This window comes from Klebsiella sp. C360, assembly GCF_048822415.1.
Taxonomy (GTDB): domain Bacteria; phylum Pseudomonadota; class Gammaproteobacteria; order Enterobacterales; family Enterobacteriaceae; genus Klebsiella; species Klebsiella quasipneumoniae.
Map to the genome: position 1 here is coordinate 55,883 of NZ_JBMEZZ010000007.1, position 164,071 is coordinate 219,953.

At 59.7% G+C, this 164,071-nt stretch carries 167 protein-coding genes and 1 pseudogene (1 of these 168 only partly in view); 91 read left to right on the forward strand and 77 right to left on the reverse strand.

All coding sequences use genetic code 11. The annotated features are described in order from the left end of the window. The 3 genes and pseudogenes from ACOI7D_RS18710 to ACOI7D_RS18720 all read left to right on the forward strand — a co-directional run. Positions 1 to 199 carry the end of a MetQ/NlpA family ABC transporter substrate-binding protein gene (locus ACOI7D_RS18710; RefSeq protein WP_032452814.1) on the forward strand. The gene continues 608 nt to the left of window position 1, outside the view, so the window shows 199 of its 807 coding nt (coding positions 609-807); the start codon falls outside the window, past its left edge; it ends in the stop codon at positions 197 to 199. Continuing rightward, positions 196 to 986: pseudogene (locus ACOI7D_RS18715) on the forward strand (methionine ABC transporter ATP-binding protein). Before ACOI7D_RS18710 ends, ACOI7D_RS18715 begins: the two are co-directional and overlap by 4 nt. Then, positions 983 to 1,642, forward strand: coding sequence for a methionine ABC transporter permease (locus ACOI7D_RS18720; RefSeq protein ID WP_072096700.1), 660 nt, complete (start codon positions 983 to 985; stop codon positions 1,640 to 1,642). The pseudogene ACOI7D_RS18715 and the gene ACOI7D_RS18720 overlap by 4 nt, the downstream one beginning before the upstream one ends. Before the next feature lie 10 nt (positions 1,643 to 1,652). Here ACOI7D_RS18720 and ACOI7D_RS18725 read toward each other — a convergent pair whose 3' ends face one another. Further along, positions 1,653 to 2,711 carry an NAD(P)H-dependent flavin oxidoreductase gene (locus ACOI7D_RS18725; RefSeq protein ID WP_374704070.1) on the reverse strand — a complete coding sequence of 353 codons (1,059 nt, stop codon included), beginning with the start codon at positions 2,709 to 2,711 and terminating at the stop codon, positions 1,653 to 1,655. Between the two features lie 89 nt (positions 2,712 to 2,800). Between ACOI7D_RS18725 and ACOI7D_RS18730 the strand changes: the two genes are divergently transcribed. After that, positions 2,801 to 3,646, forward strand: coding sequence for a LysR substrate-binding domain-containing protein (locus ACOI7D_RS18730; RefSeq protein WP_109547361.1), 846 nt, complete (start codon positions 2,801 to 2,803; stop codon positions 3,644 to 3,646). Between the two features lie 448 nt (positions 3,647 to 4,094). Further along, positions 4,095 to 4,520, forward strand: a complete 426-nt coding sequence (locus ACOI7D_RS18735; protein WP_109547362.1) for a VOC family protein — start codon at positions 4,095 to 4,097, stop codon at positions 4,518 to 4,520. 38 nt (positions 4,521 to 4,558) lie between these two features. Here ACOI7D_RS18735 and ACOI7D_RS18740 read toward each other — a convergent pair whose 3' ends face one another. Next, positions 4,559 to 5,005: a VOC family protein gene (locus ACOI7D_RS18740; RefSeq protein ID WP_032452804.1), complete on the reverse strand. Its 447-nt coding sequence runs from the start codon at positions 5,003 to 5,005 to the stop codon at positions 4,559 to 4,561. Positions 5,006 to 5,182: 177 nt separating this feature from the next. On the opposite strand from ACOI7D_RS18740, the gene ACOI7D_RS18745 reads away from it, so the two are divergent. The 5 genes from ACOI7D_RS18745 to ACOI7D_RS18765 all read left to right on the forward strand — a co-directional run bounded on the left by ACOI7D_RS18745 (position 5,183) and on the right by ACOI7D_RS18765 (position 8,712). Further along, on the forward strand, positions 5,183 to 6,370 hold the full coding sequence (locus ACOI7D_RS18745; protein WP_109547363.1) for an MFS transporter: 1,188 nt from the start codon (positions 5,183 to 5,185) through the stop codon (positions 6,368 to 6,370). Between the two features lie 229 nt (positions 6,371 to 6,599). Next, positions 6,600 to 6,890, forward strand: coding sequence for a hypothetical protein (locus tag ACOI7D_RS18750; protein WP_008804940.1), 291 nt, complete (start codon positions 6,600 to 6,602; stop codon positions 6,888 to 6,890). A gap of 206 nt (positions 6,891 to 7,096) precedes the next feature. After that, positions 7,097 to 7,858 (forward strand): trans-aconitate 2-methyltransferase, encoded by a 762-nt coding sequence (gene tam, locus ACOI7D_RS18755; RefSeq protein ID WP_087824859.1) that lies wholly within the window; start codon positions 7,097 to 7,099, stop codon positions 7,856 to 7,858. A 162-nt stretch (positions 7,859 to 8,020) separates the two neighbouring features. Then, on the forward strand, positions 8,021 to 8,341 hold the full coding sequence (locus tag ACOI7D_RS18760; protein WP_044522959.1) for a carboxymuconolactone decarboxylase family protein: 321 nt from the start codon (positions 8,021 to 8,023) through the stop codon (positions 8,339 to 8,341). Further along, the gene (locus ACOI7D_RS18765) at positions 8,332 to 8,712 is read left to right on the forward strand and encodes a tautomerase family protein (protein ID WP_023289643.1); all 381 of its coding nucleotides are present in this window, start codon (positions 8,332 to 8,334) and stop codon (positions 8,710 to 8,712) included. The genes ACOI7D_RS18760 and ACOI7D_RS18765 overlap by 10 nt, the downstream gene beginning before the upstream one ends. A gap of 208 nt (positions 8,713 to 8,920) precedes the next feature. On the opposite strand, the gene ACOI7D_RS18770 is transcribed toward ACOI7D_RS18765, so the two are convergent. The 7 genes from ACOI7D_RS18770 to sad all read right to left on the reverse strand — a co-directional run bounded on the left by ACOI7D_RS18770 (position 8,921) and on the right by sad (position 16,093). Continuing rightward, a complete protein-coding gene (locus ACOI7D_RS18770; RefSeq protein ID WP_023289642.1) occupies positions 8,921 to 9,367 on the reverse strand; it encodes a GNAT family N-acetyltransferase in 447 nt (148 codons plus the stop codon). 254 nt (positions 9,368 to 9,621) lie between these two features. Beyond that, positions 9,622 to 11,073, reverse strand: coding sequence for a tagaturonate reductase (locus ACOI7D_RS18775; protein ID WP_060590741.1), 1,452 nt, complete (start codon positions 11,071 to 11,073; stop codon positions 9,622 to 9,624). Positions 11,074 to 11,186: 113 nt separating this feature from the next. Next, positions 11,187 to 11,717, reverse strand: a complete 531-nt coding sequence (locus ACOI7D_RS18780; RefSeq protein WP_049014010.1) for a GNAT family N-acetyltransferase — start codon at positions 11,715 to 11,717, stop codon at positions 11,187 to 11,189. Between the two features lie 76 nt (positions 11,718 to 11,793). Beyond that, on the reverse strand, positions 11,794 to 13,218 hold the full coding sequence (locus ACOI7D_RS18785) for a GGDEF domain-containing protein (protein WP_049014011.1): 1,425 nt from the start codon (positions 13,216 to 13,218) through the stop codon (positions 11,794 to 11,796). A gap of 114 nt (positions 13,219 to 13,332) precedes the next feature. Continuing rightward, positions 13,333 to 13,701, reverse strand: coding sequence for a DUF4186 domain-containing protein (locus tag ACOI7D_RS18790; protein WP_109547364.1), 369 nt, complete (start codon positions 13,699 to 13,701; stop codon positions 13,333 to 13,335). Further along, positions 13,701 to 14,627, reverse strand: a complete 927-nt coding sequence (gene glsB, locus ACOI7D_RS18795; protein ID WP_023289637.1) for a glutaminase B — start codon at positions 14,625 to 14,627, stop codon at positions 13,701 to 13,703. Before glsB ends, ACOI7D_RS18790 begins: the two co-directional genes overlap by 1 nt. An 80-nt stretch (positions 14,628 to 14,707) precedes the next feature. Further along, entirely contained in the window at positions 14,708 to 16,093 is a 1,386-nt protein-coding gene (sad, locus tag ACOI7D_RS18800; RefSeq protein ID WP_064154644.1) for a succinate-semialdehyde dehydrogenase, read from the reverse strand. A 106-nt stretch (positions 16,094 to 16,199) separates the two neighbouring features. On the opposite strand from sad, the gene ptrR reads away from it, so the two are divergent. Further along, a complete protein-coding gene (gene ptrR, locus ACOI7D_RS18805; RefSeq protein ID WP_109547365.1) occupies positions 16,200 to 17,078 on the forward strand; it encodes a putrescine utilization regulator PtrR in 879 nt (292 codons plus the stop codon). On the opposite strand, the gene ACOI7D_RS18810 is transcribed toward ptrR, so the two are convergent. Further along, a complete protein-coding gene (locus tag ACOI7D_RS18810) occupies positions 17,032 to 17,514 on the reverse strand; it encodes a GNAT family N-acetyltransferase (RefSeq protein ID WP_023289634.1) in 483 nt (160 codons plus the stop codon). The genes ptrR and ACOI7D_RS18810 overlap by 47 nt on opposite strands. 145 nt (positions 17,515 to 17,659) lie before the next feature. On the opposite strand from ACOI7D_RS18810, the gene ACOI7D_RS18815 reads away from it, so the two are divergent. Then, the gene (locus ACOI7D_RS18815) at positions 17,660 to 18,604 is read left to right on the forward strand and encodes an L-lactate dehydrogenase (protein ID WP_044522927.1); all 945 of its coding nucleotides are present in this window, start codon (positions 17,660 to 17,662) and stop codon (positions 18,602 to 18,604) included. 21 nt (positions 18,605 to 18,625) lie between these two features. Here the strand turns inward: ACOI7D_RS18815 and ACOI7D_RS18820 are convergent, their stop codons facing one another. Genes ACOI7D_RS18820 through dtnK form a run of 3 tightly spaced genes read right to left on the reverse strand, consistent with a single transcriptional unit; the run spans position 18,626 to position 21,603 of the window. Further along, positions 18,626 to 19,387, reverse strand: coding sequence for a DeoR/GlpR family DNA-binding transcription regulator (locus tag ACOI7D_RS18820; RefSeq protein ID WP_109547366.1), 762 nt, complete (start codon positions 19,385 to 19,387; stop codon positions 18,626 to 18,628). 1 nt (position 19,388) lies between these two features. Then, positions 19,389 to 20,375, reverse strand: coding sequence for a D-threonate 4-phosphate dehydrogenase (locus tag ACOI7D_RS18825; RefSeq protein WP_109547367.1), 987 nt, complete (start codon positions 20,373 to 20,375; stop codon positions 19,389 to 19,391). Then, positions 20,368 to 21,603, reverse strand: a complete 1,236-nt coding sequence (gene dtnK / locus ACOI7D_RS18830) for a D-threonate kinase (RefSeq protein ID WP_109547368.1) — start codon at positions 21,601 to 21,603, stop codon at positions 20,368 to 20,370. The genes ACOI7D_RS18825 and dtnK overlap by 8 nt, the downstream gene beginning before the upstream one ends. 184 nt (positions 21,604 to 21,787) lie before the next feature. On the opposite strand from dtnK, the gene ACOI7D_RS18835 reads away from it, so the two are divergent. The 4 genes from ACOI7D_RS18835 to ACOI7D_RS18850 all read left to right on the forward strand — a co-directional run bounded on the left by ACOI7D_RS18835 (position 21,788) and on the right by ACOI7D_RS18850 (position 26,254). Continuing rightward, a complete protein-coding gene (locus ACOI7D_RS18835; protein ID WP_109547369.1) occupies positions 21,788 to 22,936 on the forward strand; it encodes an iron-containing alcohol dehydrogenase in 1,149 nt (382 codons plus the stop codon). A gap of 14 nt (positions 22,937 to 22,950) precedes the next feature. Beyond that, positions 22,951 to 23,835: a dihydrodipicolinate synthase family protein gene (locus tag ACOI7D_RS18840; RefSeq protein WP_109547370.1), complete on the forward strand. Its 885-nt coding sequence runs from the start codon at positions 22,951 to 22,953 to the stop codon at positions 23,833 to 23,835. 85 nt (positions 23,836 to 23,920) lie between these two features. Continuing rightward, positions 23,921 to 24,871 (forward strand): phosphoglycerate dehydrogenase, encoded by a 951-nt coding sequence (locus tag ACOI7D_RS18845; RefSeq protein ID WP_085550842.1) that lies wholly within the window; start codon positions 23,921 to 23,923, stop codon positions 24,869 to 24,871. 63 nt (positions 24,872 to 24,934) lie between these two features. Next, complete coding sequence (locus ACOI7D_RS18850) at positions 24,935 to 26,254, forward strand: MFS transporter (protein WP_085550841.1); 1,320 nt, start codon at positions 24,935 to 24,937, stop codon at positions 26,252 to 26,254. Between the two features lie 45 nt (positions 26,255 to 26,299). Here ACOI7D_RS18850 and ACOI7D_RS18855 read toward each other — a convergent pair whose 3' ends face one another. Next, a complete protein-coding gene (locus tag ACOI7D_RS18855; RefSeq protein ID WP_085550840.1) occupies positions 26,300 to 27,094 on the reverse strand; it encodes a PhzF family phenazine biosynthesis protein in 795 nt (264 codons plus the stop codon). A gap of 201 nt (positions 27,095 to 27,295) precedes the next feature. Between ACOI7D_RS18855 and ACOI7D_RS18860 the strand changes: the two genes are divergently transcribed. After that, positions 27,296 to 28,495 (forward strand): sugar transporter, encoded by a 1,200-nt coding sequence (locus tag ACOI7D_RS18860; RefSeq protein ID WP_032452773.1) that lies wholly within the window; start codon positions 27,296 to 27,298, stop codon positions 28,493 to 28,495. A 68-nt stretch (positions 28,496 to 28,563) separates the two neighbouring features. Here the strand turns inward: ACOI7D_RS18860 and ACOI7D_RS18865 are convergent, their stop codons facing one another. Then, positions 28,564 to 29,232, reverse strand: coding sequence for a MarC family NAAT transporter (locus ACOI7D_RS18865; RefSeq protein ID WP_004205969.1), 669 nt, complete (start codon positions 29,230 to 29,232; stop codon positions 28,564 to 28,566). Between the two features lie 261 nt (positions 29,233 to 29,493). On the opposite strand from ACOI7D_RS18865, the gene marR reads away from it, so the two are divergent. Genes marR through marB form a run of 3 tightly spaced genes read left to right on the forward strand, consistent with a single transcriptional unit; the run spans position 29,494 to position 30,582 of the window. Next, entirely contained in the window at positions 29,494 to 29,928 is a 435-nt protein-coding gene (gene marR / locus ACOI7D_RS18870) for a multiple antibiotic resistance transcriptional regulator MarR (protein ID WP_004143563.1), read from the forward strand. Between the two features lie 20 nt (positions 29,929 to 29,948). Further along, on the forward strand, positions 29,949 to 30,329 hold the full coding sequence (marA, locus tag ACOI7D_RS18875) for an MDR efflux pump AcrAB transcriptional activator MarA (RefSeq protein ID WP_004205971.1): 381 nt from the start codon (positions 29,949 to 29,951) through the stop codon (positions 30,327 to 30,329). 34 nt (positions 30,330 to 30,363) lie between these two features. Continuing rightward, a complete protein-coding gene (marB, locus tag ACOI7D_RS18880) occupies positions 30,364 to 30,582 on the forward strand; it encodes a multiple antibiotic resistance protein MarB (RefSeq protein ID WP_044522908.1) in 219 nt (72 codons plus the stop codon). Positions 30,583 to 30,630: 48 nt separating this feature from the next. On the opposite strand, the gene eamA is transcribed toward marB, so the two are convergent. Continuing rightward, entirely contained in the window at positions 30,631 to 31,530 is a 900-nt protein-coding gene (gene eamA, locus ACOI7D_RS18885; RefSeq protein ID WP_023289620.1) for an O-acetylserine/cysteine exporter, read from the reverse strand. Between the two features lie 195 nt (positions 31,531 to 31,725). Between eamA and ydeE the strand changes: the two genes are divergently transcribed. Together ydeE and ACOI7D_RS18895 are read left to right on the forward strand one after the other, a co-directional pair. Next, positions 31,726 to 32,922: an efflux MFS transporter YdeE gene (gene ydeE / locus ACOI7D_RS18890; protein ID WP_109547371.1), complete on the forward strand. Its 1,197-nt coding sequence runs from the start codon at positions 31,726 to 31,728 to the stop codon at positions 32,920 to 32,922. Positions 32,923 to 33,051: 129 nt separating this feature from the next. Continuing rightward, positions 33,052 to 33,534: a helix-turn-helix domain-containing protein gene (locus ACOI7D_RS18895; RefSeq protein ID WP_023289618.1), complete on the forward strand. Its 483-nt coding sequence runs from the start codon at positions 33,052 to 33,054 to the stop codon at positions 33,532 to 33,534. A 33-nt stretch (positions 33,535 to 33,567) separates the two neighbouring features. Here the strand turns inward: ACOI7D_RS18895 and urtE are convergent, their stop codons facing one another. From urtE to ACOI7D_RS18930, 7 genes are all read right to left on the reverse strand, one after another. After that, positions 33,568 to 34,266, reverse strand: a complete 699-nt coding sequence (gene urtE / locus ACOI7D_RS18900; protein WP_023289617.1) for an urea ABC transporter ATP-binding subunit UrtE — start codon at positions 34,264 to 34,266, stop codon at positions 33,568 to 33,570. Between the two features lie 9 nt (positions 34,267 to 34,275). Next, positions 34,276 to 35,073, reverse strand: a complete 798-nt coding sequence (gene urtD, locus ACOI7D_RS18905) for an urea ABC transporter ATP-binding protein UrtD (RefSeq protein ID WP_023289616.1) — start codon at positions 35,071 to 35,073, stop codon at positions 34,276 to 34,278. After that, on the reverse strand, positions 35,073 to 36,146 hold the full coding sequence (gene urtC / locus ACOI7D_RS18910; RefSeq protein ID WP_109547372.1) for an urea ABC transporter permease subunit UrtC: 1,074 nt from the start codon (positions 36,144 to 36,146) through the stop codon (positions 35,073 to 35,075). Before urtC ends, urtD begins: the two co-directional genes overlap by 1 nt. Then, complete coding sequence (gene urtB, locus ACOI7D_RS18915) at positions 36,146 to 37,720, reverse strand: urea ABC transporter permease subunit UrtB (RefSeq protein ID WP_109547373.1); 1,575 nt, start codon at positions 37,718 to 37,720, stop codon at positions 36,146 to 36,148. The genes urtC and urtB overlap by 1 nt, the downstream gene beginning before the upstream one ends. A gap of 61 nt (positions 37,721 to 37,781) precedes the next feature. Then, positions 37,782 to 39,053, reverse strand: a complete 1,272-nt coding sequence (gene urtA, locus ACOI7D_RS18920; protein WP_004205981.1) for an urea ABC transporter substrate-binding protein — start codon at positions 39,051 to 39,053, stop codon at positions 37,782 to 37,784. Positions 39,054 to 39,223: 170 nt separating this feature from the next. Then, positions 39,224 to 40,327: a cobalamin-independent methionine synthase II family protein gene (locus tag ACOI7D_RS18925; RefSeq protein ID WP_109547374.1), complete on the reverse strand. Its 1,104-nt coding sequence runs from the start codon at positions 40,325 to 40,327 to the stop codon at positions 39,224 to 39,226. 148 nt (positions 40,328 to 40,475) lie between these two features. Further along, positions 40,476 to 40,874, reverse strand: coding sequence for a rhodanese-like domain-containing protein (locus ACOI7D_RS18930; RefSeq protein ID WP_023289613.1), 399 nt, complete (start codon positions 40,872 to 40,874; stop codon positions 40,476 to 40,478). Between the two features lie 67 nt (positions 40,875 to 40,941). On the opposite strand from ACOI7D_RS18930, the gene ftrA reads away from it, so the two are divergent. Then, on the forward strand, positions 40,942 to 42,039 hold the full coding sequence (ftrA, locus tag ACOI7D_RS18935) for a transcriptional regulator FtrA (protein ID WP_109547375.1): 1,098 nt from the start codon (positions 40,942 to 40,944) through the stop codon (positions 42,037 to 42,039). Then, positions 42,008 to 42,223 (forward strand): DUF4177 domain-containing protein, encoded by a 216-nt coding sequence (locus tag ACOI7D_RS18940; protein WP_004205985.1) that lies wholly within the window; start codon positions 42,008 to 42,010, stop codon positions 42,221 to 42,223. Before ftrA ends, ACOI7D_RS18940 begins: the two co-directional genes overlap by 32 nt. Before the next feature lie 54 nt (positions 42,224 to 42,277). Here the strand turns inward: ACOI7D_RS18940 and ACOI7D_RS18945 are convergent, their stop codons facing one another. Continuing rightward, a complete protein-coding gene (locus tag ACOI7D_RS18945; RefSeq protein WP_072413162.1) occupies positions 42,278 to 42,718 on the reverse strand; it encodes a GNAT family N-acetyltransferase in 441 nt (146 codons plus the stop codon). A 264-nt stretch (positions 42,719 to 42,982) separates the two neighbouring features. Further along, positions 42,983 to 44,047 (reverse strand): LacI family DNA-binding transcriptional regulator, encoded by a 1,065-nt coding sequence (locus ACOI7D_RS18950; RefSeq protein ID WP_044522878.1) that lies wholly within the window; start codon positions 44,045 to 44,047, stop codon positions 42,983 to 42,985. 195 nt (positions 44,048 to 44,242) lie between these two features. Between ACOI7D_RS18950 and ACOI7D_RS18955 the strand changes: the two genes are divergently transcribed. Together ACOI7D_RS18955 and ACOI7D_RS18960 are read left to right on the forward strand one after the other, a co-directional pair. Beyond that, positions 44,243 to 47,350, forward strand: a complete 3,108-nt coding sequence (locus ACOI7D_RS18955) for a beta-galactosidase (protein WP_109547376.1) — start codon at positions 44,243 to 44,245, stop codon at positions 47,348 to 47,350. Between the two features lie 54 nt (positions 47,351 to 47,404). Further along, complete coding sequence (locus ACOI7D_RS18960; protein ID WP_048334863.1) at positions 47,405 to 48,670, forward strand: MFS transporter; 1,266 nt, start codon at positions 47,405 to 47,407, stop codon at positions 48,668 to 48,670. Between the two features lie 29 nt (positions 48,671 to 48,699). Here ACOI7D_RS18960 and ACOI7D_RS18965 read toward each other — a convergent pair whose 3' ends face one another. The 3 genes from ACOI7D_RS18965 to ACOI7D_RS18975 all read right to left on the reverse strand — a co-directional run bounded on the left by ACOI7D_RS18965 (position 48,700) and on the right by ACOI7D_RS18975 (position 50,248). Next, a complete protein-coding gene (locus tag ACOI7D_RS18965; protein ID WP_023289607.1) occupies positions 48,700 to 49,788 on the reverse strand; it encodes an AAA family ATPase in 1,089 nt (362 codons plus the stop codon). A gap of 84 nt (positions 49,789 to 49,872) precedes the next feature. Continuing rightward, positions 49,873 to 50,133, reverse strand: a complete 261-nt coding sequence (locus ACOI7D_RS18970) for a hypothetical protein (protein ID WP_004205993.1) — start codon at positions 50,131 to 50,133, stop codon at positions 49,873 to 49,875. After that, positions 50,117 to 50,248, reverse strand: a complete 132-nt coding sequence (locus ACOI7D_RS18975; RefSeq protein WP_023289606.1) for a hypothetical protein — start codon at positions 50,246 to 50,248, stop codon at positions 50,117 to 50,119. Before ACOI7D_RS18975 ends, ACOI7D_RS18970 begins: the two co-directional genes overlap by 17 nt. A 181-nt stretch (positions 50,249 to 50,429) precedes the next feature. Between ACOI7D_RS18975 and blaOKP the strand changes: the two genes are divergently transcribed. Beyond that, positions 50,430 to 51,290 carry an OKP family broad-spectrum class A beta-lactamase gene (gene blaOKP / locus ACOI7D_RS18980; RefSeq protein ID WP_050534370.1) on the forward strand — a complete coding sequence of 287 codons (861 nt, stop codon included), beginning with the start codon at positions 50,430 to 50,432 and terminating at the stop codon, positions 51,288 to 51,290. A 20-nt stretch (positions 51,291 to 51,310) separates the two neighbouring features. Here blaOKP and ACOI7D_RS18985 read toward each other — a convergent pair whose 3' ends face one another. Further along, on the reverse strand, positions 51,311 to 52,072 hold the full coding sequence (locus tag ACOI7D_RS18985; protein ID WP_023289604.1) for a DeoR/GlpR family DNA-binding transcription regulator: 762 nt from the start codon (positions 52,070 to 52,072) through the stop codon (positions 51,311 to 51,313). Between the two features lie 261 nt (positions 52,073 to 52,333). Between ACOI7D_RS18985 and ltnD the strand changes: the two genes are divergently transcribed. From ltnD to ACOI7D_RS19010, 5 genes are read left to right on the forward strand one after another with little or no spacing between them, the layout of a single operon-like run. Next, on the forward strand, positions 52,334 to 53,236 hold the full coding sequence (gene ltnD / locus ACOI7D_RS18990) for an L-threonate dehydrogenase (RefSeq protein WP_032452756.1): 903 nt from the start codon (positions 52,334 to 52,336) through the stop codon (positions 53,234 to 53,236). Positions 53,237 to 53,247: 11 nt separating this feature from the next. Then, the gene (gene otnK, locus ACOI7D_RS18995; RefSeq protein WP_109547377.1) at positions 53,248 to 54,513 is read left to right on the forward strand and encodes a 3-oxo-tetronate kinase; all 1,266 of its coding nucleotides are present in this window, start codon (positions 53,248 to 53,250) and stop codon (positions 54,511 to 54,513) included. Beyond that, positions 54,506 to 55,126 carry an aldolase gene (locus tag ACOI7D_RS19000; RefSeq protein WP_109547378.1) on the forward strand — a complete coding sequence of 207 codons (621 nt, stop codon included), beginning with the start codon at positions 54,506 to 54,508 and terminating at the stop codon, positions 55,124 to 55,126. The genes otnK and ACOI7D_RS19000 overlap by 8 nt, the downstream gene beginning before the upstream one ends. A 4-nt stretch (positions 55,127 to 55,130) precedes the next feature. Next, positions 55,131 to 55,913 (forward strand): HPr family phosphocarrier protein, encoded by a 783-nt coding sequence (locus ACOI7D_RS19005; RefSeq protein ID WP_109547379.1) that lies wholly within the window; start codon positions 55,131 to 55,133, stop codon positions 55,911 to 55,913. 56 nt (positions 55,914 to 55,969) lie between these two features. Beyond that, complete coding sequence (locus tag ACOI7D_RS19010) at positions 55,970 to 57,334, forward strand: GntP family transporter (RefSeq protein WP_023289599.1); 1,365 nt, start codon at positions 55,970 to 55,972, stop codon at positions 57,332 to 57,334. Between the two features lie 26 nt (positions 57,335 to 57,360). On the opposite strand, the gene ACOI7D_RS19015 is transcribed toward ACOI7D_RS19010, so the two are convergent. After that, complete coding sequence (locus ACOI7D_RS19015) at positions 57,361 to 58,269, reverse strand: helix-turn-helix domain-containing protein (RefSeq protein WP_109547380.1); 909 nt, start codon at positions 58,267 to 58,269, stop codon at positions 57,361 to 57,363. 309 nt (positions 58,270 to 58,578) lie between these two features. Between ACOI7D_RS19015 and kbvR the strand changes: the two genes are divergently transcribed. Further along, positions 58,579 to 59,190: a LuxR family transcriptional regulator KbvR gene (gene kbvR, locus ACOI7D_RS19020; RefSeq protein ID WP_048297462.1), complete on the forward strand. Its 612-nt coding sequence runs from the start codon at positions 58,579 to 58,581 to the stop codon at positions 59,188 to 59,190. Between the two features lie 29 nt (positions 59,191 to 59,219). Here kbvR and ACOI7D_RS19025 read toward each other — a convergent pair whose 3' ends face one another. After that, a complete protein-coding gene (locus ACOI7D_RS19025; protein WP_137910593.1) occupies positions 59,220 to 59,339 on the reverse strand; it encodes a small membrane protein in 120 nt (39 codons plus the stop codon). 398 nt (positions 59,340 to 59,737) lie between these two features. Here ACOI7D_RS19025 and ACOI7D_RS19030 point away from each other — a divergent pair, with 398 nt between their 5' ends. Next, entirely contained in the window at positions 59,738 to 60,955 is a 1,218-nt protein-coding gene (locus ACOI7D_RS19030; RefSeq protein ID WP_044522842.1) for a diguanylate phosphodiesterase, read from the forward strand. 20 nt (positions 60,956 to 60,975) lie between these two features. Here the strand turns inward: ACOI7D_RS19030 and ACOI7D_RS19035 are convergent, their stop codons facing one another. The 3 genes from ACOI7D_RS19035 to ACOI7D_RS19045 all read right to left on the reverse strand — a co-directional run bounded on the left by ACOI7D_RS19035 (position 60,976) and on the right by ACOI7D_RS19045 (position 62,667). Beyond that, complete coding sequence (locus ACOI7D_RS19035) at positions 60,976 to 61,488, reverse strand: 2-oxo-tetronate isomerase (protein ID WP_109547382.1); 513 nt, start codon at positions 61,486 to 61,488, stop codon at positions 60,976 to 60,978. Positions 61,489 to 61,656: 168 nt separating this feature from the next. Beyond that, on the reverse strand, positions 61,657 to 62,130 hold the full coding sequence (locus ACOI7D_RS19040; RefSeq protein WP_109547383.1) for an Hsp20 family protein: 474 nt from the start codon (positions 62,128 to 62,130) through the stop codon (positions 61,657 to 61,659). A gap of 435 nt (positions 62,131 to 62,565) precedes the next feature. Further along, positions 62,566 to 62,667: a hypothetical protein gene (locus tag ACOI7D_RS19045; protein ID WP_224222711.1), complete on the reverse strand. Its 102-nt coding sequence runs from the start codon at positions 62,665 to 62,667 to the stop codon at positions 62,566 to 62,568. Here ACOI7D_RS19045 and ACOI7D_RS19050 point away from each other — a divergent pair. Next, positions 62,627 to 62,722 carry a YnaM/YnfT family protein gene (locus ACOI7D_RS19050; protein ID WP_272482055.1) on the forward strand — a complete coding sequence of 32 codons (96 nt, stop codon included), beginning with the start codon at positions 62,627 to 62,629 and terminating at the stop codon, positions 62,720 to 62,722. The genes ACOI7D_RS19045 and ACOI7D_RS19050 overlap by 41 nt on opposite strands. Before the next feature lie 411 nt (positions 62,723 to 63,133). Continuing rightward, positions 63,134 to 63,769: a helix-turn-helix transcriptional regulator gene (locus ACOI7D_RS19055; protein ID WP_074186650.1), complete on the forward strand. Its 636-nt coding sequence runs from the start codon at positions 63,134 to 63,136 to the stop codon at positions 63,767 to 63,769. Here the strand turns inward: ACOI7D_RS19055 and ACOI7D_RS19060 are convergent. Then, positions 63,766 to 63,888, reverse strand: a complete 123-nt coding sequence (locus ACOI7D_RS19060; RefSeq protein WP_044522836.1) for a small membrane protein — start codon at positions 63,886 to 63,888, stop codon at positions 63,766 to 63,768. The two genes, ACOI7D_RS19055 and ACOI7D_RS19060, sit on opposite strands and share 4 nt — an antisense overlap. Positions 63,889 to 64,236: 348 nt before the next feature. Here ACOI7D_RS19060 and ACOI7D_RS19065 point away from each other — a divergent pair, with 348 nt between their 5' ends. Further along, on the forward strand, positions 64,237 to 64,908 hold the full coding sequence (locus ACOI7D_RS19065) for an SOS response-associated peptidase (protein WP_109547384.1): 672 nt from the start codon (positions 64,237 to 64,239) through the stop codon (positions 64,906 to 64,908). 78 nt (positions 64,909 to 64,986) lie between these two features. Here ACOI7D_RS19065 and ACOI7D_RS19070 read toward each other — a convergent pair whose 3' ends face one another. After that, positions 64,987 to 65,523, reverse strand: a complete 537-nt coding sequence (locus ACOI7D_RS19070) for a GNAT family N-acetyltransferase (RefSeq protein ID WP_044522830.1) — start codon at positions 65,521 to 65,523, stop codon at positions 64,987 to 64,989. A 206-nt stretch (positions 65,524 to 65,729) separates the two neighbouring features. Between ACOI7D_RS19070 and ACOI7D_RS19075 the strand changes: the two genes are divergently transcribed. Next, entirely contained in the window at positions 65,730 to 66,623 is an 894-nt protein-coding gene (locus ACOI7D_RS19075) for a LysR family transcriptional regulator (RefSeq protein WP_109547385.1), read from the forward strand. On the opposite strand, the gene ACOI7D_RS19080 is transcribed toward ACOI7D_RS19075, so the two are convergent. Continuing rightward, a complete protein-coding gene (locus ACOI7D_RS19080; protein ID WP_109547386.1) occupies positions 66,618 to 67,220 on the reverse strand; it encodes a LysE family translocator in 603 nt (200 codons plus the stop codon). The two genes, ACOI7D_RS19075 and ACOI7D_RS19080, sit on opposite strands and share 6 nt — an antisense overlap. A 30-nt stretch (positions 67,221 to 67,250) precedes the next feature. Between ACOI7D_RS19080 and ACOI7D_RS19085 the strand changes: the two genes are divergently transcribed. Beyond that, entirely contained in the window at positions 67,251 to 67,415 is a 165-nt protein-coding gene (locus tag ACOI7D_RS19085) for a hypothetical protein (protein WP_158238024.1), read from the forward strand. Between the two features lie 53 nt (positions 67,416 to 67,468). Here the strand turns inward: ACOI7D_RS19085 and dcp are convergent, their stop codons facing one another. Continuing rightward, entirely contained in the window at positions 67,469 to 69,514 is a 2,046-nt protein-coding gene (dcp, locus tag ACOI7D_RS19090; protein ID WP_065812488.1) for a peptidyl-dipeptidase Dcp, read from the reverse strand. 130 nt (positions 69,515 to 69,644) lie between these two features. On the opposite strand from dcp, the gene ydfG reads away from it, so the two are divergent. Then, the gene (gene ydfG / locus ACOI7D_RS19095) at positions 69,645 to 70,394 is read left to right on the forward strand and encodes a bifunctional NADP-dependent 3-hydroxy acid dehydrogenase/3-hydroxypropionate dehydrogenase YdfG (RefSeq protein WP_023289559.1); all 750 of its coding nucleotides are present in this window, start codon (positions 69,645 to 69,647) and stop codon (positions 70,392 to 70,394) included. Positions 70,395 to 70,485: 91 nt separating this feature from the next. Further along, positions 70,486 to 71,172, forward strand: coding sequence for a GntR family transcriptional regulator (locus tag ACOI7D_RS19100; protein WP_004206025.1), 687 nt, complete (start codon positions 70,486 to 70,488; stop codon positions 71,170 to 71,172). 51 nt (positions 71,173 to 71,223) lie between these two features. On the opposite strand, the gene ACOI7D_RS19105 is transcribed toward ACOI7D_RS19100, so the two are convergent. From ACOI7D_RS19105 to ACOI7D_RS19120, 4 genes are all read right to left on the reverse strand, one after another. Continuing rightward, a complete protein-coding gene (locus tag ACOI7D_RS19105) occupies positions 71,224 to 71,655 on the reverse strand; it encodes a universal stress protein (RefSeq protein WP_048334875.1) in 432 nt (143 codons plus the stop codon). A 268-nt stretch (positions 71,656 to 71,923) separates the two neighbouring features. Continuing rightward, entirely contained in the window at positions 71,924 to 73,387 is a 1,464-nt protein-coding gene (locus ACOI7D_RS19110; protein WP_064154662.1) for a mannitol dehydrogenase family protein, read from the reverse strand. A gap of 269 nt (positions 73,388 to 73,656) precedes the next feature. Then, positions 73,657 to 74,940 carry an MFS transporter gene (locus tag ACOI7D_RS19115; protein WP_023289556.1) on the reverse strand — a complete coding sequence of 428 codons (1,284 nt, stop codon included), beginning with the start codon at positions 74,938 to 74,940 and terminating at the stop codon, positions 73,657 to 73,659. Between the two features lie 114 nt (positions 74,941 to 75,054). Then, positions 75,055 to 75,417, reverse strand: coding sequence for a YnfA family protein (locus ACOI7D_RS19120; protein ID WP_072140454.1), 363 nt, complete (start codon positions 75,415 to 75,417; stop codon positions 75,055 to 75,057). A 108-nt stretch (positions 75,418 to 75,525) separates the two neighbouring features. Between ACOI7D_RS19120 and ACOI7D_RS19125 the strand changes: the two genes are divergently transcribed. Both ACOI7D_RS19125 and speG read left to right on the forward strand, forming a co-directional pair. Next, positions 75,526 to 75,867: a DUF1283 family protein gene (locus ACOI7D_RS19125; protein WP_004206035.1), complete on the forward strand. Its 342-nt coding sequence runs from the start codon at positions 75,526 to 75,528 to the stop codon at positions 75,865 to 75,867. Positions 75,868 to 75,933: 66 nt separating this feature from the next. After that, entirely contained in the window at positions 75,934 to 76,494 is a 561-nt protein-coding gene (gene speG / locus ACOI7D_RS19130; protein ID WP_004206037.1) for a spermidine N1-acetyltransferase, read from the forward strand. Here speG and ACOI7D_RS19135 read toward each other — a convergent pair. Then, positions 76,488 to 77,198 (reverse strand): YnfC family lipoprotein, encoded by a 711-nt coding sequence (locus tag ACOI7D_RS19135; protein WP_109547387.1) that lies wholly within the window; start codon positions 77,196 to 77,198, stop codon positions 76,488 to 76,490. The two genes, speG and ACOI7D_RS19135, sit on opposite strands and share 7 nt — an antisense overlap. A 101-nt stretch (positions 77,199 to 77,299) precedes the next feature. On the opposite strand from ACOI7D_RS19135, the gene ACOI7D_RS19140 reads away from it, so the two are divergent. The 5 genes from ACOI7D_RS19140 to clcB all read left to right on the forward strand — a co-directional run bounded on the left by ACOI7D_RS19140 (position 77,300) and on the right by clcB (position 82,961). After that, complete coding sequence (locus ACOI7D_RS19140; protein ID WP_004206039.1) at positions 77,300 to 77,569, forward strand: DUF1161 domain-containing protein; 270 nt, start codon at positions 77,300 to 77,302, stop codon at positions 77,567 to 77,569. Positions 77,570 to 77,719: 150 nt separating this feature from the next. Next, positions 77,720 to 80,155 carry a selenate/tellurate reductase subunit YnfE gene (gene ynfE, locus ACOI7D_RS19145; RefSeq protein ID WP_109547388.1) on the forward strand — a complete coding sequence of 812 codons (2,436 nt, stop codon included), beginning with the start codon at positions 77,720 to 77,722 and terminating at the stop codon, positions 80,153 to 80,155. A 10-nt stretch (positions 80,156 to 80,165) separates the two neighbouring features. Then, positions 80,166 to 80,882, forward strand: coding sequence for a DMSO/selenate family reductase complex B subunit (locus ACOI7D_RS19150; RefSeq protein ID WP_109547389.1), 717 nt, complete (start codon positions 80,166 to 80,168; stop codon positions 80,880 to 80,882). 41 nt (positions 80,883 to 80,923) lie between these two features. Then, positions 80,924 to 81,532, forward strand: coding sequence for a Tat proofreading chaperone DmsD (gene dmsD, locus ACOI7D_RS19155; protein ID WP_109547390.1), 609 nt, complete (start codon positions 80,924 to 80,926; stop codon positions 81,530 to 81,532). Positions 81,533 to 81,665: 133 nt separating this feature from the next. Further along, on the forward strand, positions 81,666 to 82,961 hold the full coding sequence (gene clcB, locus ACOI7D_RS19160) for a voltage-gated ClC-type chloride channel ClcB (protein WP_023289549.1): 1,296 nt from the start codon (positions 81,666 to 81,668) through the stop codon (positions 82,959 to 82,961). Here clcB and bioD read toward each other — a convergent pair. The 3 genes from bioD to ACOI7D_RS19175 all read right to left on the reverse strand — a co-directional run bounded on the left by bioD (position 82,914) and on the right by ACOI7D_RS19175 (position 85,984). Continuing rightward, positions 82,914 to 83,609, reverse strand: a complete 696-nt coding sequence (bioD, locus tag ACOI7D_RS19165; protein ID WP_023289548.1) for a dethiobiotin synthase — start codon at positions 83,607 to 83,609, stop codon at positions 82,914 to 82,916. The genes clcB and bioD overlap by 48 nt on opposite strands. Positions 83,610 to 83,736: 127 nt before the next feature. Beyond that, positions 83,737 to 84,957, reverse strand: coding sequence for a sugar metabolism global transcriptional regulator Mlc (gene mlc, locus ACOI7D_RS19170; RefSeq protein WP_032429145.1), 1,221 nt, complete (start codon positions 84,955 to 84,957; stop codon positions 83,737 to 83,739). Between the two features lie 124 nt (positions 84,958 to 85,081). Then, positions 85,082 to 85,984 (reverse strand): LysR family transcriptional regulator, encoded by a 903-nt coding sequence (locus ACOI7D_RS19175; RefSeq protein WP_023289546.1) that lies wholly within the window; start codon positions 85,982 to 85,984, stop codon positions 85,082 to 85,084. 130 nt (positions 85,985 to 86,114) lie between these two features. Here ACOI7D_RS19175 and ACOI7D_RS19180 point away from each other — a divergent pair, with 130 nt between their 5' ends. Then, positions 86,115 to 87,365, forward strand: a complete 1,251-nt coding sequence (locus tag ACOI7D_RS19180; RefSeq protein ID WP_023289545.1) for an MFS transporter — start codon at positions 86,115 to 86,117, stop codon at positions 87,363 to 87,365. A 30-nt stretch (positions 87,366 to 87,395) separates the two neighbouring features. Here ACOI7D_RS19180 and ACOI7D_RS19185 read toward each other — a convergent pair whose 3' ends face one another. Continuing rightward, a complete protein-coding gene (locus tag ACOI7D_RS19185) occupies positions 87,396 to 87,488 on the reverse strand; it encodes a KPN_01571 family protein (protein ID WP_004206050.1) in 93 nt (30 codons plus the stop codon). Positions 87,489 to 87,715: 227 nt separating this feature from the next. On the opposite strand from ACOI7D_RS19185, the gene ACOI7D_RS19190 reads away from it, so the two are divergent. The 3 genes from ACOI7D_RS19190 to ACOI7D_RS19200 all read left to right on the forward strand — a co-directional run bounded on the left by ACOI7D_RS19190 (position 87,716) and on the right by ACOI7D_RS19200 (position 91,543). Beyond that, entirely contained in the window at positions 87,716 to 89,203 is a 1,488-nt protein-coding gene (locus ACOI7D_RS19190) for a carboxypeptidase M32 (protein ID WP_281166430.1), read from the forward strand. 165 nt (positions 89,204 to 89,368) lie between these two features. Continuing rightward, complete coding sequence (asr, locus tag ACOI7D_RS19195) at positions 89,369 to 89,788, forward strand: acid resistance repetitive basic protein Asr (RefSeq protein ID WP_004206052.1); 420 nt, start codon at positions 89,369 to 89,371, stop codon at positions 89,786 to 89,788. A 942-nt stretch (positions 89,789 to 90,730) separates the two neighbouring features. Next, complete coding sequence (locus tag ACOI7D_RS19200) at positions 90,731 to 91,543, forward strand: trypsin-like serine peptidase (RefSeq protein ID WP_048297448.1); 813 nt, start codon at positions 90,731 to 90,733, stop codon at positions 91,541 to 91,543. Here the strand turns inward: ACOI7D_RS19200 and ACOI7D_RS19205 are convergent, their stop codons facing one another. The 3 genes from ACOI7D_RS19205 to kpnE all read right to left on the reverse strand — a co-directional run bounded on the left by ACOI7D_RS19205 (position 91,544) and on the right by kpnE (position 93,559). Beyond that, positions 91,544 to 92,776, reverse strand: coding sequence for a diguanylate cyclase domain-containing protein (locus ACOI7D_RS19205; RefSeq protein ID WP_109547391.1), 1,233 nt, complete (start codon positions 92,774 to 92,776; stop codon positions 91,544 to 91,546). A 104-nt stretch (positions 92,777 to 92,880) separates the two neighbouring features. After that, on the reverse strand, positions 92,881 to 93,210 hold the full coding sequence (gene kpnF / locus ACOI7D_RS19210) for a multidrug efflux SMR transporter subunit KpnF (RefSeq protein WP_023289540.1): 330 nt from the start codon (positions 93,208 to 93,210) through the stop codon (positions 92,881 to 92,883). After that, positions 93,197 to 93,559, reverse strand: coding sequence for a multidrug efflux SMR transporter subunit KpnE (gene kpnE / locus ACOI7D_RS19215; RefSeq protein WP_032452729.1), 363 nt, complete (start codon positions 93,557 to 93,559; stop codon positions 93,197 to 93,199). The genes kpnF and kpnE overlap by 14 nt, the downstream gene beginning before the upstream one ends. A 442-nt stretch (positions 93,560 to 94,001) precedes the next feature. Between kpnE and ACOI7D_RS19220 the strand changes: the two genes are divergently transcribed. From ACOI7D_RS19220 to mdcH, 9 genes are all read left to right on the forward strand, one after another. Continuing rightward, the gene (locus ACOI7D_RS19220) at positions 94,002 to 95,036 is read left to right on the forward strand and encodes an AI-2E family transporter (protein ID WP_023289538.1); all 1,035 of its coding nucleotides are present in this window, start codon (positions 94,002 to 94,004) and stop codon (positions 95,034 to 95,036) included. A 220-nt stretch (positions 95,037 to 95,256) separates the two neighbouring features. Next, positions 95,257 to 96,912, forward strand: a complete 1,656-nt coding sequence (gene mdcA, locus ACOI7D_RS19225; RefSeq protein WP_023289537.1) for a malonate decarboxylase subunit alpha — start codon at positions 95,257 to 95,259, stop codon at positions 96,910 to 96,912. Then, positions 96,912 to 97,754, forward strand: coding sequence for a triphosphoribosyl-dephospho-CoA synthase (locus ACOI7D_RS19230; protein ID WP_044522779.1), 843 nt, complete (start codon positions 96,912 to 96,914; stop codon positions 97,752 to 97,754). The genes mdcA and ACOI7D_RS19230 overlap by 1 nt, the downstream gene beginning before the upstream one ends. A 17-nt stretch (positions 97,755 to 97,771) precedes the next feature. After that, positions 97,772 to 98,071 (forward strand): malonate decarboxylase acyl carrier protein, encoded by a 300-nt coding sequence (mdcC, locus tag ACOI7D_RS19235; protein WP_023289535.1) that lies wholly within the window; start codon positions 97,772 to 97,774, stop codon positions 98,069 to 98,071. Beyond that, positions 98,064 to 98,897, forward strand: coding sequence for a biotin-independent malonate decarboxylase subunit beta (locus tag ACOI7D_RS19240; RefSeq protein WP_023289534.1), 834 nt, complete (start codon positions 98,064 to 98,066; stop codon positions 98,895 to 98,897). The genes mdcC and ACOI7D_RS19240 overlap by 8 nt, the downstream gene beginning before the upstream one ends. Beyond that, positions 98,897 to 99,697, forward strand: coding sequence for a biotin-independent malonate decarboxylase subunit gamma (mdcE, locus tag ACOI7D_RS19245; RefSeq protein WP_109547392.1), 801 nt, complete (start codon positions 98,897 to 98,899; stop codon positions 99,695 to 99,697). Before ACOI7D_RS19240 ends, mdcE begins: the two co-directional genes overlap by 1 nt. A 136-nt stretch (positions 99,698 to 99,833) precedes the next feature. Next, positions 99,834 to 100,793 (forward strand): AEC family transporter, encoded by a 960-nt coding sequence (locus ACOI7D_RS19250; RefSeq protein WP_109547393.1) that lies wholly within the window; start codon positions 99,834 to 99,836, stop codon positions 100,791 to 100,793. A gap of 3 nt (positions 100,794 to 100,796) precedes the next feature. Further along, positions 100,797 to 101,414 (forward strand): malonate decarboxylase holo-ACP synthase, encoded by a 618-nt coding sequence (locus ACOI7D_RS19255; RefSeq protein WP_032452725.1) that lies wholly within the window; start codon positions 100,797 to 100,799, stop codon positions 101,412 to 101,414. Then, positions 101,414 to 102,316 (forward strand): malonate decarboxylase subunit epsilon, encoded by a 903-nt coding sequence (gene mdcH / locus ACOI7D_RS19260; protein ID WP_109547394.1) that lies wholly within the window; start codon positions 101,414 to 101,416, stop codon positions 102,314 to 102,316. The genes ACOI7D_RS19255 and mdcH overlap by 1 nt, the downstream gene beginning before the upstream one ends. On the opposite strand, the gene ACOI7D_RS19265 is transcribed toward mdcH, so the two are convergent. From ACOI7D_RS19265 to ACOI7D_RS19280, 4 genes are all read right to left on the reverse strand, one after another. Then, a complete protein-coding gene (locus ACOI7D_RS19265; RefSeq protein WP_023289529.1) occupies positions 102,306 to 103,232 on the reverse strand; it encodes a LysR substrate-binding domain-containing protein in 927 nt (308 codons plus the stop codon). The two genes, mdcH and ACOI7D_RS19265, sit on opposite strands and share 11 nt — an antisense overlap. 157 nt (positions 103,233 to 103,389) lie before the next feature. Continuing rightward, positions 103,390 to 105,000, reverse strand: a complete 1,611-nt coding sequence (gene mqo / locus ACOI7D_RS19270) for a malate dehydrogenase (quinone) (RefSeq protein WP_244341724.1) — start codon at positions 104,998 to 105,000, stop codon at positions 103,390 to 103,392. Positions 105,001 to 105,308: 308 nt separating this feature from the next. Beyond that, positions 105,309 to 106,229, reverse strand: coding sequence for an N-acetylmuramic acid 6-phosphate etherase (locus tag ACOI7D_RS19275; RefSeq protein ID WP_072421724.1), 921 nt, complete (start codon positions 106,227 to 106,229; stop codon positions 105,309 to 105,311). Positions 106,230 to 106,428: 199 nt separating this feature from the next. Continuing rightward, complete coding sequence (locus tag ACOI7D_RS19280) at positions 106,429 to 106,749, reverse strand: hypothetical protein (protein WP_032428815.1); 321 nt, start codon at positions 106,747 to 106,749, stop codon at positions 106,429 to 106,431. Positions 106,750 to 106,904: 155 nt separating this feature from the next. Between ACOI7D_RS19280 and ACOI7D_RS19285 the strand changes: the two genes are divergently transcribed. Both ACOI7D_RS19285 and dcuR read left to right on the forward strand, forming a co-directional pair. Beyond that, the gene (locus tag ACOI7D_RS19285; protein WP_023289525.1) at positions 106,905 to 108,521 is read left to right on the forward strand and encodes a sensor histidine kinase; all 1,617 of its coding nucleotides are present in this window, start codon (positions 106,905 to 106,907) and stop codon (positions 108,519 to 108,521) included. Then, positions 108,518 to 109,237 carry a two-component system response regulator DcuR gene (dcuR, locus tag ACOI7D_RS19290; RefSeq protein ID WP_023289524.1) on the forward strand — a complete coding sequence of 240 codons (720 nt, stop codon included), beginning with the start codon at positions 108,518 to 108,520 and terminating at the stop codon, positions 109,235 to 109,237. Before ACOI7D_RS19285 ends, dcuR begins: the two co-directional genes overlap by 4 nt. Here the strand turns inward: dcuR and ACOI7D_RS19295 are convergent. Then, on the reverse strand, positions 109,218 to 110,168 hold the full coding sequence (locus ACOI7D_RS19295; RefSeq protein WP_023289523.1) for an FAD:protein FMN transferase: 951 nt from the start codon (positions 110,166 to 110,168) through the stop codon (positions 109,218 to 109,220). The two genes, dcuR and ACOI7D_RS19295, sit on opposite strands and share 20 nt — an antisense overlap. Before the next feature lie 65 nt (positions 110,169 to 110,233). Further along, complete coding sequence (locus tag ACOI7D_RS19300) at positions 110,234 to 113,011, reverse strand: flavocytochrome c (protein ID WP_087824886.1); 2,778 nt, start codon at positions 113,009 to 113,011, stop codon at positions 110,234 to 110,236. A gap of 640 nt (positions 113,012 to 113,651) precedes the next feature. Here ACOI7D_RS19300 and ACOI7D_RS19305 point away from each other — a divergent pair. Beyond that, on the forward strand, positions 113,652 to 115,163 hold the full coding sequence (locus ACOI7D_RS19305; RefSeq protein ID WP_049092623.1) for an anion permease: 1,512 nt from the start codon (positions 113,652 to 113,654) through the stop codon (positions 115,161 to 115,163). Between the two features lie 53 nt (positions 115,164 to 115,216). Next, positions 115,217 to 116,869 carry a class I fumarate hydratase FumA gene (fumA, locus tag ACOI7D_RS19310; protein WP_023289520.1) on the forward strand — a complete coding sequence of 551 codons (1,653 nt, stop codon included), beginning with the start codon at positions 115,217 to 115,219 and terminating at the stop codon, positions 116,867 to 116,869. A 36-nt stretch (positions 116,870 to 116,905) separates the two neighbouring features. Here fumA (ACOI7D_RS19310) and ACOI7D_RS19315 read toward each other — a convergent pair whose 3' ends face one another. The 7 genes from ACOI7D_RS19315 to ACOI7D_RS19345 all read right to left on the reverse strand — a co-directional run bounded on the left by ACOI7D_RS19315 (position 116,906) and on the right by ACOI7D_RS19345 (position 122,379). Beyond that, positions 116,906 to 117,112, reverse strand: a complete 207-nt coding sequence (locus ACOI7D_RS19315) for a hypothetical protein (protein ID WP_044522742.1) — start codon at positions 117,110 to 117,112, stop codon at positions 116,906 to 116,908. 202 nt (positions 117,113 to 117,314) lie between these two features. After that, positions 117,315 to 117,704 carry a 4-carboxymuconolactone decarboxylase gene (gene pcaC, locus ACOI7D_RS19320; protein WP_023289519.1) on the reverse strand — a complete coding sequence of 130 codons (390 nt, stop codon included), beginning with the start codon at positions 117,702 to 117,704 and terminating at the stop codon, positions 117,315 to 117,317. Next, a complete protein-coding gene (gene pcaD / locus ACOI7D_RS19325; RefSeq protein WP_101976775.1) occupies positions 117,694 to 118,461 on the reverse strand; it encodes a 3-oxoadipate enol-lactonase in 768 nt (255 codons plus the stop codon). The genes pcaC and pcaD overlap by 11 nt, the downstream gene beginning before the upstream one ends. Continuing rightward, positions 118,451 to 119,803 (reverse strand): 3-carboxy-cis,cis-muconate cycloisomerase, encoded by a 1,353-nt coding sequence (locus ACOI7D_RS19330; RefSeq protein ID WP_101976774.1) that lies wholly within the window; start codon positions 119,801 to 119,803, stop codon positions 118,451 to 118,453. The genes pcaD and ACOI7D_RS19330 overlap by 11 nt, the downstream gene beginning before the upstream one ends. 9 nt (positions 119,804 to 119,812) lie before the next feature. Continuing rightward, complete coding sequence (gene pcaF, locus ACOI7D_RS19335) at positions 119,813 to 121,015, reverse strand: 3-oxoadipyl-CoA thiolase (protein WP_023289516.1); 1,203 nt, start codon at positions 121,013 to 121,015, stop codon at positions 119,813 to 119,815. A gap of 10 nt (positions 121,016 to 121,025) precedes the next feature. Then, positions 121,026 to 121,682 carry a 3-oxoacid CoA-transferase subunit B gene (locus tag ACOI7D_RS19340; RefSeq protein ID WP_023289515.1) on the reverse strand — a complete coding sequence of 219 codons (657 nt, stop codon included), beginning with the start codon at positions 121,680 to 121,682 and terminating at the stop codon, positions 121,026 to 121,028. A 10-nt stretch (positions 121,683 to 121,692) separates the two neighbouring features. After that, on the reverse strand, positions 121,693 to 122,379 hold the full coding sequence (locus tag ACOI7D_RS19345; protein ID WP_023289514.1) for a 3-oxoacid CoA-transferase subunit A: 687 nt from the start codon (positions 122,377 to 122,379) through the stop codon (positions 121,693 to 121,695). A 169-nt stretch (positions 122,380 to 122,548) separates the two neighbouring features. On the opposite strand from ACOI7D_RS19345, the gene ACOI7D_RS19350 reads away from it, so the two are divergent. Next, positions 122,549 to 123,355 (forward strand): IclR family transcriptional regulator domain-containing protein, encoded by an 807-nt coding sequence (locus ACOI7D_RS19350; RefSeq protein WP_023289513.1) that lies wholly within the window; start codon positions 122,549 to 122,551, stop codon positions 123,353 to 123,355. On the opposite strand, the gene smrA is transcribed toward ACOI7D_RS19350, so the two are convergent. After that, the gene (gene smrA / locus ACOI7D_RS19355) at positions 123,352 to 123,915 is read right to left on the reverse strand and encodes a DNA endonuclease SmrA (RefSeq protein WP_048297433.1); all 564 of its coding nucleotides are present in this window, start codon (positions 123,913 to 123,915) and stop codon (positions 123,352 to 123,354) included. The genes ACOI7D_RS19350 and smrA overlap by 4 nt on opposite strands. 101 nt (positions 123,916 to 124,016) lie before the next feature. Beyond that, on the reverse strand, positions 124,017 to 124,925 hold the full coding sequence (locus tag ACOI7D_RS19360; RefSeq protein ID WP_044522727.1) for a LysR family transcriptional regulator: 909 nt from the start codon (positions 124,923 to 124,925) through the stop codon (positions 124,017 to 124,019). A gap of 166 nt (positions 124,926 to 125,091) precedes the next feature. Here ACOI7D_RS19360 and ACOI7D_RS19365 point away from each other — a divergent pair, with 166 nt between their 5' ends. The 3 genes from ACOI7D_RS19365 (at position 125,092) to abgT (ending at position 129,497) form a co-directional block, all read left to right on the forward strand. Next, on the forward strand, positions 125,092 to 126,402 hold the full coding sequence (locus ACOI7D_RS19365) for a M20 family metallo-hydrolase (RefSeq protein ID WP_109547396.1): 1,311 nt from the start codon (positions 125,092 to 125,094) through the stop codon (positions 126,400 to 126,402). Continuing rightward, a complete protein-coding gene (locus tag ACOI7D_RS19370) occupies positions 126,402 to 127,847 on the forward strand; it encodes a M20 family metallopeptidase (RefSeq protein ID WP_109547397.1) in 1,446 nt (481 codons plus the stop codon). The genes ACOI7D_RS19365 and ACOI7D_RS19370 overlap by 1 nt, the downstream gene beginning before the upstream one ends. 123 nt (positions 127,848 to 127,970) lie before the next feature. Next, entirely contained in the window at positions 127,971 to 129,497 is a 1,527-nt protein-coding gene (gene abgT / locus ACOI7D_RS19375; RefSeq protein ID WP_049013443.1) for a p-aminobenzoyl-glutamate transporter, read from the forward strand. Between the two features lie 32 nt (positions 129,498 to 129,529). On the opposite strand, the gene ACOI7D_RS19380 is transcribed toward abgT, so the two are convergent. Next, complete coding sequence (locus tag ACOI7D_RS19380) at positions 129,530 to 129,688, reverse strand: hypothetical protein (protein ID WP_060590821.1); 159 nt, start codon at positions 129,686 to 129,688, stop codon at positions 129,530 to 129,532. A 262-nt stretch (positions 129,689 to 129,950) separates the two neighbouring features. Here ACOI7D_RS19380 and ogt point away from each other — a divergent pair, with 262 nt between their 5' ends. From ogt to uspE, 3 genes are all read left to right on the forward strand, one after another. Then, the gene (gene ogt, locus ACOI7D_RS19385) at positions 129,951 to 130,466 is read left to right on the forward strand and encodes a methylated-DNA--[protein]-cysteine S-methyltransferase (RefSeq protein ID WP_023289506.1); all 516 of its coding nucleotides are present in this window, start codon (positions 129,951 to 129,953) and stop codon (positions 130,464 to 130,466) included. A gap of 193 nt (positions 130,467 to 130,659) precedes the next feature. Continuing rightward, on the forward strand, positions 130,660 to 131,412 hold the full coding sequence (gene fnr, locus ACOI7D_RS19390; RefSeq protein WP_004887031.1) for a fumarate/nitrate reduction transcriptional regulator Fnr: 753 nt from the start codon (positions 130,660 to 130,662) through the stop codon (positions 131,410 to 131,412). Between the two features lie 138 nt (positions 131,413 to 131,550). Continuing rightward, entirely contained in the window at positions 131,551 to 132,501 is a 951-nt protein-coding gene (uspE, locus tag ACOI7D_RS19395; RefSeq protein ID WP_004887033.1) for a universal stress protein UspE, read from the forward strand. Positions 132,502 to 132,620: 119 nt separating this feature from the next. Here uspE and ACOI7D_RS19400 read toward each other — a convergent pair whose 3' ends face one another. The 3 genes from ACOI7D_RS19400 to pntA all read right to left on the reverse strand — a co-directional run bounded on the left by ACOI7D_RS19400 (position 132,621) and on the right by pntA (position 135,886). After that, complete coding sequence (locus ACOI7D_RS19400) at positions 132,621 to 132,809, reverse strand: YdiH family protein (RefSeq protein WP_004887037.1); 189 nt, start codon at positions 132,807 to 132,809, stop codon at positions 132,621 to 132,623. Between the two features lie 148 nt (positions 132,810 to 132,957). Beyond that, positions 132,958 to 134,346, reverse strand: coding sequence for a Re/Si-specific NAD(P)(+) transhydrogenase subunit beta (gene pntB / locus ACOI7D_RS19405; protein WP_023289505.1), 1,389 nt, complete (start codon positions 134,344 to 134,346; stop codon positions 132,958 to 132,960). 10 nt (positions 134,347 to 134,356) lie between these two features. Beyond that, positions 134,357 to 135,886, reverse strand: coding sequence for a Re/Si-specific NAD(P)(+) transhydrogenase subunit alpha (gene pntA / locus ACOI7D_RS19410; RefSeq protein ID WP_048297428.1), 1,530 nt, complete (start codon positions 135,884 to 135,886; stop codon positions 134,357 to 134,359). Positions 135,887 to 136,407: 521 nt separating this feature from the next. On the opposite strand from pntA, the gene ydgH reads away from it, so the two are divergent. The 3 genes from ydgH (at position 136,408) to folM (ending at position 139,677) form a co-directional block, all read left to right on the forward strand. After that, the gene (gene ydgH, locus ACOI7D_RS19415; RefSeq protein ID WP_004887044.1) at positions 136,408 to 137,358 is read left to right on the forward strand and encodes a DUF1471 family protein YdgH; all 951 of its coding nucleotides are present in this window, start codon (positions 136,408 to 136,410) and stop codon (positions 137,356 to 137,358) included. Between the two features lie 177 nt (positions 137,359 to 137,535). Beyond that, positions 137,536 to 138,918: an amino acid permease gene (locus tag ACOI7D_RS19420; RefSeq protein ID WP_044522700.1), complete on the forward strand. Its 1,383-nt coding sequence runs from the start codon at positions 137,536 to 137,538 to the stop codon at positions 138,916 to 138,918. A gap of 36 nt (positions 138,919 to 138,954) precedes the next feature. Then, a complete protein-coding gene (gene folM / locus ACOI7D_RS19425) occupies positions 138,955 to 139,677 on the forward strand; it encodes a dihydromonapterin reductase (protein WP_032452696.1) in 723 nt (240 codons plus the stop codon). Here the strand turns inward: folM and ACOI7D_RS19430 are convergent. Beyond that, positions 139,674 to 140,009: a GlpM family protein gene (locus ACOI7D_RS19430; protein WP_109547399.1), complete on the reverse strand. Its 336-nt coding sequence runs from the start codon at positions 140,007 to 140,009 to the stop codon at positions 139,674 to 139,676. The two genes, folM and ACOI7D_RS19430, sit on opposite strands and share 4 nt — an antisense overlap. 128 nt (positions 140,010 to 140,137) lie before the next feature. On the opposite strand from ACOI7D_RS19430, the gene rstA reads away from it, so the two are divergent. The 4 genes from rstA to tus all read left to right on the forward strand — a co-directional run bounded on the left by rstA (position 140,138) and on the right by tus (position 144,022). After that, positions 140,138 to 140,854 carry a two-component system response regulator RstA gene (gene rstA, locus ACOI7D_RS19435; RefSeq protein ID WP_072413140.1) on the forward strand — a complete coding sequence of 239 codons (717 nt, stop codon included), beginning with the start codon at positions 140,138 to 140,140 and terminating at the stop codon, positions 140,852 to 140,854. A gap of 230 nt (positions 140,855 to 141,084) precedes the next feature. Further along, on the forward strand, positions 141,085 to 141,447 hold the full coding sequence (locus tag ACOI7D_RS19440) for a hypothetical protein (protein WP_023289499.1): 363 nt from the start codon (positions 141,085 to 141,087) through the stop codon (positions 141,445 to 141,447). Positions 141,448 to 141,712: 265 nt separating this feature from the next. After that, positions 141,713 to 143,014, forward strand: a complete 1,302-nt coding sequence (gene rstB / locus ACOI7D_RS19445) for a two-component system sensor histidine kinase RstB (protein WP_109547400.1) — start codon at positions 141,713 to 141,715, stop codon at positions 143,012 to 143,014. A gap of 75 nt (positions 143,015 to 143,089) precedes the next feature. Beyond that, entirely contained in the window at positions 143,090 to 144,022 is a 933-nt protein-coding gene (gene tus / locus ACOI7D_RS19450) for a DNA replication terminus site-binding protein (RefSeq protein ID WP_032452693.1), read from the forward strand. Here the strand turns inward: tus and fumC are convergent. Beyond that, positions 144,012 to 145,412, reverse strand: coding sequence for a class II fumarate hydratase (gene fumC / locus ACOI7D_RS19455; protein WP_109547401.1), 1,401 nt, complete (start codon positions 145,410 to 145,412; stop codon positions 144,012 to 144,014). The genes tus and fumC overlap by 11 nt on opposite strands. 337 nt (positions 145,413 to 145,749) lie before the next feature. Continuing rightward, a complete protein-coding gene (gene fumA / locus ACOI7D_RS19460; protein ID WP_023289495.1) occupies positions 145,750 to 147,396 on the reverse strand; it encodes a class I fumarate hydratase FumA in 1,647 nt (548 codons plus the stop codon). A 201-nt stretch (positions 147,397 to 147,597) separates the two neighbouring features. On the opposite strand from fumA (ACOI7D_RS19460), the gene manA reads away from it, so the two are divergent. Both manA and ACOI7D_RS19470 read left to right on the forward strand, forming a co-directional pair. Beyond that, complete coding sequence (manA, locus tag ACOI7D_RS19465; protein WP_023289494.1) at positions 147,598 to 148,776, forward strand: mannose-6-phosphate isomerase; 1,179 nt, start codon at positions 147,598 to 147,600, stop codon at positions 148,774 to 148,776. Positions 148,777 to 148,862: 86 nt separating this feature from the next. Beyond that, entirely contained in the window at positions 148,863 to 150,422 is a 1,560-nt protein-coding gene (locus ACOI7D_RS19470; protein ID WP_044522689.1) for a YdgA family protein, read from the forward strand. A 39-nt stretch (positions 150,423 to 150,461) separates the two neighbouring features. On the opposite strand, the gene ACOI7D_RS19475 is transcribed toward ACOI7D_RS19470, so the two are convergent. Continuing rightward, positions 150,462 to 151,490 carry a Mal regulon transcriptional regulator MalI gene (locus ACOI7D_RS19475; protein WP_048334909.1) on the reverse strand — a complete coding sequence of 343 codons (1,029 nt, stop codon included), beginning with the start codon at positions 151,488 to 151,490 and terminating at the stop codon, positions 150,462 to 150,464. Between the two features lie 173 nt (positions 151,491 to 151,663). On the opposite strand from ACOI7D_RS19475, the gene malX reads away from it, so the two are divergent. The 3 genes from malX to ydfZ all read left to right on the forward strand — a co-directional run bounded on the left by malX (position 151,664) and on the right by ydfZ (position 154,929). Then, a complete protein-coding gene (malX, locus tag ACOI7D_RS19480) occupies positions 151,664 to 153,256 on the forward strand; it encodes a maltose/glucose-specific PTS transporter subunit IIBC (protein WP_244341716.1) in 1,593 nt (530 codons plus the stop codon). Positions 153,257 to 153,308: 52 nt separating this feature from the next. Beyond that, positions 153,309 to 154,481: a MalY/PatB family protein gene (locus ACOI7D_RS19485; RefSeq protein WP_109547403.1), complete on the forward strand. Its 1,173-nt coding sequence runs from the start codon at positions 153,309 to 153,311 to the stop codon at positions 154,479 to 154,481. Positions 154,482 to 154,725: 244 nt separating this feature from the next. Continuing rightward, entirely contained in the window at positions 154,726 to 154,929 is a 204-nt protein-coding gene (gene ydfZ / locus ACOI7D_RS19490) for a putative selenium delivery protein YdfZ (protein ID WP_004151566.1), read from the forward strand. A gap of 70 nt (positions 154,930 to 154,999) precedes the next feature. Here ydfZ and ACOI7D_RS19495 read toward each other — a convergent pair whose 3' ends face one another. Then, positions 155,000 to 155,479 carry a hypothetical protein gene (locus tag ACOI7D_RS19495; RefSeq protein ID WP_162489987.1) on the reverse strand — a complete coding sequence of 160 codons (480 nt, stop codon included), beginning with the start codon at positions 155,477 to 155,479 and terminating at the stop codon, positions 155,000 to 155,002. 239 nt (positions 155,480 to 155,718) lie between these two features. On the opposite strand from ACOI7D_RS19495, the gene ACOI7D_RS19500 reads away from it, so the two are divergent. The 4 genes from ACOI7D_RS19500 (at position 155,719) to ACOI7D_RS19515 (ending at position 158,262) form a co-directional block, all read left to right on the forward strand. Then, positions 155,719 to 156,072, forward strand: a complete 354-nt coding sequence (locus ACOI7D_RS19500) for a DUF1304 domain-containing protein (protein WP_048297423.1) — start codon at positions 155,719 to 155,721, stop codon at positions 156,070 to 156,072. A gap of 103 nt (positions 156,073 to 156,175) precedes the next feature. Then, complete coding sequence (gene yedE, locus ACOI7D_RS19505; RefSeq protein WP_023289489.1) at positions 156,176 to 157,387, forward strand: selenium metabolism membrane protein YedE/FdhT; 1,212 nt, start codon at positions 156,176 to 156,178, stop codon at positions 157,385 to 157,387. Continuing rightward, a complete protein-coding gene (gene yedF / locus ACOI7D_RS19510; protein WP_004204092.1) occupies positions 157,384 to 157,617 on the forward strand; it encodes a sulfurtransferase-like selenium metabolism protein YedF in 234 nt (77 codons plus the stop codon). The genes yedE and yedF overlap by 4 nt, the downstream gene beginning before the upstream one ends. 252 nt (positions 157,618 to 157,869) lie before the next feature. After that, positions 157,870 to 158,262: a DUF1398 domain-containing protein gene (locus ACOI7D_RS19515; RefSeq protein WP_050534165.1), complete on the forward strand. Its 393-nt coding sequence runs from the start codon at positions 157,870 to 157,872 to the stop codon at positions 158,260 to 158,262. A 39-nt stretch (positions 158,263 to 158,301) separates the two neighbouring features. Here the strand turns inward: ACOI7D_RS19515 and ACOI7D_RS19520 are convergent, their stop codons facing one another. Beyond that, the gene (locus ACOI7D_RS19520; protein ID WP_002903230.1) at positions 158,302 to 158,460 is read right to left on the reverse strand and encodes a YqaE/Pmp3 family membrane protein; all 159 of its coding nucleotides are present in this window, start codon (positions 158,458 to 158,460) and stop codon (positions 158,302 to 158,304) included. A gap of 282 nt (positions 158,461 to 158,742) precedes the next feature. On the opposite strand from ACOI7D_RS19520, the gene gap reads away from it, so the two are divergent. Next, a complete protein-coding gene (gene gap / locus ACOI7D_RS19525) occupies positions 158,743 to 159,741 on the forward strand; it encodes a type I glyceraldehyde-3-phosphate dehydrogenase (RefSeq protein ID WP_016160929.1) in 999 nt (332 codons plus the stop codon). Between the two features lie 48 nt (positions 159,742 to 159,789). Here the strand turns inward: gap and aldA are convergent, their stop codons facing one another. Then, entirely contained in the window at positions 159,790 to 161,229 is a 1,440-nt protein-coding gene (gene aldA / locus ACOI7D_RS19530) for an aldehyde dehydrogenase (protein WP_109547404.1), read from the reverse strand. Between aldA and ACOI7D_RS19535 the strand changes: the two genes are divergently transcribed. After that, positions 161,228 to 161,365 (forward strand): hypothetical protein, encoded by a 138-nt coding sequence (locus ACOI7D_RS19535; protein WP_044522685.1) that lies wholly within the window; start codon positions 161,228 to 161,230, stop codon positions 161,363 to 161,365. The genes aldA and ACOI7D_RS19535 overlap by 2 nt on opposite strands. A gap of 61 nt (positions 161,366 to 161,426) precedes the next feature. Here the strand turns inward: ACOI7D_RS19535 and ACOI7D_RS19540 are convergent, their stop codons facing one another. Then, complete coding sequence (locus tag ACOI7D_RS19540; RefSeq protein ID WP_109547405.1) at positions 161,427 to 162,227, reverse strand: YdcF family protein; 801 nt, start codon at positions 162,225 to 162,227, stop codon at positions 161,427 to 161,429. A gap of 381 nt (positions 162,228 to 162,608) precedes the next feature. On the opposite strand from ACOI7D_RS19540, the gene ACOI7D_RS19545 reads away from it, so the two are divergent. After that, complete coding sequence (locus tag ACOI7D_RS19545; protein ID WP_109547406.1) at positions 162,609 to 163,934, forward strand: MFS transporter; 1,326 nt, start codon at positions 162,609 to 162,611, stop codon at positions 163,932 to 163,934. Positions 163,935 to 164,071 lie beyond the last annotated feature (137 nt).

The following is a 164,071-nucleotide window of genomic DNA, read 5'->3' on the forward strand; positions in this document are numbered from 1 at the left end:
GCTGGTGCCGGCGAAAGACGCTCTGGGGCTGGAAAGCGCCGAGCATAATCCCTACGCCAATATCCTGGTGACCACCCCAGCCCTGGCCAATGACCCGCGCATTAAGGCGCTGGCGAAAGACCTGACGTCGCCGCAGGTGGCGGAGTTTATCCGTAAAAACTACAACGGCTCGGTGATCCCGGTGGCCCCTCAGTCATGATAACCATCGAAGGGCTGAGCAAAACCTACGCCGGAACCGGCCGACCGGCGCTGAACGATATCGCGTTACAGATCCCGAAAGGGGCGATATACGGCATTCTCGGGCGCAGCGGCGCCGGCAAAAGTACGCTCATCCGCTGTCTCAATTTGCTGGAGCGGCCCACCTCGGGCCGCATTCTGGTGAACGGACAGGATATTACACAGCTGAACAAGGCGGCGCTGCGGGATTTCGCCTGCGTACCGGGATGATTTTCCAGCACTTCAATCTGCTGCATGCCCGCACCGTCGCCGACAACATCGCGGTGCCGCTGGAGATAGCCGGGGTGCCGCGGGCCGCTCGCGAAGCGCGGGTGCGCGAACTGCTGGAGCTGGTGGATCTCAGCGACAAGGCCGCCGCCTTCCCGTCTCAGCTTTCCGGCGGGCAAAAACAGCGCGTCGGCATCGCCCGGGCGCTGGCCGCCCGACCGGAGGTGCTGCTGTGCGATGAGGCGACCAGCGCGCTGGATCCCGAGACCACCGCCTCGGTGCTGGCTCTGCTGGCGGATATTAACCAGCGGCTCAATCTGACCATTGTGCTGATAACGCACCAGCTGGAGGTGGTGAAAACCATTTGTGACCACGCGGCGCTGCTGGAACAGGGCGAAATTGTCGAAAGCGGCAAACTCGCCGACCTGCTGGTGACCCCGTGGTCGCGGCTGCGTCAGTCGCTGCTGCACGACCCGCAGGCTGAACAGGATTTTCTTACCCGTCACGGCGTTCAGGGGAGGCCATTATGCGGAGTAGCATGAGCTGGGAAGATTTGTGGCCGTTATTACTCGACGGCACGCTGGATACGCTCTATATGGTGGGCCTGGCGGCCCTGTTTACCGTGCTGATCGGGCTGCCCACCGGTGTGTTGTTATTTATTTCCCGCGCCAATGGCCTCGCGCCGATGCCGAAACTGAACGCGCTGCTGGGGGCGGCGATCAACATCGGCAGATCGTTACCGTTTATCGTGCTGCTGATCGCGCTGATCCCTTTTACCCGCCTGATCGTCGGCACCACGCTGGGCAGCACCGCCGCTATCGTGCCGGTGACCATCGGCGCCTTTCCGTTCTTTGCCCGTCTGACGGAAAACGCGCTCGACGAGGTGGATTACGGGAGAATCGAAGCCATTCTGTCGATGGGCGGCAACGTCTGGCACGTGATTTTTAAATCTCTGCTGCCGGAAGCCCTGCCGACGCTACTGGCCGGGATTACGCTGACCATCGTGATGCTGATTGGCTTTTCGTCGATGGCCGGGGTGATCGGCGGCGGCGGACTCGGCGACCTCGCCATCCGCTATGGCTATCAGCGGTTTAATAATGAGGTGATGTTTGGCACGGTGCTGATCCTAGTGGCGATGGTTCAGGGCGTACAAATGGCCGGCGATCGGCTGGTGCGCCGCCTGGCACACCGCCGCTAACCGTCAGACATTAATTCCAGCCGCACTCTGCCGCCAGCTGGCGGACCAGACTGGCGGCGTCACACTCGCGGATCAACCCCACACCCTGCCCGGCCCAGTGCGCGCCATACTCATGGACGCCCTGGGTTTTCGCGGCGGCGGCCAGCGCTTTGCCGATATCATATGCCAGCGGATAATCCGGCACAGCGCTCGCCGGACAGGCTTCCCCCACTGCGCAGAAGGTATTCGCCAGACAACGTGCCGGACGCCCGGATATCGCTGAGGTCAGTACCGTACGCCCGTCAATGCTGTTAGCGATCGCCGCGCGGTAGCCGGCGTCGGCGGCCGATTCCGGACAGAGTAAAAACGCCGTGCCGAGCTGAGCGCCCTGCGCCCCCAGCTGCATCACGCTGGCGACCCCCGCGCCGTCCATGATGCCCCCGGCGGCGACCACCGGGATGGTCAGCCGGCGCCGCAGATGTTGCACCAGAGTAAAGGTGCTCATCTGCGCGTCTGGCTCCTGCGGGTCGAAGATCCCCCGGTGCCCGCCCGCCTCAAAGCCCTGAGCGACCACCACGTCAATCCCCTGCTCCTCAATGACCTGCGCCTCCTTAAGCGACGTCGCCGTGGCCAGAGTGACGATCCCCTGCTGTCGCAGGCGCTGGATCGCCTCGCGCTCAGGAAGGCCGAAATGAAAGCTCACCACCGCGGGTGAGAGATCGAGAAGCAGCTCCAGCATGGCGGTGTGCCCGATAAACGTCTGGTATATCTCCCTAAGCGACGCCGGAGGGATACTGCCAAAGCGGGTAAAATGGGGGCGCAGCGTCTCAGCCCAGTCCGCCTCCCGTCGGGCGTCGCGCCGGGGCGGCGCATGGCAAAACAGATTGACATTGAACGGCCGGTCCGTCAGCTGGCGGGTGGCGACGATCATCGCTTCCGCCTGGGCAACGGTTGAAGCGCCCAGCCCCAGCGAACCCAGCGCCCCGGCATGACTCACCGCGGCAGCCAGCGCGGGGGTGGAGACGCCCGCCATCGGGGCCTGGATCAGGGGGTAGTCAATATCAAGAAGCGAAAGCAGTGAATTTTGCATGGGTTCCTCGTTCATGAGCGATGCCGGAGGCTTACCATCTCTTTTAAAGATGATAAGATCAACATCATTATCATATTGAGAATAAAAATATGAACCACAGCACACTGCAGATTTTTATCCAGGTGGCCGACACGCAAAGCGTCACTCTGGCAGCAAAACGGCTTGGCCGCGCCCAGTCCAATATCACCACCCGTATTCAGCAACTGGAGGAGGAGCTTGCCGTGGAACTCTTCGTCCGCGGCAACAAAAAAATGGTGCTGTCGCCGGCAGGCGTTCAGTTTCTCAGCTATGCCCGGCGGATCCTGAGCCTGGCGGAAGAGGCAAAGCAGAGTCTGCATCCAACCACGCCCGGCGGCAGCCTGCGGCTGGGCGCGATGGAGGCGACCGCCGCCAGCCGTCTGCCGCCGCTGCTCACCCGCTTCCAACAGCGGTGCCCGCAGGTGGATGTCACGCTCAGCACCCGGCCGACCCGCCAGTTAACCGAGGGGGTATTAACCGCCGCCCTTGATGCCGCGCTGGTCTGCCTGCCGCCAGGGACAGATGGCCAACCGGCATGCCCGCCCGGCCTGGGATCTGTCCCGGTGTTTCAGGAAACCCTGATGCTGGTCCGTCCGCAGAGCGCTGGCCCGCTGCGGTTCGCGGCATTTGCCAGCGGCTGCAGCTATCGGACGCTGGGAGAGCGCTGGCTGGCGGAACAACAGGCGGCCGTCGAGGTGCATGAGGTGAGCTCCTATCACAGCATGCTGGCCTGCGTGGCCTCCGGGCGCTACGCCTGCCTGTTGCCGCAGAGCGTGCTGGCGCTGATGACGCTTCCCGAAAACAGCCTAAGCGAACCGCTGTGCGAGGCGACCACCCAGCTTATCTGGCGCCAGGGGTTCAGCACCTCCGCCCTCAGCGAGTGGCGCATCCTGTTGCAAAGCGCCGCGTACGGCTAAGCTAAAAGAGGAAACCGCGACGCACTCGCCGGAGGCAAACCTGAGCTCTTACCGACAAACGCAGAGGCGTTTTGCCGCTACAGTATCCACCCGAGCGACAAAATCGTATTCGCCAGGTCGCGGCCATGATGTCGCTTTTTGCCGGGTGGCGGCTGCGCCTGACCCGGCCTACATGGCGGCGCTTAGCCGGCTAAGGGCGCCTCCGCTCCGTAGGCCCGCGCAAGCGCAGCGCCGCCGGGCGACGGGTCGCGGCCATGATGCCGCTTTTTGCCGGGTGGCGGCTGCGCCTGACCCGGTCTACATGGCGGCGCTTAGCTGGCTATAGGGTTCCTCCGCTCCGTAGGCCCGCGCAAGCGCAGCGCCGCCGGGCGCCAGATCGCGGCCATGATGCCGCTTTTTGCCGGGTGGCGGCTGCGCCTGACCCGGCCTACGCCTTTTGGGAGTCATTATGTCGTTCTGCCACATACGCATCGCCAGACCGGTCAGCGAACTGGAGAGCACCGCCAGCATGTATTGCGCCGGGCTGGGGCTGCAGCAACTTGGAAGCTTTATCGATCATGAAGGATTCAGCGGGATGATGATCGGTTCGCCGGATGCCAGCTGGCATCTGGAATTCACCCACTGCCGCCACCATCCCGTTACCCCCTCGCCAGGAGATGAAGATCTGCTGGTGCTGTACTATCCGCAGCCTGAGGCCTGGAAGGCACAATGCAGCGCCATGGACGCCGCCGGGTTTCTGCGCGTCACGGCATTCAACCCCTACTGGGAGGTCAACGGCGTCACTTTCGTCGACCGCGACGGCTATCGCACCGTGCTGCAAAACCGCGCCTGGAGGGAAGTGCGAAACGTTTCACATCACGAGGAGCCTCAATAACCTCCCCGAGTTGACCCGCACCGCGCCCGGCGGGGGCGTTAAGCCTGTTCCGCCCGCAGCCACGGTGTCACGGTAAGCCCGGCCAGCAGACCTTCCGGACTGAGCAGGCGGGTGACGGTCTGCCCCCACGGCTCGTCGCGCGCGGCAACAAGGAGGTGGTACCCCTGCTGCTGCAGCCGCGCCGTCGCCGCGGCAAGGTCGCGGACCTCAAATTCAATCCACGCCTGCGGCACCGGCTCCGTCTCCGGCCACTGCTCCTGACCAAAACAGGACTGCGCCGCCTGCGCCAGCGGCCACAGCGCAAAATGCTTCACCCCGCCGATGGCATCCTGCTCGCTGAGCAGATACGCCTCGTTACCCGGCATCGGCTTCAGCGGCAATCCCAATGCCTGACAATAGAAATCACGGCTTTGCGAGGTGCTTTGGGTAATAGGGCCGAAGCCCGCAATGAACATAACGTCAATATCGGCGAATTCCTGGGACATATACTCTCCTCAAGGCGGCGGCAAGATACCGTCATCATGCCCCGAAGCCGGCGTCAGCGGCAACACCGTTAATGACGGCGGCGAGGCCATCGATCACGGATAAAACGCCCTCGCCACTCGCCAGCCTCTTCGCGGCGCGTTATGCTAAACATCCCTATGTATTAACCCTTTATCCCTATGAGCACTTCCGTCAGCACCACGCAACTTAATCTGCGCATCATTTCGATCGTTGTTTTTACCTGTATCTGTTATCTCTCTATTGGTCTGCCGCTGGCCGTTCTGCCGGGTTATATTCACTATCAGCTGGGCTACAGCACCTTTGTCGCCGGGATCGTGATCAGCCTGCAGTACATCTCGACGCTGATAAGCCGGCCGCACGCCGGGCGCTACACCGATATCTGGGGCCCGAAAAAAGTGGTTAGCCTCGGGATCGTCTGCTGTCTGCTCAGCGGCGCCTTCACGCTGCTGGCGGTAATGTTGCAGGCGATGCCGATGCTGGCGATTGCCGCGCTGTTGGCGGGCCGGGTATTTCTTGGCGTCGGCGAAAGCTTTACCGCCACCGGCGCCACGCTCTGGGGGATCAAAACCGTCGGCGCGATCCATACGTCGCGGGTGATCTCCTGGAACGGCGTGGCAACCTATGTGGCGATGGCGGTCGGCGCGCCGCTGGGGGTCACCCTGAACCAGTATTTCGGCATCAGCGGCTTTGCCACGGTGGTGGTGCTGGTCGCCGCCATCGGCCTGCTGTTCGCCCGCACGCGGCAGGACGTCAGTGTGACCGCCGGCGTCAGAGCGCCCTTTCACGCGGTGGTGCGCAAAATCTGGCCTTATGGGCTGGGGCTGGCCTTTGGCACCGTTGGTTTCGGCGTTATTGCCACCTTTATCACCCTCTACTTTGCCGCGCACAGCTGGCAGGGTGCCGCGTTTACCCTCTCGCTGTTCAGCGTCGGCTTTATCTGTGTTCGCCTGGTGCTGGGGAACACCATCACTCGCTATGGCGGGGTCCCGGTATCCCTGGCCTGCTTCGTCATCGAATGTCTCGGCCTGCTGCTTATCTGGCTGGCGCCGTCGGCCTGGGTGGCGGGGATCGGCGCCTTTCTCACCGGCTCGGGTTTTTCGCTGGTCTTCCCGGCGTTGGGGGTTGAGGCGGTAAAACAGGTGGAAGAGCAAAACCAGGGCACCGCCCTTGGCACCTACTCGGCGTTCCTTGATCTCGCGCTGGGGCTGACCGGGCCGCTGGCCGGCTGGATCGCCGGGTACTACGATCTCGCCACCCTGTATCTGCTGGCGGCAATCGTCGTAGTGTTCGCTTTCCTGCTGATTTTACGCGTATATCTGCAACAGCGGGCCGCGGTCAGGACGTAGCCAGGCCCGGCTCGCGGAACGCCGCGGGCCGCCGACACCGGCAAAAAACGAATCGGCAATTGACGACGATTCGGCTTCCGTGCCAACATCCCCTTCAGCGTCTGGCGACAGATGCAAGGACGGTGGCGGAAAACAACAGAGATCGCGCAACGATCCGGCCCGCCGCCGTAGTCCAATCCGAATCACTGACCCACACGGTGAATTCCTGATTCTGGCGGGAAACACAGACATGCACCAAAGTTTTAATCAGCGCGTTCATTTCTATTACTGCGTCCTGGTCGCGCTGAAGATGCACGGAAAGTCGAAAAAGTCGGGCGGTATCAGAGGAAAGAACAACTTTCTGCTGAAATGGCTGCGCCGGGCGCAGGATAACAACATTTTCCCTCCCGATATCACCAGTGAAATCGAATGGCTGCGCGGGAAGATTATTCAGGCCGGCTACGATACCGATCTCGAGCCGATGCTGGATTTTGTTTACGCCACCGCCAGCCGCGCCGAAGCGCTCAAGAACGCCGAATAAGCCACTGCGCCCGTTGCGGGCGCAGATGCTGCCCAATCCGCTTACTCCCTGACAATGTGCCCATCACGCACGGGATAGCCTGCTAAGGTTATTTTATCGGTGACACTGTCACGCAAGGCAGATGCTGCAGTGGATCATTTCCCCCTGACAGGCGGCCCCGGGCGTTCTATGCTTTGCCCTGTCTCCCTTACACAGGACAACGCCCGATGGCCGACTGGAACCCTTCGCTGTATCTGCAGTTTGACGCTGAGCGCACCCGCCCGGCGGCTGACCTGCTTTCCCGTATCGCTCACCTGCAGGTCGAGAGCGTCGTTGACCTCGGCTGCGGGCCGGGCAACAGTACCCGCCTGCTGCGTGCCGCCTGGCCGCTGGCGGCGATCGTCGGTATCGATAACTCCCCGGCCATGCTGGACCAGGCGACGCAGGCCTTACCTGACTGTGAGTTTATCGAGGCCGATATCGCCAGCTGGCGGCCTGCGCAACCGCCAGACGTGATCTATGCCAACGCCTCGCTGCAGTGGCTGGCGGATCATGAGACGCTGTTTCCGCATCTGGTGAACCAGCTGGCGGTGAACGGTACGCTGGCGGTGCAGATGCCGGATAACTGGCAGGAGCCCTCCCATACTCTGATGCGTCAGGTCGCCGGCGAGCTGGGATTACCGGACCGTGGTCGCCAGCCCTTGCTTCCGCCGGACGCCTGGTACGATCTGCTCACCCGTCAGGGCTGTGAAGTTGATATCTGGCGCACCACCTATTTTCATCCGCTCGCTTCCCATCAGGCAATCGTCGACTGGCTGCAGGGCACCGGACTGCGACCTTATCTGACGGGCCTCGATGAACCGGCCAGGAGCGCCTTTCTGACCCGCTATTTGGCATTGCTGGCCGACCACTATCCGTTACAGTGTAACGGAATGGTGCTTCTGCGCTTCCCGCGTCTGTTTATCGTGGCGCGAAAAAGAGCCGCCTGACGGTTGGCCTGAGCAAGTCGTAAAACATAACCAACACAAAAATAAGAGCGGGCCAGCTGACCATCCTGATTTTCAGGATTAACTATCCTGAACATTGCGATATTCAACACATTCCTCAGCGTGCGACAGTGACGATCACTTCAACCTGTAACGGGAGTCACTATGCATACCCCCTCTGTCGATCGCCACACGCTGGCCGCCATTGCGCCAAAACTGGCCGAACTGACCGAAACGGTGCTGTTTGGCGATATCTGGGCGCGCAGCGAGCTGTCGCTCCGCGAACGTAGCTTAATCACCCTCTCCGCCCTGACGGCGCTGGGCAAAACGGAGCAACTGCCCTGGCATATCGCCTACGGCTATCAAAATGGCCTGAGCCAGGAGGAGATGGTCGAATTGTTTACCCACCTGGCGTTCTACGCCGGCTGGCCGGCGGCGGCCAGCGCCCTGACCTGCCTGAACGCGCAGGAGGCGCCATGCCTCTGACTCGTATTTCGCTTGGCGCGGCCTGGCGTCCCGCGGAGTTTGCTCAACTGTCGGCGCTATTCCATGAATGCCTGGTGGCGGAGTTTGACGTGCCGCCGGCGGACAAATTTCAGTTTATCGAGCAGACCGCCGACGGACAGCGCATTTACGACCCGCATTATCTCAGCGGCGGGCGCAGCGCCCGCTTCGTGCTGTTTCATATTTTCGCCGGGAAGCCGCGCCGTCGGGCACAGAAACAGGGGCTCTACCGTCGGCTGTGCGCGCGGTTAGCCGATGAGATGGCGGTCAGCCCGCAGGACGTGATGGTGGTGATCCAGTTTAACCAGCTGGAGGACTGGAGTTTCAGCGCCGGCATAATGGCGGGTGAATAAAACAGGCGGCGCCTGCAGGGCGCCGCGATTCAGGCTATTTTGTTGCTACCAGGCGAGATGATGCACCAGTGACAGATCCCAGGCCGTCGCCAATAGCGAAAGAAACATTATCAGATTGACCACTGTTTCGAGACGTTTTTCCATCGTTGCTTCTCCTGAGCCTGTTTCCCCTGTTATAGCGGGAAAAGCTTAACAACATCTTATCGCTTCAGGAGTCGAGGGTGATCCTGTAGCGCACATAATCGTCAGCCGGGGTGAATTCATCATACAGGTGGCGGGCGGGATTATCACGGCGAGTATGCCAGTACAGACGTGACCAGCCTTTCTCAGCCCCTTCGGTTTGCAGCGACTTAATCAGCGTTCTGGCAATGCCTTGTCCGCGGAAGGCAGGATCGACGAACAGATCCTCCAGATAGCAGATCGGCGTGGTGACCCAGGTGCCTTCGTGCAGAATGCAGATAGCGAACCCCACCACGGTATCATCCACCACCGCGACTCTGCCCAGCACGGATGAGTTCACCTCCAGCATCCGCTGCCAGGTGCATTCGGTCACCTCTTCCGGCTGCGGGCTGCCGTAGAAGCGGGTATAGCCTTCCCAGAGCTGAAGCCATTCGGCTTTGTCATGCGGCCGAACTTCCCGGATATCGATGACCATGCGAGTTTCCTTACAGATGAATGAATTAGCCTGCGAACATTGGCAGGAAATATGTGTTAAGGCCATTATTTTCCTGCGCAGGTATTTGTTCAAGCGGCTTAACCACAATTCTCCCCCTGTGCAGGGCGATTTGGCACTAAAAAGCCTTTTGCAGCGAGGCTGCCGACCGGCTGTATCTGGCTAATAAAAAAGTATGTTGTAACTAATTCGATTGCGATTAAACCCGGCCGCAGCCGGGTGAATAGACTCCGCTCTCAGCAGAGCGGCCTGACGGCGTCGCGCATACCGCGGGTCAGGATAGCGTCAAGGTCAGCGGCGACCTGCTCCACCAGGCCGGGGATCTGGCTGAGATCCTGCTCCCAGTGGGACTCCACGCTGAGCACAGCGGAAACCAGCTCGCGGGTGCATATCTGGCCGTCACGATGGCGGGCCCAAAGCGTCTGGTAGCGCGTCAGCCATTCCGCATCATCCTGTACTGGATAGCTTGTCCCCTCCCGCTCTCCCCGGTAGAAGGCGATCAGCGCCGCCAGGGCGAAGGTCAGGCGCGGCGGCAGCGCGCCATGCGCCTTCTGCCCTGCCAGCAGCTGCGGCAGAATGCGGGTGCGGTATTTGGTCATGCCGTTGAGAGCGATCGAGAGCAGCTGATGTTTGATATAGGGATTACGGAAGCGCCCGGTCACGGCGCTGGCGAATGACACCAGCTCATCGCGCGGCAGATCCAGCACCGGAATAATCTCGTCATAAATCGCCTTTTCGACAAACGCGCAAATTTCCGCATCGTTCATCGCCTCGCCGACGGTGTCGATCCCGGCCTGGAAGGCCACCGGCACCAGGGCGGTGTGCGCCCCGTTGAGGATCGCCACTTTGCGCTCTTTATAGGGCTTGATATCGTCCACGATGCGCACATTGAGCGGCAGCTTATCGAGTCGCAGCTCGCTGGCTAATGAGGCGGGCCCCTGAATAACGAACAAATAAAAGTGCTCGGCAGTATCGAGGAAAGCGTCCTGATAGCCGGTTTGCGCCTCCAGAGCCGCCACTTCATCGCGCGGGTAGCCGGTCACAATGCGATCCACCAGCGTGGAACAGAAGGTATTTGCCGACGTCAGCCAGTTGATAAAGGCCTGCGGCAGCTGCCACTCGGAGGCATAGCGCAGCACCAGCGTCTGCAACGCCTCGCCGTTATAATCGATCAGTTCGCAGGGGATGATCACCCATCCCTTATCGGCTGCGCCGGCAAAATGCTGGTAGCGTTCAAACAGCAGGCGGGTCAGTTTTGCCGGATAGCTTACCGGCGGCGCGTCATCAAACCGATCCCCGGCATGGTAGCTGATGCCCGCCTCAGTGGTATTGGAAAAGACAAACCGCATCTGTGGGTTATGCGCCAGACGTAAAAAAGCGTCGTAGTCAGCGTAAGCGCTGATTTCCCGGTTGACCGAGCGGATCAGCCGCGCGTCGCTCACCGCTTCGCCCTGCTCGTTGAGACCGCGAATGATGGTGGTATAGAGGCCGTCCTGGGTATTCAGGGAGGGGGGGAAATCGGTGGCGATAGGACGTACGACCACGATGCCAGCATTCAGGTCGGTATGCGTGTTGAGCAGGTCAATCTGCCAGTCAACGAATGCGCGCAGGAAGTTACCTTCTCCAAACTGGATGATACGGTCAGGGTACTGCGCGCCGGGGAAATCACGACGGTTTAACGTTTTCACAATGGGTTCCCTCTAAGAGTAGTCATACAACCTGAGTAATTGGTCCAATAACTTATCAGGTTTTACTACCAGTGAAACCCTGTTTTGATCAAAGGATTCTGTAATAACCGCCGTCAGGCAAGAAACTTATAGAACAGTGAAGTGGCGGTCATTGCACCGTCAGGCATCAGCGCATAGCGCGGAATTTCGCCCACTTTTTCCCAGCCACAGCGGACATAGAACTGTTCCGCCCCGCTGCCGGTCGCCGTGTCCAGCACCAGCACCGTCTTACCTACCCGCCGGGCGGTTTGCTCCAGCTCCGCCATCAGCGCGTTGGCAATCCCCAGGCGACGGGCATTTTGGTGAACCAAAAGTTTGGCCACGTCCGCACGATGGGGCTGGTTTTCCGGTTGGCTGGTGATAAGTTGCACGGTGCCGACGGGACGTTCCTCAGCGTCAAGGGCGGCCAGCACGATGCGCTCCCCGGCCGCCACGCTGTTGGCGACATGTTGCCAGAAGGTCGTCGCCGTCTGCTGACTGAAAGGCAGCATAAAGCTCACCGAGGCGCCGCCGTTCACGCAGCTCGCCAGGATATCGCTTAATGCCGGAAGGTGATGAAGAATATCGTCGCGCGATAACGTGCGCAGTGAAAATGATGTGATCATAATAGCTCCTTGTTTTTGACCACATCACTATATTTTAACCAAGCATTAACACAAGCATAACACTTATAGGATTTTCTTATGGTGCGCTTTCCGTCAGCGTCGGCATACAGATGCGGTTACGGCCTGTCTGTTTGGCTTTGACCATTTCATCGTCCGCCGCCAGCAGCAGCTGGTTAAACAGCTCGGTAATACGGGCCTGGCCCACCTCGCGTGTCTCCAGTCCCATACTGATGGTCAGGTGGATCGGGTTATGTCCCCAACCGAAAGCTTGCGACTCTACGCCGTGGCGGATCTTCTCCGCTAGCAGATAACCCTGCTGGGTGCTGTCGACCACGGCGGCGACCGCAAACTCCTCGCCGCCTATACGGGCGACCATACCCTGCTCGCCCACCAGTTGCCTGACCTGCTGGGCAAACTGAGTCAGTACGCAATCTCCGCCCTCATGGCCCAGGGCATCGTTCACCCTTTTGAAGCCATCGATGTCCATCACCATCACCGTCAGTAGTTTACCGGCCGGCAAGGCCTGACGTTTCAGCGCCTCGCTCAGCCCGGAACGGGAATAGACCCGGGTCTGGAAATCAAAATCAGCGCGCAGGGCCAGCTGTTTCACCAGCATGTTGATCGCCTCGACGCTGGAGGCGACGATCACCGGGCTTATCAGCATCGCCGCGATCCCCAGGCGAGTGGAGAACAGCTGCCACGGCTGCATTCGCGTATCCGGCGAAAAGTGAATTAACGAGTTGGCCACCAGCAGTATCTCGCCGATGCCGGTGAGAAAGGTCAACAGGCAGGTCAGCGGCAGCGGATAGCGCACGGCGCACCAGATCAGGGCCGGTAGCGGGAAGGTAATGCTGCCGGCGCCGCCCACCGCCACGCCGAGGGCAATCGACAGCACCAGCGCCAGCGCGGGCAGCAGCTGGCGAAAGCGAAAACCGCTTAACGCGGAGGGCAGCGTCAGGGTCAGAATAAACGGCAGAATAAGCACCGCCGTCGAGAACTGCTCGCTAAACCAGTCCGCCAGCTGGGGAATAAAGGTGGCGCGCTCGACGTCCACCGACCCCAACGCGCCGACCGCTGCGCACAGCAGCGCGGCTAACAGACAGAAACAGAATAAATTAAGCGCGTTAATCGGGCCGGGCATCGAGTCGGCGCGTCGTTTATCCCACAGCACCAGCTGCGCCAGGGTCACAATAAAGACAATATTGGAGAAGTTAATCAGCAATGAGGCAAAGCCCATTCCCCAGCGCGAGGTTAATCCGTCATAGACCAGCATTGCCGCAAAGCAGACGGCATAAAAATAGCTGCGATTAAGCCATACGTAGCGCGCAAAGATCCCGGCCATCACTGCGTTGAGCGGCCAGAAGAAAGAGAGCTCCTGCACCAGACGCAACATCGCGCCCAGAAAATGCAGCAATAGCGTTAACGTAAATAAGACCAGTGCATCGCGCACGGGTTGTTCTTCACGAAACAGCGTAAATGACCGAATCGACAGTGAAGACATTCAGTAATTATCCGTCTAATTGTTTCAGGCAATTATTATGTTAATAGTTAGTTAGCGGATTATCATAACATGAGAATATTTATCAGGCATACTCCGGCGCCGATCAAATGCAAATTAGCGCACAGACGGGCCGTTCATCTGCAGCACCAGCCAGCGGTGGATCACCTGCACAATATAGCGCTGCTCCTGCTCGCTCAGCGCGCGGCCGTGGGGAATGGCGTGCCATTTTTCCAGGCAGCCGCGACAGCAGGTGGCGGTCGCGTGCTGGGCGATAAACACCGGGTGACCGCGCAACGGCGTCTGCTTGCCATCATTGGCCGGCGCGGCGGACGCCAGCCGCTGACGGATAAAATCGGCGGCATGCTGGTCGATGACCTCCGGTCCTTTATCGAGGCAATATTGCCGCTCTTTCATTCCCAGCCGGAAGCGTGAACGAAACGTCGAACGCGCCAGGCGAGCAAATAATCGATCCTGATCGACCATCAGAACACCGACCTCCCCAGCCGCTGAGTCAGTTTCTCCAGCAGCGCCACGCCGGCCAGGGAGTTCCCCGCCTCGTCAAGCTCCGGGCTCCAGACCGCGATCGCCATCTCCTGGGGCACAATCGCCACAATTCCGCCGCCGACGCCCGATTTCGCCGGCAGACCGACGCGCCAGGCAAACTCGCCGGCGTTCTGGTACATGCCGCTGGTCATCATCAGGGCATTCACCTGGCGGGACTGTATCGGCGCGATAACCGGCGTTTCGAGATGCGGGGCGATGCCGCGGTCGGCGAGAAACAGAAAGGTTCGCGCCAGCTCGACGCAGCTCATCTCCAGCGAACAGTAGTGGAAATAGTTCTGCAGCACGGTGGCGACATCATTATGGAAGTTGCCGAAGGATTTCATCAGCCAGGCGATAGCGGCGTTGCGCGCCGAATGCTCAAACTCAGAGCGGGCCACCAGCGGATCGTAGGCGATATCGGCCACGCCGCTCAGGCGGCGGACAATCTCCAGCATTCGCTGGCGCGGCGCGCTGAGCCGGCTCTGCAGCATGTCGCAGACAACCAGCGCCCCGGCGTTAATAAACGGGTTGCGCGGTTTGCCCTGCTCGATCTCGAGCTGCAGAAGCGAGTTAAAGGGCTGACCGGAGGGATCTTTCCCCACCCGCTGCCAGATCTCCTCTTCCTGATAGTGGTTCATGGCCACCACCAGACTCAATACCTTGGAGATCGACTGGATGGAGAATCGTTCATGGGCATCGCCGGCGGCAAAATGTTGCCCGTCCACCGTACAGATAGCGATGCCAAGCTTATCGCCGCTGACGCTGGCCAGCGCCGGAATATAATCCGCCACTTTACCGCGGCCAATCAGCGGCCTGATTTCTGCCAGAATGGCTTCCAGCATTGCGTTATTGATCACCGTCGCCACACGCGGCTCCTTGCCCACCGTCGAATTTTGGTGGGCGAGTATAGCAGACGAGAACGACGGTCGTCAGGGGCAAACGCAGATTAGCGACGGTCTTTCCAGACGGTCTGCGCATTGCAGAACTCATGCAGGCCAAAATGCGACAGTTCACGACCAAAACCGCTCTTCTTCACGCCGCCGAAAGCCACCCGGGCGTCGCTGGCGCAGTAGCCGTTAAGGAAGACACCGCCGCACTCCAGCTCGCGGGCAAAGCGCTGGGCCTGCGCCTCGTCGGTGGTGTAGACCGTTGCCGACAGGCCAAATTCGCTGTCGTTGGCGAGGGCCAGCGCATGGTCTGCGTCACGGGCGGTGGTCAGGGTCGCGACCGGACCAAACAGCTCCTGGCGGAAGCCGGTCATGCCGGCGGTGACGTTGCCCAGGACCGTTGGCGCATAGTAATTGCCCGCCCCTTCGATTTTTTCCGCCCCCAGCAGCAGGGTTGCGCCTTCATCGAGGGTCGCCGTTACCTGCTGGTGCAGTTCATCGCGCAGATCGAATCGCGCCATCGGCCCGACGTAATTCTGCTCGTCGCGCGGATCGCCCATCTTCAGCGCCGCGACGGCGTCGACAAATTTGCGGGTGAAGGCCTCGGCAATGCCGGCTTCGAGGATAAAGCGCTTCGATGCGGCGCACACCTGGCCGCTGTTCTGATAGCGGCCGGTGACGGCGGCCTTCACCGCTTCATCCAGATCGGCATCGTTCAGAACGATAAAGGGATCGGATCCCCCCAGCTCGAGCACGCATTTCTTCAACGCCGCGCCCGCCTGAGCGCCAATCGCTTTCCCGGCGCGGACGCTGCCGGTGACGGTCACCGCCGCGATGCGGTCGTCATTGATAATCTGCGAAACGCCGTCATTGGTGGCGTTGACCCAGCCAAACACGCCCTCCGGCAGGCCGGCGGCGGCAAAAATCTCGCCCAGCAGGCGGGCGCTGCCCATCACGTTCGGGGCGTGCTTCAGCAGGTAGCTGTTGCCGGCCAGCAGGATCGGCACCGCGCCGCGCAGCACCTGCCAGACCGGGAAGTTCCACGGCATCACCGCCAGAATGGCCCCCAGCGGACGATATTCGATCACCGCCTGGTTATTTTCCACCAGGGTGGCTTCGGTCGCCAGCATCGCCGGGCCATGTTCGGCATACCAGTCGCAGAGATTGGCGGATTTCGCCACCTCGCCGCGAGCCTGAGCAATCGGTTTGCCCATCTCGAGAGTGATCGTCTGGGCCACCTCTTCACCGCGGGCGCGCAGCTCGGCCCCGATGCGGCGCAGCGCGTCGGCGCGTGCGGCGAGCGGCGTCTGACGCCACTGGCGATAGCCCGCCGCGGCGAGAGCGATAGCCGCGTCGACCTCGCTTTCGCTGGCCCACGGCAGCGAGGAGACCACCTCGCCGGTAGTCGGGTTGACGGAGACGGCGTGCGTTGCAGATAAATTCATCGTTATTCTCTCTCTCGTTGCTTGCGAAGTGAACGTATTCTGGCTTACCTTTCCATTCATTGAAAATGAATAATATTAAGCAACGCATTCACAAAAGAAGAATAGTATGGACCTGACTCAGCTAGAGATGTTTAACGCCGTCGCCAGCACCGGCAGCATTACCCAGGCGGCGCAGAAAGTGCATCGCGTGCCGTCCAACCTCACCACCCGCATCCGCCAGCTGGAGGCGGATCTTGGCGTTGAGCTGTTTATCCGCGAGAACCAGCGGCTGCGCCTCTCGCCCGCGGGCCACAGCTTCTTACGCTACAGCCAGCAGATCCTCGCCCTGGTGGACGAGGCGCGAATGGTAGTGGCGGGCGACGAACCCCAGGGACTCTTCTCTCTCGGTTCGCTGGAGAGCACCGCGGCGGTGCGGATCCCCACCACCCTGGCCCACTTTAATCAGCGCTACCCGAAAATACATCTCGCCCTCTCCACCGGCCCCTCCGGGACGATGATCGACGGCGTGCTGGAGGGAGCCCTGAGCGCCTCGTTCGTTGACGGACCGCTGGTGCACCCGGGCCTGGAGGGGCTGCCGGTGTTCCCTGAAGAGATGATGATCGTCGCCCCCTACGGCCACGCGCCCATCGCCCGCGCCAGCGAAGTGAACGGGGCTAATGTCTACGCTTTTCGCGCCAACTGTTCCTACCGCCGGCATTTTGAGAGCTGGTTCCATGCCGACAGAGCCACTCCGGGCCGGATCCATGAGATGGAGTCTTATCACGGGATGCTGGCCTGCGTGATCGCCGGCGCCGGGCTGGCGCTGATCCCGCGCAGTATGCTGGAGAGTATGCCGGGCCATCAGCAGGTTTCCGCCTGGCCGCTGGCGGAAGAGTGGCGCTGGCTCACCACCTGGCTGGTGTGGCGCCGGGGCGCCAAAACCCGCCAGCTGGAAGCGTTTATAGCGCTGCTGAACGAAGATCGGCAAACAGCGGTTTCTCCATAAACACGCTGAGCGGATCGGGCTGGTAGGGAGCAAACGCGCAGCGGGTCTGATAGCCGTTGCGCGTATAGAGGGTGATGGCCGCATGCTGATGGATGCCGGTTTCCAGGCGCAGAGTATGGCAGTCGCGCTGGCGCGCTTTCGCCTCCAGGGCCGCCAGCAGCTTTTCTCCCAGCTGTTGCCCACGATGCTGTGGATCAATATAGACCCGCTTCATCTCGCCAAAACCTTCCTCGCTGAGGACGATAGCCCCACAGCCAACGGCTTCGCCCTGCGGACTGCGGATCGCCAGGGCGATCACTGTCTCCGGCGGCAGCTGGCCGAGGTCCAGCAGATGATTGCTCTCCGCCGGGTAGAGTGTCTCCTGCCAGGCGTCGAGGGCGGCAATCAGGGCGGTAAATTCGGCGTCGGTGGGGGCGATGTCGGTGATGGTATACATAGGTGAGCTCCTTTTTTTACGCCACTGTAGCGCGCCCCGGAACGTTTTCCGCCATAGCATTAACTTATATTGCCGCCCGCCACTTGCGCTAACTAACTGAAACGAAGTAACTTTATCCCCTGCCGTCCGTTTTTGAGACCTGAATATGCGCACCAAAGCCCGTAAAGTGATGATTATTGGCGCCGGTAACGTCGGCGCGTCAGCGGCCTACGCCCTGCTCAACCAGAGCATTTGTGAGGAGCTGATCCTCGTCGACCTTAACCAGCCGCGCGCCGAGGCCCACGCTCAGGACCTCAGCGACGCCGCGGCCTATCTGCCGGGGATGATGACCATCTCCACCCGCGAGGCCAGCGACTGCGCCGATGTCGACATCGCGGTGATCACCGTCTCCGGCGGCGCGCTGCGCCCCGGCCAGAGCCGTCTCGATGAACTGACCACTACCGCGAAAATCGTCAAGAGCATTGTGCCGACCATGATGGCCAACGGGTTTAACGGCATCTTCCTGGTGGCCACCAACCCGTGTGACATCATCACCTGGCAGGTATGGCAGCTCTCCGGCCTGCCGCGCAGCCAGGTGCTGGGCACCGGCGTCTGGCTGGATACCACCCGCCTGCGCCGTCTGCTGGCGCAGGAGCTGAACATTGGCGCCCAGAGCATCGACGCTTTTATCCTCGGCGAGCACGGCGATACCCAGTTTCCGGTATGGTCGCACTCCTCGGTATATGGCACGCCGATCGCCGACCTCTACCAGCAACGCACCGGCCGGCCGCTCGACCGGGAGGCGATGGCCGACAAAGTGCGCAAGCTGGGGTTTGAGATCTACGCCGGCAAAGGCTGTACGGAATATGGCGTGGCAGGCACCATCGCCGAGATCTGCCGCAATATTTTTACCGGCAGCCACCGCGCGCTGGCGGTCTCCTGCATTCTTGACGGTGAGTACGGGGTCAGCGGCGCGGCGGCTGGGGTGCCGGCGGTGCTGGCCCAGGGGGGCGTGGAGCAGATTATCGAACTGCGGCTGGCCGGCGAAGAACAGGCGAAGTTCAGCCAGTCGGTTGCGGTGATCAAAGCCAATATCGCGCGTCTGCCCTGACGGCAGACGGCGGCGTCTGGATCAGTCGGCAATGATCAGCTGAGGGGAAAGGGTCACCAGCGCCTCGCGGGTCGTTTCCGGCAGGTGGCCGTCGGTGACGATATCGGTCAACGACTCCAGCGGGGCAATGTTGAAGAGTGACCAGGCGCCGTATTTGGAGCTGTCCGCCAGCAGAATGCGCCGGCGGGCATTGGCCATCAGATCGCGTTTCAGGGCGGCCTTCTCCTCCGTCGGGGCGGTGATCCCTTTCTCAAGGTCCCAGCCGTTGCAGCTGACGAAGGCGAGATCGGGCCAGATGGTCTGCAGCAGGCGGCGGCCGTGATCGCCGATGCACGACTGGCTGCTGTCATCGATGCGCCCGCCGATAATCGTCACTTCAATCTGCTTAAACTCCGACAAAAACAGGGCGATATGTAAATCGCTGGTGATCACCCGCAGCGGCAGATGGGTGATCTGCCGCGCCAGTTCAATCATGGTGGTGCCGGCATCGAGCACTATGGCGTCGCCGGCTTTCACCAGCGCTGCCGCCGCGCTGGCGATCGCCTGCTTTTCCAGCGGGCTGCGCTGGGCTTTCTCCAGCGTCGTCGGCTGGGCAGGAATAAACCGGTTCAACGTCACCCCGCCGTGCGTGCGGCTGATCACCCCTTCCTGATCGAGTTTGATCAGGTCGCGGCGAATGGTGGCTGGCGAGGCGTTGGTCGCCGCCACCAGCTGGTCGACTGTCACCAGATTATGGCTTTTCAGGAAGTCCATAATCTGCTCTAACCGGTTATATCCCTTCATGTTATTCCTGCGCGATGTGCATGGCGAGCTCAATGGAGGTTGCCATGCTCTCAGACTTCGCTTTACCTGTCCAGGCAATATCAAACGCGGTGCCATGATCCGCAGAGGTGCGGATAAACGGCAGCCCGGCGGTGATATTGACCCCATCATAGAATCCCAGCAGCTTCAGCGGAATATGCCCCTGGTCGTGATACATCGCCACGACCATGTCGTACATCCCCTCATAACACTGCATAAACACCGTGTCCGGCGGACAGGGGCCGGTTACCTCCACTCCCTGCTCCCGCATGGCGGCAACCGCGGGGGCGACGATGCGGATCTCTTCATCGCCAAACAGGCCGTTCTCCCCGGCGTGCGGGTTCACGCCGGCGACCGCAATGCGCGGACACTGATAGCCGACCCGGCGCAGAAAGCGATCCGCCACGCCAATCACTGTCTCGATCCGCGGCTGGTTGAGGGTGTCAAGGAACTGGCGCAGGGCGATATGGGTGGTGATATGGATAACCTTAAGCTTTTCGGTATACAGCACCATGGCGTAATCGGTGGTTTGCGTCAGGTGGGCCAGCAGTTCCGTATGGCCGGGAAAAGCATGCCCCGCCAGATGCAGCGCCTCTTTATTCAACGGCGCGGTGGCAATGGCCGCGACGGCGCCCTCCAGCGCGAGGCGGGTCGCCCGCTTAATGCAGCGAAACGCCAGATCCCCGGCCTGGGCCTGCACTTCGCCAGGACGCAGCCCCTGCGGGTCGCTGAGCGGCTCATCGATGACGTTAATCGTCGCCGGGGCAAAGCTTGCCTCGGCGGGATGGTCAATGATGCGCAGCTCCGCCCGCGGGGTGATGTTCAACGCCAGGATACGCCGCAGCGTCTGCGCGCAGCCCACCACCACCACCGGCGCGCCGCTCAGCGCCCCGTCGGCGAGGGATTTGATAATAATCTCCGGACCAATCCCTGCCGGGTCGCCCATTGTGACTGCAATGATGTTAGACACTCAGTTTCTCCTCAATAAAATTCACAACATGTAATAGCGTGGTGTCGGTGCCGAATCCTCCGGCTTTAGTCATCACCGGCCGCGACCAGCGGCCGCCGAGCAAGTATCCGTATGGGACGCACTCCGCGACCCGGCCGCGGATCTGAAAACCGCTGGCGCTGAGCGCCTGAGCCACGGCGATGGCCACATCGCCACCGGAGAGGTACAGCGCGCCAGGGGGGCACAGGGCCACCGCCTGTGCCGTAACGTCGGCAAGCCAGGCGCAAATGTGCTCCCCGTAGGCCGCACGGCTGAGACCGCGTTCGCGGCACTGGGCTTCAATCCCGTGCCGGACGGCGTTATTCGGGCGGGTGGTCACCACGCAGTGATGACCCTCACGCAGCACCTCGGCGATCCGCGAGGCTTCCTCCTTCGGCGATCCGCTAAAGGCCTGTTCGACATCAATTTCGATCTTTCTCACTCGGGAATGAGCCTGCAGCGCCGCGACCTGGCGCTGCGCCATCTCGCTCATCGAGCCGACCACCGCCAGCAGCGGCCCCTGCTCGCTGCGGCGCAGGCGGCGCGCCAGCGCCTCGCAAAGGCCTGCCGAGCCGACCAGCAGGGTCTCCTGCGCATGAGGAGCGACGGCGTCAATCACCTGATCCAGATGACGCTCTTCCCAGGCGTCGATAATCAGTACCTGCCTCGCTTCGCCTGCCGTCGCTAACGCTCCCGGAAGCTGGGCGGCGCTCAGCGACCGGCTCGGCAGCCGGCTCTGCATGGCGAGAATGCCGGCAATATCCGCCCGGCTAACCGGCGTCTTCGGATCGCTGGCAAATTCGGTGTGATCGAGGGGTATCCCGTGTACATAGCAGCGTCCGTCCCGGGTATGCCGCCCGGCCGCCGGGTAAGCCGGCGCCACAACCGCCACCCGGCAGCCCTGCGCCGTCATCATCGCTTCCAGTTCGGCGCCGGGGTTGCCGCGCAGCGTGGAGTCGATCTTCTTTATCTGCCAGCGCGGGGCGAATCGCGCCGCGCCGCGCAGCAGAGCGGTGACCTTGTCGGCGGCCGCGCCGGCGGTCATCGCCCGGCTGTCGCTGTTGAGTATTAACGCCCGGGCGGATGACGCCTGCCCGGCGGAGAATGCCACTTCTACCGACATGCCCGCCTCCGCCAGGCTGACCCCGGCGTCATTGGCTCCGGTAAAGTCATCTGCCAGCACCAGCACGCTGTTATTGCCGTCTTTCATTGTCCTGCCTTGTGGTCGTTGTAAACGTTGCAAATCTGAAATTGATTATATTCAATCATATTTGATTAAATGTGAGCAAGCTCAAGTTATTAAACCGTCGTATAAATTATAACTTTTCCCCACTAGACGAGTAGAACGACTCGTGAATGATTGAATTCAATCAACCACTACCAAGGAGAAACGCGTGGCGACGATACACAGCACGATCATCAGCGGGGCTGGCGCCTCATCGACCCTGCTCCCGCTGCTGGCAGATAAAACCCGTATCCTGCTGGTGACCGACAAGAACGTCGGGGCGCTGGAGGCGACCCGGGCGATCCATCGCATGCTGGCGGCTGACGGGCGCCAGGTTGAGGTCATTAACAGTGTGCCTGCCGAGCCCAGTCATCAGGATGTGGCGGAGATCGTCAACCAGCTGGGCGCTTCTCAACCGCAGATGGTCGTCGGCATTGGCGGCGGGAGCGTGCTGGACGTGGCGAAACTGCTGTCGGTGCTGCTGCATCCGCAAGCCCCCACTCTGACGGCCCTGCTGGCGGGTGAACAGCCGCAACGACGGCTATGCTCCCTGCTGATCCCTGCCACCGCCGGGACCGGCTCCGAAGCAACGCCGAACGCTATTCTGGCGATCCCCGAGCAGCAGACCAAAGTGGGGATCATCTCCCCGGTGCTGCTCCCGGACTACGTCGCCCTGCTGCCGGAGCTGACCACCAGCATGCCGGCCAGCATCGCAGCCTCGACCGGGATCGATGCTCTGTGCCATCTGCTGGAGTGTTTCACCTCCACCGTGGCCAACCCGGTAAGCGATAACGCGGCGTTAATCGGTTTACACAAGCTGGTGCGTCATATCGAACGCTCGGTGGATCAGCCGCAGGATCTGACGGCGAAGCTGGAGATGCTCTGGGCCTCGTGGTACGGCGGCGCGGCGATCAACTATGCCGGCACCCATCTGGTGCATGCGCTCTCCTATCCGCTCGGCGGCACCTGGCACCTGCCGCACGGGGTGGCTAACGCCATTCTGCTGGCGCCCTGCATGCGGGTGGTCCGCCCCCACGCGGTGGCGAAGTTCGCTCAGGTCTGGGATCTGATCCCCGACGCGGACCTCACCCTCAGCGAGGAAGAGAAATCCCATGCGCTGGTGGCATGGCTGGCGGCGCTGGTCAAACGCTTACCGCTGCCCGATAACCTCGCCGCGCTCGGCGTTCCCGCAGACAGTATCCCCGCCCTCAGCGCGGCGGCGCAGAACGTTAAGCGCCTGATGAATAACGCCCCCTGCAGCGTCAGCCGTGAAGAGATCGCGGCTATCTACCAGACGCTGTTTCCGGAACATGCCTAACAGGAGAAAGTCAAATGAGGAGAGCCATTAGCGGCGTACTCACCGCCATCGTTACCCCCTTTACCACTGAGGGAGCCCTTAACCTGCCAGCGCTGCAGCAGCAGGTGCAGCGCCAGATCGCCGCGGGCAACGGCATATTCTGCGGCGGCACCAATGGCGAGTTTTTTGTCCTCAATGAGGAAGAGAAGATCGCCGTCGCCAGAACCTGCGTGGAGGCGGCCGCCGGTCGCGCGCCGGTGGTAGCCCACATCGGGGAGGTTTCCACGCGGGAGACCCGCCGGCTTGGCCAGCAGATCGCCCGCCTCGGGGTTGACGCGGTATCGGCCATTACCCCGTGGTTCGTGCCCCTGAAGCAGGAAGAGCTGATAAACCACTATACGGCGATCGCCGACGCGCTGAGCGTCCCGCTCTTTCTTTACAACATTCCCGCCCGCACCGGTAACACCCTTGCGCCGGAGACAGCGCGTAAGCTGGCGCAGCACGACAATATCATTGGCATCAAGGATAGCGCCGGCAGCTACGACAGTCTGAAAGGCTTTCTTGACGCGGTACGCGACATTGACGGTTTCGACGTTCTCAACGGCCCGGACTCGCTTATCCATCAGGGGTTTGTCGACGGCTGCTCAGCCTGCATCTCGGGGCTTGCCAACGTCGCGCCTGCCGAGATCAACGCTATCTGGTCGCTGTTCCATGCTGGAGATATCGCCGGATCGCGCCAGGCGCAGGAGCGGGTAACGGGCCTGCGCACCGACCTGTACAACGTAGCGTTCTCACCCGCGGCGGTGAAAAAAGCGCTGCAGCTGATGGGCCATGAGGTGGGCGACAGCCGCTACGCGGTGCAGTTTAGTGACCAGCAGCTGCAGCAGATTAGAAATATCATTAACACCTACCTTCACTAATTTACGTATCCGCCCCGACCATCACTGGTTGGGGCAAGGTCTTGTATTTGCGACGCTCATTGTCGCCAGTAAACAGGAAACGGTTATGAAAGTAATTTGCACCTCGCCCTCATTCGCCAAATACGACGACGCGCCCATTTCGGCACTGAAAGAGGCCGATCTGGAACTGGTCATGTTGCCTGCCGATGCCTCCATAGAGTTGCTGGCTCAGCATCTACCTGATGCCATAGCGATGATTGTCGCCTTCACCGACATCAATGAATCGCTGCTGGCAAAGGCCCCGAGGCTAAAAATTGTCTGCAAACACGGTGTTGGTGTGGATAACATCGATCTTAACGCTACACGTCAGCGCAAAATTTTTGTCACTAACGTTCCTGATGCCAACAAACATGCGGTGGCCGATTTTGCTTTTGGCTTAATTCTCAATACTGCCCGCCAGATTTCTCAGGCAATCAGTGAAACGAAAGCAGGCAACTGGCCTCGTATTTTTGCCACTGATGTTTATGGCAAGACCCTGGGGATCGTCGGTTTAGGCCATATCGGTAAGGAAGTGGCGCGACGTGCGCGCGGATTCAATATGCGAGTGCTCGCCACCGACGCCTGGCCAGACAGAGAATTTGCACAAGAACACCAGATTGAATATGTCTCACTGGATACCCTGACGGCGCAAAGTGATTTTATTAGCCTGCATACCCCTTTAACCCCGGAAACTGAAAATATGTTTAATGCCGCCCGGCTACAGCAGATGAAATCAGGGGCATTCCTGATCAATGTTTCCAGAGGCGGTATTGTTGATGAACAAGCGTTGTATGAAACATTGAAATCAGGACACCTCGCCGGAGCCGCAGCTGACGTTTTTCTCGAGGAACCTTGCGCTACGCACCCTTTATTTACCCTGGCGAATTTTGCGCCAACATCTCATATTGCTGGATATACGGATGGCGCAATTAGCGATATTAGCGCGCGCTGCGTCAACAATATTATTACTTGCGTCTGTCACGGTGAACGACCTGAAAACATTATGAATTCGCTGTAAGTAACGAGGTGGGAAGCTTGCCATTCCCACCAATATAACGAACATCTACTCAGAGCCGAATATATGAACACGACAGCTAACACTACTCGTATTCGCTGGTGGATAGCCGGGTTAATGTGGTTGGCTATTGCCATCAACTATATCGACCGGACAGTATTATCTGCCGCAGCCCCACATTTAATTGATGAACTGAAACTCGACCCCGAAATGATGGGGTTTATCATGGCTGCTTTTTTTTGGTCATACTCGTTATTACAGATCCCCGCCGGATGGTTCGCCGATCGTTTTGGTCAGAAAAAAGGTCTTGGTTTAGCTGTCGCCTGGTGGTCAATTGCCACCTCGATGATGGGGGTTGCTACGGGTTTTAAATCACTTCTGGCACTGCGTCTGGCTTTAGGTGTTGGCGAGGCCGCCGCCTACCCCAGCAACGCTGGGATCGCCGCACGCTGGTTTCCCGATAAAGAACGTGCCACCGTATCCGGACTCTTCGATAGTGCGTCAAAATTTGGCGGGGCGATTGCCATGCCGCTTATCGTCTGGATGATCTACACATTTGACTGGCGACTGACCTTTTTGATTATCGGCAGTGTGGGCATTTTATGGGTTATCGCCTGGTATTTTATCTATGCTGAAAATCCAGAAGAACACAAACGCATCAGTCCTTCAGAAGTGCGTATTATTCGCGATGGACAAAAACAACATCACGGCGACAAAACTGTATTGCCCATGAAATGGTATAAGCTCTTGCGTTATCGTAACATTTGGGCAATGTGTATCGGCTTTTTTACCATCAATTACACCTCCTATTTTTTCATTACCTGGCTTCCTACTTACCTGGTAAAAGAAAAAGGTATGGATTTTATTAAAATGGGAATGGTAGCCGCTCTGCCTTTATTATGCGGGATGGTGATTGAAGTTTTTGCTGGCTGGGCCTCGGATCGTCTGGTACATAAGAAAGTACTGTCTCTCACAGCGACCCGTAAACTGTTTTTGACTATCGGCTTGCTCATGGCACTTTGTATCGGCTTTGCACCATTTACCGACTCCGTGTTTATGACCGTCTTTCTCTTGTGTGTCGCCAAATCAGGCACGACGGTCGCCGCATCACAGGTTTGGGCCTTACCGGGTGATGTTGCACCCAAAAATAGCGTCTCAATTGTCGCTGGGCTGCAAAATACAGTTTCGAATATGGGAGGCGCAGTCGGTCCTATCATTACGGGTGCGATCGTTGCTGCGACAGGCTCATTCAACTGGGCTCTGATTTTCTCGGCCATTCTTGTCGTGATCGGGATAATCAACTACCTGTTCCTGATGGGTAAAATAGAACCTATCAATGACAAAGGTGGAAAATCATCCGTCCTTAATGCCGCAGAACAACATTAAGTCCAATCCGCCCGGTAGAGGACGCCACCGGGCGTAAACACATTGTTAACCTCGCAGGTAAACCGTCCCGCGCAGATAGGTGGTGGCCTGGCCGCCGATCAGCACCCGGTCGCCCTGCCACTGGCAGCGCAGATCCCCGCCGCGGGCGGAGACCTGGCGCGCCATCATGGTGGTTTTCCCCAGCTTGTCGCCCCACCAGGGGATCAGCATGCTGTGGGCGGAGCCGGTCACCGGATCCTCCGGCACCCCTTCTCCCGGGCAGAAGAAGCGGCTGACAAAGTCATATTCCTCATCCGGCGCGCTCACGCAGATCATTTTGCCGAGCGTCTGCAGGCGCGCCATGTCCGGTTGCACCGCTTCAACCTGCCGGCGATCCGCCAGCAGCACCAGATAATCGCGCCCTTCCCGTACCTCGACGGCCGCCTCGAGGCCCAGCCCGGCCAGCAGGTCCGCCGGCGGATTGGCCACCGGGGTGGTCGTCCACGCCGGGAAGTCGAGCGTCAGCCAGTCGCCGCTGCGGGTCACCCGCAGGTCGCCGACAAAACGGGTGCTAAAGGTAATCGTCGCCGAGGGATGGTCGAGATATTCAAAAATAACGTGCGCCGTCGCCAGGGTGGCGTGGCCGCAGAGGTTGATCTCGCCAAGGGTGGTAAACCAGCGCAGCTCATAGCCTTCGTCGGTGCGGACGAAGAACGCCGTTTCGGACTGGTTATGCTGTTGGGCCATTTTCAGCAGCACATCGTCGGCTAACCACTCGCTGAGGGGGCAAACGGCCGCGGCATTGCCGCCGAAGTTTTTATCGCTGAAAGCATCGACCAGATAAAATTGTATTTCCTGCATACACTGTCCTTACTTTTTTTACTTTCCTTCAACATGACATAAAAGCGCCCCCCTGACACTATCCATAGCAAAATTAATTGCTTAACCGCGCCTGGCCGCTTGCAGTGAAATGAGATGCAGATCACAAAATGATTGTCTTTTCGCCAGCAAACGTTTTAAGATCAGCGTCACATCTTCCCCTGAATCACCAGTCCAGAGCTTATGACTACGAATACGGTCTCACGCAAGGTAGCGTGGCTACGTGTCGTGACGTTGGCCATCGCCGCGTTTATTTTTAACACCACAGAATTTGCCCCGGTCGGTCTGCTGTCGGATATTGCCGACAGCTTCGGCATGGAAACCGCCCAGGTGGGCATGATGCTGACCATCTACGCATGGGTGGTGGCGTTAATGTCGCTGCCGTTTATGCTGCTGACCAGCAAAGTGGAGCGTCGGCGGTTGCTCATCGGCCTGTTTATTCTGTTTATCGCCAGCCATGTGCTGTCGTTCTTTGCATGGAATTTTGACGTGCTGGTCATCAGCCGCATCGGCATCGCCTTCGCCCATGCGGTGTTCTGGTCGATAACGTCGGCGCTGGCCATCCGCATGGCGCCTCCGGGCAAACGGGCGCAGGCGCTGAGCCTGATCGCCACCGGTACCGCGCTGGCGATGGTGTTTGGCATTCCGATCGGCCGCATCATCGGCCAGTATTTTGGCTGGCGGATGACCTTCCTGGCGATCGGCCTCGGCGCCTTAGCCACTCTGGCCTGCCTGGTGAAACTGCTGCCGACGCTGCCGAGCGAACACTCAGGCTCGCTGAAAAGCCTGCCGGTGCTGTTCCGTCGCCCGGCGCTGGTCAGCGTGTACATTCTGACCGTGGTGGTGGTGACCGCCCATTATACCGCCTACAGCTATATCGAACCCTTCGTCCAGACGGTGGCGGGTCTGAGCGGCAATTTTGCCACCGTACTGCTGCTGATCCTCGGCGGGGCCGGGATTATCGGCAGCATTCTGTTCGGCAAGCTCGGTAACCAGCACGCTTCGGGGCTGATAAGCCTCGCCATCGGCCTGCTGCTGGCCTGTCTGCTGCTGCTTTTGCCGGCCTCGCATAACCCGCACCACCTGATGCTGCTCAGCATCTTCTGGGGGGTGGCGATCATGATTATCGGTCTCGGCATGCAGGTGAAAGTGCTGGCCTCCGCCCCGGACGCCACCGACGTCGCCATGTCGCTGTTCTCGGGCATCTTTAACATCGGCATTGGCGCCGGCGCGCTGGTGGGCAGCCAGGTGAGTCTGCACCTCTCTATGGCCTCCATCGGCTACATCGGCGCCATCCCGGCGCTGGCAGGCCTGATCTGGGCCCTGCTGATCTTCCGTCGCTGGCCGGTATCGCTGGAAGAGCACCAGCCGCACCACTCTTGATTGAGCCGCAAAAAAAAGCCCGTCGGTATCGCTCCGGCGGGCTTTTGTCTCTCTGCGCATCACCGCGGTCAGGGATGCCAGGTCGAAATGATCTCCAGCACGCCGTTAATAATGAACTGCACGCCCATGCAGACCAGCAGGAAGCCCATCAGCCGCGAAATGGCCTCAATGCCGCCTTTGCCTACCAGACGCATAATCGCCCCCGAACTGCGCAGGCAACCCCAGAGAATGATCGCCAACAGGGCAAAGATAATCGGCGGCGCCGCCAGCACCACCCACTCCGGGAAGTCCACGCCGTGCTTCACGGTTGAGGCGGAACTGATGATCATCGCGATGGTGCCCGGACCGGCGGTGCTTGGCATCGCCAGCGGCACAAAGGCGATATTGGCGGTTGGCTCATCCTGAAGCTCTTCCGATTTGATCTTCGCTTCCATCGAATCGTGGGCTTTTTGCTGGGGGAACAGCATGCGGAAACCGATAAAGGCCACAATCAACCCCCCGGCGATACGCAGCCCAGGTATTGATATGCCGAATGTATTCATCACCACCTGGCCGGCATACCACGACACCATCAGGATGGCGAAGACATACACCGAAGCCATCAACGCCTGTTTGTTCCGCTCGGCGTTGTTCATATTGCCCGCCAGGCCAAGGAACAGCGCCACGGTAGTCAGCGGATTCGCCAGCGGTAACAGCACCGCCAGGCCGAGCCCTATCGCTTTAAACAAATCAAACATAGTTAAAAAAAGCCCCGTAAATATTCATTTTTTAAGGATGGTTTCACGCCGTGAGTATACCGGCTTCAACAATTCCAACGCCAGCCTGCTGATCAATCACCTTCGCCAAAAATTAACAAGCGTTAGAAAATTCACAAACAGTGACCCGTGTCGAATTTTCTTGTTTTAGCAAATCGTGGCATCGGCCAATTCATAATGTTGACTTATGATTGCCTGGGCAATAGTATCACTCGCAACTAAATCATTGCCTGGGCAACCATCATGAAAAGTACCAGCGACCTGTTCAACGAGATGATCCCGCTGGGCCGCTTGATCCAGATGGTTAACCAGAAAAAAGATCGCCTGCTCAACGACTACCTCTCACCCATGGATATTACCGCGACCCAGTTCCGGGTGCTCTGTTCCATTCGTTGCGAGGTATGTATTACCCCCGTTGAGCTGAAAACCGTGCTTTCCGTCGACCCGGGCGCGATGACGCGTATGCTCGACCGCCTGGCGTGTAAAGGCTGGATTGAACGGTTACCCAACCCCGCTGACAAGCGCGGCGTGCTGGTGCAGTTGACGCCAGACGGCGCAGCCCTTTGCGAGCAGTGTCATCAGGTTGTGGGTCAGAAGTTACACCAGGAGTTAACAAAAAATCTGTCGGCGGACGAAGTCGCCATGCTTGAGCAACTCCTCAAGAAGGTCCTGCCGTAAAAATAAGAAGAGGTAAGATGATGTCCAGACGTAATAATGACGCCATCACTATCCATAGTATTTTGTCGTGGATCGAGGATAACCTGGAATCGCCCCTGTCGCTGGAAAAAGTGTCTGAGCGCTCAGGTTACTCCAAGTGGCACCTGCAACGTATGTTTAAGAAAGAGACCGGCCATTCCCTCGGCCAGTACATCCGCAGCCGTAAGCTGACGGAGATTGCGCAAAAGCTCAAGCAGAGCAATGAGCCAATCCTGTACCTGGCGGAACGCTACGGTTTCGAATCGCAGCAGACCCTGACGCGAACGTTTAAAAACTATTTCGATGTTCCGCCCCACAAATATCGCATAACGAATGTACCTGGCGAATCCCGCTATCTGCATCCGCTAAATAACTGTTGTTAATCGCCTGCATTATTAAAGACGTATTGAGGAAATCATGAAATTATTCGCTGCCGCAGCCATCGTCGTTCTGTCGCTGGCATCCAGCTTCAGCTATGCGGAGCAAACCACCACGCCGGTGCGGCAAAACCAGCGTGACACAATGATTCTCCCTTCGGAACATAACGACTCGCCGTTTGATTTCAATCATATGGCGGCCGGCAATGATAAATCTGACGAACTTGGCGTGCCGTACTACCAGCAGCACGACCTGTGATGCCATTACACGCATACTTGTGTATAGCCCCGTCTCCGGGGCTTTTTTTTACCCGCGCGCCATGCCCGGCCGCACCAGACGCAGACCGAAAACGTTGATATAGAGCCCGGCCATGATCAGCGCCGCCCCGGCGAGCTGCAGCCCGCTCAGCGTCTCTCCCAGCAGCAGCGCGGCGCTGGCCATCCCCACCACCGGCACCAGCAGCGACAGCGGCGCCACCCGCCAGGTTTCATACCGCCCCAGCAGCGAGCCCCAGATACCGTAGCCGACGATAGTGGCGATAAACGCCAGGTAAAGCAGCGAGAGAACCGTCAGCACATCGATCTGGCGTAGACTCGCCAGCATCAGCTGCGGGCCATCGATCAGCCACGAGGCGAGCATAAACGGCAGCACCGGGATCAATGCGCTCCACACCACCAGCGACATGATCGGCGGCCGGGTCGCCTGGGACATGATTTTTTTGTTGAAAATATTGCCGCAGGCCCAGCTGAGCGCCGCCGCCAGGGTCAGCATAAAGCCCACCAGCGGGACATGTTCCCCACCGAGGCTCCCCTCCACCAGCACCAGCACGCCGAAGATCGCCAGGGCGATCCCCGCCAGCTGCTTGCCCTGCAGGCGTTCGCCAAAGACGAAGGCGCCGAGGATGATGGTAAAGAAGGCTTGCGCCTGCAGAACCAGCGACGCCAGCCCCGCCGGCATGCCCAGGCCGATAGCGCAGAACAGAAAGGCAAACTGGCCAAAGCTAATGGTCAGGCCATAGCCCAACAGCAGGCGCAGCGGAATCGCTGGCCGGGCGACAAACAGCAGCGCCGGGAAGGCCACCAGCATAAAGCGCAGGCCCGCCAGCATCAGCGGCGGCATATTGTGCAATCCCAGCTTAATCACCACGAAGTTAAGCCCCCACACCACCACTACCAGCAGCGCCAGCAGTCCATCTTTCCTCGTCATACCCCTGCCTCTGTCGTTATTAGAATTTTTGTGAACAAAATCAAAGTAGCGAAAAAGCGGCCGCCAGGATAGATCATTATTTTTGGCAGGTTCAGAAGTGCCGATCGCGACCTGGGCGACCTGTACAAGGCGTGATGGCCGTGTTATTTGTGATCGAAGACATAAAATTATAACAACATGACAGGCAAGGAAATCATGATCACCACACTCCGGCGCTCCACCATCGCGCTGCTGGCATCGTCGTTACTGTTGACTATCGGCCGCGGGGCCACACTGCCGTTTATGACCATCTACCTCACCCGACGCTATCAGCTGGCGGTGGATGTGATCGGCTACGCCCTGTCGCTGGCCCTGGTGGTCGGCGTGCTGTTCAGCATGGGCTTTGGCATCCTCGCGGACAAGTTCGACAAAAAACGCTATATGGTGTGGTCAGTGCTGGTATTTATCCTCGGTTTCAGCGCGATACCGCTGGTCCATAACGCTACCCTGGTGGTGATCTTCTTTGCGCTGATCAACTGCGCCTATTCGGTCTTTTCCACCGTACTGAAAGCCTGGTTCGCCGACCGGCTGACGGCGGAGAAAAAAGCGCGCATCTTCTCGCTGAACTACACCATCCTCAACATCGGCTGGACCGTCGGGCCGCCTATCGGCACGCTGCTGGTGATGCACAGCATTAATCTGCCCTTCTGGCTGGCGGCGGCCTGCGCCGCCTTCCCGCTGGTGTTTATTCAGCTGTTTCTCCAGCGGGATGGGGCCGCCGCCGCCCAGCCGGGAGCTGCCGCCTGGACGCCTTCGGTGCTGCTGCGCGACCGCGCGCTGCTGTGGTTTACCTGTTCCGGGCTGCTGGCCTCCTTCGTCGGCGGCGCCTTCGCCTCCTGTATCTCGCAGTACGTGCTGGTGGTCGCCAGCAGCGACTTCGCCGAGAAAGTCGTGGCCGTGGTGCTGCCGGTTAACGCCGCGGTGGTCGTCGCCCTGCAGTACGCCGTTGGCCGGCGGCTGAGCGCGAGAAATATCCGCCCGCTGATGACCTTCGGTACCCTCTGCTTTGTGATCGGCCTCGTGGGCTTTATGTTCTCCGGCGCCAGCCTGTGGGCGTGGGGGATCTCGGCGGCGATCTTCACCCTTGGTGAGGTGATTTATGCCCCCGGCGAGTATATGCTGATTGACCATATCGCCCCGTCGGGAATGAAGGCCAGCTACTTCTCCGCTCAGTCGCTGGGATGGCTGGGGGCGGCCTTCAACCCGATGTTCACCGGGTTGATCCTCACCCATCTGCCGCACTGGTCGCTGTTTGTCATTCTTATCGCGGCTATTGTCGCCGCCTGGCTGATGATTTTCCGGGGGATCAATGCCCGTCCCTGGCAGCCGGATTCTCCGCTGGCCAGGGCCTGACGCCAGCTGACATGCGGCTGTCAGGTTGCTGTCGGGCCGTTGTCGGGTCGCTGTCGTGGTGGCTGGCGGCCCGCTTTTCCATACTCCATCACAGGTTTACATCCGCAGAACGTCATGGAGCATATGAATATGAACAGCATCAATCAGGTCAAACAATTACGGCTGCAGCGCGCCTGGTCACAGGAACAGCTGGCCGAAATGGCGGGGCTCAGCGTCCGCACGATCCAGCGCATTGAGAATGGCGAACGCCCGGGGCTGGAGACCCTCAGCGCCCTCGCCGCGGTCTTTGAGGTGACGGTGGCCGAGATCGGCGGCGAAGCCTCGCGGGAGGGCGCGCCGGGTCCGCAAGCTTCGCTGGATCTGCGTATAGAGGAAGCGAAAGCGCGGGTGCAGCAGGAGAGTCGCTTTTTTCGTTCGCTGTCGGTGGCGCTGGTGGTCTGCGTGCTGCTGGCGGTGCTCAACCGGTACACGAACCCGCAGTACTACTGGTCCGGCTGGGTCGCCCTGATCTGGGGCGCTCTGCTGGTGGTGAGAGGATTACGTCTGTTCGTCTTTGGCGAATGGATCAAAAACTGGCGCCAGGCGCGCCTGCAGCGGCTGCTGCGTAAATAGCATGGAAACCGGCGGCGCGCGCCGCCGGCCCGATCAGATAGTCACCAGGGCGCGCACGCCGTCGGTTTCCATATCTCCGCCCTTTCCCTGCTGGACGATGGCGCCGCGCGACATCACCAGGTAGTGGTCCGCCAGCCCGGCGGCAAAGTCATAGAATTGCTCCACCAGCAGAATGGCCATATCCCCGCGGCTCGCCAGCTGACGGATCACCTCGCCAATCTCTTTGATGACCGAGGGCTGGATCCCCTCGGTGGGCTCATCGAGGATCAGCAGCTGCGGACGGCTGGCCAGCGCGCGGCCGATCGCCAGCTGCTGCTGCTGACCGCCGGATAAGTCACCGCCCCGCCGCTGCTTCATGGTCTTGAGCACCGGGAAAAGCTGGTAAATCTCCTCCGGCACCTGCTGCGCCTCGCGGGCGGGAAAGCGCGACAGCCCCATCAGCAGATTTTCTTCCACCGTCAGGCGGGGAAAAATCTCGCGTCCCTGGGGGACGTAGGCCACCCCGGCCTGCACCCGCTGGTGCGGTTTACGGTGGGTGATGTTCTGATCCTGCCAGCGCACCTCGCCGCTGCGCGCCGGAATAAGCCCCATCAGACATTTCAGCAACGTGGTCTTACCGACGCCGTTGCGCCCCAGCAGGCAGGTAACCTCGCCCTGACGGGCGGTAAAATCCACCCCGCGCAAGATGTGGCTCCCGCCGTAGTACTGATGTAACTGACTCACCTGTAACATTGGCGCTCCTTAACGTCCCAGATAAACTTCAATGACCTGCTCATTGGCCTGCACCTCCCGCAGCGACCCCTCCGCCAGCACCTGGCCCTGATGCAGGACCGTCACCCGGTCGGCGATGGTCTCGACAAACCCCATGTCGTGCTCCACCACCATCAGGGAGTGCTGTCCGGCCAGCGTGCGAAACAGCTCCGCGGTATATTCGGTTTCCGCATCGGTCATGCCGGCCGCTGGCTCATCAAGCAGCAGCAGATGCGGTTCCTGCACCAGCAGCATGCCGATCTCAAGAAACTGTTTCTGGCCATGGGACAGCAGACCCGCCTGGCGATAGCGTTCGCCGTCGAGGCGCAGCAGGCGCAGCACCTCATTCAGCCGATCGTCCTGTTCGCTGCTCAGCCGGGCGCGCAGGCTGGCCCACACCGATTTATCCCCCTTCATCGCCAGGGCGAGATTTTCCGCCACCGTCAGCGCTTCGAAGACCGTCGGCTTTTGAAACTTGCGCCCGATACCCTGGCGGGCGATGGCCACCGGGTCGAGAGTGGTCAGATCCACCGACTGGTCATAGATCGCTTTGCCGCTCTGCGGCCGGGTTTTGCCGGTGATCACGTCCATCAGGGTGGTCTTGCCCGCGCCGTTGGGGCCGATCACGCAGCGCAGCTCGCCAACGCCTATCGCCAGCGACAGATCCGTCAGCGCCCGGAAACCGTCAAAGCTGACGTTAATGTTCTCCAGCTGCAGTACCGGGTCGGTTTGCGCACGGAAGCGATCTCCTGGCAGCTGGCGGGTAAACAGTCCTTCATCCGGTTGCATTAGCGGTCTCCTCGACGCAGCAGCCCCATCACCCCGCGGGGTAAAAACAGGGTCACGATAATGAAGATGAGGCCGAGAAACAGCTGCCAGTACTCCGGCATCGCCACGGTGAAAATGCTTTTCGCGCCATTGACCAGCCCGGCGCCAAGCACCGGGCCGATCAGGGTGCCGCGCCCGCCGAGCGCCACCCAGATGGCGGCCTCGATGGAGTTGGTCGGCGACATTTCGCTGGGGTTGATGATCCCCACCTGCGGGACGTATAACGCCCCCGCCAGGCCGCAGATCACCGCCGACAGCGTCCACACCAGCAGCTTGAAGCCGCGCGGGTCGTACCCGCAGAACATCAGGCGGTTCTCGGCATCCCGCACCGCGGTGAGGATGCGGCCAAACTTACTCTGCGCCAGCGCCGAGCCCAGCCACAGGGTCAGCAACAGCAGCAGGACCGTGGCCATAAACAGCGCCGCCCGGGTGCCGGTGGCGGTGACCGGAAAGCCCAGCAGCGTGGTAAATCCGGTGAAGCCGTTGTTACCGCCAAACCCGGTCTCGTTGCGAAAGAACAGCAGCATACCGGCATAGGTCAAGGCCTGGGTCATGATCGAGAAATAGACCCCTTTGATCTTCGAGCGGAAGGCGAACCAGCCGAAAACCAGCGCCAGCAGGCCGGGAACCAGCACCACCAGCGCCATCGCCCAGGCGAAATGCTGCGTGCCCCACCAGAACCAGGGCAGCTCGCTCCAGGAGAGAAAAGACATAAACGCCGGCAGACCGTCGCCCGCCGCCTGGCGCATCAGGTACATGCCCATGGCGTACCCGCCGAGGGCAAAGAAAATCCCGTGGCCAAGGGATAGCATACCCGCGTAGCCCCAGACCAGATCCAGCGCCACCGCCACGATGGCGTAGCAGAGGATTTTACCGCTCAGGGTCAGCAGCCAGCTCGGCACCGCCAGCGGATGGGAGGCCGGCAGCAGCGCCAGGAATGGCATGCTCAGCAGCCCCAGCACTAACAGGATCCCCAGCCAGCGCAGAGGCCGCGGCGCGCGCTGCGCCAGCGTTAAGGTAATGGGTTGGCTCATCAGTCAATCACCCTCCCTTTCAACGCGAACAGGCCCTGCGGGCGTTTCTGAATAAACAGAATAATCATCACCAGGATCAGGATCTTGCCCAGCACCGCGCCCATCTGAGGTTCAAGAATTTTGTTGAAAATGCCCAGCCCAAAGGCTGCCGCCACGCTGCCGGCCAGCTGGCCGACGCCGCCCAGGACCACCACCAGGAACGAGTCGATGATATAGCCCTGACCCAGCTCCGGGCCGACGTTGCCAAGCTGCGACAGCGCCACGCCGCCCAGCCCGGCAATACCGGATCCGAGACCAAAGGCCAGCATATCCACCCGCCCGGTAGGCACGCCGCAGCAGGCGGCCATCGCCCGGTTCTGCGTCACGGCGCGGACGTTCATTCCGAGGCGGGTGCGGTTCAGGATGAGCCAGGTGAAGCACAGCACCAGCAGGACGAACGCCAGCACCGCCAGCCGGTTCCACGGCAGGATCAGGTTCGGCAGGACCTGCACGCCGCCGGAGAGCCAGGCGGGGTTCGCCACCTCCACGTTCTGGGCGCCGAACAGCATCCGCACCAGCTGAATAAGCATCAGGCTGATCCCCCAGGTGGCGAGCAGCGTCTCCAGCGGCCGACCATACAGATGACGAATAATGGTGCGCTCGAGCGCCATGCCGATCCCGGCGGTGACCAGGAAGGCCACCGGCAGCGCGACCAGCGGATAAAAGGCCAGCCACTGCGGCGCAAGCTGCGCCAGGACCTGCTGTACCAGCCAGCAGCTGTAGGCGCCGATCATCAGCATCTCGCCATGGGCCATGTTAATCACCCCCAGCAGGCCGTAGGTGATCGCCAGCCCCAGCGCGGCCAGCAGCAGCACCGAGCCCAGCGACAGCCCCATAAAGGCCTGGCCCAGCAGATCGCCGAGCAGCAGACGATGTTTGATCTTTTGCAGGCTGTCGCTGGCCGCCTCGCGCACCGCCGCATCCGGCTCATGCTGGGCATCGGTAAAGGGGATCAGCAGCGCCTGGGTTTCCGGGTCCGCGGAATGGCCGAGCAGCGTCACCGCGGCCAGCCGCGCGCTGGCCTCAGGCTGAGTCAACTGCAGGCGCGCCAGCGCCACCTCCAGCAGGCCCCGCACATTATCATCGCTTTCCGCCTTCAGCCGCTGCTGCAGCAGGGCGGCCATGGCCGGGGTCGCTTCCCGCTGCAGGGTGCGCGCCGCGGACGCTCGCTCTGTGACGTTGTCACTTAAAATAAGATGGCTGGCCAGCGCGCCGGCAGCCAGATTGCGCAGGCGGTTGGTCAGACGGACCGGCCGGGTGTCGCCCTGCGGCGCGGCGGCGGCGCCCAGCGGTTCTAAGCCGCCCTGTCTGGCGCTGAAGGCATGTTTTCCGTCGTCCATCACCAGGCTTTCGCTGGTTAACGCCCGCAGCAATGGCAGGCGATCCGCCTGCGGCGCCGCCGCCCACTGGGTCAACAGCTGCGCCTGCTGGCTGCGGCTGGCGGCGACGAAATCATCCGCCTCCGCGGCCTGCGCCCGCCATGGCAGCAAGCTCAGCAGCAGCGTCAACACACTCATGAGACGCAATGCGTTCATGTCGTTCTCCTCTGGTCAGCGGCCGACGGGCGCGACGCTCCCGCCCCGTCGGCCCTGGCGCTTACTGGCTGACGGTTTTCACCGGATGGTCAGGTTTCTTATCATTACCGGGGATCCACGGACTCCACGGCTGCGCGCGGACGGGCTCATCGGTCTGCCAGACCACATTGAACTGGCCGTTGCCTTCGATTTCACCGATCATCACCGGCTTATGCAGATGGTGGTTGGTGGCATCCATCGTCAGGGTAAAACCGGACGGCGCTTTAAAGGTTTGCCCGGCCATGGCGTCGCGCACTTTGTCCACGTCGGTGGTGCCGGCTTTGGTCACCGCCTGCGCCCACATATGCAGACCCACCCAGGTCGCCTCCATCGGGTCGTTGGTCACCACCGTATCGGCATTCGGCAGCTTGTGCGCTTTGGCGTAAGCGCGATAGTCGGCGACAAAGGCTTTATTGGTCGGGTTATCGACCGACTCAAAGTAGTTCCATGCCGCGAGGTTGCCGACCAGCGGTTTGGTATCGATGCCGCGCAGCTCCTCTTCCCCCACCGAGAAGGCCACCACCGGCACGTCGGTCGCTTTCAGACCCTGGTTAGCCAGCTCTTTGTAGAAAGGCACGTTGGAATCGCCGTTGATGGTGGAGACCACCGCCGTTTTACCGCCGGCGGAGAATTTTTTGATATTGGCGACGATGGTCTGGTAATCGCTATAGCCGAACGGGGTGTAGACTTCTTCGATATCTTTGTCCTGGATCCCTTTGGCATGCAGGAAGGCGCGAAGGATCTTGTTGGTGGTGCGCGGATAGACGTAGTCGGTTCCCAGCAGGAAGAAGCGTTTGGCGCCGCCGCCGTCCTCGCTCAGCAGGTATTCCACCGCTGGGATGGCCTGCTGGTTAGGCGCCGCGCCGGTATAGAAGACGTTGGGGGACATCTCTTCCCCTTCGTACTGTACCGGGTAGAACAGCAGGCCGTTCAGCTCCTCAAACACCGGTAGCACCGATTTACGCGAGACCGAGGTCCAGCAGCCGAACACCACCGCCACCTTGTCCTGGGCCAGCAGCTGGCGCGCCTTCTCGGCGAACAGCGGCCAGTTGGAGGCCGGGTCGACCACTACCGGCTCCAGCTTCTTGCCCAGCACCCCGCCTTTGGCGTTGATGTCGTCGATGGCCATCAGGGCGACGTCCTTCAGCGGCGTTTCGGAAATCGCCATCGTCCCGGAGAGCGAATGCATAATCCCGACTTTAATGGTGTCGGCGGCATAGGCCTGGAATGAGAGACCCATAGCCATTACAGAGGCGGAGAGTGCAAAAGCTTTTAATAACGTTCTTCGTTGCATGATTCACTCCTGAGTAGCGCAAAAATAAAGAATTAACAGCTAACCAGAGGTGATAAGGCAAAAACGGTGCCAGGTTGTGAGAACAGCGGGATGCGGCGCAGGCGGAGGGCGGAGACGAAGGAGATGGCAGCGTTGCCTCATCACGGTGCAACGCTGCGCTAAGAAAGGCATTACCAGACGTCGGCGGCGATGGCGGTCACCAGACGAACTTTTTGCCACTGCTGGTCTTCGCTGAGGGCGTTACCCTCTTCCGTGGAGGCGAAACCGCACTGCGGACTCAGGCAGATCTGCTCAAGCGGAACATACTGCGCCGCCTCGGCGAGACGCGCTTTGACCCCCTCCGGGTTCTCCAGCTCGCCGTTCTTGGTGGTGATCAACCCGAGGACCACCTGCTGATGGCCGGGACGAATAAAGCGCAGCGGCGCGAAATCCCCGGAGCGGTCGTTGTCATATTCGAGGAAGAAGGCATCGACATTGACGCCGCCAAACAGCACCTCGGCCACCGGCTCATAACCGCCCTCCGAGATCCAGGTTGAGCGGAAATTACCCCGGCAGACGTGGAGGCCCACCGTCAGATCGGCCGGTTTGCCCTCCAGCGCCTGGTTCAGCACCCGGGCATAAATGCGCGCCAGCGCATCCGGATCGTCGCCGCGCTCGCGCACCTGCTGACGCTGGGCATCGGAGCACAGATAGGCCCAGACGGTATCGTCCAGCTGCAGATAGCGACAGCCGGCGTCATAAAAGGCGCGGATCGCGTCGCGCCAGGTGGTGGCCAGGTCGTCGAAGTAGTCGCTGAGATCCGGGTAAACGGTGGCATCAATATCTTTCCGACCGCCGCGGAAGTGCAGCACGCTCGGGCTGGGAATGGTCATCTTCGGCTGCGCGTCGCCGCTGATGCTTTTCAGATAGCGGAAATCCTCCAGCATCGGGTGGTCGCCGAACGCCAGCTTGCCGGTAACGCGCACGCCGTGGGCTTTGGTCTGCACGCCGTTGAACTGGATCCCCTGCTCGGCATCGTAACGCTCAACGCCCTGCAGGCCGTCGAAGAAATCGAAATGCCACCATGCGCGACGAAACTCGCCGTCGGTGACCACGTGCAGGCCGCAGTCGCACTGCTGCTGGACCAGATGACGGATAGCGTTATTCTCAATTTCGCGCAGCTGACCGGCGTCGATAAGCCCCTCCGCCAGCTGCTGACGCGCCTGTTTGATACTGTCCGGACGCAAAAAACTGCCGACGATGTCTGCGCGGAACGGGGCCTGTTGACGTTGCATGCTGTCTCCTTAGCGGTGCGCGCGTTAGTTGCCCACCGTGATAGTTCATTATTTGAATTCTTAGACTTCTGGATGGCTATATGTCCAGATACTGGCATGCAGGTCGACGGGCCGCAAACGAGAATATTTCATGGTACATGAAATATATTCACTTACCGGCGACAAACGCATAACCTTCATCTTCCCAGCCGGTGATCCCGCCGAGCATCATTTTCACCGGCCGCCCCAGTTCGGCCAGCTTCAGCGCGGCAACGTCGGCACCGTTGCAATGCGGCCCGGCGCAATAGACCACAAACAGGGTCTCCGCCGGCCAGGCCGCCATTCTCTCGGCGCTGATCTGGCTGTGCGGGAGATGCAGCGCGCCGGGCAGGTGACGCCTGGCGAAGGCCTCCTCGCTGCCGACCACGTGCAGCAGGACAAAGTCGACCTCGCCGGCACGCTGGGCGCTGTGCACATCGGCGCAGTCGGTCTCGAGATGCAGCTTATGGCGGAACCAGCGGATAGCCTCGGCGGAGGTGGCGGGGGTAAATTGGCTTACTACACTCATGGCGTCTTCTCCTTGTCTGTGATAACACTACTTTACTGACGCCCATCACCCTTATCTGCCGGCAACCATGACAGAAAACGCTAACATCCTGACAACCCCTTCGGTGACACCGTCACCTCACCGCGTGGTGGCCCTCGCCTACGATGGCCTGTGCACGTTTGAGTTTGGCGTGGCCGTGGAGATCTTCGGCCTGCCGCGCCCGGAAATGGGCGAGCGCTGGTACCAGTTCGCCGTCGCCGCCGTCGATGAAGGGCCTCTGAGAGCCACCGGCGGGGTCCGCCTGATGACCGACGGCGGCCCTGAGCTTCTCGCCCAGGCGCAGACCATCGTGGTCCCGGGCTGGCGCGGCATCGACGCCCCGGTGCCCGAAGCGCTGTGCGCCGCCCTGGCCGCCGCTCACGCCCGCGGATGCCGAATAATCTCCATCTGTTCCGGAGTGTTCGTTCTCGCCGCCGCCGGGCTGCTCAATGGCCGCCAGGCGACAACCCACTGGCGCTACACCGCGGCGCTGCAGTCCCGTTTTCCGCAGATCCAGGTGGTGGAGGATGTCCTTTACGTGGGCGATGATTTGCTGATGACGTCCGCCGGCAGCGCGGCGGGGATCGACCTCTGTCTGCATCTGGTGCGCGAGGATTTCGGCAGCGAGGCAGCGAATGTGGTCGCTCGCCGCCTGGTGGTCTCTCCCCATCGCGACGGCGGTCAGGCGCAGCAGGTCCTGCGTCCGGTGGCCCGCAGCCGGGAGAGTCTGCGCCTTGGCCAGCTGTTTGATTATCTGCACCAGCATCTCGCCGCCAGCCACACCGTCGCCTCCCTCGCGCAGCGCGCCGGCATGGGGACGCGCACCTTTTTGCGCCGCTTTGAAGAGGCCACTGGTAAAACCCCCGCCCGCTGGCTGCTGGAGGAGCGTCTGCTGCGCGCCCGTCAGCACCTGACGGAGAGCACGATGGGCATCGACCAGATCGCTGAGCGCTGCGGATTTGCCAGCGCTGGCACCCTGCGCCACCATTTTCGCCTGCGCTTCGCGCTAAGCCCGCTGCAGTACCGTAAACAGTTTGCTACTTCTCCGATTGCAAAATCCTCGCAGCCACGGACAATAGACAGCCACAGTAAACCGGTCGCCAGGATGGTGGATGATGAAGAAAGAGTGTCGGGTAGTGATCTATAAAGAGGGCCTGCTGGGCAGCCTGTTTTTTGGCGAAGCCAAAGCCGACCCTGACAAAATGAGCCAGTTTCTCAGCAGCTATACCCGCGAGGGCTGGGAGGTAAAAACCATGTCGGTGGAGCGCCGCCGTACCGCCCTGTTCTGGTCGCGGGAAGCGTATCTGTTTGTGCTTGAAAGGCCCCTGTAACGGAGCCTGCGCCTGGTTTACACGCTTAAGCCAGGCGTTGCCCGGCATCCGCGCTCAGGGCTGGCGAATATAGCCCTGCTCGTGCATTTTGCGCATGCCCTCCTCGCCAGCGCAGACCATCCCGGTGGTCAGCATGGCAAAACCAAAACGCTGATAGAACGCGATTTTATCGGCCACCGCATAGATAAAAATTTTGCCAAAGGGCAGCAGCTGCTCCCGGACCGCCTGCATCAGCTGTTGTCCGTAACCCTGCCCCTGTCGGTCGGGGACGATCGCCACATCCGATAAGTAGCTGCTCCAGGTGCAGTCGCTGATGGCGCGCGCCACGGCAATCAGCTGACCGTTCTCATAGCCGAACCAGCAGAAGGTGCTCTGGCGAAACGCCTGCTCCAGTTGCTGAACATCACGTTCATTCAGCCCGGCCTCGGCGACGATGGTCCGCACCCGCCGCCAGTCTACCCGCACAATCGCCTCTTTGCCCTCAATCACCATCATGACCTTGTCTCCCGCCGTGTTCGGCATCTATCCCGGAAGAAAGATGTAGCATGCCGCCGCCGGGGATGCCAGGCGAAAAAACCAACGAAAGAACGCGGAAAACGGGGGTGAGGCAAAAAAAAACCGCCATGTGACTGGCGGTAAATCAATGCTTGCATGGATAGATTGTATTTTGCATTTTTCGCAGGCAGAGGATACTGACCTCTCTACGTTTGATCCCGAGGTTAGCATGGTCAACCTCAATAAATCCTCAACGGCCTGCGGCTAAAGCCTCTCCACCAACGCTTTCAGCTGCGCCAGGGTCTGCTGCCGGTCCTCCGCGGCGGCGAGCGGCCACGCCGATTGGCGCACGATGAGCCGGGTCGGCAGCAGCTCGCGGATCCGCATCTGCGGGGCCGCCATCAGAGCAATCAGCCGCTCCACGGCTCGTTTGCCCAGCAGATCAAAGTCCTGCGCCACCGTGGTGAGCGGCGGCTGAAAGTAGAGACTGTCAGCGGTGTCGTCATAGCCGGTCACCGACACCGCCTGGCTGCCGCTGCGATTGAGCTGGGCCAGCGCGCTGAGTACCCCGAGCGCCATCTGATCGTTGGCCACCACAATGGCGCTGATCCGCGGCTGGAGGTGCAGCAGTTCGAAGGTTTTCTGCCAGCCGCTGGCGGCGCTCCAGTCACCGAACACCGTGGTTGAACGGGCAATGTTCAGGCTGTGCAGCGCCTCGCGCCAGCTGGCGAGACGCAGACGGGCGGAAACCGAACTTTCCGGCCCCGCCAGCAGGCCGAATTCGCGATGCCCGAGCTCCCACAGATGGCGCACGCAGGCTCCGCAGCCGTCGCGATGGTCGAAGCGCACGCAGCAGACATCGGCCTCCGGGGAGACGTCAAGAAACAGGCAGGCCATATCCGGGTTCTCTTTAACCAGCCGCTCGGCGGTGGCGCTCTCCAGCGGCAGGCTGACGATCACCCCGCGAATATGCTGGGCGCGCAGTTCGTCCAGCCGGGCCTGCAGCGCGGCGAAGTCGGCCTGCGCTGGCATCGCTATCGCCACCTCCAGCTGGTGCAGGCTGGCATGGCTCTTTACCGCGGCGGCGATCTGCGAGGGGGCATGCAGGGTCAGCGAGGCGGTAATCAGCCCGATGGAGGGCGCCGCTTTGCCGGCGAGCAGCTGCGCCGAGCGGTTAGGCACGTAGTGCAGCGTCTGCATCGCGCGGATCACCTGCTCGCGGGTGCGGGCTGACACCACTTCCGGACGGTTCAGGACCCGGGAGACCGTCTGTTGGGAGACGCCCGCCGCGCGGGCGACATCCTCCAGGGTTGCGGTACGACGCGGCATAGTTTCTCCTCATCGACAAAATGTCGTGCGCTAACATTTTATGTTTAACGCACGACAAAAAACAGCGTATTGCCCCCGCTTTCGTGATCGTCTGTTAATTTCATTTCCGCCGTCGTTGCTGGAAAAAACAAATTACCCGATAACGTTCTTCATCCTGTTTAGCGATCGACATTTTCTGACTTACCGGGGATTACTATGCCAATAAGCGATACCAGTCGCCGCCACGCGCCTGACTTCCACGCCGTCCTCGCCCGCGAAGACTGGCAGAACCAGACCATTACCCATCTCAACCGCCTGCCGGCCCATCCCGCGTTCGCCAGCTGGCGCGATGAGCTTGCCGCCCGCGATAATCATCCTTCGCCCCATCGTCGTCAGCTGGACGGCGAGTGGCAATTTGCTTACGCCCGCAGCCCGTTTGCCGTCGATGCGCAGTGGCTGACGCAGGACCTGCCGGGCAGCCGCGGCACGCCGGTGCCCTCCAACTGGCAGATGGAGGGCTATGACGCGCCGATCTACACTAACGTCCGCTACCCCATCGACACCACCCCGCCGCGGGTGCCGGAGGATAACCCAACCGGCTGTTACTCCCTGCACGTTGCGATCGATGACGCCTGGCGCGCGGATGGGCAGACGCAGATTATATTCGACGGCGTTAACTCGGCCTTTCATCTCTGGTGCAACGGCGCCTGGGTCGGTTACTCCCAGGACAGCCGCCTGCCGGCGGCGTTCGATCTCAGCCCCTTTCTGCGTCCGGGCGACAACCGCCTGTGCGTGATGGTCATGCGCTGGAGCGTCGGCAGCTGGCTGGAAGACCAGGATATGTGGCGGATGAGCGGTATTTTCCGCTCGGTGTGGCTGCTGAATAAGCCGCACCAGCGGCTGAGCGACGTCCAGCTGACGCCGACCCTTGACGCCCTCTGCCGCGACGGCGCTCTGCAGGTCCAGGCGACCGTCGAGGCGACAGAAGCGGCGCTTGCCGGGCTCAGCGTCGGGGTTAGCCTGTGGCGCGGCGAGCAGCCTGTCGTTGCCCACCGTCAGCCGTTAGGCACCCCGACGGTGGATGAGCGCGGCCGCTACGCCGAACGGGTCGATTTCTCCCTGGCGGTGGCGGCGCCGGCGCACTGGAGCGCGGAAACCCCGGATTGCTACCGGGCGGTGGTCACCCTGTGGCGCGGCGAGGCATTGCTGGAGGCAGAGGCGTGGGATATCGGTTTTCGCCGCATCGAGATCGCCGACGGCCTGCTGCGCCTTAACGGCAAACCGCTGCTGATCCGCGGCGTTAACCGCCATGAACACCACCCTTTACGCGGTCAGGTGGTCAGCGAGGCGGATATGGTGCAGGACATTCTGTTGATGAAGCAGAACAACTTTAACGCCGTCCGCTGCTCGCACTACCCCAACGCCCCGCGCTGGTATGAGCTGTGCAACCGCTACGGTCTGTACGTGGTCGATGAAGCCAATATTGAAACCCACGGCATGGTGCCGATGAATCGGCTGTCCGACGATCCGGCGTGGCTGCCAGCCTTCAGCGCCCGCGTCACCCGGATGGTACAGAGCAACCGCAACCATCCGTGCATTATCATCTGGTCGCTGGGCAACGAATCCGGCGGCGGCGGCAACCACGAAGCGCTGTACCACTGGCTGAAGCGTAACGACCCGACCCGTCCGGTGCAGTACGAGGGCGGCGGCGCGGATACCACCGCCACCGATATTATCTGTCCGATGTACGCCCGCGTCGAACGCGACCAGCCGATCCCGGCGGTACCGAAGTGGGGGATCAAAAAATGGATCAGCCTGCCCGGCGAGCAGCGGCCGCTGATCCTCTGCGAGTACGCCCACGCGATGGGCAACAGCCTCGGCAACTTCGCCGATTACTGGCAGGCCTTCCGCGAGTATCCGCGGCTGCAGGGCGGGTTTATCTGGGACTGGGCCGACCAGGCGATCCGCAAAATCTTTGACGACGGCAGCGTCGGCTGGGCCTACGGCGGCGACTTTGGCGATAAGCCGAACGATCGCCAGTTCTGTATGAACGGCCTGGTGTTCCCCGATCGCACGCCGCATCCGTCGCTGGTCGAGGCGAAGCACGCCCAGCAGTATTTCCAGTTCGCCCTGCTGTCGACTTCGCCGCTGCGGGTGCGCATCGCCAGCGAATACCTGTTCCGCCAGACCGATAACGAAGCGCTGCGCTGGCAGGTGCAGGCGGCCGGTGAAACCTTGTACCACGGCAACCTGACGCTGGCGCTCCCGCCTGAGGGCAGCGACGAGATAACGCTGCTCGACAGTCTGATCCTGCCGCCAGGCGCCCGCGCCGTGTGGCTGACGCTGGAGGTGGTCCAGCCCCAGGCGACAGCCTGGTCCCCGGCGGATCATCGCGTCGCCTGGCAGCAATATCCCCTGCCGGCGCCGCTGGCGCTGCCTGCGCCCACGGTGCCAGCCGGCGCCCCGGATCTTATCGTCAGCGATGAGGCCTGGCAGATCCGCGCCGGCACGCAGTGCTGGACCGTCGATCGCCGGACCGGTTTGCTGAGTGGCTGGTCGGTTGGCGGTCAGGAGCAGCTGCTGACCCCCCTGCGGGATCAGTTTATCCGTGCGCCGCTCGACAACGACATCGGGGTCAGCGAAGTGGAGCGCATCGACCCCAACGCCTGGGTGGAGCGCTGGAAAAGCGCCGGCCTGTTCGACCTTGAGGCGCGCTGCGTGCAGTGCGACGCCCAGCGTCTGGCGAATGAGACCCTTGTCGACAGCCGCTGGCACTACCTGCGCGGCGACGAGGTGGTGATTATCAGCCACTGGCGTCTGCGCTTTACCGCGGACGGAACGGTACGGCTGGCGGTGGACGGCGAGCGCGCGGAAACGCTGCCGCCGCTGCCGCGGGTCGGGCTGCACTTCCAGGTGGCGGATCAGCAGGCGCCGGTGAGCTGGCTGGGGCTGGGGCCGCATGAGAACTACCCCGACCGGCGGAGCAGCGCCTGCTTCGCCCGCTGGGAGCAGCCGCTGGCGGCGATGACCACCCCCTACATCTTCCCGACGGAAAACGGCCTGCGCTGTGATACTCAGGCGCTGGACTGGGGACGCTGGCACGTCAGCGGTCATTTCCACTTCTCCGTTCAGCCGTGGAGCACCCGTCAGCTGATGGAGACCGACCACTGGCACAAGATGGAGGCCGAAGACGGCGTGTGGATCACCCTTGACGGCCTGCATATGGGGGTGGGAGGCGATGACTCCTGGACCCCAAGCGTGCTGCCGCAGTGGCTCCTGACCCAAACGCGCTGGCAGTACGAGGTATCATTGCGTTGCCTTTAATCCGTGGGGGCGGCAGCCCCCACCCTACAAACAGAATAACAAGGGATCATGGTGATGAAATTCTCTGAACTGGCGCCGCGAGAACGGCATAATTTTGTCTATTTCCTGCTGTTCTTTTTCTTTTACTATTTCATTATGTCGGCCTATTTCCCGTTTTTCCCGGTGTGGCTGGCGGACGTTAACCATTTAACCAAAACGGAAACCGGGATCGTCTTCTCCTCCATCTCGTTGTTCGCGATTATTTTTCAGCCGGTATTTGGTTTAATGTCGGATAAGCTCGGCCTGCGCAAACATCTGCTGTGGACTATTACGGTGCTGTTAATTCTGTTCGCGCCGTTCTTTATTTTCGTTTTCTCCCCGCTGCTGCAGATGAATATTATCGCCGGTTCGCTGGTGGGCGGGATCTACCTGGGGATTGTTTTCTCCAGCGGCTCCGGGGCGGTGGAAGCCTATATCGAGCGCGTCAGCCGGGCAAACCGCTTTGAATATGGCAAAGTGCGGGTCGCTGGCTGCGTCGGCTGGGCGCTGTGCGCCTCGATAACCGGCGTGCTGTTCGGCATCGACCCCAATATTACCTTCTGGATCGCCTCCGGCTTTGCGCTGGTGCTGGGTCTTCTGCTCTGGCTGTCGCGTCCGGAAAGCAGCAACAGCGCCCAGGTTATCGAGGCGCTCGGGGCCAATCGCCAGGCCTTTTCGCTGCGTACGGCGGCAGAGCTGCTGCGTATGCCGCGCTTCTGGGGCTTTATCGTCTATGTGGTGGGGGTCGCCAGCGTTTACGACGTGTTTGACCAGCAATTTGCTAACTTTTTCAAAAGCTTCTTCGCCAGTCCGCAGCGCGGTACCGAAGTGTTTGGCTTCGTCACCACCGGTGGCGAGCTGCTCAATGCCGTGATCATGTTCTGCGCCCCGGCCATCGTTAACCGTATCGGGGCCAAAAACGCCCTGCTGACCGCGGGGATGATCATGTCGGTGCGTATTCTCGGGTCGTCTTTTGCCTCATCGGCGGTGGAGGTGGTGATCCTCAAGATGCTGCATATGTTTGAGATCCCCTTCCTGCTGGTCGGGACCTTTAAATATATCTCCTCCGCCTTTAACCCGCGGCTCTCAGCCACCCTGTTTCTGATCGGCTTTAACCTGTCGAAACAGCTGTCCGGGGTGGTACTTTCCGCCTGGGTGGGCCGGATGTACGACACCGTCGGCTTCCATCAGGCCTATCTGATCCTCGGCTGCATCACCCTGAGCTTTACCCTGCTCTCGTTCATCACCTTGCGCGGCGGCAAAAGCCTGCTGCCGACAGCGGAGACGCAGACCCCCGCCTGACCGGGCGCGCCCGTCAGGGATGACGGGGTTCACTCCACAATGCGCGTCTCTCCGCCGCTATTCTCCAGCGCATAGCGCTGGCAGGCAGCCCCGGCGGCGATAAGATCCGCCAGCTCTGCCGAGTGGCTGGTCAGCCAGATCTGGCTGTAGCGGGAGGCCTCGACGATCAGCCTGGCCAACGCCGGGAGCATGTCGCGATGCAGGCTGTTCTCCGGTTCATTGATCGCCAGAAAGGCCGGCGGGCGCGGGCTGAGCAGCGCGACGGCGAGGCAGAGAAAACGCAGCGTGCCGTCGGACATCTCCGCCGCCAGCAGCGGGCGGCGGATCCCCTCCCGGCGCATTTTCAGCGCGAAACGCGAGTGCTCGTTTTCACAGTAAAACTGGCAGCCGGGAAAGGCGTCGGCGAGGATCTCGTGCAAAATCTCCTCCGCGCCGATCTCGACAATGGTCTGAAAGGCGGCCGCCAGATTATGGCCGTCGCTGTCGAGCACCGGCGAACGGTAGCCGACGGCCGGCTGGCGCAGCGGTGAGTGGCGGCCGATAGCGAATTCATGGTAAAACCGCCAGCGGCGCAGGGTCTCGCGCACCCGCGAGACCTCAGGAAAACGGTGCGGCTCGCCAAGCTGACCGAACACCGACTCGTTTTCATAAATACTCTCGGTGAAGGTGCTTTTCTCCCCGGCGACATCGACGAGGAACGCCGCCTGATTCTTACGCTGCAGTACGCGGGAGGAAGGCCGACGGGAATAGCCCGCCAGCCAGATGTTCTCTTCTTTGACGATGGGATCGAGCATGAACTGCGTCGGATAGGGCAATTTTTCCGGGAAACCAACCTGCAGTTCATAATCAAAGCTCTCCGTCCGACAGGCGATTTGCAGCCGGCGGGGATGGCGATCGAGGGGAGAACGATCTCCGGACCACATCATATTTTCAAGGCCCCCCTCTTCGCTGATAAATCCCGACAGCCTGCCGTCGGCAGCCGCGGTCAACAGATGGATAGCGTTGTAAATATTGGATTTGCCGCAGCCGTTAGGGCCGAAGACAATGTTCAGCGGCCCCAGCTCCAGCGCGATATCCCTGACTGAGCGAAAGTTTTGAATACGGATGTACTGAATCATGATGCGTCCTGGCCCGGAGAGAGAAGGCTGCCACAGTAGCAAAGCCGCGGCAAGGATACTATCGCCCCCTCTCTCCGACCGGGTTTAACAGAACATTTTTTTCATTCCGCGGGTCAGCGCCACCCGCGTCAGCTTGTCGCTATCCTGATGGGCGTCACTGAAAACGCCAAAGAAATAGCGTTCATCGTCAATGGTTTGACTCACGATACGATAGCTGAGCGGCTGGCCGGACGGCGCACCGTATTGCGCAGGGGTCACTGAGACCTCGGTCGCATCGTCGGCGACGCTGACCAGCAGTCCATCCGCCTTACCGCCCACCAGCATGACCTTAATTATCGGGTGCACCAGTTCCTCCCGGGATGGCATAGATCATTGGCAAACCGCGCAGCGCGGCGGGCGTATCATCAGCAAACAGCGGCGCCAGCCAGAGTGCGGTCTTAAGTACTTTCTTATAGTTCATTGCGGCCTTGAGTCAAAAAATAGCGTGCCTGGGCTGAGCTAAATATTGATTATTCGAAATAAAAGATGACAAATGATGAAGGAAAAAAGAGGAATTGTGAATCAGCAAAACGCCAGGTTATTCTATTTTATCACTCCTCTCCTCGCCTTTAATGGCCCTGATTCAAGGAAGTATTGCGGTTATGCGTTGTGTTCGCCTGTGCCTTATCTCCCTGATTGCCGCCCTGCCACTGCCGGTATTCGCCAGCCCTCAGCCGCTCGAACAAATTACACGCAGCGAAAGTCAGCTGGCGGGCCGCGTGGGCTATGTTGAAATGGATCTGGCCAGCGGCCGCACGCTGGCCGCCTGGCGCGCCAGTGAGCGCTTTCCGCTGATGAGCACCTTTAAAGTGCTGCTCTGCGGCGCGGTGCTGGCCCGGGTGGATGCCGGAGACGAACGGCTGGATCGGCGGATCCGCTACCGCCAGCAGGATCTGGTGGACTACTCCCCGGTCAGCGAAAAACACCTTGCCGACGGGATGACCGTTGGCGAACTTTGCGCCGCCGCCATCACCATGAGCGACAACAGCGCCGGCAATCTGCTGTTGAAGAGCGTTGGCGGCCCCGCGGGATTGACCGCTTTTCTGCGCCAGATCGGTGACAACGTCACCCGCCTTGACCGCTGGGAAACGGAGCTCAATGAAGCGCTTCCCGGCGACGTGCGCGACACCACCACCCCAGCCAGCATGGCCGCCACCCTGCGCAAGCTGCTAACCAGCCACGCGCTGAGCGCCCGTTCGCAGCAGCAGCTGCTGCAGTGGATGGTGGACGACCAGGTAGCCGGTCCGCTGATCCGCGCCGTGCTGCCGGCGGGCTGGTTTATCGCCGATAAAACCGGGGCCGGCGAGCGGGGCTCACGCGGCATTGTCGCCCTGCTCGGCCCGAACGGCAAAGCGGAGCGCATCGTGGTGATCTATCTGCGGGATACGCCGGCGACCATGGCCGAGCGTAACCAGCAGATCGCCAGAATAGGCGCGGCGCTGATCGAGCACTGGCAGCGCTAGCCCGGCGAAGGCCGCGCGCCTTACCCGGCGCGCAGCACCTCGCAAGCGTGCCGGGCGATATGTGTGGCGGCAGCATCGGAGAGATGCCGGTCGGTAATGATGGTGGTAAAGCGGGTCAAGGGTAACGCCATAAACGTGGCCACCTGATTGTATTTCGAACTGTCGCACAGCAGGATACTTCTGGCGCTGACCTGGCTGACGGTCTCCTTGACGGTGACCTTGTTCTCATCAGGGGTGAAAATCCCGCGGCTGTCCCAGCCGCTGGCGGAGATAAAGGCCGTATCGATAGCCAGGTGGCGCAAGGTCCGCGCCGCCGACTCGCCGACGCAGGAGCGGTTCTCCCGGCACAGGGTGCCGCCGGTGTGGATCACGCCGCACTGGCTGGCATCGATCAGCAGTTGGGTTATCTCAAAATCGTTGGTGACCACCTGCAGGTCGTCCCGGTCGAGGATCGCCCGCGCCAGCGCCAGGGTGGTGGTGCCGGCATCGAGATAGATGCAGCTGTTTTTGGCGATGTGACTGGCCGCCAGCGCGCCGATGGCCTGTTTCTCTTCACTCTGTAGAGTGCTTTTCACCAGATGACTGGGCTCTGCGGCCAGCCGGCTGACGGCGCGCACGCCGCCCGAGACGCTGACCAGCAGCCCCTGTTCTTCCAGCTTACTGACGTCGCGACGGATAGTCATATGGGACACGCCGAGGATCTCCGTCAGCTCATTAATGCTCACCGCCCCGCGCTGCTCCACCAGGGCTAAAATACGCTGATGACGTTCTATTGGAATCACCGCTCTCCCCTTACCATTTTTTCACACCAGAGCTTACCACTCACGCCGGGAACCTGAAGATCCCCTGTGCTGTTATCGCTGCTTGACCGCTGTTTTTACGCTATTTTAGGGCAAGAATCGCCGTCGCGCAGCCACTTTCCGTCTGTGAATTTTTTATATTCATGTGGGTTATTCGTGATAACTCTCACATAATTTCACATGACAACGCTTTATTCTATCATTAAATCACATTAATTAACGAATATTCACAAGGAGACCGGCATGACTGCACACACTAACGTCTGCGTGATTGGACTGGGTTCGATGGGCATGGGCGCCGCCCGCGCCTGCCTGCAGGCGGGCCTGAACACCTGGGGGGTGGACATCAATCCCGACAACTGCCGCGCGCTGCTGGAGGCGGGCGCCAAAGGCGCAGGCCCCAGCGCGGTGCCTTTCGCCGCTGAGCTGGATGCGGTCGTGCTGCTGGTGGTCAATGCCGCCCAGGTTCGGGGGATCCTGTTCGGCGAGAGCGGCCTCGCCGGCCATCTGAAGCCGGGTACCGCGGTGATGGTGTCGTCAACCATCGCCTCCGCCGATGCCCAGGCGATTGCCGCGGCGCTGGCGGAATACCAGCTATTGATGCTCGACGCGCCGGTATCGGGCGGCGCGGTGAAAGCGGCCGCCGGCGACATGACGGTGATGGCCTCCGGGAGCGATGCCGTCTTCGCCCGCCTCGCGCCAGTGCTGGACGCGGTGGCCGGCAAAGTCTATCGCATCGGGAGCGACATTGGCCTCGGTTCGACGGTAAAAATCATCCATCAGCTGCTGGCCGGGGTGCATATCGCCGTCGCCGCCGAAGCGATGGCCCTCGCCGCCCGCGCCGGCATCCCGCTGGAGACGATGTACGACGTGGTGACCCACGCGGCGGGTAATTCGTGGATGTTTGAGAATCGTATGCAGCACGTCCTGGATGGCGATTACTCGCCAAAATCCGCCGTCGATATTTTTGTCAAAGATCTCGGCCTGGTGAATGACACCGCCCGGGCGCTGACCTTCCCGCTGCCGCTCGCCACCACCGCGCTGAATATGTTCACCTCCGCCAGCAACGCCGGATTCGGCCGGGAAGATGACAGCGCGGTGATCAAGATCTTCAACGGCATTACCCTGCCGGGCCATAAACAGTGAGGAGAGACAAGATGCAGCTTGGTGTCATTGCCGATGACTTTACCGGCGCCACGGATATTGCCAGCTTCCTCGTACGCAATGGCATGGCGACGGTGCAGCTAAACGGCGTACCGCCCCACGAACTGCCGCTAACCAGCGAAGCGGTGGTGATCAGCCTGAAAACGCGCTCCTGCCCGGTGGAAACCGCCGTCAGCCAGTCGCTGGCGGCCCTGCGCTGGCTGCAGGCCCGGGGCTGTCAGCAATTTTATTTTAAGTATTGTTCCACTTTCGACAGCACCGCGCAGGGCAACATTGGCCCGGTACTGGATGCTCTACTGGCAGAGCTGGGCGAGACCCGGACGGTGATTTCCCCGGCGCTGCCGGTAAACGGCCGCACGGTCTATCAGGGGTATCTGTTTGTCGACCAGCAGTTACTCAATGAGTCCGGGATGCGCCACCATCCGGTAACGCCGATGGAGGATGCCCACCTGGGCCGCTTAATCGAGCGCCAGGGCGGCGGAAAAGCGGCGCTGATCGCCTGGCCGATTATCGATCAGGGGCCGGAGGCGGTCGCTGCCGCGCTGGCGGCAATCAGCGACCCGGCGGTGCGCTATGTGGTGCTCGACGCCCTCAGTGAACAGCATTTGCTGACCCAGGGGGCGGCGCTGCGGGAGATGAAGCTGGTCTCCGGCGGCTCTGGTCTCGCCATCGGCCTCGCCCGCGACTGGGCGCAGCGCCACGGAACCCAGGGTGAAGGATCCCAGGCGGGCATGCCGCTGCCCGGCCCGGCGGTAGTGCTCTCGGGCTCCTGTTCGCTGATGACCAACAGCCAGGTGGCAGCCTATCGTGAACAGGCTCCCGCCCGCGCCGTCGACTTAAGCGCCTGCTTTACCGATCTGGAGGGCTATGCCGGGACGCTGGCGGCCTGGGTGGACGCAAACCGCGATTCGCCGCTGGCGCCGATGGTCTATGCCACGACTGAGCCGCAAACGCTGCAGCGGATCCAGGCGCAGTATGGCGACAAGGCCAGCAGCGAACGGGTGGAACAGCTGTTCGCCGCCCTCGCCGCCGCGCTGAAGGAGAAAGGATTTACCCGGTTTATTGTGGCCGGAGGGGAAACGTCGAGCATTGTGGCGCAGACGCTGGGGGTCGAGGCGTTCCATATCGGGCCGACGATCTCCCCTGGGGTTCCCTGGGTGCGTGACACCCGCCAGCCGCTCTCCCTGGCGCTGAAGTCAGGTAATTTCGGCGATATCCAGTTCTTTGCCCGTGCCCAGCAGGAGTTTTGTCATGACTGAGCAACAGCTGCGAGATGAGATGGTGCAGATTGGCGCCTCGTTGTTTAACCGCGGTTATGCCACCGGCTCCGCCGGCAATCTGTCGCTCCTGCTGCCGGACGGCAACCTGCTGGCGACGCCGACCGGCTCCTGCCTGGGCGAGCTGCAGGCCCAGCAGTTGTCGGTGGTCACCCTGCAAGGCGAATGGATCGCCGGCGACAAACCGTCGAAAGAGATCGCTTTTCACCGGGCGGTCTATTTGCATAACCCGGCCTGCAAGGCGATCGTCCACTTGCATAGCCACTATCTGACCGCGCTCTCCTGCCTGCAGGGGCTCGATCCGCAGAATTGTATTCGCCCCTTTACTCCCTACGTGGTGATGCGGGTCGGCGACGTCCCGGTGGTTCCCTACTACCGACCGGGCGACGACCGCATTGCCGAGGCGCTGGCCGGCCTGGCGCCGCGCCATAACGCCTTTTTACTGGCCAACCATGGTCCGGTGGTCACCGGCTCATCGCTGCGCGAAGCCACCAATAATACCGAAGAGCTGGAAGAGACCGCGCGGCTGATGTTTACCCTCGGCAATCGCGAGATCCGTTACCTGACCGCTGACGAAGTGGATGAACTGAGATAAAACCATGCCAAAATTCGCTGCAAATTTATCCATGCTGTTTACCGAACTGCCGTTCCTGGACCGCTTTGCCGCCGCCGCCCGCGCCGGTTTCGAAGCCGTGGAGTTTCTGTTCCCCTATGAGTATGCCGCCGGGGAAATTAAACAGCGCCTGCAGGAAAACCAGCTGCAGCTGGTGCTGTTCAATACCCCGCCCGGCGACGTTAACGCCGGGGAATGGGGCCTCGCCGCCCTACCGGGCAGGAGCGCCGAGGCCCGGCGTGATATCGAGCTGGCGCTGGAGTACGCCTGCCAGCTCGATTGTCCGCAGGTGCATATTATGGCCGGCGTGGTGCAGCCGGAAATGGATCGCGCGGCCTGCGAGGCGGAGCTTTTCGATAACCTGCGCTACGCCGCCGAGCGCTTTGCCCGCCACGGCAAGCGGGCGCTTATTGAAGCCCTGAATACGCAGACCAAACCGGGCTATTTCTACCACAGTCAATATCAGACGCTGGAGATAGCGCAGCGGGTCGACCGGCCAAACATCGCCGTGCAGTTAGATCTGTTTCATGCGCAGAAAGTGGACGGCAATTTAAGCCATCTTATTACCGAGTATGCCGGTCAGTACCGCCATATTCAGATAGCCTCCCTGCCCGACCGCCATGAACCGGACGAGGGCGAGATTAATTATTCATGGATCTATGCGTTGCTGGATAACGTCGGCTATGACGGTTGGATCGGCTGCGAATATATCCCCAGGGCGGATACCCTTTCCGGACTGGAATGGTTCTCGCCCTACCGGAAAAAATAAAGCGCGGTTCTAAAAATATAACTCTCTGTACACCTGTCAATACCCGAGGCAAAACTATGTCGACATCGGCGCTGTTACTTATTGCGTTAGCCAGCGTAGTGCTGTTGCTCCTGCTGGTGATCAAAGCGAAAGCGCATCCTTTTGTGGCGCTCCTGATCGTCAGCCTGCTGGTGGCGTTCGCCACCGGCATTCCGGCGGATAAAATCATTACCACCATTGAAAAAGGCATGGGCGGCCTGCTCGGCCACATCGCCAGCATAATTATTTTGGGATCAATGCTGGGGGTGCTTATTGAAATATCCGGCGGCGCCGAATCGCTGGCGAAAACGCTGACCGGCGTGCTGGGTTCTAAACGGACTATTGCCGCCTTAACCATCGTGGCTTTTATTCTCGGCACGCCAGTCTTCTTTGAAGTCGGCTTTATTATCATCATTCCGTTAATTTACGGCTTCAGTAAAGTCGCCCATCTGTCGCCGCTGAAATTTGGCCTGCCGATGGCCGGAGTGATGTTAACCGTCCATGTGGCGTTGCCAACCCACCCTGGCGCGGCGGCGGCGGCAGGTATTCTGCATAGCGATGTCGGCTGGTTGATGCTGGCGGGAATTGGAGTGTCGATCGTCGTGGGTATCGTGGGCTATTTTGTCGCCCGGTCTATCAATCAGCGCCATTATCATCTGTCGATTAACGTGCTGGAACAGCAGCAAACGGCCGAGGTGCCCGACCTCTCCGTCAACGCCCAGCAGACCCGACTGGCGCCGCCGAATGCGCTGGTTATCGGCGGGCTGATCGTGGTGCCCATCGTGCTGATTGTTTCCGGAACGCTGTGTCAGGCCCTGCTGCTGCCGGATAACGCGATTCGCCAGCTGATGACCGTCATTGGCACCCCGCCCGTCGCCCTGCTGATCTCCCTGGGGCTGGCCAGCTGGACGCTGGGCATCCGGCGGGGGATGAACCTGAAAAAGTTGGGAGAAGTCACCGGCAGCGCGATCCCCTCCTCGGCGGACGTGATCCTCGTCGCCGGCGCCGGCGGCGCCTTTGGCGGGGTGCTGGTCGCCTCCGGCATCGGCAATGCCTTAGCCGAGGCGCTGGAGACGATTCATCTGCCGCTGATGCCCGCCGCTTTCCTGCTGTCGCTGGTGCTTCGGGCCTCGCAGGGCTCGGCCACCGTGGCGATCCTCACCACCTCCGGCCTGTTGTCACAGGCGGTGGTCGGGCTGGAGCCGCTGCAGCTGGTGCTGGTGACGCTGGCGACCTGTTTCGGCTCGCTCGGGTTATCGCACGTTAACGACGCCGGGTTCTGGGTGGTCACGCGCTATCTCGGGCTCTCGGTGCCGGACGGACTCAAAACCTGGACCGTACTGACCACCATCATGGGGGTGACGGGCTTCCTGATCACCTGGCTGTTGTGGTTTGTACTGTAATATTTACCTGGGTGGCTCCGGCCACCTTATCGTGTCCCCTTCGCGGGGACTAACGCATTATCGCTGCCCGGCAGCTGGCCCCCCGCTGACAGCGTCACCGGTATAAAATAGCGTACGTGATAGCGCTTCTCCTCTGCCTCTCCTCCTTCCGCATGACGGGTCATGAAGCATTCAATGTCATGCCCATCCCGACGGCTTACCCCCAGCGTTGGCAACCGTTCCAGATAGAGATCGCTGGATAAACGGGCATAGCGTGACCAGCTGCCGTAGAATTCAACCCCCACATACAGCCCCGACCGGGTGGTCAACGCGGAAGACGGCTTTCGCGCCTCGTGACAACCGACAAAGGCGTTAACCTCGACGTTAAGCTCATTTCGACTCGCTGCGGCGTAATCGTAAAGTATGGAAAGCGAACCGCCTCCAGCGGCGAAAAAGCGGTCAACCTTTTGTCTGATAGCCGTCTTGCCGGTACTTTGCAACACCATATCCGACAGGCGCAGTTCATACTTCATCGTGTAGCCATAATAGACTCGCTCCGGCAGGGAACAGATCCGAGCCAAAGGCAGGCTCTTATCATCCGCGGGGAATTTTTTTAACAGTTTTGCCGTGTCCCAGTGCGCCGCGCAGCGGTACTCCCGCGGCGAAAGCGAGAAACGTTTCTTAAACTCCCGGGAGAAGGTCTGCGGCGAATCGTAACTCAACTGCCAGGCTATGGCGGCGATCGGTTGCCGCGTTAAACGCAGACTGACCGCTGCGATGGTCAGCCGCCGCAGGCGAATATACTGCCCGATGGGTAACCGGCCATATTGATAAAACACCTCGTACACAAACCGACGCGAATAGCCCATATACTGCGCCAGGTCATCGATCGCCGGGTTACAGTAGATATTATCCTCCAGCCACGCCAGCATTTTTAAATAGAGCATTTGCTTCATAAGCACCGCATACTTCCTGTAATCTTGTCCTCCGCTAATTTTAGCAACAGATACTGGCTACCACTAAGCTTTTTATGCATCGCAAAAATAAAAAATTATTAAAGTGCTTAAAACGGTATCTAATATAGGCTTATCATTTTGTTTATTAGGAACTTTCGCATACCAACACACCGTTATCTCACTTTTCCTGGCAGATATTGCATTAATGAAAAACATCCCTTAGATTACCCCAGCTAAAAAGGCCTGCGCATCACCATTATATTCTTTAATTTATTCTGACACTTTTTTCATACCCCACAGGGAAGTTATATGACGAATTTTTTGATCAATATAAAAAATCACTATTTGCGAGTCGCTATTGCGGAGCTGGTGGATGAAGCGATGAAGACCTACGGGGGATCAGCCTATCAGTTTTCTGAACAATGGGACCTGGAGTCGATAGCGCAATCTCAGGTGTTCTTCACGGAAATGGTGGCGGGAGAATGGTACCTGTGTCATGACCTGTTTCAGCATGCCCCAGAGCAATACACGCTTTTTATTTTCCAGGACAATGAACAAGCTACCGTCGAAGAGGGCTTACCCAACTGTCTGCGGCAGGCGGTATTTATACCTCCCCATGCTCCCGTTCAGCGTCTTAAAGATGAGATAGTCAGCGCGATTCAGCGCCCCTTATCTCCTCAGCATGACCCGGCCTTCAATCGGCTGCGGCGTTGTATCAATTGCGCCTGCAAGTCGGTCAGCGATGCGCAAACCAAAGTCATTTACGCGTTCAGTATTGGTCTGAGTCCGCATGAAGTTGCCGCGGCGCTAAAAATTAGCCACAAAACCATTCACTCGCATAAAAAGAATATTATGAACAAGTTCAATTTGCACAGCCGCCAGCAATTTAACAACCTCGTAAAACTACTCGCCAGACGTTAATACAATCGTCATTATATTACCTCTGCAGATTATCTTCTGGAACGGAAGACGTAGCGTCTTTTGCGTCTTTCCTGAATATAAGAAAGACCACTCCACAAAGAAATGACAGGACAAAAAATCAAACACAAAATAATAAATAAGTCGCTCATATCAGACCTGAAAAAAGGAATTTAACTTACGTTGATAATATGCATTTGCTTTTAATCAGGCAAGACCAGCATCTCTTTTTGAGAGCGGGCAATATAATGGCAGGATAATTCCTGGTGGCGAATGTTAACCGATAATTTAAGGCGGTGGACCAATACCGCAGGAGGAATGAGCGGCCTGTTTGCCCTTTTTTGCATTGGGAATGAGAAAATGATAGCTAAACCTCAGATTCCCTGTAGAGTGAAGGTAATCACAAAGTGAAGCTCCCGTTCCGCGTAGCGGACATCACGGTTGGTTAAATGTCATAAAAAACAGCCTCCCTTCTCCGAGGGTCTGGCCATACCTCCCTAAATACGCGCTGTGCGGACCATTACGTGCTGCCGCAGCGACCGGAATGATTATGCTAACCACCCTGATATACCGCAGCCAGGTTAATCCTGCCCGCCCGCCCACCGATCTCGACGCTTTAATTCATCGCGCCAGCGGGAAAAACATGCCTCTTGGCATCACCGGTATTCTGCTGTTTAACGGCCTGCAGTTCTTCCAGGTGCTGGAGGGAAGCGAGGAAGATCTTGAGTCGTTATTCCACGAGATACAGAGCGATCCGCGCCATCGCGACGTGGTGGAACTGATGCGCGACTATTCGGCCTACCGTCGTTTTCACGACACCGGGATGCGCCTGCTGGATCTTCGTCTTTTCGAAGCCGACAGCGCGCTGGAGGAGCTCCTGCGCTTTAGCTCGTTTGGGGTCACCGAGCCGGTCAACGACCGGATGTTCCGCCTGATTAGCGCCTTTATCGCCGACGGTGGGCGCTATTGTCTACCCGAGCCGCTGCAGCCTTCTCGCTGGACGATGATGCCTGCCCCGGCCACTGCTACGGCGCGCCACCTGCCCGATCAACCTTGCCAGTTTGCCCTGCAGGCCATCGTCGAGCCGGCCACAAAGCGGGTCTCTTCCTTTGAAGCGCTGATCCGCAGCCCCACCGGCGGATCTCCTGTAGAGATGTTTGCCGCCATCCCGGCGGAGGATCGCTACCGTTTCGACCTTGAGAGCAAAGCGTATGCCTTCTCTCTCGCCGGTCAGTTACCGCTTGGTAAACACCAGCTGGCCATTAACCTGCTGCCCGGTTCGCTGTATAACCACCCTGACGCCGTAGGCTGGCTGATGAACAGCCTGCTGGCGGCCGGCCTCAGACCTGACCAGGTGCTGATAGAGGTTACCGAAACGGAGGTGATCACCTGCTTTGACCAGTTCCGCAAGGTGCTCAAAGCGCTGCGCGTCGCGGGCATGAAGCTGGCCATCGACGACTTTGGCGCGGGTTACTCCGGCCTGTCGTTACTGACCCGCTTTCAGCCCGATAAAATCAAAGTGGATGCAGAGCTGGTGCGCAATATTCATATCAGCGGCGCCAAGCAGGCGATTGTCGCCTCGGTCGTGCGCTGCTGCGAGGATTTGGGCATCACGGTGGTGGCGGAAGGCGTCGAAACCCTGGAAGAGTGGTGCTGGCTGCAGTCGGTGGGCATTCGCCTGTTTCAGGGGTTCCTTTTCTCCCGACCGTGCCTGAACGGCATCGGGGAAATTTGCTGGCCGATAGCGCGTCAGGCCACGGATCTGTAAGGCCGCGGTAGGCGGCAGCGTCACTGCCAGTGGGGGAGCTTTTCGCCCAGCGCCGCCAGGGCGAAGCGCACCGCTTTCGCCACCACTGTCTCGCAGTCACCGGTAAAGCGCAGCCGTTGGGTTTCGATCTGGCCGCGAAAGTTCCAGGCAAACCATACCGTGCCGGCGGGGGTACCATCCTCTCCCCCCTCCGGTCCCGCATAGCCGCTGATGGCGATGGCGATGTCGGCCCCGGCTATCGCCAGCATACCGCTGGACATCTCCATCACGCACGCTTCGCTGACAGCGCTGTGTTCCGCCAGGGTTTCCGCGCGCACCTGCAGCACATTGCGCTTGGCTTCATCGCTGAAGGTGACCACGCCGGTATCATAAAAGGCCGCGGTATCAGCCTGAGCACAGAGCGCTGCCGCCAGATTGCCGCCGGTGCAGGATTCCGCAGTGGTGAGCCGCCAGCCGCGCGCGATAAGCGTCCGGGCCACCTCGGCGGTCAGTTGATGAGTATGTTGTGCGTTTTTATCGATCTCGTCAGCCATTCTGACTCCTCGCCGAATTTGAAAAGTATCACCGCCTCACTGCCCTGTTAACAGGATAGCATAGTGATTTCTCTCGTCGCCTGAAGGCCGTTTACGCCACCCTGAGTGAATAAAATAAAGGCCCGCAGCGCGGGCCTTGAAAGGAACTCCCTCGGCACAGAGGCGGAATCACACTTTGTGTTCGATCACCCGCCCCTGGTTCTCAATGGCAATTTTGCGCGGTTTTTCGCTCTCGGGGATCTCCTGATGGATAGCGATTTTTAAGATCCCGCTCTCCAGCTGCGCCTGATTAATCTGGGCGTGTTCGGGAAGCGAAAAACTAAGCTGGAAATCAGCCCGGCGAATGCCTTTATAAATCCAGCCCTGGCTGTTTCCGGAATGATTTTCGGTTTGCGCGCGTTTACCGGTAATATGCAGATTACCGCCTACGGTCTCTATTTCCAGTTCATCATCTTTCCAGCCAGGCACGCTGACGCTGAGCAGAAAATTACTGTCATCCACTTTCTGTAAATCGTAGGCTGGTAAGGTCCCCACCGGCGTATCGCCCGTTAACTGGCTGAAAAGACGGTCGATACTGTTAAAGCGATCGGCAAAAAGGGAATCAGCAAATACCGGAAGTGCTGACAAGGTTTTGAGTGCCATAATTAACCTCCTGAATATCCATTCAAAAGCTCAACATAAAGGCAAGCATTGCTTGTCCGCTTTATAAAATAATAGCTAAAGCGCGTTTTTCAAGACCTGAAATAAAAAAAATTCTTCGTCAGTCACAGAAAGAAATAACCGGATCAGGTGGCAAAGTGACCCCCGCCAGACGGCGGGGGCTGGGGTGCTTCTGAGTCCCATAACTGATGCTGTTTAACATTCAATAAACAGAAGCGTCATGTATATATTACTTGTTCAAGGGGATGTCAACGCCCGAATCGCCCCCCCTCCCCCGTCGCCCTGCTATAGCGCCACGAGAAACGCGGTTCCCCTGCGGTCGTTTCGCCAACAGCGGCGGCCTCGACATCACTTTGGCCTCGCTGGCGCTAGCCGGAAGACCCTGGCGAAAATTTACGCCGTCAGGGAAGGAACCTTTCACCTCCCTCCGTGCCTAATAACCTGCATACGCACTTTCTGAGGCATCACTATGACCGGCATTTTTATCTCCACCACCCTGTTCGCCCTCTTCGCGTCGATGTTGATCGGTCTGGGGATGGTATGGAAAGGCATCTCCAACAACCCGGATAACTAATCCTTTTTGGACGCCGTTGCCAGTCACCTGAGGCAGCGGCGTGATAGCGCCCTCTACCGACATCCGGTCAGGACCACTTCTGCTTCCGCTCAGGCATTATTGACAAGAGTATGCCCTTGCCGAACCGTTTTTGAACAAATAATTCATGCAATAAATACATCACTTGAATTAATACATTCCAATCCAGAATTAATGTTTGTTATATGTACAATTTAAGCAGTTTGTGCCAAATCACCGGCTACAACAGGGCAAAGCCCAAAATCAACACATTGATTTATATGCTTTTTAAAGTCTTTTCCAGATAAAGTCTCAAAAATGGATTTATTGATTTTATTAGCTATTAGAAATATCCTAATCCCATATACTGTAAATGCTCTCCCCCTTAAAAATATTAATATTTTGACAATCGGCATTACTATGACTAATATTTTCATTAATACTGAAAACATATTTCTTAATCGAGGTGTTTGTGAACTTCTTATCGAGGTCGCAAAGGAAGAAAACATCTGTACACCTTTTTCCATTTTGCAATACTCACCAGATACTCTCGGTCAGATAGATATGCTGTTTACGGAAATGACGACCGGTGAACATTACCTATGCCACCCGGTTTTCAAAAAAATCCCCGAACAAACGTCTATTTTTATTTTCGTTCCCACCGATAGTGCTGTGCAAGTTGATCGGATACCGTATTGTCTACGTGATGCTACTTTTATTAGTATCAACACCGGATTGCACCGTATAAAAAATCAGATTGCGAAACATCTCATGGAGTCAACAGCGTCAATTGATGGTCGCCAGGTAAAAGACAGCAGACGCTGTGTAAAATGCCCTCGATTAACATTGACCAAATCACAACTTTATATTATCGATGCGATCAGAACGGGAATGAATAATCAGCAGATAGCGCAAGAACTGGGTATCAGCCATAAAACGGTCTTTTCCCATAAAATCAATATCATGAAAAAATTCCAAATAGCCACCAAACAAGAGTTAACGAAATTCTCATCCGTTGCTCTTGCGCTGTCCTCAGGAAGGATCGGTTAACGTCGAGTTTTGTTAAATCGCATCTTCATTTTTCTTCGATCTTTAACATAGGAGAGACCAAAAATTAATGATGTCAATAATAACACTACCGCCAGGGATAATAATAGCCAGTTACTCATAAACAACCTTGTCAAAGTAAAAGATGATTTTTAAATAATAAGGGGTAAAAGTTTTCGAACACAACTAAACGCCAACCATTTCAGACAAAGGTAAAGCCACATACGATAATTCTGAAAAGCAATAAAAGAGAAGAAGCCTTCTCTCTAGCCCCGGTTATTAGGGTAATAAAGATTAATCGTAAAGAGAAAAAGTCAGGTACCACACCGAACGGTTATTGCAGAGTCGTCTGGCAAGACGCTGGCCTGAAATGGTAGCCTCTCCCTGTGGAATGATTGTGGTTTTTGGCAAGGCGTCCCCTTTTTTCCGCTGTTCTATACTTTTAGTCAGACATCTGGCTGGAGGTGGCGATGTGCGGACGTTTTGCGCAAGCACAGACGCGGGAAGCATACCTGGCGTTTCTCGCAGAAGAGGCCGAACGCGATATCCCCTGGGACCCGGAGCCCATTGGGCGGTATAACGTCGCGCCCGGGACAAAAGTGTTACTCCTGAGTGAAAGGAATGAGCAACTCCACCTCGATCCCGTTCACTGGGGCTATGCGCCGGGATGGTGGGATAAATCACCGCTGATTAATGCCCGGGTTGAAACCGCTGCCACCAGCAGGATGTTCAAACCGCTGTGGCAGCACGGGCGGGCGATCTGCTTCGCCGATGGCTGGTTTGAATGGAAAAAGGTCGGAGACAAAAAGCAGCCCTACTTCATCCAGCGGAAGGAAGGCCAGCCGATATTTATGGCCGCTATTGGCAGCACCCCCTTCGAACGCGGGGACAGCGCTGAAGGATTTTTGCTGGTGACCGCTGCCGCCGATCGCGGTCTTGTCGATATACATGACCGCCGGCCGCTGGTCCTGACGCCGGAAGCCGCCCGGGAATGGATGAGGCAGGATCTCACCGGCGCGGATGCGGCGGAGATTGCCAGGGACGGAAGCGTCTCCGCCGACGATTTCACCTGGCACGCGGTATCGCGGGCGGTCGGCAATGTGAACAATCAGGGGCCAGCGTTAATTGAGCCAGTAGAATGAGCGCATAACTCTGTGCCGATCCCCCGCCAGATTCGCCGGCTGCGGTGCGATCCAGCCTTGCCAATAAGCCCCCGCGAGTTAGCCCGACTGGCTTAACCACTCGCTTAAGGTCAACGAATAAAGCAGACTCGGCGGCGCATTTTCTATATCGGCAATCTCGTTGATGAACCTCAAGCCTGCTTTCTCGAGCACTTTTCGCGAAGCCAGGTGATTCGCCCTCACCACCGCTGAAATCTCCGTGAGTTTGATCGCCTCGAAGCCATATCTTACCGCCGAGGTCGCGAGGTCGGTGGCCAGCCCTTTTCCCCATGCCTCAGTTGCGAATCGATAGCCAAGATTGTTGAGGATGACATCGTTATAGCGGCGAATACTTAAGCCGCCAAAGCCAATGATTTTTTCCGGGGCATCACGCGCCGATATGGCCCAGTTGCCAAACCCGCGATCGTGCCAGTGGGCAAGCCAGCGCTGGAGAACCGTACTGGCATAGTCAATATCCGGGTAGGGTCCTGCGGGGTTAAAGGTATTGGTCGCCGGATCGCCATAAATTCGGTAAAGATCGGCGACATCTTCAGCCATGACAGGGCGAAGACGCAGGCGATGAGTCTCAATATGCAAACGTATCTCCTTGACGAGTGAGGTGGCCCGCGACGCTTCGCGAACCCTCCCTGCCGTTGTGAATGCCTGGTACTCGTTCAAGCGGACCTGAGAAGCGCGATTAAACAGATACTTCCGGCAATAAAAATAGGATATGGTAATCCGGAAACGGGATCCCTTTTTATCGGCGCCACGCATATCGTTACCGAGTGAACACAGGACTGTAAATGATCGATGACATCCGCTACCTGATAGTCTTTGCCAAAATTGTCGAGAGCGGTTCTGTTTCAGGCGGCGCCGCGGCGTTAGGGTTGTCGACCGCAACAGCAAGCGCACATTTATCCAGGCTTGAGAAAAACCTTAACAGCGCTTTGCTCTACAGAAATACCCGAAAGCTTTCTCTAACACAAGATGGCGAAAGTGTGCTGGAGACCGCCAGGTCAATGCTCGAGCTTTATGAAAAAGGCGTCATTGAGTTTAAGCAACGTTCAGTATCCACAGCCGGTAAGCTGCGTATTTCCATACCTGCCGTTTTTTTAAACAGCCCATTCACTCACCATCTTGCAAATTTCATTAAAGAGAACGCGGATATTGCTCTGAGCATTTCTTATAGTGACCTGCGCGAGGACATTATTGCCGACAGTATTGATGTCGCCTTTCGCATTGGCGAGCTCCCCGATAGCGCTCTCAAGGCACGGCACCTGTTTGTTCTGCCGCGAAAGCTGGTGGCAGCAAAGGGCTTTCTCCTGCGCTATCCTCCCGTTGATCATCCCGCTATGCTTGAATCAATGCCGTGGATTGGGCTGACGATGAGGGAGAATGTGCGCGAGTTCAGACATCGCAACGGCGAACAGGCGATAATAAAGTATACACCCGGCGTGTATGTCGATAGTGTTGAGGCCGCCTATGCCCTTGCCAGACAACAAATTGGCCTGGCCGCTCCACCGCGTTTTCTCTGCGAAGAGGATATCCGCCGCGGCGACATGCAGGAACTACTTCCTGACTGGTCATTAGCCCCGCTAAAAGTGTATGCCCTATGGCCTGGCAATATTTCAGTTAGCGGCGCGGCCTATAAACTGATTAATTATATCTATAATGCCGTTGAACATCAGCCGCTATGAATAGGTAATAGACTGCGAATACAGTATGTAACCCGCAGTCATGCACAATAATCCGCCCATCACCAGATTAAACAGGCGGATCTGTGCTCTGCTTTTGAGAATCGCTGACATTTTATCACCGAATATCGCCCAGGCCGCCAGGGACAGATAGCAGACAAAAAAGTAGATGATAATAAATAGCGATATACTCAGGCGCGACGAGGGTTCAGAAAACAAGGCGACGCCAGAGGCACAGGCAGCCCAGGCTTTAGGATTGAGCCATTGCATTAAAAAACCCTGCGCAAACCCCGGCGCCTGTGCTTTTTTCAGTGACCATTCCGGATGTGAAGTGGCAATTTTATAGCCCTGAAACAAGATAAATAACGAACCAACGATATTCAGATAGCTAAAAAACCGGGGGTGCGTTGCGATGGCCGCGTAGAGTCCAAAACTAATAAAAACCAGTAACAATGTAAAACCAATAGTGGCGCCCGAGACGAAAGAAAATGTTTTTCTGAATCCATGCGCAGCGCCGGAAGAGATAATAACCATATTAACCGGACCTGGCGAAAATGACAGGGCCAGCGCAAACATAAGCATAGTAAGGATCAAAACCATTTATTTATCCGTTTTCCAGGGAGAGATATCGTGGCAGGTGGTTTTATTACCACCTGCATGACGTTATTGAAAGACTACCTCGATATCGCAACGGGATTAAGTGGCTTTTATCTAAATGTGTATTTGATTATTTTCGCGCTATTTCTTCTGACCGGCGCCTGGCGCAATCCCCTGCGATCAAAGCATGGCCAGTGAAAAGCGCCTGATAAGGAAAACACCCAATCGATCGCTTCTCACCGCCCGATGGCCTATGCGCTCAACCCGCGATTTTTCAGCATCGGCTCAATCTTTGGATCGTGTCCGCGCCACTGGCGATACAGTTCAGCTAAATCAGCGCTATTGCCGCGAGATAAAATCGCCTCGCGGAAGCGCTGACCGTTCTCACGGGTCAAACCGCCCTGCTCCACGAACCACTGATAGCCGTCGTCGGCCAGCATCTGGGTCCACAGATAGGCGTAATAGCCTGCCGCATAGCCGCCGCCGAAGATATGGGAGAAGTAGCTGCTGCGATAGCGCGGGGGAACGGCCGCCAGATCGAGGTGTTCTTCCCGGAGTACCCTCTGCTCAAATGCATCCACCTCGTCCGGAAACGCGGTGGTCGACAGCGTGTGCCAGCGCATATCGAGCAGCGCAGCAGCCAGCAGCTCGCTCATGTCGTACCCTTTATTGAAGGTTGCCGCACGCAACATATTGTCGCGCAGCGCCTCCGGCATCGGCTCTCCGGAGCGATAGTGCTTCGCATAGTGGGTGAATACCTGCGGATGGCTGGCCCAGTGTTCGAAGATTTGCGACGGAAACTCGACAAAATCCCGCGGGGTATTGGTCCCGGAGAGGCTGGCATAGCGCTGGCTGGCGAACAGTCCGTGCAGGGCGTGGCCAAACTCATGGAACAGGGTGATCACCTCATCCCATGACAACAGCGCGCTCTGTCCGCTCTGCGGCCGGCTATAATTGCAGACGTTATAGATAACCGGGCGCTGCTCCCGCAGGGTCGACTGTTCGACAAACACGTCCATCCAGGCGCCGCCGCTCTTTGAATCGCGCGCGAAATAATCACCGTAAAACAGCGCCATCCCTTCGCCATTGTGGTCGAAAATCTCCCAAACCCGCACATCCGGGTGGTACACCGGGATGTCAAAGCGTTCCACGAAGCGGAGCCCAAAGAGCTGCGATGCCGTCCAGAAGACGCCGTCCTGCAGCACGCGCTCGAGGGCAAAATAGGGTTTGAGCTGTGCGTCATCAATGGCATAGGCAGCCCGCCGCACCTGCTCGCTGTAGTAAAGCCAGTCCCATGCCTGCGCGCGAAACTCCCCGCCTTCGTTGTCGATCACCTGCTGGATGTCCGCCAGCTCACGTTCCGCCCTCGCCCGCGCCGCCGGCGCAATCTGGCGCATAAAGCCCAATGCCTCCGCCGGAGAAGCCGCCATTTGATCGGTCAGCGCCCAGCTGGCGTAGTTTGCCGCCCCCAGCAGTTCCGCTTGCTGCGCGCGGATCGCCGCCAGCCGCAGCACCAGACTACGGGTATCATGCTCATCGCCCTGCTGATTGCGCGTCCAGCCGGCGGCGAAGAGATTCTCCCGCGTTTGCCGGTCGCGCAGCGCAAGCAGCTGCGGCTGCTGGGTGGTGTTGGTCAGCGTCAGCAGCCAGCGATCGCCGAGCCCTTTTTCCCGCGCCGCGTCGGCCGCTGCCGCTATCTCCTCATCGGTCAGGCCATCCAGTTGATGCCGGTCATCGACCACCAGGCCGCCGCTTTTCGCCGCCCCCAGCAGCCGCTGCTGGAACTGACTTTGCAAAGTGGCCGCTTCGGTATTCAGGGCGCGCAGCACCGCCTTCTGCGCCGGGGCCAGCGTTGCCCCGGCGTGAACAAAGCGTTGCCATGTCAGGGTCAGAAGACGCCGGGATTCGCCGTCAAGCGAGAGCGTCTCGCGCTGCTCGTAGACGCTGTTCACCCGCTGGAATAAAGCCTCGTTGAGCCAGATGTCATTCCCCAGCCCGGCGAGCTCGGCGGAAAATTGTTCATCCAGTGATTGCAGATAAGGGTTGGTATGAGCGCTGGCCATGGCGAAAAAGACCCGCGTCACCCGCGCCAGCAGCTGTCCGCTCTGCTCCAGCGCCTCGAGCGTGTTGGCGAAACTGGCCGGCTGCGGATTGTCGATAATGGCGCGGATCTCCTCGCGCTGCTGCCGGACGCCCTCATCAAACGCCGGCCGATAGTGACTGTCTTCAATCAGATCAAACCGCGGCGCCTGGTAAGGCAACAGACTGACGCTAAAAAAGGGGTTTTGTTCGGACATCTTTCTCTCCTGTACAGGCTTATCCTGTAAGATTAGGCTTCTCCTTAAGGGGTCGCAATGATTTCGGTTACCGGTCGCCGCCTGTGCGTGCTATGGTATGAAAACACAAAAAGCGTTGAGGAACAGTAAGATGATTATCATGGTCACCGGCGCCACTGCCGGTTTTGGTGAAAGTATTACTCGCCGTTTTGTCGCTAACGGTCATAAAGTGATTGCGACCGGACGTCGCGAAGAGCGCCTGAAGACGCTGAAAGACGAGCTGGGCGATAATCTTTATATCGCGCAACTGGACGTTCGCAACCGCGCCGCTATTGAGACGCTGATTGCCGATTTGCCCGCAGAGTGGCAGGCAATCGATGTGCTGGTGAACAACGCGGGTCTGGCGCTCGGTCTGGAGCCGGCGCACCGCGCCAGCGTGGAAGACTGGGAAGATATGATCGACACCAATAATAAAGGGCTGGTGTACATGACCCGCGCCGTCCTGCCGGGCATGGTGGCGCGCAATCGCGGCCACATCATCAACATCGGCTCCACGGCAGGCTGCTGGCCTTACGCCGGCGGTAACGTCTATGGGGCGACCAAAGCCTTCGTCCGTCAGTTCAGCCTCAATCTTCGCACCGACCTGCACGGCACCGCGGTGCGCGTCACCGACATCGAGCCGGGCCTGGTGGGCGGCACCGAGTTCTCGAACGTCCGCTTTAAAGGCGATGACGCCAAAGCCGGTAAAACCTACGAGAACACCGAAGCCCTGACGCCGGAAGATGTGACCGAGGCGGTCTGGTGGGTGGCCACCCTGCCGAAACACGTCAACATCAACACCCTGGAGATGATGCCGGTGAGCCAGAGCTTTGCCGGACTCAGCGTTCACCGCCAGGGCTAACCATCAGCCACCCGGCCTGCTGGCCGGGTATGGGCGGAACCGCAAAAAACGCGTAAAATAGTGCGCATAACCCCATAAAAAGTAACCATCAATGGCCGCAGAATCGCAACTGAATCCGACGCAACCCGTCAATCAGCAAATTTATCGCATCCTCCGCCGGGATATCGTTCACTGCCTGATCCCGCCTGGCACGCCGCTGTCGGAGAAAGAAGTCTCCGTGCGTTTTGCGGTATCTCGTCAGCCGGTGCGCGAGGCCTTTATTAAGCTGGCGGAGAATGGACTTATCCAGATCCGTCCCCAGCGCGGCAGCTACGTCAACAAAATTTCCCTGTCTCAGGTGCGCAATGGTTGCTTTGTCCGCCAGGCGATTGAATGCGCGGTGGTCCGCCGTGCCGCTGGCATGATTAACGATGAGCAAGTCTATCAGCTGGAGCAGAATCTTCATCAGCAGCGTATTGCCGTCGACCGTCAGCAGTTAAACGACTTTTTCCTGCTTGATGATGAATTTCACCAGAAGTTGTCAGTTATTGCCGATTGTCAGCTGGCCTGGGATACGGTGGAAAACATCAAAGCCGCTATTGACCGCGTGCGCTACATGAGCCTCGACCATGTCTCCTCCCCGGAGATGCTGCTGCGCCAGCATCATGAAATTTTCACCGCGCTGGAAAAACGCGACGCCGAGGCGGTCGAGAAAGCCATGAGTATTCATTTGCATGAAATCAGCGAATCCGTGCTGTTGATCCGCCAGGAGAATCGCGACTGGTTTAGCGAAGAGTAAGGATCAGACGGCTGCGAAATAAGGCAGACGCAGCCGTCGTAATGGAAAGGATTATCTGACCACCAGCACCGGCGTTTTGGCGTAGCGCAAAATGGATTCGGCGTTGGAGCCCAGCAGATGGGTGGAGATCCCCGGTTTGCGGGAGCCAATCACTATCACATCGAACGCTTCGTTGTTACTGATAGCCAGAATTTCATCGCGCACGTTACCAAAGACGACCCGGGTATGGATCCGCGACATCGGTATGTCGAACAGTCGCGCCACCTCGCGCATCTTTTTCTCCGACTCTTCCTGCATATAGGCTTCGAATTTACGAATATCCGCCGTAAACCCGCGTAATAACGAACGGCTGCTGTTCGGCAGAACGTTGAGCAAGGTGATTTCGCCATTTTCCGCCGACGCGAGAAATTCCGCGTGACGCACTGCCTTATCGCTTAAATCCATTTCAAAAACATCAACAGGCAATAAAATCTTTTTATACATGGCCCGCACTCCTTTTCCAGAGAAAGTGATTTTTCAATAACTTAACTATGCCATTTTTGCGGTGAATGACCAGCCTTTATTCGGAAAAATAACAGCTAATTATCTTTAGTAAATCAGGGAAATATAGAATTATGTAAGGACATTGCGTTCGATCATATTTTTAGTCTGCTAAAAGCGATCGACAGCAAAAAAAGAAATATCGGCGGAACCGTGCGGAAACAGCAGAAGAGCCAGTGTCGATCCCATGACCGACACCGGGAATAAACGATTATTGCGCCTCAGCCCATGCGGCAACGGTGGCTTTGGCCCCCTGACGCTGCAGCGCAACATAGGCGCGGGTCACCGCCGAAACGAACCGCGCTTCCTGCGGCAGCTCACGGCCGAAGATGGCCTCAATGCCCAACAGCGCTTTGACGCGCGCTTCGCCATCGGCGCTGGCGGCTACCGCCTCCTTGATCACCGGCAGCAGCGGATCGCAAATTTCGATCGCCTGACCGGCGTCGTCAACACCGCCGACATAGCGCATCCAGCCCGCCACGCCCAGCGCCAGCAGCGTGAAGTCATGCTGGTGCGCCAGGTGCCAGCGTACCGAGTCCAGCATGCGCTGCGGCAGCTTCTGGCTACCGTCCATGGCAATCTGCCAGGTACGGTGTTTGAGCGCCGGATTGCAGTAGCGGTCAATCAGCAGACTGGCATAGTGTGACAGATCCACCCCCTGCACTTTTAAGGTCGGAGCCTGCTCGTCCAGCATCAGCGCCAGCGCCGCGCGGCGGTAGTTGTCATCCTGCATACAGTCGTTGATATGCTGATAACCGGCCAGATAGCCGAGATAGGCGAGGAACGAATGGCTGCCGTTGAGCATCCTAAGCTTCATCTCTTCGAAAGGCACCACATCGGCGACCAGCTCCGCCCCCGCTTTCTCCCACTGTGGACGTCCGGCGACAAAGTTATCCTCAATCACCCACTGGCGGAAAGGCTCACAGGCCACGCCAGCCGGGTCGCGCACGCCGGTCAGCTGTTCAATTTTATCGAGGGTTTCCGCCGTCACCGCCGGGACAATACGGTCCACCATGGTCGACGGAAAGGTGACATTCTGTTCTATCCATGCGGCGAGGTCCGCGTCCAGCGCCCGGGCGTAGGCGCAAACGACGTTGCGCATCACATGACCGTTTTCCGGCATGTTATCGCAGGACATCACGGTAAAGGCCGACAGCCCTGCCTCCCGGCGACGCGCTAAGGCCGCCACCACCACGCCCACTGCCGATTTCGGCTGGCGCGGGTTAGCAAGATCGGCGGCGATCAGCGGGTGATCGAGCTGCAGTTCGCCACTGGCTGGCGAATGGCAATAGCCTTTTTCGGTAATGGTCAGGGAGACAATGGCCACCTGTGGCTCACACATCGTCGAAAGCACGGCCTCGAGACCATCAACCTGGGCGTGCAGCGCCTGCTTCACCACCCCGACCACGCGCGCGGTCCACGCGTCGGCGGACATTTCTGCCACGGTGTACAGCAGATCCTGCTGCCGGAGATCGGCGATCTGCTGCTCGCCGCCAATCAGATTGACTTCAGTGTAGCCCCAGTCGCTGCCGTGCTCGCTGGCCAGTATATCGGCGTAGACCGCCTGATGGGCGCGGTGGAACGCGCCAAAACCCAGATGGACGATACGGGGGACCAGCGCGCGGCGATCGTAGTCCGGCTGTATGGCGTTAGCGGTTAAGAGGGTGTTTTCCATGATGACTCTCGTTGTTATGTGGCTCATCAACCATTCTCTGGGAGAACTCTCGAGGAGAATGCCTTTGTGCCTCAACCATCTCACGCAATTGGTATAACATCTTTGATTTCTGTCAACTACCATACAAGAAGCTTTTAGCGGGTTGTGGTCGCTGGCGAGCGATCACAAAATCTCTGGGATGGCAGGAGAAAATCCGCCGCGAAGCGGTAAGAGAAGATGAAGCATGGCGCAGGCCGTGCCTCCCTGCGGGCCTGTGGCTTCCTGGTTGGTTAATCGATGCGGGTTTTGACGATAAAGAAGTAGCACAGCGCCCCGGCGAAGGTCACCCCGGCGGCGATCACCAGCGCCAGATTGAAAGAATGGGTGGTATCCACGACCCAGCCGGTGACTATCGGCGCGAAGGAGGCAAACACAAAGCTGCCAAAGTTCTGGATCGCCGCCACCGACGCCACTTTATGCTCCGCCACCAGCACCTGTACCAATCCCCAGGCCGAGGTGCCAGCGAAATGGACGCAGAACAGCGCCATAGAGATAAATGCCACCGCCTGGGTCGGCGTGGACGATTGCACCACCAGCAGCGTTCCCAGCGCCGACAGCACCAGACCGGCAACGATCGCCGTTTTGCGGGTTTTCGCCAGATCGTAGCCTCTGCGCGCCAGGGCGTCGACCACCAGACCATTGACCCACATCCCCACCGCCGCGGCGAGGAACGGGATCGCCGCCACCCAGCCGGTGCGCGCCAGGCTTAACCCCTGCTGAGCCTGCAAATAGCCGGGCAGCCAGGCGATATACAGCCAGCCGGTATAGTTCACCCCGGAGAAGCCGAGGATCATCCCCCAGGTAGTACGCCGTTTAAACAGCGCCAGCCATTCGCTCAGTTTCAGCGCCGGCCGGGCCGCCTCCTCGCTGGCCAGATAGCGTTGCTCCTCTTCCTGGAGAGTGAATTGCCGCCGGTTACGGTATCCCACATACCAGCACAGGCCGACCAGAATTCCGGCCAAACCAATCACCACAAACATTGTCCGCCAGCCCCAGGCCAGCTGCATGATGACCAGGGCCGGCGGGGCAATGGCTTGCCCCAGCACCGTCGAGGAGTTAAATATCCCCACCGCCGTGCCGCGCTCTCTTTGCGCATACCAGTCGTTGATCGATTTCACCCCGGCGGGCATAAACGGCGCTTCACCGATCCCGAGGCCAATGCGCAGCAGAATAAAATGCGAGAATGAATTGACCATCCCGGTCAGGGCCTGCATCGCAGACCAGAATATCAGCCCGGCGCCCAGCACAACCCGCGGTCCGAGGCGATCCAGCAAAATGCCCGAGGGCAGTTGCGCGAAGCCATAGGAGAGCGAAAAAGCGGAGAGCAGCACCCCGAACTCGGTGGCGCTCAGACCCAGATCGGCGCGTATCGCCTCCCCGGCGACGCTCAGGGAAGAGCGGTCAAGAAAGTTAACGATCCCGGCGATAAACAGCAGCGTCAGGGTGATCTTCTGCACCCGACGGATGCGCAGCGGCGTCGCGCCCGCCTGTGGGGCAAATGTCTCAATAGCCATCGTGATTCCTTACAGAGTCATAACCCAATATGATGTCTGATAAGTAAGGCAACAGGTCGACTACCATACAAGAATTAGGGTTTAAAAAAGTGGCAGGGATCACACAAGACGGGCTTACGCTCGTCCCCAGCCGGCCACGATGATCAGCATGCCGCACAGGGCGATGGCCGCGCCCGCCCAGTCATAATGGGTTAATTTGACCCCATCAACGACCCGCAGCCAGAGCAATGCGGTACAAACGTAGACGCCACCGTAGGCGGCATATACCCGCCCGCTGGCGGTCGGATGGAGCGTCAGGAGCCAGACAAACAGCCCCAGCGCCAGGCCGGCGGGGATCAGCAGCAGCGGCGTGGCCCCGCGCTTTAACCATAGCCACGGCAGATAGCAGCCGACGATTTCACACAGGGCGGTGGCAAAGAACAGCAGCGTTGTTTTGAGCATTAAAAGATTCGTAAAAGAGACAAAGCGTTGAACTATTCTACGCGATAATAGCCCTTTCCCTACGCTGTTTCGTCGGCTATGCCCGGCAAAAGAGCTGTAGTAAACTGAACCTGAGGGTTAACCCATCACTTAAAGGAAATCGTGATGAACATGACACTGAACAAACGCTGGTGCCTGACCGCCATTCTGGCGTTAAGCGCCGTCGTCTATACCTCCAGCTCGTTCGCGGCCACCGACCGGCTGGTGATTGAGTCCGGCGACAGCGCGCAAAGCCGTCAGCAGGCGTCGATGGAAAAAGAGCAATGGAACGACACCCGCAGCCTGCGCCAGAAGGTGAACAAACGGGCGGAAAAAGAGTGGGACAAAACCGATGTCGCCTTTGACGCGCAGGATAACTGCCAGAAGAGCGCCAACGTCAATGCCTACTGGGAACCAAACACCCTGCGCTGCCTTGACCGCCGCACCGGCCGGGCGATCAATCCCTGAGCACGCTGGCGCCTGCGGGCGCCGCCTTTCAGTCCCCTCTTTTCCGCTTTGACCACAGGAATTCCTATGACCGACGCGCTGCACGTCAGACTCCGCCCCCTTGAGCGCGAAGATTTGCGCTTTGTTCACCAGCTCGACAACAACGCCAGCGTGATGCGCTACTGGTTTGAAGAGCCCTATGAAGCCTTCGTTGAGCTTTCCGATCTGTACGACAAGCATATTCACGATCAAAGCGAGCGTCGCTTTGTGATCGAATGCAATGGCGATAAAGCCGGACTGGTGGAGCTGGTGGAAATTAACCATGTGCACCGCCGGGCCGAATTTCAGATCATCATCTCACCCGACTTCCAGGGAAAAGGCCTCGCCACCCGCGCCGCACGGCTGGCGATGGACTATGGCTTTACCGTGCTCAATCTGTATAAGCTGTATCTGATTGTGGATAAAGAGAATGAAAAAGCGATCCATATTTACCGCAAGCTCGGCTTTATGGTCGAGGGTGAACTGATCCATGAGTTTTTCATTAACGGCGAGTACCGCAACACCATCCGCATGTGTCTGTTTCAGCATCAGTATCTGGCGGAACACAAAACGCCGGGCCCGTCTCTGCTGAAGCCGACGGCTCAGTAATAATCAATGCGGTTTTTAATCGTGTAGTGGCGGGTCAGCGGCGGCTGGACGCTTTCATCGATCACCTGCAGCTCACAGCTCAGCGGATTGTCATGGCGATCGTAGTCGCAGGTCTGGCGCACCGTACCCAGCGTGCGGTCGTTGAAGGTGCTGATGGCGGTATAGTCCATTTTCTTGCGCGGATCCTTCGACGGCGTGGAGGCGACGGTAAATCGCTCCTCTTTGGCGGTGGTGGTTTTCCCCAGCGGATAGCCATCGCTGTCGTAACGGTAGGTGGCGGTAGTCTCTTTGCCGCGGGCGCTGATAATAAAGCCGTTATCATCCGTTTCCCAGCTCACGCCGGTGGCGGGCATCTCCGCCAGCTGACATTTCCCCTGCAGACGCAGCCGCTTCTCATGGGTGCGGCCATCGACGTAATAGTTGGCGTCCAGCAGCAGCGTGGCGCCGGTGTTATTCTCCACATCCTCCAGCGTCAGCAGATCGAAACATCCCTCTTTTGACAGCTGCGCGCTCACCTTCTTGACCACCGCATCGTGTTCGTCCAGTAACGTCTGGCTAAAATCCTTCACCGGACCGCGCAGCGGATCGAACTCAAACTCATTGGAAAAACTCGCCATCTCCGGGGTGAAGGCTTCCGGGGCGCTTTCGCGGTCGCACGCCGTCAGCAACAGCGCGGTCGGGATTAGCCAATACAGTCTTTTCACAGATGATTCCTTTTGTGTACATCCAATCATATTAGCAAATACAATTGTTTACACCAGTTCTGCTATGCTTAAATCTGGATACCATCGATAAGGAGCGTAAGATGAAACTATCCCTCTGGACAGGCGCCGCGCTGCTGCTGTGCTCCACGACCGTGCTGGCGGCCCCCGATTCCTGTGAACGGGTCAAAAATGATATTCAACAGAAGATCATTAACAATGGCGTACCGGAAACGGCCTTCAGTCTGGCCATCGTGCCAAACGACCAGGCGGACCAGCCCGGCGCTCAGGTGGTGGGTCATTGCGCCAACGACACCTTCAAAATCACCTACACCCGTAACAGCGACAGTCCCGCCGAAAACGACGCTCAGTAAACCCGCCTCGCTTTCAAACGAAAGATCTTATCCCTGCATTGACCAGGGATAAGATCTGCCGGCTACCCATAACGTATTATCGCTCACCCCGGCGTCTGTTAATGACGCGGCGGCCCTTCTCCGCCCAGCATAACTATCATGGAGTGAGCAATGTCGAATCAGGAATCTTCCGGCGGCGTCACCCGACGCGCGCTACTTAAATCCACAGCCCTCGGTTCTCTGGCGCTGGCCGCCGGCGGGCTTCCCCTGCCCTTTACGCTGCGCAGCGCCGCGGCGGCGGTCCAGCAGGCTACCGGCGACAACACCCGGATTGTCTGGGGCGCCTGTTCGGTCAACTGCGGCAGCCGCTGCGCCCTGCGGCTGCACGTGCGTGATGATGAAGTGGTCTACGTGGAAACGGATAACACCGGCGACGACCGCTACGGCGATCATCAGGTCCGCGCCTGCCTGCGCGGGCGTTCGATTCGCCGGCGCATCAACCACCCGGATCGCCTTAACTATCCGATGAAGCGCGTCGGCAAACGCGGAGAAGGCAAATTTGAGCGTATCAGCTGGCAGGAAGCGCTGGATACCCTTGCTGACCGTCTGAAACGCGTCGTCGCGCAATATGGCAACGAAGCCGTGTACATTAACTACTCATCAGGAATCGTCGGCGGGAACATGACCCGCTCCTCGCCTTCCGCTTCGCCGGTGGCGCGGCTGATGAACTGCTACGGCGGCTCGCTTAACCAGTACGGTACCTACAGCACCGCGCAGATCGCCTGCGCCATGCCCTACACCTACGGCAGTAACGACGGCAACAGCACCTCGGATATTGAAAACAGTAAGCTGGTGGTGATGTTCGGCAACAACCCGGCGGAAACCCGCATGAGCGGCGGCGGCATTACCTGGTATCTGGAACAGGCCCGCGAGCGCTCCAACGCGCGGATGATCGTTATCGATCCGCGCTACACCGATACCGCCGCCGGTCGCGAAGATGAGTGGATCCCCATTCGCCCCGGCACAGACGCCGCGCTGGTCGCCGGTATCGCCTGGGTGTTGATTAACGAAAATCTGGTGGATCAGCCGTTCCTTGATAAATACTGCGTCGGCTACGATGAGAAGACGCTGCCGGCCGGGGCGCCTGAGAATGGCCACTATAAAGCCTATATCCTCGGCGAGGGCGACGACGGCGTCGCCAAAACGCCGCAGTGGTCTTCGCGTATCACCGGCATCCCCGCCGATCGCATCATTAAGCTGGCGCGCGACATCGGCATGAGCAAACCGGCCTACATCTGCCAGGGCTGGGGGCCGCAGCGCCAGGCCAACGGCGAACTCTCCGCCCGGGCGATCGCCATGCTGCCGATCTTAACCGGCAATGTCGGCATCAACGGCGGCAACAGCGGCGCCCGCGAATCGACCTACACCATCACCATCGAGCGTCTGCCGGTGCTGGAAAACCCGGTGAAAACCGCCATCTCCTGCTTCACCTGGACCGACGCCATCGCTCGAGGCCCGGAGATGACCGCCACCCGCGACGGCGTGCGCGGCAAAGAGAAGCTGGATGTGCCGATCAAGTTCCTGTGGAACTACGCGGGCAATACCCTCATCAACCAGCACTCCGACATCAATAAGACCCACGAGATCCTACAGGACGAAAGCAAGTGCGAAACCATCGTGGTCATCGACAACTTTATGACCTCGTCGGCGAAATACGCCGACCTGCTGCTGCCCGACCTGATGACCGTTGAGCAGGAAGATATTATTCCCAACGATTACGCCGGCAATATGGGCTATCTGATTTTCATCCAGCCCGCCACCTCGGCGAAGTTTGAACGCAAACCGATTTACTGGATCTTAAGCGAAGTGGCGAAACGGCTCGGCGACGATGTCTACCAGCGTTTTACCGAGGGACGTACTCAGGCGCAGTGGCTGCAGCATCTGTACGCCAAAATGGTGGCGAAAGATCCGGCGCTGCCGGCCTACGATGAGCTGAAGCGAATGGGCATCTACAAGCGCAAGGACCCGAACGGCCACTTCGTCGCCTATCGCGACTTCCGCCGCGATCCTGAAGCGCATCCGCTCAAAACCCCGTCCGGCAAAATTGAGATCTACTCCAGCCGGCTCGCCGAAATTGCCGCCCGCTGGCAGCTGGAGAAAGACGAAGTCATCAGCCCGCTGCCGGTCTATGCCTCCACATTTGAAGGCTGGGACGATCCGCTGCGCAGCCAGTATCCGCTGCAGCTGTTTGGATTTCACTATAAGGCGCGCACCCATTCCAGCTACGGCAACGTGGACGTGCTGCAGGCCGCCTGCCGTCAGGAAGTGTGGATCAACCCGCTGGACGCGGAAAAACGCGGGATTAAAAACGGCGATCTGGTGCGGGTGTTCAACCAGCGCGGCGAAGTCCGGCTGCCGGCGAAGGTGACGCCACGCATCATGCCGGGCGTGTCGGCGATGGGCCAGGGCGCGTGGCACGACGCCAATATGGCCGGGGACCGGGTTGACCATGGCGCCTGCATGAATACCCTGACCACCCATCGCCCCTCGCCGCTGGCGAAAGGGAATCCGCAGCATACCAACCTGGTCGACATCGAGAAGGTTTAAGGAGTAAACCATGAGCACGCAATATGGATTCTTTATCGACTCCGCTCGCTGTACCGGGTGCAAAACCTGCGAGCTGGCCTGTAAGGACTATAAGAACCTGACTCCGGAGGTCAGCTTCCGTCGCATCTATGAGTACGCCGGCGGCGACTGGCAGGAGGACAACGGCATCTGGCAGCAGAACGTGTTCGCCTATTACCTCTCCATCGCCTGTAACCACTGCGCCGATCCGGCCTGCACCAAGGTCTGCCCGAGCGGAGCGATGCACAAGCGCGAAGACGGTTTTGTGGTGGTGGATGAAGAGGTGTGCATCGGCTGCCGCTACTGTCATATGGCCTGCCCGTACGGCGCGCCGCAATACAACGCCGACAAAGGCCATATGACCAAGTGCGACGGCTGTTATCAGCGCGTCGCCGAAGGGAAAAAGCCGATCTGCGTCGAGTCCTGCCCGCTGCGGGCGCTCGAGATGCAAAGCGCCGGGCTCGGCGCCATTCACAGCGCCGTTCAGCAGGCGGCCACCCTGCTGCCGGATTATGGCAGACTGCAGGCCTTACGTCTGATCCTGCTGGCGCTGGGACTCGGCTGCTGGCTGTGTCCGCTGATCCGCCGTCAGCCGCCGCGCGCTGCGGGGCTGCTGGCCGGTCTGCTGCTGGTCCTGATCGCGGAATGTATTGGCCGCGGCCTGTTTTATGGGCTCCATATGACCGTCGGTATGGCGGTTGCCCGTTAATGTGACGGCGCGCCGGCGCGCGCCGCAGAAAGGAATAAGTGATGATGCCGTTCCCTCACCGCGACGCTGTCGCCTTAAGCGCCCGTACCCTGGGCGCGTTGTTCTCTTATGCGCCGAATAGCCCGCAAATCGCGCCGCTGGTGGCCGCCTTCCGGGACGGCAGCTGGCAGCAACAGTGGCCCTTCCCGGTTGCCGCCCCGCTGGCATCGGGGTTTGCCGCGTCGGTTGAAGAGTCGTTGCCGGAAGCCTGGCAGCGCCTGTTTATCGGACCGTGGGCCCTGCCGGCGCCGCCCTGGGGATCCGTCTGGCTGGATAAAGAGTCGGTGCTGTTCGGCGAATCCACACTGGCCCTGCGCGAATGGATGCGCGCGAACGGCATCGCACTGGACGCCGAACGCAACGAGCCGGAAGACCATTTCGGCACCCTGCTGCTGCTGGCGGCGTGGCTGTGCGAAACGGAACAGGAGGCGTTGTTTGCCCAGCTGCTGGCCTGGCATCTGCTGCCGTGGTCCGGGCGCTTCCTGAGCGTCTTTGTCGAACATGCCGCCCACCCCTTCTACCAGGCGCTGGGCCAGTTGGCGCAGGCGACCCTGGCGCAGTGGCAGGCAGGTCTGCCCCTCGCGGTGGCGGAAAAGCCGCTCTATCGCTAATCCCTTTGCCGCGCCGGGAGTCGGCGCGGTTTCCTTGCTGGCTCCCCTCTCCGTAACCCGCACTTATCGCTTTTGCATATAAGTTTATTCCCTATCACAATAAGGCCATGTTTTCCCAATCTCGCTGTGACCGATGCATCGTCTTCATCCCTATCCTGATGTGCAGGTGATGTTTCGTCGCCTGCTGATCGCCACGCTGATTGGCCTTCTCGCCGCCCTGGCGGTGGCCCTGTTTCGCCATGCCATGGTGGTGCTGGAAACGCTGTTTCTCGGTAACGACAGCGGGAGCCTGGTCAACGCCGCGCAGTCGCTGCCGGCGTGGCGACGGCTGATTACCCCGGCGCTGGGGGGACTGGCGGCAGGGGCACTTCTCTGGCTGTGGCAACGACGCCGCGTTGCCCGTCCGCACGCCGCCACCGATTATATGGAAGCCCTGGAGACCGGAGACGGTTGCTTCGATACGCCGGCAAGCCTGGTGAAGTCGCTGGCCTCGCTGCTGGTGGTGGTCACCGGCAGCGCGATTGGCCGGGAAGGCGCCATGATCCTGTTGGCCGCGCTGGCGGCCTCGCTGTTCGCCCGCCGCTTCACGCCGCAGGCCGAATGGAAACTGTGGGTCGCCTGCGGCGCCGCCGCCGGGATGGCCAGCGCCTATCATGCTCCACTGGCCGGCAGCCTGTTTATCGCTGAAATTCTGTTTGGCACGCTGATGCTGGCCTCGCTTGGGCCGGTAGTGATCTCGGCAGTGATCGCCCTGCTGCTGACCCAGTTTCTCAACGGCGGCGCCGCGCCGTTGTACCATGTCGTCCTGCAGCAGGATCTCAGCGCGCTGCACTATGGCCTGATGCTCGCCACCGGACTGCTGGCCGGACTGTGCGGGCCGCTGTTTATCTGGCTGATGGAATACAGCCACCGCGGGTTCGTCAGGCTGAAACTGGCGCCGCCGTGGCAGCTGGCGCTGGGCGGTCTGATCGTCGGCGGCTTATCGCTCATCACGCCGGCGGTGTGGGGCAACGGCTACAGCGTGGTGCAAAGCTATCTGCTGCTGCCGCCGCCCGGCGCGCTGCTGGTGGCGGTATTCCTGTGCAAACTGCTGGCAGTGCTTGCCAGCAGTGGCTCCGGCGCGCCGGGCGGGGTGTTTACCCCCACGCTGTTTGTCGGCCTGGCGATGGGCATGCTATTGGCCCGCTTCAGCGGGCTGTGGCTACCGGGGGGGCAGGAGATGGCTATGATGATGGGACTGACCGGCATGGCGGCGTTTCTTGCCGCCACTACCCATGCGCCAATCATGTCGACTCTGATGATTTGTGAGATGACCGGGCAGTATGTGCTGCTGCCCGGCCTGCTGATCACCTGCGTGGTGGCGTCGGTGCTGTCGCGGACGTTACGCCGGGATTCGATCTATCGCCATCACGTTGCCGAGCATGTCTAAGTCGACGTAGCGGCTTAGCTCACGTTGTTCGGCGCGCGGCAGATACGGTAGCTCGCCAATGAGCGGCGCCGGCAGCTTTTTGCTGAGCACATCGATGATTTCGGCGTAGTGCGCCAGACCGGGGTTGATGCGGTTGGCCACCCAGCCGATCAGCGGCAGCCCGTCATTGGCGATCGCCTGGGCCGTCAGCAGCGCATGGTTGATGCACCCTTCCTGGATCCCCACCACCATCAGCACCGGGAGCTGCTCCTGTACCACCCATTCGGAGAGCGGTCGCAGGTCGTTCATCAGGCTGCGCCAGCCGCCGGTGCCTTCAACCACCACGTGTTCAACTTGCCCGGCCAGCCGCTGCAAACCATCCGACAGCAAACCGTAGTTGATCGGGCAGCTGTGTGCCACGCTGCTTTCGTCTTCGCTTAAGGCGATGGGATTGACAGCCTCATAGGGTAACGCCAGCGTGGAGACGCTCTGCAGCACCAGCGCGTCTTTATTACGCAAACCGTCCGGCGTCTCTTTGCTGCCCTTCGCCACAGGCTTGTACCCGGCCACGCTTTTGCCTCTGGCAGCAAGTGCCTGCAACAGCGCACGGGAAACCACTGTCTTCCCGACAGAGGTGTCTGTACCTGTAATAAAGAAACGCTTAAACATCACTAACCCCACAGTTTTGTCGATGAAATATACGGGAGAGAAATAATCAACAGTGGGCAAAGTCTACGTGAAGCCGCTGGGGGTCAGCTTGAGATAGCGCAATTTTTGGTGTGACTATGAAAAAATGTTAACCCTGTAACAGTCGTATGAGTAAGGATCCGTTATAGAGCGCATCCTTGACCAGCGCCGCGCCAGCCATCGTTCCGCGGTTGGAGAACTGGGTGCTTTCAACTGCGATATGCTGGCTGTAGGCCGGGAGTGATTGTTGCCGAATGCAGCTGGAAATTGCCGGAAAAAGAATGTCTGCCGCCAGGTTAAACGGCGAGCCGATCAGGATTTTCTGCGGGTTAAACAGATTGACCATGATCGCCAGAATGCGACCGACGTGATGACCGACGCCGCTGATAATGTCCCGGGCCAGCAGGTCGCCCTGCAGCGCCGCCTGGCACAGCCACTCCACACTCAGCGGACGCTGATGCAGCAGCGAGCTCATCGACTGCGCCATCCGCATCTGCGCCAGCTCCAGCACGCTCTCCACGCTGGCGATCGTTTCCAGACAGCCATGGTTGCCGCAGTAGCAGCGTTTGCCGTAGGGGTCGACCTGGGTATGACCGATCTCCACGAGGCTGCTGCTGCCGGCGTGCAGCAGACGTCCGTCGGTGATAACCCCGGCGCCGACGTTATGATCGATCACCACCTGAATGACGTCCCGGGCGCCGCGCGAGGCGCCAAACAGCGATTCCGCCATGGTCCAGGCGCTAATGTCATGCTGAATATAGACCGGCACCCCGGTATGGTTGGCCAGCGTTTCGCCCAACGGGACGTCTTTGACCTCTTCATAAAACGGCATGCGATGAATAATGCCGTTTTCGGTATCAATGATACCCGGCATCGTTATGGCGATGGAGGTGAGACGTTCCAGCTTCTTCTGGTGGCGAATAAAGAAGCGATCGATATGGTCGATAATCCGCGTCAGAAACGGCGAGCTGTCGGTAAGGGCCAGCTCCAGCTGCTCCTCCACCACCAGCTGGCTGCTTAAATCGCGCAGCGAAAGGTGGATCTCGCCGCGGCTGATACGCACCGCCAGATAGTGCCAGGCCTCGGTTTCCACCATCAGACCCACCGCCGGGCGCCCGCGGCTGCCGGGCTCCTGAATCTCGGTCTCCTGCACCAGATGCGCTTCCAGCATCTCGCGGACAATTTTGGTGATGCTGGCGGGCGCCAGTTGCGCAAATCGGGAGAGGTCGATACGCGATACCGGGCCGAGCTGATCAATCAGGCGATAGACGGCGCCCGCATTGGTCTGCTTAATTTGATCGATATGGCCTGGTTGACTATCCGCTACCACCATTGACTCCCTTTATTTTCGCGCTTCGAAATAAACTTTCGGCTATGGTGAAGCACTTCGATGGTGAACGTCAAATTTTTGCTTAGCCTTGTGATTTACCGCACATTTCCAGCCCCTTTTTGCCTCAATTGCGCTCGTTTTTCCAGGCCAGCAGCGTGTCACGAAAGCGTTTTGCCAGCGCCCCCTGCTCATGGTGTTTCGACCACACCAGCCACATCTCCGACACCGCATCCTGTTCGTCAATCGGCAGCCAGCGCATTTCGCTGAGCTGCACGCGCTGAAAGGAGGCCGGCAGGATCGACACCCCCAGCCCGGCGGCCACCAGGCCAATAATGGTCATCGCCTCCCCCACCTCCTGGGCAATCACCGGCGTATGGCCGTAGCGGCGCAGCAGGCCAAGGATATCGTCATACAGGCCGGTACCGACGTGCGGGTCGAAAAAGACGAACGGCTCCCGCGCCAGCGCCGCCAGGCTGACCGAGGGCTGGCGGGCCAGCGGATGGTCCGCCGGGACCATCGCCAGCAGCGGCTCGCGCAGCACTCGCTGCCACGCCAGGGTGTCCGGCAGTTGGGTATTGCGCAACAGGCCGAGGTCGAGGGCTCCCTCGCTCAGCGGGACAATCTGTTCGCGGGTATTGGTCTCGCGGGTGAGAATATGCACATCCGGGTAGCGCTGACGAAACAGGGACAGCGTATCGGATACCGCCTTGATAAAAGGGGCCGAGGAGGTAAAGCCGATACGCAGTTCGCCCGTTTCCCCATGGTGCAGACGGGCGGCGCGGGCGGCCGCGTCCTCCACCTGGGCGAGAATTTGTCGGCTGTCGGCGAGAAACTGTTTTCCCGCCGCCGTCAGGCTGACGCTGCGGTTGGTGCGGGCGAACAGGCGGGCGCCGGTCTGCTGCTCGAGGATCTGAATTTGCTGGCTTAACGGCGGTTGAGAGATGTTCAGTCGCGCCGCGGCGCGGCCAAAATGCAGCTCCTCGGCGACGGCGACAAAGTAGCGCAAATGACGCAACTCGATATTCATATTTAAAACGTCTTATTTGAGATTATTAATATATTAGACAGAATATTTACATTTTCATACCCTAAAAATGTGAGCTGAATGGTCACAACACTATGTTGGTAAGCAGCAACTTCTACCCAAGGAATTCTCTGTGAGTCGTACAACAACCGTTGACACCGTGCCGGCGGGCGAGGTCAGCGTCGCTGGTGCATCCCGCCCGGATCCGTTTATTAAGCGCGGCACCCCGCAGTTTATGCGCGTCACGCTCGCGCTATTCTCCGCCGGTCTGGCCACCTTCGCCCTGCTCTACTGCGTGCAGCCGATCCTGCCGGTGCTGTCGAACGAGTTCGGCGTATCGCCGGCCAGCAGCAGTATTTCTCTCTCCATTTCCACGGCGATGCTGGCGGTGGGGCTGCTGTTTACCGGCCCGCTGTCGGACGCCATAGGCCGCAAGCCGGTGATGGTCACCGCGCTGCTGCTGGCCGCCTGCTGCTCGCTGTTGTCGACCATGATGACCAGCTGGCACGGCATCCTGATTATGCGCGCCCTGATTGGCCTGTCGCTGAGCGGCGTGGCGGCGGTCGGTATGACCTACCTGAGCGAGGAGATCCACCCCAGCTTTGTGGCCTTCTCTATGGGACTCTATATCAGCGGCAACTCCATCGGCGGCATGAGCGGCCGCTTGCTCACCGGGGTCTTTACCGATTTTTTCGGCTGGCGCGTGGCGCTGGCGGTGATCAGCGGCTTCGCCCTGGCCGCGGCGATTATGTTCTGGCGAATCCTGCCCGAGTCGCGCCATTTCCGCCCGACCTCGCTGCGGCCAAAAACGCTGCTGATTAATTTCCGCCTGCACTGGCGCGATCGCGGCCTGCCGCTGCTGTTCGTCGAGGGTTTCCTGCTGATGGGGGCCTTTGTCACCCTGTTTAACTACATTGGCTACCGTCTGATGATGTCGCCGTGGTCGTTAAGCCAGGCGGTGGTGGGTCTGCTGTCGGTGGCGTATCTCACCGGGACCTGGAGCTCGCCGAAAGCGGGCGCCATGACCGTACGCTATGGCCGCGGTCCGGTGATGCTCGGTTTTACCGGCGTGATGCTCTGCGGCCTGCTGATGACGCTCTTTTCTTCCCTGTGGCTTATTTTCCTCGGCATGCTGCTGTTCTCCGCCGGCTTCTTCGCCGCGCATTCCGTCGCCAGCAGCTGGATTGGCCCGCGCGCGCGCCGCGCCCGCGGTCAGGCGTCATCGCTGTATCTATTCAGCTATTATCTTGGCTCAAGCCTGGCGGGGACATTAGGCGGGGTGTTCTGGCATCGCTACGGCTGGAACGGCGTCGGCGGATTTATCGCGTTGCTGCTCCTTGCCGCGCTGTTGACCGGCACTTGCCTGTATCGGCGACTAAAATAATCGCGCGTGACGTGGCCTGCGGGCCACGTTTCACCACATGCCCATGATAGATGACAAGCCCATCAGCTCTCTGACGGCATCAACGGACAGTAAGGCAATAAACAGCCAGGTGAACGGATTCATAAACCACCCCCGAACCTCCAGACTTGCGTTATCGATCACAGTTTAGTCACGATGCGTTACCGATTTCTGCAATACTGCTCACAGAGCCACGCTTTTTTTCCTGCTATCACGCGGCTAATGCTTTACCCCGCCCTCTGCGCGCCACGCTCGACCCGCCAGGCGTATCAGGATAGTGTAGAGGCATACCGATAATCTGTTCATTCACCTGTCACGGACCGAACGCTACTATGACTGAAAATACGCCTTATCAGCAGCTTACCCGCACCTTTCAGCGCCTGTCGCGCTTTTCGCATCTCTCCGCCATCGCCGGCTGGGATATGTTCGCCATGATGCCTCCGGGCGGTAGCGCCGCCCGCGGCGAAGCGCTGGCTGAACTCGGCGTGCTACAGCATCAGATCCTGACCGATAAAAAAGTGGGCCAATGGCTGCAGGCGGCCCGCCAGCAGGATCTCAACGACCTCGAACAGGCCAACCTGCGGGAAATGCAGCGCCAGTACGATCAGGCGGCGCTGCTGCCGGAGAGCCTGGTGGAGGCCAAATCGCTGGCCGGTAGCCGTTGCGAACATGCCTGGCGCAGTCAGCGGCCGGCTAATGACTGGGCTGGCTTTGCCGATAATTTGCGCGAGGTGGTCAGGCTGAGCCGCGAGGAAGCGCAGATCCGCGCCGACGCCCGGGGCGGCTCACGCTATGACGCGCTGCTGGATATTTTCGAACCGGATATGACCAGCGCCCGGCTGGACAGCCTGTTTGCCGACCTCAAGTCCTGGCTGCCTTCCCTGCTGCGACAAGCGGTCGATAAGCAGGCGACGCGAACCTTGATCGCCCCGCAGGGGCCGTTCCCGATCCCTGAGCAGCGCGAACTGGGTCTGCAGGCGATGCGCATCCTCGGCTTTGACTTTGACGGCGGGCGTCTGGACATCAGCGCCCACCCGTTTTGCGGCGGCGTCCCTCAGGATGTGCGCATCACCACCCGCTACAACGAAAACGACCTGCTCAGCGCTCTGTTCGGCGTGATCCACGAGACCGGCCACGCCCGCTATGAGCAGAATCTGCCTCGCCCGTGGGTCGACCAGCCGGTAGGACTGGCCCGCTCTACTGCTATCCATGAGTCGCAGAGCCTGTTCTTCGAAATGCAGCTGGGACGCAGCGAGCGCTTCCTTAAACGCCTGTTGCCGGCGGTGCGCGAACGCTTTGGCGATCGGCCGGCCTTTAGCGAGGAGAATTTCATCGCCTGGAACCAGCGGGTGAAACCAGGCTTTATTCGCGTTGATGCCGATGAGGTCAGCTATCCGGCGCATGTGATCCTGCGCTATGAAATTGAACGCGCGCTGATCGACGGCGAGATAGAGGTGGAAGATATTCCGTCGCTGTGGGATGAGAAAATGCAGCACTGGCTGGGACTGTCGACCACCGGCAACTACCGGGACGGCTGTATGCAGGATATTCACTGGACCGACGGCGGCTTCGGCTACTTCCCTTCCTACACGCTGGGGGCGATGTATGCCGCGCAGCTGATGGCCGCCGCCCGTCGCGCGCTGCCGACGTTAGACCGCGATATCGCGGAAGGGGATTTCAGCGCCCTGTTTGACTGGCTGCGGCAGAATATCTGGCAGCATGGCAGCCGCTTCACCACCTCGCAGCTGATCCAGCAGGCCACCGGCGAGGATCTTAACAGCAGCTACTTCCGCGACCACCTTACCGCCCGCTATCTGTGATCGTCCGCGCCGGGCTGCCCGGCGCGTCCTTCCACTCCCCGCCTTGTACATTCGGTTACACGCCGATACCAAACACTCACGGAAAGCCCGAAAAGACAAGCATATAGTGATTTCACCGGCCCCGCAGTGGGGTTGAAATTAAGAAAACTTTTCGAGGATATCAGAATGAAAAAAGTATTAGCTCTGGTCGTTGCCGCTGCTATGGGTCTCTCTTCCGCCGCTTTCGCTGCTGACGCAGTAAGCACCACTCAGGCGCCAGCTGCTACCCACAGCACTGCTGCCAAGACCACCCATCACAAAAAACACCATAAAGCCGCGGCCAAACCAGCTGCAGAGCAGAAAGCTCAGGCTGCCAAAAAACACAAGAAAGCAGAAGCTAAACCAGCCGCTGCCCAGAAAGCCCAGGCCGCTAAAAAACACAAAAAAGCAGAAGCCAAACCCGCCGCTCCGCAGAAAGCCCAGGCCGCGAAAAAGCACCACAAAGCTGCCGCTAAACCGGTAGCCCAGAAAGCTCAGGCAGCGAAAAAACACCACAAAACCACCAAACACCAGGCCGCTAAACCTGCTGCACAGCCGGCAGCCTAATTCCTCCCGGTGAACCAACCTTCTTAAATAATCGGCGCTGCTTCAGCGCCGTTTTTTCTGGAGAGCACTATGCTGCGGCGTTATCGTTTTGAGCTCATCCTGATCCTGTTAATCATTTGCGCAGTGGTTGCGACCCGCTTTTTCCTCTATTAATCATTTCGCCTTTCTCTCCCGTTTTTCCGCCTGGCTCAGACTTCCCGCAAGGTGAATGTCGCGCAAATATTGTTGCCCACCCTTATCACTCTCTTTTACCCTGCCGCTGCCAGCGGCGCAAATCATGCCCGGCGCCCGAAGACGCCAGACACGTTAGCAATAAACCATCGCGCGCCTGGCCCCCACGCGGCGGCCAGACTCATCACAACGCACGTACCGCTTCCATCACCAGATAGCCGGTTGCGCCCCAGATGGCCACCGAGACCAGGGAAACATAGACCAGTGCGCGAATACCTTTTTTAGACATATACCCTCCGAACGCCGGGGAAATAGAATTCAGGCTATCATCGCCGGTATTACCTCTCTATTTACTCAACGGCCGGGTGACGGTAACAACGTTTTCGGTGAGAAAATGTTTCGCATTGAAAATAATTACGTGAGGCGTAAAGAAGTGCGAATTCTGGTGAAGATCTGGCGGGTAAAAGTATTATTTTTGCGCATTATACTGCCAAACCAGGAATAACCTCAAAGAGGTATTGCTGCATTATTCGCCAATTTCAGTACGTTCTGATACACGAATGTGCTTGCGCCAGACCGTGCTTTCTGCGGAAATAGCAGCAGAAGGTTAATGCTATTAACCGATTGAAATCAGAAGGTTTTACCCGCGCCAGAGTCCGTCGCGCGCAGATGAGACATGCCGTTTGGCCTGATTAGAATTATTGTTTACTTTCAAAAACTTAAATCTCCTGCTACTGTCAATAGACATCATAGCCTCCCCCAGAGAGTGATATGCGTAGAGACGTTCTGTTATTACTGTGTTCATTTTATCTGTTACCTCTGGGCGCGCATGCCGAAGATAGCGGACTGAGCGCCAAAGATATTAAGACGTTGTTTTTCGGCCACGATGACCGTAAAGCGGTGAGCCGCCCGGAGGAGAGTCCGTGGGACGCGATTGGCCAGCTGGAGACCGCCAGCGGCAATCTGTGCACGGCGACGCTCATCTCCCCCAACCTGGCGCTGACCGCGGGCCACTGCCTGTTAACGCCCCCGCGCGGCAAGCCGGACAAAGCGGTCGCTCTGCGCTTTATTTCCCGCAAGGGCAACTGGGTGTATGAGATCCACGGCATTGACGGACGCGTGGATCCCGGATTAGGCAAGCGTCTGAAAGCCGACGGTGACGGCTGGATCGTTCCCTCCGCCGCGGCGCCCTCGGATTTTGGCCTGATCGTGCTGCGCTATGCTCCCTCGGGCATCACGCCGATCCCGCTCTTCCCCGGCAGTAAGGCCGATTTAACCGCCGCGCTGAAGGCGGCGGACCGGAAAGTGACCCAGTCAGGTTATCCTGAAGATCATCTGGACAATCTTTACAGCCATCAGGATTGCATCGTCACCGGCTGGGCGCAAAACAGCGTCCTGTCGCACCAGTGTGATACCCTGCCCGGCGACAGCGGCTCGCCGCTGCTGCTGAAAACCGCGGACGGCTGGCAAGTGATCGCCGTGCAAAGTTCGGCTCCCGGCCCGCAGGATCGCTGGCGGGCGGACAACCGCGCCATCGCGGTGACCGGCTTTCGCGATAAGCTGGAGGCGCTGGCCGGAGAGTAATTACTCCTGCTGCTGACGCCGCTGCAGCAGGTCGGCGATCGGCATCGGTTTACTGAAGTAAAAGCCCTGTAGCCGGTCGCAGCCGGCCCGCCGCAGCAGCGCCAGCTGTTGCGGATCTTCAACCCCCTCCGCCACGACCGTCATCCCCAGCGCGCGGGCGATATGGCGGATCAGAGTGTCGCCCACATCGTGGCCATAGTTATCATTCACATCCTTAAAACCGTCCAGATCGATAAACACCACGCACTGCATATCGTGCTTACTCGTGTCGCACACCTGGCTGAGCCGCAGCAGCAGCGCACGCCGGTTGGGCAGGCGGCTGAGCCAGTCAATCAGGGCGATCTCCCGCGCCTGACGTTCGCCGCGGGCCAGCTTATACATGCCGAGGCTGCTGAACAGAATAAACAGCAGGATCAGGCTGGCGGCCACCCCGGCGATGAGCCGCATACTGCCTGACGAGGCCAGGGCCGCTTCGGCGCCGGGCAGACGCGGCTGCCACGCCAGATAGCCCAGAACCTCGCCTCCCTGCGTGCGCAGCGGGATCCGGTGTTCGCCTGGGCCGTCGCTGAGATGCAGATGGCTTATCTGGAAGGTGTCGCCTAAACGCTCCAGCAGCTTAGGGCTGATGTGCCGGGTAATGACCAGATAGCGTCGGGTCTCGTCAGCCACCTGCAGCCGGCCGCTCGTCGGCCGTATCAGGCCGATGCCGACGAAAGCGATCCCGGCCTCGGTACGTGTGATGCCGGCGAAGGCGTTTTTCCCCTCGCGCAGAGCCTGTGCATGATAGCGGATCAGGCTGGTCAGCCCGGCGCCGAGAAATGAGAGGTCTGCCCGGGGCATAACCTGACTCTGAAAGGCGCCCCACAGGATGTGATAATGTTCATCAAGGACAAAGGTGCCGTCATACAGGTTATTGATTTTGAAGCCGGATCCCCAGGAGTCGTACAGCCATTTTTGATCCAGGCTGGGAGCGTAAGTCTGGGTCACCGCATCGTCCCAGATGGCATTGTCCAGCACCAGCGACAGCACCCGGTTGACCGAGGTCTGCACCGCCCCTTCCACCGACAGGACCGAGCGCTGCTGATCAATTTCATTGGATTTGCTGGCAATGAGGTGTTGCGAGAGGTAAAGCAGGGAGATCACCGACGCGGTGAGGCCGAGCCCGGCGAGAAAAATCATTATTGACAACGTCCTGGCGGAAGGAATTTTCTGCCAGCCGAAAGCTGTGAGCATGCGCAGTCCTCATCGTCACCGGGCACAATACCTGCGGGGCCGGTCTTGAGTAAGCATACTACAGCGAACCCGTTTTGCCGCCTGGCTTTGCAGGCGGCGCGACATCAGGCGAGTTTAATTAACACCATGCCGGCAACCAGCAGGATGACTCCCGCCCAGCCTTTGTTATTCAGGCGCTGGCCAAACAGCACCCAGCCGGCGGCGATGGTCGCCGCGATACCGAAGCCGCCCCACAGCGCATAGGCGACCGACAGATCGATGCCTTTCACCGCCTGCGACAGGGCGCTGAACGCGCCCAGCACCGCCGCCAGCGACAGAATGCCATAGACCTTGCGGCGGAAACCGTCGGAAAACTTCAAAAAGACGTTGGCAATAATTTCCAGAACAATGGCGATAGCCAGCCAGATGGCGTGGATCCACTCAAACTGCTGCATGAGCCACCTCCGGCTTCGACGACGCTTTTTTCTGGGTGCCGGACTTAATTAAGACGATCCCCACTACCAGGGTAGTCAGACCGGCTATTTTCAGCAGCGACAGGCTTTCATCAAACAACAGTACGCTGAACAGGGTGATCAGCAAAATACCAATCCCTTCCCATAACGCGTAGGCCACGCCGAGGGCAATTTTTTTAACCGCAAAGGCGAGAAAAATATATGACAGGGCAATCATGGCCAGCATTAAAATAAAGCCGGTATGCCCACCGCTAATGCTTGCCCATTTCATCGACAAGGTGCCGGTAATTTCAGCAATAATCGCTAAAGCTAATAAAATCCAATAAAACATGATCCCTTCTCCTGCTTGAGAATATAATCCATTACCGTTTACGCGACGCGTAAACAGGAAAATTTCTGACGTAGATTTCGCTGTGCGCTTGGCGCCAGCTCAGGCAGAAAGAAGGTGACTATAGCGCCGAATGCCAGTGCTGTTCGCCGGCAAAACGGGAAAAAGTGAGGGATACTGCGGGGTGATTTAAAATATACATCCTGAACTGATTGTCCATAAAATTACAATTATCCGCGGTGTTGCTTCTCGTCCGGTGCGGATGAAAATTGTCCTCAGTAGTTAAACACAGGTAGATTTGTAGCATAGTGCTACATTTTATTCAAAGACTTTGCAATTCTTTACGACGCGGTTTTGCTGCAATGCGTTTTTTCTGAAAAAAAACGTCATTATGCTAATGTAACGCAACCTGTTAACAGGCAAGGAAGATTGAGGACGGGATCCTATGGCTAAACCTATTATTACACTTAACGGATTAAAGATGGTCATCATGCTGGGCATGCTGGTGATCATCCTGACCGGCATTCGCTTTGCGGCAGACATTATTGTCCCGTTTATACTCGCGCTTTTTCTGGCGGTGATTATTAATCCGCTGGTCCAGTTGCTGGTCCGCTGCCGGGTGCCACGCGTGCTGGCGATCTCATTGCTGATCGGCCTTATCGTCATGTTAGCCGTTGTGCTGCTGGCCTCGCTGGGGACTTCGCTTAACGAGCTGGCGCGCACCCTGCCGCAGTACCGCAACTATCTCTACGAACCGATGCAAACCATCGCTCCCTGGCTGCAGCGCCTGGGCTTTACCGTCTCGGTGGTGGAGCTTAACAAATACATCGACCCCAACGCCGTGATGACCCTGGTCACCGGTCTGCTCACTCAGCTGTCGAACGCCATGTCCTCGATTTTTCTGCTGCTGCTGACGGTGGTGTTTATGCTGCTGGAGGTTCCGCAACTGCCCGCCAAACTGCAGCAGCTGATGTCCCGCCCGGTAGAAGGCATGGGGGCCATTCAGCGCGCCATCGACAGCGTGTCGCATTATCTGGTGCTGAAGACCGCGATTAGCCTGGTCACCGGGCTGGTGGTCTGGGGCATGCTGGTTCTGCTGGACGTGCGTTTCGCCTTTATGTGGGGGCTGCTGGCCTTCGCGCTGAACTATATTCCCAATATTGGCTCCGTGCTGGCGGCCATCCCGCCGATCCTGCAGGTCCTGGTATTCGGCGGTCTGTACGAGGCGCTGGTGGTGCTGGCCGGCTATCTGATCGTTAACCTGGTGTTCGGCAATATTCTCGAACCGCGGATCATGGGGCGCGGCCTGGGACTCTCCACCCTGGTGGTATTCCTGTCGTTGATCTTCTGGGGCTGGCTGCTGGGTCCGGTCGGTATGCTCCTGTCGGTGCCGTTGACGATCATCGTCAAAATCGCCCTCGAGCAGACCAGCGGCGGCCAGAGCATCGCATTCTTATTAAGTGATGTGAGCAAAGAGTAACCCTTCCCCGGGCCGACGACTGGCCGGCCCCCTCTCCCTGACACCTGTGGTAGACCACTACGCCTTTCGTATTATTGATCCTCATCACAAAGGGCCAATCACAATTGTTACTCTCAGGCTAACGATTGGCCGCCGTGCTTAATTGATGCTCCGCGCCTCGCATCGCACACTACCCTCCACCAGGACAAACAAAACGATTTGTCGAATCAGGAGGTTAATAATGAATGCCGAACAAACGACGGGGCGGGTCTGGAACCGTCGCCGGACGGAAAAGCAGCGGCGGCTGGCCGAGGCCAACATCCCCGGCAAAGTCATCCCCACTGACCAGCTGGTCAGCGTACTGGAAAACCTGATCGCCCCTGGCGACCGGGTGGTGCTGGAAGGCAACAACCAGAAGCAGGCCGATTTCCTCTCCCGCATGCTGGCGGAAGTCAATCCGCAGAAAATCCACGATCTGCATATGATCATGCCGAGCGTCGGTCGCAGCGAGCATCTGGACCTGTTTGAAAAAGGTATCGCCCGCAAACTCGATTTCTCCTTCTCCGGTACCCAAAGCCTGCGCATTTCGCAGCTGCTGGAAGATGGCCTGCTGGAAATCGGCGCCATTCATACCTATATCGAACTCTACTCCCGCCTGTACGTCGATCTGTCGCCCAACGTCGCGCTGATCGCCGGCTACAAAGCCGACCGTAAAGGTAACCTGTATACCGGGCCGAGTACCGAAGATACCCCGGCGCTGGTGGAAGCCGCCGCCTTCCACGACGGCATTGTTATCGCCCAGGTCAACGAACTGGTGGACGACGAGTGCGATCTGCCCCGTGTCGATATTCCCGGCTCGTGGATTGATTACGTGGTGGTCGCCGACAAGCCGTTCTTTATTGAACCGCTGTTCACCCGCGACCCGCGCCTGATTAAGCAAGAACACATTCTGATGGCGATGATGGCGATCAAGGGCATCTACGCCGAGCATCAGGTGCAGTCCCTCAACCACGGGATCGGCTTCAACACCGCCGCCATCGAACTGCTGCTGCCGACTTACGGCGAACAGCTCGGTCTGAAAGGTAAAATCTGTAAACACTGGACCCTGAACCCGCATCCGACGCTGATCCCGGCGATCGAGAGCGGCTGGGTGGAGAGCGTGCACTGCTTCGGCGGCGAACTGGGGATGGAAGAGTACATCCGCGCCCGTCCGGATATCTTCTTTACCGGCCCGGACGGCTCCATGCGCTCCAACCGCGCCTTCTGCCAGCTGGCGGGGCAATACGCGGTGGATATGTTTATCGGTTCGACCCTGCAGGTTGATGGTCTGGCTAACTCCTCGACCGTCACCCGCGGCCGCCTTTCCGGCTTCGGCGGCGCGCCGAACATGGGCCACGATCCGCACGGCCGCCGCCACGCCACCCCTGCCTGGCTCAATATGATCACCGAGCCGGACCCCATGCAGCGCGGTAAAAAACTGGTAGTGCAGATGGTCGAAACCTTTCAGGCCGGGGTGAAGCCGACCTTCGTTGAGACTCTCGACGCGGTCGACGTCGCCAAAACCTCCGGCATGCCGCTGGCGCCGGTGATGATTTACGGCGATGACGTCACCCACGTGCTGACCGAAGAGGGTATCGCCTACCTGTATCGTGCGGAAAGCCTGGAAGAGCGCCGGGCGATGGTCGCCGCCGTGGCCGGGATCACCGACATCGGCCTCGGAGTGGACGCGAAACGCGTGGCTGCCCTGCGTCAGAGCGGCAAAGTGGTCTACCCGGAAGATCTCGGCATTCGCCGTAGCGAGGCCACCCGTTCGCTGCTGGCCGCCGGCAGCGTCGCCGACCTGGTGGAATGGTCCGACGGACTGTACAACCCACCGGCAAAATTCCGGAGCTGGTAATGAAAATTCTCTCCCCCCTGCACGCAGAAAGCCGCGTCAGCTGGCTGGCGGATACCGCCAGCGCCTGTCTGATTGACGAAGCCCGTCTGAGCCCGAAACCGGGTCTGGTTGACAGCCGCGGCAGCGGCGCGCATCAGGACCTCACGCTGGCGCTGATGGAACGCTCCGCCCGCAGCCTGCAGCCGACCTTCCACGCGCTGGCGCAGCAAAGCTGGCGCCGCCCGGCGGATATCGCGCTGCGCGAAACCGTCGGCCGCCTTGGCCGGGAAGGCGAAGCGCAGATGATGCAGGCCACCGGCGGGGTCAATACCCACCGCGGCGCCATCTGGGCGCTGGGGCTGCTGGTCAGCGCGGTAGCGATGTTGGGGGGAGCGGGTCATTCACAGGCGATCGCCGACACCGCCGCCGCCCTCGCCCGCCTGCCCGACGGCCTGGCGCCGAAAAGCTTCAGTAAAGGGCTACGCGCCAGCCGCCGCTGGCAGGTGCCGGGCGCGCGCGAAGAGGCGCAGCGCGGTTTCCCGCATATCACCGCCCTGGCGCTGCCGCAGTTACAGCAAAGCCGCGCCCGGGGCGCCAGCGAGCCGCAGGCGCAACTTGACGCGCTGATGGCCATCATGACCTCGCTGAGCGATACCTGCGTGCTGTCGCGCGCCGGCATGACCGGCCTGCAGACCATGCAGCAGGGCGCCCGCGCGGTGCTGGCGGCCGGCGGTTGCGCCAGCGTCGAAGGACGCGCCGCCCTGGCGCGGCTTGACGCGCAGATGCTGGCGCACAACGCCTCGCCGGGCGGCGCCGCCGATCTCCTTGCCGCCACCCTGTTTCTCGACCGGGTTGCCGGCTAACGCATTCAGAGGATGTTATGGAACAGATTACATTGTCATTTCCTGCCAGCCGCGCCCTCCGCGGCCGAGCGCTGGCAGGGGTTGTAGGTTCAGGCGATATGGAAGTGCTCTATACCGCCGCCGGAAGCGATACGCTCAGCGTGCAAATTACCACCTCGGTGGATAACAGCCAGGCGCGCTGGCAGGCGCTGTTCGACCGGCTGAGCCTGATCAACGGCCTGCCCGCCGGGCAGTTGGTTATTCACGATTTCGGCGCCACGCCGGGCGTCGCCCGTATTCGTATCGAACAAGTCTTTGAGGAGGCCGCTCATGCGTAACGATCGCAGCTTTATCGAACTGCGCGCTCGCGAACGCGCCCACGCACTGCTGGACGACGGCAGCTACCGCGAACTACTGGATCCGTTTGACGGCATTATGTCGCCGTGGCTCGGCGCGCAGGGCATTGTCCCACAGTCCGACGACGGTATGGTGGTCGCCAAAGGCGCTATCAACGGCCAGCCGGCGGTGGTGATTGCTATCGAAGGCACCTTCCAGGGCGGCAGTATGGGCGAAGTCTCCGGCGCCAAAATGGCCGCCGCGCTGGAGCTGGCGGCGGAGGATAACCGCAACGGTATTCCGACGCAGGCGGTCCTGTGCCTGGAAACCGGCGGCGTCCGGCTGCAGGAGGCCAACCTTGGCCTGGCCGCCATCGCCGATATTCACGCCGCGATTGTCGATCTGCGCCGCTACACCCCGGTAGTCGGCATCATCGCTGGCACCGTCGGCTGCTTCGGCGGCATGTCCATCGCCGCCGCGCTGTGCAGCTATCTCATCGTCACCCGAGAAGCCCGTCTCGGCCTCAACGGCCCGCAGGTTATCGAGCAGGAAGCCGGCATTGAAGAGTACGACTCGCGTAACCGGCCGTTTATCTGGAGCATGACCGGCGGCGAAATTCGCGCCGCCAGCGGCCTGGTCGACGCGCTGGTTAACGATGGCGTCAAGGCCGTCAAAACCGCGATGAACGAGGCGATCGCCAAAGGCGTACCGGCGCAACACCGCAGCGACAATTATGACGACTATCTGCGCCGTTTAAGCCAGTTCGACACCCGCCAGCAGGCGGATACCGCGCAGATTAAACAGCTTTTTGCCCGGGAGGAAAAATAATGAGTCAGTTCCCAAACCGCGCCGCGCTGTGGCTGAATAAACTGGCGCCCGACGCGCCGCTGATGAGTGGTCTGTGCCCTTCCGTGCAGGTGGCAGACGGCCAGATTGATGGCGAAAAGGTGCGTTTTATCGCCGTAGTGCCTGACGCCAATAACCACTACCCGCGCGCCGCCGGTGGCGAAGTCGGTCTGCTGGAAGGCTGGACGCTGGCGAAAGTGGTCAATGAAACCCTCGACGCCGATGCCGATAAAACGGTAAAGCGCCCGATTATCGCGGTTATCGATGTCCCCAGCCAGGCCTATGGCCGTCGCGAAGAAGCCTTTGGTATTCACCAGGCGCTGGCCGGAGCGGCAGGCGCCTACGCCAAAGCCCGTCTGGCCGGCCACCCGGTGATTGGCCTGATCGTCGGCAAAGCGATGTCCGGGGCGTTTCTGGCCCACGGCTACCAGGCCAACCGTCTGATCGCCTTTAACGACAGCGGCGTACTGGTCCACGCGATGGGTAAAGCGTCGGCCGCGCGCATTACCCTGCGCAGCGTGGAGGCGCTGGAGAAACTGGCGGCGACCATCCCGCCGATGGCCTATGACGTCAGCAACTACGCCACGCTCGGCCTGCTCTCCGCTCTGCTTGACATCAGCCATCCGGACGCCCCTGACGACCACGATCTGGCGCTGGTGAGCCACACCCTGCGCGACGCCATCGCTGACGCGCGCCAGGATCCCTCGCTGAAGTGCCGCCTGGGTGCGGAAAACCGCCGCAGCTCGCAGCGGGTCCGCGACCTGATGCGCGCCAGCTGGTAGCACGTTCGTACGTAAGTAGTAGAAGAAAACCTGCCGGAAGCCGTCCCCCGGAGCGCGTCATAACCGCGCCGGGTAGGGACGGCTTTTAGAAAAAATAACAATCGCGCCAGTACTCTATTTTATTTACAGGTGATTTATGACTTATGTGATTATTCATGCTCTTGCCCCGATTTTCGTCATTATGCTGCTGGGCTTCTGGGCCGGTAAGGCCGGGATGGTAGATAACAAAAATGTCTCCCTGCTCAATATCTTTGTAATGGACTTTGCCTTACCCGCTACGCTGTTCAGCGCCACGGTGCAAACGCCGTGGGCCGGTATCGTCGCCCAGTCGCCGCTGGTGCTGGTGCTCACCGGCGCGATGTGGTTCACCTACGCCGGGATTTACTTCCTCGCCACCAGCGTCTTCAAACGCACCCCGCAGGATGCCGCGGTGCTGACCCTCACCGTCGCGCTGCCGAACTACGCCGCGCTGGGCCTGCCGATCCTCGGCAGCGTGCTGGGTGAAGGCGCATCGACTTCGCTGTCGGTGGCGGTCTCTATCGCCTGCGGTTCGGTACTGATGACCCCCTTCTGCCTGCTGATTCTGGAACGTGAAAAAGCCCGCGCCGCGGGGGAAACCACCGGTTCTACGCTGGCGATGCTGCCGGTGCTGATGTGGCGTTCGGTGAAAAAGCCGATCGTCTGGGGCCCGCTGCTCGGGGTGGTGCTTTCCGCTATCGGCATTAAAATGCCGGACCTGCTGCTGGCCGCCATCAAACCGCTGGGCCTGGCCGCCACCGCCGCGGCGCTGTTCCTCACCGGGGTGATCCTCTCGGCGCGTAAACTGCAGCTCAATGCGCTGATCGCCACCTCCACCATCGTGAAACTGCTGGTGCAGCCGTTTATCGCCTGGGGACTGGTGATGCTGCTGGGTCTGCACGGCGCTATCGCCATTACCGCGATCCTGATGATTGCCCTGGCCGCCGGCTTCTTCGGCGTGGTCTTCGGCAACCGCTTCGGCGTGCAGTCCCCGGATGCTGAAGCCGTGCTGCTGTTGAGCTCGGTTCTGTGTATCCTGTCGCTACCGCTATTTATCTCTTTGACTTCAGGACTGTAAACCATGTCATCAACACCGCGTCCCCACGATTTAGTGTGGTTAAACCACGCCAGCGCCCTGGAAGATGTTGTCGAGCCGTGGGTGGCTCAGCAGTGGCGAGCCGCGCTGCCGGTGGTGGTGAGGCGCGATGTTGACGGTCAGGCCCGCATCCCGGTTGGGGTGCGGGGCATGAAACGCGAACAGCGCGCCGCCGGCTGGGTACAGGCGCACAATATCGTGCGCAGCGTCACCCCGGAGATGCTGGTGGAGCGCGAGCGCCTGCTGGGCTCCCCTTTTGTTTCGCAGCCGCCGGTCCAGGCGGCCATCGCCCTGACGCTGGGCGACTGGCCCTGGCGCTGGGGCGTCACCGGCAGCACCGGCTACGCGCTGGCGACCGAAATCCCGGTACTCCATGCGGCAAGCGATCTGGATCTCCTGATCCGCGCCCCGCAGCCGCTGGCCCGCGAGGCGCTGCTGGAATGGCAGTCCCGGGTGGCCCAGCTCCCGTGCCGCGCCGATACCCAGGTCGAAACGCCATACGGCGCCTTCGCCCTCAATGAGTGGCTCCGCGATGGGCGAGCGCTGCTGAAAACGTCCCGCGGCGCGCGCTTAACCGCTGCGCCGTGGCGCAGGGAGGAATGATGAAGATTTTGTTTACTTTTCCCGGACAGGGTGCCCAGCGTCCCGGCATGCTGGCGGCTATCCCCGACCGCGAAGCGATCCTCAGCCAGGCGCGCGCCGTGCTGGGGGATGAAGTCGAGGCCCTCGATAGCGCCGGATCGCTAAAACATACCCGTGCGGTCCAGCTCTGCCTGCTGATCGCCGGGGTAGCCTGGGCGCGCGAGCTACAGCGCCAGGGCGTCAATCCGCAGATGGTCAGCGGCCTGTCCATCGGCGCCTTTCCCGCAGCGGTGATTGCCGGCGCGCTCGATTTCGCCAGCGCGCTGCGCCTGGTGGCCCTGCGCGGCGATCTTATGGAGCAGGCCTATCCCGAAGGTTACGGGCTGACGGCGATCATGGGCCTGACCCGCCCGCGGGTTGAGGCGCTGATGGAGGGTCACGAGGTCTATCTTGCCAACCTGAACGCCGAAACGCAGATCGTGATCGCCGGACGCGATGAAGCCATGGCCGAGGTGGCGCAGCTGGCGCTGCAGGCGGGCGCCAGTAAGGCGCAGCAGCTGGCGGTCAGCGTTCCGTCGCACTGCGCGCTGCTGGATAAACCCGCCGCCGCGCTGGCAACAGCCTTTGCCGACGTGACCTTAACGCGCCCGCAGTGCGCCTATTTAAGCGGCTCGACGGCGCGCGTGCTGTGGGATCCGCAGCGGATCGCCGACGATCTGGCGATGAACATGGCGCGCACCGTCCACTGGCAGGAGGCGATGATCGCCGCCGATGAGCGCGACGCGCGCTTAGCCATTGAGATGCCCCCCGGCGGGGTATTGACCTGCCTGACCCGCCAGGCGGGCTGGCGCGGAGAGACCCTTTCGCTGGAACGCAGCGGCGTGGATGTCGCCCGCCATCTGGCGCAGCGGCTTAGCGATTAAGGCTCCGGGCGTACATTCTCCCTTCCGCCGCCAGCGCCAGCAGGTCGGCATCGCGTTCGCGATGGTGTGAATAGACAATCGAGATCAGCTGGCGCATCTGGTACGGTTCCGCCAGCTTTAACAGCTGTACATCTTTTTCATAGACTTTTTTCATCCGCCCCGGCAGCAGCGCAAACCCGACGCCCGCCTGCACCAGGCTAATCATCGAAAAGATGTCATTCACCCGGGTGACGATCGTCGGCTCGAAGCCAGCGATATGAAACGCTTCCCGGAACCCGGCATAGGTGGCGAACCCCTCCGCCAGCGAGACGAATTTCCGGTCGGCGTAATCGCGCAGGTCAGCAAGCTGTGTGCTATCCAGCTGCGCCGTCGCCGGGGCGGCGAGAAAGATATCGTCCTCAAACAGCGGCACCACGTCGAAAGCGGTATTGTTGAACTCCCCTTCATTGGTGGCGATCAGGATAGCGTCGAGGGCGTCGTCTTCCAGCATATCCAGCAGCATCTGGTTAGAGCCCATGGTCAAATCCAGCTCCAGCTCCGGGCGACGCAGCTTCATACCCATGATAATGCGCGGGACGGTTTCCAGGGTCAGGGAATAGAGGGTGCCGATGCGCAGCCGCCCCTGGCCGACGCCGGCGACTTTGCGCGTCGCCTCAAGGCCGCGGCTCATCAGACTCATCACATCCTGACAATATTCCAGCAGCGTCCACGCCGCCTGCAGCGGCAGCAGATTGCGCCCTTTATGGACAAACAGCGGGCAGCCCACCCCCTCTTCCAGGGTATGCAGCGCGCGGTGAACGCTGACGCTGCTAAGCTTCATCGCTTCGGCGGTTCTGGCGATATTGCCCTTCGCCATAAACATCATAAAGACCGACAGCTTGCGGAAGGTGATCTCCTGGTTGATATCGTCTTGCATAGCCCTTCCACACTCCTGATTTGCTTTTCTTTTTTCAATTCAAATCAGTATATCGTTTATGACGGCAAAGTTGCAGGCAGAGAGCGGCTTAGGCCGGCAAGGAACGCAAAAAAGGGAAGACCGTGGTCTTCCCTTTTGTTCTCTATCGAGTTTGCTTTTACAGCGCCATATCGTGCTGCGGCGAGGCGTCGCGCTGCGGCTCCGCCGGCTTCGCGGTCGCGGTGGGCGCAGCCGCTGGCATCTGGATCACCGGCGGTTTCGTCAGCTGCAGGGTCGCGGCGGTATCATCCCAAACCTGCTGGGTCAGCGCCACGTTACCGTTCAGCTTCTGACCGTAGCTCGGCACGATCTGGTGGATACGGGTCTGCCACTCCGGCGAGTTAAACTGCGTCGGGAACATCTGCTTGAGCACATTGAGGGTGATCGGCGCGGCGGTGGAAGCCCCCGGCGACGCGCCGAGCAGCGCGGAAATGGTTTTCTGCTGATCGACCACCACTTCGGTGCCCAGTTTCAGCACGCCGCCCTTCTCTGCGTCTTTCTTAATGATCTGCACGCGCTGGCCGGCCTGGATCAGCTTCCAGTCCTCTTTACGCGCGTCCGGGTAGTACTCTTTCAGCGCGGCGAAGCGGTCATCATCGCTGAGCATCACCTGGCTGACGAGATATTTCACCAGGTCGAAGTTATCGAGTCCGACGTGGGTCATCGGCAGCACGTTGTCAGTGGTGGTGGTGCTCAACAGGTCGAAGAAGGAACCGTTTTTCAGGAACTTGGTCGAGAAGGTGGCGAACGGCCCAAACAGCACCACGCGCTTGCCATCCAGGTAGCGGGCGTCAAGGTGCGGTACCGACATCGGCGGCGCGCCGACCGAAGCCTGGCCATACACTTTCTCGAGGTGCTGCGCGGTGACCGCCGGGTTCTCGGTCATCAGGAACGAACCGCCCACCGGGAAGCCAGCATAGTTGTCCGCTTCCGGAATAGCGGTTTTCTGCAGCAGCTTCAGCGCGCCGCCGCCGGCGCCGATAAAGACGTATTTCGCGTCAATAGTCTGCGCTTCCCCGCTCTGCACGTTCTTAATGGTCACGTGCCAGGAGTTATCGGCATTGCGTTTGAAATCGGTGACCTCAGAGGAGGTTTGCAGGGTGAAATGGCTGTTTTTCTTCAGGCTGCCGATCAGCTGCCGGGTGATTTCGCCATAGTTAACGTCGGTACCTACCGGCGTCCAGGTGGCAGCGACTTTCTGCTGCGGATCGCGGCCTTCCATCACCAGCGGCGCCCACTGTTTAATTTGCGCGTGGTCGGTGGAGAATTTCATCCCCTGGAATAAGGTGGTCTGCTGCAGCGCGGTATAACGTTTCTGTAGATAGTCGACATTATCGCCCCAGACGAAACTCATATGCGGCGTGGAATTAATAAAGGAGTGCGGATCGTGCAAAATACCGCGCTTCACCTGTGCCGACCAGAACTGACGGGAGATCATAAACTGTTCGTTAATATCCAGCGCTTTGCTGACGTCAATCGATCCGTCGGCCCGCTCCGGCGTATAGTTCAACTCCATATTCGCCGAGTGACCGGTACCGGCGTTATTCCAGCCGTTGGAAGATTCCAGGGCCACGCCGTCCAGTTTCTCCACCATCGTCAGGTCCCAGTCCGGCTGCAGCGCCTGCAGCCAGGTGCCAAGCGAGGCGCTCATGATCCCGCCGCCAATCAGCAGGAAGTCAGTTTTTTTAGAGGTATCCGCTTCAGCATGCGTCGCCGCGCTGACGAACATCGCTAATGCGGTAAAGGAAATAATCGTTTTTTTCATTGCAGGCATAATAGAATTATCACGTAGCACACGGTAATAAGAGGCAGCATATTAACGCACTTTTACTTTATTTTAAAATATCATTTACACTCTCGCATTTTTAATCAAATAATTATTTAACTTAAAAAATCAGAACGACGCAAAAAAATAAAAGTCGCCGTAAAATTATGGCTGAAAATTCAGCGCGATTGCCGGGGAAAATAGAAAAGAGGGATTTCTTTAGTTAATAAAGTCCAGACGCGCACACCGTTGGTGCGCGCCTGGCGACAGGCTTAATGGGCGGGAGTGACAGCGCTGCGCTGGGCTTCGCGCAGGGCAAGACGCAGATGATCGTGATGTTTGGTCAGCAGCTCCCGCGCGTGCCAGGCGTCCAGCCCGCTGAGCAGCATCAGGATCGCGGTGCGGCAATGGTGGTGGCAGTTGGTCAGCGCGGCTTTTGCTTCGCTGCGCGTGCAGTCGGTGGCCGCCATGACAATCGCCACCTGCCGCTCCGCCCAGTGCGGAGTGTCAGCCTGCAGATCCACCCGCAGGTTGCTGTACACCCGGCCGTCACGGATAGCGAGGCCCGTCGACACCATGTTAAGGATCTGCCGCTGGGCCAGCCGGGCCTTCGGATTGGTCAAACCCGCCACCGCTTCCGGCCCGGTCTGAGGAGCAATAACAATATCCGCCAGCTGCGCCGCCTCGCTGGCCGCCTGCTGGGTCACCACCGCGATCGGGGCCCCCAGCGACCAGGCGTGGCGCATCGCCCCCCAGACCCACGGGGTCTTGCCGCTAACGGTCAGCGCCAGCAGCATATCGTGGCTGGAAAAGTCCAGCGACTGCAGCTCGAAGGCGCCAAGATCGTAATTATTCGCCGCCGTCTCCCGCTCGGCCATCGCCGCCGTCTGGCCACCGGCAATTAGCCCCACCAGCGCATGTTTGCCTTCCGGAGAGTAGTCGCTGACCGCCTGGACTGCCGTGCGGCCTGATTCCCCGGCGCCGATAATGACCAGACGCCCTCCCCGGCTCATTGTCGCGGTGGCGATATCAATCAACCGGGCGATATCCGGCAGACAGGCGCCGACCGCCTCCGATATCTGCTTATCATCCTGATGCAGCATCGCCAGCATGTCGGCGGTGGCGAGGCGATCGATGTGGGTGGTATCCGGGTGACGACGTGCCTGCATTGACGCGGTTAGCGAACTGCTCATAACAACCTCCATTTACGACAGAAAAAGCGCATCTCGGCGAAATCAGCGGCCTGATGCATATCCTTATATTCATCAGGACTATTTAACCTCTGTCGCCACTATAAGGGGAATCTTCCGCGCTTTACCGCCGTCGGGGTCACAGTTTACCGTCCCGATCGCCCGTTCACGGGCAATTGCCGATTATCTGAGCAATCCTGTATCAGGTCTTATCTTCACCTTCCGCCTGCATGGCCAGCCAGAAGGATTGCTGACAGAGGTTATAAAATTGTTTGCGCATTGGCTTCACCTCCAGGCCGGCGCTATCGATAACCTGCCAGTCGATCCAGCACTCCGGGCAGGAGGCGGCATCCTGTTGCGGAAGCTCGAGCTCGTAGCGGTGCTGGATCACCACCCCGCTGCGATGCCGCCAGCGCGCGATCTCCCACTCTGCTTCCGCTTCACGGTCCTGTTCACGATGCTGCGTCAGTCGTTCAACGTGCTGTTGCCGGAGGATATCCCGGACCAGAGATGCCAGTTCCATCATGTCTGCCTTAAGCCTGTGGCGAAAAGCGACAGTTTATCGTGGACGGGCCGAGGCTACCGTAGCAAAAGCGGCCTTTTGCTTTGATTACACGGCTTTATGAATGCCGCGCTATCAGCGATAATAATCGTTCACTGAATCTATCCGGGATCGTCATGAAGGCATCAGAGCACCCGCCTCGCGTTCGTCAACGCGCCTTACCGCTAAAGCTGAGCACCGCCGTCTCCTTGATGATTGGCAGCGTGATCGGCGCCGTGCTGCTGCTGGTCTATGCCCTGTGGTATATGCAGATCAGCAATGCCACCCGCGACGGCCTGAAAGAGACCGCGCTGGCGGTGGCGCGTACCATGGCTGATATGCCGCAGGTGAAGCGCGGACTGGCGGCGCCGCCGCAGCAGCAGATTATTCAGCCGCTGGCGCAGGCCATCACCCGGCGCAACGACCTGCTGTACGCTATCGTCACCGATATGCACGGTATTCGCTATTCGCATCCGGACAGCTCAATTATTGGCAAACCCTTCATCGGCCACGATATCCAGCCGACGCTGCAGGGAAAAGAGAACGTGGCCATTAACCACGGGGTGCTGGCCCCGGCGCTGCGAGTGTTTACCCCGGTGTTCAACGACCAGCATCAGCAGATTGGCGTGGTGGTGGTCGGCATTTCGCTGAGTAAAGTGGACGAGCAGATCGCCAACAGCCGCTGGGACGTGCTGCTGACCATCCTGTTCAGCGCGCTGGTCTGCGCCATCGGCACCTGGAGCCTGGTGCGCGGCCTGAAGCGCGTCCTGCTGGGGCTGGAGCCGCACGAAATCTCCACTCAGTTTCAGCAGCGTCAGGCCATGCTTCACGCCCTCAAGGAGGGGGTGGTGGCGGTCGATGCCCATGGTGAGGTTAACCTGATCAACCCGGCGGCGCGCGAGATTCTCTTTTCCGGGCCGGACAAGACCCTCGCGCATACCCCGCTGCTCGCCGACCTGCAGACGGTTTTGCACAGCGGCGAGCCGATGTACGACCGCGAGCTGGGGTGCAATGGCCTGTTGCTCATCAGCAACACGGTGCCTATCCGCAGCCAGGAGGCGGTGGTCGGCGCCATCTGTACCTTCCGCGATAAGACCGAAGTCAGCCAGCTGCTGCAGCGGCTGGACGGCATGATGAGCTATGTGGATGCCCTGCGCACCACCTCACATGAGTTTATGAACAAACTGCACGTGATCCTCGGCCTGCTGAATATGAAAAGCTATGGCAAACTCGAGGAGTACGTGCTGCAGACCGCCCACCGCTACCAGGCGGACATCGGCGATATTCAGCACCGCATTAAATCCCCGGTGGTGGCCGGCTTTCTGATAAGTAAAATGCAGCGCGCCACCGAGTGCGGCTTTACCCTTAAGCTGGCGGAAGAGAGCCTGGTGCCGGATTGCCCGAATGAGAAGCAGGTCACCGTGCTGGTGACGGTGCTGGGCAACCTTATCGAGAACGCGCTGGACGCCATGAGCGGTCAGGCGGAGGGCGAAATCGGCCTGCTGCTGCACTATCAGGACGGCTGGCTAAGCGGTGAAGTGAGCGACGACGGGCCGGGGATCCCGGAAAACAACATCGACGCTATCTTTAACAAAGGCTTCTCCACCAAAGGCGAGAATCGCGGCGTCGGGCTGTTTCTCGCCAACCAGCAATTACGCGAGCTGGGCGGCACCCTCGCCGTCGAGTCGGAACCCGGCGTATTTACCCAATTTTTTGTTCATCTCCCCTGGGATAGTAAAAGGAAACGTGCGTGATAAATGTGTTGATTGTTGACGATGATGCCATGGTGGCCGAACTGAATCGCCTGTACGTGGCAAGGGTTCCCGGCTTTCGTTGCAGCGGGAGCGCCTCGACGCTCAGTCAAGCCCGGGAGATGATTAACGATCCGCAGCTGGAGATCGATCTGGTGCTGCTGGATGTCTATATGCAGCAGGACAGTGGGCTCGATCTGCTGCCGACTATCCGTAAATCGGGGCGCGCCATCGATGTCATCATGATCACCTCGGCGGCGGATGCCGCCACGGTGCAGACCGCCATGCATTACGGAGTGGTCGATTACCTGATTAAACCTTTCCAGTTTCCCCGTTTTGAAGAGGCGCTCACCACCTGGCGGGAGAAGCGCAAGCTGATAACCGGCCAACCCTATTACGAGCAGGCCGACGTTGACCGCCTGCTGCACGGCGGCGCGCCGGAGGCCAGCGACGCGCGCAAGCTGCCCAAGGGGCTCACCGCGCAAACCCTGCGCACCCTGTGCCAGTGGATTGACGCTCACCCGGACGTTGAATTCTCTACCGATGAGCTGGCGGCGGCGGTGAATATCTCCCGTGTTTCCTGCCGCAAGTATCTGATCTGGCTGGCGCAGATCAATATTCTCTATACCACTATCCACTACGGCGCCACCGGGCGGCCGGTCTATCGCTACCGCCTGGTGGCCGAACAGTACAGTTTGCTTAAGCAGTACAGTCAGTAACGCGGTAGCCGCTGTCCAGCGACGCAAAGCGCAAGCGCTGCGGCGATGACAGTATAATGTCGCGATTTTTGGTGACGAAAATCGCGTCGATATCCTGCCGCTGACGCAACGCTGCGCAGCCTTTCTCGACGCCGAGGCCGAACAGCAGCGTGGTCCAGATATCGCCGTCTAAAGAATCGCTGGAAATCACCGTGACGCTGTCGAGTTCGTTGTCCAGCGGGTAACCGCTGCGCGGGTCGAGAATATGGTGCCAGCGCTTGCCGTCCTGCTCGAAATAACGTTCGTAGGTGCCCGAGGTGACTACCGACTGTCCGTTGACCGTCAGGGAGCCGATCAGCGCCTGCGCATCGGCAAACGGTTTTTTCAGGCCAATAGCCCATTCGCCGAGGGTATGCACATTGCCGCCGAGGTTGATCAGCGCCCTTTCCACCTGCTGCTGACGCAGATAATCACGCACCCGGTCAGCGATATAGCCTTTGGCGATCGCCCCAAGATCCAGCTCCATCCCCGGCTGCTGAAGAAACACGCTGCAGGTTGCCTCATCAAGGATCACCTCCTGCGGGCGGGTCAGCGCCAGCCGGGCCCTGATTTCGCCGGCGTCAGGCACGCTGTGTCCCTGAAAGCCAATCCGCCACAGCTTCACCAGCGGCCCAATCGCGAGGTTAAAGGCGCTGTCGCGCACCATGCTGGCGGCTTTGGCGCACTGAATGAGCTGAAAGACCGGGCGGCTGACGGTCACCGGGTGACGTCCGGCGGCGTGGTTGATATCCATCACCTGGGACTCGGCGCGGTTAACGGTAAGCAGATCTTCGTAGCGCTTGATTAACTGAAATACGCGGGAGGCCAGCGCCTCATCATGGGAGCAGAGTTTGAGCAGGATGGGAGAACCCATCAGAACGGCGGAGTAGCTATAGACGCGGTTATCAGACATCGGGCTCTCCTTAGTAGGGGTAAGCCGGGCGGCGACAGCGCCGGCCCGGCATCAACAATGGCGTGTTATCCTCTGGCGCGTTTCGCCGCCTGGTGGCCCGCGAGGGTGCCGAAGATGATGATATCCGCCACCGCGTTACCCCCGATACGGTTGCCGCCGTGGATCCCGCCAACCACCTCACCGGCGGCGTAGGCGCCGCGGATCGGCTGCCGGGCAACGTTCAGCACTTCGCCATCGGTGTTAATGGTCACGCCGCCCATGGTGTGGTGCACCCCCGGGGCGATACGAATGGCGTGGAACGGACCTTCGTTAATCGGCGCGCGCAGCGCGGTGGTACGGCCAAACTGTTCATCATGCTGTTTTTCCACCGCCCCGTTGTAGCACTCGAGGGTGGCGAGGAAGGCATGGTAATCCATCCCCAGTTTCTCCGCCAGTTCACGCGGCGAGCTGGCGCTGGTGACGAAGCCTTTGGCGATGTACTCATCGGCGGCTTTGTTTTTCGCCCGCACATGTTCGTCAAAGACGATGTACGCATAGTGTTCCGGCAGGGCGATAATCGCCGCGGAGACTTTATCGCGGGTCTCCATTTCGTTGAAGAAGCGGTTACCCTGCTGGTTGACGAGGATCGCCCCACCGCCGCGAATCGACTCGGAAATCAGATAGGAGGTCTGCTGTTCAACGGTCGGGTGAATTTGAATTTCGCCCATATCCACCGTGTCGGCGCCGATACGTTCCAGCAGCGCGATACCGCTCCCGGTGGCCCCTTTGTGGTTGGTGGTGACGAACCCTTCGAGGTCAGGACGATACTTCACCACCATCGCGCTGTTGGCGCTGAAGCCGCCGGTGGCCACCACAATGCTTTTGGTCTGGACTTCAATGATCTCGTTTTCGTCGTTGATCAGACGCACGCCGCTGACTTCATCGCCGCTCATCAGGATCTCCTCCACCGAGGTATCCAGCAGGACGTCGATGCCGCGTTTGGTGATGTTGCGCACCAGGCCGCTAATCAGATAGCCGCCGACCGCTGACCCGTCGCGCGGACGGTGGGTGCGGTCAATGCTCATCCCGCCGGTGGTGGTGATATCGTTGAGCATAATGCCGCGGTCAGCCAGCCATTCAATGGCTTGCGGGGCATTCTCCACGAAGCGGCGCAGCAGCTGCGGGTTGTTTTTATTGTGCCCGCCTTTCAGGGTTTCCTGATAGAACAGCTCTTTGCTGTCCTGAATGCCTTTCACGCGCTGGAAGCGGGTCTCCGCCGCGTTCATCCCGGCGGAAGCCTTGATGGTGTTCCCGCCAATGGTCGGCATTTTCTCGACGATCAGCACGCTGGCGCCTTCGTCGTGAGCCTGAATGGCGGCCGCCAGACCGGCGCCGCCGCTGCCGACCACCACCACATCATAGCTTTTCGGCGCGGCGTCATTGCCGCCCTCTTCCGCCGCCAGCGCTTTGCTCGATTTCAGCATCGCTTTGGCGACCGCTTTTTTCACCGCCTCGCTCTGGCTGGTGGCCCCGGAAATAGCGTCCACGTGCGGGGTATTGGCGGTCAGAATACGTTCGCGGATCTCTTCGAAGCTGGTGGTGAACTCCACGGTCTGCACCGGGCTCGCCGCCAGTTCGATATCGGCGATATGGTCATTTTCGAGGCTGACGTTGATCACCAGCTCATTGGCGTCATCCTGAACGGTTTCAACAAACATCCCCGGCTTAAATTTGGCGTCGCCCATGCTCATGTCGCGGATCATCGCTTCCACCAGCGAGAAGCGCCACAGCGGTTCCGGAATGTGCAGCGCCTCGCGCTGGGTGCTGTCGATAAACAGCTCCAGCTCTTCACCCGCGGCGATACGAGCCGCCCAGTCCGGATAGGCGATGCAGGCGCGGCCCACGGCGATCAGGTCATAGCCGTGATCGAGGCCCAGCTCGGCATCGGCGACGTTAACCACCCCGCCGACGCCCATCACCGGCACCTGAGCCAGAGTGTCAGAGCGCATGGCGCAGTATTTCTCAATCAGCGGCGTTGGGTCGCAGGTATCAACGATAGAGGGACGCAGAGTCGCGCCCACCGAGAAGTGCAGATAATCGACGCCGCGAGCGGCCAGTTTTTCCAGCAGATACATGGTGTCGTCGAAGCGGATCCCCGGGACCTCCATCTCTTCCGGCGAGAAGCGGTAACCGATGATAAAGGCATCGTCAGCGTACTGGCGGGCCATTTTATGGGTGATGTCGAGCACCGCCAGCGGGAAACGAGCACGATTGTCGCGGCTACCGCCCCACTCATCGTCGCGCTGGTTGGAGTTCGGCGAATAGAACTGCTGAATGAGATAGGTGTTAGCCCCGTGAATTTCGACTCCGTCGAAACCGGCGAGGATAGCGCGACGGACCCCATCGCCAAACTTGGCGATCATGCCTTCCACTTCGTCTCCGCTCAGCGCCCGCGGCATCGCGGCGCCCTCACGCGGGGCGGCGATAGCGCTCGGCGCCACCGGCTGGCGACCGCCGATCAGCTGCGGGTCGACCATGCGGCCGCCGTGATAGATCTGCAGAATCGCTTTCGAACCTTTCCCTTTAATCGCTTCGGCGATTTTCGCCAGGCCGGCGATTTTTTCATCGTTATCGATACCGATAGCACCCGGGAAGGCCAGGCCGTAGTCATCAATAAAGCAGCACTCGACAATAATGGTGCCGATGCTGCCGGCGCGAGCGCGATAGTACTCCACCAGCTCGCTGGTGACAGTCCCATCGAAATAACCGGTGCAGGTGGTCATCGGCGCCATGAGCAAACGGTTTTTCAGCTCCGTACCATTTGGTAAAGTAAATGGCTGCAGAATTCGTTCGTTACTGGTCATAAGTTACGCTCCAGATTTTAAAATATTAAAAATTCAGAATGGGGTGACGGAATCATTAATGGTTGTGGTTTTTTAATTCCTGTTGTCATGCCAATAATATAACGGGTTTTTTAGTTACTAAATCAATTACGTTAGTTATAAAACTATTTAACCCCAGCAATAACATCGCTACCTCTATTGTATTATTAAAATAATAAATAGCATTTACATAATACAAATGAACGATAACATTTCAGATACTTACGTTAACATTCACAACGACCAAACTCGCGCACATTACAGCTATTATTCAGCAACTTACGAAACACATGGAAAAATTAGCATTAATTGCTTATTTTTATTTTAACATTTACCGATATTTTCGCCAAAATAACACCTCATCACATAGGGTTATACTGATAATAAAAAAATAGTGAAATCACCTGCTTTTCTTGATCTTGATCAATTGCAACGGCCATTGAAAGCGCAATATATAAATAACCAATAAATTTAATTTAACGCCCATCAAATCGCGTTAAATAATCGCCCCAACGATACTCAGAAACGCAAAATAAAAACTAAAGAAACTTTTGTAATTAAAGAAACCACTGAGCGCATCGCTGGCGTAAACGTTATTTTCAACAACTTGCAGATACTCATTATGAAAGAGAAAAAGACAACCATACCGCCTGCCGGTGCAGTCAATCCAACGACTGCGAATAAAAAACGTCTCCTGATGATGGCGCTGCCGATTATCGTTGCCGTGCTGTTACTCTTCGTCCCGGTCCCGGACGGCCTGCCGCCGTACGCCTGGCACTACTTCGCTATCTTCGTCGGGGTGATCGTCGGGTTGATTTTTGAACCACTGCCTGGCGCCGTTATCGGCATCACCGGCGTGGTGGTCATCGCCCTGTGCAGTCAGTGGCTGCTGTTCAGCCCGGAACAGATGGCCGCACCTGGCTTCAAAATGGCCGGCGCCTCCTTTAAGTGGGCGGTGAGCGGCTTCGGCAACTCCACCGTGTGGCTTATCTTCGGCGCCTTTATGTTCGCCGCCGGCTACGATAAAACCCAGTTCGGCCGCCGCCTGGCGCTGATTCTGGTGAAATATCTCGGCCGTCGCAGCCTGACGCTGGGCTACGCCATCACCTTCGCGGATCTGCTGCTGGCGCCGTTTACGCCGTCGAATACCGCGCGCAGCGGGGGCACCATCTACCCGATTATCGCCAACCTACCGCCGCTGTACGGTTCAAAACCGAACGATCCGAGCGCGCGTAAAATCGGTTCCTATCTGATGTGGGTAGCGATCACTGCCGCCTGTATCACCAGCTCGATGTTCCTGTCGGCACTGGCGCCGAACCTGCTGGCGCTGGCGCTGGTAAAAAGCATTGTCGGTATCAACATTTCCTGGGGCACCTGGTTCATCGCCTTCCTGCCGCTTGGCGTACTGCTGATCCTGACCATGCCGCTGCTGGCCTACTGGTTCTACCCGCCGGAAGTGAAAGTCAATAACGAAGTGCCGCTGTGGGCCGCTCGTGAACTGGAAAAACTGGGCAAACTGTCGCGCAATGAGATCCTGCTGCTGGTGTTCGTCTGCTTCGCGCTGATGATGTGGATCTTCGCCGCCGACTGGATTGAACCGGCTCTGGCCGCCCTGCTGGTTATCGTGCTGATGCTGTGGACCGGCGTGCTCTCCTGGAGCGATATCACCAACAACAAAGCGGCGTGGAACACCTTTGTCTGGTTCGCCACCCTGGTGGCGCTGGCCGACGGCCTCTCCTCTACCGGCTTTATCGCCTGGCTGGGTAAAGAGGGCGGCGCGCTGATGAGCGGTATCTCCCCGGGGATGGCGACCATCGTCCTGCTGCTGGCGTTCTACCTGCTGCACTATCTGTTTGCCAGCACCACCGCGCACACTACCGCGCTGCTGCCGGCCATGCTGACCATCGCCGCCACCATCCCGGGGATGAATATGGAAGTGTTCGTTCTGCTGATGGTGACCTCGCTGGGCGTGATGGGGATCATCACCCCGTACGGTACCGGCCCAAGCCCGATCTACTACGGCAGCGGCTATCTGCCGACCAAAGATTACTGGCGCCTCGGCACCATCTTTGGCGCCATCTTCCTGGCCGCCCTGCTGCTGATTGGCTATCCGTGGATGTCCATGATGTTCTGATTCATAACCGCCGGGACCACCCCGGCGGTTTTATCTTTATGGAGTAAGTGATTATGTCGACTAAACCGTTTGTTTATCAGGATCCGTTCCCGCTGGCGCACGACGATACCGAATACTATCTGCTCAGCAAAGCGCACGTCTCCGTCGCCGAATTTGACGGCCAGGAAGTGCTGAAAGTGGAACCGCAGGCGCTGACCCTGCTGGCGCAGCAGGCCTTCCACGACGCCGCCTTTATGCTGCGCGTCTCCCATCAGCAGCAGGTCGCTTCGATTCTGCTCGACCCGGAGGCCAGCGATAACGATAAATATGTCGCCCTGCAGTTCCTGCGCAACTCGGAAATCGCCGCCAAAGGCGTCCTGCCCACCTGTCAGGACACCGGCACCGCCATCATCATGGGTAAAAAAGGCCAGCGCGTCTGGACCGGCGGCGGCGACGAAGCCGCCCTGGCGCAGGGCGTGTACAACACCTATACCGAAGATAACCTGCGTTACTCGCAGAACGCCCCGCTGGATATGTATAAAGAGGTCAACACCGGCACCAACCTGCCGGCGCAGATCGATCTCTACAGCGTCGACGGCGACGAATATAAATTCCTGTGCATGGCGAAAGGCGGCGGTTCCGCCAATAAAACCTATCTCTATCAGGAAACCAAAGCGCTGATCACCCCGGCGAAGCTGAAAAACTATCTGGTGGAGAAGATGCGTACCCTCGGCACGGCGGCCTGCCCGCCGTACCATATCGCCTTTGTCATCGGCGGCACCTCGGCGGAAGCGACGCTGAAAACCGTCAAGCTGGCCTCCACCCGCTACTACGACGGTCTGCCAACTGAAGGCAACGAGCACGGTCAGGCGTTCCGCGATGTGCAGCTTGAGCAGGAACTGCTGCAGGAAGCGCAAAACCTCGGCCTCGGCGCGCAGTTCGGCGGCAAATATTTCGCCCACGATATCCGGGTGATCCGCCTGCCGCGCCACGGCGCCTCCTGTCCGATCGGCATGGGCGTCTCCTGCTCCGCCGACCGCAACATCAAAGCCAAAATCAACCGCGACGGTATCTGGATTGAGAAACTGGAGAGCAATCCAGGAAAATATATCCCTGAACATCTGCGTCAGCAGGGCGAAGGCAAGGTGGTCAGCATCAACCTGAATCAGCCGATGAGCGAGATCCTGGCACAACTGTCCGCCCATCCGGTTTCCACCCGCCTGAGTCTCAACGGCACTATTATCGTCGCTCGCGATATCGCCCACGCCAAGCTGAAAGAGCTTATCGATAATGGCGAGGAACTGCCGCAGTACGTGAAAGATCACCCGATCTACTACGCCGGCCCGGCCAAAACGCCTGCCGGTTACGCCTCCGGCTCCCTCGGCCCGACCACCGCAGGCCGCATGGACTCTTACGTCGATCTGCTGCAGTCCCATGGCGCGAGCATGGTGATGCTGGCGAAAGGCAACCGCAGCCAGCAGGTCACCGACGCCTGCCACAAACACGGCGGCTTCTACCTCGGCAGCATCGGCGGCCCGGCGGCGGTGCTGGCGCAACAGAGCATCAAGAGCCTTGAGTGCGTGGCGTATCCGGAACTGGGGATGGAGGCGATCTGGAAAATCGAAGTGGAAGATTTCCCGGCGTTTATTCTCGTCGATGATAAAGGCAACGATTTCTTCCAGCAGATCCAGAACAAGCAGTGCGCCGGCTGTAAACAGCACGGCTAACGCCCCCCTCTGGCGCTAACAGCAGGCCGTCGCCGTTCAGGTGACGGCTTTTTTTATGCCCGCGCCGCGCCAGCTTGAATTCACTTCCTGCCCGGCTATGCTCAACGACAAGTCGTCCCTTGAATGCTGAAAAATAACAATAATTCCCTTTCCCGGGTTGATGCTGACCCTCGGGTCGACCGGGACGATGCCCCAGCCGTCGCGCCGCAGGAGGGTGAGAAATAAGGGATAACGTAGCGGCATTTCCGCCGGGTGGCGGCGTACGCCTTACCCGGCCTACAGGGGCCGTGCAGCCAGCAGTTAATTAACCCACTTGCGCGACTGAAACTGCCGGTGCTGGCGACCTCAACATCGCTGAGACGTTCCCGGAAGACGGGGGCACAGGTGGCGTCTGTTCCTTACCCGGCCGACAACGACTGCCGGGCAATCCGACCTGGACGACGACTCAACCCTGCGCGGCGTCAATGTCGTCAAACACCTGCTGCGCCAGATGCATCGTGGCATTGGCCGCCGGCAGTCCGCAGTACAGCGCAGAGTGCATGATCAACTCTTTCAGCTCATCGCGGGTCACCCCGTTGTTAAACGACGCGCGCAGATGCATCTTCAGCTCCGCCTCGCGATTGAGAGCAATCAGCATGGCAATGGTGATCATACTGCGGGTGTGGTGGTCGAGCCCCGGACGGGTCCAGGTCTCACCCCAGGCGTAGCGGGTGATAAAGTCCTGAAACTCTTCGTTCAACGGCGTCAGATGCTGCAGCGTACGGTCGACGTGGGCGTCGCCCAGTACTTTGCGCCGCACCGCCAACCCGTCCTGATAGCGCTGTTTATCCTCCATGGCGTTCTCCCTGGAAAAAGCTCAGCAGCGCTGAAGTAAAGCTTTTCGCCGCCTCAATGTTTGACAGATGCGATGCCGGCAGAACTACCACCTGGGAGGCGGGGATCTGCTGCTGCAGGAAATTAGCGTCACCGACCGTGGTGACAGGGTCACTTTCCCCGGCGATGATTAACGTCGGCAGCGGGATCTGCCCTACTTCGCCCCGCAGGTCGGCGGCGGCCAGCGCCTCACAGCAGGCGGCATAGCCTTCGGCGTCGGTATGGGTCAGCTGGTGACACAGGGCCTCCACCACCTCCGGCGCCTGCTGGCGAAACGCGTGGGTGAACCAGCGATCCGCCGCCCCGGCGGCCACCACCGCCATTCCCTCCTGGCGTACCGCCCGCGCCCGCGACAGCCAGCTGGTCTGATCGCCGATGCGCGCCGCGGTGTTCGCGACGGCCAGACCATAAAAACGCTCTGGCGCAAAGCGGCCCAGCCACAGACCGGTCAGACCGCCCATCGAGATCCCGCAGAACCAGGCGCGGTCGATATTCAGATGATCGAGCAGCGCAATCACATCTTCTCCCAGCTGGGCGAGGGTCACTTTGCCATTTTTCGTCGTTTTACCGTGGCCGTGGGTGTCGTAGCGCAGCACCCGGAAATGGGCGGTTAACGCCTCTGTCTGCGGCTGCCACATCGCCCGGGTGGTACCCAGCGAGTTGGAGAGAACGATAACCGGCGCACCTTCCGGTCCGTCGAGTTGATAATCAAGATTCATCATGTTGCTCCTGATAACGCGCCAGCACCTGGCGCACAAAGCGTTCGGCGCTGCCGGTCGCCGTTGCCGGGTCCAGCAGCGTGGTTAAGCGTTCGCGGGAGAGATACTGACTAACCTGCGGGTCTGCCGCGAGCAGATCGACCAGCGGGCAGTGGCGGTCCAGCGCCTGACGGCACAGCGCCTCAATATGATGGTGCGCCTCAGCTTTGCCGATGCATTCCGCCAGCGCCAGGGTCACCGCCTCAGCCATGATCAGCCCGTGGGTGATATCGAGGTCGGCGCGCATCTTTTGCGGGAAGACCTGCATGTCGCGCACCAGCGCCTCGCTTTGCGCCAGCGCCCCGCCCACCAGGGTAATCAGCTCCGGCAGGGTCTCCCACTCCGCCTGCCAGCCGCCCAGCGCCCGCTCGTGCTGCTGAATCTGGCAGGCGTAGAGGGTGGCCATCAGACCCGGGGTGCGCTGGGCGGCGGTCAGGATCGCCGCGCAGGCCACCGGATTGCGCTTATGCGGCATCGTCGACGAGCCGCCGCGCCCTTCCGCTACCGGCTCGCCCACCTCCGCCACTTCGGTCTGCATCAGCAGGGAGAAGTCGTTAGCGAATTTCCCCAGGGTGCCGCAGACGCCAGCGAACCAGGCGCCTGCCTCCAGCAGCCGATCGCGCTGGCTGTGCCACGGGGTATCCGGTAGCGACAGACCGAGGTTCTGCGCCAGCGCCTGGCCAACCGCCGGTCCTTGCGCTTTCAGCGCGTCCAGGGTCCCCGCGGCGCCGCCGAACTGCAGCACCAGCAGACGCGGACGCATCTCCCGCAGCCGCTGCTGCCAGCGCAGCAGCGCGTCGAGAGTGCCCGCCAGCTTCAGACCAAAGGTCACCGGCAGCGCATGCTGCATCCAGGTCCGGCCCGGCATCACGCTGTGGCAATGACGGTCGGCCTGCCCGGCGAGGGCCGCCAACAGTCGCTCAAGCAGTTGCTCGGCGGCATCCAGCGCCCCGCGCAGCTGGAGCACCAGCCCGGTGTCGATAGCATCCTGACTGGTGGCGCCCCAGTGAACGTAGCGCGCGGCGTTTGGATCCCGCGCTTTTACCTGGGCCGTCAGCTGTTTCACCAGCGGGATCGCCAGATTACCCGCCCCCACAGCCGCCTCGCCCAGGGCGGTAAAATCGATCGCCTCGTGGCGGCAGGCCGCGACAATCGGCCCGACCACCGCTGTCGGCACCATCCCGCAGGCGGCCTGCGCCTGGGCCAGCGCCGCTTCAAAATCCAGCATGCCCTGCACCCGCTGCGCGTCGCTGAACCAGTCGGTGAGCGGACTGCTGCGCAGCATCGGGGTCAACAAACTCATTCTGGCTCCTTAAACACGTTCAATAATCAGGGCGATCCCCTGCCCGACGCCGATGCACATGGTGCACAGCGCGTAGCGGCCGCCGGTCCGTTTCAGCTGGTAAGCCGCGGTCATCGCCAGGCGGCCGCCGGAGGCGCCGAGCGGATGCCCCAGGGCGATCGCCCCGCCGTTGGGGTTCACATGGGCGGCATCGTCCGGTAAGCCCAAATCGCGGGTCACCGCCAGCGCCTGGGCGGCGAAGGCTTCATTCAGCTCGATCACATCCATCTGGGCTAACGTCAGACCGGTCTGCGCCAGCACCTTCCGCACCGCCGGCGCCGGGCCAAAGCCCATAATGCGCGGCGCCACCCCGGCCGTCGCCACGCCGACCACCCGGGCCAGCGGCTGAAGATCGTTGGCCGCCAGCGCGGTTTCGCTGGCCAGCAGCAGCGCGCAGGCGCCATCGTTAACGCCTGAGGCGTTGCCGGCGGTGACACTGCCGTCGGCGCGCACCACGCCGCGCAGTTTCGCCAGCGCCTCCAGCGAGGTGCTGCGCGGGTGTTCATCGCGACTAAACCGCAGCGGCTCTCCTTTACGCTGCGGCACCTGGACGGCGATCAGCTCATCGGCAAAATGCCCAGCCTCCTGGGCCGCGGCGGTGCGCAGTTGACTGCGTAAGGCGAACGCATCCTGATCGGCGCGGGAAATGGCAAACTCATCGGCGACATTTTCCGCCGTCTCCGGCATGGAATGCACGCCGTACAGGGCTTTCATCTGCGGGTTAATAAAGCGCCAGCCGATGGTGGTATCCTCCATCTGCATGCTGCGGCTAAAGGCGCTCTCCGCTTTACCCATCACAAACGGCGCCCGGGACATACTCTCCACGCCGCCGGCGATCATCAGCTGCGTCTCCCCGCTTTTAATCGCCCGCGCCGCGACGCCGATCGCATCGAGGCTGGAGCCGCACAGGCGGTTGATGGTGCTGCCGGGCACGCTCTCCGGCAGCCCGGCCAGCAGCAGCGCCATCCGCGCCACGTTGCGGTTGTCTTCCCCGGCCTGGTTGGCGCAGCCAAAGATCACATCGTCAATGCGCGAAGGATCCAGTCCCGGGTTACGCTCCAGCAGCGCTTTCAGCGGCAGCGCCGCCAGATCGTCAGCGCGCATCGTCGCCAGGGTACCACCAAAACGGCCAAAGGGTGTACGCACCGCATCACAGATAAATGCCTGATTCATCATAGGTTCCTTACGCGCTTTCCGCCAGTTGTTCAAAGGTCAGCGTCACCGGAGTGATGCGCTGCAGCTCTTCAAAAGAGAGACCGTTAAAGATTTCCCGCACCACCGGGCCGCGGTCGGTAATGTCGATCACCGCCAGGTCGGTATAGATCCGGCTCACGCAGCCGACGCCGGTCAGCGGGTAGCTGCACTGTTCCACCAGCTTGCACTCGCCGTCGCGGGTCAGATGGTCCATCATCACAAACACCTGGCGAGCGCCGATGGCCAGATCCATCGCCCCGCCGACCGCCGGGATGGCGTCCGGCGCGCCGGTGCTCCAGTTGGCGAGATCGCCGCTGGCGGAGACCTGATAGGCCCCCAGCACGCAGATATCGAGATGGCCGCCGCGCATCATGGCGAAGGAGTCGCCATGGTGGAAATAGCAGCCGCCCTGCAGGAGGGTGACGTACTCTTTACCGGCATTGATCAGCTCGGGATCTTCTTCTCCGGGCTGCGGCTTCGGCCCCATGCCCAGCAGGCCGTTCTCGCTGTGCAGGAACACCTCTTTGTCGGCAGGCAGGTAGTTGGCAATCCGGGTCGGCAGGCCAATGCCGAGGTTAACGTAAGCGCCTTCGGGGATATCGCGGGCCACGCGCTGGGCCATTTCGTCACGGGTCAGTTTTTGCATCTCGGGTTCCTCAGGCGCGCTGTGCGGCAGTCAGGTTTTCCAGCGAGAACACGCGCTGGACGAAAATGCCGGGGGTGATGATGTGTTCCGGGTCGAGGTCGCCCAGCGACACCAGCTGCGAGACTTCAACGATGGTGGTTTTCGCCGCCGTCGCCATAATCGGGCCAAAGTTGCGCGCTGCCTTGCGATACACCAGGTTGCCCCAGCGGTCGCCCTGGTGGGCTTTAATCAGCGCGAAATCGGCTTTGATCGGATACTCCAGCACATAGTGGCGGCCGTCGATTTCCCGTGTCTCCTTGCCTTCCGCCAGCGGCGTGCCGTAGCCGGTGGGGGTAAACACCGCCCCCAGCCCGGCGCCGGCGGCCTGGATCCGCGCCGCGAGGTTGCCCTGCGGCACCAGCTCCAGCTCCACTTTGCCGCGGCGATAGAGGTCATCGAAAATCTGGGAATCGACCTGGCGCGGGAAGGAGCAGATCATTTTGCGCACCCGGCCAGCCTTAAGCAGCGCCGCGAGCCCCACTTCGCCGTTGCCGGCGTTGTTGTTAATGATGGTCAGGTCGCGGGCGCCCTGGTCAATCAGGGCGTCAATCAGAAAGGTCGGCTGGCCGGCGGGACCAAAGCCGCCGATCATAATAGTCGCCCCGTCGTGGATCCCGGCGATGGCCTCGCTCAGCGTCGATACGCTTTTATCAATCATCAGGTCGCTCCATTGATGTGCGGTAATCGCACTTTTAATCGTTGTTCGCACAAAATGTGACCCGCTTAACGATGTCGGTCAAGGGCGATAATCGAAATATGGTGCGATAATCGAACATCGGTTATCTTTAGCGAAAGAATGTGATCGATGGCAAATATGGGGAACAGAAATGGACAAGCATCCAGACGATTTACTGACCGGCGACGGCGATCCGTTTAAGGGCGATCCTAACTTCATGGCCTCGCTGGCGCGCGGCCTGGAGGTGATTCAGGCATTCACGCCGCAGCGGCCCCTGCTGTCTATCTCACAGATCAGTCAGAAGACCGGCATTCCGCGCGCAGCGGTGCGCCGCTGCCTGTATACCCTGAGCAAGCTGGGGTTCGTTTATGCCGAAGACGGTAAGCATTTTCAGCTGCGGCCGCGGATCCTGGCCCTGGGGCACGCCTGGCTGGCCTCGACGCCGCTGGCGCGTTCGGCGCAGCCGGTGCTGCGGCATCTGAGCGAAATGCTCAATGAATCCTGCTCCATCGCCACCCTCGACGGGGACGATATCCTGTATATCGCCCGCGCTTCCAGCTCGCGGATCATGACCATCGACCTCGATATCGGCAGCCGCCTTCCGGCGTGGGCGACCTCGATGGGTCGGGTGCTGCTCAGCCATCAGCCGGAGGAGAAGCTCAACGACATGCTGGCCCGGGTAACCATGATCCGCTATACCCCGCAGACGGTGGATTCGGTGGCGAAGCTGCGCGCCGAGCTGAAACGGGTGCATCAGCAGGGGTATGCCCTCAACGATCAGGAGCTGGAGATGGGCCTGCGCTCCCTCGCGGTACCGCTGTTTAACGCCCAGGGGCAGGCGCAGGCGGCGCTGAACGTCGGGGTGCATGCGGGCCAGATGTCGGCCCGCGAGATGATCGACCGCGTGCTGCCGGAGCTGCAAAAAGCCGCTCGCGAGCTGACGCTGCTGCTGCGCTAACGGCTGCGCTTGGCGTGCCGCTCCCAGGTCTCCTGCTTCGCTTCGGCCGATTTACGCAGCGCGACATAGCAGGCGCCGCTACCGCCATGATGTGGTAGCGCGGCGCAGAAGGCCTGCACCTCCGGCAGCTCTTCCAGCCAGCGCGCCAGATAGCTGCGGATGATATTGGCATGGGACTGGTCGTCGCGGCCTTTGCCGTGAACGATCAGCACATTGCGTAACCCCTCTTTCTGCGCCTGCACCATAAAGGCGAAGAGCATCTGCCGGCACTGTTCCACCGGCTGGCGCAGCAGGGAGAGGCTCGCCTGCTGGCTGTATTTCCCCCGCCGTAGCTTATCCAGCACACCGCTCTGCAGCCCTTCGCGCTTAAACGCCAGCGGCGTGGCGAGCGGTACGATATCGAGATAGCCGGTAGTGAGAAAATTATCCAGTTGCAGGGTGTCGACGCGCTGCGGGGCGCGACTGTTGCGCCCGGGATGCCAGTGCACGTCATTGTTACGTTTCAGAGGCTGGACATCTTCCATGGCGTCAAGAAACAGGGATTTGTCATCAAGGTTCATGGGCTCTCCTCCAGCGGCTGTCGCCAGCTACTATAGCCGCCTCGCGCTCCCCCCTCAACGCGTTTAGCCCCGTCTGCTGGCAAAGTGAGCGCGACGGGCGGTTAAGGAAACAATTGTCGACTCTGGCGGCGAAACAGGGTGATTAATGACGCCGTTAGCGGCGTCTGCCGGGTGTCGCGCCGCTGGATCAGAAAATAGGCCGCCGTCGGCAACGCTTCGCGGACGGGGATCATCATCAGCTTGTCCGCCATCATCGGATCGTTGCCGAGCTCCACCGGCAGGATACTGAGAAAATCGCTTTTCACCACCAGGCTGATGCACGACGAAAAGGTCTCGCACACAATATCCACCTTTGGCGCCAGCCCGGCCTGATTAAACCGGTCCTGCAGCTGTTTAAAGTAGCTGCCACGCGGCGTCGGCATGGTCCAGTGGTGATCCATCAGCTCCACCAGCGAGGTGGCCTGCGCCGCCGGATGCCCCGCGCGGGCGAAGACCGCGAACGGTTTCTCAAACAGTTTTTCAAAGCTGAACTCATGGTCGTACGGCCCGGGATAGTAGGTGTTGATGGTGAAATCCAGCTCCCCCTGGCGCAGCTCATTGATCATCGCCAGCAGCTGGCCCTCCATGATCCGCACCTTCACCTGCGGATGCTGCTGATGAAAGCGGCAGATCACCGACGGCATCAGTGACCGGGCGACGCTGGCGCCAAGGCCAATATTGATCTGCCCGGCCTGCTCTCCCTGGCGCTGCAGCAGTTCATCCTGCGCCGCCCGCAGCTCCTCGAGGATCAGGCTCGCATGTTGATAAAAACTTTCGCCATCGTCAGTCAGCGCCACCCCCTGGCGGCGGCGGACGAACAGCTGAGCGGAAAGCCCCTCCTCCAGCTCTTTAATCGCTTTGGTCAGGGCCGGCTGCGAGACCGCCAGCGAGCGGCTGGCGCCGCGAATACTCCCTTCCCGGGCCACCTCGACGAAGGCGCGAATTTGATGAAATTTAATCTGAAATGCCATGCTTTTGGTGATAACCGTTGTTTATCAGACGGAAGAAAATGACATCTACTGTAATCCATCAGGCTGTGGCAGGTTAAGAGCGTTAAGGCCTGTAGCGCGTCAGTGATAAACAAAAGCTATCACATCGTGAACGCCGTCACATTTTTTACTTATGACAGGATAAGCTATGCCGCAACTTGATGAATACCTGCGCCAGCTGGCGCCAGCCATGACCCAATGGCGCCGCGATTTTCACCTGCACGCTGAATCCGGCTGGCTGGAGTTTCGCACCGCCAGCAAGGTGGCGGAGATCCTCGACGGACTCGGCTACCAGCTGGCGCTGGGGCGTGACGTCATCGATGCCGACAGCCGGATGGGGCTGCCGGATGAGGAGACCCTGACCCAGGCTTTCGAGCGCGCCCGCGAGCAAGGGGCGCCGGAACGCTGGTTGCCGGCGTTTGAAGGCGGGTTCGCCGGCGTGGTGGCGACGCTCGACACCGGACGTCCCGGCCCAACCCTGGCCTTTCGCGTCGACATGGACGCCCTCGACCTCAATGAGCAGCACGATGACAGCCACCGCCCCCATCGCGACCATTTCGCCTCCTGCAACGCCGGCATGATGCACGCCTGCGGCCACGATGGACATACCGCCATCGGGCTGGGTCTGGCGCATGTGCTGAAGCAGTATGCCGCCCAGCTTAACGGGGTCATTAAACTGATTTTCCAGCCTGCTGAAGAGGGTACCCGCGGCGCCCGCGCGATGGTGGCCGCCGGCGTGGTGGACGAGGTGGACTATTTCACCGCCATCCATATCGGCACCGGCGTTCCGGTCGGCACCGTGGTGTGCGGGGGGGACAACTTTATGGCCACCACCAAATTCGATGTGCAGTTTAGCGGCGTGGCCGCCCATGCCGGCGGTAAGCCTGAAGATGGGCGCAACGCGCTGCTCGCCGCCGCCCAGGCCGCCCTTGCTCTGCACGCCATCCCACCGCACAGCGCCGGCGCGTCGCGGGTCAACGTTGGGGTGATGCAGGCTGGCACCGGACGCAACGTGGTGCCCTCTTCGGCCCTGTTAAAAGTGGAAACCCGCGGCGAAAGCGAAGCCATCAATCAGTATGTTTTTTACCGGGCGCAGCACGTCATCGCCGGGGCCGCGGCGATGCATCAAGCCGGGTACGAGTTACGCATGATGGGCGCGGCCACCGCCAGCGCCCCGTCGCCGGCGTGGGTGGCGTACCTGCGCGAACAGGCCGCCCTTGTGCCCGGCGTGCAGCAGGCGGTGGATCGCATCGCCGCCCCGGCGGGATCGGAAGACGCCACCCTGATGATGGCCCGGGTCCAGGCGCGCGGCGGCCTCGCCTCGTACATGATATTCGGCACCGAACTGAGCGCCGGTCACCACAACGAGAAGTTTGACTTCGACGAGAGCGTAATGACGGTCGCGGTCGACACCCTGGCGCGCGTCGCGCTTAACTTTCCCTGGCAGCGGGGGGTGTGATGGAACCCATCTTTCAGTTTGTGGACGAGGTGATTGAGGCAAGCCGCGAGACGTATTGCGCTATCGCCGATGATATCTGGGATCACCCGGAGACGCGCTTTGAGGAGTTCTGGTCCGCCCGCCGGCTGGCGGACGCCCTGGAAGCGGAAGGTTTTCAGCTTACCCGGGATGCCGGCGGGATCCCCAATGCTTTTATCGCCAGCGTCGGCGAGGGCCAACCGGTTATTGCCCTGCTGGGCGAGTTTGACGCCCTGGCGGGTCTTAGCCAGCAGGCCCACTGCGCGGAGCCGACATCGTCGACGCCGGGGGGCAACGGTCACGGCTGCGGGCACAATCTGCTCGGGACGGCGGCTTTCGCCGCGGCGGTGGCCGCTAAAAAATGGCTGCAGCAGCACGGCGGCGCAGGCACCCTGCGCTTCTACGGTTGCCCGGGAGAAGAAGGCGGCTCGGGCAAAACCTTTATGGTGCGCGAAGGGCTGTTTGATGACGTCGATGCGGCCCTCACCTGGCATCCGGAGGCCTGGGCCGGGATGTTCAGCAACCGCACCCTCGCCAACATTCAGGCGGCGTGGCGCTTTACCGGCACCGCCGCCCACGCCGCCAATTCGCCGCACCTGGGGCGAAGCGCCCTGGACGCGGTCACCCTGATGACCACCGGCAGCAACTTCCTGAATGAACATATTATCGAGAAGGCGCGGGTTCATTACGCCATTACCGATACCGGCGGCGTCTCGCCCAACGTCGTCCAGGCCCAGGCGGAAGTGCTGTATCTGATCCGCGCGCCGGAGATGGCCGACGTGGAACAGATTTTTGCCCGCATTGAGAAGATTGCCCAGGGGGCCGCGCTGATGACCGAGACCCACGTCAGCTGCCGCTTTGAAAAAGCCTGCTCGGGCTATCTGCCCAACCGCACGCTCGAAGCGGCGATGTACCAGGCGGTATGCCATTACGGCACGCCGGCATGGAGCGACGACGAGCGCGCCTTTGCCGCGGCGATCCGCGCCACGCTCAGCGACAACGATATCAACAACAGCCTGAACAATATCGTCGGCACCGGCGGCGAGGCGGGGAAAACCTTCGCTCGTCGCCACCGCGACACGCTGTTGATTGATGAGGTGGCGCCGTGGGCGGCCACGGATACGCTCCTCGCCGGCTCCACCGACGTCGGCGATGTCAGCTGGAAAGCGCCGGTGGCCCAGTGCTTCAGCCCCTGCTTCACGGTGGGTACCCCGCTGCACAGCTGGCAGCTGGTGAGCCAGGGACGCACCGCCATCGCCCATAAAGGGATGCTGCTGGCGGGGAAAGTCCTCGCGGCGACGGCGATCCGCTTATTCAGCGACCGCGCGCTGCTGGAGGCCAGCCAGCGAGAGCTCAGGCAAGCGCTGGCCGAACATCCCTACCGCTGCCCGATCCCGGCGGAGGTGAGACCGTCGGTTTTACGCTAACCATACAGACCAGACCGCTCCTGACAGACGCTGACCGGCATCGCGGCACGCACCGACCATAATAACCGCCGGCAGTACGGGAGCAGGCCTGCCTAACACAACAACGACAACAGAGGAACGCCCATGAGTATGTCATCCATACCGTCGCCTTCCCCCGCCGGAAAGCGCTATGGCTGGGTAGAGAAGATCGGTAATAAGGTCCCGCACCCGTTTTTGCTGTTTATCTATCTTATCGTGGCGCTGATCGCCGCCACGGCGATACTCTCCGCCTTCAACGTCGGGGTCCAAAACCCTGCGGACGGGTCGCGGGTGGTGGTCAAAAACCTGCTCAGCGTGGAAGGGTTGCACTGGTTTCTACCGAACGTGATTAAAAACTTCAGCGGATTCGCGCCGCTGGGGGCGATCCTCGCCCTGGTGCTGGGCGCCGGCTTTGCCGAGCGGGTAGGCCTGTTGCCCGCGCTGATGGTGAAGATGGCCTCCCACGTTAGCGCCCGTTATGCCAGCTATATGGTGCTGTTTATCGCCTTTTTCAGCCATATCTCTTCCGACGCCGCGCTGGTGATCATGCCGCCGCTGGGGGCGCTGATGTTTCTCGCCGTCGGTCGGCATCCGGTCGCCGGCCTGCTGGCGGCCATTGCCGGCGTGGGCTGCGGCTTTACCGCCAATTTACTGATCGTCACCACCGACGTGCTGCTCTCCGGGATCAGCACCGAGGCGGCCAAATCCATCGATGCCTCTCTGCACGTCAGCGTGATCGACAACTGGTACTTTATGGCGACCTCAGTGATCCTCCTGACCCTCGTCGGCGGTTTGATCACTGACAAGCTGGTGGAGCCGCGGCTGGGCCAATGGCAAGGCAGTCGTGATGACAAGCTGCAGACCCTGACCGCCGAGGAGCGTTTCGGCCTGCGCATCGCCGGCGTGGCGACGCTGGCGTTCGTGGCGGTCATCGCCCTGATGGTGGTTCCCGAAAACGGCATTCTTCGCGATCCGGTTCAGCACACGGTCATGCCCTCGCCGTTTATCAAAGGCATCGTGCCGCTGATCATCTTTTTCTTCTTTGTCGTGTCGCTGGCTTACGGCATCGCCACCGGCAAAATTCGCCGCCAGGCCGATCTGCCGCAGCTGATGATTGAGCCGATGAAAGAGATGGCCGGTTTTATCGTGATGGTCTTCCCGCTGGCGCAGTTCGTGGCGATGTTCAACTGGAGCAATATGGGTAGGTTTATGGCCGTTGGCCTGACGGACCTGCTGGAGAGCGCCGGCATGAACGGTGTCCCGGCGTTTGTCGGTCTGGCGCTGCTGTCGGCTTTTCTGTGTATGTTTATCGCCAGCGGCTCGGCCATCTGGTCGATTCTGGCGCCGATCTTCGTGCCGATGTTTATGCTGCTGGGCTTCCACCCGGCGTTTGCGCAGATCCTGTTTCGCATCGCCGATTCATCGGTGCTGCCGCTGGCGCCGGTTTCACCGTTTGTGCCGCTGTTTCTCGGTTTTTTACAGCGCTACCGACCGGACGCCCGCCTCGGGACATACTATTCGCTGGTGCTCCCTTACCCGCTGATTTTCCTCGCCGTCTGGCTGCTGTTGCTGGTGGGATGGTATCTGGCAGGACTGCCCATCGGCCCTGGCATCTATCCGCGGCTTCCTTAAGCCGTTGAAGCGCCAGGGACGGCGGCTTACGCTTAACGCGGCACCTTCACTTTGACCTTGCGGGGGAGATCCGCGGTTCCGGCGAAGATGCCGAAAAGCGCGCGATACCCGCGTTCGAGCAACAGCGTGAGGCCATGGATAACCAGGCCGCTGAAGATCAATACGATTACGCCAGTCAGTATATATTGCATAGCCCCACCTCTGAGTTATTAACCGCGCCGCGCCGACGCGGCGGCACCTTCCCGGGCGCGCAAAGCTGCGCGGAGGACCGGCGTCGTCAGCTTAAAAGTAGCAAAAACCATGCCCGATAACCCGCCAGGATCGATCCAAAAATAAATCAACGTAACGGCCGCTGGATGCCGGTCGTCGGGTTTATCTTTTGGGAGTATAGTTGACCGCCGCCGGCGCGTGGTATCGTGTGGCCCTCGTGTACGATGGTGGATGACCGAAACGATGTTGACCTTGCTGCAGGATAAAATGGATACCCCGCTGGGGGCGCTGTGGGTGCTCTGCGACGAACAGTTTAATTTGCGCGCCGTCGAGTGGGACGAGCACCGCGATCGGATGGAGACCCTGCTCGATGTACACTATCGCCGGGAAGGCTATCAGCGCGTCGACTGCCGCAATCCAGGCGGTCTCAGCAGTAAGCTGAACGACTATTTTGCCGGCGACCTGGCCGTTATCGAGACCCTGCCTACCGCCACCGCCGGCACCCCTTTCCAGCGCCAGGTCTGGCGGGCGTTACGCGAGATCCCCTGCGGCCAGGTGATGCACTACGGTCAGCTGGCCGAGGCGCTCGGTCGTCCCGGCGCGGCGCGCGCCGTGGGGGCCGCCAATGGCGCCAACCCGGTGAGTATTGTGGTGCCCTGCCATCGGGTCATCGGGCGTAACGGCACGATGACCGGCTATGCCGGCGGCGTGCAGCGTAAAGAGTGGCTTCTGCGCCACGAGGGCTATCTGTTGCTTTGACTGAAAATGCGTTTTCGGAATTTTCAGGTAATTTTACAATCCAATGTGGCTGAATAATCTATTTTTAATCAAGCAGATATCAGCCTGTGTTGATTTACCCTGCTGATATTACGTGTTTCAGAGCCTGAAGACTTACCTGCTCATCAAAAAGATGTTAAAATTGACCAATATCAATTAAGGCCTGAGCAGACATATGATCCCTGAGAAGCGAATTATTCGACGCATTCAGTCTGGCGGTTGTGCTATCCATTGTCAGGATTGCAGTATCAGCCAGCTCTGCATCCCCTTTACTCTGAACGAGCATGAGCTTGATCAGCTGGATAATATTATCGAGCGGAAAAAGCCCATCCAGAAAGGTCAAACCTTGTTCAAAGCCGGTGATGAGCTGAAATCGTTGTACGCCATTCGCTCCGGGACCATCAAAAGCTACACCATCACCGAGCAAGGCGATGAGCAGATTACCGGCTTCCATCTGGCGGGCGATCTGGTGGGCTTCGACGCCATCGGCACCGGCCTGCACCCGAGCTTCGCCCAGGCGCTGGAAACCTCGATGGTGTGCGAGATCCCCTTTGAAACCCTCGACGATCTTTCCGGAAAAATGCCGAATCTGCGTCAGCAGATGATGCGCCTGATGAGTGGTGAGATCAAAGGCGACCAGGATATGATCCTGCTGCTTTCAAAAAAGAACGCCGAAGAGCGCCTGGCCGCGTTTATCTATAACCTGTCCCGCCGTTTCGCGCAGCGCGGTTTCTCTCCCCGCGAGTTCCGACTGACCATGACCCGCGGCGACATTGGCAACTATCTCGGCCTCACCGTCGAAACCATCAGCCGTCTGCTGGGGCGTTTCCAGAAGAGCGGCATGCTGGCGGTGAAAGGCAAATACATCACCATTGAAAACGGCGACCTGCTGGCCCAGCTGGCCGGTCAGGCGCGCAACGTCGCTTAATCTCCGCGCAACACCTGGTCAGGATCGGCATTTTTTTCAGATTTGTTGATCTGACCAGGCTCCTCCCCTGTTTCAATTCATCCATATAGGTTATCTTTTTAATAACTGACGGTAGCTGCAGTTGTAAGGAGACCCTGTATGGCGAAGTATCAGAGCATGCTGGTAGTAATCGATCCTAACCAGGACGACCAGCCGGCGCTAAGGCGAGCGGTGTACCTGCACCAACGGATTGGTGGACGCATCAAAGCCTTTTTGCCGATCTATGATTTTTCTTATGAAATGACCACCCTGCTGTCGCCGGACGAACGGACGGCGATGCGTCAGGGCGTCATTGCCCAACGAACGGCCTGGATCCGCGAGCAGGCGAAATTCTATCTTGAATCCGGTGTGCCGATTGACGTGAAAGTGGTGTGGCACAACCGCCCCTTCGAAGCCATTATTCAGGAAGTGATCAGTGAGAAACACGACCTGCTGCTGAAGATGGCCCACCAGCACGACAAGCTGGAAGCGGTGATCTTCACCCCGACCGACTGGCATCTGCTGCGTAAGTGCCCCTGCCCGGTCTGGATGGTGAAAGATCAGCCGTGGCCGGAAGGCGGTAAAGCGCTGGTCGCCGTCAATCTGGCCAGTGAAGAGAATTATCACAACACCCTCAACGAGAAGCTGGTTCGCGAGACGCTGTCGCTGGCGGAAGAAGTCAACCACACAGAAGTACACCTTATCGGCGCCTATCCGGTCACCCCGATCAATATCGCGATTGAGCTGCCGGATTTCGATCCCAGCGTCTACAACGACGCCATTCGCGGTCAGCATCTGCTGGCGATGAAAGCGCTGCGGCAGAAGTTTGGCATTGACGAGAAATTCACCCACGTGGAAAAAGGGTTGCCTGAGGAGGTGATCCCGGATCTCGCCGAGCATCTGCAGGCGGGGATCGTGGTGCTGGGTACGGTCGGACGCACCGGCCTTTCTGCGGCGTTCCTTGGTAATACCGCGGAGCAGGTCGTCGACCACCTGCGCTGCGATCTGCTGGTGCTTAAACCTGAGGCCTATCAGACGCCGGTGGAACTGGACGACGACGACGACGATTAACCTTCCCTCCCGGAACGTTCACCTTCCCCCGCCTCGCGGGGGATTTTTTTGCCCGCTTTCCCTCAGGCACAAAAAAGGGCCGCTTGCGGCCCCGTCATTGCATGGCGATCATGAACGACTCAGTGGATACCCAGACGCCAGGCCAGATCGATCTCCTCTTTCAGCTCCAGCGAGGAGAGCGCCATCAGGTCAGCAAACTCCAGCTCCAGCAGTTTAAGTTTTTTCAGATACTGCGCTGGGGTCATGACGGTAGTGTCGCGGCGTAAGAATTCGATGGCCATCTGCGTTGGGGTTAACTCGGTATCCATAATATCCTCTGTCTGATGTAAGAACCGGAACATTATATCACCTTTCGCCGCTTATTTTATGAACAATTCCTGGCATCCTTCTGCATATAAAAAAGCCGTCTCACAGGAGACGGCTTATAAACAAACGTTGTAAAACAATAATGTTACATTACAGCGCTTTCAGGATCGCATCGACGCTGGCTTTGGCATCGCCAAACAGCATATGGGTGTTCTCTTTAAAGAACAGCGGGTTCTGTACGCCGGCGTAACCGGTGTTCATCGAACGCTTAAAGACCACCACGTTCTGCGCTTTCCACACCTCAAGCACCGGCATACCAGCAATCGGGCTCTTCGGATCGTCCTGCGCCGCCGGGTTGACGGTATCGTTAGCGCCAATGACCAGCACGGTGTCGGTGTCGCTGAAATCATCGTTGATCTCATCCATCTCCAGCACGATGTCGTAAGGCACCTTGGCCTCCGCCAGCAGGACGTTCATATGCCCCGGCAGACGGCCGGCGACCGGGTGAATGCCAAAGCGCACCTTAATGCCGCGCGCCCGCAGCTTCTCGGTGATCTCGGCCACCGGATACTGCGCCTGGGCCACCGCCATACCATAGCCCGGGGTGATGATGACCGAGTGCGAATTTTTCAGCATCTCCGCCGTCTCTTCGGCGCTAATTTCGCGGTGCTCGCCCACTTCTTCATCGCCGCCGCTGGAGGAACCATCGGTGCCGAAGCCGCCGGCGATCACGCTGATAAAGGAGCGATTCATCGCCTTACACATAATGTAAGAGAGGATGGCGCCGGAAGAGCCCACCAGCGCGCCGGTGACGATCAGCAGGTCATTGCTCAGCATAAAGCCCGCCGCCGCCGCCGCCCAGCCCGAGTAGGAGTTGAGCATAGAGACCACCACCGGCATGTCCGCGCCGCCGATAGAGGCCACCAGGTGCCAGCCGAAGGCCAGCGCGATCGCGGTCATCACCAGCAGGCACAGGACCTGGGTGCCGGTGCTGTCGGAGCGCACGAAAATCACCATCAGTACGAAGGAGACCACCAGCGCCGCCAGGTTCAGCTTATGGCGATTAGGCAGCATCAGCGGTTTGGAGGAGATCTTGCCGCGCAGTTTACCAAACGCCACCACCGAACCGGTGAAGGTCACCGCGCCGATGAAGATGCCGAGGAACACTTCGGTCAAATGGATATTGACCAGAATCTGCTCCATACCGGTTTCATGCTGCAGGTAGCTGTTAAACCCTACCAGCACCGCCGCCAGGCCCACGAAGCTGTGCAGGATGGCCACCAGCTCCGGCATCTCGGTCATTTCGACCTTCTTCGCCAAACGAATACCGATGGCCCCGCCGATCACCATCGCGAGGATAATCCAGCCGACGTTGCCGGCGTCCGGCCCCAGAATGGTGGCGATCAGAGCGATGGCCATCCCGGCGATGCCGAAATAGTTGCCCTGCTGCGAGGTTTCGTGTTTCGACAGACCCGCCAGGCTGAAAATAAACAGGATTGCAGCAACAATGTATGCAGCTGTAACTAATCCACCAGACATGTGCTACCCCTTATCCTTTGCGAAACATTTTCAGCATGCGCTGAGTCACGGTAAAACCACCGAAAATATTAATGCTGGCGATCAGTACCGCGATAAAGCTCAGGAAGCTGACCCAGCCGCCGTGGCCTATCTGCAACAATGCGCCAACCACGATAATGCCCGAAATGGCGTTCGTCACCGACATCAGCGGCGTATGCAGGGCATGGGAGACATTCCATACCACGTAGTAACCCACCACGCAGGCCAGCGCGAAGACGGTGAAATGGCCGAGGAACTCTTTAGGCGCCACGTTGGCCAGCCAGCCGAAGAGGATAATCGCCAGCGCGATCAGCGCATATTTGCGCCACGGCGACGCCGGTTTGACCTCTTCTTTCGGCGCTTCCACTTTTTTCGCCGCGGCCTGCGGCTGAGCGGAGACCTGAATCGGCGGCGCCGGCCAGGTGATTTCGCCTTCGCGCACCACGGTCACGCCGCGCACCACCACGTCATCGAAATCGATAACGATATTGCCGTCTTTCTCTTTGCACAGCAGCTTCAGCAGGTTCACCAGGTTAGTGCCGTAGAGCTGGGAGGACTGGGTCGGCAGACGGCCTGGGAGGTCGGTATAACCGATAATTTTCACGCCGTTGGCGGTGGTCACCACTTCGCCCGGCACGGTGTACTCGCAGTTGCCGCCGTTTTGCGAGGCGAGATCGACCACCACGCTGCCCGACTTCATTGAGTCAACCATTTCCCGGGTGATCAGCTTCGGCGCCGGTTTGCCCGGTATTAACGCCGTGGTGACGATAATATCGACCTCTTTCGCCTGGGCGGCGAACAGCGCCATTTCGGCTTTGATAAAGGCTTCGGACATCACCTTGGCATAGCCGTCGCCGCTGCCCGCTTCCTCTTTAAAATCCAGCTCGAGGAACTCGGCGCCCATACTCTGCACCTGCTCCTTCACTTCCGGGCGGGTATCGAAGGCGCGGACAATCGCGCCCAGGCTGTTGGCGGCGCCAATCGCCGCCAGTCCAGCTACCCCGGCGCCGATAACCATCACCTTGGCGGGCGGAACTTTGCCTGCCGCCGTGATCTGCCCGGTAAAGAAACGACCGAATTCATGGGCCGCTTCAACGATAGCGCGGTACCCGGCGATATTGGCCATTGAGCTGAGCGCATCCAGCGACTGGGCGCGTGAGATACGCGGCACCGAATCCATCGCCATCACGTTGATATTACGGGCCGCCAGTTTTTCCATCAGCTGCGGGTTTTGCGCCGGCCAGATAAAGCTAATCAGCGTGGTTCCTGGGTTTAACAGGGCAATTTCATCGTCATTCGGGGCATTGACCTTGAGGATGACATCAGACTGCCACACCTCGTCGCCGGTCACGATTTCAGCCCCTGCCTGGGCAAAGGCCTCATCGTCAAAGCTGGCCAGCTTCCCGGCGCCGCTTTCTACCGCGACGCTAAAGCCGAGTTTGAGCAACTGCTCAACGGTCTTCGGCGTGGCGGCGGCCCGGGTCTCCTGGGCTAGCCTTTCTTGTGGTACACCAATACGCATAGTTTTCCCTTCCATCGGTTTTTGATGATGGTTTACTTTTCTGACCAACAGCGACAGGACGGCAAAATCATCCTCGCCATCTTTCGCTGTCTGCAAAATGAAACAGTAACAAACTTTTTATAACCTACTGAAAATAGCGATTGTGATCTACAGCGATAAAACAGAAATTTTGATTTTATTGCTTATTGTCAGCACAGATGGTTCCGGGCAGCAATATTTACCTGAATTTGCCTCTCAGGCCTGATAATCCGCTTATCCAGTGGTATAAAACGCCATTTATCGCCATTGAGATCATTGTATTAACATTACATTAACTAATAAAAGTGGTATCGATTATCGTTTTTGCTGGTCAAGCGGCTGTTTTTTCAACATATCGAAAAATGTTATCTTTCCGTAGTATACGATTCGGGCGGCACGCAAAAAATGACGCAGACAGTCACGGCGATTAAATGCAATAATCAAACGTTTTCAGTCAACAACAACACCAGTATATGGTTTGCGCAAGGCAAAGGATTATTTTTATGAAGCTTAAAAACACCCTCCTGGCGTCTGCTCTCCTGACAACCGCCACGTTGTCTGCCCACGCAGCGACCGAGTTGACCCCGGAGCAGGCGGCTGCGCTGAAGCCCTACGATCGCGTTGTCGTCACCGGCCGCTTTAATGCCATTGGCGACGCAGTGCAAGCGGTATCGCGCAAAGCTGACAAAGACGGCGCGGCCTCATTCTATGTTGTCGACACGTCGGATTACGGCAATGGCGGCAACTGGCGCGTCACGGCTGACCTCTATAAAGACGACGCGCCGAAAGCGGATGCGCCGAAAAATCGCATCATCAATGGCGTGATGGAGCTGCCGAAAGATCAGGCCGTTGAGCTGATGCCTTACGACACCGTCACCGTCCAGGGCTTCTATCGCAGCCAGCCGGAAGTGAACGACGCCATCACCAAAGCGGCGAAAGCGAAAGGCGCCTATGCGTTCTTCATCGTCCGCCAGGTCGACGCCAACCAGGGCGGCAACCAGCGCATTACCGCCTATATCTACAAAAAAGATGCGGAGAAACGCGTTCTGCAGAGCCCGGACGCTATCCCGGCTGATTCTGAAGCCGGCCGCGCGGCGCTGGCCAAAGGCGGCGAAGCGGCGAAAAACGTCGAAATCCCGGGCGTCGCCACCACCGCGGCGGTTGGCTCCGGCACCGGCGTAGGTCGTTTCTTCGAGACCCAGTCGTCAAAAGGCGGACGTTACACTGTCACGCTGCCGGACGGCACCAAAGTTGAAGAAGTGAACAAAGTGACTGCGGCGCAAATGGTGCCGTTCGATAACATCAAGTTCACCGGCAACTACGGCAACATGACCGAGATCTCCTATCAGACGGCAAAACGCGCGGCGAAGAAAGGGGCGAAGTACTATCACATTACCCGCCAGTGGCAGGAACGCGGCGGCAACATCACCATCAGCGCCGATTTGTACAAATAATCGCTGCTGACTGGCTAAAAAGGCGGCGCATTGCCGCCTTTTCATTTTTTTTCATCCCCCGCCATTGCATGGCCCCCGGACACTCCGTAAAATCCCGCGCCTTAGCGCAATCCTCCATTTTTATGCGATTTCGCAAAATAAATATTCTGGAACAGCCATTTTCACCTCGGGAATGCAATGGAAAAGAAACTGGGCCTGAGCGCCCTGACCGCCCTGGTCCTCAGCTCAATGCTCGGCGCTGGCGTATTCAGTTTGCCGCAAAATATGGCGGCCGTGGCCAGCCCTTCCGCTCTGCTCATCGGCTGGGCGATTACCGGCGTCGGGATCCTGTTCCTCGCCTTCGCGATGCTGCTGTTGACCCGTATTCGTCCCGACCTCGACGGCGGGATCTTCACCTACGCCCGCGAAGGGTTCGGCGAGCTGATCGGCTTCTGTTCCGCCTGGGGCTACTGGCTGTGCGCGGTGATCGCCAATGTCTCCTATCTGGTGATCGTCTTTTCGGCGCTCAGTTTCTTCACCGATACCCCTGAGCTGCGCCTGTTTGGCGATGGCAACACCTGGCAGTCTATCGTTGGCGCTTCAGTTCTGCTGTGGGTGGTCCACTTCCTGGTCCTGCGTGGCGTGCAGACGGCGGCGGGGATTAACCTGGTCGCCACCCTCGCCAAGCTGTTGCCGCTGGGGGCGTTTGTCGCCCTCGCCGCCCTGGCCTTTCAGCTGGATACGTTCCGCCTCGATTTCAGCGGCCTGGCGCTGGGCGTACCGGTGTGGGAGCAGGTTAAAAACACGATGCTGATCACTCTGTGGGTGTTTATCGGCGTCGAGGGCGCGGTGGTGGTCTCCGCCCGCGCGCGACACAAGCGGGACGTTGGCCGCGCGACGCTGCTGGCGGTGCTTTCGGCCCTCGCGGTGTATCTGCTGGTCACCCTGCTGTCGCTGGGCGTGGTGCCGCGTAGCGAACTGGCCGAAATGCGCAACCCGTCGATGGCGGGACTGATGGTCAGACTGATGGGCTCGTGGGGTGAAATTGTGATTGCCGCCGGGCTTATCGTGTCGGTGTGTGGCGCCTATCTCAGCTGGACGATCATGGCTGCCGAAGTGCCTTACCTCGCCGCCACTCACAAAGCCTTCCCGCGCCTGTTCGCCCGCCAGAACCGCAACAACGCCCCCTCCGCTTCGCTGTGGCTGACCAATATCAGCGTTCAGGCGTCGCTGGTCCTCATCTGGCTGACCGGTTCGGACTACGGCACCCTGCTGACCATCGCCTCAGAGATGATCCTCGTGCCCTATCTGCTGGTCGGCGCCTTTTTGCTCAAAATCGCCACCCGTCCGCTGCATAAAGCGGTGGGTATCGGCGCCTGCATTTATGGCTTATGGTTATTATACGCGTCGGGACCTGTGCATTTGCTGTTGTCGGTGGTACTTTACGCTCCGGGTCTTCTGGTCTTTTTGTACGCCCGACGTACGCACCAGCACGATCGTTCGCTCAAACGCCGCGAATTGGCGCTAATTGGTTTATTGCTGGTTGCCGCTGTGCCGGCAACGTGGATGCTGGTGGGGTAAGCGGTCGCCCTGCCGCAGAAATCAAAGGAGATACCCATGGCTGAACAACAGCCCCGCCCGGTTCTGATCACAGGAGGAGGCCGCCGCATCGGCCTCGCGCTGGCGCACCATTTTCTGCAGCAACACCAGCCGGTGATCGTCAGCTATCGCACGCCCTATCCGGCGATCGAAGACCTGCGCGAAGCGGGCGCCCTCTGTCTGCAGGCCGACTTCAGCAGCGATGACGGCATTCTGACCTTTGCCGAAGCGGTTAAATCGCATACCAGCGGCCTGCGGGCCATCATCCACAACGCCAGCGACTGGATGGCGGAGAAGCCGGGCGTACCGCTCAGCACGGTGATCAACCGCATGATGCAGATCCACGTCCATGCCCCCTATCTGCTCAACCACGCGCTGGAGGAGCTCCTGCGCGGCCACGGCCATGCCGCCAGCGACATTATCCATATCACCGATTACGTGGTGGAGCGCGGGAGCGATAAACATATCGCCTACGCCGCCAGCAAGGCCGCGCTGGACAACATGACCCGCTCCTTTGCCCGCAAGCTGGCCCCGGAGATCAAAGTCAACGCCATTGCGCCGTCGCTGATCATGTTCAATGAAGGTGACGACGAGGCTTATCGTCAGCAGGCGCTGGATAAGTCGCTGATGAAAATCGCCCCGGGCGAGAAAGAGATCAGCGACCTTATCGACTATCTGTTTACCAGCCGCTACGTGACCGGCCGGTCATTCGCCGTCGACGGCGGTCGCCCTCTGCGTTAGTGGAAGCGGCTCCAGCCAACAATCAACAACCACGCGCACAGCCCCCAGCACCCCACTGCGCCTGCCAGCGCCAACGGCAGGCGCATGATCCCGGTGAAGTACCACAGCGACAGCAGATAGATAAAACAGGGAACGATCGACCACATGCCGAACACGATAGTGGTGCGCAGAGCTTCAATACCGCGCTCGCTGGCGACGATATAGTGGGCAATGAGCGCAAAGGTGGGAAACAGCGGAACAAGTCCGGCGATGGCGTAGTTTTTGGTTTTCGCCAGCACGCCAATCAGCACCACCACCAGCGCGCCCAGCAGCCCTTTGATTAACAGCCCCATGTCCTTATGCCTTAACAATGAATCAACAAGTTAGCGCAGCATAGCGGAATTAGCGCTGTTTATAAAAGAGGAATGGCGGGTAAAATAGGCGCGGTGTATGTTACTTCTTTTACTGATGTGCAATAGACATGAATAAAATCGTTTTTGTTGAGGATGACCCGGAGGTAGGGGCGCTGATCGCCGCCTATCTCGGCAAGCATGATATGGATGTGGTGGTCGAGCCTCGCGGCGACCGCGCAGAGGACGTGATCGCGCGGGAGAAACCGGACCTCGTGCTCCTGGACATTATGCTGCCCGGCAAGGACGGAATGACGCTCTGTCGCGATCTGCGTGGGCAATGGCAAGGGCCGATTGTCCTGCTGACCTCGCTCGACAGCGATATGAACCATATCCTCTCCCTGGAGATGGGCGCCAGCGATTATATCCTGAAAACCACCCCGCCGGCGGTGCTGCTGGCGCGACTGCGTCTGCATTTGCGCCAGCATATCGCCCCGGCGGGAGCTGGCGCGCCTGCGACGCTCACCCCGCACAAGACCATCTCCTTTGGCTCACTGACCATTGACCCGGTCAACCGCCAAGTGCTGCTCGGCGGAGAAAGCGTCGCCCTGTCTACCGCCGATTTCGACCTGCTGTGGGAGCTGGCTACCCACGCCGGGCAGATTATGGACCGCGACGCCCTGCTGAAAAATTTACGCGGCGTCACCTACGACGGGATGGATCGCAGCGTCGACGTCGCCATCTCGCGCCTGCGCAAAAAACTGCTCGATAACGCCACAGAACCCTACCGGATTAAGACGGTACGCAATAAAGGCTACCTCTTCGCCCCCCACGCCTGGGACAACTGAGCGGTCCTTCTGCGGCCCTGAAAGGGGCCCGTTTCACCGCCTGACCCCGGCGGCATGCGCATCGCGTTTTTCGCCGCCTTCGCGCTGGCGGGCCGCCGCCAGTTTGTCATATTGAGTAAATCAATATGTTTCGCCGTACAGAAGCCCATCACATAACCCCTCAATATGATTGTGCTCAAGGACTTACCGTTATCAGAATGGCATAAAGCCTGAAAACACAGGACTTTTGCATGATGAAATACGTTGTACTTTTGGCACTGACCCTCTTCACGTCACTCTCTGGCTGGGCTTTTTCCCTCGACAACGCCGATATCCGGCTCCTCTGTCCACAGCGCGGGCAAATTAAGGTGCTCCTCCACCGCTATCAACATACCCAGCAATCATGGGGAGATCACCATTTCGAAACCGGCGGCGGATACGTGCGCCAGGGGCCGCTGCTGGTGATCCCGTTTGCTAACCTTGATCAGATGATTTACCACCAGACCACCGGCGAATTTGCTTACTGGTATGCCGAAGCAAAACAGCTGGTGCGCTGTCGACTGCTGAGCCTGGCCACCCTCTATCCGGTGGATATCCCCTACTATCGCGAGTAGCGCCCAGCGGCGCGCAGATGACACTGGACACAATCCTTGCCTAATGCAGAGGTAAGCTCGCAACAAGTGACACTGTCACATTTTTAACAGCGCAGCTCCCCCCCGGCTGGCTATTGTCAGGGGGCATAAACCCTGCTTTGATAGCGTATCGGTTACTCCCGCGCGGGCCTCGGCTTGCCCCGGTAAACCCGAGACGTTTCCGCCTCGCCGGGCAGATGGTCCCGAGGCGCCGGCAGGTTTCTCTTTTTGACTATGCGGTAATGTAATGAAAAAGCTGTTCGTGCAGTTCTACCTTCTGCTCTTCGTCTGCTTTCTGGTGATGACCATGCTGGTGGGCCTGGTCTATAAATTTACCGCTGAACGCGCCGGCCGGCAGTCGCTTGACGATCTGATGAAAAGCTCACTGTATCTGATGCGCAGCGAGCTGCGGGAAATTCCGCCTCGCGACTGGAGCAAGACGCTGAAAGAACTGGATCTTAATCTGTCGTTCGACCTGCACATCGAGCCGATGAGCAAATTCAAATTGTCGGAAAGCTCGATGCAGCACCTGCGCGCCGGGGATATCGTCGCGCTCGACGACCAGTACACCTTTATCCAGCGCATCCCCCGCAGCCACTATGTGTTATCCGTGGGCCCGGTGCCCTATCTCTATTTTCTGCATGAAATGCGTCTCCTGGACGTGGCGCTGATGGCGTTTATCGCTATCTCGCTGGCCTTCCCGGTGTTTATCTGGATGCGTCCGCACTGGCAGGACATGCTGCGCATTGAGACCGCCGCCCAGCGCTTTGGCGAAGGCCACCTCAGCGAGCGTATTCATTTTGACAGCATGTCCAGCTTTGAGCGGCTCGGGGTGGCCTTCAACCAGATGGCCGACAACATTAACGCCCTCATTGCCAGTAAAAAGCAGCTGATTGACGGCATCGCCCATGAGCTCAGGACGCCGCTGGTGCGCCTGCGCTACCGTCTGGAGATGAGCGAAAACCTCACCGAGGCGGAATCGCAGGCGCTGAACCGCGATATCGGCCAGCTGGAGGCGCTCATAGAAGAGCTCCTGACCTACGCCCGTCTCGACCGCCCGCAGACGGAGCTCAGCCTGACCACCCCCGATTTCCCCGCCTGGATCAGCGACCACGTCGAGGATATCCAGATGGTCAACCCGCAGCGCGAAGTCGGCCTGGCGACGCTGACCCGCGGCAACTATGGCGCGCTGGATATGCGGTTGATGGAGCGGGTGCTGGATAATCTGGTGAACAACGCCCTGCGCTACAGCGGTCAGCAGGTAGCGGTCAGCCTGACCCTGCAGGGTTCCCGCGCGTCGTTGCAGGTCGACGATGACGGCCCGGGCATTGCCCTCGAGGAGCGCGAGCGGGTGTTCGAACCTTTTGTTCGTCTTGACCCCAGCCGCGATCGGGCGACCGGAGGGTGCGGCCTCGGACTGGCCATTGTCCACAGTATCGCCCAGGCGATGGGGGGCGACGTTCGCTGCGAGGCCAGTCCACTCGGCGGCGCCCGCTTCTGCTTTAGCTGGCCGGTCTATCATCTGTTGCCCGATTTTACCTCTGCCTGAATAAAACTTGCGCAGAGGCCGCGGGCTGGGTATGCTGGAAAAATCGAATAGTATGTTGTAACTAAGGTGAAGGCGATGGCCAGCTACGACCTCGTTGAACGTCTGAATGATACCTTTCGCCAGATCGAGCTGGAGCTGCAGGCGCTGCGCCAGGCGTTAGCGACCTGCCGGCTGCTGGCGGGCCGGGTGTTTGAGCTGCCGGCGATCAGTAAAGATGCCGAGCATGACCCGCTGGCGAACATTACGGTCGTCCAGCACACCGGCGAGGCGGCGCTGGATCTCGCCCTGCGCCACTACGGCCATCTGTTTATCCAGCAGCAGTCGGAAACCCGCAGCAGCAAAGCCGCCGTCCGCCTGCCGGGCGCTATCTGTCTACAGGTCACCGCCGCGGAACAGCAGGTGCTGCTGGCGCGCATTCAGCAGATTAACGCCCTGAAGGCCACCTTCGAGAAAATCGTCACTGTCGACGCTGGCCTGCCCCCCACCGCCCGCTTTGAGTGGGTGCATCGCCATCTGCCTGGATTAATCACCCTCAGCGCCTATCGCACGCTAACGCCCCTCCTCGACCCGAGCACTATCCGCTTCGGCTGGGCCAATAAGCACGTGATCAAAAATCTGACCCGCGACCAGGTGTTGATGATGCTGGAAAAAAGCCTGCAATCGCCGCGGGCGGTGCCGCCCTGGACCCGCGAGCAGTGGCAGAGCAAACTGGAAAGGGAGTATCAGGATATCGCCGCCCTGCCGCAGCGGGCGCGGCTAAAAATCAAACGGCCGGTGAAAGTGCAGCCGATTGCCCGCGTCTGGTATGCCAGCGAGCAGAAACAGGTGCAGTACGCCTGCCCCAGCCCGCTGATCGCCCTGATGTCCGGTAGCCAGGGGGTCAGCGTGCCGGATATTGGCGAATTGCTCAACTACGATGCCGACAATGTGCAATACCGCTACAAACCGGAGGCGCAGGCGCTGAGATTACTGATCCCTCGTCTGCACCTCTGGCTGGCTAGCGAGTAGCCAGGCTGCCGACCATCTGTTCCGGGCGCACCCAGCTATCGAATTCGGCTTCCGTCAGGTAGCCCAGCGCCAGCGCCGAAGCCTTCAGGGTCAGCCCCTCATGGTGCGCTTTTTTGGCGATCTCCGCCGCTTTATCATAGCCGATATGGGTATTCAGCGCGGTCACCAGCATCAGCGACTCGTTGAGCAGCTGGGTGATCCGCTCACGATTCGGCTCAATCCCCACCGCACAGTGCTCGTTAAAGCTCGCCATGCCGTCCGCCAGCAGACGCACCGACTGCAGGAAGTTGTGAATGACCATCGGCCGATAGACGTTGAGCTCAAAGTTACCCGAGGCGCCGCCGATATTCACCGCCACGTCGTTACCCATCACCTGGCAGCAGACCATGGTCAGGGCCTCGCACTGCGTCGGGTTGACCTTACCGGGCATAATCGATGACCCAGGCTCGTTTTCCGGGATGGCGATTTCGCCAATCCCGCAGCGCGGCCCGGAGGCCAGCCAGCGGACATCGTTAGCGATTTTCATCAGCGAAGCCGCCAGACCTTTCAGCGCGCCGTGGGCATGGACCAGGGCATCGACGGTGGCCAGCGCTTCGAATTTATTCGGCGCGGTGACAAACGGCTGTCCGCTGAGCGAGGCCAGCTCGGCCGCCACCCGCACGGCATATTCCGGATGCGTATTGAGCCCGGTCCCCACCGCCGTCCCGCCCAGCGCCAGCTCGGCAAGGTGCGGCTGGCTGGCTTCAAGATGCTTCAGGCTATGGTCCAGCATCGCCACCCAGCCAGAGATTTCCTGGCCTAAGGTGAGCGGCGTGGCGTCCTGCAGATGGGTGCGACCGATCTTCACGATATCCCTGAAGGCCACCGCTTTATCGTTGAGCGTGGCCCGCAGCGCCTGCAGCGACGGGAGCAACTTTTCCCGCAGGGCGACCAGCGCCGCGACGTGCATGGTGGTGGGGAACACATCGTTCGAGCTCTGGCTTTTATTGACATCGTCATTGGGGTGGATTTTTCGCGCCATCCCCCGCTCCCCGCCGAGCAGTTCACTGGCGCGGTTAGCCAGCACCTCGTTCATATTCATATTGCTCTGGGTGCCGGAACCGGTCTGCCAGATAGCCAGCGGGAACTCCTGGGGATGTTTTCCGGCCAGCACTTCGTCAGCGGCGGCGACGATCGCCCCGGCTTTCTCCGCCGTCAGCAGGCCAAGATCCTGATTGACCTTCGCCGCCGCCCGCTTGGTCAGCGCGAGGGCATATATCAGTTCCCCGGGCATTTTTTCGGTCGAGATGCGGAAATGCTCCAGCGAACGCTGGGTCTGGGCGCCCCAGAGTTTATCGGCCGGGACGTCGATGGCGCCCATCGAGTCTTTTTCACTGCGATGCGTTGTCATTACTTTCTCCTTGGATGAAAAGTGCGTCATAGCGACAAAGCTCACCTGCTTAAAAAAGTAAGTATTGGCCAGATTGATAAGTTGTTTTGGTGGTTCGTGCCGCAAAGCGGCATAAAAAAGCCGCCCCGAAGGACGGCCCGGACGGCTGACAACGTGCCATCTTCAGGAATTGCCCGGCGGCGCTGCGGTTGCGCGGGCCGACAGGGAATGGCATAACCGGTTGATATTGCTGTTTTCGTAGGCCGGGTAAGGCGAAAGCCGCCACCCGGCAGAAGGCGCGCACGATAACGAAAACAGGTTTGTCATCGGCCAGAGCCGCCCCGAACGGCGGCCAGGTTTATTTCACGCAGCGGGCGCACTGCGACGTCTGGATCTGCTGGAAGAAGTCGTTGCCTTTATCATCGACGAGGATAAACGCCGGGAAGTCTTCCACTTCGATTTTCCAGATCGCCTCCATCCCCAGCTCCGGATACGCCACGCACTCCAGGCTGCGGATGCTCTGCTGAGCCAGTACCGCCGCCGGGCCGCCGATGCTGCCGAGGTAGAAACCGCCGTGCTTGTGGCAGGCGTCGGTGACCTGCTGGCTGCGGTTGCCTTTCGCCAGCATGATCTTACTCGCGCCGTGAGACTGCAGCAGATCGACGTAAGAGTCCATGCGGCCTGCGGTAGTCGGGCCGAGGGAGCCGGAGGCGTAACCGTCCGGCGTCTTGGCCGGGCCAGCGTAGTAGATCGGGTGATCTTTCACGTACTGCGGCAGTTCCTCGCCGTTATCGATAAGCTCTTTCAGCTTGGCGTGGGCGATGTCGCGGGCGACGATAATGGTGCCGCTCAGCGACAGACGGGTGGAGACCGGGTACTGCGACAGCAGCGCCAGGATCTCGCTCATCGGCTGGTTAAGGTTCACCTTCACCGCTTCGCCTTCGCCGGCCTGGCGCAGATGCTCAGGGATATATTTCCCCGGATTGCTCTCCAGCTTCTCGATCCAGATGCCGTCGCGGTTGATTTTGGCTTTGATGTTGCGGTCGGCGGAACAGGAGACGCCCATCCCTACCGGACAGGAGGCGCCGTGGCGCGGCAGGCGGATCACCCGGATATCGTGGGCGAAGTATTTGCCGCCGAACTGCGCGCCGAGGCCGAGATTTTGCGCCTCCACCAGCAGCTCCTGCTCCAGCTGAATGTCGCGGAACGCCTGGCCGTGCTCATTACCTTCGGTCGGCAGACCGTCGTAGTATTTGGTGGACGCCAGCTTGACGGTCTTCAGCGTCGCTTCCGCCGAGGTACCGCCGATGACAAAGGCGATGTGGTACGGCGGGCAGGCAGCGGTACCGAGGGTACGCATCTTCTCCACCAGATAGTTTTTCAGCTTCGCCGGGGTGATCAGCGCTTTGGTTTCCTGGTAGAGATAGGTTTTGTTCGCCGAGCCGCCGCCTTTGGCGATACAGAGGAATTTGTACTCATCGCCATCGGTAGCATAGAGGTCGATCTGCGCCGGCAGGTTGGTGCCGGTGTTGACCTCTTTATACATATCCAGCGGGGCGTTCTGCGAATAGCGCAGGTTGTCCTGGATGTAGGTGTTGTATACCCCCTGCGCCAGCGCGGCTTCGTCGCCGCCGCCGGTCCAGACGCGCTGGCCTTTTTTACCCATGATGATGGCGGTGCCGGTGTCCTGGCAGGTGGGCAGAATGCCTTTGGCGGCGATATCGGAGTTGCGCAGGAACTGCAGGGCGACGTATTTGTCGTTTTCGCTGGCTTCCGGGTCGTTAAGGATATCCGCTACCTGCTGCTGATGGGCCGGGCGAAGCATAAAGGAGGCGTCGTGGAAGGCATGTTGCGCCAGAAGGGTCAGCGCCTGAGGGTCAACTTTTAGCACTTCCTGGCCGGCAAATTCGGCGACGGAGACGTAATCACTGCTGAGGAGATAATACTCGGTGTCATCCTTTTTGAGGGGAAAAGGATCCTGGTAAACAAACGGTTTATTCGACATTGTACTCTCACTTACTGCTTTGGCTGATTATGTTTCAGGCAGGGACTCCATGTGCCTGTAGAAAAGCGAGTCGATCAATTTTACACAAATTTTTAACAAAAACTGAGACAGGGACGACTTTTTCTTTCAGCAGTTGCTTCTCCAGCGTTTGCTGGTTTAATAGGGCGATAAATTTTACTTTGATTGAAACAGGGATTGAGAATGCAAAAGCTGATTAACGCCGTGCAGAACTATGCATGGGGAAGCCACACCGCCTTAACTGAACTGTATGGCATCGCCAACCCGGACAACCTGCCGATGGCAGAGCTGTGGATGGGGGCGCATCCGAAGAGCAGCTCGCAGATCCTGGCGGCAGACGGCCAGCCGCGTTCGCTGCGCGAAGTGATTGATGCGGACAAAGCCGCCCTGCTCGGCGACAAAGTGGCGCAGCGCTTCGGTGAACTGCCGTTCCTGTTTAAAGTGCTGTGCGCCGCGCAGCCCCTCTCCATTCAGGTCCATCCTAACAAACAGGCCTCCGAAGAGGGTTTCGCCCGCGAGAACGCCGCCGGCATCCCCCTCTCCGCCGCCGAACGTAACTACAAAGATCCGAACCACAAGCCGGAGCTGGTCTTCGCCCTGACCCCGTTCCTGGCGATGAACGCGTTTCGCGAGTTCAGCGAGATTGTCAGCCTGCTGCAGCCGGTGGCTAACGCGCACCCGGCGATCGGCGCCTTCCTGCAGCAGCCGGACGCGGCTCGCCTGAGCCAGCTGTTTGCCAGCCTGCTGAATATGCAGGGCGAGGAAAAAGCGCAGGCGCTGCAGGCGCTGCGCGAGGTGCTGGACCGCGAACAGGGCGAACCGTGGCAGACCATCCGCCTGATCGCCGAATTTTATCCCGACGACAGCGGCCTTTTCTCCCCGCTGCTGCTGAACGTGGTGAAGCTGAATCCGGGCGAAGCGATGTTCCTGTTTGCCGAAACGCCGCACGCGTATCTGCAGGGGGTGGCGCTGGAGGTGATGGCCAACTCGGATAACGTACTGCGCGCCGGCCTGACGCCGAAGTACATTGATATCCCTGAGCTGGTGGCCAACGTAAAGTTCGAGGCCAAACCGGCGGGTGAGCTGCTGACCCAGCCGCAGCGGCACGGCGCGGAGCTGGACTTCCCGATCCCGGTGGAAGATTTTGCCTTCTCGCTGCACGATCTCTCCGCCGAGGCCAGCGATCTGGCCCAGGCGAGCGCGGCGATCGTTTTCTGCGTCGACGGCGAAGCCCTGCTGCGCAAAGGCGATCAGAGCCTGACCCTCAAGCCGGGCGAATCGGCCTTTGTGGCCGCCAATGAGTCGCCGGTGCAGGTCAGCGGCCATGGCCGCGTGGCGCGCGTGTTCAATAAGCTCCAGTAAACGACAGACCTTTCAGGTCGCGCTTACTGATTATGACAACTCAGCCAGGCGGTCTCTCCGCCTGGCTTCATTTATGGACAAATGCTATGAAAAAATCGCTGGTCGCAGCAGGAATCATCGTGGCGCTGGGCGTGGTATGGACAGGCGGCGCCTGGTACACCGGCAAACAGCTGGAAGGCCGGATTGCCGATATGGTGCAGCAGGCTAACGCGCAGTTACGCAGCAGCGCGCCGGAGTCAGGTCTGGAGCTGAGCTATCAGGACTACCAGCGCGGGCTGTTCAGCAGCCATCTGCAGCTGGTGGTGAAGCCGATCGCCGGTCAGGCTAACGGCTGGCTGGCCGCCGGGCAGAGCGTGGTGCTTGACGAGGTGGTCGATCACGGCCCCTTCCCGCTGGCCTCGTTAAAAACCTTTAATCTGGCCCCGGCGATGGCCTCGGTCCACACCACGCTGGTGAAAAACGACGCCAGCCAGGCGCTGTTCGAAATAGCCAAAGGCAATACCCCCTTTACCGTCGATACGCGCATCGCCTACAGCGGCGACAGCCAGTCGGCGATCGTGCTCAATGCCCTCGACTACGCCAAAGGGGATGAGAAAGTCACCTTCAGCGGCGGCGAGTTCCAGCTCGACGCCGACCGCGACGGCAAAAACATCAGTCTGAAGGGCCAGGCCGGCAGCGGCCAGATCGATGCTCTCAACGAATATAACCAGAAGGTGCAGCTGCGCTTCGTCAACCTGACCACCGACGGCGCCACCGAGCTGGCCAGCTTCAACGAGCGTATCGGCCAGCAAAAAATGACCCTCGATAAACTGGCCATCAGCGTCGAAGGCAAAGAGCTGGCGCTGGTTGACGGCATGGCGCTGGACGGCGGCTCCACGCTGACCAAGGACGGCAAAGGCGTGAACAGCCAGGTGAACTACACCGTCAACAGCCTGAAGCTGCAGGGTCAGGATATGGGTAGCGGCAAACTGACGCTGAAAGTGGATAACGTCGACGGTCAGGCGTGGCACCAGTTCAGCCAGCAGTACAGCGCGCAGTCTCAGGCGCTGCTGGCGAAACCAGAGCTGGCGCAGAACCCGGAGCTGTACCAGCAGGCGCTTACCGAAACCCTGTTCAATGCGCTGCCGATCCTGCTTAAGGGCAATCCGTCGGTGACTATCTCACCGCTGAGCTGGCGCAATGCCAAAGGCGAAAGCAGCCTCAACCTATCGGTGCTGCTGAAAGATCCGGCCCTGGTGACCGCCCCGCCGCAGACCCTGGCGGACAGCCTGGATCGCGTGGTGCAGTCCCTTGACGGCAAAGTGGTGATCCCGGTGGATATGGCGACGGAGTTTATGACTAAGATCGCCGGTCTGGAAGGCTACCAGCCAGCCGACGCCGCCAAACTCGCCGATCAGCAGGTCAAAGGCCTGGCGGCGATGGGCCAGATGTTCCGCATCACCACCATGGAAGATAACGCCATCAGCAGCAGCCTGCAGTACGCGAACGGCCAGGTGACGCTGAACGGCCAGAAAATGCCGCTGGAGGATTTTGCCGCGATGTTTGGTCTCGAAGCGCCTTCGTTACCGGACAGCGCGCCGCAGGAGGGCCAGCCGCAGCAGGATGACGCCGCGCCTCAGCAGGACGACGCCGCCCCGCAGCCGTAATTTATCGGCTCAGGAGACGGCCAGCGCGCGCCGTCTCCGTCATTTTCTCGTCACCAGCCGCGGGGGCATGATCTGATTTCGCGTCTCGCCCGCGCCCTCCTCCAGCCGCCGCAGCATCGACTCCGCCAGCGTTTTTCCCATCTCGCGCGCCGGGGTGGTGACCCAGGTGAGCGGCAGGTCGTCAAGCGCGGCCTCAGGCACATCGGCGAACGCCGCCAGCGCCACCCGCTGCTCGAAGTAGCTGTCGACGCCATCCTCCCCGCTCTGCCTTCCGGCGCGCAGCAGACCGAACCACGCGCCGGTCGCCACCACGTTGTTGTAGCACAGCACTGCGGTGATGGTCGGGTTTTGCCCCAGCAGCGCGGTCATCGCCTCCGCCGCCTGCTTCTGGCTCGATTCGCACTCCAGTACCCATTCGCTATGAAACGGCAGACCGTATTTCAGCAAGGTGGCGCAATAGCCGCCGACTCGCTCGGCGCGGGTCAGCGACGAGCTCTGGCCGCCAAGCCAGGCGATCCGCTGATGGCCGCGGCGGATCAGATGCTCGGTCACCAGCTGCGCCGCCTGCATGTTGTCCGGACGGATCAGGTCGACATCGTCGAGATAGCTGGCGCGGGAAGCGAACACCAGCGGCACACCCGCCTCCGCCGCCCGCTCGCGCAGCTCGCTCCCGCGGTCGATGGCCCCGGCGATGATCACCCCATCCACCCCCTGCGCCGCCAGCGTGTCAAACCGCTGCGCCATCTTCTCGCCGCTGCGCCCTCCCTGGGTGAGAAACACCATTTTCCCCTGCCTCTCCAGGGCATCGGTGAGGCCGGCGGTTAACTCGGCATAGAACGGTTTAGAGAGATCGCTGACGATAAGGCCAATCACCCCGCTCTGTCCGCCGCGCAGCGAGGCGGCCTGACGGTTGCGCACAAATCCCAGCTGCTCGATGGCCTGATTAACCCGCTCGCCGGTGGCGCTGGAGATACGCCCTTTCCCGCTCAGCACCAGCGAAACGGTGCTCACGGAGACGCCGGCGGCCAGCGCCACATCATTGATGGTGATCTTTTTTGCGATAGCCATAGCGTGCCGGCTGACTCCCTTGCCTGTCGATAAAACGTTTTATCATTGTGCGATCTTTATAAACCTTATTATCGCTTGAATATGTGATTTTTATCGCACTAAAAAGTGGTAAAACGTTTTATCTTGCCGTGGCGTTAGTTCTTCCCGACCACTTGAGAATCAGGAACCGTGTTATGACGGCGAAAACCGCACCAAAAATCACCTTGTGGGAATTTTTCCAGCAGCTGGGAAAAACCTTTATGCTGCCCGTGGCGTTGCTCTCGTTTTGCGGGATCATGCTGGGGATCGGCAGCTCGTTAAGCAGTCACGATGTTTTGACCCTGCTGCCGTGGCTGGATATACCGCTGCTGCAGGCCATCTTTATCTGGATGAGCAAAGTCGGCTCCTTTGCCTTCAGCTTCCTGCCGGTGATGTTCTGTATCGCCATCCCGTTGGGGCTGGCGCGGGAGAACAAAGGCGTCGCCGCCTTCGCCGGTTTTGTCGGCTACGCGGTCATGAACCTGGCGGTCAACTTCTGGCTGACGGCGAAAGGCATTCTGCCCACCACCGACGCCGCTATTCTCAAGGCCAACAATATCCAGAACATCATCGGTATTCCGTCGATCGATACCGGGATCCTCGGGGCGGTTATCGCCGGGACTATCGTCTGGCTGCTGCATGAGCGCTTCCACAACATTCGCCTGCCGGACGCCCTGGCCTTCTTCGGCGGCACCCGCTTTGTGCCGATCGTCACCACCGTGGTGCTGGGTCTGGTCGGGCTGGCGATCCCGCTGGTGTGGCCGGTCTTCGCTATGGGGATCAATGCACTCGGAAAGATGATCAACAGCGCCGGCGATTTTGGGCCGATGATCTTCGGCACCGGCGAGCGACTGCTGCTGCCGTTTGGCCTGCACCACATCCTGGTGGCGCTGATCCGCTTCACGGAAGCCGGCGGTACCCTTGACGTCTGCGGCCACAGCGTCAGCGGCGCACTGACCATCTTCCAGGCGCAGCTAAGCTGCCCGACCACCCACGGCTTCGCCCAAAGCGCCACCCGCTTCCTGTCGCAGGGTAAGATGCCGGCCTTCCTCGGCGGCCTGCCGGGCGCCGCGCTGGCGATGTACCACTGCGCCCGCCCGGAAAACCGGCATAAAATTAAAGGTCTGCTGATCTCCGGAGTGATCGCCTGCGTGGTGGGCGGCACCACCGAGCCGCTGGAGTTCCTGTTCCTGTTCGTGGCGCCGGTGCTGTATGTCATCCACGCCCTGCTGACCGGTCTCGGCTTTACCCTCATGGCGGTGCTCGGCGTCACCATCGGCAACACCGACGGCAATATCATCGACTTCGTGGTGTTTGGCATCCTGCATGGTCTGGCGACCAAGTGGTACCTGGTGCCGGTGGTGGCGGCAATCTGGTTTGCGGCCTACTATGCCATCTTCCGCTTCGCCATCACCCGCTTCAATCTGAAAACGCCGGGCCGCGATATCGACACCGCCGCCAGCGTGGAGAAAGCGGTCGCTGGCACCATTGGTAAATCCGGGTATAACGTGCCGGCGATTCTGGCGGCCCTCGGCGGCGCCGACAACATTGTCTCGCTGGATAACTGCATTACCCGTCTGCGACTGTCGGTACACGATATGAGCAAAGTGGACGCCGCCGCGCTGAAAGCCCATCGCGCCATTGGGGTGGTTCAGCTCAACCAGCATAATCTGCAGGTGGTTATTGGCCCGCAGGTGCAGTCGGTAAAAGATGAGATGGCCATGCTGATGAATACCGTTCAGGCCTGATCCCACTGGTCCCCTTCCGGCACGGAGGGGGACCCTCGCTAAGGAAGTTCCGATGTTTGATTTTTCCACCCCCATCGACCGCCACGGCACCTGGTGCACGCAGTGGGACTATGTCGCTGACCGGTTTGGCGTCCCCGACCTGTTGCCGTTCACCATCTCCGATATGGATTTCGCCACCGCGCCCTGCATTCTCGACGCCGTCAGCCGGCGGCTGGCCCACGGTGTGTTCGGCTACAGCCGCTGGCAGAACGAGGCGTTTCTCGGGGCGATTGCCCACTGGTACGCCAGCCGCTTTCACAGCGTCATCGATCCGCAAACGGTGGTCTACGGACCGTCGGTTATCTATATGGTGGCGGAAACCATCCGTCAGTGGTCGCAAGAAGGCGACGGCGTCGTCGTCCATACTCCCGCCTACGATGCGTTCTATAACACCATCACCGCTAACCGCCGACAGATTGCCCCGGTGCCATTGACCCTGACGAACAATCAGTGGCACTGCGATATGGCGCGCCTGGAAGCGGCGCTGGCGGAGCCGAAGAATACCCTGCTGCTGCTGTGCAGCCCGCACAATCCAACGGGGAAAGTGTGGCGCCGCGAGGAGCTTGAGACCATGGCGGCCCTGTGCCAAAAGCATGGCGTGAGGGTAATTAGCGATGAAATTCATATGGACATGACCTGGGGCGACCACCGTCATATCCCGTGGAGCGAGGTGGCTCAGGGGCCGTGGGCGCTGTTCACCTCCGGGTCGAAGAGCTTCAATATCCCGGCCTTTACCGGAGCCTATGGCTTTATCCCGGAGGCAAACTGCCGCGACAGCTATCTGCAGGCGCTGAAAGCGCGCGACGGGCTCTCGTCGCCCTCGGTCCCGGCGCTGGTGGCTCATGTCGCCGCCTACCGCGACGGGGCGCCCTGGCTCGACGCTCTGCGCGACTACCTGCAGGAGAACCTGCGCTATGTGACTGATACGCTCAATCGCGCCTTTCCCGCGCTGCGCTGGCAGCCGCCGGAGGCCACCTACCTGGCGTGGATCGACCTCCGCCCCCTCAACATTGACGACCGCGCGCTGCAGCAGGCGCTGATCGCCGGGCAGAAGGTGGCGATTATGCCGGGATATACCTATGGTCCCGAAGGCAACGGCTTTCTGCGCCTCAATGTCGGCTGTCCACGCGAGAAGCTGGAGCGCGGTGTCGCAGGGCTGATAGCCGCCCTGCGCAGCCTTATCTGATGCGCCGGCAAAGTGAATTATCTGGTTGTCAAACCCTATCCTGCCTGCCAGATGGCTGGCAGGATGATCGAGGCTTTCCCCCTGGCGCAGGCAAACCCTGTAGCGGCCATGAATGACTCTCGCGCCCGGCTGATGTCGGCATTATTAAAATAATTTTGATATTCCTCAAAACTTTTTTAGGCGGGAAGCGGTATTAATTTGGCCGCTTAATCATTGCTTACACTGGTTTATTGAGGAGGAGAGCATGAAAACCTATGACCGTAATCGTAACGCTATTGCCACCGGCAGTATGGTCATGATCGCCGGTAACGGTACGACGGGCGTGATTAAAGCGATCCATGGCGAGGGGAAAACCGCCGAGCAGCTGCGTCGGGCGGACTGCGTGGAAATCGACGGCTGCGAGGGCCGCTTCTGTCCGTTAGATCTGATCCGTCTCGGTTTCCATTAATCCCTGCCGCCAGGGCAACATGAGCAGGCCACCCAGGGTGGCCTCTCCTTTACCGGCCTGATACAGGCGCTTAGCGAAAGCTCCACTGAATACTCATCACAAAGATCGCCGGGAGAATAATCCCGCCCTCGACGCCGAAATAATCGGTAAAGTTATACTGCAGACCATGATAGATATAGGGCGAAAAACCGACGCCGGTGATTTTTTTGGCGGTGCGGTAGGTGCCTGAGTCGCCGCAGTGGCTGAAAGCGTCAAAGAAAAATTCCCCGGTATAGGCATACACCCCTTTCAGCAGCCAGCCGGTGTCGTTTTTCAGCCAGTCGCGGCGCACGCCGAGGGTCAGACAGCGATCGTCGAAGCTGTTTTTCATGGTGCCGATCAGCGCGCTGTATTTTGAATCCGCTGAAAACTTGCGCTCCACCGAGAAAAAGTTGTTGTTGAAATGCTCGTTATATTGTCCGTGGTTGCCGGTCATGTGATAAACATAGGAGCCGGTATTCATCGAATAGAGATTTAATTCCCCGGCCTGCGCCGACGGCATGGCAACCAACAGCAGCCCGGATAACACAACCCATAATTTATTCAACATTCAGTAACCTACGCCACACCCGTAAAAAAAGAACCCGGCATACTATCACCGCTAAGCTAAACCAAAGGGCAATCAGATAAACCGGCGCTCGTCGCGGCAGGCAAAAATGACGCTATATGCACTATAGCAGTCGCCCTCTCGCCTGGTGAGCGCCAGCGGCTATACTGCAGACACATTCATCTCATCGATTAAGGACTGCTGTGTTAGCCACTCTCCTCGTTGCGCTGGTCGCTATTATTCATCTCGCCATCCTGGTGCTGGAGATGTTTTTCTGGGAAGCGCCCGCCGGGCGCCGGGCCTTTAACCTCAGCGCCGATTTCGCCCGGGAAACCCGGGTGCTGGCGGCCAACCAGGGGTTGTATAACGGTTTCCTGGCCGCCGGCCTGGCGTGGGGGCTGTGGCTGGGGGAGTCCGGCGAGCCGGTGGTGATCTTTTTCCTCGCCTGCGTGCTGGCCGCCGGGATATTCGGCGCGCTGACCGCCAGCCGCAAAATTCTCTATATTCAGGCGCTGCCCGCGCTGCTGGCGCTGCTGGCGGTGCTGACGCAGGGGTAGGGCCTTGATCTAAAACAGAGAAAGCTGGCGGTAAGGCGGATACTATGTGCCCCCTTCGGTCGGTCATCGACCTTTAATACCTTCTGAGTTCAGAGGCATTTTTATGACATGGCAATCCTTCAAACAGGCCTGGCTTATCCGGTTCTGGTCCCCCGTCCCGGCGGTCATCGCCGCGGGCATTCTCTCAACCTACTATTTTGGCATCACCGGCACCTTCTGGGCGGTGACCGGCGAATTTACCCGCTGGGGTGGCCAGCTGCTGCAGCTGCTGGGGGTCCACAGCGAACAGTGGGGCTATTATCAGCTGATCCATCTCGACGGGACGCCGCTGACCCGCATCGACGGCAGGATGATCATCGGCATGTTCGGCGGCTGCCTGGCGGCGGCGCTGTGGGCCAATAACGTCAAATTGCGCTTGCCACGCAGCCGGATCCGCATTGTGCAGGCCGTAGCCGGGGGTATCATCGCCGGGTTCGGCGCGCGGCTGGCGATGGGCTGCAACCTGGCGGCCTTTTTCACCGGCATTCCGCAGTTCTCCCTGCACGCCTGGCTGTTTGCCATCGCCACCGCCATCGGCTCCTGGTTTGGCGCTCGCTTCACCCTGCTGCCTCTTTTTCGCATACCGGTAAAAATGCAAAAGGTATCCGCTGCTTCGCCGTTAACCCAAAAACCGCAGCAGGCGCGCCGCCGTTTCCGCCTGGGCATGGTGATCTTTTTCGCCATGATCGGCTGGGGCCTGCTCACCGCCGCAGACCACCCTGCGCTCGGCCTGGCGATGCTGTTCGGCATCGGCTTCGGTCTGCTTATCGAGCGCGCGCAGATCTGCTTCACCTCCGCCTTTCGCGATATGTGGATCACCGGCCGGACGGTGATGGCGAAGGCGATAATCTTCGGCATGGCGGCGAGCGCCATCGGCATCTTCAGCTATGTGCAACTGGGGATGGCGCCGAAAATCATGTGGGCCGGTCCCAACGCGGCGATTGGCGGGCTGCTGTTTGGCTTTGGCATCGTGCTGGCCGGCGGCTGTGAAACCGGCTGGATGTACCGGGCGGTGGAAGGCCAGGTTCACTACTGGTGGGTGGGGCTGGGCAACGTTATCGGCTCCACGCTGCTCGCCTGGTGCTGGGACGATATCGCCGCCCCGCTCGCCACCCACTGGCAAAAGGTCAACCTGCTGAACGCTTTTGGTCCCTTCGGCGGACTGCTGGCGACCTATCTGCTGCTGCTGATCGCCCTGCTGCTGGTGATCGCCTGGGAGAGACATTTTTTCCGCCGCCAGTCGGCAGCGGTCCGGACCGCGAAGGAGAGCGCATGAAAAACATCATCCCTGATTATCGCCTGGACATGGTCGGTGAGCCCTGCCCCTATCCGGCGGTCGCCACCCTGGAGGCGATGCCCTCCCTGCAAAAAGGCGAGATCCTCGAAGTGATTAGCGACTGTCCGCAGTCGATCAATAACATTCCGCTTGATGCCCGGAACCATGGCTATACGGTGCTGGATATTCAGCAGGATGGCCCGACCATTCGCTATCTGATCCAGAAGTAACCCCGTTTCCCCGCCGGCGACCTTCATCGCCGGCATGGGTTTCCCCGTCTCCCGTCACGCCATTTCCTCATCACCAGAGAGGCCGCGCAGGCAAACGATTGCAATACATTGTAACACTTGAAACGATGTTCCAGTTATCCAATAACCATTAATATAACGCGCCTATATTATTAAAATACGAATAAGTAACTTCATGAATGGTTTCTGCCGCTACCGGCCAAAGCCGCACACCGCAACACAATAAGGATAGAAATGGAACTGCTGGCCAGGCTGAGTCATTTTTTTGAGCAAGTGCGTTCAGATGCCGATTTTGCCACCTTCGCCAGTGAACTGCGTCGGCATCAGGTCTCGTGTTATATCTACTTTGTCTCTACCGGCAATATGAATTTTGTGATGGCCAACGACGAGGTGATCACGATAAAAAGCGCCCGCGGCCTGCTGCGCGTGCGCAGCGCCCCCAGCCATCGGCTGACCTCGGCCGCTGTCATCCGCCATTTTGCCGGCGCCATCAACTTTGAACAGTACTGCAGGGATCTCGCCAGCGCCGGGGTGTTTAAGTGGAGCGTCGACCTGGACGAGGAGACTCGCCACTACTGGTCGAAGGAAAACAGGCTGCTGTACAAAGAGAGCCTGATTCCCCCCTGAGCGGGTCCCAGGGGGAAGCCTGGCCTGAGGGGCCAGCCCTTAATCGCGGGTCTGCACCCAGAAGGCGTGGATCAGGCCTGGAATATAGCCCAGCAGGGTCAGAATAATGTTGAGAATAAACGCCCAGCCGAAACCTTTCCCCAGCAGTACTCCCAGCGGCGGCAGAATGATAGTAAAAACGATTCTCCAGAATCCCATAAGCTCTCCCTTCATCTAACGGCAATATTTTACTAAGTTATTCAATAGTTAAGCATAGACGCTTTTCACCGCTTCGCCAGCAGGCGGCCCCCTCATCTCCGGTAACAAAAATTATTCCCTGCCGTCACGGATAAAAAAGCCCGCCAAAACATCCACTTTTCTGGCTCATGCTGCGGGCCCGGCAGCGAACCGCACAGATTGTCAGTTGACCTGGCTGCGAGTCAGGACTAAGCCTGGAGGAGTTTTATCACATCGAGTCGTTTTACCAACCGGAGAATATCCATGAGTAAACTTGGGATTAATGGTTTTGGTCGTATCGGACGTCTGGTGTTACGCCGTTTATTAGAAGTCGACAGCAGCCTCGAGGTGGTGGCTATCAACGACCTCACCTCGCCAAAAGTACTGGCCTACCTGCTAAAGCATGATTCAAACTACGGCCCCTTCCCGTGGAGCGTCGACTTCACGGAAGATGCGCTGATCGTCAACGGTAAGACCATCACCGTGTATGCCGAAAAAGAGGCGCAGCATATTCCGTGGCAGGCGGCGGGCGCGGAAGTGATTGTGGAGTGTACCGGGTTCTACACCTCGGCAGAGAAATCGCAGGCCCATCTCCAGGCCGGCGCGCGCAAGGTGCTGATTTCCGCCCCCGCCGGCGAGATGAAAACTATCGTCTATAACGTCAACGATGACACCCTGACGCCGGATGACACCATCATCTCCGTCGCCTCCTGCACCACCAACTGCCTGGCGCCGATGGCCAAAGTCCTGCAGGATGCCTTCGGCATCACCGTAGGCACCATGACCACTATCCACGCCTATACCGGCACCCAGTCGCTGGTGGACGGGCCGCGCGGTAAAGATCTGCGCGCCTCCAGGGCGGCGGCGGAAAACGTCATCCCGCACACTACCGGCGCGGCCAAGGCTATCGGCCTGGTGATCCCCGCCCTGAGCGGGAAGCTGAAAGGCCATGCCCAGCGCGTACCGACCAAAACCGGCTCAGTGACGGAGCTGGTATCGGTGCTGGAGAAAAAAGTGACTGCGGATGAGGTCAATCAGGCGATGAAGCAGGCGGCAGAGGGCAATGAATCCTTTGGCTACACCGAAGAAGAGATTGTCTCTTCCGATATCATCGGCAGCCATTTCGGTTCAATCTACGATGCCACTCAGCTGGAGATTGTGGAGGCCGGCGGCGTACAGTTGGTGAAAACCGTCGCCTGGTACGATAACGAATACGGCTTTGTCACCCAGCTGATCCGCGTGCTGGAGAAATTTGCCCGCTAAGTGAACGGCGGACAGCCTGCGCTGCCCGCCGATTCTGCATTGAGCGCCTCAGGCCTGCAGATAGACCACCTGAGTCTGCAGGTACTCATTCAGGCCATGGCGGCCATCTGCGCCGCCGATCCCCGATTTACGCCAGCCGGCGTGGAATCCCTGCATCGCCTCAAAGTTCTCGCGGTTGATATAGGTTTCGCCGAATTTCAGCCCCTTAATCGCCTTCATCGCCACATTAAGATCGCGGGTATAGATCGAGGAAGTCAGGCCATAATCGCTGTCATTGGCCATCGCCAGCGCTTCATCGAGCGTCGAAAACGCCACCACCGGCAGCACCGGCCCGAAGGTTTCCTCATGGATAATATCCATCTCCTGACGCACATCCAGCAGCAGGGTCGGCGGATAAAAATAGCCTTTCCCCTCCTGCGGCTGACCGCCCAGCGCGACACGTGCCCCCTGCGCCACCGCCTTTGCCACTTTGCGCGCCACCAGATCCCGCGCGGCGGCGTTAATCAGCGGCCCCATGGCGATGTCATCGCGCGCCGCCGGGTCGCCAAACTGCACAGCCTTCATCGCCTCGCCGAGGCGGTTGACGAAGCGATCGTAAATCCCCTGCTGAACATAGACCCGCTCGACGCAGTTGCACACCTGCCCGGTATTGATCACCCGCGAGTCCACCACCGCCTTCACCGCCAGCTCCAGATCCGCATCGTCCATGACGATGGCCGGCGCTTTGCCGCCGAGCTCGAGGCACACTTTGGTGATATTTTTCGCCGCGGCGGCCATGATTTTCTCCCCCGCCGCTACGCTGCCGGTCATGCTGACCATCGCCACCTTCGGATTGCCGGCCAGCTCCTGGCCGACGGTTTCCCCACGGCCGAGCACCAGGTTAAAGACCCCTTTCGGCAGCCCAACCTGGTGGACGATCTCGGCGAAAGCGATGGCGTTGTTGGGCGTGAATTCGCTGGGCTTAATGACGATAGTGTTGCCGGTGATCAGCGCCGGCGCCAGCTTGCGGGCGATAAGAAAGAACGGGAAGTTCCACGGCAGGATCCCGGTGGTCACCCCCAGCGCGCGTTTGAAGACGAGGATATTCTCCCCGGGACGGTCGCTCTGCACGATCTCCCCTTCATAACGCCGTGCCCATTCGGCCATGTAGTCGAGATAGTCGGCGGTAAACGCAACCTCCACCGCCGCCAGCTGCTGGATCTTGCCCCCTTCAGCGACGATCAGCCCGGCGATGTCGTCGGCACGCTGACGAATGCCGGCGGCAATTTTGCGCAGCCAACCCGCGCGCTCAATGGCCGGCAGCGCCTCCCAGGCCGGCTGGGCGCGCTCTGCGGCGTCAATCGCCAGCCGCGCCTCTTCCGCGGTCCCGTCCGGGATCCGCGACAGCAGCGCTTCAGTCGCCGGGTTAAGCACGTCGATCCAGCCGTCGCCGCGACCGGTAACGAACTGGCCATCAATATACATTGGGTGTTGAACGGGTGCTGTCATGGCTGCTCCTGTGGTGCATTTGTATTTAACAAGTGATTTTTTTGTTAAATATCGGGCGGATAAGCCGTGGCTTCGCAGCACGTTGGCGCATTTCTGTGAGCTGATTCATAAAACCGGGCCAAAAATGCCCGGTTGAGGTTACATTTCAATAACACAGATTGCCCGTTTGCGATAAATCTGCCGCAAACGGGCATTTTTCAGCCGAGGAGGCGGGCCTGCAGCGCCCCGGCAAGCCGGTCATCCTCCCGCAGCTGTCGCCAGGCGTCGAGGATCGCCGGCGGGAAGGTCACGTGGCTGATAAAGTCTTTCCCCCGCGGACCGTACCCTTCAGGGGAATCCTGCAGGCGCGGCAGCTCGCCCAGCAGCAGCGCGAGGTAGCGGGTCACCGGCCACAGCCCCGCCCCGCCGCCCGCGAACCCCAGCTGGCCGTCGGTCTGCTCCAGCACCGGCGAGCAGCCGGGAAAGCTCAGCCACTGCGGCGGCGTCGTCGCCCCCTGCCAGACGCGGGCGAAGGTGGCCATCGTCCGCCGCTGCATGGTGGGGTCCTGAATGACGATCCCGCGACGATGGGGGATCCCCCGGCTCTCCAGCAATGTGCGGGTAAAGCGCGCGTTTTCCCCGCAGTTGGTCGACCGATCCTCCACCACCAGCCGCGGGCGAGGAATGCGCCAGAAGTCATGCGCAATATCCGCCAGAATATGCGCTTCCGGGCGGCCCTCCACCGCGAGCGAACGGTAGCGGGGATCCTCGCGCACCGCCTCATACAGAAAACCGGTGGAGTGTCCTATGCCGCCGCTGATCAGCAGCGGAACCTCCTGCTCCTTCGCCAGCCGGCAGGCGGCGTCGATGGTGGGGATCACGGCATTGCCAGCCAGCACCACCACATCCACTGCCGGCGGCGCGGTCAGCGTCGCCAGATCGTTCTGCGCCAGCCAGCCGCCAGTCAGGTTAGCCGCCGCCAGCGTCGTCGCCGACAGCGGGGGAAATTGTTCTGCCATTCTGATCTCCTTAATCACCTCTCAGCCGCGCAGAGAGGATAGTCCGGCCATCATAAACGCCGTCTGCCGGGGCGCAAAGCGACGTCGATTTGTAACCATTTTGAAATAACAAGAAACATCTAAAAACACGCGGGTTGCACCTGAATAACTGACCATGAAAATAACAAAAAACAGCAAAAACAGGTGGAAAATAAAAATTTACCTCGCAGTTACACCAGACAAAAGCGCGTTTTCTCGCCCGCGTCGCCAAGGAATAACTTGCCAATTGTAACCATCAACTCTAAGTTGCTTAACAATTACACAACCTTTTTCACATCAGGTTGCACCCTGCACGCACAGAGTGACACCTGACCTTTTACCGTGGCGGGAGAACGTTTCGTAATGAGCAATCCAGAAAGCAACACTGCATCCATTCTGCAGAAAAACAAGAAGGTCCTGATCGCGAGCCTGACCGGCAGCGCCATCGAATGGTTTGATTATTTTCTCTATGGCACCGCCGCCGCGCTGGTGTTTAACAAAATCTTCTTTCCGATGGTCGACCCGGTCATCGGCCTGATCCTCTCCTGGCTCTCCTTTTCGCTCACCTTTTTTATCCGCCCCATCGGCGGGGTCATTTTCGCCCACATCGGCGATCGCATCGGTCGCAAGAAGACGCTGGTGCTGACCCTGTCGCTGATGGGCAGCGCCACGGTGGCCATTGGCCTGCTGCCCACCTACGAAATGGTGGGCCTGTGGGCGCCCGCCCTGCTGATTACCCTGCGCATTATTCAGGGTATGGGTATCGGCGGCGAATGGGGCGGCGCGCTGCTGCTGGCCTACGAATACGCCCCGGAAAAGCGGAAAGGCTTTTTCGGCAGTATTCCTCAGGCCGGCGTGACCATCGGCATGCTGATGGCGACCTTTATCGTCTCGCTGATGACCCTGTTCGATGAGGCGCAGTTTCTTGCCTGGGGCTGGCGCATTCCGTTCCTGCTCAGCTCCGTCCTCGTTTTCCTCGGCCTGTGGATCCGCAAAGATATCGACGAAACGCCCGCCTTTAAGCAGGTGAAACAGTCTGGCCAGGTGGCGAAGGCTCCGCTGCGCGTGACGCTCAAACACCACTGGCGGGAGGTGCTGATCGCCGCGGGTCTGAAAGTGGTGGAGACCGCCCCCTTCTATATCTTCTCTACCTTTGTGGTCAGCTACGCCACTACCACCCTGAGCTATCAGAAGTCGCAGGCGCTGGAATCCGTCACCCTGGGCGCGCTGGTGGCCACCGTGATGATCCCGCTGATGGGGCTGCTGTCCGACAAGGTGGGCCGGCAAAAGATGTACACCCTGAGCGTGGTGCTGCTGGGGCTGTTTATCGTTCCGTGGTTCCTGCTGCTCGACACCGGCACCAGCTGGGGCATTATGCTGGCGACGATCGTTGCCTTCGGCATCCTGTGGGCGCCGGTGACCGCGGTGCTGGGTACCCTGTGCTCAGAGATTTTCAGCGCCAATGTGCGCTACACCGGGATCACCCTGGGTTACCAGCTGGGCGCCGCGCTGGCCGGGGGCACCGCACCGCTTATCGCCACCGGTCTGCTGGCGAAATACGATGGTGACTGGCGACCGGTGGCCATCTACCTGGGCGTTACGGTGGCGATTTCGCTGCTGGCGATATTCTGCGCCAGCCGGATGAAATCCGTCCCTGGCGCGGCGCGCACTCGGGCGGAAAGCGCCTAACCGCAGCCGATCCGGGCTACCTCGGCGCCGACCATCCTGCCCGGCGGCGCTGCGCTTGCGCGGGCCTACGGGGAGATCGCGCCACGTGGGAAACCGCTCATCCCAGGTCCGGTAAGGCGCCAACCGCCACCGGGCAG

Excerpts from the sequence above, each read along its gene's own strand:
- sad (WP_064154644.1), bottom strand. The coding sequence starts at position 16,093 with ATGAATTTATCTGCAACGCACGCCGTCTCCGTCAACCCGACTACCGGC.
- ACOI7D_RS18895 (WP_023289618.1), top strand. The coding sequence starts at position 33,052 with ATGAACAGCATCAATCAGGTCAAACAATTACGGCTGCAGCGCGCCTGG.
- fumA (WP_023289495.1), bottom strand. The coding sequence starts at position 147,396 with ATGTCGAATAAACCGTTTGTTTACCAGGATCCTTTTCCCCTCAAAAAG.
- mdcE (WP_109547392.1), top strand. The coding sequence starts at position 98,897 with ATGAGTCAGTTCCCAAACCGCGCCGCGCTGTGGCTGAATAAACTGGCG.
- ACOI7D_RS18770 (WP_023289642.1), bottom strand. The coding sequence starts at position 9,367 with ATGGTCATCGATATCCGGGAAGTTCGGCCGCATGACAAAGCCGAATGG.
- clcB (WP_023289549.1), top strand. The coding sequence starts at position 81,666 with ATGCATCGTCTTCATCCCTATCCTGATGTGCAGGTGATGTTTCGTCGC.
- ACOI7D_RS19230 (WP_044522779.1), top strand. The coding sequence starts at position 96,912 with ATGAAAATTCTCTCCCCCCTGCACGCAGAAAGCCGCGTCAGCTGGCTG.
- manA (WP_023289494.1), top strand. The coding sequence starts at position 147,598 with ATGCAAAAGCTGATTAACGCCGTGCAGAACTATGCATGGGGAAGCCAC.
- urtD (WP_023289616.1), bottom strand. The coding sequence starts at position 35,073 with ATGCAACCGGATGAAGGACTGTTTACCCGCCAGCTGCCAGGAGATCGC.
- ACOI7D_RS18740 (WP_032452804.1), bottom strand. The coding sequence starts at position 5,005 with ATGTCCCAGGAATTCGCCGATATTGACGTTATGTTCATTGCGGGCTTC.
- ACOI7D_RS19430 (WP_109547399.1), bottom strand. The coding sequence starts at position 140,009 with ATGGGGCTGTTAATCAAAGGGCTGCTGGGCGCGCTGGTGGTGGTGCTG.
- ACOI7D_RS19110 (WP_064154662.1), bottom strand. The coding sequence starts at position 73,387 with ATGGAAAACACCCTCTTAACCGCTAACGCCATACAGCCGGACTACGAT.
- yedE (WP_023289489.1), top strand. The coding sequence starts at position 156,176 with ATGACATGGCAATCCTTCAAACAGGCCTGGCTTATCCGGTTCTGGTCC.
- ACOI7D_RS18745 (WP_109547363.1), top strand. The coding sequence starts at position 5,183 with ATGAGCACTTCCGTCAGCACCACGCAACTTAATCTGCGCATCATTTCG.
- ACOI7D_RS19380 (WP_060590821.1), bottom strand. The coding sequence starts at position 129,688 with ATGCAATATATACTGACTGGCGTAATCGTATTGATCTTCAGCGGCCTG.
- ACOI7D_RS19200 (WP_048297448.1), top strand. The coding sequence starts at position 90,731 with ATGCGTAGAGACGTTCTGTTATTACTGTGTTCATTTTATCTGTTACCT.
- ACOI7D_RS18785 (WP_049014011.1), bottom strand. The coding sequence starts at position 13,218 with ATGTCTTCACTGTCGATTCGGTCATTTACGCTGTTTCGTGAAGAACAA.
- dmsD (WP_109547390.1), top strand. The coding sequence starts at position 80,924 with ATGATGCCGTTCCCTCACCGCGACGCTGTCGCCTTAAGCGCCCGTACC.
- blaOKP (WP_050534370.1), top strand. The coding sequence starts at position 50,430 with ATGCGTTGTGTTCGCCTGTGCCTTATCTCCCTGATTGCCGCCCTGCCA.
- ynfE (WP_109547388.1), top strand. The coding sequence starts at position 77,720 with ATGTCGAATCAGGAATCTTCCGGCGGCGTCACCCGACGCGCGCTACTT.
- ACOI7D_RS19205 (WP_109547391.1), bottom strand. The coding sequence starts at position 92,776 with ATGCTCACAGCTTTCGGCTGGCAGAAAATTCCTTCCGCCAGGACGTTG.
- ACOI7D_RS18930 (WP_023289613.1), bottom strand. The coding sequence starts at position 40,874 with ATGAGTGTAGTAAGCCAATTTACCCCCGCCACCTCCGCCGAGGCTATC.
- ACOI7D_RS19125 (WP_004206035.1), top strand. The coding sequence starts at position 75,526 with ATGAACATGACACTGAACAAACGCTGGTGCCTGACCGCCATTCTGGCG.
- pntA (WP_048297428.1), bottom strand. The coding sequence starts at position 135,886 with ATGCGTATTGGTGTACCACAAGAAAGGCTAGCCCAGGAGACCCGGGCC.
- ACOI7D_RS18850 (WP_085550841.1), top strand. The coding sequence starts at position 24,935 with ATGAACACGACAGCTAACACTACTCGTATTCGCTGGTGGATAGCCGGG.
- ACOI7D_RS19250 (WP_109547393.1), top strand. The coding sequence starts at position 99,834 with ATGACTTATGTGATTATTCATGCTCTTGCCCCGATTTTCGTCATTATG.
- ACOI7D_RS18865 (WP_004205969.1), bottom strand. The coding sequence starts at position 29,232 with ATGTTTGATTTGTTTAAAGCGATAGGGCTCGGCCTGGCGGTGCTGTTA.
- gap (WP_016160929.1), top strand. The coding sequence starts at position 158,743 with ATGAGTAAACTTGGGATTAATGGTTTTGGTCGTATCGGACGTCTGGTG.
- yedF (WP_004204092.1), top strand. The coding sequence starts at position 157,384 with ATGAAAAACATCATCCCTGATTATCGCCTGGACATGGTCGGTGAGCCC.
- kpnE (WP_032452729.1), bottom strand. The coding sequence starts at position 93,559 with ATGTTTTATTGGATTTTATTAGCTTTAGCGATTATTGCTGAAATTACC.
- ACOI7D_RS19535 (WP_044522685.1), top strand. The coding sequence starts at position 161,228 with ATGGCTGCTCCTGTGGTGCATTTGTATTTAACAAGTGATTTTTTTGTT.
- ACOI7D_RS19365 (WP_109547396.1), top strand. The coding sequence starts at position 125,092 with ATGCCGCAACTTGATGAATACCTGCGCCAGCTGGCGCCAGCCATGACC.
- smrA (WP_048297433.1), bottom strand. The coding sequence starts at position 123,915 with ATGAACCTTGATGACAAATCCCTGTTTCTTGACGCCATGGAAGATGTC.
- ACOI7D_RS19545 (WP_109547406.1), top strand. The coding sequence starts at position 162,609 with ATGAGCAATCCAGAAAGCAACACTGCATCCATTCTGCAGAAAAACAAG.
- ACOI7D_RS18940 (WP_004205985.1), top strand. The coding sequence starts at position 42,008 with ATGAAGAAAGAGTGTCGGGTAGTGATCTATAAAGAGGGCCTGCTGGGC.
- marR (WP_004143563.1), top strand. The coding sequence starts at position 29,494 with ATGAAAAGTACCAGCGACCTGTTCAACGAGATGATCCCGCTGGGCCGC.
- ACOI7D_RS18735 (WP_109547362.1), top strand. The coding sequence starts at position 4,095 with ATGTCGTTCTGCCACATACGCATCGCCAGACCGGTCAGCGAACTGGAG.
- ACOI7D_RS19010 (WP_023289599.1), top strand. The coding sequence starts at position 55,970 with ATGTCGACATCGGCGCTGTTACTTATTGCGTTAGCCAGCGTAGTGCTG.
- ACOI7D_RS19345 (WP_023289514.1), bottom strand. The coding sequence starts at position 122,379 with ATGATTGATAAAAGCGTATCGACGCTGAGCGAGGCCATCGCCGGGATC.
- ACOI7D_RS19275 (WP_072421724.1), bottom strand. The coding sequence starts at position 106,229 with ATGAGCAGTTCGCTAACCGCGTCAATGCAGGCACGTCGTCACCCGGAT.
- fumA (WP_023289520.1), top strand. The coding sequence starts at position 115,217 with ATGTCGACTAAACCGTTTGTTTATCAGGATCCGTTCCCGCTGGCGCAC.
- ACOI7D_RS19140 (WP_004206039.1), top strand. The coding sequence starts at position 77,300 with ATGAAACTATCCCTCTGGACAGGCGCCGCGCTGCTGCTGTGCTCCACG.
- tus (WP_032452693.1), top strand. The coding sequence starts at position 143,090 with ATGGCCAGCTACGACCTCGTTGAACGTCTGAATGATACCTTTCGCCAG.
- ACOI7D_RS19040 (WP_109547383.1), bottom strand. The coding sequence starts at position 62,130 with ATGGCACTCAAAACCTTGTCAGCACTTCCGGTATTTGCTGATTCCCTT.
- folM (WP_032452696.1), top strand. The coding sequence starts at position 138,955 with ATGGCTGAACAACAGCCCCGCCCGGTTCTGATCACAGGAGGAGGCCGC.
- ACOI7D_RS19485 (WP_109547403.1), top strand. The coding sequence starts at position 153,309 with ATGTTTGATTTTTCCACCCCCATCGACCGCCACGGCACCTGGTGCACG.
- ACOI7D_RS19105 (WP_048334875.1), bottom strand. The coding sequence starts at position 71,655 with ATGTATAAAAAGATTTTATTGCCTGTTGATGTTTTTGAAATGGATTTA.
- dtnK (WP_109547368.1), bottom strand. The coding sequence starts at position 21,603 with ATGAAAGACGGCAATAACAGCGTGCTGGTGCTGGCAGATGACTTTACC.
- ydgH (WP_004887044.1), top strand. The coding sequence starts at position 136,408 with ATGAAGCTTAAAAACACCCTCCTGGCGTCTGCTCTCCTGACAACCGCC.
- ACOI7D_RS18975 (WP_023289606.1), bottom strand. The coding sequence starts at position 50,248 with ATGAACTATAAGAAAGTACTTAAGACCGCACTCTGGCTGGCGCCGCTG.
- ACOI7D_RS18955 (WP_109547376.1), top strand. The coding sequence starts at position 44,243 with ATGCCAATAAGCGATACCAGTCGCCGCCACGCGCCTGACTTCCACGCC.
- ACOI7D_RS19005 (WP_109547379.1), top strand. The coding sequence starts at position 55,131 with ATGCCAAAATTCGCTGCAAATTTATCCATGCTGTTTACCGAACTGCCG.
- ACOI7D_RS19075 (WP_109547385.1), top strand. The coding sequence starts at position 65,730 with ATGATCGATGACATCCGCTACCTGATAGTCTTTGCCAAAATTGTCGAG.
- ACOI7D_RS19065 (WP_109547384.1), top strand. The coding sequence starts at position 64,237 with ATGTGCGGACGTTTTGCGCAAGCACAGACGCGGGAAGCATACCTGGCG.
- mdcC (WP_023289535.1), top strand. The coding sequence starts at position 97,772 with ATGGAACAGATTACATTGTCATTTCCTGCCAGCCGCGCCCTCCGCGGC.
- ACOI7D_RS18945 (WP_072413162.1), bottom strand. The coding sequence starts at position 42,718 with ATGATGGTGATTGAGGGCAAAGAGGCGATTGTGCGGGTAGACTGGCGG.
- aldA (WP_109547404.1), bottom strand. The coding sequence starts at position 161,229 with ATGACAGCACCCGTTCAACACCCAATGTATATTGATGGCCAGTTCGTT.
- otnK (WP_109547377.1), top strand. The coding sequence starts at position 53,248 with ATGCAGCTTGGTGTCATTGCCGATGACTTTACCGGCGCCACGGATATT.
- ACOI7D_RS18765 (WP_023289643.1), top strand. The coding sequence starts at position 8,332 with ATGCCTCTGACTCGTATTTCGCTTGGCGCGGCCTGGCGTCCCGCGGAG.
- marB (WP_044522908.1), top strand. The coding sequence starts at position 30,364 with ATGAAATTATTCGCTGCCGCAGCCATCGTCGTTCTGTCGCTGGCATCC.
- ACOI7D_RS19315 (WP_044522742.1), bottom strand. The coding sequence starts at position 117,112 with ATGCCGCTACGTTATCCCTTATTTCTCACCCTCCTGCGGCGCGACGGC.
- fumC (WP_109547401.1), bottom strand. The coding sequence starts at position 145,412 with ATGACAACGCATCGCAGTGAAAAAGACTCGATGGGCGCCATCGACGTC.
- ACOI7D_RS19280 (WP_032428815.1), bottom strand. The coding sequence starts at position 106,749 with ATGGAACTGGCATCTCTGGTCCGGGATATCCTCCGGCAACAGCACGTT.
- ACOI7D_RS19000 (WP_109547378.1), top strand. The coding sequence starts at position 54,506 with ATGACTGAGCAACAGCTGCGAGATGAGATGGTGCAGATTGGCGCCTCG.
- ftrA (WP_109547375.1), top strand. The coding sequence starts at position 40,942 with ATGACAGAAAACGCTAACATCCTGACAACCCCTTCGGTGACACCGTCA.
- uspE (WP_004887033.1), top strand. The coding sequence starts at position 131,551 with ATGGCGAAGTATCAGAGCATGCTGGTAGTAATCGATCCTAACCAGGAC.
- ACOI7D_RS18750 (WP_008804940.1), top strand. The coding sequence starts at position 6,600 with ATGCACCAAAGTTTTAATCAGCGCGTTCATTTCTATTACTGCGTCCTG.
- asr (WP_004206052.1), top strand. The coding sequence starts at position 89,369 with ATGAAAAAAGTATTAGCTCTGGTCGTTGCCGCTGCTATGGGTCTCTCT.
- ACOI7D_RS18960 (WP_048334863.1), top strand. The coding sequence starts at position 47,405 with ATGAAATTCTCTGAACTGGCGCCGCGAGAACGGCATAATTTTGTCTAT.
- pcaF (WP_023289516.1), bottom strand. The coding sequence starts at position 121,015 with ATGAATCAGGCATTTATCTGTGATGCGGTGCGTACACCCTTTGGCCGT.
- ACOI7D_RS18925 (WP_109547374.1), bottom strand. The coding sequence starts at position 40,327 with ATGCAACGTCAACAGGCCCCGTTCCGCGCAGACATCGTCGGCAGTTTT.
- ptrR (WP_109547365.1), top strand. The coding sequence starts at position 16,200 with ATGGACCTGACTCAGCTAGAGATGTTTAACGCCGTCGCCAGCACCGGC.
- bioD (WP_023289548.1), bottom strand. The coding sequence starts at position 83,609 with ATGTTTAAGCGTTTCTTTATTACAGGTACAGACACCTCTGTCGGGAAG.
- kbvR (WP_048297462.1), top strand. The coding sequence starts at position 58,579 with ATGACGAATTTTTTGATCAATATAAAAAATCACTATTTGCGAGTCGCT.
- speG (WP_004206037.1), top strand. The coding sequence starts at position 75,934 with ATGACCGACGCGCTGCACGTCAGACTCCGCCCCCTTGAGCGCGAAGAT.
- ACOI7D_RS19190 (WP_281166430.1), top strand. The coding sequence starts at position 87,716 with ATGACTGAAAATACGCCTTATCAGCAGCTTACCCGCACCTTTCAGCGC.
- ydfG (WP_023289559.1), top strand. The coding sequence starts at position 69,645 with ATGATTATCATGGTCACCGGCGCCACTGCCGGTTTTGGTGAAAGTATT.
- urtE (WP_023289617.1), bottom strand. The coding sequence starts at position 34,266 with ATGTTACAGGTGAGTCAGTTACATCAGTACTACGGCGGGAGCCACATC.
- ACOI7D_RS18965 (WP_023289607.1), bottom strand. The coding sequence starts at position 49,788 with ATGATTCAGTACATCCGTATTCAAAACTTTCGCTCAGTCAGGGATATC.
- dcp (WP_065812488.1), bottom strand. The coding sequence starts at position 69,514 with ATGTCCGAACAAAACCCCTTTTTTAGCGTCAGTCTGTTGCCTTACCAG.
- ACOI7D_RS18860 (WP_032452773.1), top strand. The coding sequence starts at position 27,296 with ATGACTACGAATACGGTCTCACGCAAGGTAGCGTGGCTACGTGTCGTG.
- ACOI7D_RS18730 (WP_109547361.1), top strand. The coding sequence starts at position 2,801 with ATGAACCACAGCACACTGCAGATTTTTATCCAGGTGGCCGACACGCAA.
- ACOI7D_RS19520 (WP_002903230.1), bottom strand. The coding sequence starts at position 158,460 with ATGGGATTCTGGAGAATCGTTTTTACTATCATTCTGCCGCCGCTGGGA.
- ACOI7D_RS18950 (WP_044522878.1), bottom strand. The coding sequence starts at position 44,047 with ATGCCGCGTCGTACCGCAACCCTGGAGGATGTCGCCCGCGCGGCGGGC.
- urtC (WP_109547372.1), bottom strand. The coding sequence starts at position 36,146 with ATGAGCCAACCCATTACCTTAACGCTGGCGCAGCGCGCGCCGCGGCCT.
- ACOI7D_RS18720 (WP_072096700.1), top strand. The coding sequence starts at position 983 with ATGAGCTGGGAAGATTTGTGGCCGTTATTACTCGACGGCACGCTGGAT.
- urtB (WP_109547373.1), bottom strand. The coding sequence starts at position 37,720 with ATGAACGCATTGCGTCTCATGAGTGTGTTGACGCTGCTGCTGAGCTTG.
- ydfZ (WP_004151566.1), top strand. The coding sequence starts at position 154,726 with ATGAAAACCTATGACCGTAATCGTAACGCTATTGCCACCGGCAGTATG.
- ACOI7D_RS19030 (WP_044522842.1), top strand. The coding sequence starts at position 59,738 with ATGCTAACCACCCTGATATACCGCAGCCAGGTTAATCCTGCCCGCCCG.
- ACOI7D_RS19285 (WP_023289525.1), top strand. The coding sequence starts at position 106,905 with ATGAAGGCATCAGAGCACCCGCCTCGCGTTCGTCAACGCGCCTTACCG.
- ACOI7D_RS19080 (WP_109547386.1), bottom strand. The coding sequence starts at position 67,220 with ATGGTTTTGATCCTTACTATGCTTATGTTTGCGCTGGCCCTGTCATTT.
- ACOI7D_RS19470 (WP_044522689.1), top strand. The coding sequence starts at position 148,863 with ATGAAAAAATCGCTGGTCGCAGCAGGAATCATCGTGGCGCTGGGCGTG.
- ACOI7D_RS19370 (WP_109547397.1), top strand. The coding sequence starts at position 126,402 with ATGGAACCCATCTTTCAGTTTGTGGACGAGGTGATTGAGGCAAGCCGC.
- kpnF (WP_023289540.1), bottom strand. The coding sequence starts at position 93,210 with ATGCAGCAGTTTGAGTGGATCCACGCCATCTGGCTGGCTATCGCCATT.
- ACOI7D_RS18760 (WP_044522959.1), top strand. The coding sequence starts at position 8,021 with ATGCATACCCCCTCTGTCGATCGCCACACGCTGGCCGCCATTGCGCCA.
- ACOI7D_RS19350 (WP_023289513.1), top strand. The coding sequence starts at position 122,549 with ATGGACAAGCATCCAGACGATTTACTGACCGGCGACGGCGATCCGTTT.
- rstB (WP_109547400.1), top strand. The coding sequence starts at position 141,713 with ATGAAAAAGCTGTTCGTGCAGTTCTACCTTCTGCTCTTCGTCTGCTTT.
- ACOI7D_RS18840 (WP_109547370.1), top strand. The coding sequence starts at position 22,951 with ATGAGGAGAGCCATTAGCGGCGTACTCACCGCCATCGTTACCCCCTTT.
- ACOI7D_RS19220 (WP_023289538.1), top strand. The coding sequence starts at position 94,002 with ATGGCTAAACCTATTATTACACTTAACGGATTAAAGATGGTCATCATG.
- ACOI7D_RS19060 (WP_044522836.1), bottom strand. The coding sequence starts at position 63,888 with ATGAGTAACTGGCTATTATTATCCCTGGCGGTAGTGTTATTATTGACA.
- mdcA (WP_023289537.1), top strand. The coding sequence starts at position 95,257 with ATGAATGCCGAACAAACGACGGGGCGGGTCTGGAACCGTCGCCGGACG.
- ogt (WP_023289506.1), top strand. The coding sequence starts at position 129,951 with ATGTTGACCTTGCTGCAGGATAAAATGGATACCCCGCTGGGGGCGCTG.
- ltnD (WP_032452756.1), top strand. The coding sequence starts at position 52,334 with ATGACTGCACACACTAACGTCTGCGTGATTGGACTGGGTTCGATGGGC.
- ACOI7D_RS19025 (WP_137910593.1), bottom strand. The coding sequence starts at position 59,339 with ATGAGCGACTTATTTATTATTTTGTGTTTGATTTTTTGTCCTGTCATT.
- pcaC (WP_023289519.1), bottom strand. The coding sequence starts at position 117,704 with ATGGAGGATAAACAGCGCTATCAGGACGGGTTGGCGGTGCGGCGCAAA.
- marA (WP_004205971.1), top strand. The coding sequence starts at position 29,949 with ATGTCCAGACGTAATAATGACGCCATCACTATCCATAGTATTTTGTCG.
- ACOI7D_RS19420 (WP_044522700.1), top strand. The coding sequence starts at position 137,536 with ATGGAAAAGAAACTGGGCCTGAGCGCCCTGACCGCCCTGGTCCTCAGC.
- ACOI7D_RS19015 (WP_109547380.1), bottom strand. The coding sequence starts at position 58,269 with ATGAAGCAAATGCTCTATTTAAAAATGCTGGCGTGGCTGGAGGATAAT.
- malX (WP_244341716.1), top strand. The coding sequence starts at position 151,664 with ATGACGGCGAAAACCGCACCAAAAATCACCTTGTGGGAATTTTTCCAG.
- ACOI7D_RS19295 (WP_023289523.1), bottom strand. The coding sequence starts at position 110,168 with ATGTCTGATAACCGCGTCTATAGCTACTCCGCCGTTCTGATGGGTTCT.
- ACOI7D_RS19440 (WP_023289499.1), top strand. The coding sequence starts at position 141,085 with ATGATGAAATACGTTGTACTTTTGGCACTGACCCTCTTCACGTCACTC.
- ACOI7D_RS18810 (WP_023289634.1), bottom strand. The coding sequence starts at position 17,514 with ATGTATACCATCACCGACATCGCCCCCACCGACGCCGAATTTACCGCC.
- pntB (WP_023289505.1), bottom strand. The coding sequence starts at position 134,346 with ATGTCTGGTGGATTAGTTACAGCTGCATACATTGTTGCTGCAATCCTG.
- abgT (WP_049013443.1), top strand. The coding sequence starts at position 127,971 with ATGAGTATGTCATCCATACCGTCGCCTTCCCCCGCCGGAAAGCGCTAT.
- ACOI7D_RS19265 (WP_023289529.1), bottom strand. The coding sequence starts at position 103,232 with ATGCAAGACGATATCAACCAGGAGATCACCTTCCGCAAGCTGTCGGTC.
- ACOI7D_RS19540 (WP_109547405.1), bottom strand. The coding sequence starts at position 162,227 with ATGGCAGAACAATTTCCCCCGCTGTCGGCGACGACGCTGGCGGCGGCT.
- ACOI7D_RS19515 (WP_050534165.1), top strand. The coding sequence starts at position 157,870 with ATGGAACTGCTGGCCAGGCTGAGTCATTTTTTTGAGCAAGTGCGTTCA.
- ACOI7D_RS19115 (WP_023289556.1), bottom strand. The coding sequence starts at position 74,940 with ATGGCTATTGAGACATTTGCCCCACAGGCGGGCGCGACGCCGCTGCGC.
- ACOI7D_RS18780 (WP_049014010.1), bottom strand. The coding sequence starts at position 11,717 with ATGATCACATCATTTTCACTGCGCACGTTATCGCGCGACGATATTCTT.
- ACOI7D_RS18845 (WP_085550842.1), top strand. The coding sequence starts at position 23,921 with ATGAAAGTAATTTGCACCTCGCCCTCATTCGCCAAATACGACGACGCG.
- ACOI7D_RS18725 (WP_374704070.1), bottom strand. The coding sequence starts at position 2,711 with ATGCAAAATTCACTGCTTTCGCTTCTTGATATTGACTACCCCCTGATC.
- ACOI7D_RS19360 (WP_044522727.1), bottom strand. The coding sequence starts at position 124,925 with ATGGCATTTCAGATTAAATTTCATCAAATTCGCGCCTTCGTCGAGGTG.
- ACOI7D_RS18820 (WP_109547366.1), bottom strand. The coding sequence starts at position 19,387 with ATGAAGGGATATAACCGGTTAGAGCAGATTATGGACTTCCTGAAAAGC.
- mdcH (WP_109547394.1), top strand. The coding sequence starts at position 101,414 with ATGAAGATTTTGTTTACTTTTCCCGGACAGGGTGCCCAGCGTCCCGGC.
- ACOI7D_RS19400 (WP_004887037.1), bottom strand. The coding sequence starts at position 132,809 with ATGGATACCGAGTTAACCCCAACGCAGATGGCCATCGAATTCTTACGC.
- ACOI7D_RS19475 (WP_048334909.1), bottom strand. The coding sequence starts at position 151,490 with ATGGCTATCGCAAAAAAGATCACCATCAATGATGTGGCGCTGGCCGCC.
- ACOI7D_RS19330 (WP_101976774.1), bottom strand. The coding sequence starts at position 119,803 with ATGAGTTTGTTGACCCCGATGCTGCGCAGCAGTCCGCTCACCGACTGG.
- ydeE (WP_109547371.1), top strand. The coding sequence starts at position 31,726 with ATGATCACCACACTCCGGCGCTCCACCATCGCGCTGCTGGCATCGTCG.
- fnr (WP_004887031.1), top strand. The coding sequence starts at position 130,660 with ATGATCCCTGAGAAGCGAATTATTCGACGCATTCAGTCTGGCGGTTGT.
- ACOI7D_RS18815 (WP_044522927.1), top strand. The coding sequence starts at position 17,660 with ATGCGCACCAAAGCCCGTAAAGTGATGATTATTGGCGCCGGTAACGTC.
- ACOI7D_RS19100 (WP_004206025.1), top strand. The coding sequence starts at position 70,486 with ATGGCCGCAGAATCGCAACTGAATCCGACGCAACCCGTCAATCAGCAA.
- ACOI7D_RS19305 (WP_049092623.1), top strand. The coding sequence starts at position 113,652 with ATGAAAGAGAAAAAGACAACCATACCGCCTGCCGGTGCAGTCAATCCA.
- urtA (WP_004205981.1), bottom strand. The coding sequence starts at position 39,053 with ATGCAACGAAGAACGTTATTAAAAGCTTTTGCACTCTCCGCCTCTGTA.
- ACOI7D_RS18855 (WP_085550840.1), bottom strand. The coding sequence starts at position 27,094 with ATGCAGGAAATACAATTTTATCTGGTCGATGCTTTCAGCGATAAAAAC.
- ACOI7D_RS19175 (WP_023289546.1), bottom strand. The coding sequence starts at position 85,984 with ATGAATATCGAGTTGCGTCATTTGCGCTACTTTGTCGCCGTCGCCGAG.
- pcaD (WP_101976775.1), bottom strand. The coding sequence starts at position 118,461 with ATGAATCTTGATTATCAACTCGACGGACCGGAAGGTGCGCCGGTTATC.
- ACOI7D_RS18790 (WP_109547364.1), bottom strand. The coding sequence starts at position 13,701 with ATGGTCGATCAGGATCGATTATTTGCTCGCCTGGCGCGTTCGACGTTT.
- ACOI7D_RS19240 (WP_023289534.1), top strand. The coding sequence starts at position 98,064 with ATGCGTAACGATCGCAGCTTTATCGAACTGCGCGCTCGCGAACGCGCC.
- ACOI7D_RS19340 (WP_023289515.1), bottom strand. The coding sequence starts at position 121,682 with ATGCAAAAACTGACCCGTGACGAAATGGCCCAGCGCGTGGCCCGCGAT.
- ACOI7D_RS19035 (WP_109547382.1), bottom strand. The coding sequence starts at position 61,488 with ATGGCTGACGAGATCGATAAAAACGCACAACATACTCATCAACTGACC.
- rstA (WP_072413140.1), top strand. The coding sequence starts at position 140,138 with ATGAATAAAATCGTTTTTGTTGAGGATGACCCGGAGGTAGGGGCGCTG.
- eamA (WP_023289620.1), bottom strand. The coding sequence starts at position 31,530 with ATGACGAGGAAAGATGGACTGCTGGCGCTGCTGGTAGTGGTGGTGTGG.
- tam (WP_087824859.1), top strand. The coding sequence starts at position 7,097 with ATGGCCGACTGGAACCCTTCGCTGTATCTGCAGTTTGACGCTGAGCGC.
- ACOI7D_RS19300 (WP_087824886.1), bottom strand. The coding sequence starts at position 113,011 with ATGACCAGTAACGAACGAATTCTGCAGCCATTTACTTTACCAAATGGT.
- ACOI7D_RS19185 (WP_004206050.1), bottom strand. The coding sequence starts at position 87,488 with ATGAATCCGTTCACCTGGCTGTTTATTGCCTTACTGTCCGTTGATGCC.
- ACOI7D_RS19150 (WP_109547389.1), top strand. The coding sequence starts at position 80,166 with ATGAGCACGCAATATGGATTCTTTATCGACTCCGCTCGCTGTACCGGG.
- ACOI7D_RS19255 (WP_032452725.1), top strand. The coding sequence starts at position 100,797 with ATGTCATCAACACCGCGTCCCCACGATTTAGTGTGGTTAAACCACGCC.
- mqo (WP_244341724.1), bottom strand. The coding sequence starts at position 105,000 with ATGTTCGTCAGCGCGGCGACGCATGCTGAAGCGGATACCTCTAAAAAA.